Raw genomic sequence first — 225635 nt, 5'->3', positions numbered from 1 at the left:
GCACCCACGTCGCCTTGAATAAGCCGAAGCATCGGCTCGGGCTGACTCAGGTCGTAGGCGATTTCGTTACCGACGCGCTGCTGCGCGCCTGTGGGCGGAAATCCGAGGTTGGCGAGGAATTTCTTTGGCAAGCGCTTGGCCGCCGGCAGTGCAGGCGCGCGTTGGGAGCGAAGGCTTTCGCGCAGGCGTTGCTGGGAGAGTTGGTGGGTCAGCAACTCCTCGAACGCCAACCGGTGCTGCGCCCAATGGTGGCCCAACGCAAGCTCTTCAACGTCGGCATCGGCGGGAGGGTTGTGCAGGTAATGGATGGCGTCAGCCAGCGGAGCCAGTTGACAATCGCGTGCCAGCTCATCCGGCAGCCAGTCGGGCAGGCTTTTGGGTCCGAGCATCGACAGGCTTTGCTGGCACAACTGCCGCAGTCGCTGCTGAGTCAGGCCTTCGGTGGTCGGGTAGATGGGAGTCAGCGTTTGCTCCACCGGGACGGGTTCGTCGCCAGTGATCGCGCGATACTCCGGGTGGTAGATCTCAAGTCCTGACGCGCCGGGCCTGGCTTCGCCGTAACACCGCACATGAGTGCCGCGCTTGAGGCTGTCTTTCTGGGCGTTGCTGAAATGGTAAAAGCGCAAGCTCAACACACCCGTGCCGTCGCCGAGTCGGACCAGCAAGCTACGGCGCTTGCCCATCACCACGTCGGCGCCGCTCACCACGCCTTCGATCACGGCGTCCTGGCCTGGGCGCAATTGGCCAATGGGCACAACCCGGGTACGGTCCTGATAGCGCAGCGGCAGATGGAACAGCACGTCCTGAATGTTCTCAAGACCGACTTTCGACAGCTTTTCAGCCATGGCCTCGCCGACGCCTTTCAGCGCCGTGACCGAGACATGAGACAGCTCCGTCATACCGTCAGTCAGCTCGCTTCAGCCTGCGCTTTGGGACGAGCCACGGAGCACAGACGAATTGAGTCAGCCAGGATTTCGATGGCTTTCGGCCGAGGGAAGCTGGCGCGCCAGGCGATTGCCACCGTGCGGAACGGCACAGGAGGCGACAGCGGACGCACTTCGATCACGCCTGGCGCGTAATGATGGCTATCGACCGCTGACATCGGCAGGATCGAGACGCCCAGTCCGGACGCGACCATGTGGCGGATGGTTTCCAGCGAACTGGACTCTACGGTGGTGTGCTTGGCAGCGTCGCCGCCTTTGACCAGCGTCGGACAGGCTTCAAGCACCTGGTCCCGGAAACAGTGGCCTTCACCCAGTAACAGCAGACTTTTGTCATTGAGCGCGGAGGCATCAATGGTTTTCTTCTGGGTCCAGGGGTGGTCGGCAGGCATCAGCACGTAGAACGGCTCGTCGTAGAGCGACATGGTCAACACGTCTGCTTCGTTAAACGGCAACGCAATGATAATCGCGTCGAGCTCGCCATTACGCAGCTTGTCGCGCAGTACGTGCGTGAAGTTTTCCTCGATGTACAACGGCATCTGCGGGGCAACCCGGTGCAGTTGAGGGATCAGATGAGGAAAGAGGTAAGGGCCAACGGTGTAGATCGCGCCAACTTTGAGGGGGGCGGTCAGCTGATTCTTGCCGGTCTGAGCCAGTTCGCGAATGCCTTGAGCCTGTTCAAGCACCTTTTGCGCTTGAGCGACGATGCCTTCGCCAACCGGGGTCAGACGTACGGCGCTCTTGCTGCGCTCGAAAATCAGCACACCGAGTTCATCTTCCAGCTTTTTGACGCCCACCGACAGGGTCGGCTGGCTGACATGGCAGCGTTCGGCGGCGTGGCCAAAGTGCTGCTCTTGAGCGAGGGTAACGATATAGCGCAATTCTGTGAGGGTCATAACGTGCGTCCATGAAGTTGCGGCCCCAGCATAGCGGGTGCAATCGATAGACGCACGTTATCAACCCGTCGCGACTGACAAAATTATCGTTTCAGCGCTTATCGAGTGAATAAACGAAAGGCGCTACGACTTCCAGCGATCCATTCTTCAATAATTCCGGTGGTGGCTTGGGCAACGGCTGGGCGCGGCGGATCATTTCCAGCGTTGCGCGATCCAGCGAAGCACTGCCCGAACCTCCTGCCAGCTCGTAGGACAATACACGGCCCTCACCGTCGACCACGAAGCGCAGACGGCTGGTGCCTTGCATGCCCCGACGTCGCGCATCTTCCGGGTAGCGCTTGAACTTGCTCAGGTGGCTCAGCAATTCACCCTGCCAGGTAGGTAATGCATTGCTTGGCGGGGTGGGTGCGGCCGGCTGCGGTGAGGCGGACTTCTCCGGCTTGGCGTTGGACGGCGGGGCGTCCAGCGGTTTGTCGTCTGCCGGCTTCTCTTCCTTGGGAGGCTCGACCTTTTTCACCGGCTTGGGCGGCTGTGGTTTGGGCTTGGGTTTGACCGGTTTGGGAACGGCGATCTCAGCCTTTGGCGCTTCTGCAATGGGCGGGATCGGCAGCTGCTCTTCGGGCGCAGGCGGCTGTGGCGGCTGCACGACTTTGGGCGGTGGTGGTGGCGCTGGCTCCGGCGCAGGTGCCAGCTCGACCATCATGGCTGCTGGCGGCAGTTCGATGGCCTGCGAGGACGGCCAGCGCAATGCGACGATGATCGCCACGGCATGGACCGCCAGCACCAACAACAGACTACCGCTATAGCGCGTCAGTTTTTGGCGCGTATTGATCATTTCTTACCAACCGTCTCAAGACCCACCAGGCCCACCTTCAGGTAGCCTGCGCCGCGCAGGGCATTCATGACGTCCATCAGGTCGCCGTAATCCACGCCCTTGTCGGCCTGGAAGAAGATGGTGGTGTCTTTCTTGCCCTTGGTTTTGGCATCCAGCACTTGGCCGATCTGCTCGCGTGCGACCTTTTCATCGCCCAGGTACAAGCTCTGGTCCGCCTTGACGCTCAGGAAAACGGGCTTCTCGGGTCGAGGAGCAGGTTTGGCTGTGGACGCCGGCAAGTCGACTTTGATGTCTACCGTCGCCAGCGGTGCTGCGACCATGAAGATGATCAGCAGCACCAGCATGACGTCGATGAACGGCGTTACGTTGATTTCGTGGTTTTCGGCGAGCTCGTCGTCGCCTTCTTTCAAATGCAGGCCCATGGTTTACCCCATTTTTACCATGTGCGGCGGTTGGCTGCGCTCGGCCGCAGGCTGGTGATCCAGATCTCGGCTGACCAACAACAGAACCTGCGCCGAGGCGTCGGAGACTTGAGCCTTGTAACCGGCGATGGAGCGGGCAAAGACGTTGTAGATGACTACGGCAGGGATCGCAGCAACCAGGCCCAGTGCAGTGGCCAGCAATGCTTCAGCGATGCCGGGTGCAACCACGGCAAGGTTGGTGGTCTGGGTTTTAGCGATGCCGATGAAGCTGTTCATGATCCCCCAGACGGTGCCGAACAGGCCTACGAAGGGCGCAGTCGAACCGATGGTGGCGAGCACGCCTGTGCCCATGCTCATGTTGCGGCCACAGGCTGCGACCAGTCGCTCAAGACGGAAAGCAACGCGTTCCTTGATGCCTTCGCGCTCACGCGTGTTGACCGACAGGCGCATCTCTTCCATGGCGTCGTGCACAAGCAAATGGGAAAGGGTGCCTTCTTTCTTTGCCCCTGCGCTGGCTTCGTCCAGGTTGCGCGCACGTTTCAACGCTGCAATCTCGCCGCGCAGACGGCGCTTGGCGCCCAGCAACTCGAAGCCCTTGGCAATCCAGATAGTCCAGGTAATCACCGACGCAATGGCCAGTCCGATCATCACTGCTTTGACGATAATGTCAGCGTTTTTGTACATGCCCCACGGCGAGAGATCGTGGGACATGCCCAAGCTGTTATCTTCCGCGGCAGGCTCCGCCGGATCAGTCGGGGCAGAAGCCGGTGTCAACTCTTGAACGGTTGGCGCTGCAGCAGGGTCAACCGGTGTGGCCGCTGGTGTCTCGGCCTGCACCGCTGGTTTCTGCGCGGGGGCAGTGGAGTCAGCGAGGGCGACAGGCGTCAGCATCAGGCTTAAAAGCAGCGCGGCAAAGGCGCGACCTGCCCGTGGCAGACCTCGATTGGCGATTGACGAAGCGGGAGTTTGAATAGGTGTCATGCTGGCCCGACCTGATATAAAAATAGGTGTTCGTTCTGAGAGCGTCACGCTGGCGCGAGGCGAGCGGAGGAGAACAAAGGGTCGCCATTATTGCAAGTAATTCTTGTTAACAAAAGTAAGAGCGTCTCTTTTTTCCTGAGAATGCTTCCCAATGGTCGGTTTTAAACTCCGATTTACGGGCCGAAATTCAACAAATGATGGGGAGATTGGACATGTCAGCGCCATCCGTTCTGATTGCTGGATGTGGCGATATCGGGAGCCGGCTCGCCTCCCAACTGTTGCCCGACGACTGGACCGTGTATGGCCTGCGGCGGTCAATAGAGAAATTGCCCACGGGTGTGCTTGCCGTCAGTGGCGATCTGTTCGATGCCCGTATTCCGGCGCACTGGCCGGAGGGCCGGCTGGATTTTCTGGTCTATTGCGCAACGCCCACCGAGCGGGATGAGGCGGGCTACCGAGCTGCTTACGTCGACGGACTTCGACACGTGTTGGGGTGGAGCGAACGCAGCGGTCAGAAACCAAAGCGTCTTGTATTCGTCTCCAGCAGCAGTGTGTACGGGCAGCAACAAGGTGAGTGGGTCGATGAAACGTCGCCTGCCGAAGCCACCGGCTTTTCCGGCCAGGTTATGCGCGAGGCAGAGCAGGTTGCTCTGGAGAGCGGAGTCGCCGCTACCATTGTCAGGCTTACCGGCATCTACGGTCCGGGGCGTAGCGATTTGATGAACCGTGTACGTCAAGGCTATAGCGTCGCGAGCGAGCCGCCGCTGTATGGCAACCGTATTCATGCTGATGACGCAGCCGGACTGCTGGCGTTTTTACTGCGCGCCGCGGCAGACGGCAAGGTGCTGGAAGACTGCTACATCGGCGTCGATGATGCGCCGGTGCCCTTGGCTGAAGTGGTCGACTGGTTGCGAAAGCGCCTGGGCGTCACCGAGTGGTCGGATGCAAACAGTGTGCGGCGCACCGGGAGTAAACGTTGCAGCAACGCCCGCATCAAGGCGCTGGGCTGGAGACCGCGTTATGCGACGTATCAGGAAGGGTATGAGGCGATGCTGGCAGACCAGCCGAACTAGTCTGCTTTGGCGCGGACGGGTAGGACCGGCTTTAGCCGAGAAGGCGTCCGTCTTAACAACCGGGAAATTGAGGTCGCAGGTACTGACCTCTTCCCGGCTGAAGCCGGTCCCACCATGTGTACGCGACAGTCAGTTCTTTTCAAGCACCCAGCGTCGCTCGCCTGGGCGCAAATCAGGCATCTCGGTTGCCTGTGCATTGTTTACTGCCTGGAAGAGCTCAAGCTGCTTGCCGTTGCGAACGAAGATCCACGGATTACCGCGCTCGTCCTTTTCCAGCCACATGCTGTCGTACTCACCGCTCATGGCCGCGCAGTCGCCGGCAAGGCACAGTGCGTAGCGATCATTGCCCGGTAACCCACTGACGCTGCCGTCTGGCAGGAATTCCACGGTACTGCCCTGGCCGTCGCCGTTGACGATCGTCCATTTGCCGCCCAGATAAGCGGTATAAAGCGCGCGCTCGAAGCTGGTGCCAGGTTGCGCTCCGGCAGGCGGTGCTTCCTTGGGCGAACGGAAGTGCTGTTCTGGACCTGTGTCGCTGGCGCGCTGCACCAGATCGTCACCTTTGATGGTCAACTCATCCGACGCGTTGCCATAGAAATCGACCCGCAACTTGCCGTCGGCGTTACTGGCAATCTTGCCTTCACTGAGCTCGAAGCCGTTGGACGCAGTGGCCTGGCCTGCCTTGGTGTTGATGTTCCATTCCAGATTGGGGCCGTAAGCCAGTAACGCTTGCCGCAAATTGCCGCCTTGAGCTGCGGCGTCGATTGCGGCCTGGTTGATCCAGGTGCCGTCCGGCGTTTTGTTGGAGTGGCTGGCGCAGCCGCTGAGCAGTGCTGCCAGCAGCGAGAGGGCAAACGCAACGCGCATAGGCGGAGTCCTTCCTGTGCTGAGGAGGCGGAGCGTGCATGAGCTCCGCACCGGGATTTACTCGACGACCAGTATGGCGTCCATTTCGACCTGAGCGCCACGCGGCAGCGCAGCGACACCGATGGCGGCACGGGCCGGATAGGGCTGCTCGAAGTACGTGCCCATGATCTCGTTGACCTTGGCGAAATGGCTCAGGTCAGTCAGGAAGATGTTCAGCTTGACGATGTCCTTGAACGAACCGCCTGCGGCCTCAGCCACTGCTTTAAGGTTTTCAAAAACCTGAACGGTCTGGGCTTCAAAACCCTCGACCAGCTCCATGGTTTTTGGGTCCAGCGGAATCTGTCCCGACATGTAGACCGTGTTACCGGCCTTGATCGCCTGAGAGTAAGTGCCGATGGCGGCAGGGGCCTTGTCGCTGGAGATGACGGTCTTGCTCATGAATAACTCCTGTTAGCGGTTTGACTACGCGCGCATGCGAGTAATGCGGATCACGCCAGCCAGGGCGCGCAGCTTCTTGATCACGCGTGCCAGATGCACTCGATCATGCACACTGACCACCAGTTGGACCACGCTGATGCGACCATCGCGTTCATCCATACTGATTTTTTCGATATTCCCGTCGGCCGCGTTGACGCTGCTGGCAAGCAAGGCGATCAGGCCGCGTTGATGCTCCAGCTCGACACGCAGCTCGACGTTGAACTCGCCGGTAACGTCTTTCGCCCAGGACAGCTGGATGCATTTTTCGGGGTTATGACGGATTTCCGTGATGTTCCGGCAGTTGTCCAGGTGGACCACCATGCCCTTGCCTGCGGACAAGTGGCCGACGATAGGGTCACCCGGAATCGGCGTGCAACACTTCGCATAGCTGAGCACCAGACCTTCAGTGCCCCGAATGGCCAACGGCCCTTCGGCATTTGGCAACTGGTCGCCCTCGCTGGCGAGCAATCGCCGAGCCACCACATACGCCATGCGATTGCCCAGACCGATATCTTCGAGCAGGTCTTCGATGACCTCTACCCTGTACTCGGCGAGGACCAGACGTACGCGTTCGGCCGGAATCTTGTCCAGCGTGCTGTCGAAGCCGTTGAGCACTTTGTTCAAGAGCCGTTCGCCCAGATTGATCGACTCCGACCGACGCTGCAGTTTGAGCGCATGGCGGATGTGCGTCCGGGCTTTGCCGGTGACGACAAAGTTGAGCCAGGCCGGGTTCGGACGGGCGCCGGGTGCACTGACGATTTCGACTGTAGAGCCGCTCTGCAACGGTTCGGACAGTGGAGCCAGACGGCGATTGATACGGCAAGCAATACAGCTGTTGCCAACGTCGGTGTGCACGGCGTAAGCGAAGTCCACTGCGGTGGAGCCCTTCGGCAGCTCCATGATCCGCCCCTTCGGGGTGAACACGTACACCTCGTCCGGGAACAGATCGATCTTCACGCTTTCGATGAATTCCAGCGAGTTGCCGGCGCGCTGCTGCATCTCCAGCACGCCTTTGACCCACTGCCGTGCCCGAGCGTGAGTGCTCTTCGGCTGTTCATCGCCCGACGACTTGTACAGCCAGTGCGCAGCGATGCCATTGTTGGCCATCTCCTCCATTTCGCGGGTGCGAATCTGGATCTCGATCGGTACACCGTGCATGCCGAACAGGGTGGTGTGCAGTGACTGATAGCCGTTGGCTTTCGGAATCGCGATGTAATCCTTGAACCGGCCGGGCAGTGGTTTGTACAAATTATGTACAGCGCCCAGTACGCGGTAGCAGGTATCCACCTTGTCGACGATGATCCTGAACGCATAAACGTCCATGATTTCGTTGAACGCACGACGCTTGCCACGCATCTTTTTATAGATGCCATACAGGTGCTTCTGGCGACCGCTTACTTCGCCTTCAATGCCATCAACCGCCAGGCAGTGGCTCAGCGACTCTTCGATTTTGTTGACCAGCTCTTTGCGATTGCCACGGGCACGTTTGACCGCCTGCCCAATGCGCGACGAGCGCATCGGGTACATCGCCTTGAAGCCAAGGTCCTCGAATTCGATACGCACGCTGTGCATACCAAGACGGTTGGCAATAGGCGCGTAGATTTCCAGGGTTTCTTTGGCGATGCGCCGGCGCTTCTCGCCGGACAACACTTCCAGCGTGCGCATGTTATGCAGGCGGTCGGCGAGCTTGACCAGAATCACACGGATATCCCGCGCCATGGCCATCGCCATTTTCTGGAAGTTCTCGGCCTGAGCTTCGGCCTTGGTCTCGAAGTTCATCTGGGTCAGCTTGCTGACGCCATCGACCAGTTCGGCCACCGTTTCCCCAAACTGGGCGCAGAGCGCTTCTTTGGCGATACCGGTGTCTTCGATCACGTCATGCAGCATGGCGGCCATCAGGCTCTGATGGTCCATGTGCATGTCGGCAAGGATGTTGGCCACCGCCAGCGGATGCGTGACGTAGGCTTCGCCGCTGCGACGACGTTGACCGTCGTGGGCTTGTTCGGCGTAGAAATACGCTCGGCGGACCAGGTTGACCTGGTCTGCGCCGAGGTAGGTCGAGAGGCGATCGGCGAGGGCGTCTATGCTCGGCAAGATAAAACTCCTTGCCGAAGGCTGTGACCCTGCGCCTTGCAACGTCGACCAGGCATAGGCTTAGACGGCCTCGCTGGACTCGTCCTCGAATGCGGCGAACAGTGGTTCATCTTCAACGATTTCGGCTTCTGCAATAACAGCGTAATCCATCAGGCCAGCCGCGATTTCGCGCAGGGCCACCACGGTTGGCTTGTCGTTTTCCCATGCCAGCTTGGGCTCTTTGCCACCGGTCGCCAGTTGACGCGAGCGTTTGGTGGCGAGCATGACCAGCTCAAAACGGTTATCTACATGTTCCAGGCAGTCTTCAACGGTCACGCGGGCCATGGGTATTCCTCGTAGCAAATGCGATATGCGCGGTGCCCGAATGGGCGAGCGGACTCGACAGTCTAAAAAATCACCAGCGTTTAGGGAAGCGCTGATTTGCGATGACTCGGTTTCCCGAGCAAAACCGGTCAGGCCAGAAGTTGCGCGAGCAACTGGCTATGACGCTGTTGTTGGTGCTCCTGACTCAACAGGTTGGCGCGAAAGATCGCTTTGAGGTCTTCGAGCGCCGTGGCGAAATCATCGTTGATCACGATGTAATCGTATTCTGCGTAATGGCTCATCTCGCTGACCGCTTCGCGCATGCGACCTTCGATGATCTCGTCGCTGTCCTGACCACGATTGGTCAGGCGCTGACGCAGGGCCTGCTGAGTCGGCGGCAGGATGAAAATCGAGCGAGCATTCGGCATCAGCTTGCGGACTTGCTCGGCACCTTGCCAGTCAATCTCCAGAATCAGGTCATGGCCTTCATCCAGTGTTTGCTGCAAATGGCTCTGCGAGGTGCCATAGAGGTTGCCAAACACCTCAGCCTGTTCGAGAAAGTCGCCGTGCTCGATCATCCGCACGAACGCGGCGCGATCAACGAAGTGATAGTTCACGCCGTCCACTTCGCCCGGACGCATGGCCCGGGTGGTGTGGGAAACCGACACGCGAATTTGCGGTTGAGCGTTGATCAAGGCGTTGACCAGGCTGGTCTTGCCCGCGCCCGATGGGGCGGAAATGATGTAAAGGGTGCCGGTGCTGTGGGTCATGTTGGGGGTGGCCTTACTCAATGTTCTGCACTTGTTCGCGCATCTGCTCGATCAACACTTTAAGGTTGACTGCGGCTTGCGTGCTTCGAGGATCGAAGGCTTTGGAGCCCAGCGTGTTGGCTTCGCGGTTGAGCTCTTGCATCAGAAAATCCAGCCGGCGTCCGGCCTGTCCGCCGGCTTTGAGCACGCGACGGACTTCAGTGACGTGAGTGCTCAACCGGTCGAGTTCTTCGGCGACGTCGCTTTTTTGCGCCAGCAGAACCATCTCCTGCTCCAGGCGCTGGGGGTCGAGCTCGGCCTTCATGTCGGCGAAGCGATCAAGCACCTTTTGGCGCTGGGCCGCGAGCATTTGCGGTACCAGATTGCGTAACGTCGCAACCTCGGTTTTGATAGAGGTCAGCCGCTCGTCGAGAAGTCTCGACAGATCGGCTCCCTCACGGGCGCGGCCAGCTTTGAGTTCGTCCAGCGCCTCATTGAACAGTCCCAGCGCGTCGTTGTTCAGGGCTTGTGGGTCAGCGGCGTCTGCGACCAGTACGCCTGGCCAGGCCAGTACTTCAAGGGGGTTCAGCGCGGCGGGCTGCTGGATCAGGCTGGCAACGATTTCAGCTGCTGCCACCAGCTGACCTGCGCGCTCGCGATTGACCTGCAGCGGCTTGCCTGCGGACTCCTCGGTAAAGCGCAGCGTGCATTCGATCTTGCCCCGTGACAGGCCTTGACGCAGAGCTTCACGCACGGCGCCTTCCAGGTCACGAAACGATTCCGGCAGGCGCAGGTGAGGTTCGAGGTAACGGTGATTGACCGAGCGCAGTTCCCAGCTCAGCGTGCCTTGTGGGCCGGCTCGTTCAGCGCGGGCAAAAGCCGTCATGCTGTGCACCATGGGACGTACCTCTATAAATTCAGGCGTTATAAATTCGGGCGATTGCGGGTAGCCGGTCTGGCACGAGTGCCTGGCGCACGTCGAGGAAAACGACTGGCTGTAAAGGCGCAGGATTGTAGCTCAGTGCGAGGTGTGCGCCCAAATGTGGCATTGTCGCAAGCGATGCGCGGTGTCTTGACTCGGCGTTTGGCCGCGCCGTTTTACGGGGCGTTTCGCGAGCAACGTCTCATTAGGTGTCCCAAGCAACGCCCGCACCTCTATAATGCAGGCCAGTTTTCCGTCTCCCAGTACAGGTATCCCAGATGAAACGTCCAAGTGGTCGCGCTGCCGATCAGCTTCGCCCGATCCGCATCACCCGCAACTACACCAAGCACGCCGAGGGTTCTGTGCTGGTTGAGTTTGGTGATACCAAGGTGATCTGCACCGTCAGCGTTGAAAACGGCGTTCCGCGTTTTCTCAAAGGGCAGGGCCAGGGCTGGTTGACCGCCGAATACGGCATGCTGCCCCGGGCAACAGGCGAGCGTAATCAACGTGAAGCCAGTCGTGGCAAGCAGGGCGGTCGCACGCTTGAGATTCAGCGCCTGATCGGGCGTTCGCTGCGTGCTGCACTGGACATGTCCAAGCTGGGCGAGATCACCTTGTACGTTGACTGTGACGTGATTCAGGCGGACGGCGGGACGCGCACTGCGTCGATCACCGGATCCATGGTTGCCCTGATCGATGCGCTGAAGTCCATCAAAAAGCGCGGCGGCCTCAAAGGTGGCGATCCGCTCAAGCAGATGATTGCCGCCGTATCGGTGGGCATGTACCAGGGCGAGCCGGTCCTGGACCTGGATTACCTTGAAGACTCCGCTGCCGAAACCGACCTCAACGTGGTCATGACCAATGCGGGCGGCTTCATCGAAGTCCAGGGCACTGCCGAGGGCGCACCGTTCCAGCCTGAAGAGCTGAACGCCATGCTGGCACTGGCTCAAAAAGGCATGAACGAAATCTTTGAATTGCAGCAGGCGGCACTGGTCGACTGATCGGTTTCTCCTAATCCGCAACACTACGTCAGCATAGGGAAAGCATGATGATCGAGAGTCAGTCGCCGCTGCCAGCACCCAGCAAGGAAGCCCGTCAGTGGGCAATGCTCTGCCATTTCGCTGCGTTTTTCGGGTTGATCTTCCCGTTCGGCAACTTGCTCGGACCACTGATCGTCTGGCAGCTCAAGAAAGAGGCCGATCCCTACATCGATGCCCAGGGCAAGGAGGCCCTGAACTTTCAGAGCACGGTCGCTATTGCTGTGATGATCTGCTTTTTGCTGATGGTGGTGATCATCGGTTTTCCGCTGTTGATGCTGGTAGGGGTCGGGGCACTGGTGCTGACGATCATTGCCGGCGTCAAGGTCAATGACGGGATTGCCTATCGGTATCCGTTCACCTGGCGGCTGATCAAGTAAGAAATGCGCACAGCGGCCGCCTGCCCGATCTGCAGGCAAACAAAAGCCGACTTCATGTCGGCTTTTTTTGAGCAACTGAACGTCAGATGGTGAGCGTCCAGTCGTAGTCCACAATCAACGGCGCATGTTGCGAGAACCGCGGTTGACGTGGGAGGCGCGCGCTGCGTACAAAACGGCGCAGGCCCGGGGTTAGCAATTGGTAGTCGAAGCGCCAGCCCAGATTAAGCATCTCGGCCTGCTCGTTATCCGGCCACCAGCTGTACTGATCGCCTTCGCGACTGACTTCCCGCAGCGCATCGACATAGCCCATGTTGCCAACGATCTCGTCCATCCAGGCGCGTTCCGGCGCAAGGAAGCCCGGAGATTGCTGACTGTCACGCCAGTTTTTGATGTCCAGCTTCTGCTGCGCCACATAAAGCGAGCCGCAATAAATGTACTCGCGACGTTTGCGACGCTGCTTGTCGAGGTATTTGCCGAAATCGTCCATGAGCTTGAATTTCTGATTCAAGTCTTCATCGCCGTTCATCCCGGAAGGGAGCAGCAAGGTAGCGATACTGACTTTGTCGAAATCTGCCTGCAGGTATCGCCCGTAACGGTCGGCCGTCTCGAAACCAAGACCGTTGATAACCGCCTTCGGTTGCAACCGCGAGTAAAGCGCCACGCCACCCTGGGCTGGAACCTCGGCATCGCAGGCATATAGGAAGTAGCCGTCCAGTTGGAAGGCCGGGTCGTCCAGTTCAAAGGCGGAGGCGCGGGTGTCCTGAAGACAGATGACGTCGGCATTCTGAGCTTGCAGCCAACTGAGCAAACCGCGCTCGACTGCAGCCTGAATACCATTAACGTTCACACTGATGATCCGCATAAATGGCCCCAAAAATCACGTGCGTGTATGATACCCGAGCTCTACCTAATTAGCTAAATCCGTGGTATTCGGGGATTTTTTCATGCAGGCGTATCAACGCGATTTCATTCGTTTTGCCATCGATCGCGGCGTATTGCGCTTCGGTGAGTTCACCTTGAAGTCTGGGCGCACCAGTCCTTACTTCTTCAATGCCGGTCTTTTTAACAGCGGTTCGGCCCTTGCCCAACTGGGCAAGTTCTACGCCGCCGCCGTCGTTGAAAGCGGCATTCCCTTCGATGTTCTGTTCGGCCCGGCCTACAAAGGTATTCCGCTTGCAGCTGCTACGGCCGTGGCGCTCGCCGATCACCACAACCTTGACCTGCCCTGGTGTTTCAACCGCAAGGAGGCCAAGGCGCATGGTGAAGGTGGCAGTCTGGTCGGGGCTCCGTTGACCGGCAATGTGCTGATCATCGACGACGTCATCACGGCCGGCACGGCGATTCGCGAGGTCATGCAGATCATTCAGGCTCAAGGTGCAACTGCCGCCGGCGTGTTGATCGCACTGAACCGTCAGGAGCGCGGCAACGGCGAGCTGTCTGCCATTCAGGAAGTCGAACGTGATTTCGGCATTCCGGTGGTGAGCATTGTTTCGTTGAATCAGGTGCTTGAATACCTGGCCGACGACGTGGAACTCAAACAGCATTTACCTGCCGTAGAAGCGTATCGAGCTCAATACGGAATCTGAGCCTCCAAAAGGATGCGGTTTATGCTCAAGCTGGGCACGTTGGGTTTTTGTTTGTCGCTGGGTTTGGGTTGCATCGCGAGCGTTCAGGCTGACGATTCCTCCGACATGGTCTTGTATCGCTACGTCGACAGTCGCGGCGTGACCGTGCTTGATCGGCAGGGTGTGCCCTCGGAATATGTGGGCAAAGGTTATGAAGTGCTGAATCAGCGTGGCCGGGTAGTGCAAGTGGTACCGCCTGCACCTTCGGCCGAGGAACTGCGCGACGCCCAGGCGGCCAAGCTGCAAGCTGACGCGGACGCACATTTGCTCCGGCTTTACACCAGCGTCGAGGACGTTGATCGGGCCAAGACCCGTCGGCTCGCCGAACTCGACGCCTTGATTGTTGTGGCCCAAGGCAACATCCAGAACCTCGTCACACAGCAAGGCGTGCTGCAGACGCAAGCGGCCGATCAAGAGCGGGCAGGGCATCCGGTCGCCAAAACGCTGCTTGACCAGCTGGACGATCTGCGGGATCAGCAGCAAAACCTGAAAGTAGACATCCTGCGCTACCAGACTGCGCGGACTCAGGCCGAGGCCGAGTTCGCGCAAGATCGGGCTCGTGTGCAGAAACTTCTGGGTCGGTAGGCAGCACGTCCTCGATTCCGGTCAGACAATCAGCACGGGGACGGTCTCAAGCTGCATCTGCAAAGCAACAGCAAGCCGGTGGTTGCCGTTGACCACTGGATACGCGCCGTTGGCGAGCTCCCCAACATGGATAGGCGCCAGATATTGCCCTTCGCTGATGCCTGCCTTGATCTCATCCAGCCGCTTCTGAATCAACTGTCCTCTACCAGCGGCCAAGCGCTGCGGGGCAACCTGCAAGACACCGGCCTCAATCGCAGGATCCACTCGCCATGTTTTCAACGTGGCGTGATTATAAAACCTGAAAACACTAACCCGCGTGTTGGTGAAGGCGTCCACATAGATTCGGTCGTGTACGTCATGCAGCGCGATACTTTTGCTGCCCTTGCCGGTTTGGTAGACGAACAATGGCGTTCCGTCTTCCACCACGTTGGCTATGACGCGAAGCTGTTCTGGGGTCGCGCTGATGTTGTTCTGGCTCATCACGGCCGCAAGATCCTCAGACGGATCAATCGCTCGTCCCAGCTTTCCGCCATCAGGGCTTGCAATCGGGCTACCCCCGGCGCCTCTTCCAGACAGCGTATAGCCCATCACGCCACCGCCCTGTACTGAAATCGAAGCAGATTGCCGAGCGGTCAAGCGCGGGCCATAGGCTACGCCGGAATTGAGCAGGTAATGCGCATCCGTCCCGCCAGCCATAGCGTTGGATATTCGGCGGACGGGCACGTTGTCGATTTCGCTGACCGTCGCCAATGAGTCAAACCCTGCTGGGCCTCGCCATTCGGTGGGTTGTGTAATGGTGGCGATACCGGAGACATGCCGCGTCGCACTGTTCGCAGGCACGGTGTTGCCGCGCAGCCTGTTGGCCAGGGCATGAAAGGCCTTAAGGTCAAACACCTTCGCACGTAAAAGGCTGCCGAGTACGCAGGGCGTTAGAACTCCGGCTGCGCGCATCGCTCGATAAGCATAAGCGGACTCCATGATGATCGACGTCGAAAACCATGCAAGCCGTGGCAAGGTCTGGGTGATACCTGCCTTGCCTGCATTGAGCGCAAGCCGCATCGTGCCCCCCAGAAGCTTGAGCGCAGGTACGCCGAGAGTCACGGCGTCCAGTGAGCAAGCGACGACTGGCGAATCGTTCGTGACGATCCCGTTGACGCATCCTAGCCCCGGCACGATGACTGCGAGCGAGCGCAGAATGGGCGGGTAGTTATTGGAAACGTACTCGGAACCCGTCTGGTCGCGGTGATAGTGGTAGGTGTCATGGGGGTAAAAGAACAGATGGTGAGTAGCAACCGCGACTGAAATCTGGTTTAAGCGAGCAGAGGTCAAGGGTGCGGGGGCATTGTTATCGAGATCGTCGGAAGGCCCAAACTCGGCAATGGTTTCGCTGATAACCGTCGATTTGGTCCCACTCACTGGTGCAGCAAGATTGACGTAGGCATTCCAGTCGATGGGCAGCTTCCTGCCGGTGGTTACTTTCAGAATCGGAGTCGGCGCGGTAGAGAACTCATGCCCGGACGTGGTCGGAATCGACAGGCTTGCGTGACGTACTGCAATCCCGGCCAGAGGAAACAGCTCGTAGAAGAAACATTTGCGGAGGTAACTGCACTCAAGGACGAAACCATAGCGGCCGCGTTTTCGCTCTCTATCGAGCGGTCCTTCCAAAACGTCAATTTTTCCGGTGGGGGTCCGCAGTGTATGAACCTTGACTCGCCCGTTATGCAGCGCGCGCCGGTCGTCTGCGGGCAATTGCGCCCACAGCTCGTCAATGATGAAGGTGTACGCCAGCTTTGCCTGTGACTCAAAGAATCGATATCGGTGCTCGAACGTAGCCGGAATATCGATGCCCCGGAGCTCTTCCATAATTCTCGTGAATGTCCAATCGATCAATCGCGGGTTTGGAGCAACGGGCTGGAACTTGTCCATCCCATTGATAAGGTGGCCGGCGGCAAAGAGGTCCAGCAGGTAAAAGCAGGTGTCGGAGTTGGGACCGCGCACGGCATATTCAAACCTGTCACTGATCTCGACGGGGTGCATGAGACGCTTTTTTATCTGCTCGGCATCGTCTCCAAACAGCTCGAGCAGCTTGTTCTCTGCCATCTTCAAGCGATCGGGCACCCTACGCGTTATACCCTCTGCGGCCTGCACGGCACGCTCAATGTGATCATCCAGCGCGTTTGAAGCGCTAGCCAGCTCTGATAATGAATAGTCATTCTGTGCGTTGACGGGTAGCACACCGTTGGCGACCGCCCAGTGCAGGCTCGGATATATCCGGGCACTGGCGATCAATGCCAGTTCTTCAGAGGTAGCGGTTTTGCTCAGATTCATGGGGAGTCGAATCAGGTCTTCGAACGCGAGCTTCGTTGAAGAGCCTGGATCAAGCGAATTGGCGAGTGAGACGCCGTGAACGAAGTTCACCCACGCCACCGTGCCGTATCGCAGGTCTTCGTGGATACCTTCAACCATGAAGTCGGGCACAGCAGGCGCAATGATGCACAGCGCCAGTTCGGGCAGAGCCGTTCTCTCAGCAAGGGCGGTCAGCAGGCGTCTATGACGCTGTCGATAGCTCAGGCCCCAGTTCTGCGGCCCCGCCAGATCACAGCCCGCAATGTAGCCCGGCTGTTGTTGAGCGGGAGGGTTGAGCTCCAGCATCAGCGCCGCCCACACCAGTTGCTTGCGAATGACCGGGACCGTGATCTCCCTCTCCGCACCGCCGTACCAATCCAGAGCCTTGAGCAATTGATCGGCAAGAGTCTGCGCAGGCGCTGAGCAAAGCATCGAGTCCAGAATGGCGCCCAGGCGTTTTGGCGGCGGCCATGATTCGTCGGCGCTTGCTTGCAAAGCGTCCAGATGGGGTGCCGCAAGGAGTGGCAGGAGCGCTTGCGTACCCCCGCTGCCATTCGCCTGTGGCCCTTGCTGGAGCAGGAAGCGCTCGACCGCTCTGATGATTTTGAATAGATCCTCTGTCATCAACAGGGCGTCGATTTGATAAGGCAACGCCATCAATCGAGCAGAATCCCCGTTGCGGCTCACACTGGATTCCACGTGTCGGAGCGACCATTTCCGGCTGCTTGAAAGATAGGTCGGATGCCAGTCGCGTAACACCTGCTCCCGGTTCGATGGCATACCGGCGCTTTCATCCAGCTCGGGAGCTGGCGCACGAGGCGCCACAACGTTGAAGCGAAAGTTGTCGGTGTCGAATTCTACCTCGTAGGTGCGGCCATCAAGTTCGATGAACAGCAGGCCATCGATGTTGTAGACGCCGGCGAATGGCGCGACGTCCTCAAGCGCGACGTGCCCGATCAGCGACTGCGCACTGACGAAAGCCTGCAGCAGACCTGCTGGAGGTATCGGTCCGCCCCGCAGCTCGTCGCCGGGCAAAAGCAGCTCCAGTTGGGCTCGAACAGGTACCGAATTGTTGTGTTGCAGCATGGACATGAAGGTCCCCAAATAATGAGCGAGACCTACGGTGTTCAGATCCTGTGCGGGTGGCTGTCATTAGGCAGCGATAGAACAGGTCGGATATGTCTGATGCGTCTGTGGGTGCCGCTAGCACCGGCCAAAGAAAAAGCCCTGCCAGGCAATGAGCCGGCGGGGCTGTTTTCTGTTGTAGTCAGTGACGCTTGCGGTTGCTGATAAGCGTACCGACCCCGGTATCGGTGAAAATCTCCAGCAGCACGGCGTTCGGCACCCGGCCGTCGATGATATGCGAGGTGGTCACGCCGCCCTGAACCGCTTCCAGTGCGCAGCGGATCTTGGGCAGCATCCCGCCGTAGATAGTGCCGTCGGCGATCAGTCCGTTGACCTGCTCGGTGGTCAGGCCTGTCAGCACCGTGCCTTCCTTGTCCATCAGGCCGGCGATGTTGGTGAGCAACATCAGTTTTTCTGCCTTTAATGCTTCAGCGACTTTGCCTGCGACCAGGTCGGCATTGATGTTGTAGGACTCACCATCTGCGCCCACACCGATGGGGGCGATTACCGGAATGAAATCGCCCTTAACCAGCATGTTCAGGAGGTCGGTATTGATACCCACGACTTCGCCAACGTGGCCGATGTCGATGATTTCCGGTTTGAGCATGTCCGGGGTCTGACGCGTGACGTTCATTTTTTTCGCACGAATCAGTTGCGCGTCTTTACCGGTCAGGCCGATTGCGCTGCCACCATGGCGGTTGATCAGGTTGACGATGTCTTTGTTGACCTTGCCCCCCAGCACCATTTCCACCACGTCCATGGTTTGCGAGTCGGTCACGCGCATGCCGTCGACAAAGTGGCTTTCAATGGAAAGCCGCTTGAGCAGATCGCCAATCTGAGGGCCGCCGCCGTGAACCACGACCGGGTTGATGCCCACTGCTTTCATCAGCACGATGTCGCGGGCGAAGCCGGTTTTCAGCTCCTCACTTTCCATGGCGTTGCCACCGTATTTGATGACAAGCGTCTTGCCGACAAAGCGGCGGATGTAAGGCAACGCTTCGGAGAGGACCTTGGCGGCATTGGCTGCGGCATCATGTTCAAGGGTCATTTGGGCTCCACTCAAAATTGGGTCAAAAAGGAAGTTCTAAATCCGGTGCTACGTTTTTCAGCTGAGTGTGGAAGACGTCCTTGATCCGTTGTAGCTCAAGCTCGGTCTCGGCTTCGAAGCGTAGTACCAGCACCGGCGTGGTGTTGGACGCGCGAACCAGACCCCAGCCTTTTGGATAATCGACGCGTACACCGTCGATACTGGTCAGATTGGCATTGCCCCACTGTGCGTCGCGCTCCAGTGCTTGCATGATGCTGAACTTGCGGGTTTCGGTGACCTTGATGTTGATCTCGGGTGTGGACAGATCGTTTGGAAAGGTCTGGAAAAGCTCTTCAGCGCTGAGTTTCTCCTGACTGAGGATTTCCAGCAGGCGCGCCGCGCTGTAGATACCGTCGTCAAAGCCAAACCAGCGTTCCTTGAAGAAGATGTGCCCGCTCATCTCGCCTGCCAGCAGGGCGCCGCTTTCTTTCATCTTTTTCTTGATCAACGAATGCCCGGTTTTCCACATCACGGGACGACCACCGTATTCATGGATCAACGGGATCAAGCGCCGCGTGCATTTCACGTCGAAAATAACGTCGGCACCGGGGTTGCGCTTGACCACGTCGCGAGCAAACAGCATCAGCAGACGGTCGGGGTATATGACACTGCCGGTGTTGGTAACCACACCTACGCGATCGGCATCGCCGTCAAAGGCCAGACCGAGGTCCGCGCCGGTTTCCCTTACCTTGGCGATAAGGTCCTGAAGGTTCTCTAGCTTGCCGGGATCGGGATGATGGTTCGGAAAGTTGCCGTCCACTTCGCAAAACAGCGGGATGACTTCGCAGTTCAGTGCTTCGATCAGCTGCGGGGCGATAACGCCCGCAGCGCCGTTGCCGCAGTCAACCACCACCTTCATGCGCCGGGCAAGCACGACGTCGCCAAGGATTGCGCCCGCGTAACGGTCGAGGATATTGACCTTGACGATGCTGCCTTTCGCAGCGGGCAAGTCGTTGGCCTTGATGCGCTCGTGGAGGGCCTGAATCTGCTCGTTCGCCAACGTGTCCCCGGCGATCACGATCTTGAAGCCGTTGTAGTCCTTCGGGTTGTGGCTGCCCGTCAACATGACGCCCGTTTTACCGGCCAGCGTGTGGGTGGCGTAATACAGGGCAGGGGTTGGCACCAGTCCGATATCGCTGACGTGACAGCCGCTGTCGTGCAGGCCTCTGATCAGGTGCGAAACCAGCTCAGGGCCCGATAGCCGACCATCCCGACCCACTGAGACATGCGCTTCGCCCTGCGCCAGACTCTCCGCCCCAACGGCACGTCCAATCCAGTAGGCCGTCTCGGCGCTCAGCGTATCGCCAACGATGCCGCGGATGTCATAGGCGCGAAAAATGGTGTCGGGAAACGGCGGGGCAGTGGACGCGGTGCTGCTCATGGGGTGGGATGGCTCCGACTTCAGGAAGTCCTGGTGTTCATCAATCAAGGCGATGTCGAGAATATCGGTGTCCTGAAACAGCGGGTCGGTCAGCTCTTCTTCCGACACGATGGGCAGGAGCGGAGGGGTATCGGTATCGCCAAGCGGTGTAGACCCGGCGTGGGACGACGCGTGATCACTCGTCGCAGCACTTGTGGGGTTGTTGCGCAGCGAAAACCTAGCCAGGCTCTGGGCCAGCCCGTTCAGCGCCGGTAAGCTCAGGCTGAAGGCTTTGACGGCCTTGCCCCCCGAGAGTTCTTGCACCAACTGCTCAAGCTGTCTGGCGTCGGCGGCGATGCGACGCTTGAACGCACTCTCGTTGAGATACAGCCCAAGCAGCATCGCTCCCGCAGCAACCAGCAACGCGAGAAGCAGCATCAGCCAGGGCGTCGTGCCGTGGAGGGCGGGGCCGGCCGCAAACGTGAGCTTCCAGTTGGCGTAGCCGGTGGGGAATTCCTGCGCATGGCCGCCGTCGTCCTGCCCGCGGGTAAGGAAGCTCTGTGGGGTGGCGCTACCGAACTGTTGGGCGAGTGCGACCTGGCCGACGTCGGCAGGGATCTCGGGCAACGCATTGATCAGCCGTTGGGGGTTGTAGGCCAGCAGCAAGGTGCCGGTGACGGGAGCGCCCGGCGCAGTGCGCAACGGCGCTGCGCTGTAGATCAGCCAGTGATCGCCGACATTGCGGGCTTCAGGGGCGGGCGTCTCGCCTTTGCCGGCATTGGCCAGCATGTCCAGCGTGGCGAAGCTGATGGGCAGTGAGCCCTGCGGATCAAGCCCGTTGAACCCCAGCGGGTTGAGCCGCGCACCCGCCACGCCATCTCGGTAGCGAAGTTGACTCTGGGCGGTTTCGATCAGCGCAGGATTGTTGCTCAGTAACGCCTGGCTCAGTGCGCCATCCATTGCTGCTGCCTGGGTGTCCGCATTGATCTGGCGCAGTGCCTTGTTAACCGCTCCGGCCTGGGCGCTCCCCCATGCCTCGACCAATTGCGCCTGCTGTTGCGGCTGGCTCTGGATCGCGAGCCACACCAGCACCATCGCCGCAAGCAGGCCGACAAGCGACGGAACAAGGCCGGGGCTGGCCAGACTCAAACTGGCGTCGTGGTCGGCCGGCCCGGTATTTTGCGGAGCGGCGTCCGCTTTGGCTGTGCGTTTGATGCCTTTCAAACTGACTCTCCCTGCTCGATCGTCCTGACGCGGTCTTATCATTCTTGCATCACATCAAGGCGTCCAGACTCCGGCAACGCATCAGCCAAAGTGAGCGCTTGTCACAGGGTCAGTGGCTGCCAGAGTGGCCAAACCCGCCTGCACCGCGCTGACTTTCGTCGAATTCTTCGACGATTTCAAAATGCGCCTGCACCACCGGCACCAGCACCAACTGAGCCAGACGCTCGCCGATGGAAATCTTGAATGCGGTCTGGCCGCGATTCCAGCAGGAGACCATCAGCTCACCCTGGTAGTCAGAATCGATCAGGCCCACCAAGTTGCCCAGCACGATGCCGTGTTTGTGGCCCAGGCCCGAGCGCGGCAGGATCAGCGCCGCCAGGCCGGGGTCTGCGATGTAAATCGACAGCCCGGTGGGAATCAACAGGGTCTGGCCGGGTTCGAGCAGCGTGTCCTCTTTCAGCATGGCGCGCAGGTCCAGCCCCGCCGAACCTGTGGTGGCGTAAGCGGGGAGCGGGAAATCGCTGCCGATGCGAGGGTCGAGAATCTTGGCTTGTAGGGCGTGCATTCGTGTTTAAACCTGGTTCATTCGATCGGCAATAAAAGTCACCAGCTGCCGCGCGATCTTGGCTTTGCTGGTCTGGGCGAAGAGCGTCTCTTGCAACGCTCGGTCGATCACGCTGCAGGCGTTTTCTTCGCTGTTGAAGCCGATGCTGGGGTTGGCGACGTCATTGGCGACGATCAGATCAAGGTTTTTATCCTTGAGCTTGCGTGCGGCGTAATCGAGCAGGTGTTCGGTCTCAGCCGCAAAACCGACGCTGAACGGGCGATCCTGGCGCTGGGCGATAGTGGCAAGGATGTCCGGGTTGCGGACCATCTGCAGGAGAAGACCATCGCCGGTTGTAGGGTCTTTCTTCAATTTTTGTGTAGCGACGACTTCAGGGCGGTAGTCGGCAACCGCGGCGGAGGCGATGAAGAGATCGCAAGGCATTGAGTCTTCGCAGGCCGCGAGCATGTCCCGGGCACTGACAACGTCAACGCGCGTTACACGGTCTGGCGTCTGCAAGTTCACGGGGCCGGTGATCAGCGTGACCCGCGCGCCGGCTTCGGCAGCGGCTTCGGCCAGCGCAAACCCCATTTTCCCGGAGCTGTGGTTGGTGATGTAGCGAACCGGATCGATGTTTTCCTGGGTGGGACCTGCAGTAATCAGCACGTGCTTGCCGGTCAGCGTGAGACGCTGGAAACAATCGGCGGCAGACTGCGCCAGATCATTGGGTTCGAGCATTCGGCCATAACCGACGTCGCCGCAGGCCTGGCTGCCACTGGCCGGGCCGAACATGCGCAGGCCGCGCTGTTCGAGCAACTGCAGGTTGGCCTGTACGGATGGGTCTCGCCACATGGCCTGATTCATTGCAGGTGCGACGGCAACGATAGCGTCCGTCGCCAGTACCACGGTGGTCAGTAGATCGTTGGCGATGCCCTGGGCCAGACGCGCCATCAAATCGGCCGTGCCCGGCGCGATAAGAATCATGTCGGCCCACTTGGCCAGCTCGATATGGCCCATGGCGGCTTCGGCAGCCGGGTCGAGCAAATCCAGGTGAACAGGATGGCCGGACAGGGCTTGCATGGTCAGCGGGGTAATGAACTCCGCGCCGCCCCTGGTCATGACGACCCGAACTTCTGCGCCGTGATCGCGCAATCGGCGGACCAGTTCGGCGCTCTTGTAGGCCGCGATGCCACCGCCGACGCCGAGAACGATGCGTTTTCGATACAGCCGCTGCATAGGCCTGCCTTAAGGTCGGTTAACACGCGGCAATCATTACGCCTCCCCAGGCCTGACTGTCGCGCAAAAAAGAGCGGCTAAGATAGCACAGCGACCGCACGGGAACAGCGGTGCCACACACAGGGAGCTGCTATGAGTATTCGTGATTGGCCGGCGGCAGAGCGTCCGCGTGAAAAGCTGTTGGAGCGGGGGGCAGCCAGCCTGTCGGACGCCGAGTTGCTGGCGATTTTCTTGCGCACGGGGGTCTCGGGGCGAAGCGCCGTGGACCTGGCCCGGCATCTCCTGCAGCAGTTTGGCAGCCTGAGGGCGTTACTCGAGGCCAACCTGACCGCCTTCAGCAGCGAACTGGGGCTCGGGCCTGCAAAGTTCGCCCAGTTGCAGGCCGTGATGGAAATGGCACGGCGCAACATGGGCGAGGATTTGAAGCGCGAGTCGGTACTGCAGAATCCGGCTCAGGTGCGTCGCTACCTGAAGGCGCTATTGCGGCATGAGCCCCATGAGGTCTTTGGTTGTCTGTTTCTGGACAGCAAGAACCGGGTCCAGACGTTCGAAGTGCTGTTTCACGGCTCGATCAACATGGCCCATGTTCACGCAAGGCAGGTGGTCAAGCGCGCACTGGCCCACAACTCGGCGGCGTTAATTCTGTGCCACAACCATCCCTCAGGCGTTAAGGACGCCAGCGAAGCTGATATCGAACTGACGCGCTACCTGAAGCAGGCACTGGCGCTGGTGGATGTGGTGGTGCTGGACCACTTGATCATTGGCGACGGCGATCCACTGTCCATGGCGGAATACGGGCTGATGTAGCGCCCCTGTGACCGGCTATAGCGATGCAGTGTTGGCCGCCCTCCGACTGTGAGGCCAGCGTCAGCCAGGAGGGCGTGAGCCGCTACACCATAGAGCTCACGCTCAACAAACCGGCCTATTCCCGGCTGAAGCCGGTCCCACTGAAAGCATTGCGCGCATTCAGAGGGACCTGACGCGACCTCGGAGGTCTTGGGAATCCTCGGTGCGTTACTTCACCGTCACTTTGGCGAAATCCTGGCGACCAAACGGACTGACGCTATAACCCTCGACATTTTTTCGGGTCAGCGCGTAGGCCGTTGGATGCGCCAGCGGTAGCCACAAGGCTTGCTTCTGGATCTGCTCCTGCGCCTGGTGGTACAGCTTGATGCGCTGAGCCTGATCGGTAACGGCCTTGCCTTGGGAGATCAGCTTGTCCAGGCCCTCGTCGCAGTAGCGCGCGAAGTTAGTACCGGACTTGACCGCTGCGCAGGAAAACTGCGGTGTGAGGAAGTTATCCGGATCACCGTTGTCGCCCGCCCAGCCCATGAACAAGAGGTCGTGCTCGCCGGTTTTGGCGCGACGAATCAGCTCACCCCATTCAATCACTTTGATCTCCGCCTTGATGCCTACGGCCGCGAGATCGTTCTGCAGCAGTTGTGCGCCAGCGTTTGGATTGGGGTTCAGCAGACTGCCCGACGGACGTGTCCAGATCGTGGTTTTGAAGCCGTCTTTCAGACCGGCCTTTGCCAGCAGCTCTTTGGCTTTAGCCACGTCATGCTTGTAACCTGGCAAATCACTGGCGTAGCCCCACGTATTGGGCGGATAGGGACCATTGGCAGGCCGCGCTGAACCTTCAAAGACGGCTTTGAGGTAAGTGTCCTTATCGAATGCCAGGTTGATTGCCTGACGTACTTCTGGCTTGTCCAAGGGTGGGTGTTGGCTGTTGATCGCCAGGAAAGCGGTCATGAACGCGTCAGTCTTTTCGACCTTCAGATTTGAGTCTTTGCCTGCTTCGGCAACATCCAAGGGCTTTGGTGAGAGGGCAACCTGGCATTCGTTACGGCGGATGCGTTGCAGGCGGACGTTGGCGTCCGGGGTAATCGCGTAGATCAGCGTATCCACCGCAGGTTTGCCGACGAAGTAATCGGGATTGGCCTCGTAGCGCACAACCGAGTCTTTCTGGAAACGCTTGAAAACGAAGGGACCAGTACCAATCGGCTGGCTGTTGAGCTTCTCTGGCGTGCCCGCTTTGAGGAGCTGAGCGGTGTACTCCGCAGAATAAATAGACGCGAAGCCCATGCTTAGCGTCGCCAGAAACGTTGCGTCCGGGTGGTCCAGGGTGATGCGCACCGTGGCAGGGTCGATTGCTTCGATTTTTTTGATCAGCGAAGGCCACTGCATCGACTGCGCATGGGGAAAGCCCTGCGCAGCGACCTTGTTCCAGGGGTTGGCCGGGTCAAGCATGCGCTGAAAGCTGAACACGACGTCGTCGGCATTGAGCTCGCGCGTCGGGGTGAAGTAGTCGGTGTGATGGAATTTGACACCCGGATGCAGCTTGAAGTCATAGGTCAACCCGTCGGGCGACACGCTCCAGCTTTGCGCCAGGCTGGGGACAAGCTTGGCCGAGGCGGCGTCGTAGTCCACCAGACGGTTCATCAGCACGTCGGCGGAGGCGTTGGTGGTGGTCAGCGAGTTGTACTGCACCACGTCAAAGCCTTCAGGGCTGGCTTCCGTGCAGACGCTCAGCGTGTTAGCCGCCTGTGCCAGCAACGGGGTGGACAGGGAAGCGAGCAAGAGGGGTAAAACGGCTAGGCGCATGGCGATTTTCCTTTCAGAGATAGCCCATCTGCCGGTGCAGTCTGGAGAGGGACTAACCCTAGACCATCGATTGAAGTAGAACAATCGCCCCGGCGCGACGAGTGGTATATTTCCCCTCGCGCCCTACACCTCTGCACTCGGCGGGCCGCCGCCCTTGTCTTTCTGGGAGGCAAATCGTTGTTTGTGTTGTTGCATCGGGGGCTTTCTGGTATAAAGCAGCGCTCTTTTCTAGGGGCCCGCTGCCTTCACCGCAGGTGTGGCCGGTAAGACCCCTGAAGAAACGCGGCGCCTGGCGCCAAATGACTGAGAGATTAAGCGGCCAACCCATGCCGGGTTGGGCATGAGGTTTTAGAGGGCTGAGGCATGTCGAGAGTCTGTCAAGTTACCGGTAAGGGTCCGGTAACCGGGAATAACATTTCCCACGCAAATAACAAAACCCGTCGTCGTTTCCTGCCAAACCTGCAGCATCACCGCTTCTGGGTTGAAGAAGAGAAACGCTTCGTACGTCTGCGCGTATCTGCTAAAGGCATGCGCATCATCGACAAGCGTGGTATCACGGTTGTTCTGGCCGAAATCCGCCGTGCTGGCGCTAAGGTTTAAGGGAGAAAATCATGCGTGAATTGATCCGTTTGGTGTCGACCGCTAACACCGGCCACTTCTACACCACCGACAAGAACAAGCGCACGACTCCGGACAAAATCGAAATTAAAAAATTCGATCCGGTTGTTCGTAAGCACGTGATCTACAAAGAAGCCAAAATCAAGTAATTGATTTTCGTCTCTTACAAAAAAGCCCGCAGTGATGCGGGCTTTTTTGTGGGTGAGAGAATGGCGGCTCACCTCTCGATACCCGTATTGCTCAAGCTTTCTGTTCGAACACCACATAAATCTTGCGGCATGGCTCAAGCACTTCCCACGTTCCGCTGAACCCTGCAGGAATCACGAAGCGGTCACCCGCGCGCAGAGTCTTTGCCTTGCCGGCCTCATCGCGAAGCACTGATACGCCCTGGACGATTTCGCAATATTCGTGCTCGGTGTAGTTCACCTTCCACTGGCCGACGTCCCCTTCCCAGACACCTGCATTCAGCTGGCCGCATGGGCTGTTGTAGTGGTTGTAAACCGTCTGGTCGGGCTCGCCCTTGAGAATCTTCTCGGCAGCAGGCCTGAAGCGCTCCGCTGCGGTGGTGGCTTCACTGAAATCAACGACGCTTTCGATGCTCATATCGGGTTCCTGAAATAAGGCGCTGCTTGATTGTTGATCGTAAGAACTGTGACTGACCAGGCCCCAACGGCTGTTGAATAAAATGCACGATTCGGCCGCATTCTGCCTGCTTGTGTCCAATATATTGGAAATTAGCCCAATGCTGGTTTAGGGTGGCGAATGCCCTTGGCTGATCCGACGACGCTTCATGCACTCTCCTGAAGCCTGACTCGCGAGCGCTGAGGCGCGCACATCTCATAAGAGGAGGACGTTCCATGACCACCCTGACTCATGCTGACTGGGCGCAACGTGCCCAGGATTTGAAAATCGAAGGCCGTGCATTCATCAATGGTGAATACACAGACGCCGCTTCCGGCTCGACGTTCGACTGCATCAGTCCGGTCGATGGCCGTTTCCTCGCTCATGTTGCCAGCTGCGACGCTGCCGATGCCCAGCGCGCTGTCGAGAATGCGCGAGCCACATTCAATTCCGGCGTCTGGTCGCGACTCGCGCCAGCCAAGCGCAAGGCAGCCATGCTTCGTTTCGCCGAGCTGATCAACGAGAACGTTGAAGAGTTGGCGCTGCTCGAGACTCTCGACATGGGCAAGCCCATCAGCGACTCCTACGGCATTGATATTCCCGGCTCCGCTCAGGCGTTGAGCTGGAGTGGCGAGGCCATCGACAAGCTGTACGACGAAGTGGCGCCCACTCCGCATGATCAACTCGGGCTTGTGACCCGCGAACCGATCGGTGTGGTTACCGCCATAGTGCCGTGGAATTTCCCATTGCTGATGGCTTCCTGGAAACTGGGTCCTGCGCTGTCCAGTGGCAACTCGGTGATCCTCAAGCCGTCGGAAAAATCCCCACTGACTGCCATCCGCGTGGCTCAACTCGCCATCGAAGCCGGTATCCCTGCAGGCGTGCTAAACGTGCTGCCCGGTTATGGTCATACCGTAGGCAAGGCGCTGGCGCTGCATATGGATGTCGACACGGCGGTGTTCACCGGTTCGACTAAGATCGCCAAGCAATTGCTGATCTACGCCGGCGAGTCGAACATGAAGCGCGTTTGGCTGGAAGCCGGCGGCAAGAGCCCGAACATCGTTTTTGCCGATGCGCCGGACCTCCAGGCAGCGGCCGAATCTGCAGCGAGCGCCATTGCTTTCAACCAGGGCGAAGTGTGTACGGCCGGTTCGCGCCTGCTTGTCGAGCGATCCATCAAGGATAAATTCCTGCCCATGGTGATCGACGCGCTGAAAGCGTGGAAGCCGGGCAATCCGCTTGATCCGGCGACCACAGTGGGCGCGCTGGTGGACACACAGCAGATGAATACGGTGCTCTCGTACATCGAGGCCGGCCATTCGGACGGTGCCAAACTGGTTGTCGGCGGCAAGCGCATCCTCCAAGAGACCGGCGGTACTTACGTCGAGCCGACCATTTTTGATGGCGTGACCAACGCGATGAAGATCGCCCAAGAGGAGATCTTCGGGCCGGTGCTGTCTGTCCTGACGTTCGATTCGGCCGAGGAAGCGATTCAGATTGCCAACGACACACCTTACGGGCTCGCGGCGGCGGTGTGGACGGCTGATCTGTCCAAGGCACATCTGACGGCGAAGGCGTTGCGCGCGGGCAGCGTGTGGGTCAATCAATACGATGGCGGCGACATGACCGCACCGTTTGGCGGCTTCAAGCAGTCTGGCAACGGCCGTGACAAGTCGCTGCATGCGTTCGACAAATACACTGAGCTCAAGGCCACCTGGATCAAGCTGTAACAGGTCGCGCCCGTTCACCCTCCAGTCACTGAAAGACCATAGCAGCCGGACCTTCCTCAAGGGCCCGGCTGTTTTGTTTCATCCTTTTGAGCCACAGGAGCGTGGTGATGCGTTGGGGTACTTATTTCGCGGTGCTGGCTTCAGTGCTGAGCGTCGGGCTGGCGCTGGGCGTGAGCATGCCGCTGGTGTCGTTGAGGCTGGAAGCGTGGGGTTACGGCGCGTTTCCCATTGGCGTGATGGCGGCGATGCCCGCTATTGGCGTTCTGCTGGGCGCCAGCCTTGCCAGCCGACTCGCGTCCAGGCTCGGTACCGCGAACCTGATGCGCTTGTGCCTGTGGGGCGGATCGATTTCAGTGGGGCTGCTGGGCTTGCTGCCCAGCTACTGGGCTTGGCTGGCTCTGCGCCTTGCGCTCGGGATGATCCTCACCATCGTGTTCGTGCTCGGCGAAAGCTGGATCAACCAACTGGTGATCGAACGGTTGCGCGGCAAGCTGGTGGCGCTGTATGGCAGTTCCTATGCCCTGAGCCAACTGGGCGGGCCGGTCCTGCTGGGCTTCATGGGAACCGAGGCTGACTACGGCTTTTGGGTGGGAGCCGCCTTGCTTGCTGTGTCGCCTCTTCTGTTGCTTGGCAGAACGGGCGCACCGACCGCGGCATCCAGCCATGTAACGCTGCGCGATCTCGGCGGCTTCTGTCGGAGCTTGCCGGCCATTGCATGGGCTATCGCCCTATTCGCCGGGTTTGAAGCGATGATTCTGACGTTGCTGCCGGTGTATTGCCTGCAGCAGGGATTCACGCCGGAAGTGGCCCTGGCGATGGTCAGCACGGTGGTGGTGGGGGATGCGCTTCTGCAGTTGCCCATCGGGGCACTGGCCGACAGGGTGTCGCGTCGTCGGCTGTTTTCCGGGTGTGCGCTGGCGCTGACAGCGACCAGCCTGGCCATCCCGCTGTGGGTCGATACGATTGCCATCTGGCCATTGTGGGTGCTGTTCGGCGCCAGTGCGGGCGGGCTGTTTACGCTGTCGCTGATCCTGATCGGCGAGCGCTACCGTGATGACGCTCTGGTACGCGCCAATGCTCACGTCTCGCAGCTCTGGGGCATTGGCTGTCTGCTAGGGCCTTTGGCGGCCGGTGCCGGTAGCCAGTGGATCAGCGGTCAGGCTTTGCCCTTGCTCATGGCGGCGGGGGCGCTGGGGTTGGTGATCCTGTCACAGCGGCCCAAAGCTTTCGGGCCCCAGGCGGCGGTGGCTTAGAGCATCTTTTCCAGGCCTACCGCGCTACTGAACCAGGCATTCATCCGCCGCCACCAGTCGCCAGGCTCCCTGGACAGCGTGTGGATTTTGCCGTTGTCCTCGGTCACCCACACCAGCCGGTCGTTCTCCAGCTTGACCTGATAGCTGATGGCCGGCGCCATACCCTGAAGCGCCAGGTCCCGCAGGTATTCAGTCAGTTCAGGGCTGTCCACAAGCACGCCGACTTCTGTGTTCCACAGCACCGATCGCGGATCGAAGTTGAATGAGCCTACAAACATTTTCTGGCGATCAAAGATCATCGCTTTGCTGTGCAGACTTGACTCCGAACCGCCCTTGATCAAGCTCGTGCGCAGAAACTTCGGTCCGCTACCTGCGTTGCTAGGGTCGCCGGGTTGGCGGCGCAGTTCGAACAGCTTCACGCCATGTTCCAGCAGCGCTCGACGGTAAGGTGCATAGCCGCCATGTACTGCCGGTACATCGGTGGCTTCCAGCGAATTGGTCAGCAGGCTTACAGAAACGCCTTTGTCTGACAGCCCTGTCAGGTACACCAGGCCCTCCTGCCCGGGGACAAAATAAGCCGAGATCAGCGTCAGTTCCTGGTGCACATTGGCCAAGTCAGGGCTCAGTTGCGTTGTCAGCAACAGGTGAGGGTCCGGTTCGCCCCGCGACAGCACTTTGGTCGGAGCGTCCCACAACGCCTGGTTATGCGCCCAAATCAATTCATTGAGCCAGGTCTTCATGCGTGGCTGGGTCCGGTAGGCCATCAACCTCTCATAAAGCGCCTTCTTCTCGACGTGGGCCTGCGCCAGCGACTTGGCCAGCAGCGTGCGCGCCTTGGCCAGATCCTTGCGGTCAGGCGGCCAGTAAAGAAAATCGTCGATCGGCTTGCTCAGCGTGCTGTTCCAGTACTGATCGAAGCTGTGGCCCAGCTGTTCGGCGACCGGCCCGACGCTGAGCATGTCGATGTCGGTGAAATTCAGGTTGGGTTCGGCGTCGAAATATTCATCGCCCAGATTGCGCCCGCCCACGATGGCGACGGCGCTGTCTGCCAGCCACAGTTTGTTGTGCATGCGCCGGTGCTGTTGGGACAGATTGAACAGCCGGCCCAGGTTGCGCGTGGCGCCCATGCTGCGGCCCAGATTGAGCGGATTGAACAGACGAATCTGAATGTTCGGGTGTGCTGCGAGAGTGGCGATGACCTCATCCAGTCCATCGCTGGTGGTGTCGTCGAGCAGGATGCGCACGCGGACGCCGCGATCGGCCGCTTTCAGCAGTTCGTCAACCAGCGCCCGAGTGCTCAGGCCGTCGTGGACAATGTAGTACTGCAGGTCGAGGCTGGTTTTCGCATTGCGAATCAGCTCGGCCCGGGCCATGAATGCTTCGGTGCTGTTGGGCAGCAGGCGAAACCCGGAGCGGCCTTCATGGGGAGCGGCCTGTGCCATGATCGAGCGGCCGAACGAAGACTGCGCCGCAGGCAGGGCCTGACTGGGGCCGTCAGGCGCGGGCGTGTGCGCACAGCCGCCAAGCCCGAGGGCGAGTGCCAGAACGAGGGGCACTGCCCATGTGTTGGTCAACGCAGTCATCCGAAAATCAGTCATGGCGATATGACCGCGCTTTCTTCAAAAGGTTAAAAGCTGCAGAAGGTTAAAAGCTGCAAGGGGTTATGCAGGGTCGGCACGCTGCATGAGCCGCGCTGCGGCAGCGCCCACCTTGCGCACGGCCTCTTCGATTTGCGTGGTCGGTTTGGCGGCGAAATTCATCCGCAGGCAGTTTCTGTATTTGCCGGATGCAGAAAAGATACTGCCGACGGCGATCTGTACGCCCTGGCCCTGCAAGGCCCGATTAAGGCGCAACGAGTCGAAGTCCTCCGGCAGCTCGATCCACAACATGAAACCGCCTTGGGGACGACTCACGCGGGTGCCTTCCGGGAAGTACCGCGTAACCCAGCCGGTCATTAAATCGCGACTGCGCTGGTACTGCCCCCGCATCCGGCGCATGTGCGGTTCGTAGTGACCGGCGCGAAGGAAGTCGGAAATCGCCAGTTGTGGCTGGGTCGCGGTCGAGCCCGTGCTGATGTATTTCATGTGCAGCGCGCGGTCGAGGTAGCGACCGGGTGCGATCCAGCCCACGCGAAGTCCCGGCGCCAGGGTTTTGGAAAACGAACTGCACAGCAGCACGCGTCCGTCTTCGTCGTAGGATTTTATAGTGCGAGGGCGGGGATAGCTGTAGGCCAGATCGCCATACACGTCGTCTTCGATAACGGCGACGTCGAAGCGTTGCGCCAGGACCAGCAGCGCTCGCTTGCGGTCCTCCGGCATGTTGTAGCCCAGAGGATTATTGCAACTGGGCGTCAGCTGTATGGCTTTGATCGGCCATTGTTCCAGAGCCAGCTCCAGCGCATCCAGGCTGATGCCGGTGAGTGGGTCGGTCGGGATCTCCAGGGCCTTCATACCCAGACCCTTGAGCGCTTGCATGGCACCGTGAAAGCTCGGCGAGTCCACCGCGACGATGTCACCCGGTTCGCAGACCGAGCGAATGCTGATGGCCAACGCTTCCTGGGCACCGGTGGTGATCATCAAGTCATCGGGATCGACGTTGGTCCCCGAATCCAGCAGCAGGCGCGCGACCTGCTCTCGCAGACAGCGCCGCCCGTGGATGTTGTCGTAATACAGCCCGGGCATGTCCGAGCGCCGGCTGATCCGGCCAAGCGCCTGGGTCAGCGGGCGCAGGGTCGGGCTGGTGACGTCGGGCATGCCGCGGCCCAGTTGAACCACGTCCGGGCTGGGGGCCGCGCGCGCCAGCTCCAGCACTTGATCCCATTGCGAGATTTCCACTGGCCGCTGCGCAGGTCGACCTATGGCTGGCAAGGCAGGCACCTTGCGGTCGGCAGGCACGAAATAGCCGGATTTAGGGCGGGGCAATGCCAGGCCGTTGTCCTCCAGCAACCGGTACGCCTGCTGCACCGTGCTCAGGCTGACGCCATGCTCAAGGCTCAATGCCCGAACGGAAGGCAATCGATCCCCAGGGCGATAAAAGCCGTTTTCAATGCGGGTGCCCAGCAGTTCGGCAAGGTTGACGTAAAGGGTCATGGCGTACTCCCGCAGCTGATGCGTTCGGTGGACCAATACAGATCAGCGGAAAATACAGCATTCAGCCGCCTATCAAAGCGTTCTGTATGCAAAGAATAATAATTCTTTGAATCTGTAATGGTTTTCCATACAGCCACATCATGAACCGGTCGAAACCCTTCACGAGGTGTCTGGAGATGAGCGGAATAAGTGATGTTCGGTTAACGCTGTATGGAAGCGAGCTGGTGCGCGAGCATGAAGCGGGCCTGCGCATCAATGCGCCGGAAGGCCTGGGCGTGTGGGGGCTGTTTCAGCACCGTCGCGCCACCCGGCGAGCGCTTCTGAAATTGAATGACGAGCAACTTCAGGACATCGGCTTGAGCAGAGAGCAGGCGCGCCATGAAGGACTCAAGCCGTTCTGGCGCGAATGAGGCCTGTGACGGTGTCGGTCCGCACAAAGCGAGGTTCGCTACACCCATTCTTTCAGCCGGTGCCACAACATCCCCATCGCCAGTAACGGCGAGCGCAAATGCTTGCCGCCGGGGAAGGTGATGTGCGGCACTTTCGCGAAGAGTTCGAACCCGCCGCTGTGTTGACCACTGATGGCTTCAGCCAACAGCCTGCCGGCCAGGTGTGTTGCGTTGAGCCCATGCCCCGCGTACGCCTGGGCGTAGAACACGTTCGGATGCTTATCCATCCGCCCGATCTGCGGCAAGCGGTTGGCGCCAATGCCGATCATGCCGCCCCACTGAAAATCGATTTTTACGTTCTTGAGCTGAGGAAACACCTTGAGCATCTTCGGTTGCATGTAAGCGGCGATGTCGCGTGGGTCGCGACCGGAATAGTGACAGGCGCCGCCGAACAGCAAGCGTCGATCAGCGGAGAGTCGGAAATAATCGACCGCCACGCGCTGGTCGCACATCGCGGTGTTGCGGGGCATCAACTGGTTTGCGAGCTCTTCACTTAACGGCTCAGTCGCGATCACGTAGCTGCCCGCGGGCAAGACCTTGCCGCTCAACTCCGGATCGAGCCCGTTGAGGTAGGCGTTGCAGCCCAGCACCAGGCTGCTGGCGCGAACCAAACCGTGAGACGTGTGAATTTTGACCTCAGCCCCATACTCCAGGCGTGTCGCAGCTGAGTGCTCGAACACGTCGACGCCCAGAGACTGGGCTATGGCCGCTTCTGCCAGCGCCAGATTCAAGGGGTGCAGATGCCCCGAGCCCATGTCGAGCATCGCACCGGCGTAGTTGGGCGAGCCGATGACGCTGCCGATGTTGCCCGCTTCGACCAATTCCAGCGTGTGCCTATAGCCCAAGCTGTGCAGCTCTTCTGCGTCCTTGGCAAAACCTTCGAATTCTTTGGGCTTGTTCGCCAGATCGCAGTAGCCCCAGGTCAGGTCGCAGTCGATGTGGTATTTGCTGACGCGCTCGCGGACGATTTCTACCGCTTCGAGGCCCATCAGCTTGAGCTGACGAACGCCATCCTCACCGATGACATTGCTGAATTGGTCCACCTCGTGCCCGACGCCGCGGATCAGTTGCCCGCCATTACGCCCACTCGCACCCCAACCGATTCGGTGCGCCTCCAGCAGTACGACTTTCAAACCGCGCTCAGCCAGCTCAATGGCCGTGTTCACGCCGGAGAACCCGCCGCCGATGATGCAAACGTCGGCTTTGATCTCGCCGCGAAGGGCAGGGTAGTCAGTTTCAGGATGGCGAGTGGCGGCATAGTAGGACGCCGCGTGATCAAGCAATCCGGGCTGAGGAGGCCGAGCATTCATGTTGAATATCCCGAGAGCGCTGTTTGGAAAATTTTACGGAGGGTAGCGGGCTGGGGATGACGGGGCAAGAAGATGGCGGTGTGCGCTGTCCCGGCCTGGCGAAAGATGGGCATGGGACTGTGTAAGCGAAAGGCCTGATCGGGCACACTTACGCCCTTTAACAGGAGGATCTGCCGCGATGGGTTGCAACAGCGAGAAAATCCGCGATCTGCGGCGTCAGATTCCGTCCTTCGAGTGTGTGCCAGGGTGCCACGACTGCTGCGGGCCTGTAACGACGTCTTCCGAAGAAATGTCGCGTTTGCCGCGCAAGACCGCCGCCGAGCAAGAGGCCGCGCTCGACGAGCTGAACTGCGTGCATCTGGGTCCAAACGGTTGCACGGTTTACGAGGAGCGGCCGCTGATCTGTCGTTTGTTCGGCACCACTGAAACCCTGCCATGCCCTAATGGCCGCCGGCCGGAGGTGCTGATTCACCCGCGCGTCGAAAAGCAAGTGCATGAGTTCATCGCCTCCACGCGGCAAGTGCTGGTTTGAGGGTTTAAGGTGCTATTCGGGGATCGGCAAACACAAACTCTCCTTTACCTCTTCCATCACGATATAGCTTTTGGATTCCCGTACGTGGGGCAGCTTGAGCAGGATGTCGCCCAGCAACTTGCGGTACGACGCCATCTCGGAAATCCGCGCTTTAACCAGGTAGTCAAAGTCCCCTGACACCAAGTGGCATTCCAGCACATGCGGCAGTTTAAGCACCGCGCGTCTGAACTCTTCAAACGTGTCGCCTGACTTGTAATCCAGGCTGATCTCGACAAACACCAGCAGGCTGGCTTTGAGGTTCTGCGGATTGAGGCGGGCGTTGTAGCCCATGATGATCCCTTCACGCTCCAGACGGCGGACCCGTTCTGTACAGGGCGTGGTAGACAGCCCCACGCGTTCGCCCAGTTCAGTGAAGGAAATCCTGCCGTCGTTTTGCAGGATGCGCAGAATGTTGCGATCAATCTTGTCCAGTTCGCGTCTGGACTGGTGTTGGGTGCGCATCACAAGGCCCTCTGTCAAAACGGCGGTCGTCGAGAGAAAACACCGAATATAGGCTGTTATATAGTCAAAAGCACTGCTCGGGCCTTTTTATACTGCGCACATCCTTGCCTTAACTTGAAAGCGTCAGCGGATATCCGCGATGAGGGAATCAACATGCGCGTCCTGGTCCTTGGAAGTGGCGTCATAGGTACCACCAGTGCGTATTACCTGGCGCGCGCCGGCTTTGAGGTGACTGTCGTGGACCGTCAGCCGGCCGCTGCCATGGAGACCAGTTTCGCCAATGCCGGGCAGGTCTCGCCGGGTTATGCCTCGCCGTGGGCCGCTCCGGGTGTGCCGCTCAAAGCGCTCAAATGGCTGATGCAGCGCCATGCACCGCTGGCGATCAAGGCGACGGCGGATATCGATCAATATCTGTGGATGGCGCAGATGCTGCGCAACTGCACCCAAAACCGCTATGCCGTGAACAAGGAGCGCATGGTGCGGCTGTCCGAGTACAGCCGCGACTGCCTTGACGAGCTGCGCGCCGAGACCGGGATCTCCTACGAGGGCCGCAGCTTGGGCACGACTCAGCTGTTCCGCACCCAGGAGCAACTGGACAACGCCGCCAAAGACATCGCGGTGCTTGAGCAAGCCGGTGTGCCCTATGAGGTACTTGATCGCGAAGGCATCGCCCGCGTTGAGCCGGCTCTGGCGAGCGTCAGCAATATCCTCAGTGGCGCACTGCGCCTTCCCAATGATCAAACCGGCGACTGCCAGCTGTTTACGACACGTCTGGCCGAGATGTGCGTGAAGCTGGGCGTTGAATTCCGTTTCGGTCAGTCCATTGATTCCATCGAATTTGCCGGCGACAGCATCCACGGCGTCCGCATCAACGGCAAACTCGAAACTGCTGACCGCTACGTGCTGGCGCTTGGCAGCTACTCGCCGCAACTGCTCAAGCCTCTGGGCATCAAGGCGCCGGTTTACCCGCTCAAGGGTTACTCGCTGACGGTGCCGATCACCGACCCTGCGATGGCGCCGACGTCGACCATTCTCGATGAGACCTACAAGGTCGCGATTACCCGCTTTGACAATCGCATCCGGGTGGGTGGCATGGCCGAGATTGCCGGGTTCGACCTGTCGCTCAATCCTCGTCGCCGCGAGACGCTGGAGATGATCGTCAACGATCTTTATCCTCACGGCGGCGATCTGCAGCAAGCCAGCTTCTGGACCGGTCTGCGCCCGACCACGCCGGACGGGACGCCGATCGTAGGCGCCACGCCGTATCGCAATCTGTTTCTCAACACCGGCCATGGTACGTTGGGTTGGACGATGGCCTGCGGTTCGGGCAGATTGCTGGCCGACCTGATCGCCCGCAAAACGCCACAAATCAGCGCTGAAGGCCTCGATATTTCTCGTTACGGCAGCTCCAGGGAGAACGCAAGACATGTCCATTCAGCGCCAGCTCACCAATGAGCGCATGAGCCAGTTGGTCGTCCACAACGGCACCGTTTATCTTGCCGGGCAAGTGGCCGACGACATGGCGGCGGGGATAGAGCAACAGACCCGCGAGACGCTTCATAACATCGAGCGACTGCTGGACCTCGCCGGTACCGACAAAACCCGCATTCTGTCAGTGACGATTTACCTGAAGGATATCGACGCGCATTTCGCCGGCATGAACAGCGTCTGGGATACCTGGCTGCCAAGAGGCCTTGCGCCGGCGCGAGCCACAGTGGAAGCCAAACTGTGCGAGCCCGGGATTCTGGTCGAGCTGTCGGTGGTCGCGGCGCTGCCTTAAGTCGAGAACTCCTTGGCACGCTGCGCGCCGGTGTGCTGCTGAAAACATACGCAACATCTTTTAGGAGCGCGCCCGCCCGCGAAGACAGGTCAGCTGCATCGGCCTCGCCTGACACGCCGCAATCGCGGGCAAGCGCGTTCCTGAAGATTCTCCAACCCTGATCAAGAAGCCCCACCATGCGTCCAGCCCGCGCCGTTATTGACCTCCAGGCCTTGCGCCACAACTACCAACTGGCCCGGGACACCGCCAATGCCAAGGCGTTGGCTGTCATCAAGGCCGATGCCTATGGGCATGGCGCTGTAAGCGTTGCGCAGGCGTTGGAGTCTCAGGCGGACGGCTTTGCCGTGGCGTGTATCGAAGAGGCACTCGAACTGCGTCAGGCCGGCATCCGTGCGCCGATTCTGCTGCTGGAAGGCTTTTTCGAGGCGGACGAACTGGCGCTGATCGTCGAGCACGATTTCTGGTGCGTTGTGCATTCGTTGTGGCAGGTCGACGTTATCGAGCAGGCATCACTCGCCGAACCGCTGAATCTCTGGCTGAAGATGGATTCGGGGATGCATCGCGTCGGTATTCATCCTTCGGAATTTCAGGCGGCGCATCGACGGTTGCTGAGCAGTGGCAAGGCCGCCAAAGTCGTTCTGATGAGCCACTTCGCCCGCGCCGACGAGCTGGACAGCGCGCGTACAGACGAGCAGGTCGCGATATTCCAGTCGGCGCGTGCGGGCTTGTCCGCAGAAATCAGCCTGCGCAATTCCCCCGCCGTGATGGGCTGGCCCACGGTACCAAGCGACTGGGTCCGTCCAGGCATCATGCTTTACGGCGCGACACCCTTCGATCAGCCGCAGTCCGTGGCAGACCGCCTGCAGCCGGTGATGAGTCTTGAATCCCGAGTGATTTGCGTTCGGGATCTGCCCGCTGGCGAGCCGGTCGGCTACGGCGGCACCTTTATCGCCGAGCGCAGCATGCGCATCGGTGTGGTCGCGATGGGTTACGCCGACGGCTATCCCCGTCAGGCGCCAACCGGTACGCCGGTGATGATCAATGGGCATCGCAGCCAGTTGTTGGGGCGAGTGTCGATGGACATGCTCTGCGTCGACCTGACCGACGTGCCGGGCTCAGGTTTGGGCAGCGACGTGGAGCTGTGGGGCAAAAACATCCTCATCAGCGACGTCGCAGCGCACGCGGGCATGATCCCTTATCAGATTCTCTGCAACCTCAAGCGCGTGCCAAGGCTCTATTCCGGCCGCTGATCCCGCACCTCGGACGGCTGCGATAACTCCTGTTGCAGCCTGCCGCCGCCGCTAGTCCCCTGGCTGATCCGGCCATGGGCTCAAGTGTTGTAAATACTGAACGCTGTTGCCATGATGGCTGCCACTTGACCCAACATGATCATCAGGAGGACTCCCGCATTGGACGTCGGTGAACGACTGCAATCCATTCGTAAACTCAAAGGTCTGTCCCAGCGTGAACTCGCCAAACGAGCGGGCGTGACCAACAGCACCATCTCCATGATCGAGAAAAACAGCGTCAGCCCCTCGATCAGTTCGCTGCGCAAGGTGCTGGGCGGCATACCGATGTCCATGGTGGAGTTCTTTTCCGAAGAGCTCGAACCCGAAAATCCTACCCAAGTGGTCTACAAGGCCAGTGAACTGATCGATATCTCGGACGGTGCCGTGACCATGAAGCTGGTCGGCAAATCCCATCCGAGCCGCGCCATTGCGTTCCTTTCCGAGGTTTACCCGCCGGGGGCTGATACGGGCGTCGAGATGCTCGTGCATGAAGGCGAGGAGACCGGGATTCTGGTCGAGGGCCGTCTTGAACTGGTGGTCGGTCTAGACACCTACGTGCTTGAAGAGGGCGACAGCTACTACTTCGAGAGCTCACGACCGCATCGCTTTCGCAACCCATTCGACGTTCCTGCACGGCTGATCAGCGCGGCCACGCCGGCGAATTTCTGATCGCGGCGCCAGACTCGGGATTGCAGTGAATGACAGGTCCGAAGCTGATGTTGATCGCGCTGGCAACGTTGCTGTACGTCGGGAACGCGTCAGCGACCATGCGCTGCGGTACCGCGCTTATCAGCCTGGGCGATACTGCCGATGTGGTTCGCCAGAAGTGCGGAGCGCCTGACAGCAGCGTTGACCAATTGCCTGCGCTCACAGCGAATGGCGTTCCGAGGCTGAACGCCGCAAAGGTGAGTATGTGGATATACGGCCCGCGCAACGGCGCTCGGCAGCATTTGCGATTTATCGAAGACAAGCTGGTGGACATCGATACAAAACGGGATCAATGAACCGCTAGCGACGCCCTTTGCAATCACATCGCAGGGCGCAATGCAGCAAATAACCTGAAGCCTCGGTCCAACGCCCATCAAATAACAATCAGGAGAGGCCGGATGCCGCAATCCTGCTCGATCGAGCAAGCTGTCGATCACGTGCTGGCCGAGTTGCCTGCGCACGTCCACATGGGTATGCCGCTGGGGTTGGGCAAGCCCAATCGGTTTGCCAACGCGCTTTATGCCCGGATCAAATCGCTGCCGGATCGGCAACTTACTGTGTACACCGCGTTGTGCCTCGGACGGCCAGACGGTGGCGACGGTTTGCAGAAGCGCTTCCTGGAGCCCTTTCTGGAGCGGGTTTTCGATGATTACCCCGAGCTGGACTTTCTCGCTGACCTGCGCCGGGACGAATTGCCGCCCAATGTCCACGTTCAGCAGTTTTTCATGCAGCCCGGCAGCCTGTTGGGCAGCAACGAGGCGCAGCAGGATTACGTCAGCAGCAACTACAGCCATGCCGCACGGGACATCAACGCCAACGGGTTGAACCTCGTTGCGCAGCTGATCGCCCGCGACCCTCAACGTCCCGACCACCTCAGCTTGAGCTGCAACCCCGACATCACCCTTGACCTGTTGCCCATGCTGGAAAAACGCCGGGCAGCAGGCGAGCGCATTCTGATGCTTGGCCATGTGCACGCGGACCTGCCGTACATGCCGGGCGACGCCGAGATCGGCATCGATACTTTCGACCTGCTGATCGAACATGAGGAGCGCAGCACGCTGTTCTCCACACCCAATATGCCGGTGGGTATTCAGGACCATTTCATTGGTTTGTACGCGAGCATGCTGGTGCGTGACGGTGGCACGCTGCAGATCGGCATTGGCTCCATGGGCGATGCGTTGACCGCCGCATTGCTGGCGCGGCAGGCCGATAACGATACCTATCGGGCGTGCCTGGCAGAACTGGACGGCATCTCCACCTGGAAACCGCTGATCGAGGCCGAAGGCGGGGTGATGCCCTTCGCCACCGGGCTGTACGGCTGCAGCGAAATGTTGGTCAACGGCCTGCTGGTGTTGCTGGAAGCGGGGATCATTCGCCGCAAAGTGTACGCGGACGTCGAGCTGCAGCAGATGGCGAATGACGGGGTTCTCGATGAGTCGGTCTATGGAGACGGCGTGCTGATTCATGGCGGCTTCTTTCTTGGTCCGCGCAGCTTTTACGATCGACTGCGGGAGTTTGCGCCAACGCAAATTGCGCAGATCAACATGACCGCCATCAGCTACATCAACGAGCTTTACGGCAACGAGACGCTCAAGCGTCTGCAACGACGCGACGCGCGGTTTATCAACAGCTGTTTCACTGTCACGCTGCTGGGCGCAGCGGTGTCTGACCAGTTGGCCGATGGCCGAGTCGTCAGCGGCGTGGGCGGGCAGTACAACTTCGTCGCGCAAGGCCATGCCCTTGAGGGCGCGCGTTCGGTGCTGATCCTGCGCAGCTGGCGCGAGTCAGGCGGGGAGGTCAGCTCCAACATTGTCTGGGACTATGCGCACACGACGATTCCGAGGCATTTGCGCGACATCGTCGTTACCGAATACGGCATCGCCGATCTGCGTGGTAAAACCGATGCGGCGGTGATCGAGGCGTTGCTCAACGTCAGTGATTCGCGCTTCCAGCCGGGGCTGATCGATCAGGCACAGAAGGCTGGCAAGTTGCCAAAGGATTTCCGCCTCGACCCGCTGTTTAGTCAGAACACGCCCGATCGGCTCAAGGACATTCGCAGCCAGTTCCCTTCGTTGTTCATCGAGTACCCGTTGGGCAGCGATTTTACTGCCGAGGAGCGCGACCTTCTGCGAGCGCTGAACTGGCTAAAGAGCAAGTTCAAGCTCACGGAAATCATCGAGTTGGGCAAAGCCACGCTGGAGGCGCCCGATGCAGGCGAGTTTCCGGTGCATTTGCAGCGCATGGGGCTGGATCAACCGCAGGGGCTCCGCGAGGAGCTGTATCAGCGTCTGTTGTTGGCGGGCCTGCAAGCGACGTCCTAGGTTCAGGGTGAGTTTGCTCGGAAATGCGTGGGGGCAGGCAACGCTGCTGTGACAGACCGGTCGCTTTTGCGACCGTCGTAACCTCCGATTGCTCCTACGGTGGAGTTGCGCCGGACCTGTGTTGAGGTTGTGGGCGTGAAATTGTGGGAGCGAGCTTGCTCGCGAATGCATCTGTATGGATCAGCCGAGAGTTTTGATGACCAACAGAACGGCAGCGAACACGCCGCTCACCGCGAACAACTGCTGCAATCTAGGGCCGGCCAGATAGCGACTGACTCGTCGGCCTGCCACAAGTCCTGCGATCGCCCCGCAGGCGAACGGAACCCCCACGGCCCAGTGCATGGCACCGCTGACGCTGGCGGTGATTACGCTGCCCGTCGAGACCAGCGCGATGACGGCGAGTGACGTGGCAACGATGCTTTTCATCTCCAGATCGGTGTAACGGGTCAGTGCTGGCACGATCACAAAGCCGCCGCCCACTCCGAGCAAACCCGACAGCAGCCCTGCCAATGCACCGGTCGCCGCCAGTGACCGGGCGCAGGGCAAGGTCCAGCGCAAGCGACCGACCAGCGGATTGACCACGCACGGCCTGAAAGCGCCTCGCTCGGGAGGCTTGCCGTGGCGCAGTTCATGAGCCGCTTTGCGGTAGATCCGCCCGCACACATAAAACAGGATCAACGCGAACCCCAGTGCCAGCGGCGCATTGGGCAACCGGTGCGCCAGCCACAGGCCTACCGGGGACAGCGCAATACCGATCAGCGCGATAAAAACGGCAGCCCGGTAGCGAACGATACCTTGACGCAGGCCCAGTGCAGCACCGACTGCGGAGGCCAGGCCGACCGCCAGCAGGCCGACCGGGGCGGCTTCGATCATCGTCAGACCCAGGCCAAAGACCAGCAACGGCACCGCAAGAATGCCGCCGCCCGCGCCGGTCAGCGCCAACACCGCGCCAATGATCGTACCGAGGCCGGCTCCGATCAGTTCGTGTTCATTCATGTCAGTCAGGCATGTTCCGTGAGGCTGCCGGGCAGGGCTGCCTGTGATGAGCGCCACTCAGTGGCGCTTCGGTAAGTTTTACAGCGCGTTGATCGGTACTTTCAGGTAGCGCACGCCGTTGTCTTCCGCCTCCGGCATGTTGCCGCCGCGCATGTTGATCTGCACCGAGGGAAGAATCAGCGTCGGCATGTCCAGCGTGGCGTCGCGTTTCTCGCGCATTTCAACAAAAGCGTCCTCGCCGATGCCTTCACGCACATGGATGTTGCTGGCGCGTTGCTCGGCAACCGTGGTCATGAACATCAGCTCGCGCCCGTTGGGCAGGTAGTCGTGGCACATGAACAGGCGCGTCTGCGGCGGCAGACTGAGAATGCGCCCGACCGAGCGATACAACGTGCGTGCATCCGCCCCCGGAAAGTCGCACCGGGCGGTGCCGTAGTCGGGCATGAACAGCGTATCGCCAACGAACGCCACGGCTTCATCGCCGGCTTCGATCACGTAGGTCATGCAGGCCGGTGTATGGCCGGGGGTGTGCATCGCTCTGGCTTGCAGGCTACCGATCTGGAAATGCGCGTCGTCTTCCAGCAGGCGGTCGAACTGGCTGCCATCCCGGGCGAAATCGCCTTTGGCGTTGAACAACGTGCCGAAGACTTTCTGCACGCGAGTGATGTGGCTGCCAATTGCAACGGTACCGCCAAGCTGCTCTTTCAGGTAGGCCGCCGCCGAGACGTGATCGGCGTGTACGTGGGTTTCCAGAATCCACTGCACCGACACGCCCAGTTCGCGAACCCGTGCTATCAGCTTGTCGGCAGACTGAGTGCTGGTGCGCCCGGATTTGGGATCGTAATCCAGCACGCTGTCGATCAGCGCCGCATGAAGAGTGGCGCGGTCAATGACCAGGTAACTGATGGTCGAGGTCTGTGGATCGAAGAACGCCTCAACGCTCAATTTTTCGTCAATGTCCATAACGTGTCTCCTGCGGTGAATCTGGATCAAACGAAGGTAACCACGCCGTCTTTCAGTGACTGCACGCGAGCCAGGGACTCTACACGGTAGCCCTGGCCGTCGAGTTCGGCGCGGCCGCCCTGAAATGACTTTTCAATCACGATACCAAGCCCGGCGACGGAAGCGCCCGCTTGCTTGATGATCGAAATCAGCGCCTGTGACGCTTTGCCGTTGGCCAGGAAGTCATCGATGATCAACACGCGGTCGCTGCTGTTCAGGTGGCGGGTGGAAATGGCGATGGTGCTCTCGGTCTGCTTGGTGAATGAAAACACCGATGCCGAAAACAGGTTTTCCGTGAGGGTCAGCGACTGATGCTTGCGCGCGAAAATCACCGGGACGCCCATTTTAAGGCCCGTCATGACCGCAGGTGCGATACCCGAAGCCTCGATGGTGACGATTTTGGTGATGCCCGAGTCGGCGAACAGGGTGGCAAACTCATCACCGATCTGCTGCATCAGCACCGGGTCAATCTGATGATTCAGAAATGCATCGACCTTCAGTACATGGTCGGAAAGCACGATGCCTTCTTCGCGAATTTTCTTGTGCAGTGCTTCCACGTGGGTGGTCCTCAGAGCGCGGTGTGCGCGAAATAAACGTTATCTTTTGAGCATGGCGCGAATGTCCGCCAATGCTGTGTTGCCGCGTACGGCTTTGACTTCGACGGGCGTGTCATCGTTGCCCTCCCAGGCGAGATCGTCCGGCGGCAGCTCATCAAGGAACCGGCTCGGCAGGCAATCGATGATTTCGCCGTACTGTTTGCGCTTTGCCGCAAAGGTGAACGCCAGCGTCTGCCGCGCGCGGGTGATGCCCACGTAGGCGAGCCGGCGTTCTTCTTCGATGGTATCGGCCTCGATGCTGGAGCGGTGCGGAAGGATTTCTTCTTCCATGCCCATGATGAACACGTACGGAAACTCCAGACCCTTGGAGGCGTGCAGGGTCATCATCTGCACGCCTTCGGCGCCGTCTTCCTCTTCCTGCTGGCGCTCCAGCATGTCGCGCAGCACCAGCTTGCCGATGGCCTCCTCGATGGTCATGCCGCCTTCTTCGTCTTTCTCCAACGTGTTTTTCAGCGCCTCGATCAGAAACCACACGTTGCCCATGCGGTAGTCGGCGGCTTTATCGCTGGAGCTGTTCTGACGAATCCAGTTTTCGTAATCGATGTCCATGACCATGCTGCGCAGTGCGGCAATCGGGTCCTGCGTCGCGCATTGCTGACGCACGCCATCCATCCAGTGCTTGAAGCGCTTGAGACGGTCAGTGAAGCGGCTGTCCAGATGCTCGCCCAGGCCGATTTCGTCCGTGGCGGCGTACATCGACACCTTGCGTTCGGTCGAGTAATTACCGAGTTTTTCCAGGGTGGTCGAGCCGATTTCCCGGCGTGGCACGTTGATCACGCGCAGAAAGGCGTTGTCGTCATCCGGGTTGACCAGCAGGCGGAAGTAGGCCATCAGGTCTTTGACTTCCTGACGTCCGAAAAAGCTGTTGCCCCCGGACAGTCGATAGGGAATCTGGTGGTGCTGCAACTTCAGCTCAATGAGTTTGGCCTGATAGTTGCCACGATAGAGAATGGCGAAGTCGCTATAAGGCCGATCGGTGCGCAAGTGCAGGCTGAGGATTTCGACAGCGACGCGCTCGGCCTCCGCGTCTTCGTTTTTACAGCGAATAACGCGGATCTCATCGCCGTGACCCATCTCGCTCCAGAGTTGTTTTTCGAACGCGTGGGGGTTGTTGGCAATCAGCACGTTGGCGCAGCGCAAGATACGGCTGGTGGAGCGGTAGTTCTGCTCGAGCATCACCACTTTCAGCGACGGGTAATCGTCCTTGAGCAGCATGAGGTTTTCAGGGCGAGCCCCGCGCCAGGCATAGATTGACTGGTCGTCGTCACCCACGACGGTGAACTGGCAGCGCGTGCCGATCAGCATTTTTACCAGCAGGTACTGGCTGGCGTTGGTGTCCTGATACTCATCGACAAGCAGGTAGCGCACCTTGTGCTGCCACTTCTCCAGAATGTCGGCGTGCTCCTCGAACAGCTTCACCGGCAGCAGGATGAGGTCGTCGAAATCCACTGCGTTGTACGCCTTGAGCGTGCGCTGGTAATGGCTGTAAACGATGGCTGCGGTCTGCTCCTTGGGGTTGCGCGAATTGGCAAGCGCCTCGGGCGGCAGGATCAGTTCGTTTTTCCAGGCGCCGATCATGTTCTTGATCTCGTCGACGCCGTCGTCGCCCGAGTATTCCTTCTGCATGATGTCGGTCATCAGCGCTTTGACGTCGGTCTCGTCGAAGATGGAGAATCCGGGCTTGTAACCCAGCCGGGCGTGCTCCTTGCGGATGATGTTGAGACCCAGATTGTGGAACGTCGAGACGGTCAGACCGCGACCTTCGCCGGCGCGCAAGAGGGTCCCGACGCGCTCTTTCATCTCCCGCGCCGCCTTGTTGGTGAAGGTCATGGCGACGATGTACTGAGCCCGAATGCCACAGTTCTGGATCAGGTGGGCAATCTTGCGGGTGATGACGCTGGTCTTGCCGGAGCCAGCGCCGGCGAGCACCAAAAGAGGGCCGCCGACGTAGTTCACGGCTTCCTGTTGCCGGGGATTGAGTCGGGACATGGGGAGAAATGGGGTCGCTTGAAAAAGGGCGGGCATTTTAACAGGGTCAGCGGAATGTGCAGCCTCCGTCCGACGCTGTGACGCGCCGCGCTATCTATATTTCGCCGTTTTGTTACATTTGCGACATTGCGGATGATTCTCGCGTTTGACGACCCTCATTCGGGGGGGCGCCAAGGTCATTATGTTTGTGTGGGGAGTTAGCTTGTCTACGCCTGTCGAACCCTTGCGTTTGCTGCTTCTGGCGGCCTCGCCTGAATGGCCGTCATCGTTGCGCGAATGCCTGGCTCCGCTTGGGAATATCGCCGTTCTTGACTGCGCGTCGAGCTGGGACACCGTTGGTCATCAAATGGACCTTACGGTCCCCGGAATTCTGTTCACCACCGAAGCCCTTCAGCCTTCTGCAGGTCAATGCAATTGGCCTACTGTTTTGCTCTTTGAAACAGAGCCTGACGAAGAGCCTGCCGGCGTGAGTGACTGGCTAGTGCGCGACGCCCTTACCCCTCAGGCGCTGCGACGCTGCTTGCGTCATGTGCGCGAACGCGGCGTGCTGGAAACTACCCTTCATCGTCTCGCAGAGCAGGACCCCCTGACGGGCATTGCCAATCGGCAAGGTTTTCAGACGTTGCTGGCGGCCCGACTGGCTGAGTTTGACGGTCGCGGCCTGGCGCTCGGGCATCTGGACCTCGACAATTTTCGCCGCGCAAATGACGCGCTGGGTCACCAGGCGGGTGACCGGTTGATCTTGCAAGTGGTAGCGCGGCTGAAAGGTCAGTTGGAGGCATGCGATCAGCTGGCGCGACTGGGCAGCGATGAGTTCGCTCTGCTGATCGATACGCGGCGCGCCCCCGAGCGCGCGGAGTCCATTGCCGAGCGCATCACCGAAGCGTTATCGGAGCCGTACTGGGTCGACGGTGAGAGCCTGTTGATCGGCTGCAGTCTGGGCATCGCTTATGCCCGGCTTAACGGTGGCGCCGATCCACTGATGTGGCATGCACACATCGCCATGCAGCAAGCCAAGGGCACGCAGGGCTGCACTTATCACGTCTTCAACGAACGCATCAACCGAAACGCCCGCAGCCTGGCGGACCTGGAAAGTGAACTGCGCCGCGCCTTGCGTCGCGATGAGCTGGAGCTCCACTACCAGCCGCGGCTGTGCCTGAGCACGGGCCGCATTCTGGGGTTGGAGGCTTTGGTGCGCTGGCGGCACGCCGAGCGTGGGTTGTTGCCGCCCAGTGAGTTCGTCCCGCTCGCCGAGCAAAGCGGACTGATCGTGCCGCTCGGGTACTGGGTCATCGCTCGAGCCCTGCGTGACATGCAGGCGCTGCGCGAGCAAGGCGTGCCGCCGCTGCACATGGCGATCAATCTGTCGTTCCGCCAGTTTCAGGACAACCAACTGCTCGCAACGCTTAGCCGCCTGATTGCCGATCGCGGTATCGATGCGCAATGGCTTGAATTCGAGCTGACCGAAACCGCCGTCATGCGCCGCAGTGACCTGGTTAAACAGACCATGGACGCACTGGGGCGCTTGGGTGTGCGCTTTTCGCTGGACGATTTCGGCACCGGTTTCTCATCGTTCGTGCACCTCAACAGCCTGCCGATCACTTTGCTGAAGATCGACAAGAGTTTTGTCGGTGAGATGGAGCAGCGCGAAGAGAACCGCAAGCTGGTCCACGCCATGATCAACCTGGCGCATAACCTCAGCCTGGAAGTCGTGGCCGAAGGCGTCGAAACCCCAGAGCAACTGGCGCTGCTGCGCAGCTTCAACTGCGATCAGGCACAGGGCTTTCTCATCAGTCACCCGCTGGCAATGCCCGAGCTGATGCAGTATCTGGCGATGGACCAAAGCAGAGGGCTTGTAGTCCAAGGCAAGTGATCGGCAGCGCAGTTTCTCTACATGCCTCGAACCGGTTCCAATGGCGCGCCTAAAGTTTCGACACGCCTCGGACTGATGCTATTTGGCGCGGCCCGATGTTTCGACACGCCTCGGACCGATTCTGTAGGAGCGCGCTTGCCCGCGAACGGGTTGGGTCAGCGGCAACGTCGTTTGCAGGTACGACGCCATCGCGGGCAAGCGCGCTCCTACAATAAACGGCGTAAAGTTTCGAAATACTGCGGACCGATTCCATTGACGCGGCGTAGAGCTTCGACACGCCTTGGCCCCATTCTGTAGGAGCGCGCTTGCCCGCGAACGGGTTGGGTCAGCGGCGACGTTGTCGGCAGGTATAACGCCATCGCGGGCAAGCGCGCTCCTACAATGAACAGCGCAAAGTTCGAAATGCCGCGGGCCGATTCTGTAGGCACGGCGCAGAGCTTCGACACGCCTTGGCCCCATTCTGTAGGAGCGCGCTTGCCCGCGAACGGTTGGGTCAGCGGCGACGTTGTCGGCAGGTACGACGCCATCGCGGGCAAGCGCGCTCCTACAATTAACGGCGTGGAATTTTGAACTGCCGCGGACCGATTCTGTAGGCACGGCGTAGAGCGTCGATACGCCTTGGCCCCATTCTGTAGGAGCGCGCTTGCCCGCGAACGGGTTGGTTCAGCGGCGACGTTGTCGGCAGGTACGACGCCATCGCGGGCAAGCGCGCTCCTACAATTAACGGCGTGGAATTTTGAACTGCCGCGGACCGATTCTGTAGGCACGGCGTAGAGCGTCGATACGCCTTGGCCCCATTCTGTAGGAGCGCGCTTGCCCGCGAACGGGTTGGTTCAGCGGCGACGTTGTCGGCAGGTATAACGCCATCGCGGGCAAGCGCGCTCCTGCGATTAAGGGCTGCTCATCCCATCACCACAACGCCCGTTGCCTCCTTGCGCAGCAGCCGTGTGGTCTTGCGCTCGAACGCCCAGGTCAGTGCAACGGCTGAGCAGAGCAAGCCGATCGCCAGCCCCCACCACACGCCCACTGCGCCCTGATTCGCAAGGAATCCAAGGCCCCATGCCAGAGGCGCGCCCACCACCCAATAGCTGGCCAGGCCGATCAGGAAAGTGGTTTTTGCGTCCTTGAAGCCACGAATCGCGCCCATTGCGATGGTCTGCGTCCCGTCGAGGATTTCGAACCACGCCGCAATAGCCAGCAGCTTCACCGCCAGCTCGACCACGCCTTGATACTTTGGATCGTTGACGTCCACGAACAGGCCGATGACCGCATGAGGCGCGACCCAGAACAGAATGCCGAACGACAGCATCAGCAGACCGCCAAAACCAATGCCCATACGCCCGGCGGTGCGCGCCAGTAACAGGTTGCCGGCGCCGTAGTGCAAGCCAATGCGCATGGTCACCGCGTAGGAAATCCCGACAGGCACCATGAACGCCATCGACACCGACTGCAGGGCAATCTGGTGCGCTGCCATCTGCGTGCTGCCCATCGCGCCCATGCAGAACGCCGCAAATGTGAACAGGCCAACCTCCACAGCATAGGTGCCGCCGATGGGTAGGCCCAGACGCCAGAGTTCTTTCAGGCAGCTGCGCGAAAGCTTCATCAATTCTTTATGGAGCGGGTACGCCGCATAAGCGCTGTGATATCGGATGTGCAGCGCAAGCGCGAGGGCCATCGCATTAGTGACGATGGCCGTCACCAGTCCGATGCCCATCAGGCCCCAGTGCGGCAAGCCGAACAGCCCATGGATAAACGCGTAATTCAGACCAAAGTTCAGCGCCACACCCACCAGGCTGATCACCATGACTGGCGTGGCCCGGCCCAGCGCGCTCGTGAAGCCGCGCAGGGCCATGAAGCTCAGCAGGCCAGGCAGCGCCAACGGCAGAGTGATTAAAAATTCGCTGGCCATGTGAACGTTGGCCTCAGCCTGGCCGAAATGCAGCAGGACCGGCTCGAGGTTCCACAGGATCAACGCAGCAATCAGGGCCATGCCCCACGCCAGCCACAACCCGGCCTGGGTCAGCCGGGTAACACCGGCATGGTCATTTGCGCCCTTGCGGATTGCGACCAGCGTGCCAACGGCTGCCATCACACCGACGCAGAAGAACGACACGAAGTTATAGCTCGCCGCGCCCAAGCCACCGCCCGCAAGGGATTCCGGACCCAGCTTGCCCATCATCACGGTGTCAGTGAACACCATCAGCATGTGTGCCATCTGGGAAGCGATCAGCGGCCCGGCCAGACGCAGGATGATCCAGAGTTCTTTGAAGGCGTGCTGATGCATGGTCTTTGCGCTCGGGTGACGGGTGTTGGCAGGCCGGTCATTGTGGGGATTAGGCCGGGGATGCACAAAGGGATAAATCCGATCATTTGCATGAGTAAAACTCATACCGCCATTTCTGCAGTACAGTAGCTGCGGTCGCGTTCTGCCTGAGGAAACCTGCCGATGTCACGCAATCTTCCGCCCCTGTATGCACTGCGCGCGTTTGAAGCCGCCGCCCGCCACAGTTCGTTCACGCGCGCAGCGGAAGAGTTGTCGATCACGCAGAGTGCAGTCAGTCGGCACATCCGTACGCTTGAAGAGCATTTTGCCTGCCGATTGTTTCGACGCAGCGGGCGCAACTTGCAGCTCACTGAGGCAGCGCGTGAACTGCTCCCTGGCGTGCGTGAGGGGTTCTCGGCTCTGGAGCGGGCGTGCAGCGCCCTGATGGCAGAGGAGGGCATTTTGCGCATGAAAGCGCCGTCGACCCTGACCATGCGCTGGCTGCTGGCGCGGCTAAGTCGCTTCCGTCATCTGCAGGTTGGCAACGAGGTTCAGCTGACGAGTGCGTGGATGGATATCGACAGCGTGGACTTCACCCAAGAGCCTTTCGACTGCGCCGTGCTGCTCAGCCATGGGCACTTCCCGCCAGAGTGGGAGGCGACATACCTGTTCCCCGAGCTGCTGATTCCAGTCGGCGCGCCCACATTGCTGGACGACGCCCCGTGGGACGCCGAGCGTTTGGCGAGCGCCGAACTGCTGCACCCCACGCCAGATCGCCGCGACTGGCGTCGGTGGCTGGAGCGCATGGACCTGTCCGAACGGGTCTCGCTCAAGGGTGGGCAGGTGTTCGACACGCTTGAGCTGGGCATGATCGCGGCGGCTCGCGGCTACGGGGTATCCATGGGTGATCTGCTGATGGTGGCCGAAGATGTGGCCCAAGGCCGACTCAGCCTGCCATGGCGCACGGCGGTGGTCAGTGGCGAAAGTTACTATCTGGTGTGGCCCAAAACCCGTCCGGGCGGCGAGCGTCTTCGGCGGCTGAGTGATTTCTTGCAGAGCGAAGTACAGGCAATGGAGTTGCCCAGTGTGACCACTCTTGAGTAGCAGTTCACGTACAAGGGCCAACCGGGCCAGGGAAGTCATGCAGGTCTGCGCATCGGCTTGAAGCGCCTGCGTCCTAAGACCGCGTGTAGGACTCAAGTATTCCCATCGTCAGCCGAATCTGTGACTGCAGACCCGATTTATCTCTATCGGTTTCATAAATCCTTTCTATCAGAAATCGTCCGAATGGTGCTCCTGTAATCAGAGCGGTCCAGTCGTTCGGCAAGGAGCCCCCATGCCTCAGCCTCGCGCCCGAATTGCTTCGCAACTCGGTATTGCCCTGGCCGTTATTCTGGCCGTCGTCATCAGTGGCAGCACGCTGTTCGCCCTGCGTTCTCTGGACTCGGCGAACCTTGTGATCCGCGAAGAGCACATGGGCAGTGAAGCCCGCTTGCTTGCCGATCAGCTCAATACGTTCCACAGCACCTTGCGCGACAGCACCCAGCGCTTGAGCGGTCTGTTCGAGAAGCGCTTCTCTGAAGGTCTGAGCATTCAGACCGATCAGCAGATCGCAGTTGCGGGCGCGCAAACGCCGGCGCTGCTGCTTAACGGCACCGCGCTGAACAATGACTTCACAGAGGTCGATGACTTCAAAAAAATGACTGCCGGTGTAGCGACTGTGTTCGTACGCAGCGGCGAAGACTTCGTGCGTATCAGCACTTCTCTGAGCAAGCAGGACGGGTCACGTGCCATCGGCACCGTGCTGGATCACAAACATCCGGCCTACGAGAAGCTGCTTGCGGGCCAGGAATATGTCGGCCGCGCCCTATTGTTCGATCGCTTGTACATGACCCAATACACCCCGGTGCGTGACGCCGGCGGCAAGGTCATCGCTGTGCTGTTTGTGGGCTTCGATTACACCGACGCGCAGAAAGCCCAGTTCGATAATCTCAAGAATTTCCGAATCGGTTCCACCGGCTCGCTGGCGCTGCTGGATGAGCAGAACAAATGGCTGGTGGCGCCTGCGGGCGTCAAAGACCTCGATCAGGCGAGCGCTACGCTGGCCACGTTCGTCAAATCGCCCGGCGTCGGGCATTTCTGGCAGGACGCCGGTGAAGATTTCTATACGGTGGGTGAGAAATTCGCGGGTGGTCCGTGGGTGGTTCTCGCAACCATGCCAAGGGCCGAGATCAGCGCCGTGACATGGAGCGTCGGTACCCAATTGGCGATTGGCAGCCTGTTGGCAATGCTGATTGCAGTAGGTGCGGCCATCTGGCTGCTGCGTAGCAAACTGCGACCGCTCTCTGCTCTGGTTGATCAGGCAGAAGCCTTGGGTGCAGGGAATTTGAGTGTGCGGCTGAACATCACCAGTCGCGACGAAATCGGCCAGTTGGCAAGCAGCTTCAACAAGATGGGGCAGGCCCTGGAAACCATGGTTTCCCATATTCGCACCGCGGCGCAGGAAGTCAGCGGCCGCGCCAATGCCTTGTCCGGATTGTCGGGCGGGGCGTATGAAGGGATGGAACAGCAGTCCGGCGAGATCACCAGCATGGCCGGTGCGGTGGAGGAGTTCAGTGCCACGGCCCTGACGATCGCCGACAACATGGGCAGCACCGAACGCATGGCCCAGGGCAACGCCCAGCAGACACGCATCGGCCGCGCCTCGATGGAAGAGGCATCGGCCTCGCTGGAGCAGATTGCTGGCTCACTGAGCAGCACTGCGACGGTCATCGATACCCTGGGTCAACGCTCGCAAGAGATTGGTGGCATCGTCAGCGTGATCACCTCGATTGCCGAGCAAACCAACCTGCTGGCCCTGAACGCTGCCATTGAGGCAGCTCGTGCCGGTGAGCAGGGTCGTGGCTTTGCTGTGGTGGCGGATGAGGTGCGCAGCCTTGCCTCACGTACCCGTCAGGCCACTGACGAAATCTCCGGCATGATCAGCAGCATTCAGCAAGAGACCAGCAACGCCATTAACACCATGCAACAAGGCAATGCTTTGATGCAGGAAGGCTTGTCACGCAACGCCAAGGTCGCGGCGGCGCTGGCGACGATCGACGAACAAAGCCGCTCTGCCGGCGAACAGTTCACCTCCATCACCACGGCAACTCAGGAGCAAAGCAACACCGCGACCCTGCTCAGCGCCAACCTGCAAAGCATCGCGCTGGCCAACAGCGAACAGCGCGAAGTCGTGTCGAACCTGGCGATCACCGCGCAAGAGCTCAACTCTCTGGCGGCTGACTTGCAGAAGGAAGTGGATAGGTTTCGGTGATGTCAGCGAGCTGACAGTCGGGGGAGCAACGTGCGCTCCCGCACGCCGTGCCTCTTTGGAGCTGACGCCGTCGCAGGGGCGCCCTCAACGCGGATGCGTCAGCGCGGCCGGTGTTCAATCCTGGGCGGCTGAGGCCACTGTTGTGCAGCATGCAAAACCCGAAGAATGAGAACGGTTGTGGGGGCTTCGGCATACACAACCAAGTAGTTCGGAGCCACTACAATCTCCCTGGTGCCTGCTTCCCGACCGGTTTTATAAAGCCTGGGGTGGCGAGGGAGGTGGCCGATGCGTAAATCGACTTCCTCCTTGAAACGCCGCGCTGCGTTGGCGTCATGGTTCGCGATGTATTCAAGAATCGCCAGCAAATCCGCTTTGGCATACTTGGTCCATTCAAGTCTCAGCACCGCGCTTCCTTTCAAGTAGTTCTGTGGCGGCAGCCATGACGTCCTCGTGCGAGTGCGTCGGCCCCGAGTCATCCATGGCTTCACGCACCTTGGCTTTAAACCATTGATCGTAAGCATCCGGGTGCGCGCCAAGGCCTGCGGGCAGGCCGCCTTCTCGGACGACCCGCGTGAGTAAAATACGTACGGCATCGGAGATTGTCAGGCCGAAGTTGGCCAAAGTTTCCGACGCCTCGGTTTTAAGCGCCTGATCGATCCTGACATGCAGCATTGAAGTCTGGGTTGTCATGAGGGCTACTCCTGAAAAAAGAGCACTATGTATCTCAGATGAGATACGTACAACAACCATCTTCAATTAGACGACGGCCGATACTGCAGCGCCTCTGCAATGTGGCAGCGGGCGATTGCGTCCACCTTCTCCAGATCCGCCAGCGTTCTCGCAACCTTCAGCAGACGGTGTGCGGCGCGCAGGGAAAGGTTGAGGCGCTCACAGGCAATTTCGAGCCAGGCTTCGTCTTCCGGTAGCAGCGCGCAGTGTTGGCGTAGCGCGGGCAGGTCGAGAAATGCGTTGGCGCAGCCCTGCCGTCGTTCCTGGCGCTGCCGGGCTTCAGACACTGCTTCAGCCGCGCGGGCGCTTTCACCCTTGGTGCCCTGCGCGCCTGCCAGCGACGTCGTCTCACGCGCGACCGTCAGATGCAGGTCAATCCGGTCGAGCAGCGGCCCGGACAGCTTGTTGCGGTAACGCTGAATCTGATCGGTCGAGCAACGGCAGCGCCCGGTTGGCTCACCGTGGTACCCGCATGGGCAAGGGTTCATCGCTGCGACCAGTTGGAAGCGCGCCGGGAAGCGCACTCGATCCCTCGCCCGGGAAATCACGATATGGCCAGACTCAAGGGGCTCTCGCAGCACCTCCAGCACGCGTCGGTCAAACTCCGGCAGCTCGTCCAGAAACAGCACGCCGTGGTGCGCGAGGGTGATCTCACCGGGTTGCGGACGACTGCCACCTCCGACCAGAGCAGGACCCGACGCCGAATGATGAGGTTGCCTGAAAGGCCGTTGGGGCCAACTGGTCAAAGGGGCATGACTGGCGACCGATTGAATTGCCGCGACCTCCAGTGCTTCGAGCTCATTCAACGGTGGCAACAACCCCGGCAGGCGGCTGGCTAGCAGCGTTTTGCCAGTGCCGGGCGGTCCGCTGAAAAGAAGATTGTGTGCGCCGGCTGCGGCCACCAACAACGCGCGTTTGGCAGCGGTCTGGCCTTGCACCTCGCTTAAGTCAGGATAAGGCTGCGTCTGTAGAATCAGTCCATTGGACTTATAAGGCGCGATGACCGTATGCCCGTTCAGGTGGGACACCAGCTCCAGCAGATGACTGACAGCGATTACCTTCAGGCCTGACGCCAGGCACGCTTCCTCGGCATTTACCGCCGGCACGATCAGCGTGTGCCCGGCTTCCCGCGCGGCAAGCGCCGCCGGGAGCACGCCTTGCACGGCTCGAATCGCCCCCGACAACGCCAACTCGCCAAGACACTCGATGCCTTCCAGGGCCAGCGTGGGCACCTGCGCGCTCGCGGCGAGCAAGCCAAGCGCAATGGCCAGATCAAATCGCCCGCCGTCCTTGGGTAAGTCGGCGGGAGCGAGATTGAGCGTGATCCGTCGCGCCGGGTATTCCAGCCGACAGTTGAGGAGGGCGCTGCGCACCCGATCCTTGCTTTCCTTCACCGCACCCTCCGGCAGACCCACCAGCGTCAGGCTCGGCAGGCCATTGGCGAGATGGGTTTCGACGGTCACGGCGGGCGCTTCCACGCCAACTTGGGCGCGGCTCAGAACAATCGCGAGGGACATGACTTTCCTTGAAGGCAGAACCGCTTCCTGCGGCGAGCTGAAGGATAGTCATTGGCCCCGCGGGTTGGCGGGGGCATGTTTTTCGGGGTGTGTATTGAAGGGCAGGGGCACGGGGGGATAACTCGATTGCCACGGTGGAGGCGATCAGGGCTCAGGTTCAGCGCATTGCGCACTGCGCCTGAGCACTCACAGGGTTAAGCGCTCAACCCTGTGGCTCATCCCCCGACGCGTGTGGTTGCGTCGCTAGTTGCGCCTCCATTTCCGCCACCTTCGCCTCCAGTGCCTCAAGACGGGCACGGGTGCGGGCGAGCACGATCATCTGGCTGTCGAATTCTTCCCGGCTAACCAGATCCAGCTTGCTGAACCCGCTTTGCAGCAGGGCCTTGAACTGGGCTTCGAATTCGCTTCGAGGAACAGGGGTTTCGCCGGTGAAGAGGCGGGAGGCGTGGCCGCTCAGGGCGTCGAGGAAGGCTTTGGGGGCGAGCATGATGAGATTCCTGAATCAGATGCCGCGAGTGTAGCACGCAGGTTTTGCATGGCTCGCAGGGTCAGGCTCTGCACGCTTTTCGCGCATCGCACCGTGCACGAGCGCACCGTTGTTGTGCGGTGTCAGCGGGCGGTGGCTACGCTTGAGCATGAATCAACCGCTGAAGTGCCGAAAATCGCGCCTATTCATGAGATGGCAAGCTTTCTGCTTAGTGGCATGTAACCCATGCACTGATGCAGTCGCTGTGACGAATGCAGTGCGGCAGGCGGAGCGGGGATGTTTCGTCATAAGCGGTTTACTGGAGGCGGTCAGGCCTGATTCGGCCACGACGCGTTACAAAGCCAGGCACTGCGCTTAGACTTGAGTCGGGTTTGTTTTCCTGGGGCAAGTCCACCAATTCGGGAGAAAGTTTCATGAAGCTAGTCACTGCCATCATCAAGCCGTTCAAGCTGGACGACGTACGCGAGTCGCTGTCCGAAATCGGCGTGCAGGGCATCACGGTTACTGAAGTCAAAGGCTTCGGACGTCAGAAGGGCCACACCGAGCTCTACCGCGGTGCGGAATATGTAGTCGACTTCCTCCCCAAGGTGAAGATCGATGTTGCGATCGACGACAAGGATCTGGACCGCGTTATCGAAGCGATAACCAAAGCGGCCAACACCGGCAAGATCGGTGACGGCAAGATCTTCGTGGTCAATCTGGAACAGGCCATCCGCATCCGTACCGGCGAAACCGATACCGACGCAATCTAAGCCGCCAAACCCAAAGCCCCAGGAGAAAACAATATGACTCTGCGTCAATTCGCAGGGCTAGGAGCCCTGTTGTCCCTCGTCACCCCTGGCTTGGCCATGGCGGCAGACGAAGTGGCAGCCCCTGTACTCAATTCTGGCGACACCGCCTGGATGCTGACCTCGACCGCCCTGGTGCTGTTCATGACCATCCCCGGCCTGGCGCTGTTCTACGGCGGCATGGTTCGCTCCAAAAACATTCTTTCCGTGATGATGCAGTGCTTCGCCATCACCGGCCTGATCAGCATCCTGTGGGTCGTTTACGGCTACAGCATGGCGTTCGACACCACCGGGATGGAAGCCAACGTCGTCAACTTCAACTCCTTCGTCGGCGGCCTCTCGAAGGCGTTCCTGGCAGGCATCACGCCCGCTAGCATCACAGGCCCGGCGGCATTGTTTCCCGAAGCCGTTTTCGTTACGTTCCAGATGACCTTCGCGATCATCACCCCGGCGCTGATCGTCGGCGCGTTCGCGGAACGCATGAAGTTCTCCGCGATGCTGATCTTCATGGCGATCTGGTTCACGCTGGTTTATGCACCGATTGCGCACATGGTCTGGAGTGGCGTCGGCGGTCTTTTGTGGGACTGGGGCGTGCTCGATTTCGCGGGCGGCACCGTTGTTCACATCAACGCCGGTGTGGCTGGCCTGGTAGCGTGCCTGGTACTCGGCAAGCGTAAAGGTTTCCCGACAACCCCGATGGCTCCGCACAACCTGGGTTATACCCTGGTGGGTGCCGCCATGCTGTGGGTAGGCTGGTTTGGCTTCAACGCCGGCTCGGCGGCTGCTGCCAACGGCACTGCCGGCATGGCCATGCTGGTTACTCAGATCGCTACCGCTGCGGCAGCGCTGGGCTGGATGTTCGCCGAGTGGCTGACCCACGGTAAGCCAAGCGCTCTGGGCATTGCCTCGGGTGTGGTTGCCGGTCTGGTTGCCGTTACCCCTGCAGCAGGTACCGTCGGCCCGATGGGTGGCCTGATTATTGGTCTCGCGGCAGGCGTAGTGTGCTTCTTCTGCGCCACCAGCCTGAAGCGCAAGCTGGGCTACGATGACTCGCTGGACGCCTTTGGTGTGCACGGGATCGGCGGTATCCTCGGCGCGATCCTGACCGGCGTGTTCGCAGCGCCGTCACTGGGCGGCTTTGGCACCGTGACTGACATCGCGGCACAAGTCTGGATTCAGTGCAAAGGCGTCGGCTTCACAGTCATCTACACCGCGATCGTGACCTTCATCATTCTCAAGGTGCTCGACATGGTCATGGGCCTGCGTGTTACCGAAGAAGAAGAAGCGGTCGGTCTGGACCTGGCTCAACACAACGAGCGTGGCTACAACTTGTAATCCACACGTCAAAAAATGCCCGGTTATCCGGGCATTTTTTTGCCTGGCGTTTGTCGATAGGGTGGTCTGCGGAAGGCGGACCGTTTCGTGTCTTGGCATGGGTCGCGGCGCTCGCTCATGATTGAGGATCCGGTGCGCTTGCGAAGGCATAAATGCCTTGATTCTCGACTGGCGCAAATCGTCACTCATTGCGCACTTTGTTTTTTTTTCCAGCGCGTTAGAATGCGCGCCGAAGGGCGGAGAACGGTATGTGGCAACAGACCTTGATCACGCTGCGGGCAAGGCCTCGTGGTTTCCATCTGGTGACTGACGAGATCGTTGCAGGGCTTCGCGAATTACGCGAATGCCGCATTGGCCTGCTGCATGTCTGGCTGCAACACACCTCGGCCTCGTTGACCGTCAACGAGAACGCCGACCCTGCGGTACGTCGCGACTTCGAGCGTTTTTTCAATCGTCTTGTGCCTCAGGGCCGCGACGGGTACGAGCATGACGACGAAGGTCCCGACGACTTGCCCGCGCACTTCAAAGCCAGTCTGCTTGGCTGCCAGCTGACATTACCGGTTACAAATGGCCGGCTGGCGTTGGGGACATGGCAAGGTATTTATCTGGGCGAGCATCGTGATACAGGCGGTGCTCGTAAAGTCCTCGTCACCCTTCAGGGTGAGGGGCACGACCGCTGAGTGTGGGCGGTAGTTGAATTTTTTCCGGCTGTCCAAGAAATCGAGCCCAGCTGGGCTATAACTAATCTGCTTTCGCAAGTCATGAGGTAGAACATGAGCGACGACGACATCGATAACGAAGGTCTTGAAGACGATCTGGAAGGCGAAGAGGACGGTGAGGAGCTTGCAGCGGCCCCCGATGACGATGTAGCGGACGTCGAAGACAGTCCTGAAGCATCGGCGACTCCGGCCAAAGGCAAAGCCAAGGCCGCCGTCTCGGTTGACGAATTGCCCAGCGTGGAAGCCAAGAACAAAGAGCGTGATGCTCTGGCTCGCGCGATGGAAGAGTTCCTCGCCCGGGGTGGGAAGGTCGTGGAAGTGGAGGCCAATGTGGTCGCCGATCCGCCCAAGAAGCCTGACAACAAGTACGGCAGCCGTCCTATCTGAAGGAAGGTGTTCGCGCTTGATGAGAAACCCGCTGTCGCTGCGGGTTTTTTATTGCCTGCGATTCGTGTTGCCCAGGCGAAGGCTGGCGTTCGCGCAGCGTGGGTTGGGGATCAAGCCCAGCGCGCCAGCACCTCTGGCAGTTGCGTCAGGCTACTGATTTCGGCATCTGGAGCCTTGTCAGCCTCCCACGCCTTGCCGCCGGGGTTGTACCAGACGGCTCGCAACCCCGCGCGTTGTGCGCCGGCAATGTCATCGCCGGGGTGGTCGCCTACGTGCACGGCTTCTCTGGCATGAGCCTGCCCGCGTTTCAGCGCTTCGATGAAGGGCGCGGGATCGGGTTTGCCGATGCCCAGATCTTCTGCGCACAACGCGAACGCAAAGTAATCGGCCAGGCCCAGGCGGCGCACGTCGGCGTTGCCGTTGGTCACGACCCCCAGCGTATAAGACTTGGTCAAAATCTCCAGTGTCGGGACGACCTCAGGGAAGATGTCCAGCTGATGCCGGCCCTGAAGAAACACCTCAAAGCTCTGGTCAGCCAGGTCCTGGGCTTCAGCTTCCGCGTAGCCGGCATCTTCGAGCGCACGGAAAAGAACCTTGCGGCGCAGTGCGCTGATGCGGTGCTTGAACGTCGGGTCTTCTTCAATCAGGCGTGAGCGGATTTCCCACAAATGCTCGACCGGAACCGGGCCAAGCCTAGGGGCGTTCGCCGTGAGCCACTCACGCAGCTTGGCCTCGGCACTGACAATCGCCGGTGCGGTTTCCCACAGCGTATCGTCCAGATCGAAGGTGATCAGCTTAATGCTCATTGTCGGAAGTACCTTTGCGCTTGGCCCGTGGATGGGCGCTGTCATACACAGTGGCCAGATGCTGGAAGTCCAGATGGGTGTAGATCTGAGTGGTTGCAATGTCGGCGTGACCCAGCAACTCCTGCACCGCACGCAGATCCTGGGACGACTCCAGCAAATGGCTGGCAAACGAGTGGCGAAGCATGTGCGGGTGCAGATTCTGGCCCAGCTCGCGTTCACCCGCAGCTTTTACCCGCAGCTGGATGGAGCGCGGACCCAGGCGTCGGCCTTGCTGGCTGACAAACACCGCATCGTCCTGGGGATTGGCCAGCGCGCGTTGTTTCAGCCATTCCTGCAAAGCCTCGCGGGCCTTTCTGCCGACCGGCAAGACTCGGCTTTTGCTGCCTTTGCCCAAGACCTGTACCAGGCCGTCGGCCAGATCAAGGTCTGCGCAATTGAGCCCGGTCAGCTCGGACAAACGCAAACCCGAGGAATAGAACAGTTCCAGAATTGCCTGATCGCGTCGGGCCAGAAAATCATCTTCGACGCCGCCTTCAAGCAATTGCAGTGTGCGGTCGGCATCCAGGGTTTTCGGCAAGCGACGCTCGCCCTTGGGCGGCGACAGCCCATTGGCCGGGTCGTGCTCACAGAGGCCTTCGCGGTTGAGGTAATGGTAAAAACCGCGAACCGCCGACAGCAGTCTTGCGAGGCTGCGCGATGACTGACCCTGCTGGTGCAAGCGCGCGACCAGGCCGCGCATGGCTTGAATATCCAGCGCTTTCCAGCTGCTTATGTTGTGTTTCCCGCAATGCGCCAGCACCTTGTTCAAGTCTCGGCGATAGGCCTCAAGCGTGTGGCTGGACACCTGGCGCTCGCTGCGCAGATGCATGCAGTAAGCGTCCAGTTGCTGCTCCATGACTAGCGCACCGATCGCAATGAATTGGTGAAGCGTGGGAGCAGACGGCTGAGTACGTCGGCGATGTAGCTCAGAAACAGGGTGCCGACCGAGCTTTTGTAATGCTGCGGATCGCGACTGCCAATGGCCAGAACGCCGTGCAGGCCCTGGTGGGTGAGGGCGGCCAGGGCAGTAGAACCCACTTCCTTGCTCTGCTCGCTGCCGAAGAGAAATTCCAGTTCGTGGTCGCGCAACGCACCACACACCGTTTTACCGCCAGACATCAGGCTGCCAATGGCTTTATGTGCGTCGGCGCCGCTGACCCAACGGCCGACCGTCATGGGGTTATCGCTGAAGAGGATCAGGCTGACAAAGGGCACCTGAAATTCCTGGCGCAGGCTGTCTTCAACCGCGATAACAATCTCTTCGAGGCTGGTCGCGTCCATCAGGTCCAGAATCAGGCGACGGGTTTTTTCGAACAACCGGTCGTTGTCCCGCGCTACGTCCATCAACTGTGAGAGTCGATGCCGCATCTCGATGTTGCGTTCGCGAAGCAGCTTGAGCTGGCGCTCGACCAGCGAGACCGTATCGCCACGTTGATGGGGCACGCGCATCATCGCAAGCAGTTCGTCGTGCTCGGCGAAGAAATCAGGGTGTTCTTGCAGCCAGGCCGCAACCGACTCGGCGTCAAGCACAGGCACTGCGTGATCAGCCGGTAACTGGCCGGAGGTGTCGGTTGGAGTTTCAGGCTGGTCGGTCATTGGAATTTCTCGCTCATAGACGTACTTGGCCTTCGTAAACCCGCACGGCCGGGCCGGTCATGACGACGGAATGGCCGGGGCCGGCCCACTCGATGGACAGGCGTCCGCCTGGAAGGTCGATCAGCATCGGCGAATCCATCCAGCCTTGCGTAATTGCAGCAACCGCTGCCGCACAGGCGCCCGTGCCGCACGCCTGGGTTTCTCCGGCGCCACGCTCCCACACTCGCAGTTGGGCACGTTGACGGTCCACAACATGGAGGAAGCCCACGTTCACCCGAGCCGGAAAGCGCGGGTGGTTTTCGATCCTGGGCCCCAGCACGTGCACAGGGGCATTGTTGATGTCGTAGACGCGCAACACGGCGTGCGGGTTGCCCATTGACACCGCCGCAAGCTCAACCGTTTCGCCATCGACATCAAGCGGATAGGAGGTCGCCTGTTCCGGCGCATCGAACGGGATGTCCGCAGGCACCAGACGCGGCGCGCCCATATCAACGCTGATCTGGCCATCGTTGCGGATGTCCAGCTCGATAATGCCGCTTTTGGTCTCGACGCGAATTTGCTTCTTGGCCGTCAGCCGCTTGTCCAGCACAAAGCGCGCAAAACACCGCGCACCGTTGCCGCACTGCTCGACTTCGGATCCGTCGGAATTGAAGATCCTGTAGCGGAAGTCAACGTCCGGGTTATTCGGGGCTTCAACCAGCAGCAACTGGTCGAAACCGATTCCGGTATGGCGATCGCCCCATTGCTTGGCGTGCTTGGGCGTGATGTGTGCGTGCTGGCTTACGAGGTCCAGCACCATGAAATCATTGCCCAGGCCATGCATCTTGGTAAAACGCAGCAGCATGGGATTACTCCGGCAGCAGGCTTTCGCCGGCAAACAACTCAGTGATGGTTTCACGGCGACGCACTTCAAAAGCCTGCTCACCGTCTACGAGCACCTCAGCCGTGCGTCCGCGGGTGTTGTAGTTGGAACTCATCACAAACCCGTAGGCCCCGGCGGAATGCACAGCCAGCAGGTCACCCTCGGCCAGTGCGAACTCGCGCTCCTTGGCGAGGAAGTCCCCGGTTTCGCAGATCGGCCCCACGATGTCGTAAGTGCGTTTGGCACCCTCGCGCGGCTGAACTGCTGTGACATCCATCCACGCCTGGTAAAGCGCGGGACGGATCAGATCGTTCATGGCGGCATCAACGATGGCGAAGTCTTTGTGTTCGGTGTGCTTGAGGTACTCGATGCGCGTCAGCAGCACGCCCGCATTGGCGACGATAAAGCGGCCGGGCTCGAAGAGCAGTGCCAGATCGCGGCCATCCAGGCGCTCGCGCACGGCCTTGATGTAATCACCTGCCAGTGGCGGCTCCTCGTCGCGATAACGCACACCCAGACCGCCGCCCAGATCGATATGCTTCAGCAGAATGCCGCAATCGCCCAGGCGATCAACCAGGTCGAGCAAGCGGTCGAGCGCGTCGACGAAAGGGGAGAGGGTCGTCAGTTGAGAGCCGATGTGGCAGTCGACACCGACCACATCCAGGTTCGGCAGCTGCGCAGCCCGTATGTAAACGTCTTCGGCGTCAGCGATGGCGATGCCGAATTTGTTTTCTTTCAGGCCGGTGGAGATGTAGGGGTGAGTCCCGGCGTCGACGTCCGGGTTGACGCGCAGCGAGACCGGAGCGCGGACGCCCATTTCGGCGGCTACGACTTGCAGACGTTCAAGTTCGTCGGTGGATTCGACGTTGAAGCAATGAACACCGACTTCGAGTGCGCGACGCATGTCGTCACGGGTCTTGCCCACGCCCGAGAAAACGATCTTCTCAGGCTGGCCACCCGCCGCCAGCACGCGCTCCAGTTCGCCACGGGACACAATGTCGAAGCCGGCGCCAAGGCGCGCCAGCACATTGAGAACGCCCAGGTTGGAGTTGGCTTTTACGGCAAAGCAGACCAGATGCGGCATGCCGTCCAGGGCATCAGCGTAAGCGCGATACTGCGCCTCGATGTGCGCGCGGGAATAGACGTATGTCGGCGTGCCGAAACGCTCGGCAATGGCAGACAACGCCACTCCTTCCGCGAACAGCTCGCCGTCGCGGTAGTTGAAGGCGTCCATGACTGATTCCTAGTAGGTCGATGTCTGATGCTTGTGCGAGTGCGACTTGGTCTGGCTGGAGCCGTCGGATGAGTCGTCGTCAGGCAGGTACAGGGGACCTTTCTGACCGCAGGCAGAGACCAGACACGCAACTGCAAGCAGCGCGGCCAGGGAGGAAATCAGGCGCTTCATGGCGAAATCCTTTGTATAAGCATTAATTGCGCCCGAGTATACCGACCACCCGACAGATTGCCTATGCGCTGGAGTTCCCGTCCGGCGGGGCTTTGACGGTGCCATGCAACGATGCCGCGTGCCCCGCGCGGATTTCTGACGCAGTGAAGGGCACTTGGGCGGGTAGCCTTTGCAATTGCCAGGGAGCGACCGTATCGTGCGTCGCTGCGCCATCCGCTGACACTTTTGAGGTTCATGCAATGAGTTTGACCGAAGCCCGCTTTCACGACCTGGTCGATGCCACCCAAGAAAAGCTCGAGGATATCTTCGACGAGAGCGGTCTGGATCTGGACCTTGAGAGCTCCGCCGGAGTGTTGACCGTGAAGTTTGAAAATGGCTCTCAGTTTATCTTCAGTCGCCAGGAGCCTTTGCGTCAGCTGTGGCTGGCGGCAGTGGATGGTGGTTTCCACTTCGACTACGACGAAGAAGGCAGTCGCTGGGTGTGCGATAAGAGTGAAGAGCTGTTAGGCGAAATGCTGCAGCGGCTGGCGCAAAAGCAGGCCGGGGCCGACATCGATTTCGACGCCCTCGACGGCAGCGACGGCAACCGCTGATGGCTGTTGGTGCCACGGCGGCCAAGCCAGCAAAACCGTTGTTCAGCAATGTCAGCCCGGCGGTGCCGTCGCCGTGCATCAGCATCTGTCGGCTTGACGAGGACAAGGTCTGCACGGGATGTCAGCGCCACGTCGAAGACATCCGCGAATGGCGGTCGGCGACCGACGAGCGCCGTCGGGAGATCGTCCGCCAAGCGGATTTGCGTCGCAGCACGACTTCCAGACAAGCGTGTGAATGACTGAGCCCTGGGATCTGTAGGCGCCGGCTTGCTGGCCAATCTGATTCGGCGTTTACCTGGCAGCGCCTGGATAAACGCCTTCGCCAGCAAGCCGGCTCCTACAATATTCGGTTCATGGCGCGAAGCTGGGGCTACGTCGCGTCACGCCTCATGTCGTAAAGCCGCCCTTGTGTCGAACCGCCGTCCAGGCCGCAGCAATAGTCACATCTGATCCATCGCCGCATTCAGCGAGTCTTCGAGCTGCGCCTTGTAGCGCAGGAACAGAATCGTCTGCCCATGCGTGTCTCCGAGTATTCCTGAAAGGTCCAGGTCGGTGATGTAGCAGCGGTACCGTTGCGCTTCGCGCCGCTGCTCGAGGATCCGCCGAGCCACGACGCTGAACAGCTGATCGCCATATTCCAGCTCGGAAAATTCCATCCCGTCGCAATACAGTGTCACGCTCACCTGGCCGGGCGATGCCTCCTCGATGATCGCCTGCACGTCAAAGAATGAATTGTCGATCAGTACGGTCGGCGGCGGGCGGTGCTCGACGCGACGGGCTCGACCTGAGCCGTCCGGGGTGATGCGGTAATACAGCGTTTCCAGCGACATCGAACCCGGCGGGTTATCCAGCGGCAGCAATGCCACGCGACGATACATCAGCGACTGGAAAAAACGTCGCAGCGGCACCAGCAGGCTGGGTTCATCGTGGTAGTCCACACGCTGATGCCACAGCGAATTATGTTCATCGAGCACATACAGATCGGCATGCGGTTCATTTATCCGATAAAACACTTGGACGCATTCCGGGTGGCCATAAGGGATAAGCAGGGACAGGTCCGAATCATCCAGTGCCTGGGGGTCCAGATGAATCGGGCTGTAAGTGGAGAGTTCTTCACCCAGATATGCGTACAGCGCCGGCAAATGCTCAAGCGCGACATGGCTGATGTGGCCCGGCATCATCTCCAGCACGTGATAGCGTTGCTCGACCTGGATGAGGTACCGATGATTCAGTCGCCGGGCCAGCAGCAGTTGCGCCGTGCCGATGAGCTCCTCCACACGTTGCGCAATTGCCGGTGCGCGGTTGTGACAGAAGCTACGCACGCGAATGACGGGTTTCGTAGCGGTCGCCTCAAGCCCGTTGAGCAACTCGGTCAGGCAGTCCAGCAACGCATACGGACCGTCGAAGCGATTGACCAGCACCTCGTTCCAGCTGTTGAGGGTGATTTGATCGAACGTCAATACGAGATTTTCCCGAACGCCGGCATAGCTCAGGGAATCGGTGCGCTCCGTGGTCATCAGGATGTTCAGATCTTTATGGTGCCGGAGTGGATCGACGCCGACGTTGACCAGCAGCAGTATCTCGCGAGGCACGCTAGGGCTCAGCAACACGTCTTCCTCGACCATGCCCAGCGGCAGAGCAATGGTCTGTTGCAAGGCGCCCTGGAGGTTGAACAGCTCAAACTCGGTCAGATCGCTGATGCCCGGATGCAGCGCAAGGTGCGTGCTGGTGTCGATGACGGTGTTGCGATGGCACCACGTCAACAGTTCGAGCAACTCGCGACAGCGCTTTATCGGAGCGAAAGTTTCCAGTTCGTACGCGCTCAGATTGCCGTTATAGAGACACCATTGGTATTTGCCAGGCTCGCGCTTGTTGGGTAACTGCGCCAGTGTCAGGGTGTCTTCCGCCAGATCCGGCGCGATGCCCGGGTTCAAAAACTCCACTTTGCCGGCTTTGCGCTCGAATGCAGCGTACAAGCGGCGCCCGAGCACACTGAGGTCGCGCTTGTTGATTGAAGTCCCTGCCTTGTGCGCGCGGGCGAACTGGATCAGGAAGCGGTAGCTGAGGTTGAGCTCGCCCACTACCGCGCGACGTTCGCTGGCCACCTGCCGGACTTTCCACTGGCTGCGACTGTCCAGCAGCGCGAGTTGGCGCTCGTCCCACTTCCACTCACTGACCAGTCGCTCCAGCAAAGCACGTTGCCAGCCGGTAGTGCGGTGGCGCGCTGCGCCAGTCAGCTTTTTGTTCACCTTCAGGTATAGGCTGCGGCGTACCAGCTCAAGGCGTTCAGGCTCTCTTCTGGCGAGCAGGTATTCTTCGATGCGCCGATAAACCATGACGTAGGGATCAAGCTCATCCAGATCGGCCTGACAGGTGAACACCGCTTGCTTGAAGCGCATGCTCAGGCACTGCACCTCGGGATGCTCACTGGCATAGACTTCGGTCAGCAGCAGCTTGAGCACTGATTTGTAGGGCGATTCAATACCCTTGAACAGCTGCCAAAGCCCGGCACCGATGAATTCGCCCGGCGGTATGAGCGACATATTCCCCAAATCCAGCACTTCGTCGGCGCGGATAAAGCGCTTCGACAACAGGGTATGCGTGTATTCGGCGTATCGGGTTTCTTCGTAAACCGGCACCAGCCACCACATCGGGGTGCGCCCGGCCAGCCAGATGGCGGTGCGATAGAACTCGTCGAGTAGCAAAAAGTGCTGGGTCGTCCCGCAGTCTTCACCGCTTAGCTGCGCGTCTCGCTCGCCGGCGACGAAGCGCTGCGGGTCAACCAGAAAAAAGTGCGCCTCGGCGCCCATGCTCGCTGCCCAGCTTTCAAGCGCCTGACATTTTTTGCGCAGCTCCTGGACGTCCTCCGCAGACAGGTACGGGTCATGGCAGATCCATACGTCCATATCGCTCTGGTCGGTCTGCGCAAGCGTGCCAAGACTGCCCATCAGGAAGATGCCGTGAATCGGCTGCGGCGCATTCCCGCGGCGTGGTTTGTAGGAAAAAGACCGTGTCAGGCGTTGCGCCTCGGCAAGGGCCTGGCCATCAGGCTCGTAGTGTGAAACCCCGGCCGGTGTGGACCCTGAAACATAGCCTGGGAACAGCGGGTGATTGACGTGAAAAAAAAGCGGGAGCAGCGCAAGCACACTCTGCTGCCTCGTCGACAGCCCTTCATTTGCGCGTAGCAACCGGCCTTGGCTTAAGGCCAGAAAACGGCTTCGTAATTGAGCGAGGACCTTGCGGTCAATGCCCTCATCCAAATCCGGGCGAATTTCGGAACTACGCGTCATCGCGACTCGAAGCCGGCGGGCGGCACTGCATAAAGGGTGAAGGTGTAGCGACAGTCAAGACGGTTACCGATGGGGCCGAAAGGGCTCGGGCAACTGCGCGTCTTTTTTATGGCGCCATTATTTTATCGGCGCAGCATCGTATAAATGGAGGATTCGCGAAACCTTTATTTAATGCGTCCAGGCAAGGCTTCGCGAGGTGCAGGTTCAGGCGGCTTCCTGGCTCGTGGCGAGAATAATCAGCAGCGATTGCGCATGTTCGGCGGCATCCAGCCCAAGGCTGGTCAGGTACCCGCCATCGACTTGCGTGATGAGGCCTTTGTCAAAGAGGCGTTGAGTGGCGGCGATGGCCGCAGGTGCTGCGACATGGTGAACCTTCAGACCCTCTTTGGTGTTACTCAGATTGAACAGCGACAGGATTTCCAGCTCGGCAACCACTTCAGGGGTAAACGACATAGGTGCTCCAGACTTTTCCAGTGGATACACCGCGACCAAAATCGCAGGCGTGACGGCCTCGTCGCCAGGCGACAGCGAGGCTGTTGGAGTGTAGTTAGCGTCTGGGGATTTTGCAGAAAGTATCTGGCCGGTCGTCAGATCGGTGATCGACCGGCATGTGCAGCGGAGGTTTACTCTTCGTCAGCCAGCTTCACACCGGGCGGCATGTCAGGCAGCGCGCGCAGCGCTTGTTCATACCAGGCGGTATTGAAAGGGCGGTCGTCCTCAAGGATGCCGTCGATTTCGACCGCCAGCACGTGGGCCATCATCACCAGAATTTCTTCACGCTCGTAACCGACCAGAGTCAGCTTGTTGAACGTGGCTTTGGCCGCTGGCGGGTTATCGCTTTCAATCTGGTTTTCAATCGCCTGAATCAGGGTCGTCTCGGCAAACTCTTCTTCGTCGTTTTCGATGTGGCCGCTCATGGTGTCCTCGATGTACTGCCCATTAGTGAGGCCGCCCGTGTCGGGCGGCCCGTTCGAAGCGTTCAGCGCGTGGCGAGCAAATGCTGGCCGCGCGCAACCGCCGCTCTGACCTGTGCCGGTGCAGTGCCGCCGATGTGATTGCGGGCGTTGACCGAGCCCTCGAGCGTCAGCACCGCGAAGACGTCCTGTTCGATCTGGTCGCTGAACCGGCGAAGCTCGTCCAGCGTCATCTCGGCCAGGTCTTTGCCGGTCTCGACGCCATACTTGACTGCGTGACCGACGATCTCGTGGCAATCACGGAATGGCAGCCCGCGGCGAACCAGGTAGTCGGCAAGGTCGGTAGCGGTGGAAAACCCGCGCAGCGCCGCTTCACGCATGATCGCGTGTTTTGGCTTGATCGCCGGAATCATGTCGGCGAAGGCGCGCAGCGAATCGCGCAGCGTGTCGGCTGCGTCGAACAGTGGCTCCTTGTCCTCCTGGTTGTCCTTGTTGTAAGCCAGCGGCTGGCCCTTCATCAGGGTCAACAGGCCCATCAGGGCGCCGAATACGCGGCCGCTTTTGCCACGAACCAGCTCGGGCACGTCAGGGTTTTTCTTTTGCGGCATGATCGAACTGCCGGTGCAGAAGCGGTCAGGCAGGTCGATAAACTGAAATTGCGCGCTGGTCCACAGCACCAGCTCTTCGGAGAAGCGCGACAGGTGCATCATGGCGATGCTGGCCGCAGAGCAGAATTCGATGGCGAAGTCGCGGTCCGAAACGCTATCCAGCGAGTTGCCACCTACGGCCTCAAAACCCAAAAGCTGACACGTCAGCTCGCGGTCGATGGGGTAGGTGGTACCGGCCAGCGCGGCGCTGCCCAGCGGCATGCGGTTGGTGCGCTTGCGGCAGTCGACCAGGCGTTCGTAATCACGGCTGAGCATCTCGAACCACGCCAGCATGTGGTGGCCGAAGGTGACCGGCTGTGCTGTTTGCAGGTGGGTGAAGCCCGGCATGATGCTGTCGGCTTCGCGCTCGGCCAGGCCCAGCAGGCCTTCTTGCAGGCGGGTGATCTCGGCCAGAATCAGGTCGATCTCGTCACGCAGCCAGAGGCGGATGTCGGTTGCAACCTGGTCATTTCGGCTACGGCCGGTGTGCAGCTTTTTACCGGTGACGCCGATGCGGTCGGTCAGCCGCGCCTCGATGTTCATGTGCACGTCTTCAAGGTCCACGCGCCAATCGAACGTGCCGGCCTCGATCTCGCCCTGAATGGTGGCGAGCCCGCTGATGATAGTGTCGCGCTCGGCGTCGGTCAGCACGCCGACCTTGGCCAGCATCTTGGCGTGGGCAACGGAACCCATGATGTCGTGCCGATAAAGGCGCTGATCGAAAGTGACGGAGGCGGTGAAGCGCGCGACGAACGCGTCGACGGGTTCACTGAAGCGGCCGCCCCAGGACTGATTGGTCTTGTCGGTGCTCATGATTCGCTCGCTGCTGTGCTGGTTGCTGAACTGATAAAAATCGGCGCCGGCCGATTCTAAAGGCGCGGCCGATGATAACAGCATTGCTGCTTATTTATCCCCGGCGGCTTGCCCGCAACGGTAGTAGCGAAGAGACTGGCCATCATGCAAAACGCGCGTAAACACCCGGGCCAGATCGGCCCGCCTGACAAAGAGTTCTTCCTCCCGGAACTGTGCCTGCCCCAGGCGTTGCTGATACTGGTGGTGCTGGCAGAGCTGCTGGTCTTTGTGCTTGTGCTCATTGAACCGATGCGGCCAGAGTTCGACTGGGTGCGGCTGGCGCTGATATCCCTGTTCGTGCAGTGGATAGTTTTGCTTTCCGCCGCGCTGTTATGCGGCTTACGGCCATGGCTGGCCCGGTTGCGTCCTGGGGTGGCGGGCTCCGTGGGTTGTCTGCTGGTCGTCGCAGTGACGCTGCTGTGCACCGCGGTGACTGACTACTGCCAAGTCAATGCCGCGACCTCGTTGGGTGGCGTCATCGAGCGGTATCTGCGTTATGCCCTGATCGCCCTGATCATGTCTGCGCTGATGCTGCGTTATTTTTATCTGCAAAGTCAGTGGCGCAAGCAGCAACAGGCCGAACTTCAGGCTCGGATTGAGTCCTTGCAGGCGCGTATTCGTCCGCACTTCCTGTTCAACACGCTTAACAGTATCGCCAGCCTGGTCACCACCGACCCGCATAAGGCGGAGCAAGCCGTGCTCGATCTGTCGGACCTGTTTCGGGCCAGTCTGGGTAAGCCCGGCAGCCTGACTACGTGGCGCGAAGAGCTTGAATTGGCAAAACGCTATTTATCGATTGAGCAATATCGACTTGGAGAGCGTCTACAGATGGACTGGGCCGTAAGTGCAATTCCCGACGACTTGCCAATTCCCCAGCTAACCTTGCAGCCATTGTTGGAAAACGCATTGATTTACGGCATCGCGCCCCGTGTTGAAGGCGGCGTGGTCAGGGTCGAGGCGGACTACGAAGGGGGAGTATTCACATTGCGCGTCAGTAATCCTTACGATGAGGCCGCCTTACGGCAAAACTCAAGCGGCACTCAGCAGGCCTTGGCCAACATCGGCGCTCGACTCACGGCACTTTTCGGTCCCCTCGCCAGTCTGAGCGTGGAGCGCCGAGACGGTCGTCACTTCACCTGTCTACGCTATCCTTGTGCGAGACTCACGCAGGAAGCCAGAGCTATATGAATGTCCTGATCGTTGATGATGAACCCCTAGCCCGAGACCGCTTGAGCCGCATGGTAAGCGAGCTTGAGGGCTACAAGGTTCTTGAACCCAGCGCCACAAATGGCGAAGAAGCCTTGCAGCTGATTGAAAATTTGAAACCCGACGTGGTGTTGCTGGATATCCGCATGCCTGGCCTGGACGGTCTCCAGGTCGCGGCTAAATTGTGCGAGCGCGACGCCCCACCCGCAGTGGTGTTCTGTACCGCGCACGATGAGTTCGCGCTTGAAGCCTTCAAGGTGAGTGCCGTTGGTTACCTGGTCAAACCGGTTCGTCCCGAACACTTGCTCGAAGCATTGCGCAAGGCCGAGCGGCCTAATCGCGTGCAGCTCGCTGCCATGACCCGACCCGCCGCCGAGAGCGGTGCCGGTCCCCGGAGTCATATCAGCGCCAGAACCCGCAAGGGCATCGAACTGATCCCGCTGGCCGAAGTTATCTATTTCATTGCCGACCACAAGTACGTGACCTTGCGCCACGAGGGCGGCGAAGTGCTGTTGGATGAGCCACTCAAGGCGTTGGAGGACGAGTTCGGTGATCGCTTTGTACGCATTCACCGCAACGCGCTGGTAGCCCGGGAACGGATCGAACGCCTTCAGCGCACGCCGCTGGGTCACTTTCAGCTGTTCCTGAAAGGGCTTAATGGCGACGCATTGATTGTCAGCCGCAGGCATGTAGCGGGTGTGCGCAAGATGATGCAGCAGCTGTAAGCCACCTCGGCTGGGGCTTCTGGCAAGTCAGGCAGGCGACACGCCGTCGCATGGCGTCCGTGGATCGATTGAGATCATGATGCGCGCAGATTGAATACAGTCATTCGGCCCGAACTGGTCGAGCTGTTATTATTCGCCGCATTCACTCAGTACGGACCGGTTCATGTCTTCTCGCGAAATCCGCATCGCCACTCGCAAAAGTGCCCTGGCCCTCTGGCAGGCCGAGTACGTCAAGGCCCGCCTGGAACAGGCGCATCCCGGGCTGACAGTGACGCTGGTGCCGATGGTGAGTCGCGGCGATAAACTGCTGGACTCGCCGCTTTCGAAAATCGGCGGCAAGGGTCTTTTCGTCAAAGAACTGGAAACTGCTCTGATCGAGCATGAGGCCGACATCGCCGTTCACTCGATGAAAGACGTGCCGATGGATTTCCCCCAGGGTCTCGGCCTTTTTTGCATCTGCGAGCGCGAAGACCCGCGTGACGCGTTCGTTTCCAATAACTATTCCAGTCTCGCCGAGTTGCCCGCCGGATCCGTAGTGGGCACGTCCAGCCTGCGTCGTCAGGCTCAGCTGCTAGCCCGTCGCCCGGACCTGAAAATCCAGTTTCTGCGCGGCAACGTCAACACCCGTCTGGCCAAGCTGGATGCCGGGGAGTACGACGCGATCATCCTCGCCGCCGCCGGCCTGATTCGTTTGGGCTTTGAAGACCGCATCACTGCACCCATCAGCGTCGAGCACAGCTTGCCCGCAGGCGGGCAGGGCGCAGTAGGCATAGAGTGCCGCAGCGTCGATATCGAGCTTCATGCCTTGCTTGCACCGCTGCACCATGACGACACTGCTGTGCGAGTCACGGCAGAGCGTGCGCTCAACAAGCATCTGAATGGTGGCTGCCAGGTCCCCATTGCCTGCTATTCAGTGCTGGAGGGTGATCAACTCTGGCTGCGGGGTCTGGTAGGCGACCCTTCCGGCGCGTTGCTGTTGCACGCTGAAGCGCGTGCACCCCAGGTCGACGCCCAGGCACTTGGCGTCCAGGTGGCCGAAGCGCTGCTGGCCCAAGGCGCGGCGAAGATTCTCAAAGCGGTGTATGGCGAGGCTGACGAGGCGTGAAAGGCTGGCGCTTGCTGCTGACGCGTCCGGTGGATGAATCTCGGGCGCTTGCGTTAACGCTGGCGGAAGTTGGCGTGTACAGCGCAAGTCTTCCATTGCTGGAGATCGAGCCTCTGCCAGTGTCGGAGGCCAGTCGCTCAATCGTTTATGACCTCGCTGCGTACTGCGCCGTCATCGTCGTCAGCAAACCTGCTGCGCGTTTAGGGCTGGCGATGGTTGACGAGGTCTGGCCGCAACCGCCGATGCAAAAGTGGTTCACCGTCGGCGCTGCCACTGCGCAAATTCTCGATGACTATGGCCTGCAGGTGTTCTTTCCTGAGCACGGCGACGACAGCGAGGCGTTGCTGGAGCTTCCGCAGTTTCAAGAAGCCGTGTCTGGCTATGATCCCAGAGTGTTGATTATGCGCGGTGAAGGCGGGCGCGAGTTGCTTGCCGAACGACTACGTGCACAGGGTGTGAGGGTTGATTACCTCCCGCTTTACCGTCGCAACCTGCCGCAATACCCGGCTTTCGCGCTCTCTGAGAAGGTACAAGCGGAACGCTTGAATGGGCTGGTGGTCAGCAGTGGACAGGGTTTTGAGCATCTGCGTGAGTTGGCCGGCGCCGCTTGGCCTACGCTTGCGCAGATACCGTTATTTGTACCAAGCCCCCGGGTCGCTGAAATCGCGCGTGCCGCCGGGGCGCCTACCGTAGTGGACTGCCGCGGTGCAAGCGCTGCGGCCTTGCTGACAGCATTGCGCCAACACGCCGCGCCTGCCTTACAGGCGTAATGGTCGATCAGTCGGATTACGCGACGCCTAAATGCAAAGGATGGATACGTGAGCGAAACAGTCTTGCCAAAAGATGACGTTGAACCGGTACTGGCCCAATCTGGCCCGTTGCCGGATCCAGCGTACAAAGAACCGTCGAATCGCCGCAGCAGTAACGGGCTGGCCATATTGGCCCTGTTGCTGGGCGCTGCCGGCGTTGCCGTTGGCGGCTGGAGCGTTTGGCAATTGCGCGCCATTCAAGCCGGGCATGAGGAGCAATCCGGTCAGCTGCAGGACATCGGCTCCCAGACCCAGGCGCTCAAGCAGAGTGAGCAGCAAATCGCCGCGCGCCTTGCACAACTGCCCGCTGCCGACGAGCTGGAGGACCGCCGCCGCCTTGTTACCCAGTTGCAAGGGGATCAGCAGCGCCTGAGCCAGCGTGTGGAAACCGTCCTGGGCGCCAGCCGCAAGGATTGGCGTCTGGCCGAGGCCGAGCACTTGTTGCGTCTTGCCAGCTTGAGGTTGTCTGCGCTGCAAGACATCAACAGTGCTGCGGCACTGGTTCAGGGCGCTGATGAAATCCTGCGTGAGCAGGACGACCCCGCCGCATACGCAGCCCGCGAACAGCTGGCCAAGAGTCTGACCGCGCTGCGCAGCGTCGATCAGCCGGATCGCACGGGGCTGTTCCTTCAGCTGGCCGCGGTGCGCGAACAAGTCGCGCAGCTCAACGAGCTCGCGCCGGAATACAAGGACAAGGGCGACTCGCTGTTCGGTTTGACCGACGGCAGCGAGGACAACTATTGGGCCAAGTGGTGGGACAAGATCTCCCAGTACGTGCGTATCGACTTCCATGCCGACAAGAATATTCGACCATTGCTGGCTGGTCAGAGCCTGACGCAGGTACGTCTGGCGTTGAGTCTTGCGCTCGAACAGGCGCAGTGGGCAGCGCTTAACGGTCAAGGCCCGGTGTATGACAAGGCCATGGCTGAAGCGCGAAGTGTTCTGGACGACAATTTCAATCGAGATAACCAGCAGAGCAAAGCGCTTGGCCAGCTTCTGGACGAGCTCGGCAAGCAGCCGGTTTCGGTGGCAACGCCTGACCTGACACAAAGTCTGGCTGCGGTTCAGGCGTATCTTGAGCAGCGTCATACGCCGGTCGGCGGCGCGCTGGAGAAGCGCACCGACGAGGCGCAGCCCGGGAAGCAGCCATGAAGCGCGCATACGTCGTTCTCTTCGTCCTGGTTGTGGCGGCTGCGCTGATCGGTGTCGCCATCTCGCGACATGCAGGCTATGTCCTGATCTCTTACGACGCCTTCCGCTACGAATCGAGCATTTGGGCTGCATTGGCGCTGCTGGTGGCGGTCCTGTTTATTCTGTGGCTGTTGCGCATGTTGATCGCGTTACTGACCACGTCCGGGGGCGTGGTGAATCCATGGTCACGGCGCAACCGAAGCCGCCGTGTGCAAAACGCAATCGAGCAGGGGCAGATGGATCTCGCCGAAGGGCGCTGGGCCAGTGCTCAGCGAAACTTGCACCGCGCTGCCGAAGCGGAACGCCAGCCTCTTTTGTATTACCTCGGCGCAGCCCGTGCCGCAAACGAGCAGGGCCGTTACGAGGACAGCGATAACCTGCTTGAACGTGCGCTGGAGCGTCAGCCTCACGCCGAACTGGCTATCGCGTTGAGCCACGCCCAACTGCAAGTGGATCGAGGTGATCTCGACGGGGCATTGGTCACGCTGCAAGCCATGCAGGAGCGCCATCCGCATAATCCGCAGGTGTTGCGCCAGCTGCAGCGGCTGTACCGCGAACGCGGCGAGTGGCATGAGTTGATTCGTCTGATGCCCGAGTTGCGTAAGGATAAAGTGCTCCCTGTGCAGGAACTGGCTGAACTGGAAAGGCGCGCATGGGGCGAAAATCTTTCGCTGGCGGCCTATCGTGTGTCTGACAGCGACACCGTCGGCGCCGGCCTACCCTCTCTGGAAAATGCCTGGCAGCAACTGACCTCGGCTCAACGTCAGGAGCCTGCACTGGTGCTGGCCTATGCCGAGCAACTGCGCCGGCTGGGCGCCGATGTGCAGGCCGAGGAAGTCCTGCGAACCGCCATTAAGCGCGATTACAACACCCATCTTGCGCGGCTGTACGGGCTGGTGCGCGGGGCCGACCCAGGCAAGCAGTTGCAAACGGCTGAAGGTTGGTTGAAAAATCACACCGATGACGCTGGCTTGTTGCTGACGCTCGGCCGGCTGTGCCTGCAGAGCAGTTTGTGGGGCAAGGCGCGCGATTACCTCGAATCCAGCCTAAGGCTGCAGCGTAACCCGGAGGCGTGCGCCGAGTTGGCGCGTCTGCTTGCACAATTGGGCGAGACCGATCGCAGCAATCAGCTGTTTCAGGAAGGTTTGGGTCTGCTGGATGAGCGTTTGCTTGCCCGTCCTCTTCCGGCGCTGTCACGTGTTTAGCTAGAAGTCATAACTAGACCCGAGAGGCCCGAATGCGGGCCTTTCGTTTATCTGATTCGTCGGCGTCTGTAGGACGATTCTGAGCATGTTGTGGTTTGTTGGTGGATTCTTCGCACACCGGGAATAACGTCCTAAACACGTTGTCAGTGTTTACCTACGCAAACGGAGAAATATCCTCCATTGGGTGCCTTGAAAGCGACTCGCGCTTTCCTCTACCGTAGCCGCCTTCGTCTTTTGTTACGGATCTTCCATGCAGCTGGCTCGTACACGCTCCCTGTTCTCCCTAGCGTTTCTAGCCTGTGCATCAATGGTGGGAGCAGCGGTCTATCTCGGCTTTGTGATTGATGCGGCGCCGTGCCCGATGTGTCTGATTCAGCGCGTGCTGATGGCTTTGTCAGCGACCGTCTGCCTGTTCGCTGCGCTGCATGCGCCGGGCAGGAGAGGCTGGCGGGTCTACGCGGGCATTCTTTTACTGTTTTCTGCTTTGGGCGCTGGTGTTGCGGCGCGGCAGGTGTGGCTACAGGCCTCGCCGCCAGAGAACATGGCTGCATGTCTTGAAAACCTTCACTACCTGCTGGAAACGCAAACCTACCTGAAGGTTCTGGCGATGGTTTTGGCCGGAAGTGCAGGGTGCTCCGAAATCAATTGGTCCCTGTTCGGGATCAGCCTGCCGGAATGGAGTTTGCTGGCGTTTTCGGGTTTATGCCTGTTTGCGCTGTATTACCTGTTTATCGAATTTCGCCGCTTCAGATCAATGGATGTGGGGACTTCGGATTAAACGCTTGTATGAACTTTATGTCCTGCGTACCTTGATGGGCTAGTCATGCGGGCATAATCTGGGCCGCACGCATCATCGGATAATTGCTGCTGTCGACGTTTTTCGGATCTGCCAACACAAGCTCGGTCTGATCTGAAGCGCTTCAAGCGGCAGGCCCCTGAAGGGAAGAGAGAACATCATGCTGGAAAGTTGTCAGAACGCTCAGGAACGTTGGGGTGGGGTTCACAAGCTGATCGACCGCTGGTTGCAGGATCGCAACGAGCTGATCACGGCCTACGACACCCTGGGAGCAGAACCGGGAGCGTTCTCCGAGAAGCGCGCGCCTTTGCAGGAGTTCTGCGGCACATTGGTCGACTACGTTTCTGCCGGTCATTTCGAGATCTACGAGCAGCTGACCAGCGAGGCCAAGGCGTTTCATAATCAGCGCGGTCTTGAGCTTGCCGATACGCTTTATCCGCGTATCGATGTCATCACCGAGAAGCTGCTGGCATTCAATGACCTCTGCGACGAAGGCAAATGCGTCGCCGAGAAATTCAAGGAATTGGGCGGCTTGCTGCATGAGCGTTTCGAACTCGAAGACTGCCTCATTGAAGTGCTGCATACCGCACACAAGGAACAGGTTGCAGCGCAGGCCTGATCACTGTGACAGACAAAAAAGGGTGCCCTTGGGCACCCTTTTTTATTGCTTCAAATGTGCGTGTCGAACTGAGTTTGACCTTGGCCTGCGGTTTTACTGCGACACCGCCAGCAGCTCGATCTCAAATACCAGTGGCGTATAGGGGTCGATGAGATCACCTGCGCCTTCTGCGCCGTAGGCCTGCGCCGAAGGGATGACCAGACGCCATTTGGCACCTACCGGCATGTCGACCAGCGCGGTTGTCCATCCTGCGATGACGCTGTCCAGGCGGAACCATTGAGGCTGCTGGCTCTGATCGAAGATGGTCCCGTCAGGCAGGCGGCCGACGTACTTCACCTGCACGCGGCCATTGACGTCAGGTTTCGGGCCATTGCCCGGCGTTAGCTCCGTCATCAGGATGCCGTCGGCCAACTGGCGAACACCCGGTTTGGCCTTCTCGACGTCCATGAATTTTCGCTCGTCCTTCAATGCGGCTTCGGTCTGAGGCTGGGTTTGGCCGGCGCTCTCGGCCTGGGCAAGTGCAGCGTCGTGGTCGCTCAGGATCTGCTCCATGCGCTCCTGCTTGATCGCCAGCGGCTTGCCTTGATACGCCTGCTGCAACGCCTCAACCAACGCAGGCAGTTGCAGGTCAGGAGCCTCCTGACGCAGCCGTTCCCCCAGGCTTGCGCCAAGGCTGTAGGAAAGGTCGTGGGTGTTGTCGGATGCCGGAGCATCGGTCGCGCGGGCAAGGGGTACCAAGAGGAACAACGACATTAACAGGTAGCGCGACATGAATGCTCTCCGGCCTGGGAAGTGGCGATTATGCCAGCGCTGAGGCCCGAGCGTGACGGGTTTTGCCGCGTTTTTCCCCGCAATGCAACAGCGTAAGGTTCGTAGTATCAAGATGCCCTAGCGGCGGTGCAGGCGGAGGTCTAGTATGGCCGCACTCAAATCAGCCAGGAGGTAAGTCATGTCGGCCACCAAGAAGCCAGTAAACACTCCGTTGCATTTGCTCCAACAGCTTTCGGGCAGCCTGCTCGAACACCTTGAAAACGCCTGCTCGCAAGCGTTGGCTGATGCGGAAAAACTGCTCGCCAAGCTTGAAAAACAACGTGGCAAGGCACAGGAAAAGCTGCACAAGTCACGCACTAAAATGCAGGACGCTGCCGCCGCTGGCAAAGCCAAGGCGCAAGGCAAAGCCAAAGACAGCGTGGCCGAACTCGAATCTTTGCTCGACGCTTTGAAGGATCGTCAGACCGAAACCCGCAGCTACATTCTGAACCTCAAGCGTGACGCCCAAGAAAGCCTGAAGCTGGCACAAGGCATCGGCCGCGTGAAGGAAGCCGTTGGCAAAGCGCTGAACGACCGCGCCGCAAAACCGGCACTTCAAGCAACAGCTGCCAAGGCCATTGCGGAACCAACAGCCGCCAAAGCTGCAACCAAAGCGGCTGCAGCCAAACCTGTCGCGAAAGCACCGGTAAAAGCCGTTGCTGAGAAAACCGTGGCCAAGGTGACCGCTAAAACCGTGGCGAAACCTGCAGCCATCAAGGCTCCTGCTGCCAAGCCATCCGTCAGCGCTGCAAGCAAACCTGCCGCCAAGCCGGCTGCGGCAAAGCCGGCACCCAAGACGACTGCTGTCAAACCCGCCGCCGCTAAACCCGCTGCCGCTAAACCAGTCGTTGCGAAAGCCGCCGGCAAACCTGCGCCGGCCAAGTCGCCTGCTGCCAAACCTGCCGCCACTCCCAAGCCTGCGCTAAAAGCTGCGGCACCCAAGCCTGCCGGCGCGAAGGCTGCAAAACCCGCTGCCAAGCCTGCGGCCACTGTTACAGCCAAGGCAGAGGCGCCAGCGTCTGCTGCTTCGACAGTTTCGGGCGCCGACTCAACGTCGAACACCGCGTCCTAAGCGATCTCGGTCCCGGCGCGGAGCAGAACCTGCAACGCGTCGGGGCTGGCCTTGGCTGCGGCTCCCGCCAGCGCCTCCAACCATTCGCTCGAAGGCGGTGCTTCACGCTCTGGCCAATCCCTGGTCAACCGCTGCAGTCGCACCAGCAGCTCGCGTTCGGCATCAAGCTCCAACGTTTTGAGCCTGTCGCGCAGCGCTGTCAGTTCTTCATCTGCAGTCGCGGCCTCCTTCCACCGTGTGCGAACGTCTCTTATCGGCCCCACCACTTGTTCATGCCAGGGGTCGGCCAATTGTCCGATTTGTTGCGCACCCTGTGGGTCGAACAGCACGCCGCGTCGATCCATCCAGACGCCGCACAGCAGTGCACAGACGTTGGCGCCGTCTGCCTGAAGGCTAAGGCAGGCCTGCTCAACGCCTGGGCGGGCGTAAAAATCAAGGGTGAAACTCCATAGGTCTGCAAGCATCGTCATCTACCTGTTTTGGGCGAAGCTGGTAGACTCCGCCGCCATCATGATCAGACTTCAAAGCCTTACCTTACAGCGTGGTCCGCAACGTCTGCTAGAAGACGCCGAGCTGACCCTGCACGCCGGCCAGAAAGCCGGCCTTATCGGCGCGAACGGCGCCGGCAAATCCAGCCTGTTCGCATTGCTGCGGGGTGAGTTGACCCCCGATAACGGCGATTGTCTGCTGCCTGCCGACTGGCGCATCGCGCACATGCGCCAGGAGGTCGACACGCTTGATCGCTTGGCGGTGGACTACGTCCTTGATGGTGACCTGCGCCTCCGTCAGGTGCAACAGGACCTCGCTGCCGCCGAAGCTGCGCAGGACGGTGCCGCACAGGCGCGTCTGCATTCGGAACTCGACAGCGCCGACGGCTATACCGCCGATGCCAGGGCGCGCAAGCTCCTGGCGGGGCTGGGGTTCACCAACGAGCAAATGGAGCGTCAGGTTGGCGACTTCTCCGGCGGCTGGCGTATGCGTCTGAATCTGGCGCAGGCATTGATGTGCCCGTCAGACCTGCTGTTGCTCGACGAGCCCACCAACCACTTGGATCTCGACGCCATTCTCTGGCTCGAAGACTGGCTCAAAAGCTATCAGGGTACGTTGCTGCTAATCTCTCACGACCGGGACTTTCTCGATGCAGTGGTCGATCATGTCGCTCACGTCGAGCAGAAAAAGATCACGCTTTATCGCGGCGGTTACAGCGCGTTCGAGCGCGCCCGTGCCGAGCGCCTCGCGCAGCAACAACAGGCGTATGACAAGCAGCAGGCTCAGCGCGCGCACATGGAGAAATTCATTACGCGCTTCAAGGCCCAGGCCACCAAAGCCAAGCAGGCTCAGAGCCGGATCAAGGCACTGGAGCGGATGGAAGAGCTGTCCGCGGCCCACGTCGATTCTCCGTTTGATTTCACCTTCCGTGAATCGAACAAAATCTCCAGTCCGCTGCTGGATATGTCTGACGCGCGGCTGGGGTATGGCGATAAAGCCGTCCTGCAGAAGGTCAAGCTGCAGCTAACGCCGGGAGCACGCATTGGCTTGCTGGGCCCGAACGGCGCCGGTAAATCTACGTTGATCAAGAACCTTGCCGGTGAGCTTGAACCACTGAGCGGCCGTATGGTGCGCGGCGAGAACACGGTGGTTGGCTACTTTGCCCAGCACCAGCTCGACTCGCTGGACGCCAAGGCCAGCCCACTGCTGCATCTGCAGCGCATTGCTCCTGCCGAGCGCGAGCAGGCGTTGCGTGATTTCCTCGGTGGTTTCGACTTCCGTGGTGCGCGCCTGGACGAGCCAGTGCTGAATTTCTCGGGCGGCGAGAAGGCAAGGCTGGCGTTGGCGCTGATTGCCTGGGACAAACCCAATCTGCTGCTGCTCGACGAACCCACCAACCACCTCGACCTGGAAATGCGTCTGGCCTTGACCATGGCGTTGCAAGAGTTCAGTGGTGCGGTGCTGGTGGTGTCTCACGATCGTCATTTGCTCAAAAGCACGACTGATAACTTCCTGCTGGTCGCCGACGGCGTTGTGCAGGAGTTTGACGGTGACCTGGATGATTATGCGCGTTGGCTGGTGGACTACCGGCTGCGCAATGCACCGGTCAGCAATACCCCGGTGAATGTCGACAAGACTGACAAAAAGGCTCAGCGTCAGCAGGCTGCGGCGTTGCGTCAGCAACTCGCCCCGCACAAGCGCGAAGCGGACAAGCTCGAAAAAGAGCTTGGCACACTGCACGAGAAACTGGCGAAGATCGAATCGGCACTGGGCGACAGTGGTATTTACGAAGCTGCCAACAAAGACAGGTTGCGCGACCTGCTTGCAGATCAGGCCAAGCTCAAATCCCGCGAATCCGAGCTTGAAGAAGCGTGGATGGAAGCATTGGAATTGCTTGAGTCCATGCAGGCAGAGCTGGAAGCGTTGTCCTGATGGAGTCACTGGCTTTACCCGTTCCGGCGTATTGGATCGAACCCATTCTTGTCGGCCTGCAGATCCTCTTGATTCTGCTGGTCGGCTACACGCTGCAGCGCGTGGTGGGCCGATTCCTGACCCGTCTGGCCGAACGCTATCCGCTCTTGCCTCCAGAGCTTTTGGTCATGCTGCGCGGTGGATTGCGCTGGTTGATCATGGGCACCGCTTTCGTTGCGGTGCTGGGTCGCCTGGGTGTATCAGCCTCTGTGCTCTGGGCTGCGTTGTCCGGCTTTGTCGCGGTGGCGGCCGTGGCGTTCTTCGCCTTGTGGAGCGTGTTGTCGAACCTGCTGTGCGCCGTCCTGATTTTTACCATGGGGCCGTTTCGCATCGGCGATGTGGTTGAGCTGGTCGACACCACTGACAAGCCGGGCATCAAGGGGCGCGTCACGGCGATCAACCTGATGTTCACCACATTGATCGAGCCTGCCGAGCTGGGTGGCACGCTTGTGCAGGTTCCCAACAGCCAGTTCTTCCAGAAATCCATCCGGCGCTGGCGCGGCAATGACGGTGCAGCGGTCATCTCGGCGCAGAAGCGTCTCGCTGAAACTACTCAACGCTGACAGACCGGAACAGCTGCCGGCCAAGCGGCCGCAACAGTCAGAAATGATTGGTTTTCGGCCCCCGGAAGCACTACGTTAGGGCCAGGATTACTGCCTGAGGTGCGTTATGTCGCTTGAAACATGGTTGGCCTTCCTGGCCGCCAGCTGGATCATCAGCCTTTCTCCAGGTGCAGGTGCCATCGCCTCCATGTCCAGCGGCCTGCAGTACGGATTCTGGCGTGGCTATTGGAATGCGCTGGGCTTGCAGATCGCCCTGGTCGCGCAAATTGCAGTGGTGGCCGCAGGGCTAGGCGCTGTGCTGGCGACCTCCGCAATAGCGTTCACGCTGATCAAGTGGTTTGGCGTCGCGTATCTGGTGTACCTGGGCGTCAAACAGTGGCGTGCCCTGCCGAGCGATCTGGCCGACGATTCGGCGGTGCGCCCTGTAGGCAAACCTCTGACGCTCGTGGCGCGAGGGTTTCTGGTGAACATCAGCAACCCCAAGGCGCTGGTGTTCATGCTGGCGGTCCTGCCGCAGTTCATTGACCCCCATCAGCCGCTGGTGCCGCAATATCTGATCATCGCGGCAACCATGGTCTGTGTGGACCTCATAGTCATGGCGGGCTATACGGGCCTTGCGTCCAAAGTGCTTCGGGTACTCAAGACCCCCAGGCAGCAGCGACGAATGAACCGCACCTTTGCCGGATTGTTCATCAGCGCGGCGGCGTTCCTTGCCACGTTGCACCGCGCTTGATCAACGCGCCGCTGAGCATGAAATCTACCTGCGCATTGCCAGCGCTTCCTGGCGAACGCCGATCTCGCTGTTACTGAGTGAGACTGGCTCAGGTAAAAAGCGCCGGGGCTGGTACCGCTTAATTCATATTCCGAAGCTGGAGTTACCTATGCGCGTCTGGATTGATGCCGACGCCTGCCCAAAGGCGGCCAAAGACTTGGTCATCAAGTTCGCCCTCAAACGCAAGTTCGAGGTCGTGTTAGTGGCAGGGCAAAGTCAAATCAAGCCCAGCCTGAGTCTGGTCAAACTGATCGTTGTGCCCAGCGGTCCGGACGCGGCCGATGATTATCTGGTCGAGCATGCCGTACCGGGTGAGTTGGTTATCTGCAGCGACGTGCCGCTGGCAGATCGGCTGGTCAAGAACGGCGTGGCAGCGCTTGATCCGCGGGGTAAGGAATTTGATGCCCAGAACATGGGCCAGCGCCTGGCGATGCGTAATCTTTTTACCGATCTGCGTGAGCAGGGCCAGGCGAGCGGCGGGCAGGGCGCGTATGGCGAGCGTGAGAAGCAGGCATTCGCCAATTGTCTGGACCGGATTCTGACGCGCCTGGCCCGGGAGTTCGCCCAACCTGCCGTGGAGTCTCCGCAGAACTGATGTGCGCAGGTTTTAGATGCCCGGCCTGCAAGCCTGCTTACGAGCGGCGCCCCTTGGCGGAAACCATAACGAGTCAGGCAGAAGCGCGTTCTTCGTTTTCCTGCACCAGTTCAAGTACACGATCCACCAGCTTGTTGATGCCGGATGCGGCGTCGCCAATAGACTTGGCAACCATATAAGCGGGCGTGCTGACCAACTTGCGATCCTTGTCCTCGACGATGTCGGTTACTTCACAGTCCTGATGAGTGCCGCCCATACGGGTGATGGCTGCCGCAGTGTCGACGTCGTTGCCAATCGTGCAAGTAACGCCCGGTCCGTAAATCTTCGCAGCCAATGCCGGGGACACGCAGATGAGCCCCACGGGCTTGCCAGCCGCAGCAAACGCCTCGGCCATCGCCAGCACTTCAGCCTGCACTTTGCAGCTGGCGCCCTGTGTGGCGAAGTTTGAAAGATTTTTCGCGGCTCCAAAGCCACCCGGGATTATCAGCGCATCGAATTCGGTCACGTCGGCCTCCCGAATATCCTCGATGGCGCCTCGGGCGATTCGCGCCGACTCGACCAGCACATTGCGCGCTTCCGGCATTTCTTCGCCGGTCAGGTGATTGACGACATGGTGCTGGGGGATGTTGGGTGCAAAGCACTTCACCAGAGCGCCGCGCTGATCAAGGCGCAGCAGCGTGAGGACGCTTTCATTAATCTCCGCGCCGTCGTAAACGCCGCAGCCAGAAAGAATTACGGCCACTTTTTTAGTCATTCATGTGTTCCTCTCTCGGGCGATCCGCCTGGACCGGTAAGCGGGCCAGCCGTGCGCTGATTGTCACTAGGCATGAACCTGGGACAACGTCTGCAGCGAATCTCTCCGGAAACATCGGCAGGCGCCGAGCCTTTACTCGTCTGGCGTGCTTTTGGTTTCCGCGTCGGCAGCGACTGCCAGCTTGGCTTCGCGAGCAACGCGAGCGTTCTTGATGCGGCGGCGTATCCAAAGCAGCACACCGATCACCAGCAGCGCGCCGAGCACCCACAGCTCGTACTTCTTGACGTTGCCCAGCAGGCCCTCAAGCACGGAGCCGAACTTGTACGCCGCGGCGCCAAGCGCTGCTGCCCACACAGCTGCGCCAATGCCGTTAAGTAACAGGTAGCGACCGGATGGGTACCCGGACAAGCCGATGGCCACGGGCATGACTGTACGCAACCCATAAACGAAGCGGAAACTCAGCACCCAGATGTCGGGGTGACGCCGGATATGCTCCAGCGCCCGGTCGCCCATCAATTGCCAGCGTGGCTTGCGAGCCAAGAGCTTGCGGCCATGTTTGCGTCCCATGAAATACCACAACTGATCGCCTGCGTAGCTGCCGAAAAAAGCCACGACCACGACAATGTTGATATCCATGTATCCGCGGAACGCAAGAAATCCGGCAAGCACCAAAATGGTCTCGCCTTCAAAAAAGGTCCCGAGGAAAAGGGCGAAATAGCCAAATTCTTGTAAAAAATGCTGGAGCATCATTTGGGTGCTGGCGAAATGAACGCGCAGCCTAACGCGCCCAAGGCATTCAGGAAAGTATGCAAATGTGTCACCGCGTTAAAGTTTCCTACGTTCGGGACCGAATATTCGCTTGGGAGGAGGGTTTGTGTCCTACGCGATACGTCGTCATTACAGCTGTCACGCAAGCGTCATAATCGCCGCTTATAAATGTCACGCTTGCCCGTCTGGACGGGCCGGGAGCATTCCGTGCGCTTTGCCCTCATCGTCAGCTCCACGCGCTGTGCTCCATTGAGCCGCGCGCAGTTCGCACCTGCTGCGCTCCACAGCAGCCCGCTGCCGCTCGTGTTCTCGTACCTCTTGTGTGGCGCCAGACGCAGCATGGTGCCCGCGCCGTCCGGCAGGGGCAGCAAATCTGCATGGCGGGGGTTGCACGGCGGGGAGAAATCCGTAGCGTGGGCAGTCAAACCGCTCACATCATCGGCCCTGACGCTTGTCGCTCTGACGCATACGATCGGATCGCGCTGCATGTCCCTATAACCGCTACGCCGTTGGCGTGACCGTTGCCCCATGCCGTACGTCACCACAGTTATGGCACAAGCGGCATTCCGACACCGGCCAAATGCGCGGCCCAACTGTTACAAGGCCAATTGCCTTACAGGATTATCAATGAGCACCGAAGGATCTACCGAAGCCGCAGTCGAGCTTGACCCTCAGCCCGTCAACCGAGAGGTCACTGCCGTTGTCGAGCCGACCATTGAAGTGGTCCCTGCGCTGGAACCCCACCATCCGGCCCCGCACATCGCCGCAGTGCCCAATCTGGATGACAGCAGCCTTTACATTCATCGCGAGCTGTCGCAACTGCAGTTCAACATCCGAGTGCTGGAACAGGCGCTGGACGAGTCCTATCCGCTCCTTGAGCGGCTCAAGTTTCTGCTGATCTTTTCCAGCAACCTGGACGAGTTCTTCGAAATCCGGGTCGCAGGCCTCAAGAAGCAAATTACCTTTGCCCGCGAGCAGGCAGGTGCGGATGGCTTGCAGCCCCATCAGGCGCTGGCGCGCATCAGTGAGCTGGTCCACGGCCATGTGGATCGTCAATACGCCATTCTTAACGACATCCTTTTGCCGGAGCTTGAAAAGCATCAGGTGCGGTTCATTCGCCGGCGCAACTGGAATGCCAAGATCAAAGCCTGGGTGCGTCGCTATTTCCGTGACGAGATCGCGCCGATCATCACGCCGATCGGTCTGGACCCGACCCACCCGTTCCCGTTGCTGGTGAACAAGTCGCTGAACTTCATCGTGGAGCTGGAAGGTATTGATGCCTTCGGTCGCGATTCAGGTCTGGCCATCATCCCGGCACCGCGACTGCTGCCGCGTATCATCAAAGTGCCTGAAGACGTTGGCGGCCCAGGGGACAACTACGTGTTCCTGTCGTCGATGATTCATGCCCATGCCGATGACCTGTTTCAGGGCATGAAGGTCAAAGGCTGCTACCAGTTCCGCCTGACCCGCAACGCCGACTTGGCGCTCGACTCCGAAGACGTGGAAGACCTTGCGCGCGCATTGCGTGGTGAGTTGTTCTCCCGCCGTTATGGCGACGCGGTGCGGCTGGAAGTGGCAGACACCTGCCCGAAACTGCTATCGGATTACCTGCTCAAGCAATTCAACCTGAGCGAGACCGAGTTGTATCAGGTCAACGGTCCGGTGAACCTGACGCGGCTGTTCAGCATTACCGGTCTGGACAGCCACCCCGAGCTGCAATACATGCCGTTCACCCCGGCGATCCCCAAGCTGCTGCAAAACAGCGAGAACATTTTCAACGTGATCAGCAAGCAGGACATTCTGCTGCTGCATCCCTTTGAATCCTTCACGCCGGTGGTGGACCTGCTGCGTCAGGCGGCGAAAGATCCTCACGTACTGGCCGTGCGTCAGACGCTGTACCGCAGCGGCGCCAACTCTGAAATCGTCGACGCGCTGGTGGACGCCGCCCGCAACGGCAAGGAAGTCACCGCCGTCATCGAACTGCGCGCCAGGTTCGACGAAGAATCGAACCTGCAACTCGCGAGCCGCCTGCAAGCGGCTGGCGCGGTAGTGATCTACGGCGTAGTGGGTTACAAGACTCACGCAAAAATGATGCTTATCTTGCGGCGTGAAGCGGGCGAGATCGTCCGATACGCGCATTTGGGCACCGGCAACTACCATGCGGGTAACGCCCGCCTGTACACCGACTACAGCCTGCTGACATCTGACGATGCATTGTGCGAAGACGTCGGCAAACTGTTCAGTCAGTTAATCGGCATGGGTAAGACCCTGCGCATGAAAAAGCTGCTGCATGCGCCGTTCACGCTCAAAAAAGGCATGCTCGACATGATTGCCCGAGAGACGCAATTCGCGTCAGAAGGCAAGCCCGCGCACATCATTGCCAAGTTCAACTCGCTGACCGATCCGAAGATCATCCGCGCGTTGTACAAGGCCAGCCAGACCGGGGTCAAAATCGACCTCGTGGTGCGTGGCATGTGCTGCCTGCGCCCTGGCGTGCCAGGCGTCTCGCACAACATCCAGGTGCGCTCGATCGTCGGCCGCTTCCTTGAGCACACCCGAGTGTTCTACTTCCTCAACGGCGGCGACGAGCAGATGTTCCTCTCCAGCGCCGACTGGATGGAGCGCAACCTCGACAAGCGCGTCGAGACCTGCTTCCCGGTTGAGGGCAAGAAACTCATCTTGAGAGTAAAGAAAGAGCTAGAGGGGTATTTGACCGACAACACCCACGCCTGGCTGCTGCAGCCAGACGGGCGCTACCTGCGCAGCACCCCGACCGGCAATCAGAACGCCCGCAATGTGCAGGCGATGCTGTTGGAAAAGCTGAGCAACCCGGTCCTCAGCGTACGTTGAGGACGATGCCGACTCGGGTCAGCCACTCCGCTTCCAGCGCGAAGTCGGCCTGAGTCAGCTGGTTGTTTTCCAGCCAGCCATCCGGGAACACGATGTCCAGGGTGTGATCGTTGGCGGTAAGCACAGGCTGCGGCATCTCTTGGGTGCCCCGGATGTGGTGGAACAGGATCGCGAAACGCAGCAATACGCACAGACGGATCAGCTTGACGCCTTCGTTGCCGAATTCGGCAAATTTATCCTTCGGAATATTGCGACGATGCCCGCGCACCAGCAGCGCGAGCATCTGCTGGTCTTCGCGTGAAAATCCAGCGAGGTCCGAGTGCTCGATCAAGTAGGCGCCATGCTTGTGGTAATGATAGTGAGCGATGTCCAGCCCCACCTCATGCACCTTTGCCGCCCAGCTCAATAGCTCGCGGTACGCTTTGTCTTCCAGCTCCCAGGCCTTGGCTACTTGCTCCAGTGCCGACAGCGCCTTGCGCTCTACGCGAGCGGCTTGCTCCAGATCGACGTGATAGCGCTCCATCAGCGAGCTGAGCGTGCGCTCGCGCACGTCTTCGTGATGATGGCGACCCAGCAGGTCGTAGAGCACGCCCTCGCGCAGCGCGCCCTCACAGTGGTCCATGCGCTTGAGGTCGAGGGCGTCGAAAATGGCTTCGAGAATCGCCAGGCCCGCCGGGAAGATCGCCCGGCGGTCAGGCTTGAGGCCTTCGAAATCGATCTTATCCACTTCACCCAGCTTCATCAGCTTGCGCTTGAGCCAGGCCAGGCCTTCGGCATTGACCTCGCCATTGCCGTGACCGCCTGCCTTTAAGGCCAGCCCGATGGCGCGAATGGTCCCGGACGAGCCGATAGCCTCATCCCATGTCAGACGATGCAGCGCGTGCTCAATGCTCATGATTTCAAGGCGCGCCGCTGTGTAGGCCTGTGCGTAGCGCGCCGGCGTGATCTTGCCGTCCTTGAAATAGCGCTGGGTAAAGCTGACACAACCCATTTGCAGGCTTTCGCGCAGCAACGGCTCAAAGCGCTGGCCAATGATGAATTCGGTACTGCCGCCGCCAATGTCGGCGACGAGGCGTTTGCCAGGCGTGTCGGCCAACGTATGGGACACGCCCAGATAGATCAGACGCGCTTCTTCACGGCCCGAAATGACCTCCACCGGATGGCCGAGAATTTCTTCGGCGCGGTGGATGAACTCGTTGCGATTACGGGCTTCTCGCAGGGCGTTGGTGCCGACGATGCGCACAGCGCCGGGCGGCATGCCATTGATCAGTTGGGCAAAGCGCTTGAGGCAGTCGAGCCCGCGCTGCATGGATTCTTCGCTGAGGCGGCGGTCGTCGTCGATCCCCGCGGCCAGCTGCACTTTCTCACCGAGCCGCTCCAGGATGCGAATTTCGCCCTGATTGGCTTTGGCGACAACCATATGGAAGCTGTTGGAGCCCAGGTCGATCGCGGCGATCAGCGAGAGGTTTTTGGCTGTGGATAGCGGCATGGTCAAAAGATCTCGGTCGATAACGCCGACATCGTGCCACGATCCATCACCTTCGCCAAACCGGCAACGCATTTACGCAGGATTCAGCGGGACCGCAGCCAGTACGACGAGACGCCTGCAGTGTTAGTGGGACCGGCTTCAGCCGGGAAGAGGCCGGTGTGCGCGCCCTCAATCCTGCAAACTACTGCTGACGTCTTCCCGGCTAAAGCCGGTCCTACAATTTGAGCCACAGGCAGCCCCACAGGATGCACTCGGTATCTTGGTAGGACCGGCTTCAGCCGGGAAGAGGCCTGTTTGTGCGCCATCAATGTTGCGGTGTGACACCTGACGCCTTCCCGGCTAAAGCCGGTCCTACAGTTTGAGCCGAAGCTGTTCTTTCAGTCGGGCTCACGCCTGCTCAACCGACCCGATGAAATTCGCCAGTTCGGGCGTTTTCGGGTTGGCCATCAGTTCTCGTGGGTCGCCCACTTCATGGACTTTGCCCTGGTGCATGAACACCAGTTTGTCACCGACCTCTCGGGCAAAACGCATTTCGTGGGTCACCATGATCAACGTCATGCCGTCTTTGGCCAGCTCGCGAACCACGGCGAGCACCTCGTTGACCAGCTCCGGGTCCAGAGCCGAGGTGATCTCGTCGCAGAGCAGCACCTTGGGCGACATCGCCAACGCACGGGCAATCGCCACGCGTTGCTGCTGACCACCCGAGAGTCGGTCAGGAAAAGCGTCGAATTTTTCGCCCAGGCCCACGCGATTCAGCATTTCCTTCGCCAGCCTGGTTGCTTCTGCTTTGGATGTTTTTTTCACCACCTGCGGCGCGAGCATGACGTTTTCGCCGACCGTGAGATGCGGGAACAGATTGAACTGCTGAAAGACCATGCCGACCTTCTGCCTCAGGCTGCGCAGATCAGCGCGCGCGGCGTCCAGGTATTCGCCATCGACCTCGATTACGCCGTCATTGATCGACTCCAGCCCGTTCAAGGTGCGCAGCAGCGTGCTCTTGCCCGAACCGCTTCGCCCGATGATTGCCACGACCTGGCCTTCCTCGACGCTCAGGTCGATACCCTTGAGCACATGGTGGTCGCCGTAATACTTGTGCAGGGCGGAAATTCTAAGCAGAGGCATGAAGTCTCCTTTCCAGGTAGCGCGCGCTGAGCGACAACGGATAGCACAGCAGGAAGTAGCCCAGGGCGACAAAGCCGTAGACCATGAAAGGCTGAAATGTGGCGTTGGCCAGCATGCCGCCCGTTTTGGTCAGCTCCGTGAAGCCGATGATCGACGTGACCGCGGTGCCCTTGACCACTTGCACCGAGAACCCCACCGTCGGCGCGACGGCGATGCGCAGCGCTTGCGGCAGAATCACGTAGCGCAACTGCTCGAACGGCGTCAGGGCCAGGCTGGCGGACGCTTCCCATTGCCCATTGGAAATCGACTCTACGCACCCGCGCCAGATTTCAGCCAGATAGGCGCTGGTGAACAGGGTCAATGCCAGGGCTGCTGCAAGCCAGGGCGAGATATCGATGCCCATTAGCGCGACGCCGAAAAACACCAAGAACAGCTGCATCAACAGCGGAGTGCCTTGGAACAGCTCGATGTAACCGCGCGCAACCCTGCGCGGCGCGGCTTTCTCGGAGATGCGCATCGTCATCACCAGCAACCCGATCACGCCACCGCCGATGAACGCCACCAGCGACAACGCGAGCGTCCATTGCAGCCCGGTCAGCAAGTTGCGCACGACGTCCCAAAGGGTGAAATCCATCAGCGACTCCTCGCGATATAGCGCCGGCCAATCCAGGCCAGCAACTGACGCACAAGCAGCGCCATACACAGGTAGATTAGCGTGGTAATGATGTAGGTCTCAAAGGCGCGGAAGTTGCGCGACTGAATGAAGTTGGCCGCAAAGCTCAGCTCCTCGGTGGCGATCTGCGAGCACACCGCCGAGCCGAGCATCACGATGATGATCTGGCTGCTGAGCGCCGGCCAGACCTTGCCCAGCGCCGGAACAAGCACGACGTGGCGGAAGGTTTCTAAGCGAGTCATTGCCAGCGCGGCTGACGCTTCGATCTGGCCGCGCGGGATGGCTTGCACGCCCGCGCGGATGATTTCTGTCGAGTAGGCGCCGAGATTGATGACCATTGCCAGTACAGCGGCCTGCCACTCCGATATCTGCAGACCCAGCGACGGCAGCCCAAAGAAAATGAAGAACAGCTGTACCAGAAACGGGGTATTACGGATCAGCTCGACGTACACACCGAAGATCGCTGAGAACGGCTGAATCTTCCACGCCCTGACTATCGCCCCCACAATTCCGACACTGACGCCCAACAGGGTGCCAATAGCGGTGAGCTCCAGCGTAAACAACGCGCCACGCAAGAGCAGGTCAGCGTTCTGCAAGACCGGAATAAAGTCGAACTGATAAGCCATTCAGAAGCCTCGACGGTCGGTGATCAGAGATCGGCAGGCAATGGCTGCTTGAGCCAGGTCTGCGCGTTTTTCTCCAGAGCGCCGTCTTTCTTCGCTGCTTCAAGAATCTCGTTCACTTTGGCAAGCAGCTCCGGCTGGCCTTTGTTGACGCCTACATACACGGGGGAATCCTTGAGCTTGACCTTCAGCTCAGGGATGCGCTTTGGGTTCTTCTCGCTGATGGCGACCATGACCACGTTGCCACTGGCAATGAGATCAGTCTGCTTGGCCAGATAGGCCGCGATGGTGGAGTTGTTGTCCTCGAAGCGTTTGATTGTGGTTTCTTTCGGGGCGACGGCTGTTAGCTCGATGTCCTCGATGGCGCCGCGGGTCACGCTGATGGTTTTACCTTTCAGGTCGTCCACGCTTTTGATTGCAGCTTCGGGCGGACCAAATACGGCGAGGTAAAAGGGGGCGTAGGCGCGGGAAAAATCGATGACCTTTTCGCGGTCCGGGTTCTTGCCCAGGCTGGAAATCACCAGATCAACCTTGCCGGTGGTGAGATACGGAATGCGGTTGGTGCTGTTGACCGGCGTCAGCTCCAGTTTGACTTTCAGCTGGTCGGCGATGAGTTGCGCCGTATCGATGTCCAGACCTCGCGGTTTCATGTCAGGTCCCACCGAGCCGAACGGCGGGAAATCCTGTGGCACAGCGACTTTCAGGGTGCCGCGGGTGGTTACATCATCCAGACCATTCGCATGAGCGGGGGCCTGGCCGAGCATCAGGCTGGCAAACAAGGCGGCGAGCAGGGCGCTGTAACGCTTGGTCATATGATGTCTCCGATCAATCAATGTGCAGGCGAAGCCCGGGTGAGTCCGAGCTTCATTGCACAGCTCATGCCAGCGGTTCGCTTATCACCGTGGAATGCGGCGTCAAGGCGTGATCCGGTCTAACTGGTCTGAACAGTACGCCTCGATAGCCGCCCCCCTTTGGCGCGCTCGCAATGCCCGGCGCCCCTTGCTTGGGCGTGACTTGCGGGATGAGTGCGATGGCGCTACAAGGGTTTTTTCCTACGGTTTACGCTGACTGATCGCCATGCATCCAAGCCCTGTAGCAGTGCCTGAAGCCGCCTTTATGGCGATCCGAAAATTGATCGCCGAGCAGGGCTATGGTCCCGGCGATAGCCTGCCGTCGCAGCGAGATCTGGCAATCCGTCTGGGCGTCAGTCGCGCCTCATTGCGTGAGGCGTTGTCATCGCTGAGCGCGTTGGGTCTGGTCAGTGTGCAGCCCGGCAAAGGGGTCTTCGTGCAGGCGGTTCGCGAACCACAAAGGAGCACGGGTGGATTCTCCTGGCCATATGCAGCGCAGGCCTCGCCGACGGAGACCTTTCAGCTGCGTTATGCGCTTGAGGGTTTTGCGGCAGGCCTGGCTGCGGTAACGCTAACCGCCGACGACCGCGATGTGCTGGAAGACAATGTCGAATCCATGCGCCTTGAACTCAAGGCTGGAGATTTTGACAGTGCGGCCCGGCTGGATTTTGATTTCCATCGGCGCATCCTGGTCGCGAGTGGAAATCAGGCCATTCTGGGCATCGTGACCCGCAGCGCCGATATCTTTCTGGAGAGCCAGAAGCTGCCCTTCATCCGCGCGGGCAGGGCGATGGAAACCTGGCAAGAGCATCGCAAGATCCTCCGGGCGCTGGCGAGAAACGCCTCTGGCCCGGCACAGAAAGCCATGCAGGAGCATATCCGAGGCGCGGCGTTGCGCACCGGCATTGTCTTCGTCGCACCCACTGCATAACCCGGTGCAATTAAGGCGGTAATGCCGAGTCATAGCTAGAGACAATGAGCCTCGTCTTCCTGTCACCGCGTGACACAGTTATGATGGCCCACGTTTTTTTGCCTATGACCTCGGAGAAATCTCATGAGTAACGACCTGATCAAACACGTCAGCGACGCGAGCTTCGACGCCGATGTCCTGAAGGCTACCGGCCCGGTACTGGTGGATTACTGGGCTGAATGGTGTGGCCCGTGCAAGATGATTGCACCGGTTCTGGATGACCTCGCTACCCACTACGATGGCAAGCTGACCATCGCTAAACTGAACATCGACGAAAACCAGGAAACCCCCGCCAAGCACGGCGTCCGTGGTATCCCGACCCTGATGCTGTTCAAGAACGGTGAAGTCGCCGCGACCAAGGTTGGCGCACTGTCCAAGTCTCAGTTGCAAGCGTTCCTCGACGCCAACATCTGATGACGATATAGCCCCGCAAATCGCGGGGTTTTTTTCAGGCGTCGTACTAGACGCTCGGAAAATCAAGTGGTACATTCGGCCCCGCAACGGCTTCTCCGTTGCCCCCTGCTAGCCGTCGCCGACGCTCTCCTTTCGATTTGCACGCGATCCTGTCGCCTTCTCTGCGGCGCGGCCTCATTAAGCCAAAAGCTTAATTTCCCCCTCCATACATGATTACGTCATTCCTATATGAACCTGACTGAACTCAAGCAAAAGCCTATTACCGATCTGCTCGAAATGGCCGAACAGATGGGCATAGAAAATATGGCCCGTTCGCGCAAGCAGGACGTAATTTTCTCCCTGCTGAAGAAGCACGCTAAAAGCGGCGAGGAAATCTCGGGTGACGGCGTGCTGGAGATCCTCCAGGATGGCTTCGGCTTCCTTCGTTCTGCAGACGCCTCCTACCTCGCCGGCCCAGACGATATTTACGTCTCGCCCAGCCAGATCCGCCGATTCAACCTTCGCACGGGCGACACCATTGTCGGCAAGATCCGTCCACCGAAGGAAGGCGAGCGTTACTTCGCACTGCTCAAGGTCGACACCATTAACTTCGACCGTCCAGAAAACGCGAAGAACAAGATTCTGTTTGAAAACCTGACACCGCTGTTCCCGACCATTCGCATGAAGATGGAAGCCGGTAACGGTTCCACCGAAGACCTTACCGGTCGCGTGATCGATCTGTGTGCTCCGATCGGCAAAGGCCAGCGTGGCCTGATCGTTGCTCCGCCCAAAGCGGGCAAGACCATCATGCTGCAGAACATCGCGTCGAACATCACCCGCAACAATCCCGAAGTCCATCTGATCGTTCTGCTGATCGATGAGCGTCCGGAGGAAGTGACCGAAATGCAGCGCACCGTGCGCGGCGAAGTGGTCGCCTCCACCTTTGACGAGCCACCCACCCGTCACGTGCAGGTCGCCGAAATGGTGATCGAAAAGGCCAAGCGCCTGGTTGAGCACAAAAAAGACGTGGTCATCCTTCTCGATTCCATCACCCGCCTGGCTCGCGCCTACAACACCGTCATTCCAAGCTCCGGCAAGGTCCTGACCGGTGGTGTCGACGCTCACGCCCTCGAGAAGCCAAAGCGTTTCTTCGGTGCGGCTCGAAACATCGAAGAGGGCGGCTCGCTGACTATCATCGCCACCGCGCTGGTTGAAACCGGCTCGAAGATGGACGAAGTGATCTACGAGGAATTCAAAGGCACCGGCAACATGGAGCTGCCTCTGGATCGCAAGATCGCCGAGAAGCGCGTCTTCCCGGCCATCAACATCAACCGCTCCGGCACGCGCCGCGAAGAGTTGCTGACCGCCGATGACGAGCTGCAGCGCATGTGGATTTTGCGCAAGCTGCTGCATCCGATGGATGAAGTGGCTGCCATCGAATTCTTGATCGACAAGCTGAAACAGACCAAGACCAACGATGAGTTCTTCCTGTCGATGAAGCGCAAGTAACACCTGCGTTTGTCCAAGAGAGGGCGCCTTGAAAAAGGCGCCTTTTTTTTGCGCCACAATCCGCGCGAATGATTTGTATCTGGATTGGTACGTGGGCTGCTGTAAACTGTCGCGCGTCTACAGGCACAGGCCTGTCGTGGCAGGCGTCAGGTCGGTCCTTGGCCAACAAGCAGTTGATCGGACACGTTCTTGGAAGAGTCTTGTGTCTGACTGGAGGTGTTGCGTCGTGCCGGGATGTCAGCGCCTGTGGATAGAATCGGATCTCTCTCAAGCAGTAAGGGACGTTATGCACACTTTCGGCAGCCGCCGTGACATTGACGGATTGCGGGCGCTGGCCGTTATTCCGGTTGTACTCTTTCATTTCGGTATCAGCCCGTTCAGCGGCGGCTTCGTCGGTGTTGATGTCTTTTTCGTTATTTCCGGCTTTCTGATCACCGGAATCCTCTATCGCGAGATCAGCGCTGGGCGCTTCAGTTTCGTAGATTTTTGGGCGAGGCGGGCACGGCGTATTCTGCCGGCGCTGAGCGTGGTGTTATTGGCTACTTTGGCTCTAGGCTGGCTGCTACTGACGGACAAGGACTTCTCCAAGCTGGGCAGAGCCGTTCGTTATCAGTCGATGTTCATCTCAAACATGCTGTTCATGCGGCAAGATGGGTACTTTCAGCCTGCGTCTGAGCTGAACCCGCTGCTTCATACTTGGTCACTGGCCGTTGAAGAGCAGTATTACGTTGTTTTTCCTTTCTTGATCGCGCTGCTAATGCGCCATCTTCGACACTGGCGCTGGATTTTGTTCTCAGTATTGCTTGTGTCTTTCGCCCTGAATATTTTCTATAGCGCGCATAAATCTGAAGTAGCGTTTTTCTCGCTGCCCACCCGCGCATGGGAAATGTTGTGTGGTGCAATGCTCGCAGTCTTGCCCGGCTCTAAGCGTGTGCGGCCCTGGCAATATCAGGCGTTGGGAATTGCCGGGCTGATTACGATATTAATGGCGATTTTCACCTTTGATCGGAACACGCCGTTTCCTGGCTGGGCTGCCACGATGCCGGTGCTTGGTGCTGCCGCGCTTATTTGGTCTGGCGCTCAAGGCCCTACTTGGGTTGGGCAATTACTTGGCGCCCGGGTATTGGTATGGATTGGCCTGCTATCGTATTCCCTCTATCTCTGGCATTGGCCGGTCTATGTTTACGCCAACGCAATATCAAGCGACGGCATTCAGCCTTTGGAAGCAGCAGGTTGGATTCTCTTGTCCCTCGGGATCGCGTGGTTAAGCTTGCGGTTCGTCGAGTTGCCGTTCCGTGAAAAGCGATTGATCGCTGGGCAGAAGCCCATGCTTGTAGCCGGATTACTGGCAATGGGGGTCTTGGGGATATCGGGTTCTGTCATACGTTCGGCCGACGGTTTTCCGCAACGCTTAACCGGGGAGTCGCAGGCTTATGCAAAGGCCCGCTTGTGGCGTGCGGGCCAGCTGAATTGCATGCTGGTCACCTCTGACAAACTGCTCGACAGGGCCTGCCTCCTCGGTGAAAAGCCAGGTATTTCGCCATCTCGGATGGTGTGGGGTGACAGTCATGCGGCCGCGTTGATGCCTGGCCTTCAGATTGCAGCAGCACAAGCAGGTGAGCCTGTCTGGCTTTACAGTATGAGTGCCTGCCCGCCGATAGTCAGCGAGCAGCCCCGCAAGAAGTGCAGGGATTTCAATAACAGGACCATGGATCAGATTCGCCTTTTGCACATCAAAGATGTGGTGCTCGCATCGAGCTGGACTCTTTATATGTACGTGCGCGAGGACGGTAACAAAAATATGTTGCTCGATCCTAAGGATGACCGCAGCCAGGCGGAAGTTCGTATGGCTGCGGCAATTAGAACGCGAGTTGCAGCGATAAGAGGTGCTGGCGCTGAGGTCTGGCTTCTCAAGGAAGTGCCGCAACAACGCAAAGGATCTGTCGATCGTTTGATTAGTCTCAGTCGCATCGGCCGTACATCTGCTGCGTTAGGTCGCCCCCTTGATGAGCATCTCGCTCACGAGCGCTATGTTAATGATCTTTTTGATTCCATGAGTGAGGCTGATCCTGGCGTCCACATCATCGACCCGACACCAATGATGTGTGGTACCGAGACCTGCAATATCGAAGTTGGTGGGCAAGCACGCTACAGGGACGACGGGCATTTGTCGGATACTGGTGGCGCCCGTCTCGCTCCGCTATTTGAGCCGGTACTGCGCAATAGAGTGGAAAATTGATCAACCTGCCCGCCGATCAAGATGTTTCGCGGTCAGAGCAGGTAGGATGTGCATCTATTTAATGAGTGGCCGGGTCGATGAAATTCAAGGATTTACGGGATTTCGTGCAGCAGCTTGAGCAGCGCGGAGAGTTGAAACGCATTCAGGTACCCATTTCCCCAGTGCTGGAAATGACCGAAATCTGCGACCGGACCCTGCGTAGCAAGGGCCCGGCACTGCTGTTCGAAAAACCCACAGGTTTCGATATCCCGGTGCTCGGCAACCTGTTCGGCACGCCCGAGCGGGTGGCGATGGGCATGGGTGCCGAGTCAGTTTCCGAGCTGCGCGAAATCGGCAAGCTCCTGGCTTTTTTGAAAGAGCCTGAGCCACCCAAGGGCTTGAAGGACGCCTGGTCCAAGTTGCCTATCTTCAGAAAAGTCATCGCCATGGCGCCCAAGGTCGTAAAGGATGCGCCTTGTCAGGAGATCGTGATCGAGGGCGACGATGTGGACCTCGGCATGCTGCCTGTGCAGACCTGTTGGCCCGGCGACGTAGGCCCGTTGATCACGTGGGGCCTGACGGTCACGCGCGGACCTAACAAGGAACGGCAGAATCTCGGCATCTATCGGCAGCAGGTGATCGGCCGCAACAAGGTGATCATGCGTTGGCTCAGCCATCGCGGTGGTGCGCTGGATTTCAAGGAATGGTGCGATAAGCACCCGGGCGAGCCGTTTCCTGTCTCTGTGGCACTGGGCGCTGATCCGGCAACCATTCTCGGGGCGGTGACACCTGTACCTGACAGCCTGTCTGAATACGCATTCGCCGGTCTGCTGCGAGGCAATCGCACCGAGTTGATCAAATGCCGTGGCAATAACCTGCAAGTCCCGGCCAGCGCGGAAATTGTGCTGGAGGGTGTGATTCATCCCGGCGAGATGGCGGATGAGGGGCCGTACGGCGACCACACCGGCTATTACAACGAGGTCGACAGCTTTCCGGTCTTCACGGTCGAGCGCATCACACACCGCATCAAGCCGATCTATCACAGCACTTACACCGGCCGGCCGCCTGACGAGCCTGCCATTCTGGGCGTTGCGCTGAACGAAGTGTTCGTGCCGATCCTGCAAAAGCAGTTTCCGGAGATTGTCGACTTCTACCTGCCGCCGGAAGGATGTTCGTACCGCATGGCGGTGGTGACGATCAAAAAGCAGTACCCCGGCCATGCCAAGCGCGTGATGCTGGGCGTTTGGTCGTTTCTGCGACAGTTCATGTACACCAAGTTCGTTATCGTCACTGACGACGACATCAATGCTCGTGACTGGAACGACGTCATCTGGGCGATCACCACGCGCATGGACCCCAAGCGCGATACGGTGATGATCGACAATACGCCAATCGACTATCTCGACTTCGCCTCGCCGGTCTCTGGGCTGGGCTCGAAGATGGGGCTCGACGCCACCCATAAATGGCCTGGCGAAACCACCCGTGAATGGGGTCGTGCCATCGTCAAGGATGAAGCAGTGACCCGCCGGATCGATGAACTCTGGACACAGCTGGGAATTGATTGATGCGTGTAACCTTGCAGCCATCGGGCGCAGTCATTGAAACATTGCCAGGTGAGCGGATTCTCGACGCCGCCCAACGTCTGGGCTACGAACGCCCCCAGAGCTGCCGTAACGGCAACTGCCATATCTGCTCAGCGCTGCTGGTTGAAGGCAGCGTCGAGCAGGCCGGAGAGCTTCGCAGCCATGGCGAAATCTTTACCTGTCTTGCAGTGCCTCAGGAAGACTGCGTGGTGCTGTGGGACAGTGTGTTGCCGCTCGGCGAGTTGCCGGTGCGCAAGTACGCATGTCAGGTCAGCGAATGCGTTGAGGTGGGCGGTGATGTCTGGCGGGTGATGCTTCGCGCACCTGCGGGCAAGCCGCCGCGCTATCACGCGGGTCAGTACCTGATGATCAATCGGGACGACGGTGAAAAGTCAGCCTTCTCCATAGCTTCTGCGCCGGAAAGCGGGCGAGATCTCGAAATTCATGTGCTGGCCCGTGAGGCGAGTGCGCAAAATCTGATCAAGCAGCTGCAGCGTGATGGCATGGCGCACGTCGAGTTGCCTTTCGGTGATACCCACTTGGGCGAGTTGCCGGACGGCCCGCTGGTTTTAATCGCAGCAGGCACCGGCATGGGGCAGATGCACAGCCTCATCGAACATTGCCGCTCGAAGGGCTTTGCGCACCCGGTACATGTGTATTGGGGAATGCGCCGCCCGGAAGATTTTTACCAGCTCAAGCATTGGGATGAATGGCAGACGCTGCCTAACCTTTTTCTGCACAAAATCGTCAGCGATCTGTGCGGTTGGGAAGGTCGCTGCGGAATGCTGCATGAGGCGGTCTGCGAGGACTTCAGCGATTTGAAGTCGCTTCATGTCTACGCCAGCGGCTCTCCGGCCATGGTCTATTCGACGCTGGACGCGCTTGTGCTCGCGGGAATGGATGCGCACCAGATGCGGGCGGATGTCTTCGCCTACGCGCCGAGGCCTTAAGTCTTATAGCCAAAAGTGGACAGAGGATTGCATGCCTGTCTGTCAGATAGCGGTTTCTCTGACGTGACCAGCACGTCAGGGACCGAGTCTCATGGTCTCATGCCTGCAATGCCGTCTGATTGTTCATTCGTTGTTGCCAGACCCGTTTCATAAGTGTTCAGCGTTGCACTGGCGTCAGTCTTGCCAGTGGGGGGAACCAGATGGGGAATCAAATCAATATCCTGGCCGAGGCCGTCCACGACGGCTTGGGGTTGGCCTACCCGCCAGTTATCGATCTTGGGCCGAAACTGACCCGCGAACAGCTCCTCGCTTCCATCCATGCCACGATGAGCCGCCACAAGGGCGGACCGATCTGGTTGTTCGCATATGGATCTTTGATTTGGCGACCTGAGTGCAACGCTGTGGAACGCCAACGAGGCCGAGTACATGGCTATCATCGCGGGCTTTATCTCTGGTCCCATGAGCATCGCGGCACACCCGAGCAGCCTGGGCTGGTATTCGGTTTGGACCGTGGCGGCTCCTGCAGTGGCTTCGCGTACCGTTTGCCTGAAGAGGACATTGACGAGTCACTGCTCGCCCTGTGGCAGAGAGAAATGCCATTCCCTTCCTATCGTCCGCACTGGCTCAATTGCCGGCTAGAAGACGGCACTAAGGTGCAGGCGTTGGGATTCGTGCTGGAGCGCCACTTGCCCAGTTATGCGGGGAATCTGCCCGACAGTGTACTCACCCAAGTCCTGGCCAGCGCCAGCGGGCGATACGGCAGCACGTGGGACTACGTCGAGCAGACCATCCGTGCATTGCGCACACATGCCATGCCTGACTTGAGCCTGGAGGCACGATTCAAACGGTGCAGGCCGGCGTTGCTGGCTGTCTAGCCGTTTGGGATCGCTGTAGGAAGGCGCTTGCCCGCGATGCGATTTCATTAACGCCACCTTGTCAGCTGGCCCATCGCATCGCGGGCAAACGCGCCCCTGTGCTTCACCCGCCAGCGCTACTTACGCGCGTTCTTCCCGTGACTGACTGGCTACCTGCTTGTGCCACAGCGTCGGCGCAAGAAACAGCATCGCCAGAATGCACGCGCCGACCAGCAGCACGAAACCGCCGTCCCAGCCAAAATGGTCAACGGTGTAGCCCATCAGCGCACTGGCCGCGACCGAGCCTCCGAGATAGCCAAACAGCCCCGTGAAGCCGGCCGCTGTACCTGCCGCTTTTTTAGGTGCCAGCTCAAGCGCCTGCAAGCCGACCAGCATGACCGGGCCGTAGATCAAGAAGCCGATCGAGACCAGCGCGATCATGTCGACGGTGGGATTGCCAGGCGGGTTGAGCCAGTAGACCACTGTCGCAACGGTTACCAACGCCATGAACACGATGCCCGTCAGGCCACGGTTACCACGAAAGACCTTATCCGACATCCAGCCGCACAGAAGCGTGCCCGGAATCCCCGCCCACTCGTAGAAGAAGTACGCCCAGGATGTCTTGTCGACGTCAAAGTGCTTGGCCTCTTTCAGATAAGTAGGCGCCCAGTCCAGTACGCCGTAACGCAGCAGGTACACAAAGACGTTGGCAAGTGCGATGTACCAAAGCATTTTGTTGCGCAGTACGTATTTGACGAAGATTTCCTTGGCGGTGAATTCTTCCTCATGGCTCGCATCGTAGCCTTCGGGGTAGTCGTTCTTGTATTCCTCAATCGGCGGCAAACCGACGGACTGCGGCGTGTCGCGCATGGTGATGAAGGCGAACAGCGCGACGAACAGGGCAACGGCAGCGGGTACGTAAAACGCCGCGTGCCAGTCGTTGGTCCAGCCCAGCCCGAGCAGGAACAGCGGACCGATCAGACCGCCGCCGACGTTGTGCGCCACGTTCCACACCGAGACCACGCCGCCGCGTTCCTTCTGCGACCACCAGTGCACCATCGTGCGCCCACTCGGCGGCCAGCCCATGCCCTGGGCCCAGCCATTGATGAACAGCAGAATGAACATGATCGTCACGCTGGACGTCGCCCAAGGTGCGAAACCGAAAACGAACATCACCAGCGCGGAAATAACCAGCCCGAACGGCAGGAAATAGCGCGGATTAGAGCGGTCCGACACCAGCCCCATCAGAAACTTCGACAAGCCGTACGCAATAGCGATGGCGGAGATGGCCACCCCGAGCTGGCCGCGGCTGTAGCCCTCATCGATGAGGTAAGGCATGGCCAGAGAAAAGTTTTTGCGCAGCAGGTAGTAGCCGGCGTAGCCAAAGAAGATACCTGCGAAAATCTGCCAGCGCAGGCGACGGTAAGTTTTGTCGACGTGCTCCTCAGGCAGTGGAGCCTGATGCGCGGCGGGTCTGAAAAAGGCAAACATCGGAACACCCCTTTTTTTATATTGTTATGCGAATCCGAATATTACATTTTCGTTACAGAAAACAGGAAGGCTTCTCATCGGATAAAAAGGGTGAAACCGAACATGGTGCATTCGTTGCGCTGTGGCCCGTCCAAGCGATCAATGGGCGCGGCTCTACGTCGCCTGGGGTTCTTAACCCTGACTTGGCGCGTAACGCGTGCAGACTTTCTTCAACGCTTGAGTAAGGCGCGGGCGCGACGAATCAAATACAGCGCATGTGGTAGCAGAACTGGTAGGCGAAGGTGCAGGCCCACTCTGCAGTCGTGAGCATCTTGCCAAGTCTGCATCGTCAGACCGTGCGGCAATTTCACCTGCTGTTTAACGCATTTGTTGATGAGCGCGCTGACATTACGCTCTATGAATTTAAGCGCAACTGCAGAGCCCATATCCAAGGTCCTGACGTGCTTTTTGAGCTCGGCGAGGGCATTGCGATAGGCTTCGTAACTTCCCATTACGTAGCTTAGGGTTTTCTGGCTCTGTGTAAGGGAACCGGTTCGTTCACGATAGAAGTAGTAGTCGGCCGACGTGGCATACGTTCGCTGACTATGGAGGTAAATGCACATGCTGAAAGCATGGTCCTCATGTGCTCTGCCTTGTAGCTGAACCTTGAAACGGTCACATACAGATTTGCGAAATACGTACTGCCACATGGCCGCATGGTATTTCTCGGACAGGATCAGGTCTTGGAGCAGTGCGCCTCCGGAGTCAAACCAGCCTTCACGAGATGCCGCTGTCTTACGGCGATTGAAGCTGCGCCCATTAGAACCCTCGGTGAACGAGCGTTTCGAGAAATAGAACAGCTCAAGGGAGGGGTCCGCTTCATATCGCGCAGCGAACTCAGCAAACAAGCCCGGATCGATTACGTCATCTGGATCGCAGAAGAACACGTACTCACCCGTTGCCACTGATAAGCCATGATGGCGGGCCTCGCCGACGCCTTGATTATCCTGGCTTACGATTCTGAGCTCATGGCGATTGCCGAAATGCTCTCTGATCACCTCAAGCGTACCGTCGGTGCAGCCATCGTTAAGGACGATGACTTCAAATAGGGGGACGGGCTGGTTGAAAAGCGAGCTTAATGTTTCTGAAATGTAGGCCTCTACGTTATACGTGGGCAGAATCACCGAGATCTTGGGAACCATCGAGCCAACTTCTGAATTGTGTTCTGTCGGGGGTGACCTTTATGACGAAGACGCTCCTGGGCAACCCACGGAGATCCCATCGCATTTCACCCGCATGGATAGACGGTGAAATATACGGAACACATCAAACTTCGTCGCGTGCTCTTTTTGCGAGGGCGAGACTTTAGGAGGGGTCCTACGCGCATTTAGGGGGCATGGGCTGAGGTGTCAGGGTTGAAAAATTCCCCGTCGTCTATCACAGACAATGGGACGCGTACTTTCAATGTTTGAGGTGTCGAACGGGAGCTAGCCTAAAATTTCACGTACCAAACCCATCGTTCTTCGACAGGTCCGCGTCCGCTCAACCCGTCACCTAACCCCAACCACCACCTTGCCCACAGCCTTCCTCTGCGCCAGCGAATCAATCGCTTCACCCGCCTGTTCAAGCGGATAAACCTTCGACACCAAAGGCTTCAACTTGCCCTCGCCGTACCAGGCGAACAGCTGCTGAAAATTCGCTGCATTGTCTTGTGGCTGGCGCTGTGCGAACGAGCCCCAAAACACGCCCACCACCGAAGCGCCTTTCAATAGCGCTAGATTGACTGGCAGTTCGGGAATGCGCCCGCTGGCGAAGCCAACGACCAACAGACGACCGTTCCAGGCAATGCCGCGCACGGCTTGATCGAAGAGATCACCGCCGACGGGGTCATAAATCACATCGACGCCGTTTCCATTGGTCAGGCGTTTAAGTTCATCCTTAAGGCTGGTTTCGCTGTAATTGATAAGCTCGTCCGCGCCTGCGTTCTTGGCAACCGCGAGCTTCTCTGCGCTGCTGGCGGCGGCGATCACGCGAGCACCCATGGCTTTGCCAATCTCGACAGCAGCGAGGCCGACGCCCCCGGAAGCGCCGAGCACCAGGAGGGTTTCGCCAGCCTGCAGATTGGCGCGCTGCTTGAGGGCATGCATGGATGTTCCGTAGGTCATGCTGAATGCGGCGGCGGTAGTGAAGTCCATCGTCTCGGGAATTGGCAGCACGTTGTACCCGGCAACCGCGATCTGCTCTGCAAAGCTACCCCAGCCTGTCAACGCCATCACCCGGTCGCCAACGCGTACATGGCTGACTTTTTCCCCAACTGCCGTCACGATGCCGGCAGCCTCTCCTCCCGGAGAGAAAGGAAATGGCGGTTTGAACTGGTACTTGCCCTCAATGATGAGCGTGTCCGGGAAGTTGACGCCGGCGGCGTGCACGTCCAGAAGAATCTCGTTTTTCTTCGGCTGCGGGCTGGGGATATCTTCCAGTACCAGATCTGCTGCGGGACCGAAGGCTTTACAGAGCACGGCTTTCATCGAGGGCTATTCCTTTTTCGGTGATGGCCGATAAGTACAGGTAGCGAGGTTGTGGGGTCAATGAGCATGCCCCGGCCTGATAGGTCTGCATAAGCTTGAACAAGCCATGCGGCGAAACGGATTGAGGAGTGGACTGTGAAAGCGTGGATTCTGATGTTGATGGCCTTGTCGATGCCTGTTGTGGCGCTGGCCGAAGAGGGTGGCGAGAAGGAGGACCCGAACAAGGTGTCCTATGTGGCACTGACGCCACCTTTCGTAGGTAACTACGCATTGGATGGCAACCCAAAATTGCATGTCTATAAAGCCGACGTTGCGCTGCGCGTGACGGGCGCTGAGGCTCAGAAGCTGGTGAAGCAGAACGAGCCGCTGATTCGTAACCAACTGGTTGCGCTGTTCACTCAGCAGACCGTCGACAGCATGGGCAACGTCGACGCCAAAGAGAAGCTGCGTCAGGAAGCGCTGAAGCAGACTCAACAGGTGCTGACTCAGGAGACTGGCAAGCCTGTGGTGGATGATCTGCTGTTCAACAACTTTATCGCGCAGTAATCCGGGTCTTCAAAGCGCGCTGCTTTAAGCTCGGCGCAACCCCAGCACGGCGCTCCATTGCTCGGGTGTGACCGGCATCACGGACAAGCGGCTGCCTTTTTGCACCAGTGGCAGCTGCTCCAGCGCGGGTTGTTGTTTCAGGAATCCAAGGCCCAGGACTTTCGGAAAGGCTTCAATGAACGCCACATCCAGAGCGCTCCAGGGATTTTTGGGCTCCGTGGCTTTTGCGTCGAAGTAAGCGCTTTTTTCGTCCAGCGCAGTGGGGTCGGGATACGCAGTGTTGACGATCTCGCCGATGCCTGCGATGCCTGGCTCAGGGCAGCTGGAGTGGTAAAAGAAGAATTGGTCACCTACCGTCATTTCGCGCAGGAAATTACGGGCTTGATAGTTGCGCACCCCGTCCCAACGGGTCTGGCCGAGTTTTTTCAGGTCGTGGATCGAGAGCTCGTCGGGCTCGGATTTCATCAGCCAGTAGGCCATCTTTGAGGTTCCTGAGAAGGGTTGGGAAAGTTGTCCTACGCTTTGATGACAAACCGACAGTCGGCTGGCGCCAGTATTTGCGTGTTGCGTCATGTTGCCGCAGAATGCCGGCATTTTAAGGGCTGCACTGTCTGGCAGCCTTATCCAAACGTTATCGATGTCAGATTCTGATTCGTTACAAAGGGGCGATAAATGCGACGCAAGCCGGATGTACTGTGGGTTTTGGCTATTTTGTTCGGCTTGGGCATCGTCACCACGGGGTACGCGCAAAGCTTATGGGCCGCCAAGGCTGACGCGCCGGTCGAAATCACACAGCAGCAACAGCCGCTTCGTCGCTGAGCCATTTCGTTTGCGCGCGTCTGTCATCTCTGAGGGATGCGCGCTTACAGACTAAAAATCCGCTTTACGCCAGATACCATCGCTTGTCTGTCACCGTTCCATTCAACGGAACATCCCAACTGGCAACCGCCAGCTTCCCGGTTTTCTGACACTCGTGGGCCATGCCCAGCAGCATCGGCTTGCGCCACGCTTTGCGGCGCGCCAGATACGCCAGGCTGCGGTCGTAGAAGCCGCCTCCCATGCCAAGCCGTCCTCCGTCGACATCGAAGCCCACCAACGGCATCAGGACCAGGTCCAGCGCCCAGATTTTGCGCTGTGACCCGGGATTGATACGCGGCTCGGGGATTCGGAACCGGTTCGGCTTGAACTTCTCGCCACGCCGCACGCGCTGAAACACCATTTTCGTCCGCGGCCAGGCGCTGAGTACCGGCAAATACGTGGTCTTGCCGCGCTTCTGTGCTTCGCGCAGCAGCAGGCGAGGATCGATTTCACCGTCCATCGGAAGGTACAGGGAAACATGGCGGGCACGGCGAAAAAGCGGGTTTTGCGCGAGTTGTCGGTACAACGCCTGCGCCGCCCGTCGCTGTTCTGCGCGGCTGAGCGCGCGGCGATTTTGTCGCAGCAGACGGCGTAATTGTGGTCGGGAAAGGTTTGAAGGGTCTGGGAGGGAAGCGGCGCCGGAGGAGGTCATGCTGGCGGGTCCATCAGGCTTTGAAGGGTGATGTCGTGTAATCAGAAAGATTCACGATGACCACCGCCAGACGGGGCGTCTGGCGATGGGTACTGGATTCGAGACTCCCCGACGAACCGCTGTCGGTGTAGCCCTTGAACCCGAAAGTTCAAGGTGGAGATTGCAGGAGGTTTTAAGGCTTTCCGTCGAGCGGACATGCACACCAACCCCAACGTGCAACCCCCGTGGTTGTGCGTATCGGCTCAGGGACATGACCGACTGGCAAGCACTCCAGGGAGCGGTCGCAAGTATACCGAATCATGTCCAAACAATCAGCCTTGCGCTTTATCCGAATCCGTGGCAAGGACCAGATCCACACGATCCAGCAAGTCGCGAACCTGCTCGCGGGTCGACCCATCTGCGGCCACCTGAACTGGCGGCACTTCCTGCTTGTGCAAAAGATCGTGGGTAATGTTCAGTGCGGCCATCACCGCGATACGGTCGGCGCCGATGACTTTGCCGCTGCTGCGAATTTCGCGCATCTTGCCGTCCAGATAGCGTGCAGCGCTCACCAGATTGGTGCGCTCCTCCTGGGGGCAGATGATTGAGTATTCTTTGTCGAGGATTTGCACGGTGATGCTGTTGCCATTACTCATGAGTCTTGCTCCAGGGCCTTGAGGCGCGAAATCATGGACTCGACCTTTTGCCGGGCGATTTCGTTTTTTTCAATGAGTTGAGCGCGTTCCTCGCGCCAGGATTTTTCCTGAGCTAATAGGAGTCCGTTTTGACTTTTTAGTTGCTCGACACGATTGATCAATAGCTCCAGTCGGGCCATCAGCGCTTGCAGGTCGTTGTCTTCCATTGTTTTCCACTGATTATTTTCTGATGAGTGGCGCATGCGCTGGCGTCTGGATTCGCCCCGGACATCGCCTGATAGCTTGGGCGCGTCTGCCGGTGCTACGATACAAGGCCTTCATTCTAGACATTGCGCCGCTTGGCGCCTAGTTGCCCATGCCTATTCAGAATTCCCCGTACAACGGCTTCGCCGCGCTGCTCACCAGCAGCGGCCATCACGTTTCTCCCGCCGAATTGCAAGGCCTGTTGCTGGGGCGCAGTTGTGCCGGCGCAGGCTTCGATGCAGACGAGTGGGTCGCCGACGCTTTGCTGCTGCTGGAAACAGAGCCTGAGGGCAATGTCCGCCAGGCCCTGATCGGTCTCCAGGAAATGGTAAAAAACGAACTCACCGGTGACGACATGACTGTCGTGCTGCTACTGCCCGGTGACGACGAACCTCTGGCTAACCGCGTCGTGGCCATGGCCCAGTGGTGCCAGGGCTTCCTCAACGGTTTTGCACGCGTCGGTGGCCAGCCGCTGAGCGCAGAGGCCGCCGAGGTGCTTCAGGATCTGGCAGCCATCGCGCAGATCCAGGACGCCCTTGAAGAGTCGGAAGACGGCGAGAGCGACTACATGGAAGTGATGGAATACCTGCGCATCGCGCCGTTGTTGCTGTTCACCGAGTTCAACAAAAAGGCTGAAGCCGAAGCCAAGCCGTCTTTGCACTGACTGCGCGTCATCGTCGCTTCGGTCAGCCTGGCGTTGCGCGTCGTTGACCGAAGCGCTCACCCCGGAGAACCGCACTTGCCCATGATTCGTATCCCGAAAGCCGAATATGCCCGGCGCCGCAAGGCGTTGATGGAGCAGATGGAGCCCAACAGCATCGCTATTCTGCCTGCTGCGGCGGTGGCCATTCGTAATCGGGACGTGGAGCATGTGTACCGGCAGGACAGCGATTTTCAGTACCTGAGCGGCTTCCCCGAGCCCGAAGCGGTGATCGTGTTGATCCCCGGCCGTGAGTACGGTGAGTACGTTCTGTTCTGCCGCGAGCGCAACCCCGAGCGTGAGCTGTGGGACGGCCTTAGGGCAGGGCAAGACGGCGCAACGCGGGACTACGGCGCCGACGATGCCTTTCCCATTACCGACATAGACGACATCTTGCCGGGCCTCATTGAGGGCCGTGATCGGGTCTATTCGTCCATGGGGAGCAATCCCGAGTTTGACCGGCACGTCATGGAGTGGATCAACGTCATTCGCTCCAAGGCGCACCTGGGCGCGCAGCCGCCAAAAGAGTTCGTTGCGCTTGATCACCTGCTTCACGACATGCGCCTGTACAAGTCGGCTGCCGAAGTGAAGGTTATGCGCGAGGCAGCGCAAATCTCTGCACGAGCGCACGTGCGGGCCATGCAGGCCAGTCGCGCCGGGCTCTATGAGTTCAGTCTTGAAGCGGAGCTTGATTACGAGTTCCGCAAGGGCGGGGCGAAGATGCCGGCTTATGGCTCAATCGTCGCCTCCGGGCGCAACGCGTGCATCCTGCACTACCAGGAAAACGACGCGCCGCTCAAAGACGGCGACCTGGTGCTGATCGATGCGGGCTGCGAAATAGATTGCTACGCCAGCGACATCACACGCACGTTCCCGGTCAGCGGCAAATTCACCGACGAACAAAAGGCGATTTACGAAGTGGTGCTGAGGTCGCAGGAAGCCGCTTTTGCTGCCATCAAGCCCGGTAATCACTGGAATCAGGCGCACGAGGCCACCGTCCGGGTAATTACCGAAGGGCTGGTGGATCTCGGGCTGCTGCGGGGATCTGTGGATGAACTGATTGCCGCCGAAGCGTACAAAGCTTTCTACATGCACCGTGCCGGGCACTGGCTGGGCATGGATGTACACGACGTGGGTGAATATCGGGTCGGCGGCGAATGGCGCGTACTGGAACCTGGCATGGCGCTGACTGTGGAGCCCGGCATTTACGTAGCACCGGACAACCAAACCGTCGCCAAAAAATGGCGCGGGATCGGAGTGCGAATCGAGGACGACGTCTTGGTCACCAAAAAAGGCTGTGAAATCCTGACAGGCGATGTACCCAAAACCGTCCCCGAGATCGAGGCCCTGATGGCCGCTGCGCGAATCCAGGCCGCATGAGCCGCTTCAACCTGGCCATCGTAGGTGGCGGGCTGGTTGGCGCGAGCCTGGCATTGGCGCTACAGGCTGGAGCGAAGGCGCGGGGCTGGAAGATTGTCCTGATCGAGCCATTTGCGCCCGGCGACACGTATCAACCCAGTTACGACGCACGCTCATCCGCACTCTCGTTTGGCGCGCGGCAGATTTACGAGCGCCTGGGTTTGTGGCAGCACATTAGCCGCCGCGCCGAGCCCATCCTCAAAATTCACGTTTCCGACAAAGGCCGGTTCGGCGCGGCGCATTTGTCTTCCATGCAGGAAGACGTGCCGGCTCTGGGTTACGTGGTGGAAAACGCCTGGCTGGGGCAGTGCCTGTGGCAGGCGCTGGACCGGGACGTGATTAGCTGGCGCGTGCCGGCCGAAGTGACCCATATGCAGGCGCTGCCCGACGGTTACCGGCTCACCCTGAACGATGAAAGCCAGCTCGACTGCGACCTGGCGGTGCTTGCTGACGGTGGCCGCTCCGGCCTGCGCGAGCAGCTGGGCATTACCGTGCGCAATACCCCTTACGACCAGAGCGCACTGATTGCGAACGTCACGCCAGGTGACGCGCACGGTGGCCAGGCTTTTGAGCGCTTCACCCAAGATGGCCCGATGGCTTTTTTACCGCTACCGGACAACCGCTGCGCACTGGTCTGGACACGCACCGGCGATGACGTGCAACGACTAATGGCGCTGGACGATCAAAGTTTCCTCAGCGAGCTGCAAGCTGTATTCGGCTACCGCTTGGGTACGCTTAAGCAAGTGGGGGCACGCCACAGCTATCCGTTGGCACTCATCGAAGCTGAAGAACAGATTCGCTCGCATCTGGTGGTGCTGGGGAACGCAGCCCACAGCCTGCATCCTATCGCGGGGCAGGGCTTTAACCTGTCGCTGCGCGATGCCGCTTCCCTCGCCGAAGCGCTGCTGGCCAGCGAGGCGCCCATGGGTGACCTGTCGACGTTGCAGGCCTACCGTGAGCGCCAGCGTGCTGATCAACAAATGACCATTGGTTTCTCTGATCAGGTGACGCGGTTGTTCAGCAGCCAGCAGTATCTGCTGACCACCGGACGCAACCTGGGCCTGCTTGGTCTGGATTTGCTGCCTTCGGCCAAGAGCTGGTTCGCTCGCCAGGCGATGGGCCTTGGAACGCGCACTGATGTCTGAACACTCCATTCACTTGTGGCTTTCGCCACTGCCGAGAACGATTTAAAGCATGGAAACGCGCGCAGATCTGCTGATTATCGGGGCCGGGATGGTAGGAAGCGCGCTCGCATTGGCGTTGCGAGACAGCGGCCTGAACATCGTTGTGGTGGACGGCGGGCCTCTGACCGTTAAACCGTTCGTGGCCGACGCTCCCTTTGAAGCGCGGGTCAGCGTCCTGTCGATCGCCAGTCAGCGCATTCTTGAGCGGCTGGGTGTCTGGGAAGGGATTCTTGCGCGCCGAGTCAGCCCTTATGGCGATATGCACGTGTGGGATGGCAGCGGCACGGGCAAGGTGCATTTTTCCGCTTCCAGTGTTCACGCTGAGGTCCTTGGGCATATTGTCGAAAATCGCGTGGTGCAAGACGCGCTGGTCGAGCGCCTGCAGCAGAGCAGCATCGGCTTGTTGGCCGATGCGCGTCTGGAGCAGATGCGGCGGTCCGGTGATGACTGGCTTCTGACGCTTTCCGATGGCCGCCTGTTGCGCTCGCCGCTGGTGGTCGCGGCCGATGGCGCGAACTCCACTGTGCGGCGCATGACCGGCACAGCCACGCGTGAGTGGGACTACCTGCATCACGCCATTGTCACCAGCGTGCGCACCGCTGAATCCCACCACAAAACGGCGTGGCAGCGTTTTACCGACGACGGACCGCTGGCTTTCTTGCCACTCGACCGTGAGGGCGAGCATTGGTGTTCCATCGTGTGGTCCGTGACGCCGGAGCAATCAGAGCGATTGATGAAGCTCGACGACGAACGCTTCTGCCGGGAGCTGGAAACTGCGTTCGAAGGTCGTCTCGGAAAGGTCATCTCTGTCGACCCGAGGCTTTGCGTCCCTTTGCGTCAGCGCCATGCCAAACGTTACGTGGCCGAGGGCCTTGCACTGATCGGCGATGCCGCGCACACCATCCATCCCCTGGCCGGGCAGGGGGTCAACCTGGGTTTTCTGGACGCCGCAGTGCTCGCCGAAGTATTGCGCGGCGCAGTCGAGAGGGGCCAGCGGCTGGCCGATGAGCGGGTACTGAGTCGTTACGAACGTCGACGTATGCCGCATAACCTCGCGTTGATGGCCGCAATGGAGGGCTTTGAAAGGCTGTTCCAGGCTGACGCGCTGCCGGTTCGTCTGCTGCGCAATGCGGGGCTGAAGATGGTCGACCGCTCGGCGGAGGCAAAGGCATTGTTCGTGCGCCAGGCCTTGGGTCTGACCGGGGATCTCCCCAACTTGGCAAAGCTCTGAAACCACAACCCTTTCTGTAAACGCAGCTCACCGTGGGACCGGCTTTAGCCGGGAAGGCGCATGCTGCGAATCTGATGGCGTTTCGGCTGGCCTATCCCGGCTAAAGCCGGTCCCACTAGAGCAGCCTCCATATTCTGTGAATCTGGTTGCAGCACTTCTTTCACTCCGCAACATCCAGTAACGCCTCCACACTGACACCGGTTGAGAAGGTAGATGCGATTCACTACCATTTCGCCTCGTTTTTCCCCCGAATCAGGAGAACCTGCATGCAGGCGAGCAAGCGTCTTTTGGCTGCCCTGGCATTAACCGTGCTCGGCAGCTCCGCCCAGGCCGCAGATGAAGTGGTGGTGTATTCCTCTCGTATCGACGAGCTGATCAAGCCGGTGTTCGATGCCTATACCGCCAAGACCGGTGTAAAGGTCAAGTTCATCACCGACAAGGAAGCGCCGCTCATGCAGCGCATCAAGGCTGAAGGGGAAAACGCCACCGCTGACCTGTTGCTTACTGTCGACGCAGGCAACCTCTGGCAAGCGGAACAAATGGGCATCCTGCAGCCCTTCACCTCGCCGGTTATCGACGCGAACATTCCGTCGCAGTACCGATCTTCAACCCACAGCTGGACTGGCCTGAGCCTGCGTGCCCGGACCATCGCCTACTCCACTGATCGCGTTAAACCCGAAGAGCTTTCGACCTACGAAGCGCTGGCTGACAAGCAGTGGGAAGGGCGCCTTTGCCTGCGTACCGCTAAAAAGGTCTACAACCAGTCGCTCACCGCCACGCTGATCGAAACCCACGGCGCCGAAGCGTCAGAGAAGATTCTCAAGGGCTGGGTGAATAACCTCTCCACCGACGTGTTTTCCGATGACATCGCGGTGCTGGAGGCCATCAACGCCGGCCAATGCGATGTTGGCATCGTCAACACCTACTACTACGGTCGTCTGCACAAGGACAATCCGGATCTGGCCGTACGCCTGTTCTGGCCCAACCAATCGGACCGCGGGGTTCATGTAAATCTCTCCGGTATTGGCCTGACTCGGTACGCGCCGCATGCCGAGGCCGCCAAAGCGTTGGTCGAGTGGATGACCGGCCCTGACGCCCAGACCATCTTCGCCGGCACCAACCAGGAGTTTCCCGCCAACCCGAAAGTCGCGCCTTCCGCAGAAGTGGCCAGTTGGGGCGCGTTCAAGGCGGACACCATCCCGGTTGAAGTGGCCGGGCGCCGGCAGGCCGAAGCGATTCGCATGATGGACCGCGCTGGCTGGAATTGATTGCAACCAGGCAGCCCCGTCTGAGGGAGCGCGCTTGCCCGCGAAGGCCATAGACCATGACATGAAGGTGTCCGAGGCTATGTCATCACCAGGGCCAGGGCGCTCCTGCAGGGGATCTCTAAATCCATGAGTAACGTCCTTGGCCCATTCCCCCCAGCGTCGCTGGTATCCCCTGGTTTTCACCATCGCCGCGTTGGTGCTGTTGCCCCTGAGCGTACTGTTTCTTTCCTGGCAGACCATCGACCTGCAGATCTGGTCCCATCTTTGGGAAACCCAGATGCCGCGATTGTTGGGCAATACCCTCACGCTGGTCATCGGCGTGGGACTGGGTGTCACACTGCTTGGGGTGAGCCTGGCATGGCTGACAGCGCTGTGTGAGTTCCCCGGACGGCGCTGGCTGGATTGGGCATTGATGTTGCCTTTTGCGATCCCGGCGTATGTGCTGGCGTTCGTCTTTGTGGGCTTGCTGGATTTCGCAGGCCCCGTGCAAACGCTGATGCGCGAGTGGTTCGGCTCAGGTTTGCGTTTGCCGCGGGTGCGCTCCACCGGCGGCGTCATCATCGTGCTGGTGCTGGTGTTCTATCCCTACGTCTACCTACTGGCGCGCACTGCGTTTCTGGCCCAGGGAAAAGGCCTCATGGAGGCGGCGCGCATCCTCGGCCAGTCCCCGTGGCAGGCCTTCTGGCGTGTTGCACTGCCCATGGCAAGGCCGGCAATCGGCGCGGGCGTGGCCCTTGCATTGATGGAAACCCTTGCCGATTTCGGTGCCGTCTCGGTGTTCAACTTCGACACCTTCACTACCGCGATCTACAAAACCTGGTACGGCTTCTTCAGCCTGTCGAGCGCCGCGCAACTGGCGAGCCTGCTGCTGCTGGCCGTCATGGTCCTCCTGTACGGCGAGCATCGAGCACGGGGGGCGAGCCGCCCGAGCAACGAGCGGCCAAGGGTCAAAGCGTTGTATCACCTGCATGGGTTTAAAGCCGCTGCAGCCAGTGCATGGTGTGGGCTGGTGTTCGCCTGCGCATTTGTGGTGCCGCTGCTGCAATTGATCGTCTGGGTCTGGCAACGCGGTCGTTTCGATCTGGATGAGCGTTACGCCGGCCTGATTCTCCACACGCTTTATCTGGGGGCCATTGCTGCGCTGGTCACGGTGTGCGTCGCGATGATTCTGGTATTTGCCCGACGCCTCGCGCCCACTCGGGCCATTCGCTCCGGGGTCAGCGTCGCTAACATCGGCTACGCGTTGCCGGGTTCGGTGCTGGCGGTGTCGATCATGCTGGCGTTCAGTTATCTGGACCGTGAATGGGTCGTGCCGCTCTCCGGCTGGCTGGGGGGTGCCGGCAAGCCGCTGCTGCTGGGCAGCCTGGGGGCGCTGGTGCTTGCCTATCTGGTGCGGTTCATTGCAGTCGCGTACGGGCCGCTCGAGAACAGTTTGTCGCGCATTCGCCCATCGTTGCCGGAGGCTGCACGCAGTCTGGGCGTTAGCGGCCCGCGATTGTTTTTCAGGATTTATCTGCCGCTGCTCATCCCCGGCACGCTGAGCGCTGCACTGCTGGTCTTCGTGGATGTGCTCAAGGAAATGCCCGCCACTCTGCTCATGCGCCCGTTTGGCTGGGATACGCTGGCCGTGCGCATCTTTGAAATGACCAGCGAAGGTGAGTGGGCGCGTGCCGCTTTGCCAGCGCTGACATTGGTGCTGGTCGGGTTGCTTCCGGTCATCGGTCTGATTAGACGTTCGGCCAGGCCGATTGGCTAGGTGCGGGGTGCTGACCTTGCGGCTACAATGCGCCGCAATCGACTCGGTCTGTCAGACAATTCCACAAATTAGCATAAGCGTCAGACCCCAAGTCTCGGGGGGTTTGCGGGATTGCAATTGACTGCGTCTTCGCCACGCCCGGAAGGAGAAACCCATGGGACAGCGCACGCCCCTCTTTGACCTGCACCTTGCGCTTGGCGCAAAGCTGGTCGATTTTGGTGGTTGGGATATGCCCCTGCACTACGGCTCCCAGGTCGAGGAGCACCATCAGGTGCGCCGGGACTGCGGGATTTTCGACGTGTCGCACATGCATGTGCTCGACATATCCGGAAGCCAGGCCCAGCCTTGGCTGCAGCGTCTGCTGGCCAACGACGTGGGTAGGTTGCAGCAGATTGGGCGCGCGCTTTACAGCGCAATGCTCGACACCCGTGGCGGCATCGTCGACGACATGATCGTCTACCTGACCGAGACGGGTTATCGGCTGGTAGTCAATGCCGCCACCGGCGCCAAGGACCTGGCCTGGATGAACGCCAACCTTGCCGGCTATGACGTGCGCGTCGAGCATCGCTCGGAACTGGCCATGCTTGCCATTCAGGGGCCCAACGCACGGCAGAAGATCGGCGAACTGGTCACCCAGGAGCGTACGGCGCTCATCCATACACTGCGGCCATTCGAAGGCCAGCAAGACGGCGATTGGTTCATTGCCCGCACGGGCTATACCGGTGAGGACGGCCTGGAAATCATTCTGCCCGCCAGCGAGGCCTGCAGTTTCTTCAACGACATGGTGGGCGCCGGTATTTCGCCGATCGGGTTGGGCGCGCGCGATACGCTGCGTCTGGAGGCCGGGATGAACCTCTATGGCCAGGAAATCGACGAGCATGTCTCACCGCTGACCTCAAACATGGCCTGGACTGTCGCGTGGGCGCCCGAAGACAGGCAGTTCATCGGGCGCGCTGCACTTGAAGCGGAACGCGCGCAAGGCCTTGTTTCCAAATTAGTAGGACTGGTCCTGGAAGAGCGGGGCGTTTTGCGCGCCCATCAGGTCGTCCGCGTAGCGGAAGTTGGCGAAGGAGAGATCACCAGTGGTAGTTTCTCTCCTACGCTAAGCAAGTCGATCGCGCTGGCGCGTGTACCGATGGCAACCGCTGACCGTGCCGAAGTGGAAATTCGCGGCAAGTGGTACCCGGTCCGTGTGGTGCAACCCGCTTTCGTGCGTCACGGCAAAGCGTTGATCTAAACCAGATTTGACAGCCATTCCTGGCGGGTTTTTCCGCTGACCTGATGAAGTAGAGAGGACAAGAACATGAGCACTACTCCCGCCGAACTGCGTTTCGCTGAAAGCCACGAGTGGGCAAAGCAAGAAGGTGATCTGATCGTTGTGGGTATCTCCGATCATGCGCAGGAAGCGCTGGGCGACGTGGTGTTTGTCGAGCTGCCGGAAGTCGGCAAAGTCTTCGCAGCGGCAGGCGATCAGGCAGGCGTGGTCGAGTCCGTGAAGGCTGCGTCCGACATCTACTCGCCAGTGGCGGGTGAAGTTGTTGCAGTCAACGACTCACTGACGGGTGAGCCGGAAGCCCTGAACAACACGCCTTACGAATCGTGGATCTTCAAGGTCAAGCCAGCCAACACCGACGACCTGGGCAAGCTGCTCGACGCAGCGGGCTACAAGGCTCTGATTGGCGAGTAAGCTGCTGGGCCAGTCGTAAAAAAGCCGCTCCAATGAGCGGCTTTTTGTTGAGACTGATTTGGCGAGCAAACGCCGGTGAGCCCCAAAAGAGAATTACTGTTCGGCGACCAGGTTTTTCGCCAGGATGGCGTTCGCCAAGTCCATATCCGATGCCTTGAGCGCCGGGTTGTCCTTGCGAACCTGATCCATGGCCGCTTCCAGGTACGGGCCGCGGATTTCGCCGTTGCTGGCTAAATAACTGCCAGCGTCATCTTGTGCGGCAACGATCAGCTTGTGACGACGGAAAGTCAGGTAGGTGGAGCCGGTGGTTGCACCGGACGACAGGACGTCCCGCAGAAAACCGTCGGCCATCGCTGAACCGACCGGCAGGGAAAGCAAGGCTAACGTGGCTACAGCAAGTTTGAGACGCATGACGGGTACTCCGATTTTGGTTTGTTCTGAAACGATTTGATACGCCGTTGCCCGGTCTAGTTCCCCAGGCGCTGGCAGTCATACGACCACCACGTGCAAAATCGTGCCGTCTTGTGCGGTCACCCTCACACGGTCGCCTGCCGGAGCATCCGGTCCGACGACCATCCAGACGCCGTCGCCGACCTTGATCTTGCCTCGCCCGTTGATGATGGACTCCTGAACCACGAAAGTCTGTCCGATCAACTCCGAGCCGCGCATGTTCAGCCCCGGCTGATCCGACTTGCGCTGCACGCTGCGCTGACGGCGCCACCAGTACAGGGCAGTCAGCACCGAAAGCACCGCAAATGACACGAACTGTATTTCCCAACTCAACGCCGGCAGGATGTAGGTAAGAATGCCCACGCCTGCTGCAGCGACGCCGATCCACAGCAGATAGCCGCCCGCACCGAACACCTCAAGGATCAGCAGCACCGTGCCAAGCCCCAGCCAGTCCCAAAACGACAGGTCTTGCAGATAGGTCCACATGGCTCAGACTCGCTTGCCGGCTTCAGGTTTGGGCGTGTCGAACGTGGCTTTGACGATCTCGCCGATACCGCCAATGGCTCCGATCATCTGACTGGCCTCCAGCGGCATGAGAATGACTTTGCTGTTGTTGGCCGAAGCCAGCCTGCCCAGCGCATCAATGTATTTCTGTGCAACGAAGTAATTGATTGCCTGCACATCGCCTGACGCAATGGCCTCGGAAACCACCTGGGTCGCGCGCGCCTCGGCTTCGGCCTGTCGTTCACGGGCTTCGGATTCCAGGAAGGCGGCCTGACGCTCGCCCTCGGCTTCCAGAATCTGTGCCTGCTTCTTGCCCTCTGCGGTGAGGATGGCCGAAGCCCGTAGCCCTTCGGCCTCCAGAATTTGAGCGCGTTTGATCCGTTCGGCTTTCATCTGCCCCGACATCGCCGCCATCAGATCAGCAGGCGGGCTGATGTCTTTGATTTCAATCCGGGTGATTTTGATGCCCCATGGCGCAGTGGCCTCATCGACGATGCGCAGCAGCCGTTCGTTGATGCCATCACGCTGGCTAAGCATCGCGTCCAGCTCCATCGAGCCGAGTACTGTCCGGATATTGGTCTGCAACAGATTGCGAATAGCGTGCTGCAGGTTATTGACCTCATACGCGGCCTGGGCGCAGTTGACCACTTGATAAAAACACACGGCGTCGATCTGCACCGTGGCGTTGTCCGATGTGATGACTTCCTGTGGCGGGATGTCGAGCACGGTCTCCATCATGTTCAGTTTGTGGCCTATACGGTCGACTATCGGCACGATGATGTTCAGCCCAGGCTTGAGCGTGTTGGTGTAGCGGCCGAAGCGTTCAACGGTCCACTGGTACCCCTGCGGTACCACTTTGAAGCCCATAAACACGATGGCCACGGCCAACGCCACAAAAAGTAAAACCACACTTCCGGTTTGCATAACGGATCCCTGTTGGTGACGGTAAGAAGTCGATCGGGCAGAGTAGGGTAATTGGATCTGCGCGGCGAGATTCTGTTGTACCACTGGCAGCACGGTTCGCGCAGCAGCTGAGCCTTGAGCAATACACACCATAGGAGAGCGTCATGGCTGTTCTGGATAGTTTTCGCCTCGACGGCAGGGTAGCGTTGATAACCGGTTCCAGCGCCGGTATTGGCCTGGCGATCGCCCGCGGCCTGGCCGAAGCCGGCGCCACCGTGGTGCTGAATGGTCGTAATGAACAGACGCTGCAAGCAGCGGCGCAGACCCTCGCGAACGAGGGGCACGTCGTTCATACCCAAGCCTTTGACGTGACCGACAGCGCGGCGGTTGCCGCTGCGGTTCAGGCAATCGAGCAGCGCGTCGGGGCGCTGGAGATTCTGGTCAACAACGCGGGCATACAAAGGCGCGGGCCACTGGCCGACTTCCAGGAAGCAGACTGGCACGAGCTGATGCGCGCCAACCTGGACAGCGCTTTCTTTGTCGGTCAGGCCGTTGCCCGCTGCATGATTGTGCGTGGACGCGGGCGGATTATTAACATCTGCTCCGTGCAGAGCGAGCTGGGCCGCCCGGGGATTGCGCCGTACACGGCAAGCAAAGGCGCGTTGAAAATGCTGACCAAGGGGATGGCGATAGACTGGGGCCCGCTGGGTCTTAACGTCAACGGCATCGGTCCGGGGTATTTCAAAACCGAGCTGAATGCTGCGCTGGTGGCCAATGCCGAATTCAGCGACTGGCTGGTGCAGCGCACGCCGAGTCGTCGCTGGGGCGACGTGTCAGAGCTGGCGGGCGCTGCGGTGTTTCTGGCATCGGACGCAGCAAGCTTCGTCAACGGCCACATCCTTTACGTCGACGGTGCCATTACGGCCTCGTTGTGATACGGAGAACGCTCATGCAATCGATTGTCTGCCACGCCGCGAAAGATCTGCGCGTCGAGCCTGCCGACGACGCACTGCCGCTGGTCAGCGGTCAGCTGCGTGTACGCGTCGCTCGCGGCGGTATCTGCGGCTCGGACCTGCATTACTACCAGCACGGCGGTTTCGGTGCGGTTCGACTGAAAGAGCCGATGGTCCTCGGCCATGAAATCTCGGCGGTCATTGAGGAAGTCGCGGATGCGAACGGCACGTTCAGCGTTGGACAACGGGTTTCTGTCTCGCCGTCACGACCGTGCGGTGACTGCAAATACTGTCATGAGGGCCTGCCCAATCACTGCCTTGACATGCGGTTTTACGGCAGCGCGATGCCTTTCCCTCACATCCAGGGCGCGTTTCGTGAACGACTAGTGATCGAGTCAAGCCAGGCCCATTTGCTGGCGCCCAGTACAACGCTGGCGGAAGGCGCGCTGGCCGAACCGCTGTCGGTGGGGCTCCATGCAATCCAGCGTGCCGGCGGGGTATTCGGCAAGCGCGTGTTGGTGACCGGTTGTGGCCCGATCGGCAATTTGCTGATCGGCAGCCTGCGCGCGGCAGGTGCGCTGCAGATCGTGGCTGCGGACCTGAGCGACAGCGCGCTGGCTTGTGCCCGTCGCATGGGCGCCAGCGAGACGCATAACCTGCGTGACGAGCCGCAGGCGCTGGCTCGCTATACCGCCGATAAGGGTTATTTCGATGTGATGTTCGAAGCGTCCGGCAGCGCTCAGGCGCTGGGTAACGGTCTGACCTGTATGCGTCCTCGCGGAATCGTGGTGACCGTCGGGCTCGGCGGGGACGTGGCGATTCCCCTGAATCTAGTGGTGGGCAAGGAAATCGATCTGCGCGGCACCTTCCGCTTCCATGCCGAATTCGCTCAGGCCGTGGATTTGCTTAACCGCAAGGTGATCGATGTCACGCCGGTGATCTCCCACACCGTTGCCTTCGAAGATGCCGTTCAAGCGTTCGAGCTGGCGGGAGACAAGCAACGGGCGATGAAAGTGGTGCTGGACTTCGGCGTTGCAGACGTCTGACGGAGTAAGCAATCGGGCTGGTGTGGCACTGCGGGCCCAGGCCATTTCGGCATTACCGGGCCAGCGCCCTGTAGGAGCGCGCTTGCCCGCGAAGGTGTTGCGTCAGGCGCCCTTATGCCACTGCCCCATCTCGTTCGCCAGCAAGCCGGCTCCTACAGTGATTGCGGCGTGCCAGCCAACGTGGCGGCGACCCTTTTGACGGGTTTGCTGGCAAGCGCGCTTAGGGTGGCTAGCGCTGCTCGCTCTGTGGCGTTACGCGCAGCACTTCTTCCACCGTCGTTAGCCCTGCTGCGACCTTTTGCGCGCCAGACAACCGCAGGCTGCGCATGCCGTCCTTGAATCCCTGTCGACGCAATGCCGTCAGGTCCAGGTCGGCTGAAATCAGCGATTTGACGGCGTCTGACATCAGCATGATTTCGTAGACCCCGGCGCGGCCGCGATACCCTGTGTCGCGGCATTCGGCGCAGCCGACCGCCCGATGCGCGCCACTCGGCACAGGCGCCTGCCACGGGCGTGTCAGGGTCTGCCAGTCAGCCTCATCCATCTCGATCGGCGCCTTGCAGTGCGGGCAAAGCGTACGCACCAGCCGCTGTGCCATTACGCCGAGAATCGTCGCTTTAAGCAGGTAATGCGGCACACCCAATTCGAGCAAGCGACTGACCGCGCTGGGTGCGTCGTTGGTGTGCAGGGTCGAAAGCACCAAGTGACCCGTGAGCGCGGCCTGGATGGCCATTTCTGCTGTTTCCAGATCGCGAATCTCGCCGATCATGATGATGTCAGGGTCCTGCCGCATCAGTGCCCGCACGCCGCTGGCAAAGTTCAGATCAATGTTGTGCTGGACCTGCATCTGGTTAAACGCGGGCTCGACCATTTCAATCGGGTCCTCGATGGTGCAGAGGTTCACCTCCGATGTCGCCAGCTTTTTCAGCGTCGTGTACAACGTGGTGGTTTTGCCGGAACCGGTCGGTCCTGTCACCAGAATGATGCCGTTGGGCTGGCGGGTCATGCCTTCCCAGCGGCGGAGGTCATCGCCGGAGAATCCCAACTGATCGAAGTCTTTGAGCAGTACTTCCGGGTCGAAGATCCGCATAACCATCTTTTCGCCAAACGCGGTAGGCAGCGTCGATAGTCGCAGTTCCACTTCGCCGCCGTCAGGCGTTTTGGTCTTCACACGGCCATCTTGTGGCTTGCGCTTCTCGGCCACGTTCATGCGGCCCAGACTCTTCAGGCGGCTGGTAACCGCCATCGCGACCTGCGGCGGGAATTGATAGACGTTGTGCAGCACGCCGTCGATGCGGAACCGCACCGTTCCCGCTTCACGACGAGGCTCGATGTGAATGTCACTGGCGCGCTGCTGATAGGCGTACTGAAAGAGCCAGTCGACGATATTGACGATGTGCGCGTCGTTCGCATCGGGTTCCTGATCGCTGGCGCCGAGCTTGAGCAACTGTTCAAAGTTGCCCATGTTGCTGACTTTTTGGTCGCTGGCGCTTGCGCCGCTGACCGATTTTGCCAACCGATAAAACTCGACGGCCAGTTTCTGCACGTCGACGGGATTGGCGACGACCCGTTTGATCGGCATTTTCAGCACGTGGGTCAGGTCGGCTTCCCACGCATGCACGTAGGGCTGTGCGCTGGCGATAGTGACCGCATCGCGATCAACATCCACCGCGAGAATCTTGTGGCGCTGGGCGAAGGCGTAGGACATCAACGGTGTGACGGCAGCGACGTTGATCTTCAGCGGGTCAATACGCAAATACGGCTGCCCGGCTTGCTCGGCCAGCCAGGCGGTCAGGGTTTCAAGATCGAGTTTCTTGCCGGGCCGCTTGTGGTTATCGAACTGCTGGTTGGCAATGAGTTCGAGCGGATGGGCGTGGAGGTTCTGCGCAGCTCGGCGCAGGGTGAGCGCATATTCGGCATTGTCCTGATCGAGGTAACCCTGCGCGACGAGATCGCGCAGTACTTCGTTCAGATCCAGCCAGCGGTCCTGAGATGATGAGGCGAGGACGGACATGCGGGCTCCTTCGGGCGAGACGGCTTACTTCGGTGATGAGCAAGAGTAGTCCCAAGCGTGCCAGTTGCGGTGCCCTGCCGGTAGTGAAGCATTGCCAATATTTTCGGAGCACTCAACTGGCAGCGAGTGAGACGGCCTCGGTTACGACGTGCAAATCGCCTATCGGTTCCAGTTCGACCGAGCATACGCTGACCAAGTTGCGCATTTTTTCACCAATGACCTGCGCCCGGTGCCATGTCATGCCCCCCACTTCAACACTCACCATCAACATGTCTTCCTGTTGCAGCACTGAAACCTGGCGGGGTATGAGGTACTGCATTGCAAAAAGATTAAGCAGCCGGCAGAGCACATCGGCTTCGGCCTCGGCAAGAATTTCAAAGCGCGACACGCAGTGAGCGTTACTTACCGACCAGGCATCGTGACGCAGTGGGGCAGGGTGGAAGGCTTCAAAATGCGGCATGCAAGATCTCCTGGCAAACGTACCGTTGCAGTGACGGCGGATGAAAGAAAGTTTTACATGCTCCAGCAGAAATTTCTGATCGAAGATATGCTGTATCGCGCCGAAAAAGACTTGTTTATGTGACCAATCTGGCTTTGGAGACTCAGCTATGCAGACAGAGCTGGATGGCTACGATCGAAAAATTCTGGCACTGCTGCAGGAGGATGCGTCGTTGTCGAGCGCGCAAATTGCCGAGCAGGTAGGCCTGTCGCAATCGCCCTGCTGGCGACGGATCCAGCGGTTGAAAGATGAAGGGGTGATCAGGCGTCAGGTCACGCTGCTCGATCGCAAAAAAATCGGGCTCAACACGCAGATTTTCGCCGAGGTGAAGCTCAACGCTCACGGTCGGTCCAACTTCACCGAGTTCACCGATGCGATCCGCGGATTTCCCGAGGTGCTGGAGTGTTATGTGTTGATGGGCTCAGTGGACTTCTTGCTGCGCATCGTTACGCCGGACATCGAAGCTTACGAGCGATTCTTCTTCGAAAAGCTTTCGCTGGTGCCGGGGATACAGGAGGTGAACTCGACTGTGGCGCTGTCGGAGATCAAATCGACGACAAGCTTGCCGATTGTGAGATAGCTGTCGCCTTTCCCGGCTGTAGCCAGCCTCACTGATGGATCGCGTTCGCTAGTGGGACCGTATGTTGTCAGTGGGACCGGCTTTAGCCGGGAAGGCGTCGGTAGGCACACTGTAAATTGAGAGTGCTGTCGCTGGCCTCTTCCCGGCTGAAGCCGGTCCTACGGGTACACAGTATGTTGTTGGTGGGACCGGCTTTAGCCGGGAAGGCTTCGGTAGGCACACTGCAAATTGAGAGTGTTGCCGCTGGCCTCTTCCCGGCTGAAGCCGGTCCTACGGGTACACAGTATGTTGTCAGTGGGACCGGCTTTAGCCGGGAAGGCTTCGGTAGGCACACTGTAAATTGAGAGTGCTGTCGCTGGCTTCTTCCCGGCTGAAGCCGGTCCTACGGGTACACAGTATGTTGTTAGTGGGACCGGCTTTAGCCGGGAAGGCTTCGGTAGGCACACTGCAAATTGAGAGTGCTGCCGCTGGCCTCTTCCCGGCTGAAGCCGGTCCTACGGGTACACAGTATGTTGTCAGTGGGACCGGCTTTAGCCGGGAAGGCTTCGGCAGGCACACTGCAAAAATGAGAGTGCTGCCGCTGGCCTCTTCCCGGCTGAGGCCGGTCCTACGGGTACACAGTATGTTGTTAGTGGGACCGGCTTTAGCCGGGAAGGCGTCGGTAGGCCCACTGCAAAAATGAGAGTGCTGTCGCTGGCCTCTTCCCGGCTGAAGCCGGTCCTACGGGTACACAGTATGTTGTCAGTGGGACCGGCTTTAGCCGGGAAGGCGTCGGTAGGTCCACTGCAAAAATGAGAGTGCTGTCGCCTCTTCCCGGCTAGAGCAGGTCCCACTGAACCAGCAGCAGCGGGTCCTGCCGAACGCGGATTACAACTTCAACAGCGTCTTCCATGCCCGGCTTTGCAGCACGGTGATGGTTTGCTGCACCCGGGCATCCAGAATTTCATCCGTGATATCGAGGTGCGCCAGTTGCTCAAGCTTGTTCAGCTCGCCATACAACCGGTCCAGCTCAGGCAAGTCGAGCGCCTGACGGGCGTAATGCAGCCATACCTGAAGCCGCTCAATACGTGGCAACTGTTCGGCGAGGTCTTCAGGTTGCTGTTGGTAGCGCGGCAGATTCAGCGCAGTCGCCTCATCGCCCAGGAAACGCGGCACCCAGCTGCTGAGCATCGCGTGGCCCTGACGATTGCCACGGTTATTGCGCTCGACCGTCCAGCTGCGTTCCATCAGCCAGCGCGAAGTGGTCAGCGAGAACAGGCCCCAGCGAGTGTCCTGCAGCTCTTCGATGAACTGCTCATGCGCGGCGGCACGGACGTCGCCATCTTCCTGACCGGCCAGCACTAGCGTGCGCCAGTCTTCCAGCAAAGCGTCCAGCGCCGCGCGCAGATCGTGGGTTGTCGCGCGCGGAGCGGCCTGACCGAGGCTGCCAGCCAGGGCACGCAGCTCGGCAAGCACTTCAACCCATTCCTGCAACAGGCTCCAGTGACCGTTGAAACGGTACTGCTCGGCCAGACGCTGGCTGCTGCCGAGCAGAAACCAGGCGATGGCGCTGAAAGCGTCGTCCACCGACATTTCACCATGCAGTTCAGGCGCCGGCAGTTTGATTGAGTAGCTGCCGGCGTCGAACAGACGATAGCCACGCTCGGCTTTGCTGATATCGCATGGCATTAGCGGCAGTTTCTCGGCCAGCTCAGCAGCGAGTTCCAGCAGCGCGGCGGGATCACCTTCGCGCAGCTCTAATTCCAGTTCGCAAATTTCTTCCTGCTGCTTGCCCGCGATCACCTTGCCCAGATCCAGTGCGGCCTCGATCACCACTTTGGACTTGCCACGGCCCCAGGCAATTTCTGCCTTTTCGCGGACAAAATCAGTGGTGAACAGCGGCTTGATGGTTTTCTTATCCAGGTCCGCCAATTGCTCCGGCCAGCATTCGCCGTCGAGCTTCTTCAGATCGAGCTTGGCTTTGGGCACGTCCCAGTTGTACTCGTTACGTTCGGACAGACCCGCCATGCTCTGGCCGCGGGTTTTCAGGGTCTGAATGATCGCGTCGCCGTCACGGCGCAGGCGTAGCGCAACCTTGGCCTGGGCCAGCTCACGCTCAGGGGTGTCGAAGTACTGATTGAACAGCTCAAGCCGCTCCCAGCCGCTCTTGTTGCGCTTCTTCAGCAGCGGGTGCTCGCGCAGGGCTATGAGGGTTTCGCGGCTGACGCGGAGTTTGATTTCGGTTTCTTTGTGCATGGCCGGAGAATCCAAACGCTCTATCGCTGATAACAGGGGACACAGCCGGAATCGACACAGCTGCGTGGGCCGTGCAGTGTACAGGACATCAACCGACACAGTTTATTCATGCGGCCGAATCGACCTATGATGGCTCGCACGTAGCACCCCATCACCGGAGTCGCCTATGCCGTTGCCGTCCCTGAAAGACCAGTTCGCCGCCCTGATCGCCGCTCCGTCCGTAAGCTGCACGCAGCCGGCGCTCGACCTGTCCAATCGCGCCGTTATTGATTTGCTGGCAGGGTGGCTGGGTGATCTTGGCTTTGCCTGTGACATCCAGCAGGTAAGCCCCGGCAAGTTCAATCTGGTCGCGACGTTTGGCACCGGCCCCGGCGGGTTGGTGCTGGCCGGGCACAGCGATACGGTCCCCTACGACGATGCGTTGTGGAAAACCGATCCGCTGAAGCTGACCGAGGTCGACGGCAACTGGGTAGGACTGGGCAGCTGCGACATGAAAGGGTTCTTCGCGCTGGCCATCGAGGCGTTGCGGCCTTTGCTCGACCAGCCGTTCAAACAACCGCTGATCATCCTCGCTACCTGCGATGAGGAAAGCTCGATGGCGGGCGCAAAGGCCTTGGCTGCCGCAGGTGGCGTGCTCGGGCGCGCGGCAGTCATTGGCGAGCCGACTCGTCTCAAGCCGGTTCGTCTGCACAAGGGCGTGATGATGGAGCGCATCGAAATTCTTGGCCGCAGCGGTCACTCTTCCGACCCAAGCCTGGGGCGCAGCGCGCTTGAAGCCATGTACGACGCCATTGGCGAGCTCAAAGGCCTGCGTCGCCAGTGGCAGGAGCAATACCGCAATCCGCAGTTCAGCGTGCCGCAACCGACCCTGAACTTCGGCTGCATCCATGGAGGCGACAACCCAAACCGGATCTGCGGGCAGTGCTCGCTGGAGTTCGACCTGCGCCCGCTGCCGGGCATGGACCCCGACGTGCTGCGCGACGCCATCAGGCAGAAACTGCACCCCGTTGCCGAACTGCATCAGGTACAGATCGATTACGCGCCGCTGTTCTCGGAAGTGTCCCCGTTTGAAGAAAGTGCCGATGCGGAACTGGTGCGAATCGCCGAGCGTCTGACCGGTCATACGGCCGAAGCAGTGGCATTTGGCACCGAAGCGCCTTATCTTCAGCGCCTTGGTTGCGAAACCATCGTGCTGGGTCCAGGTGACATTGCCTGCGCGCACCAGCCAGGTGAGTATCTTGAAATGTCACGTTTGCAGCCTACAGTGCGTCTGTTACGTCAGTTGATCGAACACTATTGTCTGACGCCTGCGTGAGTCGGCGACTACCCCCGAAATACCCGAAAAAGGAGAGTACGCGTGTTGCGATGCCTGTTCCGACGATAAAGCTCATGCCGTCTTGAGTGTTTTCACCCTTCGTCCATCTACCACAGGCTCCTTTCGGATATGCCCGATTACGTTAATTGGCTCCGCCACGCTTCTCCCTACATCAATGCCCACCGGGATTGCACCTTTGTCGTCATGCTGCCGGGCGACGGCGTCGAGCACCCGAACTTCGGCAATATCGTCCATGACCTTGTGTTGCTGCACAGCCTTGGCGTTCGTCTGGTGCTGGTGCACGGTTCGCGTCCGCAGATCGAGAGCCGACTGCAGGCGCGCGGTCTGACGCCGCACTTCCATCACGATATGCGCGTGACCGACTTCGCGACGCTTGAGTGTGTGATCGACGCGGTCGGGGCGCTTAGAGTCGCCATTGAGGCGCGCCTGTCGATGGACATGGCTGCTTCGCCCATGCAGGGTTCTCGCTTGCGCGTCACAGGGGGCAATTTCGTCACGGCGCGCCCGATTGGCGTGCTCGAAGGTGTTGATTTTCAGCACACCGGCGAAGTCCGCCGCATCGACCGCAAAGGTATCAGCCGACTGCTCGATGAGCGCTCCATTGTGCTGCTATCGCCGTTGGGCTACTCGCCCACGGGTGAAATCTTCAATCTGGCCTGTGAGGACGTCGCGACCCGCGCGGCGGTCGATCTGGGCGCAGAAAAACTGCTGTTGTTCGGCGCCGAATCAGGCCTGCTGGACGAGCAGGGCCGTCTGGTACGTGAACTGCGCCCACAGCAAGTGCCCGCGCACCTTCAACGCCTGGGCAGCAATTACCAGGCCGAGCTGCTGGATGCGGCGGCGCAGGCCTGTCGCGGCGGGGTCGCGCGCAGCCACATCGTCAGCTATGCCGAAGACGGCGCGCTGCTGTCCGAACTGTTCACCCGTGCAGGCGGCGGGACGTTGGTGGCGCAGGAGCAATTCGAGCTGGTGCGTGAAGCGTCCATCGGCGACGTTGGTGGGCTTATTGACCTGATCACGCCGCTGGAGGAGCAGGGCATCTTGGTGCGCCGCTCGCGTGAAGTGCTGGAGCGTGAGATCGAGCAGTTCAGCGTGGTCGAGCGAGAAGGGCTGATTATCGCCTGCGCTGCGCTGTACCCCATCGCCGACTCCGAGGCGGGCGAGTTGGCGTGTCTGGCGGTAAACCCTGAATACCGTCACGGCGGGCGCGGCGACGAGTTGCTCGAGCGCATTGAAGAGCGCGCCCGGGCGATCGGCCTGAAAACCCTGTTCGTGCTTACCACTCGCACGGCGCACTGGTTTCAGGAGCGCGGCTTCGAGCCAAGCAGTGTCGATCGTCTGCCCAGCGCACGGGCATCGCTGTACAACTACCAGCGCAATTCGAAGATCTTCGAGAAAGCGATATAACCGGGCGATGAAGGCCTCACATCGGCTTCAAGCCTGACGCCGCTTTTCTATTGTAGGAGCGCGCTTGCCCGCGATATCGGTGTGTCAGCCGACGCCGATGTCGTTGCCGAAAACCATTCGCGGGCAAGCGCGCTCCTACACCTGGATCGAGTTGTGTCAGAAGATGAAGTCAGCGGGGAGTGAGCGTTTCCGCCGGCTTCCAGCCTTGCGCCGCTTTTCTATTGTAGGAGCGCGCTTGCCCGCGATATCGGTGTGTCAGCCGACGCCGATGTCGTTGCCGAAATCCATTCGCGGGCAAGCGCGCTCCTACACCCGGGCGGTGTGGTGGCAGAAGGTGAAGTCAGCGGGGACTGAGCGATTCCGCCGGCTTCAAGCCTGACGCCGCTTTTCTATTCTAGGAGCGCGCTTGCCCGCGATATCGGTGTGTCAGGCGACGCTGATGTTGTTGCCGAAAACCATTCGCGGGCAAGCGCGCTCCTACACCTGGATCGAGTCGTGTCAGAAGATGAAGTCAGCGGGGAGTGAGCGTTTCCGCCGGCTTCAAGCCTTGCGCCGCTCCTACACTCGGATAGGGTCGTGGCAGAAGGCGACGTCAGCCTGCACCGAGCGCTCACGCCGGATATCAAATGGCGCCCACGCACTCGCCCGTAGGAGCCGGCTTGCTGGCGAACGTGGTAGTTCAGAAAAAAAGAGAGTGACTGACCCGACGCTTTCGCCAGCAAGCCGGCTCTCAACAGGTTCAATGGCGTCGTGTCAGTTGATGACACGACGCCCTGCCGGTCAGTTACTGATTGCCAGAATGCTCGCCTGATACGCACCCACGAACGTATCAAAATCCACCTTTTCCTCGGTCTGCTCCAGTTCCGCTTGCGCGGCCAGTGAATCACGTGCCGTGGTTTCGAAGCGGCTCTGCTCTTCGGCACTCAGCGGACGGCTGCGGAAGTCTTCGGCGTGGACCTGTGACTGGCGAAGGGAAAAGGCGGTGAAGCCCTCCTTGTGCTCGGTCATGGCGGCGAGGACTTGCGCAGACGGTGTGAGTGAGGCGTCCGCAACCTTCGCCCGCTGAACCTCCAGCGATTTGATGTGCTCATTCGTGCCATGGCTCGCATCAAGCAATTCACAGATCGGCCGGATGGTGTCCAGCATCTCGTTGGCCCAGGCTTTCAAGTCAACCGTCGTATCGTTACGGCTCAGTTGCAGCCCCGGGCGGCGACCTTCCTTGACCACGGTCAGGAAGTTCGAACTGGCGTTCCCACATTCGTTATTCGCCAGTTGCGGGCTGTCGTGCAGCGCGCAGTACAGGATGAACGCATCAATGAAACGTGACTGCTGAAGGTCTATGCCCACTGGCAGGAACGGATTGATGTCCAGGCAGCGGACTTCCACGTACTGCACGCCGCGCGCGACCAGCGCCTGAATAGGGCGCTCGCCGGAATAGGTGACGCGTTTCGGGCGGATCGTCGAGTAGTACTCGTTTTCGATCTGCAGCACGTTCGTGTTGAGCTGAATCCACTCGCCATCCTTGTGCGTGCCGATTTCGACGTAAGGCGCGTAAGGCGTCGCCACCGCACGGCGAAGGCTGTCGGTGTAGGTCAGCAAGTCGTTGTAGCAAGGCGTCAAGTCCGCCTGGGCATTGCTCTGATAACCCAGATCGCTCATCCGCAGGCTGGTGGCATACGGCAGATAAAGCGTCTCGGCGTCGAACTGCTCAAGCTGGTGCGAGCGGCCGCGCAGGAAACTGGCGTCCAGGGCCGGCGATGCGCCGAACAGGTACATGAGCAGCCAGCTGTAGCGACGGAAGTTGCGGATCAGCCCAATGTAGCTCTCGGATTGGAAGTCGCGGTCGTCGCCGTCAAAGTTCGCGTCCTGCCGCAGGACCGGCCAGATGGCCTCAGGCAGCGAAAAGTTGTAATGAATGCCTGCGATGCACTGCATGGTTTTGCCGTAGCGCAGTGCGAGGCCCTGACGATAGACGTACTTGAGCTTGCCGATATTGGACGTGCCGTAATAGGCAATCGGGATATCAGCTTCGGCCGGCAACGGACACGGCATCGAAGGGCTCCAGATGTATTCGCTGCCCAGCTTGCTGTAGGCAAAGCGATGGATCTTGTCCAGGCTGTCGAGCGTATCGGCCGGGTTGGACAATGCCGGAGTGATGAACTCCAGCAGCGACTCGGAGTAGTCAGTAGTGATTTGCTCGTTGGTCAACGCGGCACCGAGCGCTTCCGGGTGCGGAGTTTGCGCCAGACGGCCTTCGCCCGTAACGCGCAGGCATTCACGCTCGATGCCATGCAAGCACTTCTCCAGAAGAGAGAGATTGGAGTGCTCGCCAAGCAAGGTCAGGCGGCGGTTGAGAAGTTCGCTCAAGTTGGAATCCTTCACGCGTCAGTCGGCCCTATATGGGGGCGATATGGCGGTCTACAAGGGTGAAGAAAGGAACTGGCGTTTTCGCCTCGTCGATGGCCCTAACGCCGATGCCCGTCGCTGATTGTTCCTGATAAGGAAATCAGAAAATTTCGACACTGCTTAACAGTGCCGAAACTAACTCATAACGCCATCGGACAGCTAGACGATCGCGAACGTGCCCTGCGCTTTGGCAACAAGCTTGTCGTGCTGCCGAACATCGGCCTCGACCACCAGCGTCCGCCGTCCGGCATGCAGCACAGTGCTGGTGCAGATGACTTCGCCGTCGGCCACGGCGCGCATGTAGTTGATTTTGCACTCTACCGTGACGCTTTGCTTATCGAAGCCGTGAGAACTGGAACAAGCCAGCCCCATGGCGATGTCGACCAGGCTGAACAACGCGCCCCCGTGCATGACGTTACCGCGATTGCGCAGGTGCGGTTCCAGTGGCAGCGCCACCACAGCGACACCTTCATCCAACTGCACCACGCGGCAACCGAGCGTCTTGAAATAGGCGCTCTGGGTCAATTCGTCCGGGATGTCCATTAGCGTTTCTTCAACTGCTTGGCGTTGGCGAACAGCGAAGCCATCGCATTATTGCTCGGTGCTGCCGCAGCGGTTTCCTTTCGCGGGGCACTGCTCTGCTGTTGGCGCGGAGCCGCGCCGGGACGGGCGCCGCGAGCACCATCGACTTTCTCTCCGGGGGTATCGCTCATGCGCATCGACAGACCGACGCGCTTGCGCGGAATATCCACCTCCATCACCTTGACCTTCACCACATCGCCCGCTTTTACCGCTTCGCGAGGGTCCTTGATGAACTTCTCCGAAAGCGCAGAGATATGCACCAAACCGTCCTGATGGACACCGATATCGACAAATGCACCGAAGTTGGTGACGTTGGTGACCACGCCTTCCAGAATCATGCCCGGCTGGAGGTCCTTGAGGTCCTCGACACCGTCCTGAAATTCAGCGGTCTTGAACTCCGGACGCGGATCTCGCCCCGGTTTTTCCAGCTCTTGAAGGATGTCGGTCACGGTGGGAAGACCGAAGGTTTCGTCCGTGAATTTCTTTGGATCCAGGCGCTTCAGGAACCCGGCATCACCGATCAGCGAGCGGATGTCGCGATCGGTCTGGGCCGCAATGCGCTGCACCAGCGGATATGCCTCAGGGTGAACGGCCGACGAGTCCAGCGGGTTGTCGCCATTCATGACGCGCAGAAAACCTGCGGCCTGTTCAAAGGTTTTTTCGCCCAGACGCGGCACCTTCTTCAACGCCGCGCGGGTTTTGAACGCGCCGTTCTGGTCGCGGTGGGAAACGATGTTCTGTGCCAGCGTGGTGTTCAAGCCCGAAATCCTCGCCAGCAAGGCGACGGAGGCGGTGTTCACATCAACGCCCACAGCGTTCACACAATCTTCCACAACGGCGTCAAGGCCGCGGGCCAGTTTGAGCTGAGAAACGTCGTGCTGATATTGGCCGACGCCGATGGATTTGGGGTCAATCTTCACCAGCTCGGCCAGTGGGTCCTGCAACCGCCGGGCAATGGAAACAGCACCCCGAATGGAAACATCAAGGTCCGGGAATTCTTTGGACGCCAGCTCGGATGCCGAGTAAACCGAAGCGCCGGCCTCAGAAACCATGACTTTGGTCATCTTCAAGCCTGGATACTTTTTGATCAGATCGCCTGCCAGCTTGTCGGTCTCACGGCTGGCCGTGCCGTTGCCGATCGCGATCAGGTCCACCGAATGCTTGGCGCAGAGTGCGGCGAGCACGGCGATGGTCTGGTCCCACTGGTTTTTCGGTACGTGCGGATAAACCGTCGCGTAGTCCAGCAGCTTGCCGGTGCTGTCGACCACGGCGACCTTGCAGCCGGTACGCAGGCCCGGGTCAAGGCCCAGTGTGGCGCGCGGCCCCGCCGGTGCGGCCAGCAGCAGGTCGTGCAAGTTGTGAGCGAATACATTGATCGCTTCGGTCTCGGCGCCTTCACGCAGCTCGCCGAGCAGGTCTGTCTCCATGCTGGAGTACAACTTGACCTTCCAGGTCCAGCGCACGACTTCGGCCAGCCATTTATCCGCAGGGCGATTCCGATTCTGCAGACCGAAGCGCTCGCTGATCATCATCTCGCACGGATGCAGGGTGCCCGGAAGCTCTTCGCCGACCTTCAGCGCCGAGCTCAGGACGCCCTCGTTGCGACCGCGGAAGATCGCCAGCGCGCGGTGCGAAGGCATGCTTTTGAGGGGTTCGTCGTGTTCGAAATAATCGCGAAACTTGGCGCCTTCCTCTTCCTTGCCTGGCACCACTCGAGCGCTGATCACGGCTTCGTGCTTGAGGAAGCTGCGCAGCTTTTCAAGCAGCGTGGCGTCTTCAGCAAAACGTTCCATCAGGATGTATTTGGCGCCATCAAGCACGGCCTTGACGTCGGCAAAGCCTTTTTCGGCATCGACGAAGCGCGTGGCTTCAGTCTCCGGCGTCTGGTCGGGGTTGTTGAAAAGCCCGTCCGCCAGCTCGCCCAAACCGGCTTCCAGGGCGATCTGCCCTTTGGTGCGGCGCTTCTGCTTATACGGCAGGTACAAATCTTCAAGGCGCGTTTTGGTGTCGGCAAGCTTGATGTCGCGGGCCAGCTCAGGGGTCAGCTTGCCTTGCTCCTCGATGCTGGCAAGGATGCTGACGCGGCGGTCGTCGAGCTCGCGCAGGTAACGCAGGCGCTCTTCCAGATGACGCAGTTGCGTGTCATCGAGGCTGCCTGTGACTTCCTTACGGTAGCGAGCGATGAAGGGCACGGTTGAGCCTTCATCCAGTAGCGCGACGGCCGCTTCGACCTGTTGCGGGCGGACGCCGAGTTCCTCGGCGATGCGGCTGTTGATACTGTCCATAAAACCACCTGGCAAATGTGTGTGCATAAAATCAGCTGCTGGCGAACCGCCTTGAGCGAGCGTTGCCTGACTTTGAAGGCGGCGCATTATACCCAGTGCGTCCTGAATAGGGGATTGACCCGTCGAGACGACGGTTTGAGCCAGCGCGGACAGCGTGAATCCAGCGCAAAACACTCGGCAAAAGCACTCATGTGGATTCAGGAAAAATCTGCTAACAATGCACACGGTGCGCATAACTGCAGCTACGCCATAATGCGCGCCGAGATCAAAGGAGCTTCCCAATGAGCAGCACTGCACAAACGGCTGAAGGCGAGAAAATCCTCATCGTTGACGATGACCCGGGCTTGAGCAGCCTGCTAGAACGCTTTTTCAACAGCAAGGGCTACCGCGCCCGGGCTGTGCCCAACGTGGAGCAAATGGACCGGCTGCTGGCACGCGAAGTGTTCCACCTCGTGGTACTGGACTTGATGCTGCCGGGCGAAGACGGTCTTTCCGCCTGCCGCCGCTTGCGCGCCGCGAACAATCAAGTGCCCATCATCATGCTGACTGCCAAGGGCGACGAGCTGAGCCGCATCAAGGGACTTGAGCTCGGCGCCGATGACTATCTGGCCAAACCCTTCAACCCCGACGAGCTGATGGCCCGCGTTCGCGCAGTGCTTCGCCGTCAGTCCGCACCGGTACCTGGCGCACCCGCCAGCGAAGACGAAACCGTCACCTTTGGCGACTACGCACTGTCGCTCGCGACTCGCGAGCTCAAGCGCGGCGATGAAGTGCACATGCTGACCACCGGTGAATTCGCCGTGCTGAAGGCATTGGTCATGCACGCCCGGGAGCCACTGACTCGCGACAAACTCATGAACCTCGCCCGTGGGCGTGAGTGGGACGCTCTGGAACGTTCAATCGACGTCCAGATTTCGCGTCTGCGCCGTCTGATTGAAGTGGACGCTGCCAAGCCGCGTTACATCCAGACCGTCTGGGGAGTGGGTTATGTGTTCGTACCAGACGGCGCCAACAAGCAGTAACAGCAAATTCGACGATAATCTGCCGGGCTTGCCTCACGCCCGCCTACGTTAGCCAGTCACCTCGGTGTTCGCCAAAGCGATCATCGACGTGACTGGTTTTTGCTGTGTCATGTGTTCCGCAAATTCGCGAGCCCGGCTCGCTTCTCGCAAAGTGTGTAGCAGCTGTTATGAAGACACCGGTCTGGTTCCCGCAAAGCTTTTTCTCTCGCACCCTGTGGCTGGTGCTCATCGTCGTGCTGTTTTCAAAGGCGCTGACGCTCGTTTATCTGTTGATGAATGAAGACGTCCTGGTCGATCGTCAATACAGCCACGGCGTTGCACTCACTTTGCGGGCTTACTGGGCAGCCGATGAGAGTGACCGGCAGACCATCGCCGACGCTGCCGGGCTGATCCGTGTCGTAGGCGGCGGGGTGCCAGAGGGCGAGCAGCATTGGCCTTACTCCGAAATCTATCAGCGACAGATGCAGGATGAGCTGGGTGCCGACACTGAAGTGCGTCTGCGTGTCCATGCGCCTCCCGCGTTGTGGGTGCGCGCGCCCAGCCTTGGCGATGGCTGGCTGAAGGTGCCGCTTTATCCGCATCCGTTGCGAGGACAGAAAATCTGGAGCGTGCTGGGTTGGTTCCTGGCGATTGGCTTGCTCTCCACCGCCTCGGCATGGATCTTCGTCAGTCAGCTCAATCAACCTCTCAAACGGCTGGTTTTCGCGGCGCGGCAGTTGGGGCAGGGGCGCAGCGTGCGTTTGCCGGTTGGAGACACACCGAGTGAAATGACCGAGGTCTACCGCGCCTTTAACCAAATGGCTGAGGATGTCGAACAGGCCGGGCAGGAGCGTGAGTTGATGCTGGCCGGGGTTTCCCATGACTTGCGCACGCCGCTGACCCGCTTGCGTCTGTCGCTGGAGTTGATGCCCGCCAACAACGAGTTCATGGATGGCATGGTCCGCGACATTGAAGACATGGACGCGATCCTCGACCAATTCCTGGCATTCATCCGGGACGGACGGGACGAGGAGGTTGAGGAAGTGGATCTGGTCGAGTTGGTCCACGAAGTTGTCGCGCCGTACAACAGTCCGGTGGAGCAGGTTCGCCTCTGCCTGGAGTCCATTCCGCCGTTTCCTTTGCGGCGAGTATCCATGAAGCGGTTGCTCAATAATCTGATCGGCAACGCGATGCACCATGCGGGTGACGGGGTTGAAGTGGCGGCCTATGTCTCCGGCGACAGCGGGGCGCCTTACGTGGTGCTGAGCGTGCTGGATCGCGGCGCGGGAATTGATCCATCGGAACTGGAGGGGATTTTCAACCCGTTCATCCGTGGCGACCGCGCCAGAAGCGGCAAGGGGACGGGGCTGGGTCTGGCAATCGTCAAGCGCATCGCGGCGATGCACGGCGGCAATGTCGAACTGCGTAACCGTTCGGGGGGCGGGCTGGAGGCGCGGGTTCGGCTGCCGCTGGGGCTATTGCTGCCCAGAGATGCCGATTGACCATCCTGGCGCCGTGATCGCGGGCACCTTGCTCGCGATTACGGTGCTTGGTCATCTACAGGCGCGCGCTAGCCTTTGCCTTTGGTGCGGGTCATGTGCGGCGCGCCGTTTTTCTCGATGTACTCGATGATCATGCCAGCGACATCCTTGCCGGTGGTTGTCTCGATCCCTTCAAGGCCCGGAGATGAGTTGACCTCCATCACCAGCGGTCCGTGGTTGGAGCGCAGAATGTCTACACCCGCAACACTCAACCCCATGACCTTGGCCGCGCGAATGGCTGTCATGCGCTCTTCGGGGGTGATTTTGATCAGGCTGGCGGTGCCGCCACGGTGCAGGTTCGAGCGAAACTCTCCAGGCTTGGCCTGACGCATCATTGAGGCGATGACCTTGTCGCCCACCACGAAGCAACGGATGTCTGCACCACCGGCCTCCTTGATGTACTCCTGCACCATGATGTCCTGCTTGAGCCCCATGAACGCCTCGATCACCGATTCGGCGGCCGTTGCGGTTTCGCACAGCACAACGCCGATGCCTTGGGTGCCTTCCAGCACCTTGATCACCAAAGGCGCGCCATTAACCATTTGGATCAGGTCGGGGATGTCATCCGGCGAGTGGGCAAAGCCGGTGACGGGCAGGCCGATTCCACGCCGTGACAGCAGCTGCAGCGAGCGCAGCTTGTCGCGCGAGCGCGCAATCGCAACCGATTCGTTGAGTGGGAACACCCCCATCATTTCAAACTGACGCAACACGGCGCAGCCGTAGAAGGTCACGGACGCACCGATGCGGGGTATGACTGCATCGAAGCCTTCCAGGGGTTTCCCCCGGTAATGGATCTGCGGCTTATGACTGGCAATGTTCATATAGGCGCGCAGAGTGTCGATCACCACGACCTCATGGCCGCGCTGAATACCCGCTTCGACCAGGCGACGAGTTGAATACAGACGCGGGTTTCGCGAAAGCACAGCGATCTTCATGCAGCACCTGTGGCAGAGAGATTTGAAGCCGGAGAAACCGGCTTGTCCTGAACGTAAGTAACACCCGGATTGACGACCAGCTGGCCATCAATCAAAGCCTTGGAACCCAGCAACAACCGATACCGCATCGCCTTGCGGCAGGCCAGCGTGAACTCCACCGGCCAGACCCGATCCCCCAGCGCCAGCGTTGTACGTATGACGTACCGGACCTGGGCGTGGCCATTGGAGCTTTTGATGGTTTTCATCGCAACGAGTTGAGCCTCGCAGCGGCGGTGGCGCAGCTGGACCACCGTCCCCAGGTGCGCGTTGAAGCGCACCCATTTTTCTCCGTCTCGCTCAAACGGTTCGATTTCAGTTGCATGCAAGCTGGAGGTACTTGCGCCGGTGTCGATTTTTGCACGCAAACCGGCGACGCCCAGATGGGGCAACGCCACCCATTCGCGCAGGCCAACGACTGTCAGATGATCAAATGTTTTCAAAGCGTTTCCGTTGGTTTACGCGTTTTGCCAAACGCTGGCATCTATGGGCGGCAGTGCCTGGAATGCAGGCTTGGCGAACCAGTAGCCTTGCATCAGATAAATGCCGCAATTGGCGAGGAAGTCCCGCTCGCCTGTGTGTTCGATGCCTTCGGCAATCACTGTAACGTTGAGGTCCTTACACATTGTGACAACGCCGCGAACGATCGCCTGCCTCGCCGGGTCCAGATGAACATTGCGCACCAGTGCCATGTCGAGCTTGATCAGGTCGGGCTGAAAGTCGGCAAGCAGCGTCAGGCCCGAGTGGCCGGCGCCGAAGTCATCAATCGCTGTTTTGAAGCCAAACTCCCGGTATTCGCGAAGGATATTGGTCAGGTGTTTGTTATTGCCCAGCTGTTCACTCTCGACGGTTTCAAAGATCAGCCGATCGAGCGGAAAGTTATGCGCCTTTGCCGCTTCCAGCGTGCTGCGAATGCACATCTCCGGCCGATACACCGCATTGGGCAGAAAATTGATCGAGAGATAGCTGGCCATTCCCAGCCGGGCGGCAGTTGAAATTGCACGGGTTCGGCACAATTGATCGAAACGGTAACGGTTGGTGTCGTCAACGCGGTTGAGCACGGTTAGTGCTCCTTCACCATTGACGCCACGTACCAAAGCCTCATGGGCAAATACCGAGCGGTCTCGGACATCCACAATAGGTTGATAGGCGAATTCGAATTCGAAATCCAGTGCCGGGCTGTCTTTGCAGCCCTTGCACCCGCCCGTCAATGCCGTTGGAAAGTCTGTCACGTCGTACTCCAGAAGCAGGTACTTGAATCCTGGTGGGCAGTGTAAACGAGGGTGGGCGTAACTGCGCCCCCGACGTGACGTAGTACTGTTCTGACATTTACACGATCGAGGAATTCAGATGACACAGAAGTCAGATGAGGACGACAAAGTCCGTCTGGACAAGTGGCTATGGGCAGCGCGCTTTTTCAAGACACGTGCATTGGCCAAGGCCGCTATCGAAAGCGGCAAGGTTCATTGTCGAGGGGAGCGTTGCAAACCGGGTAAAGAACCGCGCGTAGGCGATGAGTTGCAAATCCGAATGGGCTTTGATGAGCGCACGGTAGTGGTTCAAGCGCTGTCCATCGTTCGACGTGGAGCCCCTGAAGCCCAATTGCTGTACAGCGAGACCCCGGACAGCATCGCCAAGCGTGAGCAAGCGGCCGAGATGCGCAAAGCAGGCAATCTGGGGATTACCACCGATGGCAAGCCGAGCAAAAAACAGCGCCGGCAGCTGTTCCAGTTCCGCTCTGGCGATGATTAGGTACACCGCCGCGGCAATGACCGCGGAGCGAACACACGGTCAAGGCGGGGAGCAACGCGGGTAGTGGTTACAGATGAGCGCCCGGCTTCATGATGCTCAGGCAGCGGAGCAGTGGCAGGCGGCCAAGGATGTTGAAAAGCGGTGCGGTCAGGCGCAGGAAGAACCCGGTGGCCTTCGCCACGAACGGGGTGTAGCAGCTCCAGCCCAGCGCCAGGAGTGCGATCATCACCCCGCCGATGTAATCGTCCTGACCCCAATGCGCGCCAGCCACCAGACGCGGCATCATGAACAGCAACGCCAGCGCCCAGATGACCACACGTTGGCCTAAGGTGCGGCTATAGACGCTCATGAACATTGCCCAGATCAGCAGCACGGAAGCATGGTCGCCCGGAAAGCTCTGGCTCGAGCGGTCCTTGAGCTGCCATTTGTCTTCCAGCGTCGGGAATATATCGCTGAGCTTGATAGCGTCGGGGATCACCATGGACGCGCTGTCATGTTGCAGCGAGCTGTGGTCGATGATTTTGGAAAAAACCGTGCGGATGATCAGCAGCAAGATCAGCGTCAACACGAAACCGATCAGCGCGGCACGCGTTTGCAGGGTTTTGAATACCCACTCGCCTTTTATAAGCAGCGTGAGGAGAATCAGCCCGACCACGACATCGAAGGGCCGCATGCTGGCGATTGTCCAGATCCACAGCCACACTTTGTTCTGCTCCAGCGGGCGATTGAGGACATGAAACAGACCTTCGTCGAGCTGGGTAAAAGCTGCGTGCCCTGTTGGCCAGATCCACAGCAGCAGCAGGGCCAGTGCGACGAGATTGCACAGCAGGAATTTTTTGCCGTTCCACTTGGGTTGGAACAACGCGGGATAGTCCATAAAATGCCCCCATCGGCATGACAGTGCACCCGTCGGTGCTAAACCGCGCTTTATAAGCGCTTGTCATCACTTTGTCATCCATTCAGATACCTTCTCCTATGCACGATTTTGCGGACACCGATTACACCCAGCGTTTCATCTTTGACGAAAGCGACGTTCGCGGTGAGCTCGTCGCCCTCGAGCGCAGCTACGCCGAGGTCCTTGCCAAGCACCCGTATCCCGAACCGGTCGCCCAGCTGCTCGGCGAAATGCTCGCCGCTGCCGCACTGCTGGTGGGCACATTGAAGTTTGACGGGCTTCTGGTCTTGCAGGCCCGGTCCCTCGGCCCCGTGTCGCTGCTGATGGTTGAATGCTCCAGCGAGCGCGAGTTGCGCGGCATCGCCCGTTACGATGAGGCCCTGGTCAAGCCGGACGCGACGCTTCTTGATCTGATGCCTGATGGCGACCTCACCATGACCATCGATCCGCGTCAGGGCAAACGCTATCAAGGCATTGTCGGACTGGATGGCGTTGACCTGTCTGCCTGTCTGTCCAGTTACTTCGTGATGTCGGAGCAGCTGCCGACTCGCTTCTGGATAAAGGCCGATGGCAAGCGTGCCCGGGGCCTGCTGCTGCAGCAGTTGCCAGCCGAAAAGCTCAAAGAGCCCGAGGAGCGTGAAGCCAGTTGGCAGCACGTCAACACGCTGGTCGATACTCTGACCGCCGAGGAATTGCTCAGCCTGACCAACGAAACCGTGCTGCACCGGTTGTTCCACGAGGACGCGGTGCGCATGTTCGACGTGCAGCCTCTGGTGTTTCGTTGCAGCTGCTCGCGCGAACGTTCTGGCAACGCGCTGGTCAGTCTTGGTCTGGAAGATGCACAGCAATTAGTGATCGAGCATCATGGCGCAGTCGAGATCGACTGCCAGTTCTGCAATCAGCGCTATTTCTTCGACGCAACCGATGTAGCGCAGCTGTTTGCAGGGGGTGGGGTAGATACTCCGTCCGATACCCGCCATTGATGTAGTGCGGGCTTTGGGCTGAATGCTTTCCGCCCGGCCCGCTTGACTCTTCTTCATGTAGTTCTGACAAGAGGGCCCTACCTTTTTTGGGCTTTTCTGGCATAATCCGGCCACTTTTTAGCTGTAGTAGTGTCGGTTTTTCTACTACAAAACGTTTGGAGCACTCGGCCATCGAGCCGACGGGGAATCTCATGACGCAAGCCAATAACGCCGTTCATACCGATCTCAGTGTCGACGATCTGGTGAAAGAAGCCCTCAAACGCGAAGAAGGCGTGCTGTCCGATACTGGCGCACTTGTCGTCGAAACCGGCCACCGTACAGGCCGTTCGCCAGCCGACCGCTTCATCGTAGACGAACCATCCACTCAGGCTGCGATTGCATGGGGTGCGATCAACCGGAAATTCCCGGCGGACAAGTTCGACGCCCTCTGGGCGCGTGTCGAGGCGTTTAACAATGCCCAGGAACACTTCGTTTCCCACGTCCACGTAGGCGCGGCCGAAGACCACTACCTTGCAGTCAAGATGACCACACAGACTGCCTGGCAGAACCTCTTTGGTCGCTGCCTGTTCATCAACCCGGCCCAGTACAACCCGGCGGGTCGTGAAGAGTGGCAGGTGCTCAACGTTGCCAACTTCGAGTGCGTGCCTGAGCGTGACGGCACCAACTCCGATGGCTGCGTCATCATCAACTTTGCCCAGAAGAAGGTACTCATTGCCGGCATGCGTTACGCCGGTGAAATGAAGAAAGCCATGTTCTCGGTGCAGAACTTCCTGTTGCCAGCGTCCGACGTTCTGCCTATGCATTGCGCCGCCAACATTGGTGAAGAAGGCGACGTAACGTTGTTCTTCGGCCTGTCCGGCACCGGCAAAACCACCCTGTCGGCTGACGAAACCCGCTACCTCATCGGTGACGATGAACACGGCTGGGGCGAAGGCGTGGTCTTCAACATCGAAGGCGGTTGCTACGCCAAGTGCATCGACCTCTCCGAGAAGAACGAGCCGGTTATCTGGAAAGCCATCAAGCATGGCGCAGTTCTGGAAAACGTAGTGCTGGACGCCGCCGGTCACGCCGACTACGCCGACAGCAGCCTGACTCAGAACAGCCGCGCGGCCTACCCGCTCGAGCACGTCGAGAAACGCTCCGAGAAAAACCTGGGTGGCGAACCCAATGCTGTGATCTTCCTGACGTGCGACCTGACCGGCGTATTGCCGCCAGTGTCGATTCTCAGCGAAGAACAGGCGGCCTATCACTTCCTGTCGGGCTACACCGCACTGGTGGGCTCCACTGAAATGGGTTCGGGCGCGGGCATCAAGTCGACATTCTCCACCTGCTTCGGCGCGCCGTTCTTCCCGCGCCCGGCTGGCGAATACGCAGAGCTGCTGATCAAGCGTATCCGTGGCTTCGGCTCCAAGGTCTACCTGGTCAACACTGGCTGGACCGGCGGCGGCTACGGTGTGGGTAAGCGCTTCAACATCCCGACCACCCGTGGCGTCATCGCGGCCATTCAAAGCGGAGCGTTGATCGGTGCGGCAACTGAGCATCTGGACACCATTAACCTGGACGTCCCGACCTCCGTACCGGGCGTAGAGACCGGTCTGCTCAACCCGCGCAACACTTGGGCTGACAAAGCGGCCTACGACGAGGCTGCCAAAGCGCTGGCTGGCCTGTTCATCGAAAACTTCAAGAAGTTTGAAGTGAGCGACGCGATCAAGGCAGCGGGTCCGAAGTTGTAAGATCGGCTCCCGCAACAAGAAACCGCCCCTCGGGGCGGTTTTTTTATGCACGGCGTTTATACATGCAGTTGTGCTTGAACGGCTTCAGCGGAGGGGGGCGGTGTCAGCGCTTCGGGCGCGCCGCCGCCCGGACAGTCGGCGGTCACTGCCCGTCCGTCTTGGCCGTGACAGGAAAGTCCTGGGTAATGTCGAAACTTCCCTTTGCCACAACGCTTTTGGCACTGCACAGCTTCGCGTCAAATCCGGGATGACGCTCGCCGTGCTCGGCCGCGTACGCAGCCGCTTCGCGGGTGCATTCGTCGCTGGGTTGCTCCGGGGAAAGCGCGGCATTGAACTGGAAAGTCCCGATCAGCCGGTAGCGGTCGAGCAGCTTGTTGGCGGAGCTGAGTTTTTCGATTTTTGTGAAGCTGAGTTTGACGTTGCTGTTGCCGCCGGCTTTGTCTGTATCGAAGTACTGATAGTACGAACCGGTGTCATAGGACGCGCTGTTTTCATCGTGCGCAACTTCGACCCGGCCGCCCTGAAACATGATGGCCTGCTTTTCCTGATCGGGATTGTCGAAGGAGAAACCAAGAATAGGCCCGATACTCACTTCGTTGCGGTCGCCTTCGGCTTCTTGATCGGCGCTCAGTGTCAGCCAGTTGGAACCCGGCAGTTTCCCAGGTAAAAAGCCGACCGCCACTTGATCGCCTCTGGCTTCGTAATGCAGGTTCAAAGCGCCGCTGACATCGACAGTCATCACTTTTTGCGGAGTCGCGGCGGCGGTAGTTGCAGTGTCGGGAGACTTGGCATCATCGCCGCAGCCTAGAAGGGTAGCGGTTGTGGCAGCCAGTAGCAGCTGGAGCAGGCGGGAAGGGGTTCGCGAGGCTGCTTGTGGCATAGGTTCTGTCCATGTGGCTGCGGTTGTTTCTGACTGTAGCTTCCTATGACCGCAGAAACCTGAGACGGATCAATGCAGCAGAGACAAAAAGCGGAATGAGAAACCGGCCCTATAGGGCGGTCTCTGCAGGAATTCGATGTTTTCGTCTGCGTGGCATTCGGCGTGGAGGCCATGGACGATGGACTGGACAGCGCTTGGCCTGTCTGGCTCCAAGTTGAAGGGGTGAGCGTAAAACGTCAGAGAGTATCTGTATAAGCTTCGTTGCCTTTCGCGAGGCTCTGCGCTCGATACATCAGCAGACGGATTTACCGCAGGACTGCTTGGCCATCCGTCAGGCTGAATAGTCCCGGGCCGCGGTGCAGTACTGCTCTTGCGCCAGTTTATTCTTGTCGCTTTTGTCTTTGGCGACGCGCTTGCTCCAGTCACTGCACATGTCTTTGAAATAGGGAACGGCAGCGCGCCGGCATTCACGGTGTTCGACGCTGTCACTCAGGAAGTTCATGCAGACACTCTCTGTTTCGATGTGATTGTTAAAAATACGATAACGAGCTTCATAGCGGTTGCGCCCGTCAATTTCACGGATGAACACGCCTGCCACTTCGTAACGCCGTGCGGCTTCGGTTTTAGGCTTGGCGGCAACCGCCTTGTAGTTGGCCATGTAGCGATCTGAGACCATGCCCTGTGGACGCGATGCCTGGGCGTCACCGGGTTGAGCATTGCCGAAGCGGCAGTTGATGACATCCCGATCAATAACGTTGCCGTCTTTGAGGCAGGTGTCGAGTGATCGTGCAGTGGCAGGCGGTGCCAGATCCTGTTTCGGGGCGACGTATATGACTTGTTCGACAGCACGTACTTTGGCTGCCGGCTCCACGGGTTCCGGTTCGCTGACAAGGTCTGCAACCGGTGGCGCAGGTATGGCTGCGGCGGCAGGCTTGGGCGTATGAAACATCTGCACGATGAAAAAGATAATTGCGATCAACAGCGCAAGGCAGATCATCAGGCTGCCAAATGGCCAGTGCCCGTTGCTCTTCCCGGTTGGGGCATTGCGTCGAACGGGATGAGCGCCGAGCACAACGTCGAACTGCCCTGGCGCCAGGCGTTTCATGGTGAGCCCGTCATCCTCGGGCTGGGGTGTGGATTGCATGGCCTCTCCTTGGCAAGTATTCAGATTTCCAATAGCCGCGGTCGGCCGGGCTTGACCGGCGCCACGTAACATTTCGCGCGAGATTAAACTTAGGCATGCCGTTTTGCCAGCATTTGCACGCGTCGGTCCGCCCGGATGTATCCTGCGCGATATTTCTGTAATGGTTTAGGTGTATTGCGCCCAAGCCCACCGCGCTATGGTTCACGCCCTCGCGACGGTCAAAGGAGTGACAGCATATGCATCAAACCCTCGAGCAGGTTTTCGGTTATCGGCAGTTTCGCGCCGGACAAGAGGCCGCCATCAGCGCGGTGCTGGCGGGACGCTCCGCCGCGGCAATCTTCCCCACAGGTTCCGGGAAATCCCTCTGCTACCAACTGCCGGCATTGCTTTTGCCGCACCTGACGCTGGTCGTGTCACCTTTGTTGGCGCTGATTCAGGACCAACTGGCGTTTCTTCAGCGACATGGCATCGCTGCCGCGAGCATAGACTCGGCGCAAAGCCGAGACGAGGTGGCCGACGTCATGGCCCGCGCGCGCTCCGGTGAGTTGAAGATTCTGATGATCTCCGTCGAGCGCTTAAAAAATGAGCGCTTCAGGCATTTCATCACGCAGGTGCCGATTTCCTTGCTGGTGGTGGACGAGGCACATTGCATATCCGAATGGGGCCACAACTTCCGACCCGATTACCTCAAACTTCCCGACTACCAGCGGGAATTCAATATTCCCCAGGCGTTGCTTCTAACGGCAACTGCGACGCCCCAGGTTATCGACGACATGCAGCGCAAGTTCGGCATTGCGCTGGACGATGTCGTGACCACCGGTTTCTACCGACCCAACTTGACCCTGCAGGTCGAGCCGGTTGCGGGCCGTGACAAGCGGCGGCGGCTGGTGGAGTGGCTTGGCGAGCGGGCCGGGCAGCCGAGCATTGTCTACGTCACGCTGCAGAAAACGGCCGAGTTTGTCGCGGCCCATTTGTCACAGAACGGCATCCCGGCGTATGCCTACCATGCAGGCCTGCCTCACGATAAGCGCGAGTCGATCCAGCGGCAGTTCATGGACGGTCGGCTGAATTGCATCGTCGCCACGATTGCCTTCGGCATGGGTATCGACAAGAGCGACATTCGTAACGTCGTGCACTTCGATTTGCCCAAGTCCATCGAGAATTACAGTCAGGAGATCGGTCGCGCGGGGCGCGACGGCGCGACCTCGGAGTGTCTGGTCCTGGCCAATCGCGACAGCCTGAACGTGTTGGAGAATTTTGTGTACGGCGATACGCCGGAGCTGGAAGGTATCCGGTGCGTGCTGGAGGATCTGCAAGGTGCGCGGCGTGACCCTCAGTGGGAGTTTTTGCTGGGGCCTTTGTCGGACCTCAGTAACATTCGCCAGCTGCCGCTCAAAACGCTGCTGGTGCAGTTGGAGCTGCGCGGGATCATCGCACCGCGCTACTCGTATTTCGCGGAATACCGCTTCAAATACCTGATCGAACCCGAGGTGCTGGTGCAGCGGTTTCAGGGCGAACGCCGCGAATTTGTGCAGGCCCTGACCGAGACGTCCAGTCGGGCACGCACGTGGGCCACGGTCAACTTCGACGCGATGTATCAGCAGTATCAGGCCGAGCGCGGGCGAGTCGTGACGGCGCTGGATTTCTTTCAGGAGAAGGGCTGGATCGAACTCGAAAGCAAGCAAATGACGGAGGTGTACAACCTGATCGCAGCGGACTTCGACGCCCAGTTGCTGAGTGAGGAGTTGCATGCTTACTTCGTCCATCACGAATCGACTGAAGTCGCCCGCATCCACGCGATGCTCGAACTGTTTGCCAGTGAACAGTGCCTTAGTTATCGCCTGGCGCATTATTTCGGCGATGGCCGCGCGCCTGAGCACTGCGGGCATTGTTCGGTATGTGCGGGGCGAATCGCGCGGCTTCCCGAGCCTCCCGCGCTGGCGCCGCTGACCGAGCAGGATTTTGCAAGCGTGTGCGGTGAGTTCGTCGGCAAACATCTTGAGGGCCGAGGGCATGATCCGAGCGTGGAGTGCCTGACGCGGTTTTTATGCGGCATCAGCGTGCCGTTATTCACCCGGCTCAAGGCGCGGAACATCGGTGGGTTCGCGGCCCTGGAGGCGTATCCATATGCGCAGGTGCGCGAGTGGATTCAGCGCCATGTTCAGTAGCGCTCGCGGCTTGCATAACCAGGCAATACGACAGACAAACCGGAGGGAGCCACATGAACGACACACCACAGCGCGCCGACTATCGCCACTTCCAGCCGGTCGTGACGCGCTGGCACGACAACGATGTCTATGGCCACATCAACAACGTCACCTACTACAGCTTTTTCGACAGCACCGTGAATACCTACCTCATCGAGCAGGGCGGGCTGGACATTCACGACGGCGCGGTCGTGGGTTTTGTGGTGAGTTCGTCATGCGACTACTTTGCCTCGGTCGCGTATCCAGAGCCCATTGAGGTTGGCCTGCGGGTGGGCAAGCTGGGCAACAGTTCGGTGCAATATGAGCTGGCAGTGTTCAGAGCGGGTGAGGAGGAGGCGCGCGCGGCAGGGCGTTTCGTGCACGTGTTTGTGGATCGAGGGACGAATCAGCCGGCGCCGATACCTGCAGGGTTGCGGCAGGCGCTTGAGCGTCTGGTGCCCTGAAATGAAACCGGCCGCGTTATCGGCGGCCGGTGTTCAGCGGATCAGACACGAGCGTCCTGCTCGTCAGTCTCAGTCGCGATGGTGCTTGCGATGGCCATATGCGTGGCCACGGCCATGCTTGTAGTCGCGGCGATCGCCACGGTAGCCACGACCACGGTCGTCGTCACGGCGGCTTTCGTCGCCCATGTAGTTACCGAGTGCACCGCCGGCGCCGCCGCCCGCTGCTGCACCGATCAGGCTGCCGGTGCTGCCACCAACGCTGCGGCCAATGACGTTGCCGCCTGCAGCGCCCAGGCCGCCGCCGATGGCGGCTTCGGTACGGTTGCGACGGTTGGCGCCCACTGCGCCACCGGCTGCGCCGCCAAGCCCGGCGCCAATGGCCGAACCTGTGCTGCCGCCGACCTGCTGGCCGACGACGGAGCCGAGTACCCCACCCAATGCACCGCCCACGCCGGCCGTCACGTTATCGCCTGCTGAGGCAAAACCGCTGACCAGTGAGAACGACAACAACAGAATCGAGGAATACTTCATGTATGGATGCTCATAGGGATGACGCCGCGATCCTGCAATTATGAAGAAAATGTCACAATCGAATTCCGACGAATAACACGACCTGTATACAAAACGCTAACTTATTGTTTTGACAAGGGAACCTAAATCGGGTTGGCGAGTCATACGCTACTTGATAAAGGCCCGAATCTTGCGACTCGGGCCTTTTTTTGTGGCGTTGATTTTCGCAGCACGGATCAGATGATCCGTGCGGTCTCAACATGCCGCTCCAGCTTGATTGCCACGAACTTCGACGTCGGCGTGCTGCTGCCGTCGCCCACGCTCTCCAGCGGTACCAGCGGGTTTACTTCCGGGTAATAAGCCGCGGCCTGGCCAGCCGGAATGTCGAACGGCAGCAGGGTGAAGCCCTTGACGCGACGCTCGATGTTGTCACCCCAGATCGAGATGATGTCGGCCTTCTGACCTGGCACAAAGCCCAGACGGATAATGTCGGCCTCGTTCACAAACATCACGTTGCGCTGACCTTTCACGCCGCGATAGCGGTCGTCCAGGCCATAGATAGTGGTGTTGTACTGGTCGTGGGAGCGCATCGATTGCATGATCAGGTCCGGCACGATGCCGGTGCCTCGCACGCTTTCGTGAACCAGATCGCTCGGCAACACGTTCGCCTTGAAGTTGGCGCGCGCACTTGGCGTGTTCCAGCGACGGGAGCCTGCAGCGTTGCCCAGGTAGAAACCGCCCGGATTTTTGATCTTCTCGTTGAAGTTCTGGAACGACGGAATGGTGTCGGCGATCAGGTCGCGGATGCGGCTGTAGTCTTCCACCAGCCAGAGCCAGTCCACAGGCTTCTTGCCCAGCGTCGCGTTGGCGATGCCGGCCAGAATTGCAGGCTCCGAACGCATCTGGCGCGAGAGCGGCTTGAGCTGACCGTTGGACGCGTGAACCATGCTGAACGAGTCTTCGACCGTCACGGCTTGCGGCCCTTCGGCCTGGATATCGATGTCGGTACGGCCGAAGCACGGCAGAATCAGTGCTTCCTTGCCATGCGCCAAGTGGCTGCGGTTGAGCTTGGTGCTGATCTGCACCGTCAGGTCGCAGTTGCTCAACGCTTCAAATGTACGCGGGCTGTCCGGCGTCGCTTGAGCAAAGTTGCCGCCCAGGCCGATGAAGACCTTCGCGCGGCCTTCGAGCATGGCGTGGATGGCTTCAACAACGTTGTGGCCGTTTTCGCGCGGGACTTTGAAGTCGAAGCGCTTTTCCAGCGCATCAAGGAAGAACGCCGGCGGACGCTCGTTGATACCCATTGTGCGGTCGCCCTGCACGTTACTGTGACCGCGTACCGGACACAGGCCTGCGCCTGGCTTGCCGATGTTGCCGCGCAGCAACATCAGGTTGGAGACTTCCTGGATGGTGGGCACCGAGTGACGATGCTGGGTGATACCCATCGCCCAGCACATGATCACGTTCTTGCCTTTGGCATACATCCGCGCAGCGCGCTCGATGTCCGTCAGTGGCAGCCCGGATTGCTCGACAATGAATTCCCACGAGGTGTCATCGATAGCGGCCAGGTATTCCAGCACGCCATTGGTGTGTTCGTTGAGGAACGCATGGTCGAACACCGACTCCTCATTCTTCGCCTGAGCTTCACGCTCCCACTGCAGCAGAAATTTGGCCATGCCGCGCAGCAAGGCCATGTCGCCGCCCAGTGCCGGACGGAAGTACGCGGTATTGGTCGGCTCCGAACCGTTGCTCAACATTTCCAGCGGGTGCTGAGGGTGCTGGAAACGTTCCAGGCCGCGCTCTTTCAGCGGGTTGACGCAGACCACTTGAGCGCCGCGCTTGACCGCTTCGCGTAGTGGTTCAAGCATGCGCGGGTGGTTGGTCCCTGGGTTCTGGCCGAGAACAAAAATCGCGTCCGCATGTTCGAAGTCGTCGAACGTCACAGTGCCTTTGCCTACGCCAACGCTTTGCGACAACGCAACGCCGCTGGCCTCGTGGCACATGTTCGAGCAGTCGGGAAAGTTGTTGGTACCGTAAGCGCGCACGAACAACTGATAGAGATACGCCGCTTCATTACTGGCGCGGCCGGAGGTGTAAAACTCGGCCATGTTCGGGCTTGGCAGGTTGTTCAGATGCTTGGCAATCAGCGCGAAAGCGTCGTCCCACGCGATAGGCTTGTAGCGATCGGACGGGGCGTCGTACACCATTGGCTCGGTCAGGCGGCCCTGATATTCCAGCCAGTAATCACTTTGCTCGAGCAGCGAACTGACGCTGTAGCGGGCGAAGAAAGACGGGTCGACGCGGCGCTTGGTCGCTTCCCAGTTCACTGCCTTGGCGCCGTTCTCGCAGAACTTGACCATGCCACCTTCCGGCGAATCGCCCCATGCGCAACCCGGGCAGTCAAAACCGCCGTTCTGGTTGGTTTTAAGCATGGTACGGATGTTTTTCAGGGCGTTGTCGCTGGTCAGCCAGAAGTGGGCGACGCTGATCAATGCGCCCCATCCGCCGGCCGGGCCTTTGTAGGGCTTGAAGCGGGGGGTCGATACCTTGTCGGCTTCTTTATGCATGCTCACGCTTGATTCTCCAACGCGGGACTGTAAACCCGCGGCGCACTGTGTTTAGGCAGATGAATGAGGTTGAGGTTGTGGCGGCGAGCCCATTGCAGCGCCAGCCCGGTGGGCGATGACAGGCTGACAAGGGTCTGGATACCGGCACGGAGTACTTTTTGAATCAATTCGAGACTGCAACGGCTAGTGACGATGGCCAGCCCGCCCGTGGTCGGGATGTTCTGGCGAATCAGTGCGCCGATCAGCTTGTCCAGTGCGTTATGTCGGCCGATGTCTTCGCGACCTAAAAGAATTTCACCGCGAGCGTCCATGAACATCGCTGCATGGACGGCGCCGCAGTGTTCACCCAGTGGCTGAAACTCGCCCATGCGCGCGCGCAGGCCCTTGAGCCATTCAGCGGGAGGCAGCGGAGCGCCTGGCAACACGTTGAGTTCAGGCAGCGCCTGTTCGACTGCTTCAACACCGCACAAACCGCAGCCGCTGGTGCCGGCCAGTTGCCGACGTTGAGTCTTCAAATTCCAGAACGCGCGGCTGGCGATTTCGACTTCTGCTGTCTGGGCAGAACCACAACCGCCGAGCTTGACGTCGTAGATTTCATCCGGGGATTCGATGATGCCGCTGCCGATACTGAAGCCGACGATGAAGTCTTCCAGATCGGAGGGTGTGACCAGCATGACCGCCTGGCTGATGCCGTTGTAAGCGATCGCCAACGCCACTTCCTCGGCAAGCACGTTGGGCTCGCTGACGTCATGTTCAAGGTTTGAATAACTGTAAGACTGGCTTGCGGCGGGCGCGGGCAGCTTGGGTGCAGGCGCCGTAGACTCCGTGTACTTGGCGTGCATCGGGAATTACCGGCAGATTGAATAGGCGTAAGCCTAGGCTCCCGGTGGGATAACGTCTAATTGCTAGTACTGATGCCCCGATAGATGACGTCGATCAAGAACCTTCCATCATCGTGTGGTAGAGCGCCAGGCAGGCCTCGGCGAGCGCAGAACGCGGGGCAGAGCGGCGCATGATCAGGCCGAGGCGCGCCAGGGTCTGGGCTTCTTCAATAGGCTGCAGCCGCAGATGCTCGGTGAGCGATTCAAGGCCTCCATCCAGCGGCATGATCGCGCAACAGAATCCGCCATGCACCGCTTGAAGCAATTGATGCACGGCATCGGTTTGGATGATCGGCGTCGGATGCAGGCCGCGGCTGTGGAAGTTGTGATCGATTGATTGTCGAAAATGCATGCCGCTGGTGAGCAGCCCCAAGGGAAGCTCGGTCAGGCTCTCCCAGCTGGAGGTCGGTTGCTCAAAGCTGAAATAACGCTGGTCGTACATCAAACCCATTCGGGTTTCTGCCAGCTGCAGCGAATCGAAGCGGTCGGTGTCGAGGCGGTCCAGATAAGACACCCCGAGGTCCAGCCGATTGCTCGCCAGTTGGTCAAGGATCTGTTCCGAGCTCAGCGACGAAAGCTCGTAGCGCATATTCGGGTGCAACGCGTGCAGGCGCTGCAACAAGGGCAGTGGATCGAAGTTTGAGAGCGGCACCACGCCCAGTCGTAGAGTGCCGACCAGATGCCCGCGGCACGCCGCTGCTTCGGCCTGCAGGCCGTCATATGCCGCCAGGACCGTGCGTGCCCACGCCAGCACCCGTTCGCCTGGCGCCGTGAATCCTTCAAAACGCTGGCCGCGATTGACCAACGGCAGTTCCAGCTCTTCTTCCAGGCTGCGCAGGCGCATGGACAGCGTTGGCTGGGTGATGTGGCAGCGCGCTGCGGCTTGACCGAAGTGACGGGTCTCGTCGAGGGCAATCAGGAATTTCAGCTGTTTGATGTCCATCGTCACTCCTTGAGACGCAGGCTGGCCGGCGGAGTTTATCGCGACCGAGCGTCGAATGGCTTGAAACCTTGGCGCAGCGAAGCGGGTCGGACCTTTGTCGGGCAATGTCAGCGGATCAGATGTTGCGCGGGAAACCACAACGACCCCAAGGAGAAACCCATGAGTTTGTTCAGTTTTGTGAAAGAAGCCGGCGAGAAGCTTATCGACCTGCTCACTCCCGGAAACGCCAATGCCAGCGATGAGTTGAAAAAGCACATCGAGACAGTCGGTTTGGGCAATCCCAACGTCCATGCAACGGTTGAAGGCGACAAGATCACATTGACTGGCGAAGTCGCCAGTCAGGAAGAAAAAGAGAAGATCGTGCTGGCCGCAGGCAACATCTCCGGTGTTGGCAGCGTCGATGACCAGCTGACCATCGCTGCAGGTGCTCCCGCTGTCACTGCCGCTAAGTTCGTGACTGTTGAGTCGGGCGATACGCTTAGCGCTATTTCGAAGCGCGTGTATGGCGACGCCAACAAGTACCAGAAGATCTTCGACGCCAACAAGCCGATGCTTAAGGACGTGAACAAGATCTACCCGGGTCAGGTTCTGCGTATTCCTGAGTAAGGCGGCGGTCGCATTAACAGTGCAATCGGTATTCGCACTGATCGTATGGCAACCCATTGTAGGAGCGCGCTTGCCCACGAAAATCGTCCATCCGGTCATTCTTTATCGGGTGTACGATTTTTCGCGGGCAAGCGCGCTCCTACAGTCGTTACGCGCAGTTTATAAGCCTTGGATTAATGTCCGATAGTCTTCAACGGCCTCGAACTCCTCGGTGTCCTTGGGGCCTTTGCGGCTGTCCGGCTCACTGACAGCCAGCAGATAACCGATGCCGTAGCGGCCAGCGCTGCGAAGAATGGGCAAGGTGTCGTCGATGAACAGGCTCCGCGCCGGATCGAATTCAATGTCAGCCTGTAAGGCGTCCCAGAACTGTGGATGTTCTTTGGGATAACCGTAGTCGTGGGAGCTGATCAGGCGCTCGAAGTACGGGGCCAGCTCCAGCCTTTCCATCTTCAGCGACAGTGAGTCGCGGTGGGCATTGGTGATCATGATCACCCGCTTTCCGGCCTGCTTGATGGCAGCGAGAAAGGTTTCGGCGTCAGGACGCAGGGCAATAAGGTGGGCGATCTCGACTTTGAGGTTCTTCACCGGCAGGTTCAGTTCTGCGCTCCAGAAATCAGTGCAGTACCAGTTGAGCGTGCCGGCGTTTTTCTCGAAAAGCGGCATCAGTTCAAGTTGTGCCATCGCCAAGCTGATCCCGTGCACCTGCGCATAGCGCTTGGGCAAATGCTCCAGCCAGAAATGGTTGTCAAAGTGCAGGTCGAGCAGGGTGCCGTCCATATCCAGCAGGACGGTGTCGATATCGCGCCAGGGCAAAGAAGGCATACAAGTCACTCGGCGTTGGAGAGGTGCGTGGGATTGCGGCGAAGACATCCGCAAAAGCCACGGTATAGTAACCCGTCAACGCCAAGGAGCTCGTCATGCAGCAGAAACCTACCGTTCTCTCCCGCGAAATCGTCGCGAGCAGCCGTCTGTTCCGCGTTGAAGAAGTGCAGTTGCGCTTTTCCAATGGTGTCGAACGAACCTATGAGCGACTGGTTGGCAGCGGGAGCGGCTATGGCGCGGTGATGATCGTTGCGATGCTGGATGCCGATCACGCTGTGCTGATCGAGGAATACTGCGGCGGCACCGATCAATACGAACTGTCGCTGCCCAAAGGTTTGATCGAGCCGGGCGAGGATGTACTGGCCGCTGCCAATCGCGAGCTCAAGGAAGAAGCTGGCTACGGCGCCCGGACGCTGGTGCATCTGACCGAGCTGTCGCTGTCGCCGGGTTATATGAGCCAAAAGATTCAGGTGGTTCTGGCGACTGATCTCTACGAAGAAAGCTTGCCCGGAGACGAGCCTGAGCCAATGCGCGTCGACAAGGTCAACCTGCGTGAGCTTTCCAGCCTGGTCCAGAACCCGCAATTTACCGAAGGCCGTGCCCTGGCGGCGCTTTACCTGGCTCGAGACCTTCTGTCTGAGCGCGGGGAGTTTTTGCCATGACGTTGTCTTTTGCCACATTGCCCCATCCGCTGCTTGAACCAGTGATCGAGCTCTGCCGCAAAGCGGGGGACGTTATCCTGCCGTTTTGGCGCGCGGGCGTTGAAGTCAACGTCAAATCGGACGACTCGCCTGTCACGGCCGCCGATCTTGCCGCCCATGAAGTATTGGTGGCAGGCCTCAAGGCGCTGGATCCGAGTATTCACATCTTGTCGGAAGAAGACGCCAATATCCCGTTAAGCGAACGCAGCCAGTGGCAACGCTGGTGGCTGGTTGATCCGCTGGATGGCACCAAGGAATTCATCTCCGGCAGCGAAGAGTTCACCGTCAACGTTGCATTGATCGAGAACGGTCGGGTGGTGTTTGGCGTTGTGTCGATGCCTACGAATAACCGCTGCTATTTCGGCGGATCGGGGCTTGGGGCATGGCGAAGTGACAATGCACGGCATTTGGCGCCGATCAGCGTTCGCGATGAGCCCGCAGCGGGGGAAGCCTTTACGGTGGTTGCCAGCCGCCGTCATTCCAGCCCCGAGCAGGAAAGGCTGCTGACCGGGCTGTCGGCAGTTGTTGGTGAACTGAAACTGACCAATATCGGGAGTTCCCTGAAGTTTTGTCTGCTGGCCGAAGGGGCTGCCGATTGTTATCCACGGCTGGCGCCAACGTCCCAGTGGGACACCGCCGCTGCCCAAGGCGTGCTGGAGGGCGCGGGAGGCGTGGTGTTGGGGCTGGACGGTGCAACATTCGGCTATCCCGCACGGGATACGCTGCTGAATTCATATTTCCTGGCCCTGCCAAGTGAAGCCCCGTGGCGCGAAGCACTGCTGAATCTGGCCACGCCCCAGAGCTGATCGAGGTTGCTCCAAGTCGCTGACTAAGGACTAAGGACTAAGGACTAAGGACTAAGGACTAAGGACTAGGGACTGCCGATTGCCCATTGCTGACTGCTGACGACTGTGGGTACCGCTCACGTAGGCCCGCCGTTGAACCTGTAGGAGCCGGCTTGCTGGCGAACCCTGTGTGTCAGGCAATGCAGGTGGCGCTGGGCGATTGCGTTCGCCAGCAAGCCGGCTCCTACGGACGTCATACCCGGCCGATTCCCGGCCGATGCCTGTCCGCCGCAAATCCGGTGTAAGAGCGCGCCTGCCCGCGATGCGTTGTGCCAGCCAATGCAGGTGGCGCTGGGCGATTGCGTTCGCCAGCAAGCCGGCTCCTACGGATTTCATTCCGTCGGTGATATGTCATTCGCCGCAAATCCGGTGTAGTAGCGCGCTTGCCCGCGATGCGGTGTGTCAGGCAATGCAGGTGGCGCTGAGGGATCGCGTTCGCCAGCAAGCCGGCTCCTACGGACGTTGTGCACCGGTGATACGTCATCCACCCCGTGTAGGAGCGCGCTTGCCCGCGATGCGGTGTGTCAGGCAATGCAGATGGCGCTGGGAGATTGCGTTCGCCAGCAAGCCGGCTCCTACGGACGTCGTGCACCGGTGATATGTCATTCGCCGCAAATTCGGTGTAGGCCCGTAGTTGCACGCGAATGCGTTCTGTCAGGCAACGCTGATGGCGCTGGGGGGATTGCGTTCGCCAGCAAGCCGGCTCCTACGGACGTCATACCCGGCCGATACCTGTCCGTCGCAAATCCGGTGTAGGAGCGCGCTTGCCCGCGAACGCGGTGTGTCAGGCAATGCAGGTGGCGCTGGGCGACTGCGTTCGCCAGCAAGCCGGCTCCTACGGACGTCATACCTCAACCTCTCTTGGTGTGTCACGTTCTGATTCGCTGGTAGTAATCTTTCGCGGGCAAGCGCGCTCCTACAATAGTTTGCGCCGAGCGCTGCGGCCTCCAGGCCAGAAAATGCAGGCGGTCAGGTCACCGGTGCAGCACGAACTGTCCGACGAATTCCACAGCCGTCTCTTCTGAGCCTTCGGCCATGATCCGGGTGTTCAGGGTCATTCGCGCGCGGCCGCGACGCTGGTAGAGCTTGATGAATTTCTCCCAGCTGGCTTCGTCCGTGCCCTCGCACACCGCGACTCCATCCCGTCTAACGGGCAGCGGATAGCTGATCTGCCCGTCCTGAATCACGATGTGACCGTCATCGATCCCTGCTTCTTTAAGACGCAAATACAGCCAGCCCCAGCCTGCCAGCACGGCGCCGCAGTAGAGGCTGCCGCCGAACAGCGTGCTCTTGTGGTTGATGTTCGGTGCCAGGGGCAAGCGCAGCCGAAGTTGATGGTTCTGCCAGCCGAGCACTTGGATGCCCATCTCGCGGGTAAGCGGAATGTCGTGATGCAGCACCGCTTCGAGGTCAGCAGCGGTCAGGTGGTGCAAGTCATTCATTGTCGTCCGACCCCGCGCCGTTAAACGTCAAACCATGCTTGCGCAGCTTGTCGTGCAGGGTTTTGCGGGGCACGCCCAACGCCTCCGCCAAACTGCGCACCGAGCTGTGCGGGCGCGTCAGTTCGGCAGCGATCAACGCGCGCTCGAACGCTTCGACCTGCTCACTCAAACCGCCATTGGACGGCACCATGTCCGGCTGCGCAGCGCCTTCCAGTTCCAGTTCAAGCCCCAACGCAAAGCGCTCGGCGGCGTTCTGCAGCTCACGCACGTTGCCCGGCCAGTTGTGACGCAACAGCAGCGCCCGATGCCCTGGCTGCAGTTCATGTCGGGGCAGGCCATGGCGCAGGCTGGCGGTGTCGGCGAAATGCTGAAACAGCACCAGGGCATCTTCGCCACGCTCGCGCAGCGGCGGTATGCGCAAGGGCGCGACGTTGAGGCGGTAATACAAGTCGGCACGGAACCGACCCTGATCCGCTGCTTGGCGCAGGTCTTCCTTGGTGGCTGCGATTACGCGGATGTCCAAGGGAATCTGCTGATTGCCGCCCAGACGCTCAACCACTCGCTCCTGCAACAAGCGCAGCAGCTTGACCTGAACGTCCAGGCTCATGCTTTCGATTTCGTCCAGAAACAGCGTGCCGCCGTTGGCGAACTCGAATTTGCCGATGCGACGTTTCTGTGCGCCCGTGAACGCGCCCGGTTCGTGACCGAACAACTCGCTCTCCACCACCGACTCGGCCAGCGCACCGGCATTGATTGCCACGAACGGGCCGTTACGCCTGTTGGACAGATCATGCAATGCCCGGGCGACGACCTCTTTGCCGGCGCCGGTTTCGCCAAGAATCAACACGTCTGCTTTGGTGGCCGCCAAGGCGCCGATCTGATCGCGAAGGCGTTGAATGGGCGCAGACAGCCCCACCAGTCGGGTACTGAGCTGCTGGCGATCACTGAGTTCAAGCCGCAGGCTGCGGTTGTCGAGCACCAGCCGGCGCAGCGCGATTGCCCGGCGCACGCTGTCGAGCAACGCGTCGCTGGCGAACGGTTTCTCCAGAAAATCGTAGGCGCCCGCGCGCATGGCCTGTACGGCAAGCGGCACGTCGCCATGGCCGGTGATGAGCAACACAGGCAGCTCCGGGTCTTGGGCGTGAAGCTGATCGAGCAGCTCGAGACCGTCAATGCCGGGCATGCGGATGTCACTGACGATGACGCCCGGCCAGTCGCGGTCGATGCGCGCTTGCAGGCCTTTGGCATCACTCAACGGCAGGATTTTCAGGCCGGCCAGGTCCAGCGTCTGACTCAGTGCCTGACGCAAATGCGGGTCGTCATCGATCAGCACCACCTGAATCCGGCTGTCGATGGCGGTCTCGGTGCTCATGCAGATAGGTCCTCTGACGGTTGAAGGTTGACGCCCGAGGCGCCCGTGCGCATGCGCAACGTCAGCAGTGCGCCGCCTTCCGAATGATTGGCGAACAACAATTCGCCGCCCAGTGCGCGCATCAGCGTATCGCAAATAGCCAGGCCCAGGCCGAGCCCCTGGGTGCGCGTCTTGGTGGTGAAGAACGGCTCTCGCGCATGCTCTAGCGCTTCTTTTGAAAACCCCGGGCCATTGTCCCGGATGTACAGGCTGACCTCTTCGGCGTTGTACGCGGCACTGATCCACAGTTTGCGCGGCGGGCCTTTCTCGGTCAGCGCATCCAGCGCATTGGCCAATAGATTGCCCAGCACCTGACGCAAACGCGTTTCGCCGGCCTGCACCCACAATGTCGCGGCCGGCAGGTCACGGATCAACTCCACTTCCATGCCTCGCCGCCGTTTGGCGAGCAGGGCGAGTGCGTCATCCAGCGCCGGTTGCAGCGCCACGCTTTCGGGTGCGTGACGGTCGCGTCGGGCAAAGGCGCGCAGGTGCGCGATGATCGACGCCATGCGCCCGGTGAGTTCACTGATCAGCTTGAGGTTGCCGCGTGCGTCTTCCGTGCGCTGATGATCGAGCAGCACCTCAGCGTTTTCGGCATAGCTGCGAATCGCCGCCAGCGGCTGATTGAGCTCGTGGCTGATGCTTGCTGACATGGTGCCCAGCGCCGACAGCTTGCCCGCCTGAACCAGTTCATCCTGGGCGCGGAAAAGCTCCTGCTGCGCCTGTTCGCGCTCCAGTACCTCCTGACGCAGGCGCTGGTTGACGCCCTCCAGGTCACGCGTCCGTTCGGCCACACGCACCTCCAGCTCGCGCCGCGCCTTGGCCTCGAAGTTGATGCGGTCCAGGTAATGCCGCCGCCGTTGCATCATCAGCCCCAGCAAGAGCATGAGCACCAGCAATGTCGCACCGCCAATGGCTACCACGGTTCTCACCGGCCTGGAGACCAGCACTTGCGGGGCGAGGATGTTGACGCTCCAGCCGGTCTCGTCGATCTGTTGGGTTTGCTTCAGCCAGCCGTTTTCATCCAGCTGCAGCGGGCGCGGGTCCCGGGTCGGGTAGGGCTGGATGGCGACGATGGCCTGCTTTTCTTCTGCGCTGAGCGGCCGAGTGGCGCGAAAACGCCACGCCGGGTTGGACGTGAGGATCACCACCCCATTGTGGTCGGTGACCAGCAGTTGTTCCGGCGTTTTGCCCCACAGGGTTTCGGTGAGGTCCAGGTCGACCTTGACCACCAGCACACCGATCACCGTGTCGCCATCGCGCACGGCCGCAGCAAAGAAATAACCGCGTTTGGCCGACGTCGTGCCAAGGCCAAAGAAGCGACCCAGGTTGCCGGCCATGGCGTTGCTGAAATACGGGCGGAAGGCGAAGTTGCGGCCCACGAAGCTGTCGCGCTTGTCCCAGTTCGAGGCGGCGAGGGTGTCGCCGTTGGGCGCCATCAGGTAGATCACTTCTGCGCCGGTCTGCTTGGCGGTGTTCATCAGCAGCACATTGGCTTCGGCTTGGGCCTGGGTGTTCTGCGGGTTTGCCAGGGTCGCGCGCAAGCCGGGCAGGTCGCCGAGAATCTGTGGCAGGACCTCGTAGCGATGCAGCGTACCCAGCAGGTTGGCGACGTACAGGTCCAGCGTTTGCCGGTTCTGGCTCAGCAGTTCATTGCGGTAATAGTGTTCGGCCAGGCGTTCGAGCGGCCACAACAGCGGGGCGAGGATCAGCGCCAACAGAGCAAGGCTGCGCCAGCGGGGGCGGCGGGGAAGGGTGTGCGTGCTGATCATGGAATCGCCGGTGGGTTCGTTGCGATGCAGGGCGGCTGCGGACGATCCAGTCGGTCGCAGCCGCTCGACATCGAGTCGGCCCATTATGCCTACCGCTGCAGCGCTAAGCACTCCAGCAACGCATCGTGCCAGTCGGGCTGGCTGACGCCCCATTCACGCTGCAAGCGGCTGCAATCCAGGCGCGAATTAAGCGGGCGGCCGGCGGGCGTCGGGTACGCACTCGAAGGGATGGGTTCGAGGGCTGCGCACGGTTTGCCGTGCTTGATCAATTGCTGACCAATCGCCTGTGCGAAGCCAAACCACGAGGTCTCTCCGCTGGCCGTCAGATGGTAGACGCCCCATGCCCCTGGCGTTCCGTCACGCCAGCGCTCGATCAGCCCAAGTGTGCTGGCGGCGATGGTGCCGGCCCACGTGGGCGCGCCAATCTGATCCGCAACGATCGTCAGTTTGTCGCGCTCTTGCAACAAGCGCTGCATGGTCAGCAAAAAGTTGCGCCCGGTCAGGGAATACACCCAGCTGGTGCGCAAAATCAGGTGCTGCCCTCCGACTGCTGCGATTGCCTGCTCGCCGGCAAGCTTGCTGCTGCCATAAACGCCCAGCGGGTTAGGCGCATCGGATTCGGTCCACAAGCCTTGCTTGCTGCCGTCGAACACGTAGTCAGTGGAGTAGTGGATCAGCGGAATGCCCAATGCAGCGGCCTCCTCTGCAAACACTCCCGGAGACAGGGCGTTGATGGCGAACGCCAGTTCCGGCTCGCTTTCAGCCTGATCCACAGCCGTGTGAGCGGCCGCATTGATGATCAGATCCGGCTTGACGTCCCGAACCACCGGCCGAATGGATTCTGGCTGGCTCAAGTCCAGATCATCCCGTCCCAGCACGATCAGCTCGCCCAAGTGCTGCAGGCGCTGCTGTAGCGCTTGGGACACTTGGCCGTGCTGCCCGCTGATCAGAATCCGCAGGGGCGCATTCATGGAAACAGGTCCGCTTCTTTCAGGCTTTTGCCCACCTGATCCTTGGCCGATAACTGCGGCGCCTCGTCCAGGCCCCAGTCAATGGCCAGATCCGGATCGTCCCAACGAATGCAACGTTCAGCAGACGGCGTGTAGTAATCGGTGGTTTTGTACAGGAATTCCGCGTAGTCGCTCAGCACCACGAACCCGTGGGCAAAGCCCTTGGGAATCCACAGCTGTCGCGCATTCTCGGCAGACAATTCGAGCCCGAACCATTTGCCGAAATGTGGCGAGCTGCGGCGAATGTCCACAGCGATGTCCAGCACGCGCCCAGCGGTTACTCGCACGAGTTTGCCCTGAGGGTTTTCGATCTGGTAATGCAGGCCGCGCAGCACGCCTTTTTGCGAACGTGAGTGATTGTCCTGTACGAACGCATCACTTACCCCGGTGGCCTCGGCAAAGGCACGGGCGTTGAAGCTTTCGTAGAAGAAGCCTCGCTCATCGCCGAACACTTTAGGTTCGATGATGAGGACTTCAGGCAACTCACTGGTGACGACTTTCACTGATTTTCCCCTGCGATCTTGAACAGGTACTGACCGTAACCGGTCTTGCCGAAATAGTCAGCACGGTTCAACAGGTGGGCGCGGTCAATCCAGCCGTTCTGGTAAGCGATTTCTTCCAGGCAGGCGACCTTCAAGCCCTGACGGTGCTCGATGGTCTGCACGTACTGGGATGCCTCCAGCAAGCTGTCGTGGGTGCCGGTATCGAGCCAGGCAAAACCGCGACCGAAGCGCTCGACGCGCAGGTCGCCACGCTTGAGATAGGCATTGTTGACGTCGGTAATTTCCAGCTCACCCCGCGGGGACGGTTTGACGTCCTTGGCGATCTGGATGACTTCGTTGTCGTAGAAGTACAGACCGGTCACGGCGTAACTGGATTTGGGCGCCTTGGGTTTTTCTTCGATGGACAGCGCGTGGCCGTTCTCATCGAAATCGATCACGCCGAAGCGCTCTGGATCCTTGACCCAGTAACCGAACACGGTCGCGCCTGAGGTGTTGTCCGCCGCGCGCTTGAGCTGCTCGCTGAAATGCTGACCGTGGAAGATGTTGTCGCCCAGAATCAGGCACACCGAGTCATCGCCGATGAACTCTTCACCAATCAGAAACGCTTGCGCCAGCCCGTCCGGCTTGGGCTGCTCGGCGTAGTGAAAGTGCACGCCGAACTGGCTGCCATCGCCGAGCAGTGCCTTGTATTGCGGCAGGTCGAGCGGAGTGGAAATCACCAGGATGTCTTTGATGCCGGCCAGCATCAGCACGGAGATCGGGTAGTAGATCATCGGCTTGTCGTAGATTGGCAGCAGCTGTTTCGAGACCCCGAGGGTGATCGGGTGCAGGCGCGTGCCCGAACCGCCAGCCAGAATAATTCCCTTTGTCATGCGATCAGTTCCTTCACGTTGGTGCCCAGGCGTTCGCCCTGATAACTGCCGTCTTGCACGTTGCGACACCATTCGAGGTTGTCGAGGTACCACTGCACGGTTTTGCGCAGGCCGGACTCGAATGTTTCTTCCGGTGTCCAGCCCAGTTCGCGTTCAATTTTGCTGGCGTCGATGGCGTAGCGCATGTCATGGCCAGGGCGGTCGGTCACGTAGGTGATCAAGTCCGCATAGTTGGCCACGCCTTTGCGCTGTTCAGGCGCCAGTTCTTCGAGCAGTGCACAGATACCGCGAACGACGTCGATGTTCTTTTGTTCGTTGTGACCGCCGATGTTGTAGGTCTCGCCGACCTTGCCCTCGGTGACGACCTTGAGCAGCGCGCGGGCGTGATCTTCGACGAACAGCCAGTCGCGTACTTGCAGGCCGTTGCCATACACCGGCAGTTTCTTTCCGGCCAGCGCGTTGAGAATCACCAGAGGGATGAGCTTCTCGGGGAAATGAAACGGGCCGTAGTTGTTCGAGCAGTTGGTGACCACCACCGGCAGACCGTACGTACGCTGCCAAGCGCGAACCAGATGGTCCGACGCCGCTTTGCTGGCCGAGTAAGGCGAGCTTGGTGCATAAGGAGTGGTTTCGGTGAACAGGTCGTCCACGCCATGCAGGTCGCCATACACTTCGTCGGTGGAGATGTGGTGGAAGCGGAACGCCGCACGATCGGCTTCAGGCAACGTCAGCCAGTAGCTGCGGGTGGCTTCCAGCAGGCTATAGGTGCCAACGATGTTGGTCTGAATGAACTCCGACGGGCCGTCGATGGAACGGTCGACGTGGGATTCGGCCGCCAGGTGCATGATTGCGTCAGGCTTGAAGCGCGCAAGCACTTCGCTCACGGCTGCCTGGTCAACGATGTCCTTTTGCACGAACTCATAGCGGGTGTTAGTGGCAACGCCCTGCAGCGACTCAAGATTGCCGGCGTAGGTCAGCTTGTCGAAATTGAGGACGTCGTGCTTGGTGTTGTTGATCAGATGACGGATCAGTGCAGAGCCGATGAAGCCGGCGCCACCAGTAACAAGAATTCGCATGGGTAAGCCTTCTTCCCTGGAAAGATGTAAGACGATGAGGCATAGCTTGTGGGGCGTCGCCGCCTCGCGCAAGGAGCAAACCGCCCACAGGCGATGATATTAATTGATGGCCCATCGCAATTAGCGCCATAAAACCGCCGCAGGTGTTTCACCTGCTTAACGGCTCGGAGGTTCATCGGCCAGGGCGAGGGTTTGTTGACGCCGGCGTCCAGGGGTTGATTAACGGCTGCGCAACTGGCGATAGTGTTCAGGCCACTCTCTAAGGACCTGTCCATGTCGCTGCCACTCGATACCTTGATCCGTCGCTCCAGTCTGCCATGCCCGGATGTGGATGCAGCGCAGGCTGCCGAATGGCTGATGACGCATTACGGGCTGGCGGGGGCTTTGAAAGCGCTGGGCAGTCATCAGGACTGCAACTTCCGACTGGAGGCGGGCGATGGTCGCCGGTTCGTATTGAAAATCTGCCACGGTGATTACGCGACGACCGAGCTTGAGGCCCAGCATGCTGCGCTGCGTCACTTGAGCGGTGTGCCGTCGGTGCGAGTCCCGGCGGTGATGCCTGCGCTGAACGGCGACGATCTTTTAACCATCGAGCACAACGGCAAGCCGGTGCATCTGCGCCTGCTTGAGTTCATCGACGGACACTCGCTGGCCCACGTCGCGCATCTGGACCGGCATACCGTGACCGGCCTGGCGCAGCTCTGCGCCCATGTCGATGTGGCATTGGCCGGATTCGAGCATCCAGGCCTGGAGCGGGTGCTGCAATGGGACCCGCGCCACGCCTTCGCGTTGATCGAGCACCTGCTGCCGGTCATCACCGATGCGGACAAGCGTGCCTGCATCGCCGAGGCAGCCGAGCAAGCGCAGGCTTATTTACTGCCGCTGGAAGCGTCTCTCCCAACGCAAGCCATCCACATGGACATCACCGAATACAACGTGGTCTGGTCGCGAGATGACCATCGCCGATGGCAGCTGCAAGGCCTGATTGATTTCGGAGATCTGGTTCGCACCTGGCGAATCGCGGAGCTCTCGGTGACCTGCGCTGCGCTGCTGCACCACGCCGACGGCGATCCGTTCTTCATCCTGTCCGCGGTTCAGGCTTATCACCGTATTAATCCGCTGCAAAGCGAGGAGCTTCTGGCGCTGTGGCCATTGATCGTCGCCCGTTCGGCCGTCCTGGTGTTAGGCAGCGAGCAACAGGCAAGCATCGAACCGGATAACGCTTACATTCAGGCGAACCTGGCGAGTGAGTGGAATATTTTCGATGTTGCCACATCGGTGCCCATCGCCCTGATGGAGGCTGCGATTCTGAACGCTGTGGGTGAGTCGGAAGCAGCCGACCAGGAGCCCGCGTTTTCTGCGCTGCTGCCAAGCTTGAGCGGGCAAGCGTTTACCCTCGTCGACCTAGGGGTGCTGAGCGAGCACTTTGTGGCCGGCAATTGGGAACTCGGCGGGGTCGACGAACGTCTGCTTGCCGAGGCGGCACAGCGCGACGGCTTGGCCGCGAGTCGTTACGGTGAGTACCGACTGTCCCGCACGTTGCCCGACTTCGCAAAGGAGCCGGACACTTTTGCGCTGCACACTGAATTGCATATCCCTCTCGGCACACCTGTCCATGCGCCTTTTGAGGGACGCCTGCGTCTTACCGCAGATGGCGCGCTGTTGCTGGTGAACGCTGAATGGAGCCTGCGACTGTGGGGCGTGCAGTGCGATTCCGGCTCCGATGCCGCCGAGTTCGATGCAGGTGCTGTGATCGGGCGAAGCAGCGGCGCATTGATCGTGCAATTGTGCTCCGAACCGGACGTGAGCCCGCCGCTGTTTACCGCGCCCTCAAAATCGGCGGCCTGGCGTGCGCTGTGTCCCTCGCCCAAGGGGCTGCTGGGGTTCGATTGCGATGCGCCCGCATTGGCAGATGCCGCTGCGTTGCTTGCCCGGCGCGATGCCAGTTTTGCCCGTTCGCAAAAATATTATTACCAGACCCCGCCGCAGATCGAGCGCGGCTGGCGCAACCATTTGATCGACATGCACGGTCGCTCGTATCTGGACATGCTCAACAACGTAGCGGTGCTGGGTCACGGCCATCCGCGCATGGCCCAGGTCGCGGCGCAGCAGTGGTCGCTGCTGAACACCAACTCGCGTTTTCATTACGCGAGCGTTGCCGAGTTTTCCGAGCGACTGTTGAAGCTGGCGCCTGCCGGCATGGATCGGGTGTTTCTGGTCAACAGCGGTACCGAGGCGAATGATCTGGCCATTCGTCTGGCATGGGCCTACAGCGGTGGTCGAGATGTCCTGAGCGTACTAGAGGCTTATCACGGCTGGTCAGTGGCGACCGATGCGATTTCCACGTCTATCGCCGACAACCCGCAAGCCTTGAGCACGCGTCCGGAGTGGGTGCATCCGGTGATCGCGCCGAACACCTATCGCGGTGAGTTTCGGGGGGCGGACAGTACGCCGTTTTACCTGCGCAGCGTGGAGGCTCATCTGCATGCGCTCGCGGAGAAGGGGCGTCAGTTGGCCGGCTTCATCTGCGAGCCGGTGTACGGCAATGCGGGCGGGATCTCCCTGCCGCCAGGTTATTTGCAACAGGTCTACGCCAAGGTCCGTGCCCATGGCGGCGTGTGCATCGCCGACGAGGTCCAAGTGGGCTACGGCCGTCTGGGCCACTACTTTTGGGGTTTCGAAGAGCAGGGCGTGGTACCGGACATCATCACCATGGCAAAGGGAATGGGCAACGGGCATCCGCTGGGTGCCGTCATCACCCGCCGCGACATTGCCGAAGCGTTGGAAGCCGAAGGGTATTTCTTTTCGTCGTCGGGCGGCAGCCCGGTCAGTTGCCGCATCGGCATGGCCGTACTCGATGTCATGGAAGAAGAAAAACTGTGGGAAAACGCACGAGTGGTGGGCGACTACTTCAAGGACCGCTTGCTGGCGCTGATCGATAAACATCCGCTCGCAGGGGCGGCCCACGGCTCCGGCTTTTATCTGGGCCTTGAGCTGGTGCGCGACCGCCAGACGCTGGAACCTGCCACCGAGGAAACGACTTACCTGTGTGATCGGCTACGTGAGCTGGGCATCTTCATGCAGCCGACTGGGGACTACCTCAATGTCCTCAAGATCAAACCGCCCATGGTCACCACTCGGCGCAGCGTGGACTTCTTCGTCGACAGCGTGTCCAGAGTGCTGAGTGAGCTAGAGGGTTAAGCCAGCAGACACCTTGCGTTAATAGCCGATAAATATCGGCTAATTTTACTGGCTGGCGCGGCAAATTCCGGTTAACTGTGTTTAAATTCGATTTTTATCGTCTGGCAGGTTTTCTTCGCAGGCCTGGGCGTCTTCGTCGTTCATGGAGTTCTGATTACTGTGACTACTCTCAACAGCACCCCCCGCGCCGATGGTTTCTACATGCCAGCCGAATGGGCGCCGCAAACGCAAATCTGGATGGTCTGGCCAGAGCGCCCGGACAACTGGCGCCTGGGCGGCAAGCCGGTGCAGAACGACCACGTCGCTCTGGCCAAGGCCATCGCCCGCTTCGAGCCGGTCACTGTCGGCGTATCCGCTGCCCAGTACGACAACGCCCGTGCGCGACTGAATGTACCGAATATTCGCGTCGTCGAGATCAGCAATAACGACGCCTGGGTGCGTGACACCGGGCCGACCTTCGTCATCAACAACGACGGTGAAGTACGGGGCGTCGATTGGGGCTTCAATGCCTGGGGCGGCTTCAACGGCGGGCTGTACGCCCCCTGGAACCTGGATGAACAGGTCGCCAGCAAAGTGCTGGAAATCGAACGCTGCCCACGCTACGTCACCGATGACTTCGTGCTCGAAGGCGGCTCGATCCACGTAGACGGCGAGGGCACGCTCATCACCACAGAAGAGTGTCTGCTCAATACCAACCGCAATCCGCACCTGTCCCGCGAAGACATCGAAGCCGTGTTGCGTGATCACTTGTCGGTCGAGAAGATCATCTGGTTGCCTGACGGTCTGTACAACGACGAGACCGACGGCCATGTGGACAACTTTTGCTGCTACGTACGCCCCGGTGAAGTGTTACTCGCCTGGACAGATGATCCGAAAGACCCCAATTTTTCGCGCTGCCAGGCGGCCATGACCGTGCTGGAAAATGCTCGCGACGCCAAGGGACGTCCGTTCGTCGTGCACAAGATGCCAATCCCGGGACCGTTGTTTGCCACCGAAGAAGAGTGCGCCGGAGTGGATCAGGTGCATGGCAGCCAGGAGCGCAACCCATCGGTGCGCCTGGCCGGTTCGTACGTGAACTTTCTGATCGTCAATGGCGGCATCATTGCTCCCTGTTTCGACGATCCGATGGATGACACGGCCCGGCAGATCCTGCAGCAGTTGTTCCCGGAACACGAGGTGGTGATGGTGCCCGGGCGTGAAATGCTCCTCGGCGGTGGCAACATTCACTGCCTGACTCAGCAGCAACCGGCACCCCATCGCAGCTGAGTTGGTTCACTTCTTGCTGTTATCAAGCCCATCAAACGATGGGCTTTTTTATGGGCGGATGCCTCGCCGCTGGCCGTCATGCGATGGATCCCGATTCGGCGCAATGTCCTTTCCGGTTAGTCCGTCTGTAACAAAAGCTCCGTAGATTTCGCAGTCCACGACATAAGAGGTTGTCCTTATGAACGCAGGTCATGAGTTGCGAGTGACTCGAGGTTTTTCTGCGAGCAGTGAAGCACGGCAGATGATGGCGGACTGGTTAAGGACGACCCAGATCCCGACGGAGCGCATGCATGATGCGCAAGCCCTGGCTCAGGCCGGGGACTTCCGCGAAACGCTGTCAAAGCGTTATCCCTGCGGATTGATCACTGACGCGGAGATCGAAGCACTGGTGGGCGTGCTGCAGCGCTGATCACAGAGTGGGTGCAGGCACCAGGGCCTGGCCTGCCTCAGTTTGGTTTCCATCAAATTGACACCCCGATAGGCCGCGGATAGGATTCGCGCCTCCACCGCCTGTGGCCAGGCGCCATGTACGTGCATCAGTCGTCCACTGCGATGATTTCGTGCGGGCTTCCGGGACTGTTCAAGTCCCGGGGACGCAATTGCCCCACCGGGTATTTGCCACAGCGCGCGATTAATCCGCTCACAAGGACAACACGATGAAACAGCGTATCGGCCTGCTCACTCTGGGCATCCTCGCCGCCACTCACGCCATGGCGGACGGTCAGGCAGATTCCAAAGGCTTTGTTGAAGACAGCAGCCTGAAGATCAACCTGCGCAACGCCTACATCAACCGTGACTACAAAAATGGACCGCAAGACCGCTCCGAGTGGGGCCAGGCGTTCATGGCCGGCTATTCCTCCGGTTTCACCCAGGGCGTAGTCGGCGTCGGCGTTGATGCCTTCGGTCTGTACGCGGCGCGTCTGGATGGCGGCAAGGGCAAGAGCGGCGCGGGCGGTATCGACTTTTTCAAGCAGGGCGACAGCGGCAATGCTGCCGACGACCTGTCGCGTTTCGGCGGCGCGGTGAAATTCCGCGTGTCGAACACCGAACTGAAGTACGGCGACATGATGCCGGAACTGCCAGTTCTGAATTACGACAACTCGCGCCTGCTGCCTGAGTCCTACACCGGCACGATGATTACCTCCAAAGAAATCAAGGACCTCACGCTGGTGGCCGGCCGCTTCACCGCCGAGACCCGCAAGAGTGCCGAAGGCCGCGACAGTGGCGACCTGAAGAGCATCAACGTCTACGGCGGCAGCTACAAATTCAGCGACGCGCTCACCGCGGCGTTCTACGCCTCCGATGACGAGGACGTGCTGAAGAAGCAGTACGTGAACGTGAACTATGTCTGGGCCATGCCGAAAGATCAGTCACTGACCTTCGACTTCAATGGCTACAAGACCAAGCTGGACAAGGACTTCGCGGTCGACGACGCCCGCGACAACAAGATCTGGAGCCTGGCCGCGACATGGGCCGTGGGCATTCACTCGTTCACCCTCGCGCATCAGCGCAGCACGGGCGAGACCGGCTACACCTATGGCGGCTATCGCAACGCAAGCGGCACCGGCGATGGTGGCAACACCATTTACCTGGCCAACTCGTACTGGTCGGACTTCAACGGCAAGGACGAGCGTTCGTGGCAAGTGGGCTACGGCGTGAACCTGGGCACTGTCGTGACCCCCGGCCTGAGCTACCGAGTGGCCTACGTGCGCGGCGACAACATCGACGACGGCAGCGGCCGTGGTCGTGGCGAAGAGCGTGAACTGTTCAGCCAACTGACCTATGTGGTGCAGAGCGGCCCGGTCAAAGACCTCTCGGTGCGCCTGCGCAACTCGTTCCTGCGCGTGTCCAACGATGTCGATCAGTACAACGTCGGTGGTAATGAAACGCGAATCTTCGTGGATTACCCGATCAACGTCTTCTGATGCTCGAAGTGTTCTGGCTGATATAAATCGGTAGGAGCCGGCTTGCTGGCGAAAGCGTTCATTCAGACACCGCAGCGGTGTCTGACATGACGGTTCGCCAGCAAGCAGGCTCCTACGAAATAAGCCAATCCCGTATTTAATGGCAGTGGTTGATAATCCGCCGCGCTGGCGATTCCTCCCGCTCTCCCGCTACCATCGCCGCACCACCCCTTCAGCCGGTTTGACCATGGCACTTGCCGCGCCACCCGACCTCTCCGATACCGCCGTCCCTGTGCAGCCTTTGTCACGGACCTACCCGCGTGGGCTGTACATCGAGCCCCACGAGCATGAGTGGGGCCAGGTGCTGTACGCCATGTCGGGTGTGATGTGGGTGGAAACCCCCAATGAAGCGCTGGTGGTGCCGCCGCAGCGCGCGGTGTGGTTGCCACCGGGCGTACCACATGGCATCCGTGTGGTATCGGACCTGGAGATGCGCAACATCTACCTGCGCCCGACACTCGCCGTCACCCTCGACCCTACCGTCCAGGTGTTGGAAGTCGGACGCCTGTTGCGCGAGCTGATCGTGAGCCTGGTCGCGGAGCAGGACAAGGTTTCCGCCTACTACGATGCTGTGGCTAACCTGGCGTTGCTCGAACTCAAGCGTGCCCGGCGTTCGCTGCTCAAAGTGCCGATGCCTGATGACAGCGACCGCAGGCTGATGAACGTGTGTCAGGCGGTAATGATCGAGCCCTCCATCGATGTGTCCTTCGAGCAGCATGCTGAAAATGCCGGCGCCAGCGTGCGGACGCTGTCTCGGCTGTTCCAGGCGGTGCTGGGGATGGGCTTCGCCGAGTGGCGGCGGCAGGTGCAGCTGGCGACGTCGGTTGCCGAGATCATTCAGGGCGTCCCGGTTAACACCATCGCCCGCTCGATGGGCTATTCGCCCAGCAGTTTCAGTGACATGTTCCGCCGCGAGCTGGGCGTGGCGCCCTCCCAGTACCCGGTCATCGATCCTGCAAGCTGACCCCACCGCTACTCTGTCCGAAATTCAGAAGCACTTGGCCGGTAGCTTCTGCTCTGCCTTCTTACACTCTGGTCATCGCTTAACGCAGTCGCGCCGCAATCGAGCCGCGCGCCAGATGCCCCGGAGTTTTTCATGAGCTACGTCATTTCCCTCGCTATCGGTATCGCCGTCGGTTTGCTGTACGGCCTTCTGGATTTCCGCTCACCTGCGCCGCCCCTCGTCGCTCTCGTTGGTTTGCTCGGCATGCAGGCCGGTGAATGGCTATGGCCGGTGGGCAAGCAGTTCTTCGCCAACCTGGCGGCTTGAAGCAACGACCTCTTTTCACACTTCTGGACGAACTCACCATGAAAGCACTGCAATTTTCACGTACGGGCGACCTGGCTGCGCTGCAAGTGGTCGAGCTGCCTACGCCTGTTCCGGCCACTGGCGAAGTACTCGTGCAAATCAAGGCTGCGGGCCTTAACCCCAGCGACGTCAAAAACGTGCTTGGCCGCTTCCCCTACACCACGATGCCCCGTGTGCCGGGTCGCGACTTTGCAGGCGTTGTGGTTGAAGGCCCGCAGGCGCTAATCGGTCAGGAAGTCTGGGGCACGGGCAAGGAAATCGGCTTTCTTCGCGACGGCTCGCATGCCGGCTACATCGCGCTCTCCGCTAAAGGCGTGGCGCTCAAGCCGGCATCACTGAGTTTTGTGCAGGCGGCCAGCCTGGGCGTGCCGTACACCACAGCGTGGGACGCGCTTGAGCGCAGCCTGGTGAAGGCGGGTACGCGTTTGCTGGTCATCGGTGCCAATGGCGCTGTAGGGAGCGCAGCCATTGCGCTGGCCAAGGTGCGCGGGGCCCAGGTGCTGGCTGCGGTGCGTAAACCGGATCAGCTGCGAGCGCTGCAAGCGCAAGGCTTCGACGCCATCCAGCTCGACAAGCCGGAAGACCTTGGCGCTCAGGTGAATGCTGTGTTTGCAGGCGGCGCCGATGTGATCTTCGACACTACCGGTTTTTGGCTTCCGGCAGCGGTGCCTGCGCTGGCTCCATTTGGCCGCATCGCCATTATCGCCGCCCCGGTAGACGGTCACGTTCAGCTGCCAGCGCTGGCGCTGTACCGCAAAGGCGGTTCAGTGGTGGGCATCAATTCGCTGCTGTACGGCGTTGAGGCCTGCGCACGCATGCTGGAGCAGTTTGGCAAACTGTTCGACGAGGGGACTCTGCCGCTGCCGACCGGGCTGTTGGAGTCGCCGCTCGACGAGGGCGTCGCGCGCTATGCCGATGTGAATCAGGGCGGTGCGGAAAAGGTCATCCTGGTGCCGTGATCAAGGTGGCCTTCACGGCCAAGGCTGATTTTGCCCGGTTTATCGGGCGGACAGGTCTTTCAGGTATTCATGCTGCACGCGTTTGATGGTGCCATTGGATTGCAGCGTATCGATTGCGGCCTTCAGCTTCTCGACCATCTGCGGGTCGCAGTCCTTTGAACACGCCAGATACAGATCGGCGGTCATGAGCGTTCTGCTCATAAATAGCGGGCGATCGCTGATTTGCTTCCAGATAGAAAGCGTTTCCGGTACGCCGTTGAACCAGGCATCCACCCGGCCTTTGAGCAGCATCAGCGCCGGGTTTTCACCGATCTTCAGCGGGTAAATCTGCGCCGCGGAAAAACCTTCCTCCAGCAGGCGCACTTCCTGAGCAGAGCCGCTGCCCACGGCAATCATCTTGAAAGTCTTGCGCGCTTCTTCAAAGCTCTCGACGTGGTGATTCAGGCTGAAAAATGCCCGGTCCATCGGCATCAGCGCAGCGATCCACGTGTAATGACTTTCCCGACTCTGGGTGCGCGTAAGCGGTGCAATAAGCTTGTTGGCGCCCAGCATCACATCGCGTTGTGCGCGCGGCCAGGGTGGCGACAGGATGGCGGGTAAATACCCCGCCATGGTCATGGCCTTTAGCGTGATGTCGCCGGCCACGCCGTGCTGATCACCTTGGGTGACCATGGTCAGCGGCGGCGCCTCAGCCATGTACAAGTCAACGGTGGGCAGGGCGAATGCAGCCGACGAGCACGCAATAAGCGCAGCGGCCGCAGAACGGATGCAACGGGAAATCCATTTCATGGCAGTTGTGCTCAAAGAGAAGAGGGCGTCAGAACAGGTCTTGTGCCTGGTGTGCTGTCGAGTCTGGCATCGGTTCGTTATCTCTGCCGGGCACAGTGCGCATCCTGCGCACATTCCAGAGACATATCCGCCCAACTGCGTGTCAGGTCTTGTTGTGCTCGTTGGTGTAGCGGCCGCTCAGCACCCATCCGCATTCAAGCAACGTTTCGATCCAGTCTTCGTACGAGTCATCGACGTCCAGCAAGTTCATGAATTGATCTTCGATATGGCACCGAAAGGTCTGCTCCTCGACGTTCCACTCCACATCCCGGATCCGCCAGACACGCTGCATGGGCAGCTGAATGTTCAGCCCGTGAAAAGGGACGAACGGCAGTTCGACTTCGTAGAGCAGCTTGGACCACTCCGAAGAAATCTCCGGTGTCTGGTGAGTCCAGACGTACTTGATCAATCGGACTTTATGCACGGTTGGGCCTTCTATCGTGTTTCTGATGGCGGGTCGCTGTCTTGGCGCAGACGCGAGGGCCCGTTGGATGGGTATACGTTACTAGATGGGCGCGGTATGGGGGAGGGGGCGCGAGCAATCTAACCAATGCCAGGCGCCTTACCCGTTATCGCCAAAAGAACATGAGAAAGCTGGCCTGTTATCCGGTACCTCAAAGCAATCACATCCCATGCACAACCACATCAAGCCCCTCCTGCTCATTCGGCGGCTGAAAGCAGCTTGTAATCAAATCGAACTCGGCATCAGTCGCTGCAAAGTCATGCTCGCCGCGCTCGTTTCTGCGATGCAAGCGGGCCCGGCACGTGTCGTCGTCGATGTCGATGAAGTGGAGGCAATGACTGGCCTGTGCGTCGTCGGCCAAGCTGCGCAGCCATTGGCGGTCTGCGGGGGTATTGGCAGGGAAGTCGAGAACCACAGTCACGCCCGCTCTCAGCAGATCAATCACCAGAGGCCCTGTGACGTTCCGCAGCTGGCGCGCAAGACGAACGTAGTCGGTGACCGAACGGATCTGCTCCGGGTAGAGCCTTGAAAGCCATTGATCTTCAGTGAGCAAAATCACGCTGTGCTCGGCGCTCAGAGCCTTCGCCAGCGTGGACTTTCCTGATGCGATTTTTCCGCACAAAAGATGAAGTATGGGCTTGGCCATTCCACGGCTCCTTATGTCGGGGGAAAAGGGCAGCGCTTCGCCAATATAGCGCGCTGATTCCCAAATATGCCGTACCCGCAAGGCATCCTGCCGTTCAGTTTCGACGCTCGCCAATGGGCACCCGCGCGATCAATGCCTGTCCGGGCACCATCCGTCGATTATGCGGACACGCAGCCTGACGACCCTGTCGGAAAAAGTGAGTGCGCTATTTGCGCGCAACAGACACAGGGTTGGTCAAGGTAAATCGCGGATGAACGGCGGCGAGGCAGTAGCGGTGTTCGCAAGCTTGCTCAAGTCAGGGTCGGACGCCGCTGCCGTGCAACTTGATGGCAGACCAAATGAGCTTTGAAGAATCGAAATGTGGGGAGTTACGACATGAAAAGTGCAATTTTCATGGCGATGGCCGGCTTCGGTCTGTCGTTGAATCTGTGTAGCGCGCAGGCCGCCGAGACTCGAAAAGTCGATGTCCTGCTAGTTGGCGGCGGCATCATGAGTTCGACGCTGGGTATCTGGCTAAATGAGCTGGAACCTGGCTGGTCGATGGAGATGGTTGAACGCCTCGACGCAGTGGCCGAAGAAAGCTCCAATGGCTGGAACAATGCGGGCACCGGGCATTCTGCGTTGGCGGAGCTCAACTACACGCCGGAAGACAAGGACGGCAAGGTCAACATCAGCAAGGCCATCGAAATCAACGAAGCGTTCCAGATCACCCGGCAATTTCTTGCGTGGCAAGTCAGGCAAAACGTGTTGAAGAACCCGCGCTCTTTTATCAACTCAACGCCGCACATGAGTTTTGTCTGGGGCGATGACAACATCCGGTTCTTGAAAAAACGCTACGAAGCCTTGCAGGCCAGTCCGCTGTTCCGTCCGATGCAATATTCCGAAGACCCCGAGCAGATCAAGAAGTGGGTTCCGCTGATGATGGAAGGACGAGACCCCAATCAGAAGCTTGCCGTAACGTGGGCGCCCATCGGCACGGACGTGAACTTTGGCGAAATAACCCGCCAGTACGTGAGCTATCTACAGGGCAGGCCCAACTTCTCGCTCAAGTTGTCCAGCGAAGTACGGGACATCACCCGTAACGACGATGGTTCATGGCATGTCGAATACAAGAATCTGAAGGACGGCACCGAGTCGGCCACTGACGCCAAGTTTCTTTTCATCGGTGCCGGCGGCAGCGCCATTACCCTGTTGCAGAAATCGGGTATTCCCGAAGCGAAGGAATACGCAGGCTTTCCTGTGGGCGGCTCGTTCCTGGTGACTGAGAACCCGACCATTGCCGAGCGGCACATGGCCAAGGCGTATGGCATTGCTTCCACCGGTGCGCCGCCGATGTCGGTTCCTCACTTGGACACACGTGTGCTGGATGGCAAACGGGTCATTCTGTTCGGGCCGTTTGCGACGTTCTCCACCAAGCTCCTCAAAGAAGGGTCTTACCTCGACTTATTCGGCAGCATGACCCTGCATAACGTCTGGCCGATGACCAAGGTCGGCATCGATCAGTTCGACCTTGTGCAGTATCTGGCAGGGCAATTGATGCAGTCCGACGACGACCGCTTCAACGCGTTGAAGGAGTATTTTCCGCACGCCAGGAAAGAGGACTGGCGACTGTGGCAAGCCGGACAGCGTGTGCAGATCATCAAGCGCGATGAGAAGAACGGCGGCGTACTCAAGCTCGGAACCGAAGTGGTCAGCTCTGAAGATGGCAGTATCGCCGGCTTGCTGGGTGCTTCGCCTGGCGCCTCGACCGCAGCGCCGATCATGCTCGATGTCCTGCAAAAGCTGTTCAAGGACAAAGTGGCCTCACCGGCGTGGCAGGACAAAATTCGCCAGATCGTTCCCAGCTACGGCACGCACCTGAACGACGACCCCAAGCGCGTGATGGAAGAGTGGACCTACACCTCCGACATCCTCCAACTGGCTCCGCCTCCCGACATCAGCGATCACCCGGCTACCGTCAAGCCGGATATTGACCCGATCAAACAGGACAAAAGCGACGTCGATCCAGATCTGAATCCGGAGCCGCTGGAACTGTAATTTCCGAATACCGCTTTGGGCCTGGCGTTCGGGCCCTCGGCGGGACTCTTCATCATGTTTTGCAGCTGCTTGAGGCCCGCTGGTTCATGCGCCAAACGAATGCGCGACAACTTCACCTTCCCAAACCCCTTGCCGCCTGCGCGCAATGACCAGGCAGTCCCCCGTTCCGGTCGCGCTCACGATATGTTCCCCATTCGGCGACCAGAACGCGCTGCGCCCGGCGCAGGCCCATCCTCCAGAAGGCCCGCCGTGGTTGGCCATCAACACGCCAAAGGCATGTTGCTGCGCGTAGCCCCGCAGCAAAGCACTGTCGTGCGCGTAGCCGTTGTTGCTGATCAACACGCTGGCGGCGTAGATACCGGCGCCTGCCTGCGCGGCAGCCTCTGCGTGACTGGCATGACTGAAATCCGCGCACACTGACAGCGCGATTTTCTCACCGCTGACTGCCAGCAGCGGGCCGCCTTGGCCCGGACTGAAAACGACCTCTTCGCCTGGATGAAGGTACTGTTTGGTGTAGGTGATTTGTGAACCATCAGCGCCAAACACCAATGCGCCAATGAAGACTGCTTCCGCCCCCGCCTGGCGCAGAGGAACGCCGACCACAGTGGTCATCCCTGACTGTTTCGCCAGGTCTCGCAGCGGTTGAAGCAGTTCGGAGTCAGCGCTAAGGGCAAGCTCGCTGGCGAGCGAGGGCTCGTAACCGGTCAATGAAAGCTCCGGGAACAAGAGGAATTTCACGCCGTGATGGGCGGCAAGCCGCATGAACTGAGCATGTCGGTCGAGGTTGACATTGAGGTCGCCTGCCACGGAGCAATATTGGGCGGCGCATAGGTCGAGGTCAGTCATAAAGCTTCCCGGCTTAAATGAGCGTCAGTAAAGCATGATCCGCCGCCCGGCTTACACGTTGCGCAGCATCTCCCAGAAAGACGCACCCACGCCGGTGATGCTCTCTCCCGCGATCAGGTCCGCCGCCGCAGTGATCGCAAAGCGCTCGGTGATGCTCGGCCAGCGGCAGCTGACCAGCCAGGTCAATACTGCGCCCAGTCCCATCATCACCGAGGTGGAGGCCGGTAAAACAAATGCCAGCCCCAATGCGGCGGTGCTCGGCAGCCAGCGGGCGGCGCGTTGCGGCAGCAGGCTATCCAAAGCGCCGAGCAGCACGCCACACACGCTGCCGATCACGATTGCCCAACGCACTTCGGTCGACAGTGACGCAAGCCCGTGCGTCAGCGTTTGCGCCACTGCCTTCCAGGTCGCAACGGCAGGCGCCGGCCATTGCTCGGTGAGCAACATCGTCTGCGGGTCTGGGATCAGGGCCAGATACACCAGAACGCCGACCACGCTGCCAATGGAAATGCCGATGCACTGGGCAATGAGTTGCTTGTGCGGCGTCGCGCCAATGGCGAGACCGACCTTGAAGTCGTTCATCAAGTCGGTGGATTGGCCCGCCGCGCCGCCGGCCGTATTGGCGCTCATCAGATTGATGCCGACCTGACCCGGCGCAATCAAGCCAAAGCTCAGCTGCGACAGCTTGCCGATGGCGCCAATCGGTGCAATCCCTGTGGCGCCCACGACTCGCGCGGCGACCACCGCCAGGCAAATTGCCAACGGAATGCTCAGCAGCGCCATCCACAGGTCAATGTCAAACAACTGGGCCTGCAGAAACACCACCAAAGCGACGGCGAGCAGCATCCCCAGCGCGGGCATGGGCGAGAAGCGTACTTTGGCGCGCGGACCTTGATCGGCTGGCATGCGCTTGGGCACTTGAAACAGCCGCACCGCCAATGATGTGAGGGTCGCGCACACTATCAAACTCACGCCCGGCCATAACAGCCATTCCACCAGTTTGGCAAATTGCGGACCGCTGGCATTCGGCGCGAGCACCACCAACGCGTGGTCGATGAGAAACGGCGCGAGCCCGCCCCATGCCAGTGCCGCGCCGAGCAACAGCGTCAGGCCCACGCGTATGCCGATGATGCCGCCGAAGCCGATGAGTAACAGCGAAGGGTCCAGCGTGAATGTCAGGCGCTCCAGAGCTGGGGTGGGCGCCCAGCGCGGGATTGCCCAGACAAACTCGTCGACCCATTTCAAACCGCCGGACAGCAATGCGGCCACGGACAAGACCTTGATCCGCGCCACGGCTTCTTGTCCGTGGTTATAAATATGCTGCAGGGTTTCCAGCGTTGCCATGCCCTCGGGGAAGGTCAGGCCATGATCATTCAGCAAGGTAGGGCGCAGGTACCACGCGATCCAGATGCCCAAAAAGCTCACGGAAAACACCCAGGCCATCATCGGCAATGGGTCGAGCTGGTTACCGGTCAGCAGCGTGTAAGCCGGGATCGGCGCGACCAGACCGCCGGAGATAATCGAGGCCGCTGCCGACGCCACCGTCTGGTTGATATTGCTTTCATGCAGCGACCATGCAGGCCCGCTGTTCCGATTCCTGGCCAGGCCTTGCCACACACCAAAACCGATCAGCAAAGCGATGATCGACATGTTGAAGGACCAGCCGATCTTCAGCCCGGCGTAGACGTTTGACGGCGTCAGCAAAATACCCAGCACTGCACCCGTGAGCACCGCGCGCGCACTCAGCTCACGCTGCACGCGAGGGGAAGGCAAGGCTGAAAGAGCAGGGTTTGGCATGACAGATCCTTCTTGGCGATCGCAAGAGTGACTCTGCACAACTGAGCCCCGACACCGCCGAAGGTTCACCGCGCCCCTTACGCCAGACGCTTTCACGCCTGGGTTCCACGCGTGGCTCCCACGACTGTCTATCACGTAGGGAATGCCGGAGATGCTCTGTGGATTTACTGCGCCGGCGGATCCAGCAATACCCACAAGCGGACAATCTTGCCGTCAACGACTTCCGCCACATCGGCGCCCGTGACAACCACCGGACCTTCCTTGGGCCCCGCCTGCCAGCGCAAGTAAGCCATCCCATGATGCCCCACCGCCACGCCTTGGGCGACGAAGGAAAAGTCGGGACCGAACTGCTCAAGCAGCGCGCCTGCAACGTCGGAAATGGCGGCCTGCCCGGTCACGATGCCTTCGGGCTCGTACATCTTGGGTTCGGCGGAGAACAGCTGCTGGATGGCAGCAATGCGCTTGTCGGCGTCGCGTTCGTTGAACACCTGTTCCAGGTTCGCGCGCAGGAGCGCGTTAAAGTCGGGTGCCGATGAGGCGGATGGGTTTTCGTGTGATTGAGCCATGGCAAGACCTTCTATTGGGAAGACAGGAGACTAGACGCGAAACGGACGCAGCACCGATGACTCGCTCAGACGGTCGATGAGACCCGCCCATTGGCTGGAAAAAAGCGCGGTGGCGGCACACGTTCAGGGCATCAACAAGATCGATCCGGTGTGCTTGCGCGCCGCGATGGCCTGATGCGCCAGCACTGCGTCTTCCAGCCGGTAGCGTGACAGCTCCAGCGGGCCCAACGCCCCTTCGCGGAATCGCTCGAAGACCTCGGATGCCGCCGTGTTCTGGTTTTCGGTATTGACGTACTGCGGCGTAGAAGGCTGGACATATCGAATGCCCCGCGCGGCCAAGAGCGTGCTGTCCGGTGCTGCCATCCCGGAAGCGTTGCCGACGTGGACCAGATCACCCCCGTCTCGTAGCGCGTGGGTCGAAGCCTCAAGGGTCTGACGCCCGACGAGGTCGTACACCACGTCAACGCCTGCACCGCCATTTGCCGCTTTCATCCGTTCTGCCAGGTGGGGCTCGTCCGAACGCAGCACCGTATCGATGCCCCAGCTTTCGATGATCCGCGCCTTCGCTGCTGAGCCGACGGTAGCGATCACTTTGGCGCCGATGGATTTGGCCCAACGCGTGAGCAACGTGCCGACGCCACCAGACGCGCCATGCACCACAACGGTCTCGCCTGCCCGCAGAGCATGAACCTGTTTGACCAGTGCCCAGGCCGTCAGCCCTTTGGAAAGCAGTCCTGCAGCCTGCTCGCTGGAAATATCGGTCGGGAGCTTGATCAGCGCAGCGGCGTCAATCACTCGGCTGTCTGCATAGGCGCCCGGCGCGAAGAAATAACCGACACGATCACCGGTTTTAAGATGCTGCACATCGGCGCCTACTGCTTCGACAACACCGGCGGCCTCGACGCCCATGCTGAACGGCAGCGGGATCTTGAATGTGCCATCCCTGAACATTGTGTCGACGTAGTTCACGCCAATCGCCTCATGGCGTATCGCGACTTGCCCACGTCCGGGTTTTTCCAGCGTGAAGCTTTCGTACGTGAGCACAGCGGGAGTGCCCTGTTGGTAAATGCGGATGCGTTGATTCATGGCTGCCTCTGAGGAAAACGTTGGTAAGAACCCGAGCCAATCGCGCCGCACCGCTGAACGCAGCGTGGCGCACCGACTGTAAGTTCGCTTGTGGTGTATTGATCAGGCGCTCTGGCCGCCATCGACATTGAGTGTTGCGCCAGTGATGTATGAAGCGTCCGGGCCCGCGAGGAACGACACGGCAGCGGCGATATCTTCGGGCTGACCGTAGCGGCCCAGTGCTGCGAGGCCTGCAAGGAACGGCGCGTGACCGGCGGTCTCAGGGTTCATCTCGGTGTTGATGGCGCCAGGCTGAATGACATTGACCGTGATATTGCGCGGCCCCAGATCCCGAGCCCAACCACGGCTGTACGCCGCGATTGCCGCCTTGGTGGCGATGTAATCTGCAGCGCCTGGAAATGGCACGTGGTCGGCGCCCGTTGTCCCCAGAGAAATGATCCTGCCGCCATCATTCATCAGACCCACTGCAGTGCGTACCGCGGTGACCACGCCACCGACGTTGACGGCTTGTTGGCGATCAAACGCCGCGATATCGGCATCAGGTGCGTCCACCGCACCGGTGACGAACACCCCGGCGCTGTTGACCAGAATGTCCAGTCGGCCGAAGTGGGCATGGACCTGTTGCACCAGCGCCGTTACTTGCGCGGTATCGCCCTGGTCAGCCTGAATCGCCAGCGCCTCCACGCCCTGGCGTTGAATGTCGGCAACCACTCTCTGCGCCTGCTCCGCAGATTTTGCGTAGCTGAACGCGACGTGAGCGCCATCGGCGGCCAGTCGCCTGGCGATCGCAGCGCCAATGCCACGTGAGCCGCCGGTTACCAGTGCCACTTTTCCTTTCAGATGCTGAGTCATTTCGTTTGATCTCTGTTAGCGCCAGCCGGGATGGCTCGCTGCGTTTCGGTGAGATCAATGTAAAAGATCGTCAGAGCGGGATAAATCGCCTAAAAATGACTCCACTGTTCCTCTAGGCGTGCTAATAGTAAGCACAGGTTTTGCTGAGCGAGTCGTAGCGTGGATTACTTCACAGCCGTTAAGGCGTTCATCCAGGTGGTGCAAGCGGGGAGCTTCGTCAAAGCCGCGCAGACGCTGAACCTTCCGCGCAACACCGTCACCAAACACCTCCAGTCGCTGGAGAGCCATCTGCGTGTCAAGCTGCTCAACCGCACCACGCGGCGCATCTCGCTGACCAACGATGGCACCGCCTACTACGAACGCATGGTGCGGGTGGTGGATCAGTGGCTTGAAGCGGAATCGGATCTGGCCAGCGCTCAGGCGCGCCCCCATGGACGGTTGCGCGTAGACATGGGATCTACCATGGCAACGATGCTGGTCCTTCCCGCATTGCCGGACTTCCAGAAACGCTATCCCGAACTGCAACTGGACATCGGCGTAAGCGACCGGCCCGTCGACCTGTTGGGTGACCGCGTCGACTGCGTCATTCGCGGCGGCACGCTCAACGACCCTTCGCTCATCGCCCGCCGCCTGGGTAGCCTGCCCTTCGTCACCTGCGCAACGCCGGACTATCTCGCCCGCCACGGCACGCCTTTACACCCAAGCGACCTGGAAAAGGGCCACCAGATGGTCCGCTATTTTTTCGCAGGCACCCACCGCAGGCTACCGGTGGAATACGTCAAAGCGGGTGAGCGCATCACCGTTGATGCTGACTATTACGTGGCGGTGAATGACTCCAACGCGCTGCTTGCCGCCGCGCTCGCAGGCATGGGCGTGGTGCAGACACTGATGTTCATGGCAGAGCCGCACCTCAAGTCAGGGGCGATGGTTCAGGTTTTGGAAGACTGGTCGCTGGAGCCGAACCCGATCTACATCGTTTATTCGCCTAACCGACATTTGAGTGCGCGCGTAAGGGTTTTTGTGGAGTGGCTGGTGGAGTTGTTTGAGGGGAAGGGGTTGCGGTGAAGGGTGGCTTTTCGTGGCTGATGTTTGGGGCGTTTGGCGGGGCGGTATGCCTAACGGTATTGGCTTGTTGTCAGCGGGGGAGGGTGGATCGAGCCAAACAAAAAAGGCCCACCTTTCGGTGAGCCTTTTTGCTAAATCTGGTGCCGGCACCAGGAGTCGAACCCGGGACCTACTGATTACAAGACAGATCGTTAATATATATATCAATGAGTTACCTAAGTTCTTGTTACGTGGGCATGCGCCAAGACTGGCTAGGTATACGGGGCCTGTAGCCGTTGTTACGCTAGTGTTTGCTCAGTCTGTGGGCCTGCGAACCATGCGGGTTGATGTGGTCCGCGGTTGTGATAGCAGAAAAAACAACAGAGACGCCTGTTGCCGGCCAAGTGCAAATTTTAGGTGCGGCGAGGTTTTCAGAAGCATCACCTCCGACAGCGCACTTCGTCATGCAGCAGCACTGAGCACGCTTCCGCGGTACGAACGCGCGTGACGTTAACGGATAACCTCTAGGTATCCCACATGGGTTGGTTTAAAAGGAGGCGTTGTCACCCCCTTTCTAAAATCCTTATCAATCCATGTCATCGGCAGTTTCGACACTTAGATCGTCGTCACTGCCTTGTGAAAAATATGACTCCTCGGCTAAGTCCGTAATCGCGAACACGCGACGTCCCGCGTCGTTTTTTCCTCGCACTACGAGCCCTTTGTCATGTAGGTATCTTCCTCTGCGGCCAATGAGTTGGTAAGAACAATCCAACTCTGATGCGATGTCGCCAGCAAACATAGCATCGGTACCCAAGTGAAGAGTTTGTAGAATTCCGAGTTCTGCTGCCGGCAGCAACAGCGATTTATCCACGTCTCTTAATACATTTTCATACTTTTTAGAGAGGTTTACGACTTCGCAAATACCGCTGGCACATTCTCGGCATTTCATTTTATTCCATCGAATCGCTTCTAGATCGTCAATTGAGTACTTGAACTCACACTCCTGACAGATTATCTCTTGATTTTTGGCCATATACTTATGGAGCAGGGGGGAGTAATCAAAGACGCGCTCAACAAAATAGAGTCTATACGCTCGTTCCCGGCCGGGGCGACCAAAAGCAAGAGTGTACTTTTGACAAAGACCGTAATTCATCGCGTAGACGCTGACTTTTCTCCCATCTCTGTCGCTCATTTCATAGTACTTTGTAAGAAAAAAATTCAATTCTAACGTCTGAAGAATTGATTCATATGCCACCGAAACGTGAAAATGGCTTGTCGGGGGGCGACCATTGATCGAGTCAAATACGCTTGAGCTGTGGCTTCTAAGTTCTTTTGCTCTAACAACAAGCATTTCAAGAAGTTCTTTGAGTCCAAATATTGAAGATTTTTCACCGAATGATTCATGTAAAAACTTTGAAAGGCTGAAATAGCTTTCAATTTTGTCTTCATAATATTTTTTGGCGGCTTGCTGAATGGCCCTTACACCGATTTTTCGATCATAAATCAGATGAGATTCGTGACAGTAATGCAATAGGTAGCCTATGATCCTAGGGTTACCCATCGTCGCGTAGAACAACTCTTTGAGAATTTCATCAAGATTGGAATCAAAGTAGTCAGCTACTTTTCCGGCCTTGTAGACCTTTATTCGCATCATAACTAATCGACGAACAAATTCAGTAGCATTATCCTCCATGGTTGAAACGTCGTTAGATCCATAGAGCTTATAAATATCTAGATACACTTCGTCGATTTTTGTTTTGTCAATTTGGCCATAATAGATTCGGCCTGGGTAAGCTGCAACCTTCAACTTGATAAACTCTTCGGACCAGTTGTTTAGAGGAGCAAGTAGAAGGTCGACCACAACCTTCATTGCGTCCTCTGGAAGCTCTGAAAAATCATCAACTAGAATGTATAGGTGGCGCACCCCCAAATTAGACAATATGGTCTTAAGCTTTGAAAGCAAGTCCTTTATGTCGAAAACGCTTATTAGGATGTCGCTATAGCTAATCTCTGACGCATCTTTTGTGCTAGAGGCGCGCTGTCCGCCTACAGTGAAATCTACCGGGTTTGGATCAATCTTTAATTTGATCTCCGCATTTTCACCGCTAGATCGGATGTTTTCTTCCTGCTGCTTACCCTGAACATGCTTTATGCCTAAAACGCTAATAAATCTTTCGACATCAATCTCTTCGATTAGCTCATCTAACTCTTCAAATAATTCGTCTAAGCTTCCGGAGAACGAATCTTTTATTGTTTCCCAAAATGAGCTTTCAGTTCTTTTCTTCAGTTCTTTCTTGATCTCAACGATAACCGATATAATAAATGATTTCAGCAGCAGAATTCGCTCGATCTCCTGCGGAGGAAGTGCGAAATCCATAGTTGCAATTTTTGCATGTGTGCGGCTGTCAACTTGAGAGGATTCGAAAATTGTCTTAATGTCGACGTAGGCAGATGTCTTCTTCTTGTCCTTGGTTAACTCATACTGTAGGCGTTGAAAGATTGTGGATTTGCCGGTTCCCTTTCTTCCGATGATAAATGACGTGTTTGGCATTCTAACAGTTTCAAATACATGGTCATTTGGCAAAGGGTCTACATATAATTTTTCCACAATCGCGGAGTTATTGTCTTGTCCGGGCAATTCTGCTCTGCGATAAAGTTTAAGTGACTGAACGGCGTCGTGAAAATTGGTCAGCTTACTTGCCATAAAATATCCCTAGTTCAACCGGCATTAAAAAGAACAGCGAATAACCTGTAGGTAGCGTCTCTAACGCCTCAGACAATACCGTTTCAATTCCGAATTAGGAAGCGGTTAGGAAATTAATCCTCCACGGATATGACTGCTGAAGTCTCTTGCCCGTTGGAAGTCTGTCAGCTCATTTAACGGCAGCGCTGGGCCGAACTGCCGCAGATCGCTCTGACCTCAATCTGGACGTTTCCCACGACGCGCTGCAGCAGGGCAGGCTGTGCGAGGACCGGATCTGGCGTCAGATCGTCACCATCCTGGACGCCGAACAGCGCGGCTGCGATCTCTTCGACCTGGAAGAGCTGCGGCTCGAATACAACGCGGATGCGTTCGCGAATCTGCTCATGTGTCAGTTCGTCGACGATGGGGCCAGCATCTTCCCGCTCAACGTCCTGCAGCCGTGCATGGTCGACAGTTGGGTCGAGTGGTCCGAGGACTACAAGCCATTCGCGTCGCGGCCGTTTGCCGATCGGCAGGTGTGGGTGGGCTATGACCCGGCGGAAACAGGCGACAGCTCCGGCCTGGTCGTTGTTGCTCCGCCGCTTGTGCCCGGCGGTAAATTCCGCGTGCTCGAGCGCCATCAGTTCCGGGGAATGGATTTCGCGGCGCAGGCCGAAGCGATCCGGCAGGTCACGCTGCGGTACTGGGTCACCTACATCGGCGTCGACATTACCGGCATGGGCTCGGGCGTGGCCCAGCTGGTGCGCCAATTCTTTCCGAACGTCACCACGTTCAGCTACTCGCCCGAGGTGAAGACGCGCCTGGTGCTTAAGGCATACGACGTGATTCACAAGGGTCGCCTCGAATTCGACGCCGGCTGGACCGACATGGCGCAGTCGTTGATGGCGATCCGCAAGACCATCACGGCTAGCGGCCGGCAATTCACCTATACCGCAGGCCGCACCGACGAGACCGGACACGCGGATCTCGCCTGGGCGCTCTTCCACGCACTGCAGAACGAACCGCTTGAGGGCCAGACCTCAACGAATACTGGCTTCATGGAGATTTACTGATGAGCAACCGACGCAGCAGAAACACGCAACCCAGCGCCGTGACCCAGCCCCCGATCGAGGGGGATCTGCTACCTGCGGCCGGCGGCAAGATGGAGGTGTTCACTTTCGGCGATCCCACGCCCGTGCTTGATGAGCGGGGAATACTTGATTACCTGGAGTGCTGGCTCAACGGGCGATGGTACGAGCCGCCCATGTCCCTTGATGGTCTTGCGAAGTCGTCCAGGGCCAGCGTCTTCCTGCAGTCGGGGCTGAACTTCAAAAGGAACATGCTGGCTCGCACTTTCATCCCTCACAAGCTCCTCACACGGCAGACGTTCGAACAGTTCGCCCTAGACTTCCTCTGGTGCGGCAACGGCTATCTCGAAAAGCGCGACAGCATGATGCGGAGCACGCTCGGCTTGCAGCCTGCCTTGGGCATGTACATGCGGCGCGGCGTTGCCCTGGACACCTATTACCAGGTTCGTGGGTGGAGCGATGAACACGAGTTCAAGAAGGGGACCGTTTTTCATCAGCGCGAGGCTGATATCAATCAGGAAATCTACGGCCTTCCAGAGTGGCTCCCGGCGCTGCAAAGCGCGCTGCTGAACGAGTCCGCCACTCTGTTTCGACGCAAGTACTACGACAACGGCAGTCACGCCGGCTTCATCATGTACATGACCGACGCGGCCCAGAACGAGACAGACGTTGCGGCCCTGCGCAGCGCGCTGAAGGCTGCAAAAGGGCCGGGCAACTTCCGCAATCTGTTCATGTATGCGCCTGGCGGCAAGAAGGACGGCATTCAGCTGATTCCCGTCAGCGAAGTCGCGGCAAAGGACGAGTTCGCCTCGATCAAGAACATCAGCCGCGACGACATGCTGGCCGCGCTGCGCATACCGCCGCAACTCATGGGCATCGTCCCGCAGAACGCTGGAGGCTTCGGCTCAATCAAGGAAGCCGCCCAGATCTGGGCCATGAACGAGCTCGAACCCGTTCAGGCCCGCCTGCAACAGATCAACGATTGGTTGGGCGAAGAGGTGGTGCGCTTCCGGCCTTTCGAACCAGTCGCTGATAACTCTCTTCTCAATCCGTAATAAGGACCCAGCATGTCTGCTCCGATTTTCCCGTGGATGGGCGGCAAGCGTCGCATGGCAAAACACATCCTCCCCGAGTTCCCTGATCACGACTGCTACGTCGAGCCCTTTTGCGGCGGCGCGGCTCTGTTCTTCATGAAAGAGCCTAGCCGGGTAGAGGTGATCAACGACTTTGACGGCGATGTGGTGAATCTGTATCGCGTCGTTGCGAATCACTTGGAAGAGTTCGTGCGCCAGTTCAAATGGGCCCTGGTCAGCCGCACCATGTTCGAGTGGGCCAAAGAGCAGGCCCCGCGGACTCTCACCGATATCCAGCGAGCGGCGCGGTTCTTCTATCTGCAGAACCTGTGTTTCGGTGCCAGGGCGAAAAGCCGAGCGTTCGGGACGGGTACGACTTCAGGCCCGAGGCTGAACCTGCTGCGCATCGAAGAAAAATTGAGCGATGCCCATCTGCGCCTGGCACGGACGACCGTCGAGCACCTCGACTGGAAAGAGTGCATCAGGCGCTATGACCGCGATCACACGCTGTTCTACTTGGACCCACCTTATTGGGGCACCGCCGGCTACGAGGTAGGAGACTTCGGCTTTGAGCAGTTCGAAGCCATGGCCGATCTGGCCCGAACGATTCGCGGCAAAATGGTGATCTCGGTGGGGGATCATCCCCGCATCCGCGAGGTGTTCGCCGGGCTCAGGCTGAAAGAAGTGCCGTTCCGGCACACCGTCGGCGGCAATGGCGGGATTGAGGTCAACGAGCTGGTCTATTTCAACTGGTAGCGATCACAAAAAAGCCCGCGCAAGGCGGGCTTTTTGTTTAAGACCAGATCCACGTCACCTGACGACCTTCAGACTCGAGCTGCTTCCAATGCTAATCGACGATGCCGCTGGCAGCGCAATCCTGGAAATCAGCGCAAGGTGGTATTCCTGACCATCGTCCTCAGACCAAAGCTGGTCAGCCAAGCCATCTAGCGCATCCTGATTGGGGATGGGCAGAAGCGACGCGTTCAACATCTGGTAGTAATAAACGTAGAGGCCCAGCGCCAAGGCGTAGGACATCTGGCGTTGCCAGAAGAACTTGCCTTCACCTGTCTGATGATTGTCAGACAAAATCACGTCATACCGGCTCAGAATGTAATTGAAGAAGACCTTATGAGGAACTTCCCGAATCACATTCGAATGGCGAATGTCTGTGGTGCGCCACACGAGATTCTGGGTAGCCGGACGACAGTTCAGGTCACTGATCGGCGCAATCACCACCTTGTTGTAGTACACAACCGACTTAAGCAGATCGTTGACCAGCGCAATTTCGAACTCATCGCTGGAAGGCCGCTCACGATGATCAATCCGAAGCAATCTATAGCCAGGCGTCATTACCCACTGAGCCTCGGCATTGATATCGGTCCGGTTGGCAGCGTTCACCAAAGAATCGTAGAAACGAGTGTTCTCCACCGGACGCATCAGGTGGGCGAACAGTTTGGTTATCTCGACGTTTTTTACGATCAGCTTTGGCATGACTGCCTTTTACCCTTGCAGTGATTCCCACTGCCACTTGGATCGTTTTAGACGGACCGTCACCGGACGATTCACCGGAGCTTTCGCAATCACTTTAATTGCGGAATACGTGAACACATTTGACCACGAATAATAACTATGTCAACTGAACACGGTGCATATGTGTGCAGTTCGTCGGTGGATTCACCGGTGAAGCGCTGGGCGGCTTCTGTACGGCGCCAAACGGCCGCGCATTTGGCGTAGATGTTGATGCGGTCGCGCTTGCGATCGGCGCCGCTTGCGCCGGGCGGTCCTATCCGCAGAATTTCACCTATGCAAACATACTGTTTGTATATCCAGTGTTGGCCGACACCCATGCCTCCCGAACTTCCTCCTTTCAAGCCAGTAACCCAAGCCGAGCTGCGGGGCATTTGGGTGGAGCATGCTAAATGCCGTCGCCTGGTGCTGGAGGTGGAGCGCTACCGCCGGGTGATTGCGAAGGTCGACCATCTTTATAAGGCCACGCATAAGGCATGGCGCGAGGAGGTCGGTGGGGATCTGACGGCCCTGCATTTGATGCAGCAGCTGATGACTGAGGAGCGTCATCGGCTTCCAGACGTGGCGGGCACTATTAAGGAAGATTCACATGATTGACGATCACGTCAAAATCTCTCTGGATGAGCAGCTCAATATCCGAGCCGCCGGCACCTATCTCGTCAAGGTGGATGGCGACAGCATGCAAGGCGTGGGGATCTACAGCGGGGACATTCTGATTGTGGACAAGGCGATCGACCCGCGAGCGGGCCATGTGGTGATCGCCGTGGTGAATCGGGAGCCGATGGTTAAATTGCTTTCCTTTGAAGTCAGCGGAACGCCGATTCTCAGGTCAGCCAATCCCCGTTACCCAAGCCGCTACATCATGGAAAACGACGAGTTCGAGGTTTGGGGGGTCGTGACTCACAGTCTCAGGGACCATGCCCGAAACTGACCTGTTCGCTGGGCAGATCAGCGCGGCGAAAAGCCTGCGCGGGCCATCAGGTCTTGGAGTTTGTCGACGGACTGTTTCACCAAAAAGGCCCCGGTATCATCGGGAGCGCTTGCCGAAAACTCTGCCCAGCCCTGACGGCTGACGAATTGGGCCAGCGCAAGAGCTTCAGCCTCAGTAAGCGCGATCTCCTCGGCGACACCGGCCTCGGTTGCGATGGTCATAATGGCGTCGCCGGTCTGTGTGGAGTTGCTGCTCATGTTTGATTCCTCTGTGATAAAGCCGGAACCCTAAAACCCTTACCGCCTGCTTACCAAGGCGGTAAGGGCTTTTTATTTACTCCGCTTTGATCAGGTCCGGCTGAGCGAACAGCCAGCACTTCACTGTGACCTTCCTGATTACGCTGTCCACCGCCTTCAGGTCGATGAATCGCGGGTTTACGCTGTTTTTCAACGCGGTCGTAACGCCAGAGCCAAGCACCAGCGGTATGCCATGTTGGGCGAATAGCTCGGCCAGGTGCGGCATGTTAACGGCCATCAGATTGAGTCTTTTCGAGTGGTTGTAAGCCACGCCCTTCGCGTCGAGCTGCAGGAGCGCCGCCCAGAATTCGGCAACGACATCAGCCTGGGGAGGCTCGACGTGGCCGAGGCCCTCCAGATCGGGGACCGCCAACCCCATCGAGGTCGACAAACGGGTGATCTCGATGCCGAGCGCTTCCCGCATGACTTTGTTGCGGCTGCGCATTAGCTCTTTCATCAAAGCCAGGCGATGCTTGGACATGCTGATCTGCTGAGCAATCGTAACCGCACCAGGACGAGTGGCGACGCCCTTGCTCCAGTAGTTCCAAAGCACCTCATCGCACTCTTCCTGGTATTGGACGATCTTGTCGCGGAGCTCAGGCGCCACTTTGTTGGGGCTGATGGAGTAGAGCCAGGCCGCGAGCTTGCGCAGTGGCAGGCAGGTCATTCCGTACTGTTTACCGTCAACGCCAGTTGTGGTGATTTCCGCCATAACTGAACCGAATTTCTCGCCCAGCTTGGCGTGCTGACTTTTCCAGTCCAGCCCCATATTGGCTACGACTGGCTTCATAGCTACGTAAGGTTCGCCGTCTTTGCGTATCAGCACCACGGTATCGCCGTAGAATGGAACGGGCATCAATTGGGTATTCATTTTGTGTCCCCTCATTTCTCAGATGCGGCGCTGATTGCCGGTAGCGGAGCGAATGACGCGGTTCAGATCAGTGCAGATCCCGTCGAGAAAGCCCGCCAGCATTTGCGGCTGGTACAGCCCAGGGTGATCGGCCTGTTGGGCAAGTGCATGCACCAAGGCAAGCGAGTCCCGCGCCCGTTCCAGATCGAACAGATCGTCTTCAGTGAGGCCGTAGGGCTTTCTCATTGGGCACCGCCATGTGTTTCGAGAACGCGCACCTGGAGCATGTGATGGTTGTAGCGCTTGAGGCGGGTAGACAGCGAGGAGTCAGCGTGCAGCGCGGCGAGAGCCATGCGGCGATGGGCAAGTGCGCGGATTTTGGACGGAATGAGAGCGGTCATGGTGGAGCTCCTAACGTAGTGGGGAGCTGCTACCGATCGTCGCCAAACGATAAGGGTGGCAGCTGTACGCGGGTTGGCGAACCGGGACGTTAGGAACCCGGCAGACCCGAGGGTCTCCCACGCACAGCCGCCATAACACAGAACGGCGGGCACAAAAAAAGCGCCTGCAGATGTGAAAGGGGGCGCTGTTGCGCCTAACGTGCTCGGGTCGCCAAACCCGGTCGCTGAATTGGCAGCGACGGCCGTAATGTATTACTTGAGGGTGATACGTTGCAAGAACTATCCGCGTACACAAGGCGCGACACTCTCGCCCAGCAGGGGCAGGCTCGCCCTCCATTCAACCCTGGCTCACACCTGATCTACAAAGGCTAGTGAGGCCGTCCGACTGACATTTTTTTGCCTCATTTTGGTGCGACCGCCGGTAGGGCAGGACCGTCTTCACCTGGCGCGCGCCGTCGTCCCCCCGCCACGCCTGCGGGCTAAATAGGTCTAGTTTTCTACGCCCCCGCAGCCCTTCCAACGCGGCCCGTCCCGGGCTTCTCCTGAGCGATCTGGAGACGAAAAAACCCTGCAGTTCCCTGCACGCCCCCCCCTTTTTGCAACGCGCCTATAACACTAGATCAGGAGGTCGTTTCTAGGTTGAGCCACGGGAAAAGGGTTAGTTTTTTCTCAGACATTAGCAAGCGGGCTGAAACCCAGTATCGACGGGGGGTAGAGGCTGTTTCTTAGAGGTTAGAAGTGGGTTAGGAAAGATGGGGGGTGATGGTTAGGCTTTTGATTTTAAAGGATATTTTATTTCAGAAAACTAACAGTTCTAAAAGGTTAGTTTCTTACTTCTCCTATCTACAAAACTAACCTTCACTGATTCGTTACAGCCCTTGGAGTATGTGGCGTGCAAGGCAGACAGGGAGAGACCTGCCTTTTCTAACCGGTTTCCCATGGGTCAACATAAAATGAAGTGTGGCGTAGGTGAGTAGCATCACCAGGCTCGCATCCGCAATCTGGTGTCATCACGCGTAAAGCCGCAATCAATGACTGTCCTGCATCGGCCTTAATCTAATGCTTCAAGATCGTGGCTCTTCGGATACCTCCGACGAAATCACCAACTGTGCATCGCCCAAGTAGCTAAAAAGCCGATGACACCCTCACGAGAGCTGTCATCTGCTTCTCAATACATGCAGAGGACCTAGCATGGGTGTCTGAAGCCTTTACTCGAAATTACAGGAGTAAATGTTGTTGGCTAGTCACACCTTGGTAAGAGGGCTCAGGGGGCGCTGGCACGCTCAACCCGCTCATTCGAATCAGCATCGGTACCATCGCTCTGTTCTGAAAGACGGTGTGTTCTTTGCCCCAGTGAAGGCTGATCAACCGCGGTTGGATAGATGATCCGGCTGACGGAAGCCCGTTCGGATGGACAGTGGTGATGCCACTCGCGGTGTATACAAAAACCCAGTCACCCGGGTTCACGAAGCCATTGCCGAACCAGAGCATGTTGTCCTTCAACGGTGTAACGGACCCATCAATAGTGGGCATTCCCACAAACAGGCAGTATTCCCCAAGATCGCAATGCTCTCTCACATAAATGGTAATACGCTCAAGGTTAGCCACCCCATGATCCATTACATTATTGATATAGAGGCTATTTATGGCGTCAAAGATCATCTGCGCTTTCCTCGACTTGGTATGAAGTTCGTCAAGAGCAAACCTCCTGCAAAAACGAAGATGAGAAAAGACTGGCTGGGGTAGGTTTTGTAAACGTCAACGGCAATGCCAAACAGGAACGGGCTAAAGAACGTGCACATTCGCTGGGCGAGACCCAGCCTGAAATTATGACCAATTCCCCCCTCAAGCCGGACTATCTCGATTTTTTCTGCATGAAGCTCAGCCAATGCTTGATCAAGCTTGGATTGGTTCTCTTTGGCTAGAAGTTTTGCGTGGTCTCTTTCATTAACGAGGTCATTCACCCACGCGTCAAAAATGCGAGCGTTCTGGGCGCCACCGAAATTTCTGGGGTTTTCGGTAGCCAATCCTCTGAAAGCGTTCGGCAGAAGCTCCCCTGTCAGTGGAGGGCCCGCGTCCGGTGGGATTTCGACAGAGCCGACCGTTTGATTCCCGATAACACCATTGTCGGTAGGTTCTGGAGCGTCGGTCATCAGGTTCATTGCCAATCCCTGGAGTCTAACGGTGCGTTAGAAAATCGCGATGAGCTTGCTGCCGCCCACGGTGGTATCAGATCACATTCCGTTGTTACGTCACTTGTTACGTGTAGCGGATAAACAAAAGGCCTGCATCGCTGCAAGCCTTTGTTTTATATGGTGCCGGCACCAGGAGTCGAACCCGGGACCTACTGATTACAAGTCAGTTGCTCTACCAACTGAGCTATACCGGCGTTGTGGGCGCTGATTATAGGGATTTGATTTCCCGAGTAAAGCCCTAATTTCAGTTTTTTTGCGCCGCTTATGCCTTAACGCGATTACCGTTATTCACAATCCGCTCCAAGCGAAGCGGACGACCGGTCATTTTCCGGAATTATTCTCAATCGTTCGCAAGCTACTGTTTTTGCGCAAATTTTACATTGGCCAAAAAATGAACAATTGGTTACATCCCCGCCAAAGCCTGATTTACGGGCCTTACCGGAAATTTAGTCAACAGACTTATCCACAGGCTGCTCGTTAAAAATCGCCTAACCCTAGCTCGGCAATAATCAGCAAATTGCGCGGGGTGATGTGGCTGTCGCAAAACGTACCCACTCGGACGTCGTATCCCCGCTCCCCGAGGTAAAGCGCTCGGTCGAGGATGAGCCACAGCTCCAGCGGCCGTCGGAAGAGGTTGCGCAGCAGTTCCAGATTGCGCACTTGGGCCAGACGCGTCCAACCGTCTGCTTCAAGCGCCGCCCAATCTTGCTGGCCGGGCGAGGGCAGTCCTTTTAGAGCAGCGAGGTCGCGGCAGTACGAGGCGAACGGTTTGTCGAGCCAGGCGCTAGGCAGGGAGGGCGTTGGCAGGTAGTCATCGGTGCCGCGCAGTTGACGTTGTAGCAGGTCGAAGCCCAAGCGGCGGGCCATGGAGGTGTCTCGCTGGCGGCGCACGCGAGCGCCCGCTGTGACGGTTTCGCTGAGGGGCAGGCCGAGGTCGTCGAGGGACAGCGAGAGCGCGGAGGCCTTGGCCTGTTCGGAGATCGGCAGATAGCGATCGCCGGCAATGCGGTTGTAGCAGCACGGCGCGATGGCGAGTTGTTGGCAGCGGGCATCGCTGGCGAGGTGCATGAGGCGCACATGCAGGTCGCCGCATGCGTGCAGGGCGACGGGTGTGTGGTGCGTTTGAAGCTGCGCGGCTGCATCGTCGGCCATGACGTCCTGATGTTGATGCTTCGCGCGAATGCCCAGCTTGTCGCTGAGGTGCTGCCCCGCTTGTACCAGGTGTTCATCGTATTCAAGCAGGGTGAGCGCTTGGCCGCCGTGGGCGAGACGGCGACCAAGGTGGCCTTTGCCCGAGCACCAGTCCAGCCAGTGTGTCGGCTGTTGTTGAAAGCTCAAGCTGCTGGCGAAGGCTTCGATCTGTTGCCACTTGCGGCCGGGCACGTCCACGCTCATGCGGGATGAGACCGCCTTCAGAGTAACGGGCCGCAGGGCCTCGACTTCGCTCAACGCCTTCGACTGTAAAGCCAGCTGAGCAAAGGGCTGAGGCGCATCGAGAAGTTCGGGGTGGTTGTGCGCAGCTTCTGCCTCTTCCAGCGAGCGTTGCCGCAGCCAGGCGGACAACTCCGGGTGCTGCGACTCCCACGGCAGGTGACGGAGGGTAAAGGGGCGCGGGCGCCACAGGGCTTGATGCTCCAGAAGGAATGCATCAAGCGCGGCGAATCGGGACTGGAGTTGCGCGGGTGTGAGTGGCATTGGTTTATGGCAATTGAGCTGTGCGGTGCAGCATACGGTGAATCAGTGCCTGAGCGCGTTTATCAGGCACATCGATTTAGCGGCTGAAATGCCGCTGTCGCGAGCAAGCTCGCTCCCACATGGGCCTTTTCCTCTCCAGGGGCGGCGATCCTCACCGCCCCTGGCTGGCGTCCACCCGCAGATACCGCTCCAGCAGTTTGAAGCCCTGCACCAGCACGAACGACATCACCAGATAGATCAACCCAGCGATGAGGAAGGTTTGTTCCGGCATGTAGGTTCTGGCGTTGATGGTGCGGGCCATGCCGGTGATGTCGAGCAGGGTGACGGTGCTCGCCAGCGCGCTGGCCTTGAGCATCAGGATGACTTCATTGCTGTAGGCCGGCAGGCCGATGCGCGCTGCGCGGGGCAGGATGATGTACAGCAGCGCTTTGCCTTTGGACATGCCCAATGCGCGGGCCGCTTCGATTTCCCCGGGCGGTACGGCCTGGATGGCGCCGCGCAGGATCTCTGCGATGTAAGCGGTGGTGTGCAGGGTCATGGTCAAGGCTGCGCAAAAGAACGGGTCGCGCAGATACGGCCACATCGGGCCTTTGGTGATGACCTCAAACTGCGCCAGCCCGTAATAGACCAGAAACAGCTGCACCAGCAGCGGCGTGCCGCGGAAAAAGAAAATGTAGGCGTAAGGCAGCGCCCGAACGTAGGCATTACGCGAGGCGCGAGCGATGCCCAGCGGAATGGCGAGGATGAGCCCGGCGATCACCGCGACGGCGACCAGCTCTAGCGTCACCGTTGCGCCATGCAGCAGCTTCGGCAGCCATTTGAGGACGAATTCCCAACTCATGACGCGCTCCTCGCAAAGCCGACCGATGCGCGCTTTTCCAGCCATGCCAGGCCGATCATCGACAGCGCGGTCATGCACAGGTACATCAGCGCAGCGACCATATAGAAGGTGAATGGCTGCTTCGTGGAGGTGACCGCGATCTGTGCGTGGCGCATCACTTCTTCAAGTCCGATGACCGAGACCAGTGCGGTGTCTTTCATCAGGATCATGAAGAGGTTGCCCAACCCGGGCAGCGCAATGCGCCACATCTGCGGCATCACCAGTTTGAAGAAGATGCGTGAGCGTGACATGCCCAGCGCCAGACCGGCCTCGCGGTGGCCTTTGGGAATTGACAGCATGGCGCCGCGAAACACTTCGGTGGCGTAGGCGCCGAAGCACAGGCCCAATGCGATGACACCCGCCGCAAACGCGCTCAGCGACAGGTTCGGGATGTCGAACAGCTTGCCGATCGCCCGCATCGAGCTGACCGTCCCGAAGTAGATCAGCAAGACCCACAGCAATTCGGGGATGCCACGCACCAGCGTGGAATACGTGCCGCCGAGCCATTGCAGGGCCCGGTTGGGCGAAGTCTTTGCCAACGCTCCAAGCAGGCCGAGGATAAGCCCGAGGCACAGGGCCGACAGCGCGAGTTGAAGGGTCATCAGCATGCCGGCGGCGAGGGCCGGGCCGAATCCATAGAGATCGAAGTTCATAACGTCGTTGGGCTAGAGGACGGACGCCGCTGCTTGCAGGTGCAGGCAACGGCGAGGGTCAGGCAGGTCAGAGGATGCTGAACGGGAAGTACTTGTCGTTGATCTTCTTGTAGGTGCCGTCGGCGATGATTTCTTTCAGGGCTTCGCTCAATTTGTCGCGCAGTGGGTCGTCCTTGCGCACCGCGATGCCGATCTTGTCGTCAACCGGAAGCGCATCACCTTTGAACTCGAAGCTCTGACCTTCCTTGCTTTTCAACCACTCGTAGCTTGCGTATTTGTCGCCGAGCAATGCGTCGAGGCGGCCCGAAGCCAGGTCGAGAAAGGCGTTTTCCTGGGAGTCGTACAGTTTGACGGTCACGTCGTCGCCCCAGTTGTCTTGCAGCCACGAGCCGGAAAGCGTCGCGCGTTGTGCGCCGATTGTCTTGCCCTTCAACGTTTCCTTGATGGCGGCCAGGTCGCCACTGAGATTGGTGTTCTTTGGTGCGACGAACTGCAGCTTGTTGGAATAGTACGGAATGGTGAAGTCGACGGCCTGCATGCGCTCTTCGGTGATCGACATCGACGAGATCAGGAAATCGAACTTCTGCGCTTTGAGGGCAGGAATGATGCCGTCCCAGTCCGATGTCACCACTTCGCAGGTCACCTTCATCTTGGCGCACAGTGCGTTGCCGATCTCCACGTCAAAGCCCACCACCTGTCCGCTGGCGTCCTTGTTGTTGAACGGCGGATAGGCGCCTTCGATGCCCATTTTCAGGGTCTCGTCGGCAAAGGCGCTGGAGACCATCGCCAATGTGGCGGCAGCGGCCAACAGAATGTTTCGCAGGGTCTGCATCGATGTTGCTCCGTTAGCGATTGCTGGACATGAATTGTTTGCAGCGCGCCGAGCGCGGGTCGTTGAAGACCTGCTCCGGCGAGCCTTGTTCTTCTATCAGCCCTTGATGCAGGAAAACCACGTCGCTGGAGACCTGCCGGGCAAAATTCATTTCGTGGGTCACCATCAGCATGGTCCGGCCTTCCTCGGCCAGACCACGAATGACGTTAAGCACTTCTTGCACCATCTCGGGGTCGAGGGCAGAGGTGGGTTCGTCGAACAGAATGACCTTGGGCTGCATGGCCAGCGTGCGTGCAATGGCGGCACGTTGTTGCTGGCCGCCAGACAGCTGCGCCGGGTAAGCATGGCGCTTGTCGGCGATACCGACTTTGGCCAGCAGTGCTTCGGCGACTTCGGTGGCCTCTGCTTTGCTCTGCCCCAGCACGCGTCTTGGCGCCTCGGTGATGTTATCGAGGACGGTCATGTGCGGCCAGAGGTTGAAGTTCTGAAAGACGAAGCCGATGTCGCTGCGCAGCCGGTTGATCTGACGGTTGTCTGCGGCAATCAGTTCACCCTTGCGGGTGGCTTTGAGCTTCAGTTCCTCGCCGGCAATCAGGATCTGCCCCTGGTGCGGGTTTTCCAGCAAGTTGATGCAGCGCAGCAGCGTCGACTTGCCCGAGCCGGAAGAACCCAGAATTGAAATCACGGCGCCATCCTGCGCGCTCAACGAGATGCCTTTAAGCACTTCGAGCTCGCCGTAGCGTTTGTGCAGATCGCGGATTTCCAGGGCAGGCGTGGCCTGGGCCATGTTCGGTCCTCGTAATTCGGTGGGCTCATCGGGCTGATTCAGCGACACCACGGTGCGGTGCCCCGGGCATGGGTAGCCAGCCTTCAGGATGAGCTTGATGGCGCAGGCACAGAGTGCCGTTGCGCAAAAAGGGCGCGATGGTGCCAGCTTTACCCGCCGTGGGGAAGGGTATTTCCGCCACTCAGTCGATGCTTGCCCCGTTTTTGCGCACTTAATTGGTGCTGGCCTGTAGGCAGTGTGTATTTTCGGTGCGCTTGAGCGTCTTCTTCTTGTTGCGCTAGGTAACGCTTCCTACGGGGCCGGCAAATCGCTAGCGCATTCAGGAACTTGCGTAAGACGGTAAGACCGGGCGTATCCGCCTGCGACGTCGTATCTGAAACATTTTGGCGTAATTCTTGCGTAAAAAATAAATAACAGCGCTGTTGTGTTCTTTTTACGAAGGGCTTCAGCACGTACTGATCCGTATAAAAATCCTTCTAAGGTTGGTTCCATGAGCACACCCAACGCTTCAAACCTTGAACAAGGGCTAAAACCGCGGCACATCACCATGCTCTCGATTGCAGGCGTTATCGGCGCCGGTCTTTTCGTTGGCTCGGGCCATGCAATCGCTGAAGCGGGGCCGGCTGTACTGCTGGCCTACGGCGCTGCGGGTACGCTGGTGGTGTTAGTGATGCGCATGCTGGCGGAAATGGCCGTGGCCTCGCCGGACACCGGGTCCTTTTCGACCTACGCCGATCGCGCAATCGGCCATTGGGCGGGTTTCACCATCGGTTGGTTGTACTGGTGGTTCTGGGTGTTGGTGATTCCGCTGGAGGCCAACGCCGCTGCGACCATTCTGCACGCCTGGTTCCCGAACGTAGCCATCTGGGCGTTCACGCTGGTCATTACCTTATTGCTGACGGCCACCAACCTGTTCAGCGTGAAGAATTACGGCGAATTCGAGTTCTGGTTCGCGCTGATCAAGGTGCTGGCGATTATCGGCTTTGTGGTGCTGGGCGTGGCCGCAGTGTTCGGTCTGCTGCCGAACAGCCAGGTCAGCGGCGTCAGCCATCTGTATGACACGCAAGGCTTCCTGCCCAACGGCATGGGCGCGGTGCTCGCAGCGATGCTGACCACCATGTTCTCGTTCATGGGAACCGAGATTGTCACCATTGCGGCGGCGGAATCGAAAAACCCGGGCGAGCAAATCACCAAGGCCACGAATTCGGTGATCTGGCGGATTTGCCTGTTTTACCTGTTGTCGATCTTTCTCGTCGTCGCGCTGGTGCCCTGGAATGACAGCCGACTGGCTGAGGTGGGTTCGTATCAGACTGTGCTCGACCTGATGGGCATTCCGAACGCCAAGCTGATCGTCGACATCGTCGTGCTGGTGGCGGTGACCAGTTGCCTGAACTCGGCGCTCTACACCGCCTCGCGCATGCTCTTCTCCCTCGGCAAGCGCGGCGATGCGCCTGCGGTGTCCCAGCGCACCACCAAAGCCGGCACGCCTTACTGGGCCGTCCTGCTGTCGACCGGCGCCGCCTTCGCTGCGGTGTTCGCCAACTACGTCGCACCTGCTGCGGTGTTCGACTTCCTGCTGGCGAGCTCCGGCGCAATCGCGTTGCTGGTGTATCTGGTCATCGCGGTGTCGCAGCTGCGCATGCGTCGCAAGCGTGAAGCGTCAGGGCAAGCCATCGACTTCCGCATGTGGCTGTTCCCGGGTCTGACCTGGGCGGTGATCGTCTTCATCGTCGCGGTGTTGACCATCATGCTGTTCCAGGAAGGCCATCGTATGGAAATCATCGCCACCGGCCTGCTGAGCATCATGGTGGTTGCGGCGGGCTTGATCGTGTCGAATCGCCGCAAGACGGCGGCCAAGGCAGGGAAGGTCGTGTTGAATTGATGAGTCTTTGAGTCGCTTTGGATGACTGCTGTCGAGAAGCCGCGATCAGGGATGATGGCGGCTTTTTTGTTTCTGCGGTTCAGGCTTGGTGGTGGTGAGCTCATCCGAGACTTTGGCTCTTTCGGTGCTATCCATTTTGAAAGGGACATTTTTTCGCGGGCAAGCGCGCTCCTACAGTTGTCCGGCGATCAGCGCATGTTTTTTAGCACCGACTGCCCGCGCATTTGATGCAGCACAACCGCAGCCAAGTGCAGCGCCACCAACCCGGCCAATACCGCGCACAGGACGCGATGCACTTCATGCAGCTCCAGCAGCGCCACCGGCGAATGGATCAGCTGTGGCATCGGGATCAGCGCCAGGAGCGTGACCGGATGACTCATCATCAGGACGCCTGTGATCAGCACGCCCGCCACCGCCGCGTAAATCGCCGTGTGCGCAGCGCTTGCCAGGCGCGCCTGCAGGTCGTGGGTGACCGGATGGCGGCGCGCGTGGAATGCCAGCCATAACCGCCAGGCAAAGAAGGGGATGAAGAGGCTGGTCAGCTGTGGATTGAATGACTCGACCCACTGCCGAAAAGGATCGTTCTGCTCAAGCAACGCAACGCCGAAGCCGCTGAACGTCGCCCACAGGATGACGGCAGCGGATAGCCAGTGCAGGAAAATGCGGGTCTTGGAGTAACGCCTAGCATCGCCTGAAGCATGTTCAGGCGAAGAGGGAAGATGACGAGTCAAAACGGCGAGCCTTTATTGAGAAGGAGTTGCATTCTCGTGGTGGCGCAAAGCTACCGTTTTGACGGGGGTCATGTAAATCAAAAACGTATCAAGGACGCGCGAAGGCTCCACGGGCGTTCTTTTTTTGCAGGATGACGGATGCTTCGTTGTAGGCGGTCTGAAATGTGTCACTGCCAAGCCACTCGACGGCAGTGTCTTCGTCTTCCTCATGGAAGAGCCCGCGGTAGGTGATCAGCAGGCCCATCATGAAATCGGTCGCCGGCTCCTCGTCTTGTTCGGAGATCACCAGCTCCAGCACCGGGTATTGCAGGAACACCACGCACATCGCCAACAGGCTCACCGATTCCGCCTGCTTCATGGCTTGGAACAAGTCATCGAAATCCGCCGGGTCGAAACCGTTTTCTTCGATGTCTTTGAAATCGAACGTACTCAGGTCGATTTCGACGTCATCGAAAGGCTCGTTGACGAACGCGTGGTTGAGCACTGGGTGAATGACGCTCGGCCGGGCCTTGCCGGAACGGTTCCGCTTGGCCTTGGCCTTTGCCCGCTGGGCGCGTTTTTGCTGTTTGTCGGGGGAGGCCATGACGGCGGTTCCTTGTTCGGTGCAGCCATTCGCATGGCCCAGATCATCGGGCGCGTATTGTATTCAGTCTTGCGCCGGTTCGTCGTGCTCGTTGCGGTCGATTCCCAGCATCTGCATCGTGGACTCCATCTCGATCTCGCCAAGAACGGCGCGGAAGGCTTCATAGAAATCGTCGTCGTCGATGCACGCCCTGACAGTCGCCTCATCCAGTCCGTGGGCCCACATCATGTAGGCGCCAAGCGTGTTCACCAGGACGTCGAGGTAATGATCGAAATCGATGTTGTAGAAGGCGTGGGCGGCTATCGGACCTCTGGCGAAGGCATCAAGTAGATCGAGAAACCCTTGCTGCTCGGCACGCTTGAGCACTTCGTAATGGGCGAGGCGTTGCTCCTCGGACGGCTCCGGCGCAGGGACCAGGTAAACCTCCGTCAACAGCATTTCGTCCTCGGTGAACGGCATCCCGGAATCGCCTCTTATCAGCGACGCCATCGCCTCGCGCTCTTCCTCATTCAAGGCCTCAAGGATGTCGGGCTCGACGTAACTGTGGAGCAGGGTTTCGTCATCGTCGAACACGTCAGGCATGAAGTAATCCGGGACGATCGGATTGACCGTTTGCGGATGCTGGCGGGCGACACGCTGCGCTTTGGCTTTGGTCTTGGCGCGCTTGGCTCGTTTCTGCTGCTTGGTGACAGATGCCATGACGGGCTCCTTGATAGGGTCAAGTCGGCAATGTTAATAAATCGCGCCCAATAAAAAACCCCTGAATCTTTCGATGCAGGGGTTTTTCGGTATTTGTGGTGCCCAGAGACGGAATCGAACCGCCGACACGGGGATTTTCAATCCCCTGCTCTACCGACTGAGCTATCTGGGCAACGGGGCGCATTAAACGTGTTTTTCTGAAGGTCGTCAAGCGTGGCGTTGAAAAAAATCTGAATTATTTCCTCCGCTTACGACGAACACTGTCTGCGAAGGATTATTCAGACGGCGGAACGTAGCCGTCAGCCTTGGCGTATTCCTCGCCGGACAGGTATTTGTCCATCTCGACCTGCAGGAATTTGCGATCTTCAGCGTTCATCATGTTCAGACGGCGCTCATTGATGAGCAGGGTCTGGTGTTTCTGCCAGTCAGCCCAGGCCTTTTGCGAGACGTGGTTGTAGATGTCTTCACCTTTGGCGCCCGGATAGGGTGGACGGTCCAGGCCGGGCAATTCTTCTTTGTATTTGCGGCACATCACGGTGCGGGTCATGCGGACTCTCCTGCATTCAGTACGTCGGCTGCGTTTTTCAGCAGTTTCTTCACCGGGGCGGCAAGGCCCAGGCGCGGCGGGGTGGCGAGGTTATACCAGAGCCAGTCATCCTCGGCCACGTGATGGGCCGACTCCCGCACCCGGACCAGCCAGGGTTCGATGGTCAGCTGAAAGTGGCTGAACGTGTGCACCAAGCCCGGCAAGGCTTGATGTTCGCCCATCGCGAGTGCGTGTTGGTTGGCCAGGTGCTGCATGTCGTTGAAGTCGTCCAACTCCGGCAAGCTCCATAGCCCGCCCCATAGCCCGGTTGAAGGGCGGCGATAAAGCAGAATCGCGCCTTCCTGATTGGCGAAGATAGGCATCAAGGTGCGTTTTTGCGGCACGACCTTGCGCGGTTTGGGGATGGGGTAGCGGGTTTCCTGGCCCAGCATGTGCGCTTCACAGCCTCGCTCCAGCGGGCAGAGCAGGCAGCTGGGTCTGCTGCGAGTGCAGAGTGTGGCGCCCAGGTCCATCATCGCCTGGGTGTAATGGTTGACCCGGCTGTGTGGCGTGTAACGCTCTGCCGTGGCCCACATCTGCTTCGCCACCTTGGGCTCGCCAGGATAGCCTTCCTGGGCGGTGAAGCGGGCGAGCACGCGCTTGACGTTGCCGTCGAGGATCGGCGCGCGCAGGCCCATGCTGATGCTGGCAATGGCACCTGCTGTCGAGAGGCCAATCCCGGGCAGCTCGACGAGCTTATCCACGTCCCGGGGAAACTCACCGCCGTGTTCGGCCACCACGATTTTCGCGGCTTTCTGCAAATTGCGCGCGCGGGTGTAATAGCCAAGCCCCGTCCACAGGTGCAGCACTTCGTCTTCCGGCGCTTCGGCCAACGCTTGGACGGTCGGAAGGGCTTCCATGAATTTGTCGAAATAGCCCAGGACGGTGCTGACCTGGGTTTGCTGCAGCATGATTTCCGAGACCCACACGCGGTAAGGAGTGATGTCGTGTTGCCAGGGAAGATCGTGGCGGCCGTGACGGTCGTACCAGTCGAGAACGGCGGAGGAGAACTGCTCGGGTTGCATCAAGGGTTCCGGTGGTCGAATAGAGTGGGGTTGCACCCATGTCTGGATTAACGCTAGTCCGCGAGTGTGTTGGGTCAGCCACCATGATGGTTTATGACCCAACGCCTTCGCGGGCAAGCGCGCTCCTACAGTTCTTTCAGCAGCGCCTGCTGAGTGAAGTTAACGCTTGAACAGTCCCTTGATTGCGTCCTTGAGCTCGGGACTGACCTTGTCCCCCAGTTTTTCATCGATCTTGTCGCCAATACGGTCGCCTGCGAGTTTGGCGGCGACCTTGCCCAGGCCGTCGTTGTCCAGCCGGCAGGCCTTGGCGCCCAGTTCCAGCGGGCCACGGCATAGAACCGGCCATTCAATCCCGACAAACCGAGGATTCACTTCACAGGCCGGGTCCGGCATGTCGCTTTTGTCGCCCTCGATGATCACACCGATCCGGTAGTTCATGCCCATCACACGCAGGTCGATGTCCCCGTCGCCATTGACGCTCAGGCCGGGGGTGCGGACTTTCAAGTCAGGGTTGCTGGCCACGCCGTTACGGAACACCAGATTGCCGTTGAGCTGCTGGAAAGGCGTGTCTTTGCCGCGCGGCTCGCCACTCAGGGTTTTGCGATTGAGCGTCGAGATCCCGCGGCACAACTGCTGTTCGAGGTTGGCGTTGACCAGCACGCCGTCGTTCAGCGCAAAGCTGGCGGTACCGTTGAGGTTTTCGACCAGCGCCTTCTCACTGTTGCCTTTGGCGGTCACGTCGCTGGTGAGGTTGAGCAGGCCGCGCAGTGGCGGCGTGGTGCCCTGACTCTGGATGAAGTGCTCCACGGGGACCTTCGCGATACGGGTCTGAACGCTCGCCAACGGCACTTCGGGGCGGGCGTCATAATTGCCTTTGACTTCGAAATTGCCGTTGTACAGATCGCCGCGCAGACTGCTGAGCGTGACCACCCCGTCTAGCGCAGAGGTTTTCAGCGCCGCGTTTTGAATGGGCAGTTTCTCCAGCGTCAGCTTGCCAAAACTGAGGTCAGCGTCAACATCGAGTTTGCGCAGGCGCTCCACTGGCAACAGCTTCGCATCGCTCCAGGCGCCTTGCGTGGGCTGATTGGGCAGCGGCGAGGTACCTGACGCAACCATGGCTTCGGCTTCGGCGCCTTGAACTTCGGATTTGCGAGCAGCGCCAGCGCTTTTCGCCTGTTCGCCCTCGGGCGCCCGATAGCGGTCGGCGTCGAACGTGTCGGCCTTGAGCTGGACGCGCAAGGACTGTTTGGCGAAGTCTTCCACAGCGACGCGGCCGGTGATGGTGCTGTCGTCGAGCTTCATCGTCAGGTTGTCCAGCGACACGCTGTTGGGCGTCGCGGCAATACGGGTGACCAGCTCCAGTTTGTTCAGGCTGCCGTCACCCAGTGCCGGCGCGGGCTGACCGATGTTGTCGAGGAAATCACGCAGGTTGAATTGCGCGATTGACAGGCCGCCCGTCAGCTGCGGGGTCTTGTCCAGATCGCGCACATGCAGCTCGCCGATGGCGCGCAACTGATTGGCCGAAAGTTTCAGATTGGTCCATTCGGCGACGTTGGCGGACATGTCTGCCAGCAACTGGCCCTGGGCCGAGAACGTCAATGTCTTGCCCTGCAGCGGATCGCCCGCCGCTTCGCCGGAGAAGCGCATGTCATCAAGTTGATAGCGCTTGAGCACGCGGTCGAAACGCAGCTTGCCGGTCAGCTCGGTTTTGGTTCGGACGACCGGCTGGTTGGTGCTCAAGAAAGCCGTCAGCTTCAACGGGATATCGGTCGCGTTGTGGATCGGGCCAGTGCTCAGCTGGATGCTCTCGGCGGTCAATTGCCGGGCCTTGGGAATGTCGTTGTAATCGATGCGCGCGTTGTTCACGGTCAGGCTGTCGATGTCCAGCTTGAGCGGCTGCCATGGTTTGTCAGGCTTGGTCGAAGCGGGATCCGCCTGAGCGTCAGCCGGGGCGGGCGTGGCGGGCGGCTGGGCAGGGTTGGCCGCAGTCGCAGGGACCTTGCCGATGTCTTCCCAATTGCCGTGGCCGTTTTCGTCGCGCGTCAGGGTCAGATTCAAGCCCTCGACCCGCACATCGCTCATCTGCACTTCCTTGCGCAGCAGCGGCAGAACGCGGACAGAAAGCCCCAACATCTGCAAATCGGCGAAAGGTTTGGTCGGCTCGCTCAAGGTGGCGACGCTGGCGTCATGCAGCTCCAGGCCCAGCCACGGAAACAGGCTCCAGCCGATGTCGCCGTTAAGCGTCAGCTCGACATGGGCGCGGTCGCGAACCAGTTTTCGAATCTCGTCTTTGTAATCGTTGGGATCAAACAGATGGGTCAAGGCAAAGCCAAGAGCCACGATGATCAGCAACAGCCCGAGAAGGGTGAGTCCCAGGATTTTGCCGAACGCTTTCATGGGCGAGTCCTTGTGTCGAGTCGTTCAAAATTTAGCCCGCGAGTATAGCGTTCTCACGCAGGCACTGGGTTTTGGATCGTCAATGGCGCTGGAGAGGCGACTGCCTGCCCCCTGCGCGGTGACAGACGGCGCAAAAAAGGTAGTAGCAGAATGCTTTCTTTTGACCCGCAAATGGTAATCTCGCGCCGTTCGCCAGCCTTGCTGCGTCGAATTGTCACGTAAAGAGACTGCCTGCCGATAACCCACCGAGGCCTGCGTGCTTAACAGAGTGGGGGCGGAGCAACGTCGCCGTTCTTGCGGGATACAACTAAAAATTGGGGGCAACATTAGATGACTACGAGCACTGCTCTGGGCGGTACTTCCGCTCAGCCTGCGTTCTTGTCCAAAGAGCGCATCATCGCCAAGCGCGGGTTCAACCGCTGGCTGGTTCCACCGGCTGCATTGGCTATTCACCTGTGTATCGGCATGGCCTACGGCTTCTCGGTGTTCTGGCTGCCACTGTCCAAGGCCATCGGCATCAAGACCGCTGTCGCTTGCGCACCGGACATGGGCTTTTTCGAGCAAGTCTTTTCGTCCAGCTGCGACTGGCCGATCTCCATGCTCGGCTGGATCTACACCCTGTTCTTCATTTTCCTGGGTTGCTCCGCAGCCATCTGGGGCGGCTGGCTTGAACACGCAGGCCCACGCAAGGCGGGTGTCGTATCGGCCCTGTGCTGGTGTGGCGGTCTGCTGATCTCGGCGCTGGGTGTGTATACCCACCAGATATGGCTGATGTGGATCGGCTCGGGCGTGATCGGCGGTATCGGTCTGGGCCTGGGTTATATCTCGCCGGTGTCGACGCTGATCAAGTGGTTTCCGGACAAGCGCGGTATGGCCACGGGCATGGCGATCATGGGTTTCGGCGGCGGCGCAATGGTTGGCGCTCCACTGGCAACCGCACTGATGAGCCATTTCGCTACGCCTGACAGCGTTGGCGTGTGGCAAAGCTTCGCGGTGATGGCGGTGATTTACTTCATCTTCATGATCGGCGGTGCTCTGTCGTACCGCGTTCCGCCTACCGGCTGGAAGCCTGAAGGCTGGACCGCTCCGGCAAAGAAAGCCAACAGCGCGATGATCACCAACCGCCACGTACACGTCAGCGTTGCGTGGAAAACCCCGCAATTCCGTCTGGTCTGGCTGGTGCTGTGCCTGAACGTTTCGGCGGGTATCGGCATCCTCGGCATGGCTTCGCCACTGCTGCAGGAAGTATTCGGCGGCAAGCTGCTGGGCACCGATCAGCCGTTCGGGCAGCTGGATGCTTCGCAACTGGCCGCCATCGCAGCCATCGCGGCAGGCTTCACCGGTCTGCTGAGCCTGTTCAACATCGGCGGTCGCTTCTTCTGGGCGTCATTCTCGGACTACATCGGCCGTAAAGCCACGTACTTTGTGTTCTTCGCGCTGGGCTTCCTGCTCTACGCGTCGGTGCCGACCCTGGGTCATCTGGGCAGCGTAGCGCTGTTCGTAGCGGCATTCTGCGTGGTGCTGTCGATGTACGGCGGCGGTTTTGCAACCGTTCCGGCTTACCTGGCCGACCTGTTCGGTACGCAAATGGTGGGCGCGATCCACGGTCGTCTACTGACCGCGTGGGCAGCTGCCGGTGTGCTGGGTCCAGTGCTGGTCAACTACCTGCGCGAGTACCAGTTGAGCCACGGCGTTGCGCGGGCGGATGCCTATGACATCACCCTGTACATCCTTGCGGGTCTGCTGGTGCTGGGCTTTATCTGCAACCTGCTGGTGCGTCCGGTGGCCGACAAGTACTTCATGACCGACGAGCAACTGAAGGCTGAACAAGCCATCGGTCACGATGCTGGCGCTGACCACAGCACTTCGCTGGAATGGAAAGCCGACCCAAGCACCAAGCCGCTGGCCGTTCTGGCCTGGTTGGCGGTGGGCATTCCGTTGGCGTGGGGCGTGTGGATCACTCTGCAGAAGACTGCCGTACTGTTTCACTAAGAGCCTGTCCGTGCTGGCCTGAGTCCTTCAGGCCAGCGCGCACCGTAGGCGCCGGCTTGCTGGCGAAGCTTGATGTATCAGGCACATCATTTGCGCTGAAGCACCATATTCGCCAGCAAGCCGGCTCCTGCAGCCCATATGTACAGACATGTACATCCTCGTCAGTGCCATTTCCCCCTGTCTGTCATTCCTCGCTTCATGTTTCTGTTTCCCCGCCACCCGCCTATAATGGCCGCCTTTTCGCCCAATGATTTTGCGGAGCTGGTGATGGCCGAACGTATGGTGTTCGTCGAGCGCGACACTCTGGAAACCCAGATCAAAGCCTCGATCAACCTGGATGGCACCGGAAAGGCCCGATTTGATATCGGCGTTCCTTTTCTTGAACACATGCTCGACCAGATTGCCCGTCACGGGCTGATCGATCTGGATATCGAATGCAAAGGCGACCTGCACATCGACGATCACCACACTGTGGAAGATGTCGGCATCACGCTGGGTCAGGCATTTAGCAAAGCCATCGGCGACAAAAAAGGCATCCGTCGCTACGGTCACGCCTATGTCCCGCTGGATGAAGCGCTTTCGCGCGTGGTCATCGACTTCTCCGGTCGTCCCGGCCTGCAGATGCACGTCCCTTACACCCGTGCCACCGTCGGCGGCTTTGATGTGGACCTGTTCCAGGAGTTCTTCCAGGGCTTCGTCAACCACGCCAATGTCACGCTGCACATCGACAACCTGCGCGGGCACAACACCCACCACCAGATCGAAACCGTCTTCAAGGCCTTTGGCCGCGCGTTGCGCATGGCGGTAGAGCTCGACGACCGCATGGCCGGCCAGATGCCTTCCACCAAGGGCGTGCTCTAATGCAGACCGTTGCCGTTATCGACTATGGCATGGGCAACCTGCACTCGGTGGCCAAGGCGCTGGAGCACGTCGGCGCCGGCCGTGTACTGATTACCAGCGACGCCGAGGTCATTCGCGAAGCTGACCGTGTCGTTTTTCCCGGTGTCGGCGCGATTCGCGATTGCATGGCTGAAATCCGTCGTCTGGGCTTCGATGCGCTGGTGCGCGAAGTCAGTCAGGACCGTCCATTTCTCGGCATCTGCGTGGGCATGCAGGCGCTGATGGATCACAGCGAGGAAAGCGCCGGAGTTGACTGCATTGGTGTGTTCCCGGGCCAGGTTCGCTTCTTCGGCAAGGATCTGCACGAAGACGGTCAGCATCTGAAAGTCCCGCACATGGGCTGGAATGAAGTGGCGCAGGCAGTGGATCACCCGCTGTGGGCCAACATCCCGGACATGGCGCGGTTCTATTTCGTGCACAGCTACTACATCGACTCGCCAAACCCTCAGCAGGTCGCCGGTCGAGGTCATTACGGTCATGACTTCGCCGCTGCGCTGGCGGACGGCTCGCGCTTTGCCGTGCAATTCCACCCGGAGAAGAGCCACACCCATGGCCTGCAGTTGCTGCAGAACTTCGCCGTGTGGGACGGCAGCCGGTAATGAGCAAGAAAACCAAACCGCCGATTCTGACCCTCACTCCCGAGCAGGAGAGTGAGGCGTGTCACACGATAAAGCGGTTCATGGAAGACCGTTTCGAGCTGGACCTGGGTTCGTTCGAAGCGGCTGAAATTCTGGAGTTGTTCACCCGCGAGATCGCGCCGCATTACTACAACCGCGCGATCTTCGATGTGCAGACGCACCTTAAAGAGCGTTTCGAAAGCATCGAGAGCGACCTGTGGGCGTTGGAGAAGAGCAGCTGAAAGCCGCAAGCCGCAAGCCTCAAGAAAGGGCGTGCCTGCCGCGGTCTTGAGGTCGCATACATCACAGCAGAATCAAGGCAGCATCAGGCTGCGAGAATTAGTGGAGATGCCTCTTGCAGCTCATGGCTTGCAGCTTGCAGCTCCTTTGACGAAGGAAAAACCATGCTTATTATTCCCGCGATCGACCTTAAAGACGGCGCATGCGTGCGTCTGCGCCAAGGCCGGATGGAAGATTCCACAGTGTTCTCCGATGATCCGGTGAGCATGGCTGCCAAATGGGTAGAGGGCGGCTGCCGTCGCTTGCATCTGGTCGACCTCAATGGTGCGTTTGAAGGCCAGCCGGTCAATGGTGAAGTCGTGACGGCGATTGCCCGTCGCTACCCAAACCTGCCAATCCAGATCGGTGGCGGCATTCGCTCGCTGGAAACCATCGAGCACTACGTCAAAGCCGGCGTGAGTTACGTCATCATCGGCACCAAGGCGGTCAAGGAGCCCGAATTCGTCGCAGAAGCCTGCCGCGCATTTCCCGGCAAAGTGATCGTCGGCCTGGATGCCAAAGATGGCTTCGTCGCCACCGACGGTTGGGCTGAGGTCAGCACCGTGCAGGTGATTGATCTGGCTAAACGCTTCGAAGCCGACGGCGTCTCGGCGATCGTTTATACCGACATCGCCAAAGACGGCATGATGCAGGGCTGCAACGTCCCGTTCACCGCCGCGCTCGCTGCCGCCACACGCATTCCGGTGATCGCCTCCGGCGGTATTCATAACCTGGGCGACATCAAGGCGCTGCTCGACGCCAAAGCGCCCGGCATCATCGGCGCCATTACCGGCCGCGCCATTTACGAAGGCACGCTGGATGTCGCTGAGGCACAGGCGTTTTGTGACAGCTACGCAGGCAGCTCCAAGCAGTAAGCTGCAGGCTGCAAGTCAGAAGCTGACCTCGATCCGCTTCTACTTGCAGCTTAAAGCTTGAAGCTTGCAACCTAAGGACTAACCATGGCCCTCGCCAAACGCATCATCCCTTGCCTTGACGTCGACAACGGCCGCGTAGTCAAAGGCGTGAAGTTCGAGAACATCCGCGACGCCGGCGATCCGGTGGAAATTGCCCGTCGCTATGACGAGCAGGGCGCCGACGAGATTACCTTTCTGGACATCACGGCCAGTGTCGACGGCCGAGACACTACCCTGCATACCGTTGAGCGCATGGCCAGTCAGGTGTTCATTCCGCTGACTGTCGGTGGCGGCGTGCGCACGGTGCAGGACATCCGCAATCTGCTCAATGCCGGCGCCGATAAGGTGTCGATCAACACCGCTGCCGTGTTCAATCCCGAGTTTGTCGGCGAAGCCGCTGCGCGATTCGGCTCCCAGTGCATCGTCGTGGCCATTGATGCCAAGAAGGTTTCGCTGCCCGGTGAAGAGCCGCGCTGGGAGATATTCACTCACGGCGGTCGCAAGCCGACAGGGCTGGACGCCGTCATGTGGGCCAAAAAGATGGAAGACCTGGGCGCTGGCGAAATTCTGCTGACCAGCATGGATCAGGACGGCATGAAGAACGGCTTCGATCTGGGCGTCACCCGCGCCATCAGCGATGCACTCGGCATTCCGGTGATCGCGTCGGGCGGCGTCGGCAACCTTGAGCACCTGGCCGCCGGCGTGCTGCAGGGACATGCCAGCGCTGTGCTGGCGGCGAGCATTTTCCATTTTGGCGAATACACCGTGCCCGAAGCCAAGGCCTACATGGCCAAGCAGGGGATTGTGGTTCGCTGACCGGCCATGACGACCGCGAACTAGACTTTGCCGCGGGTTAGCGGCACTCTCTTGCGGTCGTCAGGATCGGGTGCCAGGGATATGTTCAAAGGTGTTTTTCTTGCGCTGATCAGCGCCGTGACGCTGCTCTCGGGCGCGGCCCGTGCCGACGATTCACCGGCTTATTCGATGGTCCTGCTGACCGAAAACTTCCCCCCGTACAACATGGCCGCCGACGGCAAGAACTTCGCCCAGGAAGCCAACATCAAGGGCATCGCCGCGGAGGTGGTGCGCGAGACCTTCAAGCGCGCCGGTGTTGGCTACAGCATGACCCTGCGTTTCCCGTGGGAGCGCATCTACAAACTGGCGCTGGAAAATCCCGGTTACGGCGTCTTCGTGACCGCGCGATTGCCCGAGCGCGAAAAACGCTTCAAATGGGTCGGCCCGATCGGTCCGGACGACTGGGTTTTGCTGGCGCGTGCTGACAGCCCTATTGAGCTAAGTTCACTGGAGGCCGCCCGACCTTATCGAATTGGTGCCTACAAAGGCGATGCCATCGCCGTGGAACTGGCGCGTCAGGGCATGAAGCCTGTCACGGTGCTCAGCGACAAGGACAACGCCAGGAAGCTTGTCGATGGTCAGCTCGATCTCTGGGCCACGGGCGACCCGGCAGGGCGTTATCTGGCCCGGCAGGAAGGCATCACCGGATTGAAAACCGTGCTGCGCTTCAACAGCGCCGAGCTGTTCCTGGCGCTGAACAAAGACACCCCCGACGCCGTAGTCGCCCGACTGCAGGGCGCGCTGGATCAACTGCGCAAGGAGGGCGTCGTCGATTCCATTTTTGCCGAGTTTCTATAGGCGCAATTCATGGGTTGATCGCCATCTTCAACGGCTCGCTCAGCAGCTTGGCGCCCGACGCGCTCAGATGGTTGTCGTCCAGGTAGTAAAAGCGCTTGTCTTTGCCGATCTCGCAGCTGGCCGCGTTGCAAAAGTACTGTTTGGTCCTGATCACCCGAAGCGCCCCGCCGTTGGCCTCATCGGCCAGCATGGACATCTCGCTCTCGTCCCAGGCGTCGATGGCGGTGCGCGGAACGCTGTCTCCCAGTGCGCTGACAACCGCCTTCACATGCCCGAACATCTGGATGTCGGGCACCTGCTCAAGAATGAACAGCGTGCTTTGCGGCGCGGTGCGGCCAAAGAACTCCACCGTGGCATCCACGCCTCTGGCAACAACCTGTTGAGGCGTCAGCCCGGTCTCGCCAGTCTCCAGTTGCAGTAAATGATGTTTTTTCTGCAGCACGTTCTTTTTCTGCCAGCCATGCATGTACAGCGTCCAGCGCCCCACTAGGATGATCTTCTCCGGCTGCAGGCTGGCGATCTGCTGGGCGTAGTGCGCCAGCTGTCCCGGCTTGTCGCAGTTGGAGCTGTTGCCGATGCCGTCGTAGCGCTCTAGCCCGACCAGCGGCGGGCAACCGGGAATCGAAACAAACATGTACGTCATGGCCGGGTCCTCGCTGAAGGCGTCGACCAGCGGCAGTACGTGGGAGTCACCGAACAGGACCACCAGTCTGCTCCCGGTGCCGATCTTCTTGCAGGCCAGCTCCGAGCCTCTCGCGTCATAGCCTTCGCAGTCCTGCACCTGAACGGCCATGGGGTCAGCCACCGGCTTGTAGACCGCGTTGAGTGTCCCGCCGATGCCCAGCAACAGCACGATGCTCGCCACGGCCCAGCGGAAAACGCCTTTTTGTGAAATACGGTTTTTATAGCGGAAGGGCGCCTCAATGTATTTCCAGCTGAACCAGGCGAGCAGGAACACCACGACAATCAACATCGGAAAAACGATCTGATCATGATTCGAGAGCTGCAACGGCGACAGGCGATACAGGGCAAAGAGCGGCTGATGCCACAGGTACGCGCTGTAGGACAGCAGGCCGATCCAGACCATCGGCTTGAGCGATAACACTTTGCCCGTCACACAATGCGGCGAAGCGAACAGGATGATCAGGCACGTACCGAGCACCGGGACAACCGTGTACAGGCTCGGAAAGGGAGTGGTCTCATCAAAACCGAACACCGAATACAGCACCAGTCCCGCGCCGGTAATTGCCAAGGCGGCTTTGACCAGGCTAAACCCGTCGGGGGCTGCTGGCGTGCCGGGCTGACGAAACAGCACCATCGCCGTGAGTGAACCGGCCAACAGCTCCCAGGCCCGGGTTGGCAACAGGTAGAAATTCACGGCGGGATGGTACGTCGCCCCCCATTCGGCCAAAGCGAGCGAAACACAGGTAATGACCAGAATGAACAGCGTCAGGCCGGGTTTTTTCAGCTTCCACGCCAGCAGTAAGAACAGCGGGAAGAAGATGTAGTACTGCTCCTCCACCGCCAGGCTCCACGTGTGGAGCAGCGGTTGTTCGCCAGCGGCAGGGTCGAAGTAGTCGGTATTGCGCCAGAAGAAAAGGTTGGAGGCAAAGACCGCCACCGACATGATGCTGCGCCCCAGGTTCTGGATATCGCTGTCGAGCATCCACAGCAGCGCAAACGGCAGCGTGGCGATGATCACGAAAAACAGCGCGGGCAGGATGCGACGGGCGCGCCGCTCGTAGAACTTCAAAATCGAGAAGTGACCCTGGGCTATCTCCGCCGCCAGGATCGAGGTGATCAGGTATCCCGAAATGACAAAGAAGATATCGACACCGACGAAGCCACCCGAGAAAAACATGAACCCGGCGTGAAAAAGGATCACCGGGAGCACGGCTACCGTACGCAGCCCGTCTATCTCGGGCCGATAGGCGAGCACGCGTGGGCTTGGAGCAGTGGTTGAATTCATGAGCGCCTTGATTCCGTAAAGGTGTGGGTCGCTGAGGCACTCCCACTGCATTCGGGCGCTGCATCCGTTCGAGTCTCACCATAGAGGACGGGCGCGCGCAGTCCAATGAATGCCTTGCATCGGCGCGCTGAAACAGGATGGTTATGGAGGTGCCAGAATTACGGCGCGGCGCCAGGCATTGATTGAAGGCGATGAATCGAGTCCATCCGTGGAGTCTTCAGTGACCGGACTGCCGCCTTCGCGGGCAAGCGCGCGCCTACACCGGCCGTCTGCGATTCATGACCCGTACGCCGAGGCGCCCAATCGTCGCCTTAACCCGGCGCAATCAATACGATCCCCCTTGCGCAATCAATCCTTGCGCCCGGCGCGATCTTTGGATTCACCTGTAGGAGCGCGCTTGCCCGCGAAAAATTCTGGCAGCGCCGCAGCAATTCAGGATGTACTCCGCTCCGCTCCGCTCCGCTCGGCCCGTCACAGGCTCAACGATAAACGCCATTCTTGCCATGGCCCGCCATGGCCTCATTACCCCGAATGCTGATCATGTGGCGCAGTTCGATCCACTCGACGCCCTGGGCTTTGAGCTTGGGAAGCTCGCGCTCAAGCACGTCCATCGTCACGGGGTAGGGGTGGCCGATCATCACGGCCGAACCCTGCTTGTGGGCCAGCTTGATCGCCGTCTGCAGCTGACCCGAGATGGCTTCGGCAGTGCGCTCATCATCCAGAAAGACGTCTCGGGACACACTTGCCAGCCCGATCTTCTGGGCTTCGGCTGCCGCGACAGTTTTCGCGCTGGTACGGCTGTCGACCAGAAACAGATGACGGCGTTGCAACTCGCCCACCAGCCAGCCCATTGCCACCGGCTCGGCCGTCATGCGGCTGCCCATGTGGTTATTGATGCCAGCGGCGTAGGGGACTTTCAGCAGCGCTGCGTTCAGACGGGATTCGAGCTCGGGCAGTGGCAGTTCCGGGTGCCAGGCATAGGGTCCGGTGGCCGGGTCCATCGGCATGTGCAGCATCACGGTTTTACCGGCCTTGTGCGCCTGACGGGCAAAGTCCGTTGCGTGAGGCGTGTCGGGCATGATCGCCAGCGTCACGGGGCCGGGCAGGGCCAGCGCGCGGTTGTCTCGATCAGGGCTTTGCCCGAGGTCGTCGATGATCAGGCTCAGGTAAGCGACCTTCGGCGCCTTGCCACCCGTCACTGAGGATTCCACCGGGGCGGCGTGCGCAGCCCCGGTGGTGACGACTAGAGCCCAGATGAGCCCGGTCAACCAGACGCGCATATCAATTGCCGCGCGTGACACTCAATCCCTTGAGCAAGCTGAGGGCCTGGTTCATCTGGTAGTCATCGTCCTGCGGACGCGCCTTGCCAGCCTTGGCCTTGGTGGTCGGTTTGTCCGCACCGCCGTTGCCATTGCCCAGGTGGCCGAGCAGATCAGCCTCTTTGTAATTGTCGCCATCGGCTTCAGCCGTCAGCTTGGCGCGTTTGACTTCGATGTCCGGGTTGATGCCCTGAGCCTGAATCGAGCGACCGTTTGGCGTGTAGTACAACGCCGTGGTGATCTTCAAGGCGCGGTCGTTGGCCAGTGGCAGAACCGTCTGCACAGAGCCTTTGCCGAACGTATCAGTCCCCATCAAAATGCCGCGCTTCTGATCTTGCAGCGCGCCGGCGACGATTTCCGAAGCCGAGGCACTGCCGCCGTTGATCAGCACCACCAGCGGTACGCCTTCGCTGGCGTCTGCCGGATCTGCCGAGAAGCGCAGCTCGGAGTTGGCGATGCGGCCTTTGGTGTAGACGATCAGGCCCTTGGTGAGGAAGTGGTCAGCCACTTCGACCGCCGCCTGCAACACACCGCCCGGGTTGTTGCGCAAGTCCAGGATCAGGCCGCTCATCTTCTTGCCGTTGTCTTTGCGCAGCTTGGCCAGGGCCTTGCCGACTTCTTCGCCAGTCTTGACCTGGAATTGAGTGATGCGGATGTAACCGTAACCGGGCTCCAGCATCTGCGCTTTCACGCTTTTGACCTGAATGGTCGCGCGCGCAAGCGTCACGTCGAACGGGTTGCCGCCGTCACGCACCAGCGTAAGGGTGATTTTCTCGCCGATCTTGCCGCGCATCTTGTCCACGGCTTCCTGCATCGTCTGGCCCTGAGTTGGCGTGCCGTTGATCTTGACGATCAGGTCACCGGCCTCGATGCCTGCCTTGGAGGCAGGGGTGTCGTCGATAGGCGAAACGACTTTGACGAAACCGTCCTCGACTCCGACCTCGATGCCCAGCCCGCCAAACTCGCCGCTGGTGCTCTCCTGCAATTCCTGGAAGTCTTCCGGGCCCAGATAAGCGGAGTGCGGGTCGAGGTTGCTGAGCATGCCCTTGATGGCGTTTTCCAGCAGGGTCTTGTCGTCCACAGGTTCAACGTACGCGGCTTTGATCCGGTCCATGACCTCGGCGAAGGTGCGCAGCTCGTCGAGCGGCAGCGGCGCCTTGACGTTCGCGGCGCTGGCAGGCGAGGAAGCGGTTGGCGCGGGAGCAGGGGCGGCACCGGCAGCTTGGGCCAGAGGCGCGCCGATAATCACGGCGATAGTCAGGGCCAGCGAGGTGAGGCGGGACGAAAACAGCATGTCTTACGAACTCCTGAGTGAGGTGTCGACTTATCCTTGAGTGCGACACCATTGGGCCGGATCACTGGGGCGACCCTGCTGACGAATAGCGAAATACAACGCCGGAGTGTCCTGACCACCACCACTGTTACCGACAGTGGAGATCGCATCTCCGGCTTTTACGACGTCACCGGCCTCTTTCAGCAGGCTTTGGTTGTGACCGTACAGACTCAAATAACCATTGCCGTGGTCGAGAATGACCAGAAGCCCGGCGCCGCGCAACCAGTCGGCGAAGACCACCCGACCGCCGTGCACCGCTCGCACCTGGCTGCCTGCAGCAGCACTGATCATCACGCCATCCCACTTGGTTCTTTCGTCGTCGCCACGGCTTTCGCCAAATCGCGCCAACAATCGACCATCGACAGGCCATGGAAGTTTTCCCCTGGCCTGCTCAAAGGGTCCGCCGTACGACTGACCGGTGCTGGAAACCATGGTGCCGGGCGCCTTGGCGGGACGGCGCGGCGCGTCAGCGCTGTCGTCCTTTGCATCGTCTTTAGCGCGGTTTTTTGCCAGCGCTTCCTGCTCGCGCTGGCGTTTTTCGGCTTCCTGCTGAGCCAGCAGCGCCTTTTGACGCGCTTCTTCGGCTTCGCGCGCCTGTCGGGCGAGGGTTTCTTCAATGGTTTTGAGGACTTTGGTCAGGTCAGCCTGATCCTGCTGTCGCGATTGCAGTTTCTGGTCGCGGGCCTTGTAGTCCTGGTTCAGCTTGGCCAGCGCCACTTGACGTTCCTGGCGAACGGTGTCGAGTTGGGCCTTCTGATCATCCAGCGAGCTCTTCTGTACCAGCAGTTGCGCCTGTTGCAGGTCGATGTCTTTTTCCACGCCTGCCAGCTGGCGCAGGGTTTCATTGAAGTTGCGCAACTGCTCCAGGCGGGCCTGGCTCAGGTAGTCGTAATAGGTGAGGGTGCGAGCGAATTTTTCGGGGTTCTGCTGATTGAGCAACAGCTTGAGGTATTCCTGGCGGCCGCTCTGATAGGCGGCGCGAGCCTGAATTGCGATCAGCCTTTGCTGTTCAACGCGCGCGCTCTGGAGTTTTTTTTTCTCCTGATCGAGCCGTTGCAGCTCGCTTTCACTCTTTTTTAGTTCCTTTTGCAGGGCCTCCACCTGCTTTTCCAGCTTGCCCATTTGCGTTTCAGTGGAACGCAGGTCTTTCTGGACGCCGGATTTTTCTTCCTGCAACTGGCTCAGCGCTTTTTTGAGTTCGGTGATGTCCTGACGCGTGGCATCGAGCTGTTTCTGCGTTTGTGCGCGATCATCGTCGGCGAACGCCGGATTGAGCAGACAAATCAAAGCGAGGGTGATCAGGGCGCGAAGCATGAGGTTGGGCGATACCAGGAGTGAAGACCGGCCTAGTATGCCCGGCGATGGCTGCAAAAAAAACGCTCGGACGACGTGGCCGTCAGACATTTCATACAAAACCGGCCCGCCAGCGACTGGCGGGCCGGTTCAAGGGCTTACTCGGCGACCAGAATCGGCGTGCCGGTCATCTCGTTGGGGATGTCCATGCCGAGCAGCATGAGCATCGTCGGCGCGACATCCGCCAGCACGCCGCCTTCACGCACCTTGAACGCACGCTTGCCCACGTAGACGAACGGTACCGGTTCGGTGGTATGCGCGGTGTGCGGCTGGTGAGTCTGCTCGTTGGTCATTTGCTCGACGTTACCGTGGTCGGCAGTGATCAGCGCTTCGCCGCCGACTTTTTCCAGCGCCTGAGTGATGCGACCGACGCACACGTCCAGGCATTCCACCGCCTTGACGGCGGCTTCCATGATCCCGCTATGGCCCACCATGTCGCCGTTGGCGTAGTTCACGACGATCACGTCGTAGCGCTGGTTCTCAATGGCATCGACGATTCTGTCGGTGACTTCCGGTGCGCTCATTTCGGGCTGCAGGTCGTAAGTCGCCACTTTTGGGGAAGGGATCAGGATGCGTTCTTCGCCGGGGAACGGCTCTTCACGGCCACCCGAGAAGAAAAACGTCACGTGGGCGTATTTCTCGGTCTCGGCAATGCGCAGTTGGGTTTTGCCGTTATTCGCCAGGTACTCGCCCAGCACGTTGTGCAGGCCGCCTTTTTCGAAGGCCGCCGGGGCGTCGATGTTGGCTGCGTACTTGGTCAGCGTGACGAAGCCGGCCAGTCGGGCCTGACGACGACGCGCGAAGTCGGCGAAATCGTCTTCGACGAACACGCGGGTCAGTTCGCGGGCACGGTCGGAGCGGAAGTTCATGAACACGACCGCATCGCCGTCCTCTACAGTCACCGGCGCGCCGATGCTGGTGGCCTTGACGAATTCGTCGTTTTCACCACGCTCGTAAGCCGCGTCCAGCGCAGCTTTGGCGGTGTCTGCGTGGAATTCCGAAGTGCCGTCCACAATCAGGTTGTAGGCGGACTCAACTCGGTCCCAGCGATTGTCGCGGTCCATGGCGAAGTAGCGGCCAATGACCGAAGCCGTGCGGCCTTTGCCAAGGCGCGCGTACGTCGCTTCCATGGTGGCCAGGTACTGATGAGCGCTGCGTGGTGGCGTGTCACGGCCATCGAGGAAGGCGTGCAGGTAAATCTTGTCGGCGCCGCGTTTTGCCGCCAGTTCGACCATCGCTACCAGGTGGTCGTCATGGCTGTGGACGCCGCCGTCTGACAGCAAGCCGAGGATATGCACGGCTTTGCCCATGCTTACTGCCTGATCCACTGCTTTACAGATGTTGGGGTTTTCGAAGAACTCGCCGTCGCGGATGGCTTTGGTGACCCGCGTGAAGTCCTGATACACCACGCGCCCGGCGCCTAGGTTCATGTGGCCGACTTCAGAATTGCCCATCTGCCCGTCCGGCAGACCGACATCCATGCCCGACCCGGAGATCAGGCCGTTCGGCATCGTCTGGTACAAGCGATCGAAGACCGGCATCTTCGCGGCGTAGACGGCATTGCCGTGGTGGCTGTCGCTGTGACCGAAGCCGTCCAGGATGATCAGAACCAAAGGTTTAGGCGTGGTAGTCATGAATCCCACTCTTGGCTAATAGGTGAAGTAGAAAAAAGATCGACAGTTTAGGGACAAGTTCAAATCAGCCACAAGCTAAACGGCGTCACTGCCGTACGGGCTTTGGCCCACCTTGGGGGCTGTGTATACTGGCCGACATTTTAACGCCCTGGAACCTGATGATGGTTGCTCACCTGATTGAATTTGCCACGAACCACTATTTGCTGACGGGTGCTTTCGTCATCTTGCTGGGCCTGCTGATCGCAACGGAGCTTAGCAAAGGCGGCCGCAGCCTGAGCACTGGCGAACTGACTGCTCTGGTCAACCGCGATGAAGCCGTTGTCATCGATGTGCGCGCCAAGAAGGAATTCACCTCAGGCCACATCGTGGGCTCCGTGAATTTCCCTCAGGACAAAATCCTGACCCGCACTGCGGAGCTGGAAAAATTCAAGCCCAAGACCCTGATCATCGTCGATGCCGCTGGCCAGCACGCCGGCCATACCGCCCGGGAGCTGCTGAAGTCGGGCTTCAACGCCGCCAAGCTGTCCGGCGGTATTTCGTCGTGGCGCGGCGACAACCTGCCTCTGGTGAAGTGAAATGACCGACGTCGTCGTCTATTCCAGCGATTATTGCCCCTACTGCTCCCGCGCCAAGTCGCTGCTGGGAAGCAAGGGTGTCGGCTTTCAAGAGATCAAAGTCGACGGCAAGCCACAGTTGCGCGCTGAAATGACCAAAAAATCCGGGCGTACCTCGGTGCCGCAGATCTGGATCGGCTCGGTCCACGTCGGCGGTTGCGATGATCTGTTTGCCCTGGAGCGCGCCGGCAAGCTCGATAAGCTGCTGAGCGCCTGAATTCGAACCGGCCTGTGAACAACGCTCGTCGTCGCACAGGCCGGAAGCCTACAAGACCTCAAAGTAAGGATCTGAGATGACTGATCAACCGAATAGCGGCGCCACTTCCAACGAAGAAGAAGCACCGCAGTTTTCCCTGCAGCGCATCTACGTTCGCGACCTGTCCTTTGAAGCGCCGAAAAGCCCGGCTATCTTCCGTCAGGAATGGACCCCAAGCGTCAGCCTTGATCTGAACACCCGCCAGAAGCAGCTTGAAAATGACTTCTACGAAGTCGTGCTGACCCTGTCGGTTGAAGTGAAGAACGGCGAAGAAATCGCCTTCATCGCCGAAGTCCAGCAAGCGGGTATCTTCCTGATCAAGGGCCTGGATGCCGGCTCCATGAGCCACACCCTGGGCGCGTTCTGCCCGAACATCCTTTTCCCGTACGCTCGCGAAACCATCGACAGCCTGGTTGTCCGCGGTTCGTTCCCTGCGCTGATGCTGGCCCCGGTGAACTTCGACGCCCTTTACGCGCAAGAGCTGCAACGCATGCAGGAAGCCGGCGAAACGCCAACGCCTACCGTTCAGTAAGCGTTGTCGCTGCACATAAAAAAAGCGCCTGTGATGGGCGCTTTTTTGTGGGCAACGTATGCCTTTCGGCGTGTAGCGGCTACTTAAAGCCCAACTGCCGCCAACCTTCATACACGGCAACGGCGACAGTGTTTGACAGGTTCAGACTGCGGCAGCCTTCGCGCATGGGCAGTCGCAGGCGCTGGTCGCTCGACAGCGGGTCCAGCACCTCCGGCGGCAAGCCCCGGCTTTCCGGCCCGAAGAGGAAGGCATCGCCCTCCTCGAATTGCGCGTCGTGGAAAACCCGCGAGCCCTTTGTGGTAAAAGCAAACAGGCGAGGGTGGCCGATGCTTTCAAGGCAGCTGGGCAGGTCGGCGTGACGATGCAGCGTGGCGTATTCGTGGTAATCAAGGCCGGCCCGACGCAGGCGCTTGTCATCCAGCTCGAAGCCCAGCGGCTCGATCAAATGCAGGCTGCAGCCGCTGTTGGCGCAGAGCCTGATGATGTTGCCGGTGTTCGGCGGAATTTCTGGTTGAAAAAGGATCACGTGAAACATGCACGGCTCCGAACGAAAGGACGGGATGCATTCTACCCCTGAAGAAGACCCGAGACCGAAGCTGTGGCCCAAGTTTCTGGGATCGGTGGCGATCGTTGGTGTGATGGTCGGGCTGATGATCGGCCGGGTGACGACGCCGGACCCGATCCAGCTGCAAACCATTGAAGCGCTGCCTGGCGGTGTTGCCGTCTGGTTCAACCGCGAGCCGCAACTGCACGGCGAACACATCGACGGCGCGGTGGCGTTGCTGTTCAACGCCCAGGGTCAGCCCCAGAAAGGCGAACTGAAGCTCAACGGCAAAGATGTGCGCTGGAGGGTGCAACGGAGTGATAAGGGATTGCTGCTGAACCTGCTGGCGGCCCGTCCGTTGCACGGCGACTGGCGCGGTGCGACCCAGGGCGGGCGCTGGAGACTGGAGGTCAGTCTCCGGGAGGAATAAAAGAGGGGAATCCCCGGCCTGCCTGTACCAAGGTCCCCAAAACTGGTGATGCTTAACCTATTGCAGCGTGCGTGCCAGTTTTGGGAAAACGCTGTAGGAAATTTCTACAAGCCTCTGCGAACCTCCTGCAAGCCGCATTTTCAGGCTTTTGTTACTTCGGAGCATCGTAGGGCTCCAGCTCCGGTCTTTGGAGTCGGCGTTCACATCCGGTTGTTCCTTGCTCGTTTTTGCACGCTATTCGCGCATTTTCGAACGTGCCCTAACCAAAGTGATGCACGTTCGATCAGGGCGGCGATTATTGCGGGCTAAAGCCGCAGCCCGCGCCCGTTGCTGATGCTGATGCTGATGCTGATGCTGATCCCAAATCCCAAATCCCAAATCCTAAATCCCGATCCAGCCGCTGATGTCGATGCTGACGCTGACGCTGACGCTGATGCTGATGCTGATGCTGATGCTGATGCTGATGCTGATGCTGATGCTGATGCTGATGCCGATGCCGATGCCGATGCCGATGCTGATGCCGATGCCGATGCCGATGCCGATGCCGATGCCGATGCGCCGCTGATCTTGATGCTAACGCTAACCTGTAGGAGCCGGCTTGCTGGCGAACCGGGGGTGTCAACCGGCATTGATAGGGCTGACACAATCGGTTCGCCAGCAAGCCGGCTCCTACAGTGGTTCGGCGCAGGCGCAACAGGCAGAGTCGATGCGGCGCATGAAGCAGTGAAGGAGTGCGCCAGGGTGCACACCACTCCCGACGCCACGACTTAAAACGGCACGTCGCCCAGCATCGTTGCGCGATGCATCACCCGGCGCTGCGGTCGGTAATCATCCACTGCGTAATGCTGCGTCACGCGGTTGTCCCACATCGCCACGTCGTCCGCCTGCCAGCGCCAACGCAGGGTGAACTCCGGCCGAGTGCCATGGGCAAACAGCAGTTTCAAAATCGCCTCACTTTCGGCGGCCTCCAGCTCATTGATGCGGGTGGTGAAACCCTCGTTAATGAACAATGCCTTGTGACCGCTGACCGGATGCGTGCGGATGACCGGGTGCGACAACGGCGGGTTCTTGCGGCGTGTTTCCTCCCAGCGTGCGAGGTCTGCTGGTGTGTTGCCAAAGCGCTCCAGCGGAAATGACCGCGTGAAGTCATGAGTGGCGGTCAAGCCATCAAGCAATGCTTTCATTGGGCCGGACAGCGCCTCGAACGCAGCAATGCCGCTCGCCCATAACGTATCGCCACCGTAAGTCGGCACCTGCTTGGCACTGAGTACCGCACCCAGCG

General features: G+C 59.5%; 220 protein-coding genes, 2 tRNA genes, 1 other RNA gene and 2 pseudogenes (2 of these 225 running past the window's edge). 101 read left to right on the top strand and 124 right to left on the bottom strand.

Going from position 1 to position 225635, the window contains the following annotated elements:
* The 5 genes from recG to exbB form a co-directional block, all read right to left on the bottom strand.
* Positions 1 to 899: the 5' end (the start) of an ATP-dependent DNA helicase RecG gene (gene recG, locus LT42_RS19840; RefSeq protein WP_037016732.1), read on the bottom strand. 1177 nt of this gene lie to the left of the window's left edge; 899 of the gene's 2076 nt are visible here — the first part of the coding sequence; the start codon lies at positions 897 to 899; its stop codon lies off the left edge, out of view.
* Positions 900 to 907: 8 nt separating this feature from the next.
* Complete coding sequence (locus LT42_RS19835) at positions 908 to 1837, bottom strand: hydrogen peroxide-inducible genes activator (RefSeq protein WP_037016729.1); 930 nt, start codon at positions 1835 to 1837, stop codon at positions 908 to 910.
* A gap of 91 nt (positions 1838 to 1928) precedes the next feature.
* Complete coding sequence (locus LT42_RS19830; RefSeq protein ID WP_037016726.1) at positions 1929 to 2672, bottom strand: energy transducer TonB; 744 nt, start codon at positions 2670 to 2672, stop codon at positions 1929 to 1931.
* The gene (exbD, locus tag LT42_RS19825) at positions 2669 to 3094 is read right to left on the bottom strand and encodes a TonB system transport protein ExbD (protein WP_037016723.1); all 426 of its coding nucleotides are present in this window, start codon (positions 3092 to 3094) and stop codon (positions 2669 to 2671) included. The genes LT42_RS19830 and exbD overlap by 4 nt, the downstream gene beginning before the upstream one ends.
* A gap of 3 nt (positions 3095 to 3097) precedes the next feature.
* Positions 3098 to 4075 (bottom strand): tonB-system energizer ExbB, encoded by a 978-nt coding sequence (gene exbB / locus LT42_RS19820; protein WP_037016721.1) that lies wholly within the window; start codon positions 4073 to 4075, stop codon positions 3098 to 3100.
* A 212-nt stretch (positions 4076 to 4287) separates the two neighbouring features.
* Between exbB and LT42_RS19815 the strand changes: the two genes are divergently transcribed.
* Entirely contained in the window at positions 4288 to 5148 is an 861-nt protein-coding gene (locus tag LT42_RS19815; protein ID WP_037016718.1) for an SDR family oxidoreductase, read from the top strand.
* 129 nt (positions 5149 to 5277) lie between these two features.
* On the opposite strand, the gene LT42_RS19810 is transcribed toward LT42_RS19815, so the two are convergent.
* The 6 genes from LT42_RS19810 to LT42_RS19785 form a co-directional block, all read right to left on the bottom strand.
* The gene (locus LT42_RS19810; protein WP_037016715.1) at positions 5278 to 6015 is read right to left on the bottom strand and encodes a hypothetical protein; all 738 of its coding nucleotides are present in this window, start codon (positions 6013 to 6015) and stop codon (positions 5278 to 5280) included.
* Between the two features lie 57 nt (positions 6016 to 6072).
* A complete protein-coding gene (locus LT42_RS19805) occupies positions 6073 to 6453 on the bottom strand; it encodes a RidA family protein (RefSeq protein ID WP_037016713.1) in 381 nt (126 codons plus the stop codon).
* 24 nt (positions 6454 to 6477) lie between these two features.
* Complete coding sequence (gene spoT, locus LT42_RS19800; RefSeq protein WP_037016710.1) at positions 6478 to 8586, bottom strand: bifunctional GTP diphosphokinase/guanosine-3',5'-bis pyrophosphate 3'-pyrophosphohydrolase; 2109 nt, start codon at positions 8584 to 8586, stop codon at positions 6478 to 6480.
* A 60-nt stretch (positions 8587 to 8646) separates the two neighbouring features.
* On the bottom strand, positions 8647 to 8910 hold the full coding sequence (gene rpoZ, locus LT42_RS19795; protein ID WP_025257879.1) for a DNA-directed RNA polymerase subunit omega: 264 nt from the start codon (positions 8908 to 8910) through the stop codon (positions 8647 to 8649).
* A gap of 128 nt (positions 8911 to 9038) precedes the next feature.
* Complete coding sequence (gene gmk, locus LT42_RS19790) at positions 9039 to 9659, bottom strand: guanylate kinase (RefSeq protein ID WP_037016705.1); 621 nt, start codon at positions 9657 to 9659, stop codon at positions 9039 to 9041.
* Between the two features lie 13 nt (positions 9660 to 9672).
* Complete coding sequence (locus LT42_RS19785; RefSeq protein ID WP_037016702.1) at positions 9673 to 10536, bottom strand: YicC/YloC family endoribonuclease; 864 nt, start codon at positions 10534 to 10536, stop codon at positions 9673 to 9675.
* 302 nt (positions 10537 to 10838) lie between these two features.
* Between LT42_RS19785 and rph the strand changes: the two genes are divergently transcribed.
* Together rph and LT42_RS19775 are read left to right on the top strand one after the other, a co-directional pair.
* Positions 10839 to 11561: a ribonuclease PH gene (gene rph / locus LT42_RS19780; RefSeq protein ID WP_037016699.1), complete on the top strand. Its 723-nt coding sequence runs from the start codon at positions 10839 to 10841 to the stop codon at positions 11559 to 11561.
* 47 nt (positions 11562 to 11608) lie between these two features.
* Positions 11609 to 11977, top strand: coding sequence for a DUF4870 domain-containing protein (locus LT42_RS19775; protein ID WP_070356538.1), 369 nt, complete (start codon positions 11609 to 11611; stop codon positions 11975 to 11977).
* An 82-nt stretch (positions 11978 to 12059) separates the two neighbouring features.
* Here the strand turns inward: LT42_RS19775 and LT42_RS19770 are convergent, their stop codons facing one another.
* A complete protein-coding gene (locus LT42_RS19770; RefSeq protein WP_037016693.1) occupies positions 12060 to 12839 on the bottom strand; it encodes an exodeoxyribonuclease III in 780 nt (259 codons plus the stop codon).
* Between the two features lie 82 nt (positions 12840 to 12921).
* Here LT42_RS19770 and pyrE point away from each other — a divergent pair, with 82 nt between their 5' ends.
* Both pyrE and LT42_RS19760 read left to right on the top strand, forming a co-directional pair.
* Positions 12922 to 13563, top strand: coding sequence for an orotate phosphoribosyltransferase (gene pyrE, locus LT42_RS19765; RefSeq protein WP_037016690.1), 642 nt, complete (start codon positions 12922 to 12924; stop codon positions 13561 to 13563).
* A 12-nt stretch (positions 13564 to 13575) separates the two neighbouring features.
* Complete coding sequence (locus tag LT42_RS19760) at positions 13576 to 14187, top strand: DUF4124 domain-containing protein (RefSeq protein WP_420806904.1); 612 nt, start codon at positions 13576 to 13578, stop codon at positions 14185 to 14187.
* A 21-nt stretch (positions 14188 to 14208) separates the two neighbouring features.
* Here the strand turns inward: LT42_RS19760 and LT42_RS19755 are convergent, their stop codons facing one another.
* The 5 genes from LT42_RS19755 to coaBC all read right to left on the bottom strand — a co-directional run bounded on the left by LT42_RS19755 (position 14209) and on the right by coaBC (position 23109).
* Positions 14209 to 17625: a ParB N-terminal domain-containing protein gene (locus LT42_RS19755; RefSeq protein ID WP_152597703.1), complete on the bottom strand. Its 3417-nt coding sequence runs from the start codon at positions 17623 to 17625 to the stop codon at positions 14209 to 14211.
* A 175-nt stretch (positions 17626 to 17800) separates the two neighbouring features.
* Complete coding sequence (argB, locus tag LT42_RS19750; protein WP_037016681.1) at positions 17801 to 18706, bottom strand: acetylglutamate kinase; 906 nt, start codon at positions 18704 to 18706, stop codon at positions 17801 to 17803.
* A gap of 22 nt (positions 18707 to 18728) precedes the next feature.
* Entirely contained in the window at positions 18729 to 21329 is a 2601-nt protein-coding gene (locus LT42_RS26605; protein ID WP_037016679.1) for a phosphomannomutase/phosphoglucomutase, read from the bottom strand.
* Positions 21330 to 21438: 109 nt separating this feature from the next.
* Positions 21439 to 21894: a dUTP diphosphatase gene (gene dut / locus LT42_RS19740; RefSeq protein ID WP_037016677.1), complete on the bottom strand. Its 456-nt coding sequence runs from the start codon at positions 21892 to 21894 to the stop codon at positions 21439 to 21441.
* A gap of 6 nt (positions 21895 to 21900) precedes the next feature.
* Positions 21901 to 23109 (bottom strand): bifunctional phosphopantothenoylcysteine decarboxylase/phosphopantothenate--cysteine ligase CoaBC, encoded by a 1209-nt coding sequence (gene coaBC / locus LT42_RS19735; protein WP_037016675.1) that lies wholly within the window; start codon positions 23107 to 23109, stop codon positions 21901 to 21903.
* A 132-nt stretch (positions 23110 to 23241) separates the two neighbouring features.
* Between coaBC and radC the strand changes: the two genes are divergently transcribed.
* Positions 23242 to 23916: a RadC family protein gene (radC, locus tag LT42_RS19730; protein ID WP_037016673.1), complete on the top strand. Its 675-nt coding sequence runs from the start codon at positions 23242 to 23244 to the stop codon at positions 23914 to 23916.
* A 207-nt stretch (positions 23917 to 24123) separates the two neighbouring features.
* Here the strand turns inward: radC and LT42_RS19725 are convergent, their stop codons facing one another.
* A complete protein-coding gene (locus LT42_RS19725) occupies positions 24124 to 25713 on the bottom strand; it encodes an ABC transporter substrate-binding protein (protein ID WP_037016671.1) in 1590 nt (529 codons plus the stop codon).
* 363 nt (positions 25714 to 26076) lie between these two features.
* On the opposite strand from LT42_RS19725, the gene rpmB reads away from it, so the two are divergent.
* Positions 26077 to 26313, top strand: coding sequence for a 50S ribosomal protein L28 (rpmB, locus tag LT42_RS19720; RefSeq protein ID WP_037016669.1), 237 nt, complete (start codon positions 26077 to 26079; stop codon positions 26311 to 26313).
* Positions 26314 to 26324: 11 nt separating this feature from the next.
* Complete coding sequence (gene rpmG / locus LT42_RS19715) at positions 26325 to 26480, top strand: 50S ribosomal protein L33 (protein ID WP_010225867.1); 156 nt, start codon at positions 26325 to 26327, stop codon at positions 26478 to 26480.
* A gap of 91 nt (positions 26481 to 26571) precedes the next feature.
* On the opposite strand, the gene LT42_RS19710 is transcribed toward rpmG, so the two are convergent.
* Positions 26572 to 26934 carry a cupin domain-containing protein gene (locus tag LT42_RS19710; RefSeq protein WP_037016667.1) on the bottom strand — a complete coding sequence of 121 codons (363 nt, stop codon included), beginning with the start codon at positions 26932 to 26934 and terminating at the stop codon, positions 26572 to 26574.
* Positions 26935 to 27188: 254 nt separating this feature from the next.
* On the opposite strand from LT42_RS19710, the gene LT42_RS19705 reads away from it, so the two are divergent.
* On the top strand, positions 27189 to 28682 hold the full coding sequence (locus LT42_RS19705; RefSeq protein ID WP_037016665.1) for an aldehyde dehydrogenase: 1494 nt from the start codon (positions 27189 to 27191) through the stop codon (positions 28680 to 28682).
* Positions 28683 to 28789: 107 nt separating this feature from the next.
* Positions 28790 to 29935, top strand: coding sequence for an MFS transporter (locus LT42_RS19700; RefSeq protein ID WP_037016664.1), 1146 nt, complete (start codon positions 28790 to 28792; stop codon positions 29933 to 29935).
* On the opposite strand, the gene LT42_RS19695 is transcribed toward LT42_RS19700, so the two are convergent.
* Positions 29932 to 31509, bottom strand: a complete 1578-nt coding sequence (locus tag LT42_RS19695; RefSeq protein ID WP_037017592.1) for a phospholipase D family protein — start codon at positions 31507 to 31509, stop codon at positions 29932 to 29934. The genes LT42_RS19700 and LT42_RS19695 overlap by 4 nt on opposite strands.
* Before the next feature lie 87 nt (positions 31510 to 31596).
* Complete coding sequence (locus LT42_RS19690) at positions 31597 to 33024, bottom strand: aminotransferase-like domain-containing protein (RefSeq protein ID WP_037016662.1); 1428 nt, start codon at positions 33022 to 33024, stop codon at positions 31597 to 31599.
* 176 nt (positions 33025 to 33200) lie between these two features.
* Between LT42_RS19690 and LT42_RS19685 the strand changes: the two genes are divergently transcribed.
* Positions 33201 to 33434 carry a DUF1127 domain-containing protein gene (locus tag LT42_RS19685; protein WP_037016661.1) on the top strand — a complete coding sequence of 78 codons (234 nt, stop codon included), beginning with the start codon at positions 33201 to 33203 and terminating at the stop codon, positions 33432 to 33434.
* A 38-nt stretch (positions 33435 to 33472) separates the two neighbouring features.
* On the opposite strand, the gene LT42_RS19680 is transcribed toward LT42_RS19685, so the two are convergent.
* Positions 33473 to 34783, bottom strand: coding sequence for an NAD(P)/FAD-dependent oxidoreductase (locus tag LT42_RS19680; RefSeq protein WP_037016659.1), 1311 nt, complete (start codon positions 34781 to 34783; stop codon positions 33473 to 33475).
* 178 nt (positions 34784 to 34961) lie between these two features.
* Here LT42_RS19680 and LT42_RS19675 point away from each other — a divergent pair, with 178 nt between their 5' ends.
* Positions 34962 to 35315 (top strand): YkgJ family cysteine cluster protein, encoded by a 354-nt coding sequence (locus LT42_RS19675; RefSeq protein WP_037016657.1) that lies wholly within the window; start codon positions 34962 to 34964, stop codon positions 35313 to 35315.
* Between the two features lie 12 nt (positions 35316 to 35327).
* On the opposite strand, the gene LT42_RS19670 is transcribed toward LT42_RS19675, so the two are convergent.
* Positions 35328 to 35816: an Lrp/AsnC ligand binding domain-containing protein gene (locus LT42_RS19670; RefSeq protein ID WP_037016655.1), complete on the bottom strand. Its 489-nt coding sequence runs from the start codon at positions 35814 to 35816 to the stop codon at positions 35328 to 35330.
* 153 nt (positions 35817 to 35969) lie between these two features.
* Here LT42_RS19670 and dadA point away from each other — a divergent pair, with 153 nt between their 5' ends.
* From dadA to LT42_RS19640, 6 genes are all read left to right on the top strand, one after another.
* Positions 35970 to 37271, top strand: coding sequence for a D-amino acid dehydrogenase (gene dadA, locus LT42_RS19665; protein ID WP_037016653.1), 1302 nt, complete (start codon positions 35970 to 35972; stop codon positions 37269 to 37271).
* Entirely contained in the window at positions 37243 to 37596 is a 354-nt protein-coding gene (locus tag LT42_RS19660; protein WP_037016651.1) for a RidA family protein, read from the top strand. Before dadA ends, LT42_RS19660 begins: the two co-directional genes overlap by 29 nt.
* A gap of 176 nt (positions 37597 to 37772) precedes the next feature.
* Positions 37773 to 38846, top strand: coding sequence for an alanine racemase (gene alr / locus LT42_RS19655; protein ID WP_037016649.1), 1074 nt, complete (start codon positions 37773 to 37775; stop codon positions 38844 to 38846).
* A 159-nt stretch (positions 38847 to 39005) separates the two neighbouring features.
* Positions 39006 to 39554 (top strand): cupin domain-containing protein, encoded by a 549-nt coding sequence (locus tag LT42_RS19650; protein ID WP_037016647.1) that lies wholly within the window; start codon positions 39006 to 39008, stop codon positions 39552 to 39554.
* Positions 39555 to 39583: 29 nt separating this feature from the next.
* Entirely contained in the window at positions 39584 to 39889 is a 306-nt protein-coding gene (locus tag LT42_RS19645) for a DUF2845 domain-containing protein (RefSeq protein WP_037016645.1), read from the top strand.
* A gap of 102 nt (positions 39890 to 39991) precedes the next feature.
* Positions 39992 to 41914: an acetyl-CoA hydrolase/transferase C-terminal domain-containing protein gene (locus LT42_RS19640; RefSeq protein WP_037016643.1), complete on the top strand. Its 1923-nt coding sequence runs from the start codon at positions 39992 to 39994 to the stop codon at positions 41912 to 41914.
* A 180-nt stretch (positions 41915 to 42094) separates the two neighbouring features.
* Here LT42_RS19640 and LT42_RS19635 read toward each other — a convergent pair whose 3' ends face one another.
* From LT42_RS19635 to rep, 4 genes are all read right to left on the bottom strand, one after another.
* Positions 42095 to 42910, bottom strand: coding sequence for a sulfite exporter TauE/SafE family protein (locus LT42_RS19635; RefSeq protein ID WP_037016641.1), 816 nt, complete (start codon positions 42908 to 42910; stop codon positions 42095 to 42097).
* Positions 42911 to 42988: 78 nt separating this feature from the next.
* A complete protein-coding gene (locus LT42_RS19630) occupies positions 42989 to 43873 on the bottom strand; it encodes an MBL fold metallo-hydrolase (protein ID WP_037016639.1) in 885 nt (294 codons plus the stop codon).
* 26 nt (positions 43874 to 43899) lie between these two features.
* Entirely contained in the window at positions 43900 to 44469 is a 570-nt protein-coding gene (locus LT42_RS19625) for a xanthine phosphoribosyltransferase (protein ID WP_037016637.1), read from the bottom strand.
* A gap of 39 nt (positions 44470 to 44508) precedes the next feature.
* Complete coding sequence (rep, locus tag LT42_RS19620) at positions 44509 to 46518, bottom strand: DNA helicase Rep (RefSeq protein WP_037017589.1); 2010 nt, start codon at positions 46516 to 46518, stop codon at positions 44509 to 44511.
* 202 nt (positions 46519 to 46720) lie between these two features.
* On the opposite strand from rep, the gene LT42_RS19615 reads away from it, so the two are divergent.
* The gene (locus tag LT42_RS19615) at positions 46721 to 48391 is read left to right on the top strand and encodes a putative bifunctional diguanylate cyclase/phosphodiesterase (RefSeq protein WP_037016635.1); all 1671 of its coding nucleotides are present in this window, start codon (positions 46721 to 46723) and stop codon (positions 48389 to 48391) included.
* Positions 48392 to 49292: 901 nt separating this feature from the next.
* Here LT42_RS19615 and LT42_RS19605 read toward each other — a convergent pair.
* Complete coding sequence (locus LT42_RS19605; protein ID WP_037016630.1) at positions 49293 to 50675, bottom strand: NorM family multidrug efflux MATE transporter; 1383 nt, start codon at positions 50673 to 50675, stop codon at positions 49293 to 49295.
* Positions 50676 to 50837: 162 nt separating this feature from the next.
* Here LT42_RS19605 and LT42_RS19600 point away from each other — a divergent pair, with 162 nt between their 5' ends.
* From LT42_RS19600 to LT42_RS26595, 3 genes and pseudogenes are all read left to right on the top strand, one after another.
* The gene (locus LT42_RS19600) at positions 50838 to 51758 is read left to right on the top strand and encodes a LysR substrate-binding domain-containing protein (protein ID WP_037016628.1); all 921 of its coding nucleotides are present in this window, start codon (positions 50838 to 50840) and stop codon (positions 51756 to 51758) included.
* 232 nt (positions 51759 to 51990) lie between these two features.
* Positions 51991 to 53112 (top strand): annotated as a pseudogene (locus LT42_RS26600) (Cache 3/Cache 2 fusion domain-containing protein); the annotation flags it as partial.
* A complete protein-coding gene (locus LT42_RS26595) occupies positions 53107 to 53967 on the top strand; it encodes a methyl-accepting chemotaxis protein (RefSeq protein ID WP_420806913.1) in 861 nt (286 codons plus the stop codon). The pseudogene LT42_RS26600 and the gene LT42_RS26595, both read left to right, overlap by 6 nt.
* Positions 53968 to 54065: 98 nt before the next feature.
* Here the strand turns inward: LT42_RS26595 and LT42_RS19590 are convergent, their stop codons facing one another.
* From LT42_RS19590 to LT42_RS19575, 4 genes are all read right to left on the bottom strand, one after another.
* Positions 54066 to 54371 (bottom strand): type II toxin-antitoxin system RelE/ParE family toxin, encoded by a 306-nt coding sequence (locus tag LT42_RS19590; protein WP_037016622.1) that lies wholly within the window; start codon positions 54369 to 54371, stop codon positions 54066 to 54068.
* Positions 54358 to 54657, bottom strand: a complete 300-nt coding sequence (locus tag LT42_RS19585; RefSeq protein ID WP_037016620.1) for a type II toxin-antitoxin system RelB/DinJ family antitoxin — start codon at positions 54655 to 54657, stop codon at positions 54358 to 54360. Before LT42_RS19585 ends, LT42_RS19590 begins: the two co-directional genes overlap by 14 nt.
* A 62-nt stretch (positions 54658 to 54719) precedes the next feature.
* A complete protein-coding gene (locus LT42_RS19580; RefSeq protein WP_037016618.1) occupies positions 54720 to 56213 on the bottom strand; it encodes a YifB family Mg chelatase-like AAA ATPase in 1494 nt (497 codons plus the stop codon).
* Between the two features lie 202 nt (positions 56214 to 56415).
* Entirely contained in the window at positions 56416 to 56700 is a 285-nt protein-coding gene (locus LT42_RS19575) for an accessory factor UbiK family protein (RefSeq protein ID WP_037016616.1), read from the bottom strand.
* A 413-nt stretch (positions 56701 to 57113) separates the two neighbouring features.
* Between LT42_RS19575 and glnK the strand changes: the two genes are divergently transcribed.
* The 4 genes from glnK to sutA all read left to right on the top strand — a co-directional run bounded on the left by glnK (position 57114) and on the right by sutA (position 59929).
* Positions 57114 to 57452 carry a P-II family nitrogen regulator gene (gene glnK / locus LT42_RS19570; protein WP_002555808.1) on the top strand — a complete coding sequence of 113 codons (339 nt, stop codon included), beginning with the start codon at positions 57114 to 57116 and terminating at the stop codon, positions 57450 to 57452.
* A 33-nt stretch (positions 57453 to 57485) separates the two neighbouring features.
* Positions 57486 to 58823 (top strand): ammonium transporter, encoded by a 1338-nt coding sequence (locus LT42_RS19565; RefSeq protein ID WP_037016614.1) that lies wholly within the window; start codon positions 57486 to 57488, stop codon positions 58821 to 58823.
* 248 nt (positions 58824 to 59071) lie between these two features.
* Positions 59072 to 59503, top strand: coding sequence for a secondary thiamine-phosphate synthase enzyme YjbQ (locus tag LT42_RS19560; protein ID WP_037016611.1), 432 nt, complete (start codon positions 59072 to 59074; stop codon positions 59501 to 59503).
* Positions 59504 to 59596: 93 nt separating this feature from the next.
* Positions 59597 to 59929 (top strand): transcriptional regulator SutA, encoded by a 333-nt coding sequence (gene sutA / locus LT42_RS19555; protein WP_037016609.1) that lies wholly within the window; start codon positions 59597 to 59599, stop codon positions 59927 to 59929.
* A 110-nt stretch (positions 59930 to 60039) separates the two neighbouring features.
* On the opposite strand, the gene LT42_RS19550 is transcribed toward sutA, so the two are convergent.
* Genes LT42_RS19550 through lptM form a run of 6 tightly spaced genes read right to left on the bottom strand, consistent with a single transcriptional unit; the run spans position 60040 to position 64637 of the window.
* Positions 60040 to 60735, bottom strand: a complete 696-nt coding sequence (locus LT42_RS19550; protein ID WP_037016606.1) for an HAD family hydrolase — start codon at positions 60733 to 60735, stop codon at positions 60040 to 60042.
* Complete coding sequence (xerC, locus tag LT42_RS19545) at positions 60725 to 61630, bottom strand: tyrosine recombinase XerC (RefSeq protein WP_037016603.1); 906 nt, start codon at positions 61628 to 61630, stop codon at positions 60725 to 60727. Before xerC ends, LT42_RS19550 begins: the two co-directional genes overlap by 11 nt.
* 2 nt (positions 61631 to 61632) lie before the next feature.
* Positions 61633 to 62370 (bottom strand): DUF484 family protein, encoded by a 738-nt coding sequence (locus LT42_RS19540; RefSeq protein ID WP_037016600.1) that lies wholly within the window; start codon positions 62368 to 62370, stop codon positions 61633 to 61635.
* 13 nt (positions 62371 to 62383) lie between these two features.
* Positions 62384 to 63214 (bottom strand): diaminopimelate epimerase, encoded by an 831-nt coding sequence (gene dapF / locus LT42_RS19535; protein WP_037016597.1) that lies wholly within the window; start codon positions 63212 to 63214, stop codon positions 62384 to 62386.
* A gap of 4 nt (positions 63215 to 63218) precedes the next feature.
* Entirely contained in the window at positions 63219 to 64466 is a 1248-nt protein-coding gene (lysA, locus tag LT42_RS19530) for a diaminopimelate decarboxylase (RefSeq protein WP_037016594.1), read from the bottom strand.
* 9 nt (positions 64467 to 64475) lie between these two features.
* Positions 64476 to 64637, bottom strand: coding sequence for an LPS translocon maturation chaperone LptM (gene lptM / locus LT42_RS25420; RefSeq protein ID WP_037016591.1), 162 nt, complete (start codon positions 64635 to 64637; stop codon positions 64476 to 64478).
* Positions 64638 to 64876: 239 nt separating this feature from the next.
* Here lptM and cyaY point away from each other — a divergent pair, with 239 nt between their 5' ends.
* Both cyaY and LT42_RS19515 read left to right on the top strand, forming a co-directional pair.
* Entirely contained in the window at positions 64877 to 65230 is a 354-nt protein-coding gene (gene cyaY, locus LT42_RS19520; RefSeq protein WP_037016588.1) for an iron donor protein CyaY, read from the top strand.
* Positions 65230 to 65469 carry a DUF1289 domain-containing protein gene (locus LT42_RS19515; RefSeq protein ID WP_037016585.1) on the top strand — a complete coding sequence of 80 codons (240 nt, stop codon included), beginning with the start codon at positions 65230 to 65232 and terminating at the stop codon, positions 65467 to 65469. Before cyaY ends, LT42_RS19515 begins: the two co-directional genes overlap by 1 nt.
* A gap of 201 nt (positions 65470 to 65670) precedes the next feature.
* Here the strand turns inward: LT42_RS19515 and LT42_RS19510 are convergent, their stop codons facing one another.
* The 4 genes from LT42_RS19510 to argH form a co-directional block, all read right to left on the bottom strand.
* Complete coding sequence (locus LT42_RS19510) at positions 65671 to 68520, bottom strand: class I adenylate cyclase (RefSeq protein ID WP_037016582.1); 2850 nt, start codon at positions 68518 to 68520, stop codon at positions 65671 to 65673.
* Positions 68521 to 68724: 204 nt separating this feature from the next.
* The gene (locus LT42_RS19505; protein WP_037016580.1) at positions 68725 to 68973 is read right to left on the bottom strand and encodes a TIGR02647 family protein; all 249 of its coding nucleotides are present in this window, start codon (positions 68971 to 68973) and stop codon (positions 68725 to 68727) included.
* A 170-nt stretch (positions 68974 to 69143) separates the two neighbouring features.
* Entirely contained in the window at positions 69144 to 69437 is a 294-nt protein-coding gene (locus LT42_RS19500; RefSeq protein ID WP_037016578.1) for a hypothetical protein, read from the bottom strand.
* Between the two features lie 62 nt (positions 69438 to 69499).
* Positions 69500 to 70894: an argininosuccinate lyase gene (gene argH, locus LT42_RS19495; protein ID WP_037017586.1), complete on the bottom strand. Its 1395-nt coding sequence runs from the start codon at positions 70892 to 70894 to the stop codon at positions 69500 to 69502.
* Positions 70895 to 71038: 144 nt separating this feature from the next.
* Here argH and LT42_RS19490 point away from each other — a divergent pair, with 144 nt between their 5' ends.
* The 8 genes from LT42_RS19490 (at position 71039) to LT42_RS19455 (ending at position 78589) form a co-directional block, all read left to right on the top strand.
* Positions 71039 to 72121, top strand: coding sequence for a sensor histidine kinase (locus LT42_RS19490; protein ID WP_052075336.1), 1083 nt, complete (start codon positions 71039 to 71041; stop codon positions 72119 to 72121).
* A complete protein-coding gene (locus LT42_RS19485) occupies positions 72118 to 72864 on the top strand; it encodes a LytR/AlgR family response regulator transcription factor (protein ID WP_037016575.1) in 747 nt (248 codons plus the stop codon). The genes LT42_RS19490 and LT42_RS19485 overlap by 4 nt, the downstream gene beginning before the upstream one ends.
* 163 nt (positions 72865 to 73027) lie before the next feature.
* Positions 73028 to 73969: a hydroxymethylbilane synthase gene (gene hemC / locus LT42_RS19480; protein WP_037016572.1), complete on the top strand. Its 942-nt coding sequence runs from the start codon at positions 73028 to 73030 to the stop codon at positions 73967 to 73969.
* Positions 73966 to 74739 (top strand): uroporphyrinogen-III synthase, encoded by a 774-nt coding sequence (locus LT42_RS26090; protein WP_037016569.1) that lies wholly within the window; start codon positions 73966 to 73968, stop codon positions 74737 to 74739. The genes hemC and LT42_RS26090 overlap by 4 nt, the downstream gene beginning before the upstream one ends.
* A gap of 48 nt (positions 74740 to 74787) precedes the next feature.
* Positions 74788 to 75930 carry a uroporphyrinogen-III C-methyltransferase gene (locus LT42_RS26085; protein WP_052075335.1) on the top strand — a complete coding sequence of 381 codons (1143 nt, stop codon included), beginning with the start codon at positions 74788 to 74790 and terminating at the stop codon, positions 75928 to 75930.
* Positions 75927 to 77174 carry a heme biosynthesis protein HemY gene (locus LT42_RS19465; RefSeq protein ID WP_037016567.1) on the top strand — a complete coding sequence of 416 codons (1248 nt, stop codon included), beginning with the start codon at positions 75927 to 75929 and terminating at the stop codon, positions 77172 to 77174. Before LT42_RS26085 ends, LT42_RS19465 begins: the two co-directional genes overlap by 4 nt.
* Before the next feature lie 250 nt (positions 77175 to 77424).
* The gene (locus LT42_RS19460) at positions 77425 to 77952 is read left to right on the top strand and encodes a disulfide bond formation protein B (protein WP_037016565.1); all 528 of its coding nucleotides are present in this window, start codon (positions 77425 to 77427) and stop codon (positions 77950 to 77952) included.
* A gap of 178 nt (positions 77953 to 78130) precedes the next feature.
* Positions 78131 to 78589: an Rsd/AlgQ family anti-sigma factor gene (locus LT42_RS19455; RefSeq protein ID WP_037016562.1), complete on the top strand. Its 459-nt coding sequence runs from the start codon at positions 78131 to 78133 to the stop codon at positions 78587 to 78589.
* A 93-nt stretch (positions 78590 to 78682) separates the two neighbouring features.
* Here the strand turns inward: LT42_RS19455 and LT42_RS19450 are convergent, their stop codons facing one another.
* Entirely contained in the window at positions 78683 to 79360 is a 678-nt protein-coding gene (locus LT42_RS19450) for an FKBP-type peptidyl-prolyl cis-trans isomerase (protein ID WP_037016559.1), read from the bottom strand.
* Positions 79361 to 79538: 178 nt separating this feature from the next.
* On the opposite strand from LT42_RS19450, the gene LT42_RS19445 reads away from it, so the two are divergent.
* On the top strand, positions 79539 to 80471 hold the full coding sequence (locus LT42_RS19445) for an AlgP family protein (RefSeq protein WP_037016556.1): 933 nt from the start codon (positions 79539 to 79541) through the stop codon (positions 80469 to 80471).
* Here LT42_RS19445 and LT42_RS19440 read toward each other — a convergent pair.
* Positions 80468 to 80935 carry a TIGR02444 family protein gene (locus LT42_RS19440; protein WP_037016554.1) on the bottom strand — a complete coding sequence of 156 codons (468 nt, stop codon included), beginning with the start codon at positions 80933 to 80935 and terminating at the stop codon, positions 80468 to 80470. The genes LT42_RS19445 and LT42_RS19440 overlap by 4 nt on opposite strands.
* Before the next feature lie 46 nt (positions 80936 to 80981).
* Here LT42_RS19440 and LT42_RS19435 point away from each other — a divergent pair, with 46 nt between their 5' ends.
* The 4 genes from LT42_RS19435 (at position 80982) to LT42_RS19420 (ending at position 84861) form a co-directional block, all read left to right on the top strand.
* Positions 80982 to 82892: an ATP-binding cassette domain-containing protein gene (locus LT42_RS19435; RefSeq protein ID WP_037016552.1), complete on the top strand. Its 1911-nt coding sequence runs from the start codon at positions 80982 to 80984 to the stop codon at positions 82890 to 82892.
* Positions 82892 to 83494: a mechanosensitive ion channel family protein gene (locus tag LT42_RS19430; RefSeq protein WP_037016550.1), complete on the top strand. Its 603-nt coding sequence runs from the start codon at positions 82892 to 82894 to the stop codon at positions 83492 to 83494. Before LT42_RS19435 ends, LT42_RS19430 begins: the two co-directional genes overlap by 1 nt.
* 106 nt (positions 83495 to 83600) lie before the next feature.
* Entirely contained in the window at positions 83601 to 84227 is a 627-nt protein-coding gene (locus LT42_RS19425; protein ID WP_037016547.1) for a LysE family transporter, read from the top strand.
* 148 nt (positions 84228 to 84375) lie between these two features.
* On the top strand, positions 84376 to 84861 hold the full coding sequence (locus tag LT42_RS19420) for a YaiI/YqxD family protein (RefSeq protein ID WP_052075334.1): 486 nt from the start codon (positions 84376 to 84378) through the stop codon (positions 84859 to 84861).
* A 73-nt stretch (positions 84862 to 84934) separates the two neighbouring features.
* Here the strand turns inward: LT42_RS19420 and elbB are convergent, their stop codons facing one another.
* Both elbB and LT42_RS19410 read right to left on the bottom strand, forming a co-directional pair.
* The gene (elbB, locus tag LT42_RS19415) at positions 84935 to 85615 is read right to left on the bottom strand and encodes an isoprenoid biosynthesis glyoxalase ElbB (protein WP_037016546.1); all 681 of its coding nucleotides are present in this window, start codon (positions 85613 to 85615) and stop codon (positions 84935 to 84937) included.
* A 132-nt stretch (positions 85616 to 85747) separates the two neighbouring features.
* On the bottom strand, positions 85748 to 86365 hold the full coding sequence (locus tag LT42_RS19410; protein ID WP_276209545.1) for a DedA family protein: 618 nt from the start codon (positions 86363 to 86365) through the stop codon (positions 85748 to 85750).
* Between the two features lie 645 nt (positions 86366 to 87010).
* On the opposite strand from LT42_RS19410, the gene ppk1 reads away from it, so the two are divergent.
* The gene (ppk1, locus tag LT42_RS19400; protein ID WP_037016541.1) at positions 87011 to 89233 is read left to right on the top strand and encodes a polyphosphate kinase 1; all 2223 of its coding nucleotides are present in this window, start codon (positions 87011 to 87013) and stop codon (positions 89231 to 89233) included.
* Here ppk1 and ppx read toward each other — a convergent pair.
* The 5 genes from ppx to LT42_RS19375 form a co-directional block, all read right to left on the bottom strand.
* On the bottom strand, positions 89220 to 90722 hold the full coding sequence (gene ppx, locus LT42_RS19395) for an exopolyphosphatase (RefSeq protein ID WP_037017576.1): 1503 nt from the start codon (positions 90720 to 90722) through the stop codon (positions 89220 to 89222). The genes ppk1 and ppx overlap by 14 nt on opposite strands.
* 387 nt (positions 90723 to 91109) lie before the next feature.
* Entirely contained in the window at positions 91110 to 91844 is a 735-nt protein-coding gene (locus LT42_RS19390; protein WP_037016539.1) for an amino acid ABC transporter ATP-binding protein, read from the bottom strand.
* Entirely contained in the window at positions 91831 to 92481 is a 651-nt protein-coding gene (locus tag LT42_RS19385) for an amino acid ABC transporter permease (RefSeq protein ID WP_037017574.1), read from the bottom strand. The genes LT42_RS19390 and LT42_RS19385 overlap by 14 nt, the downstream gene beginning before the upstream one ends.
* The gene (locus LT42_RS19380) at positions 92478 to 93143 is read right to left on the bottom strand and encodes an amino acid ABC transporter permease (protein ID WP_037016537.1); all 666 of its coding nucleotides are present in this window, start codon (positions 93141 to 93143) and stop codon (positions 92478 to 92480) included. The genes LT42_RS19385 and LT42_RS19380 overlap by 4 nt, the downstream gene beginning before the upstream one ends.
* A gap of 23 nt (positions 93144 to 93166) precedes the next feature.
* Positions 93167 to 93952, bottom strand: a complete 786-nt coding sequence (locus LT42_RS19375) for a transporter substrate-binding domain-containing protein (protein WP_037016535.1) — start codon at positions 93950 to 93952, stop codon at positions 93167 to 93169.
* 265 nt (positions 93953 to 94217) lie between these two features.
* On the opposite strand from LT42_RS19375, the gene LT42_RS19370 reads away from it, so the two are divergent.
* The 6 genes from LT42_RS19370 to LT42_RS19345 all read left to right on the top strand — a co-directional run bounded on the left by LT42_RS19370 (position 94218) and on the right by LT42_RS19345 (position 101614).
* The gene (locus LT42_RS19370) at positions 94218 to 94922 is read left to right on the top strand and encodes a FadR/GntR family transcriptional regulator (protein ID WP_037016533.1); all 705 of its coding nucleotides are present in this window, start codon (positions 94218 to 94220) and stop codon (positions 94920 to 94922) included.
* Positions 94923 to 95045: 123 nt separating this feature from the next.
* Positions 95046 to 95375: a thioredoxin TrxA gene (gene trxA, locus LT42_RS19365; RefSeq protein ID WP_037016532.1), complete on the top strand. Its 330-nt coding sequence runs from the start codon at positions 95046 to 95048 to the stop codon at positions 95373 to 95375.
* 228 nt (positions 95376 to 95603) lie between these two features.
* Positions 95604 to 96863, top strand: coding sequence for a transcription termination factor Rho (gene rho / locus LT42_RS19360; protein ID WP_037016529.1), 1260 nt, complete (start codon positions 95604 to 95606; stop codon positions 96861 to 96863).
* A 286-nt stretch (positions 96864 to 97149) separates the two neighbouring features.
* A complete protein-coding gene (locus LT42_RS19355) occupies positions 97150 to 99102 on the top strand; it encodes an acyltransferase family protein (protein WP_037016527.1) in 1953 nt (650 codons plus the stop codon).
* Positions 99103 to 99179: 77 nt separating this feature from the next.
* Positions 99180 to 100646: a 4-hydroxy-3-polyprenylbenzoate decarboxylase gene (gene ubiD / locus LT42_RS19350; protein ID WP_037016525.1), complete on the top strand. Its 1467-nt coding sequence runs from the start codon at positions 99180 to 99182 to the stop codon at positions 100644 to 100646.
* Positions 100646 to 101614, top strand: a complete 969-nt coding sequence (locus tag LT42_RS19345) for a CDP-6-deoxy-delta-3,4-glucoseen reductase (RefSeq protein ID WP_037016522.1) — start codon at positions 100646 to 100648, stop codon at positions 101612 to 101614. The genes ubiD and LT42_RS19345 overlap by 1 nt, the downstream gene beginning before the upstream one ends.
* A gap of 89 nt (positions 101615 to 101703) precedes the next feature.
* On the opposite strand, the gene LT42_RS26295 is transcribed toward LT42_RS19345, so the two are convergent.
* Positions 101704 to 101934, bottom strand: coding sequence for a hypothetical protein (locus tag LT42_RS26295; protein ID WP_276209559.1), 231 nt, complete (start codon positions 101932 to 101934; stop codon positions 101704 to 101706).
* On the opposite strand from LT42_RS26295, the gene LT42_RS19340 reads away from it, so the two are divergent.
* Positions 101860 to 102489: a gamma-glutamylcyclotransferase gene (locus tag LT42_RS19340; RefSeq protein ID WP_276209556.1), complete on the top strand. Its 630-nt coding sequence runs from the start codon at positions 101860 to 101862 to the stop codon at positions 102487 to 102489. The genes LT42_RS26295 and LT42_RS19340 overlap by 75 nt on opposite strands.
* Before the next feature lie 120 nt (positions 102490 to 102609).
* On the opposite strand, the gene glpT is transcribed toward LT42_RS19340, so the two are convergent.
* The 3 genes from glpT to LT42_RS19325 all read right to left on the bottom strand — a co-directional run bounded on the left by glpT (position 102610) and on the right by LT42_RS19325 (position 106466).
* Positions 102610 to 103959 carry a glycerol-3-phosphate transporter gene (glpT, locus tag LT42_RS19335; RefSeq protein ID WP_037016518.1) on the bottom strand — a complete coding sequence of 450 codons (1350 nt, stop codon included), beginning with the start codon at positions 103957 to 103959 and terminating at the stop codon, positions 102610 to 102612.
* Between the two features lie 209 nt (positions 103960 to 104168).
* Positions 104169 to 105140 (bottom strand): glycosyltransferase family 2 protein, encoded by a 972-nt coding sequence (locus LT42_RS19330; protein WP_037016515.1) that lies wholly within the window; start codon positions 105138 to 105140, stop codon positions 104169 to 104171.
* A 348-nt stretch (positions 105141 to 105488) separates the two neighbouring features.
* A complete protein-coding gene (locus LT42_RS19325; protein ID WP_037016513.1) occupies positions 105489 to 106466 on the bottom strand; it encodes an NADPH:quinone oxidoreductase family protein in 978 nt (325 codons plus the stop codon).
* A 135-nt stretch (positions 106467 to 106601) separates the two neighbouring features.
* Between LT42_RS19325 and LT42_RS19320 the strand changes: the two genes are divergently transcribed.
* The gene (locus tag LT42_RS19320) at positions 106602 to 107012 is read left to right on the top strand and encodes a flagellar basal body-associated protein FliL (protein WP_037016511.1); all 411 of its coding nucleotides are present in this window, start codon (positions 106602 to 106604) and stop codon (positions 107010 to 107012) included.
* 24 nt (positions 107013 to 107036) lie between these two features.
* On the opposite strand, the gene LT42_RS19315 is transcribed toward LT42_RS19320, so the two are convergent.
* Positions 107037 to 107492 (bottom strand): EVE domain-containing protein, encoded by a 456-nt coding sequence (locus tag LT42_RS19315; protein ID WP_037016509.1) that lies wholly within the window; start codon positions 107490 to 107492, stop codon positions 107037 to 107039.
* Positions 107493 to 107684: 192 nt separating this feature from the next.
* On the opposite strand from LT42_RS19315, the gene LT42_RS25790 reads away from it, so the two are divergent.
* Complete coding sequence (locus tag LT42_RS25790) at positions 107685 to 107831, top strand: hypothetical protein (RefSeq protein WP_152597700.1); 147 nt, start codon at positions 107685 to 107687, stop codon at positions 107829 to 107831.
* A gap of 64 nt (positions 107832 to 107895) precedes the next feature.
* On the opposite strand, the gene LT42_RS19310 is transcribed toward LT42_RS25790, so the two are convergent.
* The 4 genes from LT42_RS19310 to LT42_RS19300 all read right to left on the bottom strand — a co-directional run bounded on the left by LT42_RS19310 (position 107896) and on the right by LT42_RS19300 (position 109363).
* Entirely contained in the window at positions 107896 to 108522 is a 627-nt protein-coding gene (locus LT42_RS19310; protein ID WP_037016507.1) for a 5-formyltetrahydrofolate cyclo-ligase, read from the bottom strand.
* A gap of 101 nt (positions 108523 to 108623) precedes the next feature.
* Positions 108624 to 108802, bottom strand: a non-coding RNA gene (gene ssrS / locus LT42_RS25000) — 6S RNA.
* Positions 108803 to 108833: 31 nt separating this feature from the next.
* The gene (locus LT42_RS19305; RefSeq protein ID WP_037016504.1) at positions 108834 to 109157 is read right to left on the bottom strand and encodes a cell division protein ZapA; all 324 of its coding nucleotides are present in this window, start codon (positions 109155 to 109157) and stop codon (positions 108834 to 108836) included.
* Entirely contained in the window at positions 109154 to 109363 is a 210-nt protein-coding gene (locus tag LT42_RS19300) for a TIGR02449 family protein (protein ID WP_037016503.1), read from the bottom strand. The genes LT42_RS19305 and LT42_RS19300 overlap by 4 nt, the downstream gene beginning before the upstream one ends.
* A 149-nt stretch (positions 109364 to 109512) precedes the next feature.
* Here LT42_RS19300 and LT42_RS19295 point away from each other — a divergent pair, with 149 nt between their 5' ends.
* The 8 genes from LT42_RS19295 (at position 109513) to gcvH (ending at position 118645) form a co-directional block, all read left to right on the top strand.
* A complete protein-coding gene (locus LT42_RS19295) occupies positions 109513 to 110064 on the top strand; it encodes a YecA/YgfB family protein (protein ID WP_037016500.1) in 552 nt (183 codons plus the stop codon).
* Between the two features lie 81 nt (positions 110065 to 110145).
* Positions 110146 to 111480, top strand: coding sequence for a Xaa-Pro aminopeptidase (gene pepP / locus LT42_RS19290; protein WP_037016498.1), 1335 nt, complete (start codon positions 110146 to 110148; stop codon positions 111478 to 111480).
* A complete protein-coding gene (gene ubiH, locus LT42_RS19285; protein ID WP_037016496.1) occupies positions 111477 to 112664 on the top strand; it encodes a 2-octaprenyl-6-methoxyphenyl hydroxylase in 1188 nt (395 codons plus the stop codon). The genes pepP and ubiH overlap by 4 nt, the downstream gene beginning before the upstream one ends.
* Before the next feature lie 49 nt (positions 112665 to 112713).
* Entirely contained in the window at positions 112714 to 113934 is a 1221-nt protein-coding gene (locus LT42_RS19280; protein ID WP_037016493.1) for a 2-octaprenyl-3-methyl-6-methoxy-1,4-benzoquinol hydroxylase, read from the top strand.
* Positions 113935 to 114200: 266 nt separating this feature from the next.
* Complete coding sequence (locus tag LT42_RS19275; RefSeq protein WP_037016490.1) at positions 114201 to 115202, top strand: extracellular solute-binding protein; 1002 nt, start codon at positions 114201 to 114203, stop codon at positions 115200 to 115202.
* 139 nt (positions 115203 to 115341) lie between these two features.
* Complete coding sequence (locus tag LT42_RS19270) at positions 115342 to 116958, top strand: ABC transporter permease (RefSeq protein WP_037016487.1); 1617 nt, start codon at positions 115342 to 115344, stop codon at positions 116956 to 116958.
* 154 nt (positions 116959 to 117112) lie between these two features.
* The gene (gcvT, locus tag LT42_RS19265; RefSeq protein ID WP_037016485.1) at positions 117113 to 118195 is read left to right on the top strand and encodes a glycine cleavage system aminomethyltransferase GcvT; all 1083 of its coding nucleotides are present in this window, start codon (positions 117113 to 117115) and stop codon (positions 118193 to 118195) included.
* 66 nt (positions 118196 to 118261) lie between these two features.
* Positions 118262 to 118645, top strand: a complete 384-nt coding sequence (gene gcvH, locus LT42_RS19260) for a glycine cleavage system protein GcvH (protein ID WP_037016482.1) — start codon at positions 118262 to 118264, stop codon at positions 118643 to 118645.
* 93 nt (positions 118646 to 118738) lie between these two features.
* On the opposite strand, the gene LT42_RS19255 is transcribed toward gcvH, so the two are convergent.
* The 3 genes from LT42_RS19255 to LT42_RS19245 form a co-directional block, all read right to left on the bottom strand.
* Entirely contained in the window at positions 118739 to 119056 is a 318-nt protein-coding gene (locus tag LT42_RS19255; protein ID WP_037016479.1) for a DUF2388 domain-containing protein, read from the bottom strand.
* Positions 119057 to 119134: 78 nt separating this feature from the next.
* Positions 119135 to 119581, bottom strand: coding sequence for an NfeD family protein (locus LT42_RS19250; protein ID WP_037016477.1), 447 nt, complete (start codon positions 119579 to 119581; stop codon positions 119135 to 119137).
* Positions 119582 to 119584: 3 nt separating this feature from the next.
* Positions 119585 to 120523 (bottom strand): SPFH domain-containing protein, encoded by a 939-nt coding sequence (locus LT42_RS19245; RefSeq protein WP_037016475.1) that lies wholly within the window; start codon positions 120521 to 120523, stop codon positions 119585 to 119587.
* A gap of 143 nt (positions 120524 to 120666) precedes the next feature.
* On the opposite strand from LT42_RS19245, the gene LT42_RS19240 reads away from it, so the two are divergent.
* Both LT42_RS19240 and LT42_RS19235 read left to right on the top strand, forming a co-directional pair.
* Entirely contained in the window at positions 120667 to 121437 is a 771-nt protein-coding gene (locus LT42_RS19240; RefSeq protein WP_037016472.1) for a glucose 1-dehydrogenase, read from the top strand.
* A 14-nt stretch (positions 121438 to 121451) separates the two neighbouring features.
* Positions 121452 to 122501, top strand: coding sequence for an L-idonate 5-dehydrogenase (locus LT42_RS19235; protein WP_037016470.1), 1050 nt, complete (start codon positions 121452 to 121454; stop codon positions 122499 to 122501).
* A gap of 229 nt (positions 122502 to 122730) precedes the next feature.
* On the opposite strand, the gene tfpB is transcribed toward LT42_RS19235, so the two are convergent.
* Both tfpB and LT42_RS19225 read right to left on the bottom strand, forming a co-directional pair.
* Positions 122731 to 124515 carry a type IV pilus assembly ATPase TfpB gene (gene tfpB / locus LT42_RS19230; protein ID WP_037016468.1) on the bottom strand — a complete coding sequence of 595 codons (1785 nt, stop codon included), beginning with the start codon at positions 124513 to 124515 and terminating at the stop codon, positions 122731 to 122733.
* Positions 124516 to 124627: 112 nt separating this feature from the next.
* Positions 124628 to 124975, bottom strand: coding sequence for a hypothetical protein (locus tag LT42_RS19225; RefSeq protein ID WP_037016466.1), 348 nt, complete (start codon positions 124973 to 124975; stop codon positions 124628 to 124630).
* A 148-nt stretch (positions 124976 to 125123) separates the two neighbouring features.
* Here LT42_RS19225 and LT42_RS19220 point away from each other — a divergent pair, with 148 nt between their 5' ends.
* Positions 125124 to 125594, top strand: a complete 471-nt coding sequence (locus LT42_RS19220) for an Lrp/AsnC family transcriptional regulator (protein ID WP_037016463.1) — start codon at positions 125124 to 125126, stop codon at positions 125592 to 125594.
* Positions 125595 to 126461: 867 nt separating this feature from the next.
* On the opposite strand, the gene LT42_RS19215 is transcribed toward LT42_RS19220, so the two are convergent.
* Positions 126462 to 127829, bottom strand: a complete 1368-nt coding sequence (locus LT42_RS19215; RefSeq protein ID WP_037016461.1) for a CYTH domain-containing protein — start codon at positions 127827 to 127829, stop codon at positions 126462 to 126464.
* Positions 127830 to 127995: 166 nt separating this feature from the next.
* On the opposite strand from LT42_RS19215, the gene argE reads away from it, so the two are divergent.
* Both argE and argA read left to right on the top strand, forming a co-directional pair.
* Entirely contained in the window at positions 127996 to 129144 is a 1149-nt protein-coding gene (argE, locus tag LT42_RS19210; RefSeq protein ID WP_037016459.1) for an acetylornithine deacetylase, read from the top strand.
* A 129-nt stretch (positions 129145 to 129273) separates the two neighbouring features.
* Positions 129274 to 130572, top strand: a complete 1299-nt coding sequence (gene argA / locus LT42_RS19205; protein WP_037016456.1) for an amino-acid N-acetyltransferase — start codon at positions 129274 to 129276, stop codon at positions 130570 to 130572.
* 780 nt (positions 130573 to 131352) lie between these two features.
* Here the strand turns inward: argA and gshA are convergent.
* From gshA to LT42_RS19190, 3 genes are all read right to left on the bottom strand, one after another.
* On the bottom strand, positions 131353 to 132939 hold the full coding sequence (gene gshA / locus LT42_RS19200; protein ID WP_037016453.1) for a glutamate--cysteine ligase: 1587 nt from the start codon (positions 132937 to 132939) through the stop codon (positions 131353 to 131355).
* A gap of 198 nt (positions 132940 to 133137) precedes the next feature.
* A complete protein-coding gene (locus tag LT42_RS19195; protein WP_037016450.1) occupies positions 133138 to 133521 on the bottom strand; it encodes a PaaI family thioesterase in 384 nt (127 codons plus the stop codon).
* Positions 133521 to 135845, bottom strand: coding sequence for a Tex family protein (locus LT42_RS19190; RefSeq protein WP_037016447.1), 2325 nt, complete (start codon positions 135843 to 135845; stop codon positions 133521 to 133523). The genes LT42_RS19195 and LT42_RS19190 overlap by 1 nt, the downstream gene beginning before the upstream one ends.
* Before the next feature lie 281 nt (positions 135846 to 136126).
* Here LT42_RS19190 and ompR point away from each other — a divergent pair, with 281 nt between their 5' ends.
* Complete coding sequence (ompR, locus tag LT42_RS19185) at positions 136127 to 136867, top strand: osmolarity response regulator transcription factor OmpR (RefSeq protein ID WP_037016444.1); 741 nt, start codon at positions 136127 to 136129, stop codon at positions 136865 to 136867.
* Positions 136868 to 137034: 167 nt separating this feature from the next.
* Positions 137035 to 138348 (top strand): ATP-binding protein, encoded by a 1314-nt coding sequence (locus tag LT42_RS19180; RefSeq protein ID WP_037016441.1) that lies wholly within the window; start codon positions 137035 to 137037, stop codon positions 138346 to 138348.
* A gap of 68 nt (positions 138349 to 138416) precedes the next feature.
* On the opposite strand, the gene rimK is transcribed toward LT42_RS19180, so the two are convergent.
* From rimK to rimA, 3 genes are read right to left on the bottom strand one after another with little or no spacing between them, the layout of a single operon-like run.
* Positions 138417 to 139322, bottom strand: a complete 906-nt coding sequence (gene rimK / locus LT42_RS19175; protein WP_037016438.1) for a 30S ribosomal protein S6--L-glutamate ligase — start codon at positions 139320 to 139322, stop codon at positions 138417 to 138419.
* Entirely contained in the window at positions 139319 to 139801 is a 483-nt protein-coding gene (gene rimB / locus LT42_RS19170) for a retropepsin-like aspartic endopeptidase RimB (RefSeq protein WP_037016436.1), read from the bottom strand. Before rimB ends, rimK begins: the two co-directional genes overlap by 4 nt.
* 15 nt (positions 139802 to 139816) lie before the next feature.
* Positions 139817 to 140590, bottom strand: a complete 774-nt coding sequence (gene rimA, locus LT42_RS19165) for a S6 modification regulatory phosphodiesterase RimA (RefSeq protein ID WP_037016434.1) — start codon at positions 140588 to 140590, stop codon at positions 139817 to 139819.
* 118 nt (positions 140591 to 140708) lie between these two features.
* Between rimA and LT42_RS19160 the strand changes: the two genes are divergently transcribed.
* Complete coding sequence (locus LT42_RS19160; protein WP_037016432.1) at positions 140709 to 141110, top strand: RNA-binding S4 domain-containing protein; 402 nt, start codon at positions 140709 to 140711, stop codon at positions 141108 to 141110.
* Between the two features lie 67 nt (positions 141111 to 141177).
* On the opposite strand, the gene LT42_RS19155 is transcribed toward LT42_RS19160, so the two are convergent.
* Entirely contained in the window at positions 141178 to 141987 is an 810-nt protein-coding gene (locus tag LT42_RS19155; RefSeq protein ID WP_037016429.1) for a phosphatase PAP2 family protein, read from the bottom strand.
* A gap of 98 nt (positions 141988 to 142085) precedes the next feature.
* Between LT42_RS19155 and hslO the strand changes: the two genes are divergently transcribed.
* Positions 142086 to 142988, top strand: a complete 903-nt coding sequence (gene hslO, locus LT42_RS19150) for an Hsp33 family molecular chaperone HslO (RefSeq protein ID WP_037016426.1) — start codon at positions 142086 to 142088, stop codon at positions 142986 to 142988.
* A gap of 191 nt (positions 142989 to 143179) precedes the next feature.
* A complete protein-coding gene (locus LT42_RS19145) occupies positions 143180 to 144721 on the top strand; it encodes a phosphoenolpyruvate carboxykinase (protein WP_037016423.1) in 1542 nt (513 codons plus the stop codon).
* Positions 144722 to 144863: 142 nt separating this feature from the next.
* On the opposite strand, the gene LT42_RS19140 is transcribed toward LT42_RS19145, so the two are convergent.
* Together LT42_RS19140 and LT42_RS19135 are read right to left on the bottom strand one after the other, a co-directional pair.
* Entirely contained in the window at positions 144864 to 145601 is a 738-nt protein-coding gene (locus LT42_RS19140; protein WP_037016420.1) for a hypothetical protein, read from the bottom strand.
* Between the two features lie 331 nt (positions 145602 to 145932).
* Positions 145933 to 146745 (bottom strand): hypothetical protein, encoded by an 813-nt coding sequence (locus LT42_RS19135; RefSeq protein ID WP_037016416.1) that lies wholly within the window; start codon positions 146743 to 146745, stop codon positions 145933 to 145935.
* Between the two features lie 236 nt (positions 146746 to 146981).
* Between LT42_RS19135 and LT42_RS19130 the strand changes: the two genes are divergently transcribed.
* Positions 146982 to 148913, top strand: a complete 1932-nt coding sequence (locus LT42_RS19130; protein ID WP_037016413.1) for a RecQ family ATP-dependent DNA helicase — start codon at positions 146982 to 146984, stop codon at positions 148911 to 148913.
* A gap of 53 nt (positions 148914 to 148966) precedes the next feature.
* Positions 148967 to 149395, top strand: a complete 429-nt coding sequence (locus LT42_RS19125) for an acyl-CoA thioesterase (protein ID WP_037016410.1) — start codon at positions 148967 to 148969, stop codon at positions 149393 to 149395.
* Between the two features lie 69 nt (positions 149396 to 149464).
* Here LT42_RS19125 and LT42_RS19120 read toward each other — a convergent pair whose 3' ends face one another.
* The 4 genes from LT42_RS19120 to LT42_RS19105 form a co-directional block, all read right to left on the bottom strand.
* Positions 149465 to 149926, bottom strand: a complete 462-nt coding sequence (locus tag LT42_RS19120; protein ID WP_037016408.1) for a glycine zipper domain-containing protein — start codon at positions 149924 to 149926, stop codon at positions 149465 to 149467.
* A 215-nt stretch (positions 149927 to 150141) separates the two neighbouring features.
* Positions 150142 to 152472: an FdhF/YdeP family oxidoreductase gene (locus tag LT42_RS19115; protein ID WP_162835421.1), complete on the bottom strand. Its 2331-nt coding sequence runs from the start codon at positions 152470 to 152472 to the stop codon at positions 150142 to 150144.
* 2 nt (positions 152473 to 152474) lie between these two features.
* The gene (gene fdhD, locus LT42_RS19110) at positions 152475 to 153314 is read right to left on the bottom strand and encodes a formate dehydrogenase accessory sulfurtransferase FdhD (protein ID WP_037016404.1); all 840 of its coding nucleotides are present in this window, start codon (positions 153312 to 153314) and stop codon (positions 152475 to 152477) included.
* 94 nt (positions 153315 to 153408) lie between these two features.
* On the bottom strand, positions 153409 to 154296 hold the full coding sequence (locus LT42_RS19105) for a LysR family transcriptional regulator (protein WP_037016401.1): 888 nt from the start codon (positions 154294 to 154296) through the stop codon (positions 153409 to 153411).
* Between the two features lie 159 nt (positions 154297 to 154455).
* On the opposite strand from LT42_RS19105, the gene lysM reads away from it, so the two are divergent.
* The gene (gene lysM / locus LT42_RS19100; protein ID WP_037016399.1) at positions 154456 to 154902 is read left to right on the top strand and encodes a peptidoglycan-binding protein LysM; all 447 of its coding nucleotides are present in this window, start codon (positions 154456 to 154458) and stop codon (positions 154900 to 154902) included.
* 159 nt (positions 154903 to 155061) lie between these two features.
* Here lysM and yrfG read toward each other — a convergent pair whose 3' ends face one another.
* Complete coding sequence (yrfG, locus tag LT42_RS19095) at positions 155062 to 155724, bottom strand: GMP/IMP nucleotidase (RefSeq protein ID WP_037016396.1); 663 nt, start codon at positions 155722 to 155724, stop codon at positions 155062 to 155064.
* A 95-nt stretch (positions 155725 to 155819) separates the two neighbouring features.
* On the opposite strand from yrfG, the gene nudE reads away from it, so the two are divergent.
* Together nudE and cysQ are read left to right on the top strand one after the other, a co-directional pair.
* The gene (gene nudE / locus LT42_RS19090) at positions 155820 to 156386 is read left to right on the top strand and encodes an ADP compounds hydrolase NudE (RefSeq protein ID WP_037016393.1); all 567 of its coding nucleotides are present in this window, start codon (positions 155820 to 155822) and stop codon (positions 156384 to 156386) included.
* On the top strand, positions 156383 to 157231 hold the full coding sequence (cysQ, locus tag LT42_RS19085; RefSeq protein ID WP_037016390.1) for a 3'(2'),5'-bisphosphate nucleotidase CysQ: 849 nt from the start codon (positions 156383 to 156385) through the stop codon (positions 157229 to 157231). The genes nudE and cysQ overlap by 4 nt, the downstream gene beginning before the upstream one ends.
* A gap of 1013 nt (positions 157232 to 158244) precedes the next feature.
* On the opposite strand, the gene LT42_RS19080 is transcribed toward cysQ, so the two are convergent.
* The 7 genes from LT42_RS19080 to rfbB form a co-directional block, all read right to left on the bottom strand.
* A complete protein-coding gene (locus LT42_RS19080; RefSeq protein WP_037016388.1) occupies positions 158245 to 158712 on the bottom strand; it encodes a YiiD C-terminal domain-containing protein in 468 nt (155 codons plus the stop codon).
* On the bottom strand, positions 158705 to 160084 hold the full coding sequence (locus LT42_RS19075; RefSeq protein WP_037016385.1) for a sigma-54-dependent transcriptional regulator: 1380 nt from the start codon (positions 160082 to 160084) through the stop codon (positions 158705 to 158707). Before LT42_RS19075 ends, LT42_RS19080 begins: the two co-directional genes overlap by 8 nt.
* Positions 160081 to 161895, bottom strand: coding sequence for a sensor histidine kinase (locus LT42_RS19070; protein ID WP_037017572.1), 1815 nt, complete (start codon positions 161893 to 161895; stop codon positions 160081 to 160083). Before LT42_RS19070 ends, LT42_RS19075 begins: the two co-directional genes overlap by 4 nt.
* Before the next feature lie 89 nt (positions 161896 to 161984).
* Positions 161985 to 162866 carry a dTDP-4-dehydrorhamnose reductase gene (rfbD, locus tag LT42_RS19065; protein ID WP_037016383.1) on the bottom strand — a complete coding sequence of 294 codons (882 nt, stop codon included), beginning with the start codon at positions 162864 to 162866 and terminating at the stop codon, positions 161985 to 161987.
* The gene (gene rfbC / locus LT42_RS19060; RefSeq protein ID WP_037016381.1) at positions 162863 to 163408 is read right to left on the bottom strand and encodes a dTDP-4-dehydrorhamnose 3,5-epimerase; all 546 of its coding nucleotides are present in this window, start codon (positions 163406 to 163408) and stop codon (positions 162863 to 162865) included. The genes rfbD and rfbC overlap by 4 nt, the downstream gene beginning before the upstream one ends.
* Positions 163405 to 164280 carry a glucose-1-phosphate thymidylyltransferase RfbA gene (gene rfbA, locus LT42_RS19055; protein ID WP_037016379.1) on the bottom strand — a complete coding sequence of 292 codons (876 nt, stop codon included), beginning with the start codon at positions 164278 to 164280 and terminating at the stop codon, positions 163405 to 163407. The genes rfbC and rfbA overlap by 4 nt, the downstream gene beginning before the upstream one ends.
* Positions 164277 to 165356, bottom strand: coding sequence for a dTDP-glucose 4,6-dehydratase (gene rfbB / locus LT42_RS19050; protein ID WP_037016376.1), 1080 nt, complete (start codon positions 165354 to 165356; stop codon positions 164277 to 164279). The genes rfbA and rfbB overlap by 4 nt, the downstream gene beginning before the upstream one ends.
* 279 nt (positions 165357 to 165635) lie before the next feature.
* Here rfbB and LT42_RS19045 point away from each other — a divergent pair, with 279 nt between their 5' ends.
* The 7 genes from LT42_RS19045 (at position 165636) to LT42_RS19025 (ending at position 174055) form a co-directional block, all read left to right on the top strand.
* A complete protein-coding gene (locus tag LT42_RS19045) occupies positions 165636 to 168557 on the top strand; it encodes an aminotransferase (RefSeq protein WP_037017569.1) in 2922 nt (973 codons plus the stop codon).
* A gap of 159 nt (positions 168558 to 168716) precedes the next feature.
* A complete protein-coding gene (aguA, locus tag LT42_RS19040) occupies positions 168717 to 169823 on the top strand; it encodes an agmatine deiminase (RefSeq protein WP_037016374.1) in 1107 nt (368 codons plus the stop codon).
* Between the two features lie 178 nt (positions 169824 to 170001).
* Entirely contained in the window at positions 170002 to 170232 is a 231-nt protein-coding gene (locus LT42_RS25410) for a hypothetical protein (RefSeq protein ID WP_081955421.1), read from the top strand.
* 247 nt (positions 170233 to 170479) lie between these two features.
* Entirely contained in the window at positions 170480 to 171748 is a 1269-nt protein-coding gene (locus tag LT42_RS19035; protein WP_037016372.1) for an OprD family porin, read from the top strand.
* Between the two features lie 226 nt (positions 171749 to 171974).
* Positions 171975 to 172751, top strand: coding sequence for an AraC family transcriptional regulator (locus LT42_RS19030; RefSeq protein ID WP_037017566.1), 777 nt, complete (start codon positions 171975 to 171977; stop codon positions 172749 to 172751).
* 132 nt (positions 172752 to 172883) lie between these two features.
* Positions 172884 to 173057, top strand: a complete 174-nt coding sequence (locus tag LT42_RS25405) for a DUF1427 family protein (protein ID WP_081955420.1) — start codon at positions 172884 to 172886, stop codon at positions 173055 to 173057.
* 38 nt (positions 173058 to 173095) lie between these two features.
* Positions 173096 to 174055 (top strand): quinone oxidoreductase family protein, encoded by a 960-nt coding sequence (locus LT42_RS19025; RefSeq protein WP_037016369.1) that lies wholly within the window; start codon positions 173096 to 173098, stop codon positions 174053 to 174055.
* Positions 174056 to 174094: 39 nt separating this feature from the next.
* On the opposite strand, the gene LT42_RS19020 is transcribed toward LT42_RS19025, so the two are convergent.
* The 3 genes from LT42_RS19020 to LT42_RS19010 all read right to left on the bottom strand — a co-directional run bounded on the left by LT42_RS19020 (position 174095) and on the right by LT42_RS19010 (position 175992).
* The gene (locus LT42_RS19020; RefSeq protein ID WP_037016367.1) at positions 174095 to 174844 is read right to left on the bottom strand and encodes a substrate-binding periplasmic protein; all 750 of its coding nucleotides are present in this window, start codon (positions 174842 to 174844) and stop codon (positions 174095 to 174097) included.
* Between the two features lie 142 nt (positions 174845 to 174986).
* Positions 174987 to 175307, bottom strand: coding sequence for a hypothetical protein (locus LT42_RS19015; RefSeq protein WP_037016364.1), 321 nt, complete (start codon positions 175305 to 175307; stop codon positions 174987 to 174989).
* A gap of 199 nt (positions 175308 to 175506) precedes the next feature.
* The gene (locus LT42_RS19010) at positions 175507 to 175992 is read right to left on the bottom strand and encodes a P-loop nucleotide/nucleoside kinase family protein (protein ID WP_037016361.1); all 486 of its coding nucleotides are present in this window, start codon (positions 175990 to 175992) and stop codon (positions 175507 to 175509) included.
* Positions 175993 to 176367: 375 nt separating this feature from the next.
* Here LT42_RS19010 and mqo point away from each other — a divergent pair, with 375 nt between their 5' ends.
* A complete protein-coding gene (mqo, locus tag LT42_RS19005; RefSeq protein WP_037016358.1) occupies positions 176368 to 178029 on the top strand; it encodes a malate dehydrogenase (quinone) in 1662 nt (553 codons plus the stop codon).
* An 84-nt stretch (positions 178030 to 178113) separates the two neighbouring features.
* Here the strand turns inward: mqo and LT42_RS19000 are convergent, their stop codons facing one another.
* From LT42_RS19000 to LT42_RS18980, 5 genes are all read right to left on the bottom strand, one after another.
* Positions 178114 to 178875, bottom strand: a complete 762-nt coding sequence (locus LT42_RS19000) for a carbon-nitrogen hydrolase family protein (RefSeq protein WP_037016356.1) — start codon at positions 178873 to 178875, stop codon at positions 178114 to 178116.
* A 51-nt stretch (positions 178876 to 178926) separates the two neighbouring features.
* The gene (locus tag LT42_RS18995; protein WP_037016353.1) at positions 178927 to 180672 is read right to left on the bottom strand and encodes an OPT family oligopeptide transporter; all 1746 of its coding nucleotides are present in this window, start codon (positions 180670 to 180672) and stop codon (positions 178927 to 178929) included.
* 164 nt (positions 180673 to 180836) lie between these two features.
* Positions 180837 to 181238, bottom strand: a complete 402-nt coding sequence (locus tag LT42_RS18990; protein ID WP_037016351.1) for a nuclear transport factor 2 family protein — start codon at positions 181236 to 181238, stop codon at positions 180837 to 180839.
* Between the two features lie 123 nt (positions 181239 to 181361).
* A complete protein-coding gene (locus LT42_RS18985; RefSeq protein ID WP_037016349.1) occupies positions 181362 to 182324 on the bottom strand; it encodes a quinone oxidoreductase family protein in 963 nt (320 codons plus the stop codon).
* A 102-nt stretch (positions 182325 to 182426) separates the two neighbouring features.
* Positions 182427 to 183176, bottom strand: a complete 750-nt coding sequence (locus tag LT42_RS18980; RefSeq protein WP_037016346.1) for an SDR family NAD(P)-dependent oxidoreductase — start codon at positions 183174 to 183176, stop codon at positions 182427 to 182429.
* Between the two features lie 159 nt (positions 183177 to 183335).
* On the opposite strand from LT42_RS18980, the gene LT42_RS18975 reads away from it, so the two are divergent.
* Complete coding sequence (locus LT42_RS18975; RefSeq protein WP_037016344.1) at positions 183336 to 184241, top strand: LysR family transcriptional regulator; 906 nt, start codon at positions 183336 to 183338, stop codon at positions 184239 to 184241.
* Between the two features lie 565 nt (positions 184242 to 184806).
* On the opposite strand, the gene LT42_RS18970 is transcribed toward LT42_RS18975, so the two are convergent.
* On the bottom strand, positions 184807 to 186924 hold the full coding sequence (locus tag LT42_RS18970) for a helix-turn-helix domain-containing protein (RefSeq protein ID WP_037016343.1): 2118 nt from the start codon (positions 186922 to 186924) through the stop codon (positions 184807 to 184809).
* Between the two features lie 221 nt (positions 186925 to 187145).
* Here LT42_RS18970 and LT42_RS18965 point away from each other — a divergent pair.
* From LT42_RS18965 to LT42_RS18955, 3 genes and pseudogenes are all read left to right on the top strand, one after another.
* Positions 187146 to 187976: pseudogene (locus LT42_RS18965) on the top strand (phage terminase large subunit family protein); the annotation flags it as partial.
* Positions 187976 to 189046 carry a phage portal protein gene (locus LT42_RS18960; protein WP_037016341.1) on the top strand — a complete coding sequence of 357 codons (1071 nt, stop codon included), beginning with the start codon at positions 187976 to 187978 and terminating at the stop codon, positions 189044 to 189046. The pseudogene LT42_RS18965 and the gene LT42_RS18960, both read left to right, overlap by 1 nt.
* Positions 189047 to 189058: 12 nt before the next feature.
* On the top strand, positions 189059 to 189820 hold the full coding sequence (locus LT42_RS18955; protein WP_037016338.1) for a DNA adenine methylase: 762 nt from the start codon (positions 189059 to 189061) through the stop codon (positions 189818 to 189820).
* 54 nt (positions 189821 to 189874) lie between these two features.
* Here the strand turns inward: LT42_RS18955 and LT42_RS18950 are convergent, their stop codons facing one another.
* Both LT42_RS18950 and LT42_RS25780 read right to left on the bottom strand, forming a co-directional pair.
* Positions 189875 to 190555, bottom strand: coding sequence for a hypothetical protein (locus tag LT42_RS18950; RefSeq protein ID WP_052075333.1), 681 nt, complete (start codon positions 190553 to 190555; stop codon positions 189875 to 189877).
* An 89-nt stretch (positions 190556 to 190644) separates the two neighbouring features.
* Entirely contained in the window at positions 190645 to 190911 is a 267-nt protein-coding gene (locus tag LT42_RS25780) for a hypothetical protein (RefSeq protein ID WP_152597699.1), read from the bottom strand.
* Between LT42_RS25780 and LT42_RS18945 the strand changes: the two genes are divergently transcribed.
* Complete coding sequence (locus LT42_RS18945) at positions 190910 to 191188, top strand: hypothetical protein (RefSeq protein ID WP_052075332.1); 279 nt, start codon at positions 190910 to 190912, stop codon at positions 191186 to 191188. The two genes, LT42_RS25780 and LT42_RS18945, sit on opposite strands and share 2 nt — an antisense overlap.
* Entirely contained in the window at positions 191181 to 191522 is a 342-nt protein-coding gene (locus LT42_RS18940) for a LexA family protein (RefSeq protein ID WP_037016335.1), read from the top strand. Before LT42_RS18945 ends, LT42_RS18940 begins: the two co-directional genes overlap by 8 nt.
* Before the next feature lie 17 nt (positions 191523 to 191539).
* On the opposite strand, the gene LT42_RS18935 is transcribed toward LT42_RS18940, so the two are convergent.
* The 12 genes from LT42_RS18935 to LT42_RS18885 form a co-directional block, all read right to left on the bottom strand.
* Positions 191540 to 191779, bottom strand: a complete 240-nt coding sequence (locus tag LT42_RS18935; protein ID WP_208855912.1) for a DUF7706 family protein — start codon at positions 191777 to 191779, stop codon at positions 191540 to 191542.
* Between the two features lie 76 nt (positions 191780 to 191855).
* The gene (locus tag LT42_RS18930) at positions 191856 to 192689 is read right to left on the bottom strand and encodes a phage antirepressor N-terminal domain-containing protein (RefSeq protein ID WP_037016332.1); all 834 of its coding nucleotides are present in this window, start codon (positions 192687 to 192689) and stop codon (positions 191856 to 191858) included.
* An 18-nt stretch (positions 192690 to 192707) separates the two neighbouring features.
* On the bottom strand, positions 192708 to 192914 hold the full coding sequence (locus LT42_RS18925; RefSeq protein ID WP_037016330.1) for a hypothetical protein: 207 nt from the start codon (positions 192912 to 192914) through the stop codon (positions 192708 to 192710).
* Positions 192911 to 193069, bottom strand: coding sequence for a hypothetical protein (locus LT42_RS26050; protein ID WP_162835411.1), 159 nt, complete (start codon positions 193067 to 193069; stop codon positions 192911 to 192913). Before LT42_RS26050 ends, LT42_RS18925 begins: the two co-directional genes overlap by 4 nt.
* Positions 193070 to 194287: 1218 nt before the next feature.
* Positions 194288 to 194731, bottom strand: a complete 444-nt coding sequence (locus LT42_RS18920) for a hypothetical protein (protein WP_037016329.1) — start codon at positions 194729 to 194731, stop codon at positions 194288 to 194290.
* Positions 194728 to 195231: a hypothetical protein gene (locus tag LT42_RS18915; protein ID WP_037016326.1), complete on the bottom strand. Its 504-nt coding sequence runs from the start codon at positions 195229 to 195231 to the stop codon at positions 194728 to 194730. Before LT42_RS18915 ends, LT42_RS18920 begins: the two co-directional genes overlap by 4 nt.
* A gap of 151 nt (positions 195232 to 195382) precedes the next feature.
* Positions 195383 to 195458: transfer RNA gene (locus tag LT42_RS18910), tRNA-Thr, on the bottom strand.
* A 283-nt stretch (positions 195459 to 195741) separates the two neighbouring features.
* Complete coding sequence (locus LT42_RS18905; RefSeq protein WP_037016323.1) at positions 195742 to 196959, bottom strand: methyltransferase; 1218 nt, start codon at positions 196957 to 196959, stop codon at positions 195742 to 195744.
* Between the two features lie 151 nt (positions 196960 to 197110).
* Positions 197111 to 197800 carry an ABC transporter permease gene (locus LT42_RS18900; protein ID WP_037016320.1) on the bottom strand — a complete coding sequence of 230 codons (690 nt, stop codon included), beginning with the start codon at positions 197798 to 197800 and terminating at the stop codon, positions 197111 to 197113.
* Entirely contained in the window at positions 197797 to 198492 is a 696-nt protein-coding gene (locus LT42_RS18895) for an ABC transporter permease (protein ID WP_037016317.1), read from the bottom strand. The genes LT42_RS18900 and LT42_RS18895 overlap by 4 nt, the downstream gene beginning before the upstream one ends.
* Before the next feature lie 67 nt (positions 198493 to 198559).
* Entirely contained in the window at positions 198560 to 199324 is a 765-nt protein-coding gene (locus LT42_RS18890; RefSeq protein WP_037016315.1) for an ABC transporter substrate-binding protein, read from the bottom strand.
* A 13-nt stretch (positions 199325 to 199337) separates the two neighbouring features.
* Positions 199338 to 200111 carry an ABC transporter ATP-binding protein gene (locus tag LT42_RS18885; protein ID WP_037016313.1) on the bottom strand — a complete coding sequence of 258 codons (774 nt, stop codon included), beginning with the start codon at positions 200109 to 200111 and terminating at the stop codon, positions 199338 to 199340.
* A gap of 490 nt (positions 200112 to 200601) precedes the next feature.
* On the opposite strand from LT42_RS18885, the gene gabP reads away from it, so the two are divergent.
* Positions 200602 to 201993 (top strand): GABA permease, encoded by a 1392-nt coding sequence (gabP, locus tag LT42_RS18880; RefSeq protein ID WP_037016311.1) that lies wholly within the window; start codon positions 200602 to 200604, stop codon positions 201991 to 201993.
* A 188-nt stretch (positions 201994 to 202181) separates the two neighbouring features.
* Here the strand turns inward: gabP and LT42_RS18875 are convergent, their stop codons facing one another.
* The 7 genes from LT42_RS18875 to LT42_RS18845 all read right to left on the bottom strand — a co-directional run bounded on the left by LT42_RS18875 (position 202182) and on the right by LT42_RS18845 (position 208014).
* Positions 202182 to 202724 (bottom strand): cytochrome b, encoded by a 543-nt coding sequence (locus tag LT42_RS18875; protein WP_081955419.1) that lies wholly within the window; start codon positions 202722 to 202724, stop codon positions 202182 to 202184.
* Positions 202725 to 202812: 88 nt separating this feature from the next.
* Positions 202813 to 203307, bottom strand: coding sequence for a hypothetical protein (locus LT42_RS18870; RefSeq protein ID WP_037016309.1), 495 nt, complete (start codon positions 203305 to 203307; stop codon positions 202813 to 202815).
* A gap of 63 nt (positions 203308 to 203370) precedes the next feature.
* Positions 203371 to 204006 carry a hypothetical protein gene (locus tag LT42_RS18865; protein WP_037016307.1) on the bottom strand — a complete coding sequence of 212 codons (636 nt, stop codon included), beginning with the start codon at positions 204004 to 204006 and terminating at the stop codon, positions 203371 to 203373.
* 96 nt (positions 204007 to 204102) lie between these two features.
* A tRNA-Phe gene (locus tag LT42_RS18860) sits at positions 204103 to 204178 on the bottom strand.
* 102 nt (positions 204179 to 204280) lie between these two features.
* Positions 204281 to 204553, bottom strand: coding sequence for an oxidative damage protection protein (locus tag LT42_RS18855; RefSeq protein ID WP_037016305.1), 273 nt, complete (start codon positions 204551 to 204553; stop codon positions 204281 to 204283).
* Positions 204550 to 205617, bottom strand: a complete 1068-nt coding sequence (gene mutY, locus LT42_RS18850) for an A/G-specific adenine glycosylase (RefSeq protein WP_037016303.1) — start codon at positions 205615 to 205617, stop codon at positions 204550 to 204552. The genes LT42_RS18855 and mutY overlap by 4 nt, the downstream gene beginning before the upstream one ends.
* A 159-nt stretch (positions 205618 to 205776) precedes the next feature.
* Complete coding sequence (locus LT42_RS18845; RefSeq protein ID WP_037016300.1) at positions 205777 to 208014, bottom strand: AsmA family protein; 2238 nt, start codon at positions 208012 to 208014, stop codon at positions 205777 to 205779.
* Positions 208015 to 208344: 330 nt separating this feature from the next.
* Between LT42_RS18845 and LT42_RS18840 the strand changes: the two genes are divergently transcribed.
* The 7 genes from LT42_RS18840 (at position 208345) to LT42_RS18810 (ending at position 214369) form a co-directional block, all read left to right on the top strand.
* On the top strand, positions 208345 to 210006 hold the full coding sequence (locus LT42_RS18840; RefSeq protein ID WP_037016298.1) for an OFA family MFS transporter: 1662 nt from the start codon (positions 208345 to 208347) through the stop codon (positions 210004 to 210006).
* Between the two features lie 267 nt (positions 210007 to 210273).
* Positions 210274 to 210867 carry an imidazoleglycerol-phosphate dehydratase HisB gene (gene hisB, locus LT42_RS18835; protein WP_037017551.1) on the top strand — a complete coding sequence of 198 codons (594 nt, stop codon included), beginning with the start codon at positions 210274 to 210276 and terminating at the stop codon, positions 210865 to 210867.
* Positions 210867 to 211505 carry an imidazole glycerol phosphate synthase subunit HisH gene (gene hisH, locus LT42_RS18830; protein ID WP_037016297.1) on the top strand — a complete coding sequence of 213 codons (639 nt, stop codon included), beginning with the start codon at positions 210867 to 210869 and terminating at the stop codon, positions 211503 to 211505. The genes hisB and hisH overlap by 1 nt, the downstream gene beginning before the upstream one ends.
* On the top strand, positions 211505 to 211765 hold the full coding sequence (locus LT42_RS18825; RefSeq protein WP_037016295.1) for a DUF2164 domain-containing protein: 261 nt from the start codon (positions 211505 to 211507) through the stop codon (positions 211763 to 211765). Before hisH ends, LT42_RS18825 begins: the two co-directional genes overlap by 1 nt.
* A gap of 162 nt (positions 211766 to 211927) precedes the next feature.
* Complete coding sequence (hisA, locus tag LT42_RS18820; RefSeq protein WP_037016292.1) at positions 211928 to 212677, top strand: 1-(5-phosphoribosyl)-5-[(5-phosphoribosylamino)methylideneamino]imidazole-4-carboxamide isomerase; 750 nt, start codon at positions 211928 to 211930, stop codon at positions 212675 to 212677.
* A gap of 84 nt (positions 212678 to 212761) precedes the next feature.
* Positions 212762 to 213532, top strand: a complete 771-nt coding sequence (hisF, locus tag LT42_RS18815; RefSeq protein WP_037016289.1) for an imidazole glycerol phosphate synthase subunit HisF — start codon at positions 212762 to 212764, stop codon at positions 213530 to 213532.
* Between the two features lie 81 nt (positions 213533 to 213613).
* Positions 213614 to 214369, top strand: coding sequence for a substrate-binding periplasmic protein (locus LT42_RS18810; protein ID WP_037016285.1), 756 nt, complete (start codon positions 213614 to 213616; stop codon positions 214367 to 214369).
* A gap of 7 nt (positions 214370 to 214376) precedes the next feature.
* On the opposite strand, the gene LT42_RS24995 is transcribed toward LT42_RS18810, so the two are convergent.
* From LT42_RS24995 to gpmI, 5 genes are all read right to left on the bottom strand, one after another.
* Positions 214377 to 216338, bottom strand: coding sequence for an acyltransferase family protein (locus tag LT42_RS24995; protein WP_081955434.1), 1962 nt, complete (start codon positions 216336 to 216338; stop codon positions 214377 to 214379).
* 479 nt (positions 216339 to 216817) lie between these two features.
* Positions 216818 to 217618 (bottom strand): divergent polysaccharide deacetylase family protein, encoded by an 801-nt coding sequence (locus tag LT42_RS18800; RefSeq protein ID WP_037016282.1) that lies wholly within the window; start codon positions 217616 to 217618, stop codon positions 216818 to 216820.
* 1 nt (position 217619) lies between these two features.
* Positions 217620 to 218951, bottom strand: a complete 1332-nt coding sequence (locus tag LT42_RS18795; RefSeq protein ID WP_037016279.1) for a S41 family peptidase — start codon at positions 218949 to 218951, stop codon at positions 217620 to 217622.
* Between the two features lie 30 nt (positions 218952 to 218981).
* Positions 218982 to 220304: a murein hydrolase activator EnvC family protein gene (locus LT42_RS18790; RefSeq protein ID WP_037016276.1), complete on the bottom strand. Its 1323-nt coding sequence runs from the start codon at positions 220302 to 220304 to the stop codon at positions 218982 to 218984.
* A gap of 137 nt (positions 220305 to 220441) precedes the next feature.
* A complete protein-coding gene (gene gpmI, locus LT42_RS18785; RefSeq protein WP_037016273.1) occupies positions 220442 to 221977 on the bottom strand; it encodes a 2,3-bisphosphoglycerate-independent phosphoglycerate mutase in 1536 nt (511 codons plus the stop codon).
* A gap of 161 nt (positions 221978 to 222138) precedes the next feature.
* Here gpmI and LT42_RS18780 point away from each other — a divergent pair, with 161 nt between their 5' ends.
* The 3 genes from LT42_RS18780 (at position 222139) to secB (ending at position 223379) form a co-directional block, all read left to right on the top strand.
* Entirely contained in the window at positions 222139 to 222552 is a 414-nt protein-coding gene (locus LT42_RS18780; protein ID WP_037016270.1) for a rhodanese-like domain-containing protein, read from the top strand.
* Position 222553: 1 nt separating this feature from the next.
* Positions 222554 to 222808 (top strand): glutaredoxin 3, encoded by a 255-nt coding sequence (gene grxC / locus LT42_RS18775; RefSeq protein WP_037016266.1) that lies wholly within the window; start codon positions 222554 to 222556, stop codon positions 222806 to 222808.
* 76 nt (positions 222809 to 222884) lie between these two features.
* Positions 222885 to 223379, top strand: a complete 495-nt coding sequence (gene secB / locus LT42_RS18770; RefSeq protein WP_037016263.1) for a protein-export chaperone SecB — start codon at positions 222885 to 222887, stop codon at positions 223377 to 223379.
* A 79-nt stretch (positions 223380 to 223458) separates the two neighbouring features.
* Here secB and LT42_RS18765 read toward each other — a convergent pair whose 3' ends face one another.
* The gene (locus LT42_RS18765; protein WP_037016260.1) at positions 223459 to 223914 is read right to left on the bottom strand and encodes a tRNA (cytidine(34)-2'-O)-methyltransferase; all 456 of its coding nucleotides are present in this window, start codon (positions 223912 to 223914) and stop codon (positions 223459 to 223461) included.
* Here LT42_RS18765 and LT42_RS18760 point away from each other — a divergent pair.
* Both LT42_RS18760 and LT42_RS25400 read left to right on the top strand, forming a co-directional pair.
* Positions 223913 to 224353, top strand: a complete 441-nt coding sequence (locus tag LT42_RS18760) for a hypothetical protein (RefSeq protein ID WP_037016257.1) — start codon at positions 223913 to 223915, stop codon at positions 224351 to 224353. The two genes, LT42_RS18765 and LT42_RS18760, sit on opposite strands and share 2 nt — an antisense overlap.
* Before the next feature lie 409 nt (positions 224354 to 224762).
* Positions 224763 to 224918, top strand: a complete 156-nt coding sequence (locus LT42_RS25400) for a hypothetical protein (protein WP_208855911.1) — start codon at positions 224763 to 224765, stop codon at positions 224916 to 224918.
* A 202-nt stretch (positions 224919 to 225120) separates the two neighbouring features.
* Here the strand turns inward: LT42_RS25400 and tauD are convergent, their stop codons facing one another.
* Positions 225121 to 225635: the 3' portion of a taurine dioxygenase gene (gene tauD / locus LT42_RS18755; RefSeq protein WP_037017545.1), read on the bottom strand. Its footprint extends 307 nt past the window's final position; the window shows 515 of its 822 coding nt (coding positions 308-822); its start codon lies beyond the right edge, outside the window; the stop codon is at positions 225121 to 225123.

The organism is Pseudomonas lutea (assembly GCF_000759445.1).
GTDB classification, from domain to species: Bacteria; Pseudomonadota; Gammaproteobacteria; order Pseudomonadales; family Pseudomonadaceae; genus Aquipseudomonas; species Aquipseudomonas lutea.
Note: the sequence above shows the minus strand (reverse complement) of the source record. Positions and strands in the feature narration are given on the sequence as shown.

Bases quoted from the DNA above. Each gene is read 5' to 3' on its own strand.
- rfbA (WP_037016379.1), bottom strand. From the start codon at position 164,280: ATGACAAAGGGAATTATTCTGGCTGGCGGTTCGGGCACGCGCCTGCAC.
- LT42_RS18960 (WP_037016341.1), top strand. From the start codon at position 187,976: ATGAGCAACCGACGCAGCAGAAACACGCAACCCAGCGCCGTGACCCAG.
- LT42_RS25410 (WP_081955421.1), top strand. From the start codon at position 170,002: ATGAACGCAGGTCATGAGTTGCGAGTGACTCGAGGTTTTTCTGCGAGC.
- LT42_RS18840 (WP_037016298.1), top strand. From the start codon at position 208,345: ATGACTACGAGCACTGCTCTGGGCGGTACTTCCGCTCAGCCTGCGTTC.
- LT42_RS19250 (WP_037016477.1), bottom strand. From the start codon at position 119,581: ATGTGGACCTATCTGCAAGACCTGTCGTTTTGGGACTGGCTGGGGCTT.
- LT42_RS26295 (WP_276209559.1), bottom strand. From the start codon at position 101,934: ATGGATGGAAGCGAGGAGCTGTTCGCGGGTCAGTTTCGGCCCAAGATC.
- LT42_RS18895 (WP_037016317.1), bottom strand. From the start codon at position 198,492: ATGAACTTCGATCTCTATGGATTCGGCCCGGCCCTCGCCGCCGGCATG.
- LT42_RS19465 (WP_037016567.1), top strand. From the start codon at position 75,927: ATGAAGCGCGCATACGTCGTTCTCTTCGTCCTGGTTGTGGCGGCTGCG.
- LT42_RS18970 (WP_037016343.1), bottom strand. From the start codon at position 186,924: ATGGCAAGTAAGCTGACCAATTTTCACGACGCCGTTCAGTCACTTAAA.
- LT42_RS18900 (WP_037016320.1), bottom strand. From the start codon at position 197,800: ATGAGTTGGGAATTCGTCCTCAAATGGCTGCCGAAGCTGCTGCATGGC.
- LT42_RS19345 (WP_037016522.1), top strand. From the start codon at position 100,646: ATGCGTGTAACCTTGCAGCCATCGGGCGCAGTCATTGAAACATTGCCA.
- LT42_RS19810 (WP_037016715.1), bottom strand. From the start codon at position 6,015: ATGCGCGTTGCGTTTGCCCTCTCGCTGCTGGCAGCACTGCTCAGCGGC.
- LT42_RS19775 (WP_070356538.1), top strand. From the start codon at position 11,609: ATGATCGAGAGTCAGTCGCCGCTGCCAGCACCCAGCAAGGAAGCCCGT.
- LT42_RS18865 (WP_037016307.1), bottom strand. From the start codon at position 204,006: ATGGCATCTGTCACCAAGCAGCAGAAACGAGCCAAGCGCGCCAAGACC.
- LT42_RS19130 (WP_037016413.1), top strand. From the start codon at position 146,982: ATGCATCAAACCCTCGAGCAGGTTTTCGGTTATCGGCAGTTTCGCGCC.
- LT42_RS18985 (WP_037016349.1), bottom strand. From the start codon at position 182,324: ATGAATCAACGCATCCGCATTTACCAACAGGGCACTCCCGCTGTGCTC.
- LT42_RS26595 (WP_420806913.1), top strand. From the start codon at position 53,107: ATGGGGCAGGCCCTGGAAACCATGGTTTCCCATATTCGCACCGCGGCG.
- yrfG (WP_037016396.1), bottom strand. From the start codon at position 155,724: ATGCCTTCTTTGCCCTGGCGCGATATCGACACCGTCCTGCTGGATATG.
- LT42_RS19490 (WP_052075336.1), top strand. From the start codon at position 71,039: ATGCAAAACGCGCGTAAACACCCGGGCCAGATCGGCCCGCCTGACAAA.
- LT42_RS19425 (WP_037016547.1), top strand. From the start codon at position 83,601: ATGTCGCTTGAAACATGGTTGGCCTTCCTGGCCGCCAGCTGGATCATC.
- tfpB (WP_037016468.1), bottom strand. From the start codon at position 124,515: ATGTCCGTCCTCGCCTCATCATCTCAGGACCGCTGGCTGGATCTGAAC.
- LT42_RS19275 (WP_037016490.1), top strand. From the start codon at position 114,201: ATGCAGGCGAGCAAGCGTCTTTTGGCTGCCCTGGCATTAACCGTGCTC.
- argE (WP_037016459.1), top strand. From the start codon at position 127,996: ATGCCGTTGCCGTCCCTGAAAGACCAGTTCGCCGCCCTGATCGCCGCT.
- rho (WP_037016529.1), top strand. From the start codon at position 95,604: ATGAACCTGACTGAACTCAAGCAAAAGCCTATTACCGATCTGCTCGAA.
- pepP (WP_037016498.1), top strand. From the start codon at position 110,146: ATGATTCGTATCCCGAAAGCCGAATATGCCCGGCGCCGCAAGGCGTTG.
- LT42_RS19460 (WP_037016565.1), top strand. From the start codon at position 77,425: ATGCAGCTGGCTCGTACACGCTCCCTGTTCTCCCTAGCGTTTCTAGCC.
- grxC (WP_037016266.1), top strand. From the start codon at position 222,554: ATGACCGACGTCGTCGTCTATTCCAGCGATTATTGCCCCTACTGCTCC.
- LT42_RS19565 (WP_037016614.1), top strand. From the start codon at position 57,486: ATGACTCTGCGTCAATTCGCAGGGCTAGGAGCCCTGTTGTCCCTCGTC.
- alr (WP_037016649.1), top strand. From the start codon at position 37,773: ATGCGTCCAGCCCGCGCCGTTATTGACCTCCAGGCCTTGCGCCACAAC.
- LT42_RS19235 (WP_037016470.1), top strand. From the start codon at position 121,452: ATGCAATCGATTGTCTGCCACGCCGCGAAAGATCTGCGCGTCGAGCCT.
- rfbD (WP_037016383.1), bottom strand. From the start codon at position 162,866: ATGAATGCGCCCCTGCGGATTCTGATCAGCGGGCAGCACGGCCAAGTG.
- LT42_RS25405 (WP_081955420.1), top strand. From the start codon at position 172,884: ATGAGCTACGTCATTTCCCTCGCTATCGGTATCGCCGTCGGTTTGCTG.
- LT42_RS19215 (WP_037016461.1), bottom strand. From the start codon at position 127,829: ATGCACAAAGAAACCGAAATCAAACTCCGCGTCAGCCGCGAAACCCTC.
- LT42_RS19190 (WP_037016447.1), bottom strand. From the start codon at position 135,845: ATGGACAGTATCAACAGCCGCATCGCCGAGGAACTCGGCGTCCGCCCG.
- LT42_RS19500 (WP_037016578.1), bottom strand. From the start codon at position 69,437: ATGAGCGGCCACATCGAAAACGACGAAGAAGAGTTTGCCGAGACGACC.
- LT42_RS19760 (WP_420806904.1), top strand. From the start codon at position 13,576: ATGCGGTTTATGCTCAAGCTGGGCACGTTGGGTTTTTGTTTGTCGCTG.
- LT42_RS19505 (WP_037016580.1), bottom strand. From the start codon at position 68,973: ATGTCGTTTACCCCTGAAGTGGTTGCCGAGCTGGAAATCCTGTCGCTG.
- LT42_RS19605 (WP_037016630.1), bottom strand. From the start codon at position 50,675: ATGCATCAGCACGCCTTCAAAGAACTCTGGATCATCCTGCGTCTGGCC.
- LT42_RS18935 (WP_208855912.1), bottom strand. From the start codon at position 191,779: ATGAGCAGCAACTCCACACAGACCGGCGACGCCATTATGACCATCGCA.
- rimK (WP_037016438.1), bottom strand. From the start codon at position 139,322: ATGAAGATCGCTGTGCTTTCGCGAAACCCGCGTCTGTATTCAACTCGT.
- lptM (WP_037016591.1), bottom strand. From the start codon at position 64,637: ATGAAGCGCCTGATTTCCTCCCTGGCCGCGCTGCTTGCAGTTGCGTGT.
- LT42_RS19240 (WP_037016472.1), top strand. From the start codon at position 120,667: ATGGCTGTTCTGGATAGTTTTCGCCTCGACGGCAGGGTAGCGTTGATA.
- rfbB (WP_037016376.1), bottom strand. From the start codon at position 165,356: ATGCGAATTCTTGTTACTGGTGGCGCCGGCTTCATCGGCTCTGCACTG.
- hisB (WP_037017551.1), top strand. From the start codon at position 210,274: ATGGCCGAACGTATGGTGTTCGTCGAGCGCGACACTCTGGAAACCCAG.
- LT42_RS19560 (WP_037016611.1), top strand. From the start codon at position 59,072: ATGTGGCAACAGACCTTGATCACGCTGCGGGCAAGGCCTCGTGGTTTC.
- LT42_RS19815 (WP_037016718.1), top strand. From the start codon at position 4,288: ATGTCAGCGCCATCCGTTCTGATTGCTGGATGTGGCGATATCGGGAGC.
- LT42_RS19125 (WP_037016410.1), top strand. From the start codon at position 148,967: ATGAACGACACACCACAGCGCGCCGACTATCGCCACTTCCAGCCGGTC.
- lysA (WP_037016594.1), bottom strand. From the start codon at position 64,466: ATGGACGCCTTCAACTACCGCGACGGCGAGCTGTTCGCGGAAGGAGTG.
- LT42_RS19585 (WP_037016620.1), bottom strand. From the start codon at position 54,657: ATGACAACCCAGACTTCAATGCTGCATGTCAGGATCGATCAGGCGCTT.
- LT42_RS19600 (WP_037016628.1), top strand. From the start codon at position 50,838: ATGTCACGCAATCTTCCGCCCCTGTATGCACTGCGCGCGTTTGAAGCC.
- LT42_RS18980 (WP_037016346.1), bottom strand. From the start codon at position 183,176: ATGACTCAGCATCTGAAAGGAAAAGTGGCACTGGTAACCGGCGGCTCA.
- LT42_RS19435 (WP_037016552.1), top strand. From the start codon at position 80,982: ATGATCAGACTTCAAAGCCTTACCTTACAGCGTGGTCCGCAACGTCTG.
- LT42_RS19660 (WP_037016651.1), top strand. From the start codon at position 37,243: ATGTCCATTCAGCGCCAGCTCACCAATGAGCGCATGAGCCAGTTGGTC.
- LT42_RS19450 (WP_037016559.1), bottom strand. From the start codon at position 79,360: ATGTCGCGCTACCTGTTAATGTCGTTGTTCCTCTTGGTACCCCTTGCC.
- glnK (WP_002555808.1), top strand. From the start codon at position 57,114: ATGAAGCTAGTCACTGCCATCATCAAGCCGTTCAAGCTGGACGACGTA.
- gcvT (WP_037016485.1), top strand. From the start codon at position 117,113: ATGGGACAGCGCACGCCCCTCTTTGACCTGCACCTTGCGCTTGGCGCA.
- LT42_RS18810 (WP_037016285.1), top strand. From the start codon at position 213,614: ATGTTCAAAGGTGTTTTTCTTGCGCTGATCAGCGCCGTGACGCTGCTC.
- LT42_RS19755 (WP_152597703.1), bottom strand. From the start codon at position 17,625: ATGTCCATGCTGCAACACAACAATTCGGTACCTGTTCGAGCCCAACTG.
- ubiD (WP_037016525.1), top strand. From the start codon at position 99,180: ATGAAATTCAAGGATTTACGGGATTTCGTGCAGCAGCTTGAGCAGCGC.
- LT42_RS18890 (WP_037016315.1), bottom strand. From the start codon at position 199,324: ATGCAGACCCTGCGAAACATTCTGTTGGCCGCTGCCGCCACATTGGCG.
- LT42_RS26050 (WP_162835411.1), bottom strand. From the start codon at position 193,069: ATGACCGCTCTCATTCCGTCCAAAATCCGCGCACTTGCCCATCGCCGC.
- dut (WP_037016677.1), bottom strand. From the start codon at position 21,894: ATGCACGCCCTACAAGCCAAGATTCTCGACCCTCGCATCGGCAGCGAT.
- LT42_RS25790 (WP_152597700.1), top strand. From the start codon at position 107,685: ATGCGACGCAAGCCGGATGTACTGTGGGTTTTGGCTATTTTGTTCGGC.
- LT42_RS19035 (WP_037016372.1), top strand. From the start codon at position 170,480: ATGAAACAGCGTATCGGCCTGCTCACTCTGGGCATCCTCGCCGCCACT.
- LT42_RS19390 (WP_037016539.1), bottom strand. From the start codon at position 91,844: ATGCCTCTGCTTAGAATTTCCGCCCTGCACAAGTATTACGGCGACCAC.
- ppk1 (WP_037016541.1), top strand. From the start codon at position 87,011: ATGAGCACCGAAGGATCTACCGAAGCCGCAGTCGAGCTTGACCCTCAG.
- radC (WP_037016673.1), top strand. From the start codon at position 23,242: ATGAGTATTCGTGATTGGCCGGCGGCAGAGCGTCCGCGTGAAAAGCTG.
- LT42_RS19255 (WP_037016479.1), bottom strand. From the start codon at position 119,056: ATGCGTCTCAAACTTGCTGTAGCCACGTTAGCCTTGCTTTCCCTGCCG.
- argA (WP_037016456.1), top strand. From the start codon at position 129,274: ATGCCCGATTACGTTAATTGGCTCCGCCACGCTTCTCCCTACATCAAT.
- LT42_RS18920 (WP_037016329.1), bottom strand. From the start codon at position 194,731: ATGATCTTTGACGCCATAAATAGCCTCTATATCAATAATGTAATGGAT.
- LT42_RS19030 (WP_037017566.1), top strand. From the start codon at position 171,975: ATGGCACTTGCCGCGCCACCCGACCTCTCCGATACCGCCGTCCCTGTG.
- LT42_RS18885 (WP_037016313.1), bottom strand. From the start codon at position 200,111: ATGGCCCAGGCCACGCCTGCCCTGGAAATCCGCGATCTGCACAAACGC.
- trxA (WP_037016532.1), top strand. From the start codon at position 95,046: ATGAGTAACGACCTGATCAAACACGTCAGCGACGCGAGCTTCGACGCC.
- mqo (WP_037016358.1), top strand. From the start codon at position 176,368: ATGAAAAGTGCAATTTTCATGGCGATGGCCGGCTTCGGTCTGTCGTTG.
- LT42_RS19550 (WP_037016606.1), bottom strand. From the start codon at position 60,735: ATGAGCATTAAGCTGATCACCTTCGATCTGGACGATACGCTGTGGGAA.
- ppx (WP_037017576.1), bottom strand. From the start codon at position 90,722: ATGCCGCTATCCACAGCCAAAAACCTCTCGCTGATCGCCGCGATCGAC.
- nudE (WP_037016393.1), top strand. From the start codon at position 155,820: ATGCAGCAGAAACCTACCGTTCTCTCCCGCGAAATCGTCGCGAGCAGC.
- LT42_RS19140 (WP_037016420.1), bottom strand. From the start codon at position 145,601: ATGCCACAAGCAGCCTCGCGAACCCCTTCCCGCCTGCTCCAGCTGCTA.
- LT42_RS19700 (WP_037016664.1), top strand. From the start codon at position 28,790: ATGCGTTGGGGTACTTATTTCGCGGTGCTGGCTTCAGTGCTGAGCGTC.
- hisF (WP_037016289.1), top strand. From the start codon at position 212,762: ATGGCCCTCGCCAAACGCATCATCCCTTGCCTTGACGTCGACAACGGC.
- glpT (WP_037016518.1), bottom strand. From the start codon at position 103,959: ATGTTTGCCTTTTTCAGACCCGCCGCGCATCAGGCTCCACTGCCTGAG.
- LT42_RS19630 (WP_037016639.1), bottom strand. From the start codon at position 43,873: ATGGACATTGACGAAAAATTGAGCGTTGAGGCGTTCTTCGATCCACAG.
- gpmI (WP_037016273.1), bottom strand. From the start codon at position 221,977: ATGACTACCACGCCTAAACCTTTGGTTCTGATCATCCTGGACGGCTTC.
- LT42_RS19370 (WP_037016533.1), top strand. From the start codon at position 94,218: ATGCATCCAAGCCCTGTAGCAGTGCCTGAAGCCGCCTTTATGGCGATC.
- LT42_RS18760 (WP_037016257.1), top strand. From the start codon at position 223,913: ATGCACGGCTCCGAACGAAAGGACGGGATGCATTCTACCCCTGAAGAA.
- LT42_RS19540 (WP_037016600.1), bottom strand. From the start codon at position 62,370: ATGACCGACCAGCCTGAAACTCCAACCGACACCTCCGGCCAGTTACCG.
- xerC (WP_037016603.1), bottom strand. From the start codon at position 61,630: ATGGAGCAGCAACTGGACGCTTACTGCATGCATCTGCGCAGCGAGCGC.
- argH (WP_037017586.1), bottom strand. From the start codon at position 70,894: ATGAGCACCGACAAGACCAATCAGTCCTGGGGCGGCCGCTTCAGTGAA.
- ubiH (WP_037016496.1), top strand. From the start codon at position 111,477: ATGAGCCGCTTCAACCTGGCCATCGTAGGTGGCGGGCTGGTTGGCGCG.
- LT42_RS19145 (WP_037016423.1), top strand. From the start codon at position 143,180: ATGACGCAAGCCAATAACGCCGTTCATACCGATCTCAGTGTCGACGAT.
- LT42_RS19705 (WP_037016665.1), top strand. From the start codon at position 27,189: ATGACCACCCTGACTCATGCTGACTGGGCGCAACGTGCCCAGGATTTG.
- LT42_RS25400 (WP_208855911.1), top strand. From the start codon at position 224,763: ATGCTGACGCTGACGCTGACGCTGATGCTGATGCTGATGCTGATGCTG.
- LT42_RS19120 (WP_037016408.1), bottom strand. From the start codon at position 149,926: ATGAAGTATTCCTCGATTCTGTTGTTGTCGTTCTCACTGGTCAGCGGT.
- LT42_RS19135 (WP_037016416.1), bottom strand. From the start codon at position 146,745: ATGCAATCCACACCCCAGCCCGAGGATGACGGGCTCACCATGAAACGC.
- LT42_RS19355 (WP_037016527.1), top strand. From the start codon at position 97,150: ATGCACACTTTCGGCAGCCGCCGTGACATTGACGGATTGCGGGCGCTG.
- coaBC (WP_037016675.1), bottom strand. From the start codon at position 23,109: ATGCAGCGGCTGTATCGAAAACGCATCGTTCTCGGCGTCGGCGGTGGC.
- LT42_RS19180 (WP_037016441.1), top strand. From the start codon at position 137,035: ATGAAGACACCGGTCTGGTTCCCGCAAAGCTTTTTCTCTCGCACCCTG.
- hisH (WP_037016297.1), top strand. From the start codon at position 210,867: ATGCAGACCGTTGCCGTTATCGACTATGGCATGGGCAACCTGCACTCG.
- rph (WP_037016699.1), top strand. From the start codon at position 10,839: ATGAAACGTCCAAGTGGTCGCGCTGCCGATCAGCTTCGCCCGATCCGC.
- LT42_RS19805 (WP_037016713.1), bottom strand. From the start codon at position 6,453: ATGAGCAAGACCGTCATCTCCAGCGACAAGGCCCCTGCCGCCATCGGC.
- LT42_RS18870 (WP_037016309.1), bottom strand. From the start codon at position 203,307: ATGGCCTCCCCCGACAAACAGCAAAAACGCGCCCAGCGGGCAAAGGCC.
- LT42_RS18825 (WP_037016295.1), top strand. From the start codon at position 211,505: ATGAGCAAGAAAACCAAACCGCCGATTCTGACCCTCACTCCCGAGCAG.
- rep (WP_037017589.1), bottom strand. From the start codon at position 46,518: ATGTCCCGACTCAATCCCCGGCAACAGGAAGCCGTGAACTACGTCGGC.
- LT42_RS24995 (WP_081955434.1), bottom strand. From the start codon at position 216,338: ATGAATTCAACCACTGCTCCAAGCCCACGCGTGCTCGCCTATCGGCCC.
- LT42_RS19645 (WP_037016645.1), top strand. From the start codon at position 39,584: ATGACAGGTCCGAAGCTGATGTTGATCGCGCTGGCAACGTTGCTGTAC.
- gcvH (WP_037016482.1), top strand. From the start codon at position 118,262: ATGAGCACTACTCCCGCCGAACTGCGTTTCGCTGAAAGCCACGAGTGG.
- cysQ (WP_037016390.1), top strand. From the start codon at position 156,383: ATGACGTTGTCTTTTGCCACATTGCCCCATCCGCTGCTTGAACCAGTG.
- LT42_RS18945 (WP_052075332.1), top strand. From the start codon at position 190,910: ATGCCTCCCGAACTTCCTCCTTTCAAGCCAGTAACCCAAGCCGAGCTG.
- LT42_RS19315 (WP_037016509.1), bottom strand. From the start codon at position 107,492: ATGGCCTACTGGCTGATGAAATCCGAGCCCGACGAGCTCTCGATCCAC.
- hslO (WP_037016426.1), top strand. From the start codon at position 142,086: ATGCACGATTTTGCGGACACCGATTACACCCAGCGTTTCATCTTTGAC.
- argB (WP_037016681.1), bottom strand. From the start codon at position 18,706: ATGACCCTTGAACATGATGCCGCAGCCAATGCCGCCAAGGTCCTCTCC.
- LT42_RS19195 (WP_037016450.1), bottom strand. From the start codon at position 133,521: ATGGACATCCCGGACGAATTGACCCAGAGCGCCTATTTCAAGACGCTC.
- LT42_RS19070 (WP_037017572.1), bottom strand. From the start codon at position 161,895: ATGATCAGCACGCACACCCTTCCCCGCCGCCCCCGCTGGCGCAGCCTT.
- secB (WP_037016263.1), top strand. From the start codon at position 222,885: ATGACTGATCAACCGAATAGCGGCGCCACTTCCAACGAAGAAGAAGCA.
- LT42_RS19485 (WP_037016575.1), top strand. From the start codon at position 72,118: ATGAATGTCCTGATCGTTGATGATGAACCCCTAGCCCGAGACCGCTTG.
- LT42_RS19020 (WP_037016367.1), bottom strand. From the start codon at position 174,844: ATGAAATGGATTTCCCGTTGCATCCGTTCTGCGGCCGCTGCGCTTATT.
- LT42_RS19325 (WP_037016513.1), bottom strand. From the start codon at position 106,466: ATGAAAGCCGTGCTCTGTAAAGCCTTCGGTCCCGCAGCAGATCTGGTA.
- hisA (WP_037016292.1), top strand. From the start codon at position 211,928: ATGCTTATTATTCCCGCGATCGACCTTAAAGACGGCGCATGCGTGCGT.
- LT42_RS18930 (WP_037016332.1), bottom strand. From the start codon at position 192,689: ATGAATACCCAATTGATGCCCGTTCCATTCTACGGCGATACCGTGGTG.
- lysM (WP_037016399.1), top strand. From the start codon at position 154,456: ATGAGTTTGTTCAGTTTTGTGAAAGAAGCCGGCGAGAAGCTTATCGAC.
- rpmG (WP_010225867.1), top strand. From the start codon at position 26,325: ATGCGTGAATTGATCCGTTTGGTGTCGACCGCTAACACCGGCCACTTC.
- LT42_RS19245 (WP_037016475.1), bottom strand. From the start codon at position 120,523: ATGCAAACCGGAAGTGTGGTTTTACTTTTTGTGGCGTTGGCCGTGGCC.
- LT42_RS19305 (WP_037016504.1), bottom strand. From the start codon at position 109,157: ATGAGTAATGGCAACAGCATCACCGTGCAAATCCTCGACAAAGAATAC.
- cyaY (WP_037016588.1), top strand. From the start codon at position 64,877: ATGAGTTTGACCGAAGCCCGCTTTCACGACCTGGTCGATGCCACCCAA.
- LT42_RS19295 (WP_037016500.1), top strand. From the start codon at position 109,513: ATGCCTATTCAGAATTCCCCGTACAACGGCTTCGCCGCGCTGCTCACC.
- LT42_RS19430 (WP_037016550.1), top strand. From the start codon at position 82,892: ATGGAGTCACTGGCTTTACCCGTTCCGGCGTATTGGATCGAACCCATT.
- LT42_RS18990 (WP_037016351.1), bottom strand. From the start codon at position 181,238: ATGGCTCAATCACACGAAAACCCATCCGCCTCATCGGCACCCGACTTT.
- LT42_RS18905 (WP_037016323.1), bottom strand. From the start codon at position 196,959: ATGCCACTCACACCCGCGCAACTCCAGTCCCGATTCGCCGCGCTTGAT.
- dapF (WP_037016597.1), bottom strand. From the start codon at position 63,214: ATGCTGCTGCGTTTTACCAAGATGCATGGCCTGGGCAATGATTTCATG.
- LT42_RS19510 (WP_037016582.1), bottom strand. From the start codon at position 68,520: ATGACGCGTAGTTCCGAAATTCGCCCGGATTTGGATGAGGGCATTGAC.
- LT42_RS19580 (WP_037016618.1), bottom strand. From the start codon at position 56,213: ATGTCCCTCGCGATTGTTCTGAGCCGCGCCCAAGTTGGCGTGGAAGCG.
- LT42_RS25780 (WP_152597699.1), bottom strand. From the start codon at position 190,911: ATGGGTGTCGGCCAACACTGGATATACAAACAGTATGTTTGCATAGGT.
- LT42_RS19635 (WP_037016641.1), bottom strand. From the start codon at position 42,910: ATGAATGAACACGAACTGATCGGAGCCGGCCTCGGTACGATCATTGGC.
- LT42_RS19330 (WP_037016515.1), bottom strand. From the start codon at position 105,140: ATGGTTCCCAAGATCTCGGTGATTCTGCCCACGTATAACGTAGAGGCC.
- LT42_RS19225 (WP_037016466.1), bottom strand. From the start codon at position 124,975: ATGCCGCATTTTGAAGCCTTCCACCCTGCCCCACTGCGTCACGATGCC.
- LT42_RS19670 (WP_037016655.1), bottom strand. From the start codon at position 35,816: ATGCGCACCCAACACCAGTCCAGACGCGAACTGGACAAGATTGATCGC.
- LT42_RS19310 (WP_037016507.1), bottom strand. From the start codon at position 108,522: ATGACCTCCTCCGGCGCCGCTTCCCTCCCAGACCCTTCAAACCTTTCC.
- LT42_RS18940 (WP_037016335.1), top strand. From the start codon at position 191,181: ATGATTGACGATCACGTCAAAATCTCTCTGGATGAGCAGCTCAATATC.
- LT42_RS18915 (WP_037016326.1), bottom strand. From the start codon at position 195,231: ATGAACCTGATGACCGACGCTCCAGAACCTACCGACAATGGTGTTATC.
- elbB (WP_037016546.1), bottom strand. From the start codon at position 85,615: ATGACTAAAAAAGTGGCCGTAATTCTTTCTGGCTGCGGCGTTTACGAC.
- LT42_RS19675 (WP_037016657.1), top strand. From the start codon at position 34,962: ATGGGTTGCAACAGCGAGAAAATCCGCGATCTGCGGCGTCAGATTCCG.
- LT42_RS18925 (WP_037016330.1), bottom strand. From the start codon at position 192,914: ATGAGAAAGCCCTACGGCCTCACTGAAGACGATCTGTTCGATCTGGAA.
- LT42_RS19000 (WP_037016356.1), bottom strand. From the start codon at position 178,875: ATGACTGACCTCGACCTATGCGCCGCCCAATATTGCTCCGTGGCAGGC.
- pyrE (WP_037016690.1), top strand. From the start codon at position 12,922: ATGCAGGCGTATCAACGCGATTTCATTCGTTTTGCCATCGATCGCGGC.
- LT42_RS19515 (WP_037016585.1), top strand. From the start codon at position 65,230: ATGGCTGTTGGTGCCACGGCGGCCAAGCCAGCAAAACCGTTGTTCAGC.
- gmk (WP_037016705.1), bottom strand. From the start codon at position 9,659: ATGACCCACAGCACCGGCACCCTTTACATCATTTCCGCCCCATCGGGC.
- LT42_RS19300 (WP_037016503.1), bottom strand. From the start codon at position 109,363: ATGGAAGACAACGACCTGCAAGCGCTGATGGCCCGACTGGAGCTATTG.
- fdhD (WP_037016404.1), bottom strand. From the start codon at position 153,314: ATGCACGCCAAGTACACGGAGTCTACGGCGCCTGCACCCAAGCTGCCC.
- hemC (WP_037016572.1), top strand. From the start codon at position 73,028: ATGTCTTCTCGCGAAATCCGCATCGCCACTCGCAAAAGTGCCCTGGCC.
- LT42_RS19445 (WP_037016556.1), top strand. From the start codon at position 79,539: ATGTCGGCCACCAAGAAGCCAGTAAACACTCCGTTGCATTTGCTCCAA.
- LT42_RS19835 (WP_037016729.1), bottom strand. From the start codon at position 1,837: ATGACCCTCACAGAATTGCGCTATATCGTTACCCTCGCTCAAGAGCAG.
- mutY (WP_037016303.1), bottom strand. From the start codon at position 205,617: ATGCAACCCGAGCAGTTCTCCTCCGCCGTTCTCGACTGGTACGACCGT.
- LT42_RS19440 (WP_037016554.1), bottom strand. From the start codon at position 80,935: ATGCTTGCAGACCTATGGAGTTTCACCCTTGATTTTTACGCCCGCCCA.
- gabP (WP_037016311.1), top strand. From the start codon at position 200,602: ATGAGCACACCCAACGCTTCAAACCTTGAACAAGGGCTAAAACCGCGG.
- LT42_RS19280 (WP_037016493.1), top strand. From the start codon at position 112,714: ATGGAAACGCGCGCAGATCTGCTGATTATCGGGGCCGGGATGGTAGGA.
- LT42_RS19575 (WP_037016616.1), bottom strand. From the start codon at position 56,700: ATGCTCGCCCCCAAAGCCTTCCTCGACGCCCTGAGCGGCCACGCCTCC.
- LT42_RS18765 (WP_037016260.1), bottom strand. From the start codon at position 223,914: ATGTTTCACGTGATCCTTTTTCAACCAGAAATTCCGCCGAACACCGGC.
- LT42_RS18855 (WP_037016305.1), bottom strand. From the start codon at position 204,553: ATGACCCGCACCGTGATGTGCCGCAAATACAAAGAAGAATTGCCCGGC.
- exbB (WP_037016721.1), bottom strand. From the start codon at position 4,075: ATGACACCTATTCAAACTCCCGCTTCGTCAATCGCCAATCGAGGTCTG.
- LT42_RS19680 (WP_037016659.1), bottom strand. From the start codon at position 34,783: ATGAATGCTCGGCCTCCTCAGCCCGGATTGCTTGATCACGCGGCGTCC.
- LT42_RS19725 (WP_037016671.1), bottom strand. From the start codon at position 25,713: ATGCGCCTAGCCGTTTTACCCCTCTTGCTCGCTTCCCTGTCCACCCCG.
- LT42_RS19710 (WP_037016667.1), bottom strand. From the start codon at position 26,934: ATGAGCATCGAAAGCGTCGTTGATTTCAGTGAAGCCACCACCGCAGCG.
- LT42_RS19025 (WP_037016369.1), top strand. From the start codon at position 173,096: ATGAAAGCACTGCAATTTTCACGTACGGGCGACCTGGCTGCGCTGCAA.
- LT42_RS19160 (WP_037016432.1), top strand. From the start codon at position 140,709: ATGACACAGAAGTCAGATGAGGACGACAAAGTCCGTCTGGACAAGTGG.
- LT42_RS19010 (WP_037016361.1), bottom strand. From the start codon at position 175,992: ATGGCCAAGCCCATACTTCATCTTTTGTGCGGAAAAATCGCATCAGGA.
- LT42_RS18950 (WP_052075333.1), bottom strand. From the start codon at position 190,555: ATGCCAAAGCTGATCGTAAAAAACGTCGAGATAACCAAACTGTTCGCC.
- exbD (WP_037016723.1), bottom strand. From the start codon at position 3,094: ATGGGCCTGCATTTGAAAGAAGGCGACGACGAGCTCGCCGAAAACCAC.
- LT42_RS19640 (WP_037016643.1), top strand. From the start codon at position 39,992: ATGCCGCAATCCTGCTCGATCGAGCAAGCTGTCGATCACGTGCTGGCC.
- LT42_RS19220 (WP_037016463.1), top strand. From the start codon at position 125,124: ATGCAGACAGAGCTGGATGGCTACGATCGAAAAATTCTGGCACTGCTG.
- dadA (WP_037016653.1), top strand. From the start codon at position 35,970: ATGCGCGTCCTGGTCCTTGGAAGTGGCGTCATAGGTACCACCAGTGCG.
- LT42_RS18845 (WP_037016300.1), bottom strand. From the start codon at position 208,014: ATGAAAGCGTTCGGCAAAATCCTGGGACTCACCCTTCTCGGGCTGTTG.
- LT42_RS19685 (WP_037016661.1), top strand. From the start codon at position 33,201: ATGAGCGGAATAAGTGATGTTCGGTTAACGCTGTATGGAAGCGAGCTG.
- LT42_RS19420 (WP_052075334.1), top strand. From the start codon at position 84,376: ATGCGCGTCTGGATTGATGCCGACGCCTGCCCAAAGGCGGCCAAAGAC.
- LT42_RS19080 (WP_037016388.1), bottom strand. From the start codon at position 158,712: ATGAATGACTTGCACCACCTGACCGCTGCTGACCTCGAAGCGGTGCTG.
- LT42_RS19785 (WP_037016702.1), bottom strand. From the start codon at position 10,536: ATGGTGCACAGCATGACGGCTTTTGCCCGCGCTGAACGAGCCGGCCCA.
- LT42_RS19410 (WP_276209545.1), bottom strand. From the start codon at position 86,365: ATGATGCTCCAGCATTTTTTACAAGAATTTGGCTATTTCGCCCTTTTC.
- LT42_RS19770 (WP_037016693.1), bottom strand. From the start codon at position 12,839: ATGCGGATCATCAGTGTGAACGTTAATGGTATTCAGGCTGCAGTCGAG.
- LT42_RS19830 (WP_037016726.1), bottom strand. From the start codon at position 2,672: ATGATCAATACGCGCCAAAAACTGACGCGCTATAGCGGTAGTCTGTTG.
- rpoZ (WP_025257879.1), bottom strand. From the start codon at position 8,910: ATGGCCCGCGTGACCGTTGAAGACTGCCTGGAACATGTAGATAACCGT.
- LT42_RS18995 (WP_037016353.1), bottom strand. From the start codon at position 180,672: ATGCCAAACCCTGCTCTTTCAGCCTTGCCTTCCCCTCGCGTGCAGCGT.
- rpmB (WP_037016669.1), top strand. From the start codon at position 26,077: ATGTCGAGAGTCTGTCAAGTTACCGGTAAGGGTCCGGTAACCGGGAAT.
- LT42_RS19455 (WP_037016562.1), top strand. From the start codon at position 78,131: ATGCTGGAAAGTTGTCAGAACGCTCAGGAACGTTGGGGTGGGGTTCAC.
- LT42_RS18790 (WP_037016276.1), bottom strand. From the start codon at position 220,304: ATGCTTCGCGCCCTGATCACCCTCGCTTTGATTTGTCTGCTCAATCCG.
- LT42_RS19155 (WP_037016429.1), bottom strand. From the start codon at position 141,987: ATGGACTATCCCGCGTTGTTCCAACCCAAGTGGAACGGCAAAAAATTC.
- LT42_RS19690 (WP_037016662.1), bottom strand. From the start codon at position 33,024: ATGACCCTTTACGTCAACCTTGCCGAACTGCTGGGCACCCGCATTGAA.
- LT42_RS19115 (WP_162835421.1), bottom strand. From the start codon at position 152,472: ATGCATAAAGAAGCCGACAAGGTATCGACCCCCCGCTTCAAGCCCTAC.
- LT42_RS18955 (WP_037016338.1), top strand. From the start codon at position 189,059: ATGTCTGCTCCGATTTTCCCGTGGATGGGCGGCAAGCGTCGCATGGCA.
- LT42_RS19105 (WP_037016401.1), bottom strand. From the start codon at position 154,296: ATGGACATCAAACAGCTGAAATTCCTGATTGCCCTCGACGAGACCCGT.
- LT42_RS18800 (WP_037016282.1), bottom strand. From the start codon at position 217,618: ATGCGCGTCTGGTTGACCGGGCTCATCTGGGCTCTAGTCGTCACCACC.
- LT42_RS19380 (WP_037016537.1), bottom strand. From the start codon at position 93,143: ATGGCTTATCAGTTCGACTTTATTCCGGTCTTGCAGAACGCTGACCTG.
- sutA (WP_037016609.1), top strand. From the start codon at position 59,597: ATGAGCGACGACGACATCGATAACGAAGGTCTTGAAGACGATCTGGAA.
- LT42_RS18780 (WP_037016270.1), top strand. From the start codon at position 222,139: ATGGTTGCTCACCTGATTGAATTTGCCACGAACCACTATTTGCTGACG.
- LT42_RS19375 (WP_037016535.1), bottom strand. From the start codon at position 93,952: ATGACCAAGCGTTACAGCGCCCTGCTCGCCGCCTTGTTTGCCAGCCTG.
- LT42_RS19075 (WP_037016385.1), bottom strand. From the start codon at position 160,084: ATGAGCACCGAGACCGCCATCGACAGCCGGATTCAGGTGGTGCTGATC.
- ompR (WP_037016444.1), top strand. From the start codon at position 136,127: ATGAGCAGCACTGCACAAACGGCTGAAGGCGAGAAAATCCTCATCGTT.
- LT42_RS18795 (WP_037016279.1), bottom strand. From the start codon at position 218,951: ATGCTGTTTTCGTCCCGCCTCACCTCGCTGGCCCTGACTATCGCCGTG.